Origin of the sequence: Phytoamicus setariae (assembly GCF_016722925.1) — a bacterium.
Lineage (GTDB): Bacteria > Pseudomonadota > Alphaproteobacteria > Rhizobiales > Rhizobiaceae > Rhizobium_E > Rhizobium_E setariae.
This window is the reverse complement of sequence record NZ_JAEQNC010000006.1, coordinates 1-230,686: the sequence shown is the minus strand read 5'-3', so window position 1 is coordinate 230,686 and position 230,686 is coordinate 1. Positions and strand designations below refer to the sequence as shown.

Sequence of the window (230,686 nt, the reverse complement as noted above, 5' to 3'; positions counted from 1 at the left end):
GATCGAGCGAAGCGATGGGCTCGTCGGCGAGCACAACCTTTGGCTCCTGCATCAGGGCGCGGGCTATCGCGACACGCTGTTGCTGACCGCCCGAAAGCGTGCCGGCCGGCTGCAGCGCCGTCTGCTCGATGCCCAGTCGCTCCAGCGCGGCAATCGCCATGATGCGCTCTTCCCTCGTGAACATGCTGAGGATGCTGGACACCGTCGAGCGGTGATTGAGGCGGCCGAGCAGGACGTTGGTCAGAACGTCGAGGCGCGGCACCAGGTTGAACTGCTGGAAGATCATCGCGCAATCCCGATGCCAGCGGCGCAGATCGGCGCCCTTCAGTTGCGACACGTTGCGATCGCCGAAACGGATAGACCCGGATGTAGGGTCGGCCAGCCGGTTGATCATCCGCAAGAGCGTCGACTTGCCTGCACCGGAACGTCCGATGATGCCGACCATCTGGCCTGCCGGAATGTCGAGCGTGACGCTATCGACTGCTGTCTTGGAGCCGAACTGCCGCGTGACATTTCTGAATTCGAACATTCTGCCAATCCCTGATTATACTTGTTGCTTTGGCGAGGGGTTTAGTCGTGCTGCTTGACGCTGCGGTGTCAGTTCGATGACAGTTGAATGACAATCCACAGCGCCCGACAGCGCATCAGATAAAACCTCAGGCGCCGTGGCGCTCGAGAAACTCTTCCGCGCTCAACGCCCTGAAGGCATCGAGGTTTGCACGGATTTTCGCATGGTCCCAGTCCCACCAGGCGAGCGCTTCGAAACGTTCAGCGATCTCACGGGAAAAGCGTTCTCGGATCTTTCGCGCCGGCACGCCGCCCACGATCGTGTAGGGCTCGACATCCCTGTTGACGACGGCACCGGCGCCGATGATTGCCCCATTGCCGATGCGGACGCCGGGAAGAACGGTCGCACCATGACCGATCCAGACATCGTGGCCTATCGAGACGAAATTCTCCCGTCGGCGCGCAAAGAACTCCGTGTCTGTGCCGGCATCCGGCCAATAGTCGCCGGAACGGTAAGTGAAGTGATGCAGGGTGGGACGGGTGATCGGATGATTGGTCGCGTTGATGCGGACATTGGCAGCAATGTTGGCGAACTTGCCGATCCGGGCGCACCAGATCATGCCGTATTCCATCACATAGGAATAATCGTCCAGGGTGGACTCGGCGATCCGGCAATGTTCGGTGATTTCGGTGTAGATACCCAGCCGGCTTTCGGTGACGGTCGCGGTCGAGTGGATGAAGGGCTCTCGGCTCAACCTGGTCATGCCGCGGCCTTTCGCGAGGAGAACGTCGATACGTCGACAATCCTGTCGGCGATCCGGTTGCGCACATCTTCGTCGTGGAAGATGCCGAGCAGAGCGACGCCCTTGGCTTTCTTCTCGTTGATCATGTCGACGACGACAGACCGGTTGTGGGCATCCAGCGATGCGGTTGGTTCGTCCAGCAGCAGCACTGGATGGTCGGTGATGAAGCCGCGCGCAATGTTGACGCGCTGCTGCTCGCCGCCGGAGAAGGTGGCGGGCGGCAGTTGCCAGAGGGCTTCCGGCAGGTTGAGCCGCGCCAGCATGGCCGCAGCGATTGCTCGAGCCTCCTCAATGGACTGGCCGCGCGCGGTCAGCGGTTCGGCGACGATGTCGAGAGCCGCCACACGTGGCACTGTGCGCAGGAACTGGCTAACATAGCCGAGCGTTTCCCGGCGGATCTCCAGCACCAGCCGCGGGTCGGCCTTGGCAAGATTGACCGGCTCACCGCGGTGAATGAAAAGGATTTCGCCCTGATCCACGCCATAGTTGCCGTAAATCATCTTGAGGATCGAGCTTTTGCCGACGCCGGACGGGCCGCCGAGCACGACGCACTCACCGGCATTGACCGTGAGCGCCGCATTCTCCACCACGGGGAGCTTCAGGCCGCCGCGCAGGTGCATGGTGAATGTCTTGGCCACGTTGGTGACCATAAGGGGAGGGAGCATGATGTGCTTTCCTGTTTAACTGAGGCGGAGCCTGCTCACGCCTGCAGGATCGATGAAACGAGCAACTGTGTGTAGGGTTCGCGCGGGTCGTCGAGGACGCGGTCGGTAAGTCCCTGCTCGATGACATGGCCGTCCTTCATCACCATCATCCGATGCGAGATCAGGCGGGCTACGGCGAGGTCATGGGTCACGATGATGACTGACAACCCGAGATCCTGAACCAGGCCGCGCAACAGGTCGAGCAGACGCGCCTGGACCGAAACGTCGAGGCCACCCGTCGGCTCGTCCATGAAGACGAGGCGGGGAGAGGTCACCAGATTGCGGGCAATCTGCAGTCGCTGGCGCATGCCGCCGGAAAAGGCGCGCGGCTGGTCGTCGATACGGTCTTGGGCTATTTCGACCCGGCTCAGCCAGTCTGTGGCCGCTGCGCGGATCGAACCGTAGTGACGATCACCGACCGCCATCAGGCGCTCGCCGACATTGGCGCCGGCTGACACCGACATTCTCAACCCGTCAGCCGGGTTCTGGTGCACGAAGCCCCAGTCCGTACGCATCAGCAGGCGTCGTTCAGCCTCGCTCATGCGGGCAATGTCACGCATTGCGCCATCGCGCATCCGGTACTGGATCATGCCGGCATCCGCCGTCAGGCGCGTCGACAGGCTGTTGAGCAAGGTCGTCTTGCCCGAACCGGATTCGCCGACGATGGCCAGCACTTCACCGGGCCAGAGGTCGAACGAGACGTTTGTGCAGCCGATGCGGCCACCGTAGAATTTCGACAGACCCTGAACCTTCAGAAGGGGTAGGTTTTCCATCATGCAGCCTCCTCGGTGCAGGTGTAGCCTTGCTCGCGTCGGGTCTCACAGTGATCGGTGTCTGAACACACGAACATGCGGTTGCCCCGGTCGTCGAGGATCACTTCATCGAGATAGACATTGCGCGCGCCGCAGAGCGTGCACGGCTTCTCGAACGACTGGATGGTGAAGGGATGGTCGTCGAAATCGAGGCTGACAACATCCGTGTAGGGCGGTACGGCGTAGATGCGTTTTTCGCGGCCGGCGCCGAAGAGCTGCAGGGCCGAGGAACGGTGCATCTTCGGATTGTCGAATTTCGGGATGGGCGAGGGGTCCATGACATAGCGGCCCTCGATCTTCACCGGGTAGGCGTAGGTCGTGGCGATCTCGCCGTTCTTGGCGATATCCTCGTAGAGTTTTACATGCATGAGGCCGTATTCCTCCAGCGCATGCATCTTGCGGGTTTCGGTCTCGCGCGGCTCGAGAAAGCGCAAAGGTTCCGGAATCGGCACCTGGTAGACCAGCGTCTGGCCAGCCTTCAGCGCTTCCTCCGGTATGCGGTGGCGCGTCTGGATAATCGTCGCATCGGTGGTCTTGGTCGTGACGGCGACATTTGCGACCTTCTGGAAGAAGGCCCGGATCGAGACTGCATTGGTCGTGTCGTCGGCACCCTGGTCAATCACCTTGAGCACATCGTCAGGCCCGATGATGGCCGCTGTGACCTGCACGCCGCCGGTGCCCCAGCCATAGGGCATCGGCATTTCGCGGCTAGCGAACGGGACCTGGTAACCGGGAATGGCAATTGCCTTGAGGATCGCGCGGCGGATCATCCGCTTGGTCTGCTCGTCGAGATAGGCGAAGTTGTAGGCAGTAGTGGTTTCGAGGCCGGTCATTCTGCGGCTTCCTTCCGTACGATGTCATCGACCGCGCCGGCTTTCATGGCCTCGTATTCGACGCGCATGCGGCGTACGAGATCCAGTTCCGCCTGGAAGTCGACATAGTGGGGCAGTTTCAGATGCTCGACGAAGCCGGTCGACTGGACGTTGTCGGAGTGCGAGATGACGAACTCCTCGTCCTGCGACGGGGCCACGACATCCTCTTCGAATTCACGCGCACGCAGGGCCCGATCGACGAGCGCCATGGCCATCGACTTGCGTTCGCTCTGGCCGAATACCAGACCGTAGCCGCGGGTGAATTGCGGTGGCTGCTTGGCCGAACCCTTGAACTGGTTGACCATCTGGCATTCCGTCACCTGAATGCGGCCGATGGACAGGGAAATGCCGAGTTCCGGCACGTCGATCTCGATGTCGACCTCGCCGATGCGAATCTCCCCGGCAAACGGATGGGTGCGGGCGTAACCGCGCTGGGTGGAATAGCCGAGCGCCAGCAGGAAGCCTTCATCACCGCGGGCAAGCGCCTGAAGGCGGGAATCGCGTTCCATGGGGAATTCCAGCGGCGTGCGGGTGATGTCGCCGGTCAGGTGACCAGCCGGCATCTGGCCATCAGCCTCGATCAGGTTTTCATGGGCCAGGATTTCCGAAACCCGGAGGACCGCCGCATCGTCGGATTCCTTCTCCACCGGCTGGCCCGGCTCGCTGTCTCCAGCCAGTGACGGATCGATCAGGCGGTGGGTATAGTCGAAGGTGGGGCCGAGCAACTGGCCACCAGGCAGATCCTTGTACGTCGCAGAAATCCGGCGCGTGACCAGCATCTTGCCGGTGTCGATCGGCTTGGAATAGCCGAAGCGTGGCAATGTCGTGCGGTGCGCGCGAACGATGAAGATCGCCTCGATCATATCTCCGCGCGTTTGCTTGAGGGCAATCGCGGCAAGCTCGCGATCATAGAGGGAGCCTTCCGCCATCACTCGGTCGACGGCGAGCGTCAGCTGCTCCATGATCTGCTCGATGGCGATGGTGGGCAGGTTGCGATCGCCGCGCCGTTTGTCGGCGAGAAGCGTGTGTGCGTTGGCAATGGCGGTTTCACCGCCCTTTACGGCAACATACATGATCAGTTTCTCCCTCTGCGGATGCGGGTCGTTCGCGGCAGGCACAGCATGTTCTTTCCGGCGCTCAGGATGAGATCGACGCCGCGCGGATAAAGTGCGCCATTCGCGCGCCAGAGATCCTCAAAACTGTCGGGCAGGCCGACCGGCGCGATGGTCGCCTCGGTCTCGATTCCCGGTCCCTCGAGCACATAACCATGCTCGCCACCGGAGAGTGCCGGTAGTTCAAGCACGATGGTTGCGGAGCGATCGGGGTATTCCTGCGTGCCCGCCGAGAAGGTGGAAAGCGGCGGAAGGCAGCTCGTGACATCTAGAAAGGCAAGATGGGCTTCCGTGCGATCGTCTGTGACCAAAGCACCCGTCTGGAAAGCCAACCATGCCGGCAATGCCGCTTCAACCAGCGGCATCGACAGGTAGACTGGTGTGTCGTGGTCGCAAAGAGCAAGGGCGATTGCGCCAGCCGCAACACCCATGGCGGCCGGGGGCGCAACATTCACGTCGAGCACCTGCAGGCTGCCCGGCTGGGCCATGCCGTCCATCAGCGCCTTGAAGACCGCCTGCGACTGAAATACGGGACTGTCGAACCCGCCGACATAGGCTGTGTTCTGGTAAGCCATCAATCGTCTCCCCGAACCATAGTAAAGAATTCAACCTTGGTCGCCGCCGTGCGCCGTTTTTCGCGCGCATCCTCGTCAGCAAGGCGATCCGACACACGCAGCACCAGGTCATCGACCGCGCCGGCCAGTTCCGGGCGTTGCGCAAGGGCATCGAACAATGCGATTAGCTCAGCGCTTTTCCGGGAGAGACCCAGGACGTGGCCATGGCCGATCTCGCCGGTTTCAAGACGGATCGTGGCACGGCTGACCGACGTCTCGCCGAGATTGAATGGGGAACCGCCGCCACCGATGCGGCCGCGCACCATCACCAGGCCGGTTTCGGGGCCGCGCACCGCAGTAAAATCGGGAGGATTACCCAGTGCAGACCACGCCGCAGCGAGCTCTTTCTCATCGGCTCGCGCCAGGACTTCCATGGTCCGGCGTCGCCTCTCCAGGCCTTCGTCCAGGCGTCTTTCCGTTGACATTATCTTTACTCCAGATGTCTATTGGTCTAGATAACTAGACATATTGCATCTGTTAGATCAGCCACGTGACAGGCATGTGACATGAACGAAAATTACGTGATCGACCGCCATAGCGGCATCTCAGCCTGGAAACAGATTGCCGATGCAATCAGCAGGTCGGTGCTTGCCGGAGATTTTGACGAAACCGGCATGGTGCCGCCGGAAACCGTTCTGGCGCAACGCTTCGGCGTCAATCGCCATACCGTCCGTAGCGCCATCGCAGCGCTTGTCGAAGAGGGGATGCTGAGCCGGGTGCAGGGACGCGGCACAATGATAAAGCGGCGTGAAAAGCTGGTGTTCCCGATTGCGCGGCGCGCCCGATTTTCGGAGGGATTGGCAAAACAGGCAAACGAGATCGCGATGACCGTCATCGGCTCGGAACAGTCCGTCGCGCCAAAGGATGTGGCACATGCATTGCGATTATCGGATGAGGAACTGGGCTTGCGTGTTCAGATCGTCAGTTTTGCCGATCAGCAAGCAGTATCCTATGCAACAGCCTGGTTTTCCGCCACGCGGTTCCCGGATATGGCTACACTTATCGCGCATCACCGCTCGGTGACACGCGCATTTGCGGAACAAGGTGTTGCCGACTATATCCGGCTTTCGACCGAAGTCGCAGGGCGCCTGGCTACGGCAGAGGAAGCGTCCCATCTGAGAATCGGCGCAGGTTCGGTCGTGCTAGAAGCCACGTCGGTCAATACGGATCTCGTACAGATGCCGATCCAGTACTCCCGGACGATCTTTGCGGCCGATCGGATCGCACTACGGTTCGATACGCAGTAGTCTTGCCAACAAACATGCCGATGCTATGCGAACGCTGCAGCCTTAGTCGTGACGTTCGAACGGATCCGACAATGCGGCCTCCGGCCGGCTGATGGGATATTTGATCGTAGAGACGCGAGCCGCCATGCGCTTGGCGCCGAGATCCTTCAATTGCTGGCGAAAACTGCTGTGCATGCCGCCATCGGCATACGCACTGGCATAGGAGGTCACGACTTCAGGCGTCTTGTGTTCCTGTGTGGTCGACGCCGTCAGCAAGCTGGAATCGGTCTGGTTGATGTCGGCCGGACAAGCGGCGAGTGGATCGGTCGGCTCGCCGCTTGGAAAATTCTTGTTCACGACATAGCGACCGCCGCAGGTTGAAATCTTGAGTTCCTGCTTTGTGCGACCAAAGCTGTCGTAGCCCACCTTGAGGTCGCGCCAGAACGCCATGTTCGGGTCGCCGGTGTGGCGGCTCATGTTGGCTGTGCTCATGCGGAAGGGATAGGCCTGTACCTGAAACTGCTGCTGACCGCTCCGCAATGCCTTGTTGGCAAGAGCATAGATTTCGGACACGCCCTGATCGGACATCGCATAGCAGCCCGAGGACGAGCAAGCGCCATGCACCATCAACGCTTCGCCTGAATACCCCAGTGCATCTTCGAGACGATTTGGATATCCCAGATTGAACGAGAGATAATACTGCGATTTCGGGTTCAGCATGCCTGTCGACACCTGATAGAACCCTTCCGGAGCCTGCCGGTCGCCGTTTTTCTTTTTCGGCCCAAGCTTGCCGGACCAACGGCAAATCGGGTACGTCTTGAAAAGCGCATACTGGCCAGACGCTTTTTTCTTCCAGACCTCGAGTTCGCTTTCTTCCTTGAAAATACGCACGAGTACTGCGTCCTGCTCGCGAAAGCCCTTGGCCTTCACCTCCCGGGCGAGTTTGGGGGAAATTGCGGTGGACGGAGCGAGGTCATCGAGGCTAGCAGTCGTGCAGCCTGATCCGACCACCAATCCCAAAAGAGCCAGTACACTCAGCGCCGACTTTTTGGCGCGCGGCAGGGATGAACTGTTGGAATAGGGCATCGCTATGGCTTTCGAAATTTCCGTCACAGATCTGATCGGTTGCGTTTGGCTTTTCCACTCGGTGCCGAACAGTTCAGTCTATCTGCACATGACCGTCCTGCATCATCAGCCTGAACGGTTACCGAAAAATTAACGCCCGGAGCCATCGTTCTATAGCGAAACAGACTTGCCGGTACCTGACTTCTTCTGGCGGATGGGGTGGGATTCGAACCCACGGTACGGTTTCCCGCACGCCGGTTTTCAAGACCGGTTCCTTAAACCACTCGGACACCCATCCAGCACATGGTATTTGCTTGCCATTACACTGGCGCGAAACCCTAATCGGAAATCGGAGCCCCCAAGCAAGCAACATTCGAGCGCGAACGCCTTTTACCAGCTTTGATGATCACGTCAACCGGGCCAGCAGACTTCGTTGAGGCCATCAAAACAACTGCGCTCCGACCGATCGCTCGAAATCCGGGGCGCATTTAATCCAAAAACATGCCTTATCAGCTCTTGAGCTTGGCATTGCAGAGGCTGTAATAGCCGCCGCCCTTCTGAATCCACTTCAGGCCGTTGAGCGTGTTGTTCTTCTTGTTTTCGTGATAGGCATCCACGCAGGTGTGCAGGCGTGCCTTGCCGGCCGTTTCAGACGAATACTTGGCAGAGACCTTCGAGGGGAACATTACGCCCCTCGGTGCCTTGGCTGTCGGCTTGGCGGGCTCCTCGTTGCTGTCAAGCGAGACCTCCGGTTCGGCCGTTGCATCATCGCCGCAGAATTTGGTTCGGAAATCATTCCACTTCAGACCCTGGTCGGAACCATCAGCTTTCGCGGTCTTGTACTTGGCGCTGCACTCTTTCATGGTCAGCGCGTTGGCAGGCTGGCTGAAAGCCAAGGCCGCGAGCACCACACCGCATGCAGAGAGAAGGAGTTTCGTCGACATTCTCTTACCTCTTGTCAGATTGGACCGGGATATTCCGGCCTGTTGAGTGGTGGGCTGTCAGGAATCGAGCTGCCCGTTCGGACTTGCCTTGTCGACCGCATCAGGCAGCTGCTGCGAAAGCACGCTTGCCACCTGATTGATATCGATCCCGAGCGAAGCAGCCAGATTCGCCAGTTGCTCATTTCCCAAAGCGGCCTTTATCTGCTCCGCCGAGATCGGGAGATTGCCGCTATTGCCAAGCCATGACGAGACCTGCTCACCCAGGCCAGCCTGTTGCAACTGATTGAGTATCTGTGCCATGCCGCCAGAGTTGCCCAAGGCTTGTTGCGCGAGAGACATCAGGTCGATCTGTTTTCCAGCCATTGCATCGCTAATTAGGTTGCCGATGTTGTCCAGCAGACTCATGTTCAATCCTCCGTCTACGTGGTTCACACCCCGATCTCGGATATTAGCCATTGCCCTTTGGCTGTCAATAACACAACCCTGAGATGGTGCCAGTAGCAGCGTTAATGTTGGAGCGCTGAAGGGTGCCAATTCCCCCGCCGGTTAACCCTTTGAAAACCATAACATTCGAAATTCCGTCCCATTTGCGGAAACCGTTCGCAATTCCGCCTAGTTGTTGGCATCATTTTCACCAAGTGTGGTTAATGAGGGTGCGTTCGCCGGGCGGCGTGGACGCCCTCATGACGGAATGAAAGAAACAGCGGCGCGGGACGCATGAAAAAAAACAACAATGCAGCACTCTGGGGGCGAGGGGCAAAGTGGCTTCTTCTCGGGCTCATGTGCGCGACAGTCGCATCCTGCGGCACGTCGACGAAACGCCAGACGACCAAGCGCAGCAAGGAATACTTTTCCGAGAAGGAATATGGTGTCAAGGCCAGCCCGCGCGTGTATACCGGGCGCAACGTACCCAAGGGTGGCGGCCGCGACATCGTCGGCAAGCCTTATCAAGTCAAGGGCAAGTGGTACGCGCCGAAGGAAGACAAGAAGTACGACAAAGTCGGCACTGCCTCCTGGTACGGCTCCGCCTTTCACGGCCGGTTGACCGCCAACGGCGAGGTCTACGACCAATACCATCTCTCTGCCGCCCATCCGACGTTTCCGCTGCCGAGCTATGCGCGCGTGACCAACGTGGCGAGCGGCGACTCTGTCATCGTACGCGTCAATGATCGCGGTCCTTATCATCCTGGGCGTATCATCGACCTTTCCAACAAAGCCGCCGACATGCTGGACCTGCAGCATCACGGCACCGGCGTGGTGCGGGTGCAATATGTTGGCAGGGCGCGCATGGACGGGCGCGACATGCCGTTCCTGATGGCTTCATTCTCGCGCAAGGGCGATCGCATCAAGCGCTTCAACCCACAGGGCGAAATTGCCACCGGCGTCATGGTCGCATCAAACGAGAAGCGCTTGAAAGTTCCGGACAACACGCTGCAGGCACAGGTCGAATATCATTCCGCTGCAACAGCGCTACAATCGACCGCCGATCCTGCTGCTTTGCAGGCCCTGGCCGAGTTCGAGCAGTTCGTCATGTTGCCTGAGTTCGGCCCGTATCCCGCGGACCGCCCGGTTGTCTACGAGAGCAACAACGGTGCTCTGTCGGCATATGTCGAAGCTCGAATCAACGAAGCCAGCAGCCCTTTTGAAGTCATTCTCGCGTCCAATGAACAGTTGACACCGGAGAGCATTCGCCAGTCGGAGTTGCGTAGGAACATCGCAAGCCAGTAGGCGACGAATTCACTCCGGACTTGTTGCAGCAGCAATTTCAGTTCATTATTGCCATGCAAACATTTCCCAGGGAGAGAATTTGCCGACCTTCGTAAGACATTTTGTCGTCGTTTTCTGGCTGCTTGCAGGGTTTGCCCCGGCGTCGGGCGCCTTGGCACAAACGGCGCTGTTTGAAACGAAGGCAAAGCAACTCTTCCTTATCGAGGACAGTACGGGCACTGTCCTGCTAGCCAAGGACGAGGATGCGCTCATCCCACCAGCTTCGCTGGCCAAGCTTTTCACCGCCGAATATGTCTTCAATGAACTTCAGCAGGGTCGACTGCGTCCGGATGCCCAGTTCAAGGTTTCCGAGTATGCCTGGCGCACGGGAGGCGCATTGTCGCGCACCTCGACGATGTTTGCGGCGCTCAATTCCAGTATCATGGTCAGCGATCTGCTACAGGGCGTCATCGTCCATTCTGCCAACGATGCTTGTATCATCCTCGGTGAGGGGCTCGCCGGCACGGAAGCGGCATTCACCGAACTGCTGAACAAGCGTATCGCAGAACTTGACCTGCAAAAATCGGTACTTGGCAACTCCAATGGGCTGCCTAATCCGGCGAATAAGACATCGATGCGCGATCTCGTTACGATTGCCCGGCATATTCACACGCAGTATCCAGACTATTTCAAGCTTTACTCGCAAGCCGACTTCGAATGGAACAAGATCAGGCAGCGCAACAAGAATCCTTTCGTAGCCATGAATATCGGGGTCGATGGCATGGCTGTGGGTTTTGCCGAGGGATCCGGTTATGCCGTCGTCGCAACGGTCCAGCGCGACGGAACGCGCCTGTTCCTTGCCATGAGCGGGCTGAGCAGCGACAAGGAGCGTAGCGAGGAAACGCGAAGGGTACTCAATTGGGGCTTGACGAGCTTCGTACGGCACACCGTTTTCAGCAAGGGTGAGGTTGTCGCGGAAGCTCCGGTTTTCGGCGGCGATTCAAGCCACGTGCCGCTGCAGGCAGATGCGAATGTCGATATCTATGTCCCGGTGGACAATCCCGACAGAATTCGCGCAAGGATAACGTATACGTGGCCCTTGAAGGCGCCAATTGCGCCCGGCCAGCGCATAGGCACGATGACCATTAGCGTGGGTGAACGCCCTGTCAGTGATGTCGCCGTACACGCGGTGCGGGCGGTAGGGACTGGCACGCTAACCTCCAAAGCCTTTGACGGCTTGAAGGAATTGTTGTTTTTCTGGCTGTGACAGTGTAGCCGCGAGATAGCGTCAGACATTTGATGACGCCCGGATTTTGAACGGACAGGCTGGTGCGATCTAAACAGGGTCTCTTTGTGACATTCGAAGGCGGCGAGGGGACTGGCAAGAGTACCCAGATCCGACTGCTCGCCGATCGTCTCCGCCGCCAAGGCATAGATGTGCTGGTGACCCGCGAACCGGGCGGCTCTCCAGGCGCCGAAGCCGTGCGCCACGTGCTGCTGTCGGGTGCTGCCGAGGAATATGGAACCCGCATGGAGGCTATGCTCTTTGCGGCCGCGCGAAACGACCATGTGGAAGAGGTCATCCGTCCGGCCCTGCAAAGCGGCGCAGTCGTACTTTGCGACCGGTTCATCGATTCGTCCCGGGTCTATCAGGGTATTACGGGCAACCTCGAGCCTGACTTCATCAAGAATCTGGAGCGCATTGCAGTCAATGGCGTCATGCCGGATTGCACCATCATTCTGGATCTGCCTGCCGTTGAAGGGCTCCGGCGCGCCAAGGCGAGGGCGGAGATGGGAAATGGGCCGCAAACGCCTGACCGCTTCGAAAAGGAAGAACTCGACACTCACGAGAAGCGCCGCGAGGCCTTTCTCGACATCGCGGACCGAGAGCCTTTGCGCTGCCGGGTCGTCGATGCATCCGGGCTGGCGGAGCATATCGCCGACAGAGTGTTGTCCATCATCGAACCGCTGCTGCCCATCCATTCTTCCAGGGTCAAGGAGACCGGCAGCGCGTGAGCAATGAAGTTCAGAGCCAGGTGCTCGACGGGGCGATTGCACCGGCGGAAAACACCAACCTTTTCGGCCACGACGCGGCCCAGAGCTTTCTTGCGCAAGCATACGGTTCGGGCAAAGGCCATCACGCCATCCTGATCGAGGGCCCCGAGGGTATCGGGAAGGCGACGCTGGCGTTTCGTTTCGCCAATCATGTATTGAAACACCCCGAGCCGACGGAAGCACCGACGCAGATGGAAATGCCGGACCGGGATTCACCGATATTCCGCCAGATCGCTGCCGGTGCATCTCACAATGTGCTGCATATCAGCAGGCCAACCGATCCCAAGACGGGCAAACTCAAGTCCATCATCACGGTCGACGAGATCCGCAGGGCTGGAAAGTTCTTTTCGCAGACATCCGGCACCGGCAATTGGCGCATCGTCATTCTCGACACCGCTGATGATATGAACCGCAGTGCCGCCAACGCCATCCTCAAAATCCTGGAAGAACCGCCGCGTCGCTCGCTGTTTCTTGTCTTGTCGCACGCGCCGGGCAAGCTTTTGCCGACCATCCGCTCCCGTTGCCTGCCATTGATGTTGCGGCCGCTGGACGAACCCGATCTGATCGCCGCGCTCGGCCATCTCAACATCAACGTCCCCCCCGGACAACGCGACAGGGTTCTGGCGCTTGCTGGCGGAAGCGCCTCTCAGGCGATCAAACTGGTGAATTATGGTGGGCTTGAAATTCTCGATGTATTCGATGCGATCCTCAAACAGCAAGGACCGGCGCAACGCAAGGCAATGCACAAACTCGCCGACGCGGTAACGCAAAAAGACCACGATACGCTCTACCAGTTCTTCCTCGACCATCTCGGTCAATTCGTCACCGAGCGGGCGCGCGAGGCTGCACTTGCCAACGACATAAACGCGGCTTACGCGCTGTCGATGCTGCAGCGGACGATTACAGACCGGTTCAACATTTCGGACGCCTACAATCTCGACCGAAAGCAGACAGTGCTGACCACTCTCGGCGAGTTGGCTGCCGCCATTTGATCCTGCGGCTGACTTCCCATACGCTCAGGGAAGTCAAAGCGACCTCAACTCAGGACCAACTTCAACGCGACCAGCGCAAGGGTGATGGCGAGAATCGGGCGAATGATCTTGTCGGGCATCCTGGGCGCGAGGTGGCTGCCGATGATGATTCCAGGTATCGAGCCGATCAACAGCGAGACCAGCAATGCCCAATCGATCTCGCCGATCATCCAGTAGCCAATGCCGCCGACAAGGGTCAGCGGCACTGCGTGCACGATATCGGAGCCCACGACGTCACGGATCTGCAGTCGGGGATAGAGGATCAGAAGAATTGTAACGCCGAGCGCGCCTGCACCGACCGAAGTGAGCGTGACGAGCGTGCCGAGCACCAGGCCAAGAACCACGGTCGCAGTGCTGACCGTCCTTTCGCTGATCGGCTTATGGTGTTTTCGCCATTCCGCGACCCGAGCCACGATCTGCGATCGGAAAACCAGCAGAAAGGCGGTCAGGAACAGCATCCAGCCCAAAGCATACGTAATGAGCGACACGGCCGCGATGCTCTTGCGATCGACGCCAGACATCAGGAACAGTGTGATGAGCGCTGCCGGCACACTGCCCATCGCCAGCAACTTTACGATGCGCCAGTTGATCGTCTTGTTGGCCCCGTGCACGACGGTTCCAGCCGACTTGGTGATCGCGGCATAAAGCAGATCGGTCCCGACTGCGGTCGCGGGATGAACGCCAAACATGACAACCAGCAACGGTGTCATCAGCGAGCCACCGCCCACTCCCGTAATACCGACAAGAATTCCGACAAGCAGTCCCGAAACCGAGTAGAGCGGTTCAAGCAGACTTAGAAATGCCAAATGTAATCCCCTTCAAACATGACAAGATGCCCCCGGTCATGTTCGGCTTCAGATTGCCTCGTCTACGGCAACCACCGGCTACCCACACAGTTTCCGGATATATTTGCGATGCCTTCAAGTCAAGTCAGCGCACCGATCTCAAAGGGAAAGCCAGAGCGTTGTGACCGGCCGCCGCCCATATTCAGGTCTTTGGCCAAAATTTCCACCGAAGCTGTTTCCCTTCCTCGGCATTTGTTCTAGAAGCGCCTGAAGTACCAGAGATAGTTCCAAAAGGCCTTTGCGAATGCGCAACAATTCGCCCTTCTATATCACCACCGCAATCTCCTATCCGAACGGCAAGCCGCACATCGGCCATGCCTACGAATTGATTGCAACTGACGCACTTGCTCGCTTCCAGCGACTGGATGGCCGCCCGGTCCTCTTCCTGACCGGCACCGACGAACACGGCCAGAAGATGCAGCAGACCGCGCGCAACGAAGGCATCACACCCAAGGAACTTGCTGACAGGAACTCTGCGGAGTTTCACCGCATGGGTGCTTTGCTCAATGCATCCAACGATGATTTCATCCGCACGACCGAGCCACGCCACTACGCGGCCGTCCAGCACATATGGACGAAGATGGTCGAGAACGGCGATATCTACAAGGACAGCTATTCCGGTTGGTACTCGGTACGCGACGAAGCCTACTATCAGGAAGGCGAAACAGAAGTCCGCGACGGCGTTCGCTTTGGGCCGCAGGGAAGCCCCGTCGAATGGGTCGAGGAGGAAAGCTATTTCTTCAGGCTGTCTGCCTATGAAGACCGGCTGCTGAAACTCTATGTCGACCAGCCCGACTTCATCGGTCCGGATGAGCGCCGCAACGAGGTCGTCTCGTTCGTCAAATCCGGTCTGAAGGATCTTTCCGTTTCCCGCACGACATTCGATTGGGGTATCCCTGTTCCGGGCGATCCCAAGCACGTGATGTATGTCTGGGTCGATGCGCTGACCAACTACATCACTGCCGCCGGCTACCCCGACACGGACAGCCCGCACTGGAAGTTCTGGCCGGCGACGCATATCATCGGCAAGGACATCATTCGCTTCCATGCCGTATACTGGCCGGCATTCCTGATGTCGGCAGGGATCGCCTTGCCACATCGCGTCTATGCGCATGGTTTCTTGCTCAACAAGGGCGAGAAAATGTCGAAGTCGGTTGGCAATGTCGTCGATCCGTTCGCACTTGTGGAACATTTCGGCTGCGACCAGGTCCGGCATTTCTTCTTGCGGGAAGTGTCGTTCGGCCAGGACGGTTCCTACAGTGAAGAGGCGATCGCCAATCGCATCAACGCCGATCTTTCCGACAATATCGGCAATCTCGCTCAGCGCTCGCTGTCGATGATTGTCAAGAACTGCGACGGTCAGATTCCATCGCCCGGTGCCTTCACCTCGGATGACGATGCCATCATAGAACTTGCGGACCGGACCATAGCCACCGTACGCGAGGAAATGGCGACCCAGCAGATCCACAAGGCGCTTGCCGCCGTCTTCGCGCTGAGCTCGGAGACCAACGGCTATTTCGCCGCCCAGGCGCCCTGGGCTCTTGCCAAGACCGATGTGGCGCGGATGGCGACAGTGCTTTATGTCACGGCCGAGATCGTCCGCCAGATCGGTATCATGCTGCAGCCGTTCGTTCCCGGCTCGGCGTCGAAGCTTCTCGACCTGCTGGCCATTCCGGCCGGCGAGCGGCATTTTTCCTACCTCGGTGAAACCGGCAGGCTGAAAAGCGGCGTTCCACTCGACAAGCCGGAACCCGTCTTCCCGAAATATTTCCCGCCGAAGGAGCAGTAGTCGGGATGCTTATCGACACGCATTGCCATCTGGATTTTCCTGACTTCGATGCGGAGCGCGACGACCTGGTCGGTCGCGCTTCTGATGCCGGCGTCAAGCAGATGATTACAATCTCGACGCTGGTGCATCGTTTTGACCGGATCAAGGCGATCGCGGAAGCCTATCCGCAAGTCTTCTGCTCGGTGGGAACACATCCCAATCACGCGCATGAGGAGCCGGACATTCAAGTCGAAGATCTCGTCCGGCTGTCCGAGCATCCGAAATGCGTGGCGATCGGCGAAGCAGGTCTCGACTACTTCTATGACTATGCGACGCCCGAACAGCAGGCGAGGGGACTGCGGCGACACATCGCAGCTGCCCGCATCACGGGACTACCGCTGGTCATTCATGCCCGTTCCGCCGATGACGACATGGCGACCATCCTGCGCGAAGAGCACGCCAACGGGGCCTTCCCGTTCCTGCTGCACTGCTTTTCATCCGGTGCCGAACTTGCGCGCACGGGTGTTGAACTCGGCGGCTATGTCTCCTTCTCCGGTATATTGACCTTTCCGAAATCGACAGACATCCGGGATATCGCCCGCGACGTTCCGCGCGACCGGCTCCTCGTCGAGACGGACGCGCCATACCTCGCGCCCAAGAAATGGCGCGGCAAGCGCAACGAACCGTCCTATGTCACCAATACCGCTGAAATCCTGGCAGAAACGATCGGCGTCAGCGCGGAGGAGATTGCCGCGATCACCACCGAAAACGCATTCCGGTGCTTCGCCAAAATGACTAGGGTCGCCGCCTGATGGGACGTCGTCGCTTCACCATCCTCGGCTGCGCGTCCTCACCGGGCGTTCCACGCATCACCGGAGATTGGGGGGCTTGCGACCCGAACAATCCGAAAAACCGGCGCAGCCGTACAGCCTTGCTGGTGGAGCAGTTTGCCGAGGACGGTTCCGTCACATCGGTCGCGATCGATACTGGGCCGGATTTCCGCAGCCAGATGATCGCTGTCGCGGCGACCGATCTTCACGCCGTGGTGCTGACACATGCGCATGCCGATCACCTGCACGGCATCGATGATGTCCGCTCCTTCGTCTACAAGAACCAGCACCGGATGCCGGTTTGGGGTGACGCCCTGACAATGGAACGCGTGCTCGAAGGTTTCCGCTACTGCTTCGAAACGCCGGAAGGAAGTTCCTACCCCCCGATCTGCCGTTCAAAGATTATCCCGGATCTCGAAGGGATATTCGAGGTCGATGGGCCAGGTGGCGCCATTCCATTCCTGCCTGTCTGGCAGCAGCATGGCGACAGCCATTCGCTCGGGTTCCGCATCGGCGATTTCGCCTATTGCACCGACGTGAGCGATTTTCCCGATGCATCGGTGGAAAAGCTCAAGGGACTGGATACGCTGGTGATAGACTGCCTGCAATACAGGCGCCATCCCAGCCATCTTTCGCTTGAGCAGGCGATGGGCTGGATCGACAGGCTTCAGCCGAAGCACGCCGTCCTGACTCACATGCATATCCCGCTGGACTACGACATGGTCATGCGAGAAACGCCGGATCACGTTGAGCCGGCGTTTGACGGAATGCGGATCGAAATCGAATACTGACGATCAGAAATACGGCTTCAGCGCCGCGCGGATGCTTTCGAGCGGCGGCTCGGCCGTCGGCGCATCGATCGTTTTTCCGGTAATCATCGCATAGGCATCAAGATAGACCTTGGATGCCTGCGCCACGAGTTCTGCAGGAATCGCGGGAATTTCGTCCTTGTAGGGATCGCAACGCTCGGCAACCCATGCCCGGATGAAGTCCTTGTCGAAGCTTGCCGGTCGAGTGCCGTTGGCAAGCGCCTCCGTATAAGAATCCGCGATCCAGTAGCGGCTGGAATCAGGCGTATGGATTTCGTCGGCGAGAATGATATTTCCCGCCTTGTTGATCCCGAACTCATACTTCGTATCCGCCAGGATCAGTCCACGCTCGGCGCTCATTTCCTGCCCGCGCTTGAAAAGTGCCAGCGCAAATCGGGAAACCACGTTCCACTGCGCTTCGCTCAGGAGCCCTTGCTCAAGAATCTCGGCGCCGGAAAGCGGTTCGTCGTGGCCGCCGTCGAAAGCCTTCGTGGTCGGTGTGATGATCGGCTCCGGAAGCCGCTCGTTATCGCGCATGCCATCGGGCAGCGTGATGCCATACATCGAACGCTCGCCTGCCTTGTACTTTGTCAGGATCGATGTGCTGGTCGTACCGGCGAGATAGCCACGAACCACGATCTCAACCGGCAGGATCTCGAGACGCTCGCCGATCACCACATTCGGATGCGGATAGGCGATGACATGATTGGGGCAGATATCGGCGGTCTTTTCGAACCAGAAACGCGCCGTCTGCGTCAGTACTTGGCCCTTGAGCGGGATCGAGGACAGGATGCGGTCGAAGGCGCTGAGCCGGTCGGTCGCGATGATGATGCGCTTGCCGTCCGGCAGGTCGTAATTGTCTCGCACCTTTCCCTTGTAGTAATTGGGCAATTCGGGAATGAATGCGTCGTCCAGCACAGGGAGAGCGGCCATCGGGTTATCAACCTCGGAAGTTCCAGATGGGGGCGATAAACCAGCGCCTTTCCGAAAGGTCAAGCGACATTCGCGGTTGCGAACAGTTCTGCGCCGGCATCAATGGGTGTTGAGGGTCTTGGGACGGTACATGCCCTTGCTGTCGGGACTGAAATTCTCACTGACAGCCGGGTGCCGAAACGGATCGCCGCTTTCGTCGACGACGAGGTTCTGCTCCGACACATAGGCAACATAGGCAGTTTCGGCATTCTCGGCATAGAGATGATAGAACGGCTGGTCACGCGAAGGCCGTACCTCCGCCGGAATCGAATTCCACCATTCCTCTGTATTGGCAAACTCGGGATCGACGTCGAAAATCACGCCGCGAAATGGAAACACCCGGTGCTTCACAACCTGACCAATTTGATATTTTGCAACTCTTTCACGCATGGGCGAACCTCGAATACACTTTCGAGTAAAATGGTATGAAATCACCAAATTTCAAGAACGTCGATGTGCCACAGCACGACATAATAACATAGCAATTGTGGCAGTGTTATTGTCGGCTTTAGAAATATGGTGCATTTTCCGCCGTGGTTTCTAAATAGGAAGCACAGGTATTCAAGCGCAGGGGTCAGACGTGGTCAATCAATGGGGGCGGGACGGGACATTCTCTTCTGGGGGCGGCCGCTCCGGAAGCAGCGGCGTCCTGATTGCGGCCCTGATCGCCGGAGTGATCGGGGTCGGAGGCGGTTATGCCGGCGCGCGCTATCTCAGCGGCGTCTCAACCGGCGATCTGCAATCGCGCGACAAGATGATCGCAGAACTCCAGCAAACCCTATCCGAAACGAAATTCGACTCCAATGGCTCCGAGACAGAGCAAGTCGCTCTGCGTCAACGCATTGGAGACCTGGAGGATAGGCTTGCATCTGCAAATCGCACCAGAGACGCGTTGCGTGCCGATATCGCAAACCAGGTTCAGAAGGCCAAGGATCAGGCCCAGGCCGAGATTGAGGCGCTGCAGAAAACCCTCGACGAAACAGGCAATCTTTCCGGTGAGCTGGGCCGGGCGCGCAAGTCGCTCAAGGTCGCCGAGCTTCAGATTATAGAGCTCGAGAATACCGTGGACAGACAAACCAAGGAAGTTCGGCGACTGGAGAAGGAAGCTGGCAGCGCCGCCCAGGCGGTGCTTGCGTTGAAGAAGGCCAACGCCGGGCTTCAGGACGAGATTACCGACTTGAAGGAGCAGTTATCGCAAAAAATGACCGATGCCGATGGCGCAGCGCGGAACCGGATTGTTCAACTCCAGAAGGAGGCCGACAGCCTCAAGCAGCAGATGAAGATGATGGCAGCCGACCTTGCGAAGCAAGAGGCTGACGCTCGTTCCGCAAACAAGGATCTCAAGCGCGCCAACGCAACGGTGAGCGACCAGGCGAAGCAGATGGATACTCTGAACGCACGGATTGTCAGGCTGGAAAAGGAGCGGGCGTCGCTGGCTGCGGAAATCGAGACCCTGAAAGCCAAGATTGTTACACCAGATACAACCAAACCGCCGGAGCAGGAGCCTGTCGATAGCGGTAGTGGACGGCGAGATCCGGAGGCGGTGAGGGCGGCGGTTCAGGATCTTCCAGGTTTCGGGAAACTTTCCGCTGACAAGCAGGATAACCTCGTCAACATGCTCGAAAGGGGAGAATGCGTCACCGATTCCCTGCGTGCAACGTATGGTAACGTGCCGAGGGTGCCGCTCAGGAATCTAATTCGCGATCTCGCCAGCAGCTGCTGATCGATCTGGAGGATAAAAATGCGCATACTGAAAAAGATTGCCCCTGCACTGATTTTGGCCCTGGCGTTTTGCCTGCCTGCAAATGCTGCGGAAATAGAAAAGAGCATCATGACCGGCGGCGCCAAGGGCACCTATATCAAAATCGGTCGCGATATCGCCGCTCTGGGCAGGGAGTGCGGCCAGACATTGAATGTCGTGGAAAGCGCCGGCTCGCTCGAGAATTTTATCGGCGTAAGGAATCGCAAGAACACCCAATTTGGCATCGTGCAGAACGACGTCCTTGAGTATCTCAAGACATTCGAAGCCAACGATGCGGAAATCCAGAAGGCAGTCAAGGGCGTCCGGATCATGTTCCCTCTCTACAACGAGGAGGTTCACATTCTGGCCAAGTCCGACGTTCCCAGCCTTGAGGGACTCGCCGGCAAAAAAGTCGCGATCGGCGTCAAGGACAGCGGTACCTATCTGACTGCGACGCTGATCATGGATATCCTGCAGATCAAGGGTGTCGAAAAAATCGCCATCAATCCCGACGAGGCGCTGCCGAAACTGCAAGCGGGCGAAATTGATGCGCTGTTCTATGTCGCGGGCGCTCCCGCTGCCCTTTTCCAAGGCGATGCCATAGACGGCTCGAAATTCCATCTGCTGCCGATTACCGAAGCACCGCTGCTTGCCACATACATCCCCTCGCGGATCGATGCGGGCACGTATGACTTCCAAAAGAGTGCGGTCGACGTTGTTTCGGTCAAGGCCGTGCTGATGACCTACGACTACGACAAGAAGCGCAACGCCTATCATCGTGACAGTTGCAAGGCCGTCGCCGATTTTTCCAGCCTGATCCTCAACAACCTTGAGGCCCTACAGCGTACCGGCCATCCGAAATGGAAGAACGTGGATCTCACGGCGCTTCCACCCGGCTGGAAGGTGGGCGTGTGCGTCAAGGAAGGCATGGCAATGGACTACAAGCCCGCGTGCATCGCAAAAGCGACCCCCGCGAGCGACGAAAGCGGCGAAAATGACGAATACCTTAATCTTCTGAAGCAGCGCCTCAAGAAGTAGACGAGACCTTCCGCCATCGGATCATGGACAGGCGATGTCCCGTGCCGCGAAATTTGCGGCACGGGAGATTTGCATGCATCCGAGTCAAGTCGATGCCGCAATTGGACTTGATACGACAATAGAAATACACGATACATTTTTATTCTGATTTCCTAGGAATTTGTAGCATTCATTTCGCCCGGAGGTAACGGCAGTTGAGCGGTTCGGTGATCTTCATCAATCTGGCGGGTGCTGTCGCTCTGCTGCTCTGGGCAACGCGGATGGTGCGGACCGGCATCGAGCGCGCCTATGGCGACTTCATGCGGCAGCGCTTGAGACACGCCCTTTCCAACCGATTCAGCGCCGCTACCGCCGGCTTCTTCCTGGCGATCGCCCTGCAAAGCGCCACCGCAGTCGCGCTTATCATTTCCGGTTTTGTCGCCAGTGGCTATGTCACGACAGGACTCGGGATAGCAACTCTGCTTGGCGCAGATCTGGGATCTGCTTTTGTGACCCGACTGCTGCGCCACGACCTTTCGCTGCTGGTGCCGATCCTGCTGATCGGGGGCACCATCGGCTTTCGGACGACGTCCAGACGCTGGCGGGAAATGGGGCGAATCCTGTTCGGCCTGGGCCTCCTGCTGCTTTCGCTGCGGTTGATTGGCGAGGCATCCACGCCGCTCAAGGAAAGCCATATCCTGCCAGTGATCATCGGCTATCTCAGCCAGGACTGGATTACCGCCTTCTTGCTTGCAGCACTTCTTGCCTGGGCGTTCCACTCAAGCGTTGCCGCAATATTGCTGTTTGCCTCGCTTACCGAGCAGGGGCTGGTTCCATCGGTGCTGATCATTCCGTTCGTACTCGGGATCAATTTCGGCGGTGCCGTAATTGGCGCTGCCCTTACGCGTAACGAAGAAAAGGCCGCGCGGATCGTGCCGCTCGGCAACGTCATGATCCGCGGGTTCGGTATGATCGCCTGCCTGGTCCTGCAGTTTGCGCTGCAGATCAAGCCGGAGATGTTCTTCGAACACTCCGGTGACGCCGTTGTCTGGGTCCACGTGATCGTCAATGCGGCCGTGGTGATCATCGGCCTGCCTTTCGTCAATGCCATTGCCCGTGCTCTGGTGCGGATGCTGCCGGAATCCCCAAAAGATGATGACAAGCCACTCGAACAGCTAACCGCGCTCAATCCCGCCGACATCAGCAAACCGTGGCGGGCACTCGACAATGCAACACGCGAAGTCGTGGCAATGTGCGACAAAATCGAATTGATGCTGAACCGGATTTTCGTCACCTACGAAAACCCGGACCCGCGAAATCTCGAACTGATCGAAAAGCTCGACGACGAAGTCGATCGCTACAACAGGCAGATCAAGATGTATCTTGCGCGCGTCTCCAGCAACGAACTCGACGAAGACACGGCCCGCCGCCAGCAGGATCTGCTCGGCGCCACGATCAATCTCGAGCAGGTCGGCGACGTGATATCGCAGAACATGCTTGCCAAGGCGAAGAAGAAGCTCGCCCGCAACGCAACTTTTTCCGAAGAAGGGTGGAAAGAATTGTCGGCGATGCACCAACGCGTGCTTCGCAATGCAAGGCTTGCCTTCAACCTGATCGTCAACCGCGATCTCGAGCACGCCCGCCAACTCGTCCACGAGAAGGAAGTCGTGCGAGAAATGGTGCGCGAGAGCGAGGACAAGCACCTTAAACGACTCGGCGGCGGCAATGTTGCCAGCATCGACTCGTCGTCGATCCATATCGACACGATGCGCGACCTCAAGGAAATCAACTCGCTGCTGGTTTCAATCGCCTATCCGGTTCTTTCGCAGGCCGGTCAGTTGAGGACCAGCCGTCTGCTTTAGGTGGCACGGCCATACCGGGATGGTAGCCGATCAGATATCGATATGGCTGACGAGGCTTTCCGCCGTCAGTCCCTTGCCGGCGCGATTACCGGCCTCGCCATGATACCAGACGGCGGCGCACGCAGTCTCAAAGGCGGCAAAGCCCTGCGCCATCAGCGAGCCGCAGATTCCCGCCAGTACATCGCCTGAGCCGGCGGTGGCGAGCCACGGCGGGGCGTTGGAATTGATTGCACAGCGCCCGTCCGGCCCCGCGATGACGGTATCGGCTCCCTTTAGTATGATGATGGCATTGGCCCGTCGTGCTGCGGCTTGCGCCCGCTCGACTTTCGAAATTTCCTTGCTTGCAGCGACGTCCGGAAACAAGCGGCCAAACTCACCATCATGGGGGGTGAGTATCAGATGCGGTGCTCCAGTCGAAAAGGCTTCGAAGAGACGTTCGGGATCATCTCGGAACGATGTAATTCCGTCTGCATCAAGGACGAGGTTGCGGTCGCGGAGTGCCAGTACGAAATCCCGCGCCTTCTCGCCAACTCCGAAACCAGGCCCAAGAACGAAAGCGCCCAGTCGGCGGTCCTGCAGCCATTCGTCGAGTTCGGCCCTGCCATCGACCTGGCGTAACATCACCGCGGTCAAATGTGCCGCATTGGCGGCAAGGGCCTCTGATGGACCTGCAATCGTCACCAGACCCGCACCGGCACGTAGTCCGGCTTCGGCCGCAAGCCTGCACGCCCCGGTCTGTGTCGCCCCGCCCGAAAAGACCCCCAGCGAACCGTGCGAATACTTGTGCCCGGAGGGCGTTTTCGCACTGGCATAGTCCAACCAAATGTCTGGACTATTGATGCGGGTCGGGCTGCGGTATTGTTCAATGAGGCGTCGAGGGACGCCGATTTCTGCGATTTCCACTTCGCCGCAATGTTCGCGCCCGGGCAGCAGCACTTGTCCTGGCTTCAGCGCAACGAAGGTCACTGTACGCTCGGCACGAAAGGCCGCCCCTCGTATATGGCCGGAACGCCCGCAAATTCCGCTCGGAATATCGACAGAAAGGACCGGTATCCGATTGCGCTCCAACTCGCTGATCAGGTCGCTGACTTCAGGGGATAGGTCGCGTGCCAGCCCTGCACCGAACAGCGCGTCGATGACGACGTCGCCAAGGCGAGGGCAATACATCGACAACGGCAGGCCCTCGACCGGGCATTCAGCATGGGCGCGGCTCGCGTCCTCAGTCATGGGTGGTTTCATCGACAGCCGGAAGACGCGGATGTCAGCACCGGATTCTGCGAGCAGCCGCGCGGCAACATAGCCGTCGCCCCCATTGTTTCCCGGCCCGGCAAGCACCACGAAACGCTCGGCCTCGGGATAGTGCCGTAGTGCCGCCGCCGCAACCGCATGGCCGGCAGCAGTCATCAACGCATAGCCCGGAATACCCGAACGGATACAATCGGCATCGATTTTGGCTACGGCTTCGGGCTCAATCAGCATCCGATTTTCATCCCTTTGCCTATTATTGATGCACGTGCGAACGCTCGCACGAAACAAGGCCCACTGTCGGCGAGGCGCGCCCGATCCGCGATGCCGATTTTCGATTAATATTTAGGCGTTTGCCAAAATATTCACCTGAGCCTGACTGCCCGTTAGGGGAGCAGCAAAGCTGACTGCCGAAAAATGCGGGAGTAGGAGGGCTAATTTGCCGATTCAACATCTTTTTCACTGGTTTTTTGTGGGATTTTGCGCATGATCGCCGTCGTCTTGCAGTTTTTCAAGCAAAAAGCGTCGCCATTTTCAAAATCTGGCACGCTATGTGCATTGCCAAGGCGGGCGGGTTTACACCTGCAGTAACTGGGGAAGCGGAGAGACATTTTCTCATGAAAAAGATCGAAGCGATCATTAAACCCTTCAAGCTCGACGAAGTGAAAGAAGCACTTCAGGAAGTCGGCCTGCAGGGGATTACGGTCACTGAAGCAAAGGGCTTCGGACGGCAAAAGGGTCATACGGAACTCTATCGCGGCGCCGAATATGTCGTCGACTTTCTTCCCAAGGTGAAAGTCGAAGTTGTGCTTGCCGACGAAAATGTAGAGCGCGTCATCGAGGCCATTCGCAATGCGGCCCAAACCGGCCGCATTGGCGACGGCAAGATTTTCGTCTCGAATGTGGAAGAGGTTGTCCGAATCCGCACGGGCGAGACAGGCGTGGACGCCATCTGAAGTTATTTCCAGCCACGATAGGCCAGGAAGAGATTATCGTCATCATAAAGGGATGCTTAAATGACGACCGCAAAAGATATTTTGAAACAGATCAAAGACAATGACGTCAAGTTCGTGGACCTGCGCTTCACCGACCCCAAGGGCAAGCTGCAGCATCTGACCATGGACGTTGGCGTCGTAGACGAAGACATGTTCGCCGATGGCGTGATGTTCGACGGCTCCTCGATTGCAGGCTGGAAGGCCATCAACGAGTCGGACATGGTTTTGATGCCGGATCCGGAAACCGTGCACATGGACCCGTTCTTCGCCCAGTCCACCATGGTGATCGTCTGCGATATTCTCGATCCGGTTTCTGGCGAAGCCTACAACCGCGACCCGCGCGGCACAGCCAAGAAGGCTGAAGCTTATCTGAAGGCGTCCGGCATCGGCGACACCATCTTCGTCGGTCCGGAGCCGGAATTCTTCGTATTCGACGACGTCAAGTACAAGGCTGATCCTTACAACACCGGCTTCAAACTCGATTCCTCCGAGCTGCCGTCCAACGATGATACCGACTATGAGTCCGGTAATCTGGGTCACCGTCCGCGCGTCAAGGGCGGCTATTTCCCGGTTCCGCCGATCGACAGCCTTCAGGACATGCGTTCCGAAATGCTGACCGTCATGGCGGAAATGGGCGTGGTCGTCGAAAAGCAGCACCATGAAGTCGCCGCTGCCCAGCATGAACTCGGCGTCAAGTTCGATACGCTGGTGCGTAATGCCGACAAGATGCAGATCTACAAGTATGTCGTCCACCAGGTTGCCAATGCTTACGGCAAGACCGCGACCTTCATGCCGAAGCCGATCTTCGGCGATAATGGCTCGGGCATGCATGTCCACCAGTCGATCTGGAAAGACGGCAAACCGACCTTTGCTGGTGACGAGTATGCCGGCCTGTCGGAAAGCTGCCTCTACTATATCGGCGGCATCATCAAGCATGCCAAGTCGCTGAATGCCTTCACCAATCCGACGACGAACTCCTATAAGCGACTGGTCCCGGGTTATGAGGCACCGGTGTTGCTGGCCTATTCGGCGCGCAACCGATCTGCTTCCTGCCGTATTCCGTTCGGCACCAATCCGAAGGCCAAGCGCCTCGAGGTCCGCTTCCCTGATCCGGCCCAGAACCCCTATCTCGGTTTCGCGGCGATGCTGATGGCCGGCCTCGACGGCATCAAGAACAAGATCCATCCGGGCAAGGCCATGGACAAGGATCTCTACGACCTGCCGCCGAAGGAACTCAAGAAGATCCCGACCGTGTGCGGCTCGCTGCGCGAAGCGCTGGAAAGCCTCGACAAGGACCGCAAGTACCTGACGGCTGGCGGTGTGTTCGACGACGACCAGATCGACAGCTATATCGAACTGAAGATGCAGGAAGTCATGCGCTACGACATGACCCCGCATCCGGTCGAGTTCGACATGTACTATTCGTGCTGATGCATGGCCGGGTTCGCGCCCGGCAATCGTCTTGAAACAAGAAATGGCGGGATTTCGGTCCCGCCATTTTCATTTATCAGTGAAGAGTTGTGGATACCTATTCGGCAGCCGCCTGGCGGGCCGGATGGCGCGCCAGCAGTTCCTTCAGGAAGTGACCGGTGTAGGAACGCGTTTCCTTGACCACCTGTTCCGGTGTACCTTCGGCAATCACTTCACCACCGCCGTCACCGCCTTCCGGCCCGAAATCGATGATCCAATCCGCAGTCTTGATGACTTCAAGATTGTGTTCGATGACCACCACGGAATTGCCCTGGTTGACCAGCTCGTGCAGCATTTCCAGCAACTTGACCACATCGTGAAAATGCAGGCCCGTTGTCGGCTCGTCGAGGATGTAGAGCGTGCGGCCGGTCGAGCGCTTCGACAGTTCCTTGGCCAGCTTGACCCGCTGCGCTTCGCCACCGGAAAGCGTGTTCGCCTGCTGGCCCACCTTGATATAGCCGAGACCGACATCCCTGAGCGACGTAAGCTTGTCACGCACGGCCGGGACCGCAGCAAAGAAATCGCAGCCTTCCTCGACCGTCATATCAAGCACGTCGGAAATCGACTTGCCCTTGAAGTGTACGTCGAGCGTTTCCCGGTTGTAGCGCTTTCCGTGACAAACGTCGCAGGTGACGTAAACGTCAGGCAGGAAGTGCATCTCGATCTTGATGACGCCATCGCCCTGGCAGGCTTCGCAGCGGCCGCCCTTGACGTTGAATGAGAACCTTCCGGGCGCATAGCCCCGCGTCTTGGCTTCGGGCAGGCCGGCAAACCAATCGCGGATCGGAGTGAATGCACCGGTATAGGTCGCAGGGTTGGAGCGCGGCGTCCGACCGATCGGCGACTGGTCAATATCGATGACCTTGTCGATGTGCTCGAAACCCTCGATGCGCTCGTGCTCGGCCGGGTTTTCGCGGGCGCCCATAACGCGACGTGCCGCCGACTTATAGAGCGTCTCGATCAGAAAGGTGGATTTGCCGCCGCCCGACACTCCGGTGACTGCGGTAAAAACGCCCAGCGGAATGGAGGCAGTAACATTCTTCAGATTGTTGGCTTTTGCCCCGACAACCTTGATTTCCTTGCCTTTCTTAGGCTTTCTGCGATCCACTGGGACAGCCACCGACATTTCGCCGGACAGGTACTTTCCGGTCAGCGAGTTCGGGTTTGCCATGATGTCGGATGGCGAGCCTTCAGCCACGACTTCACCGCCGTGAATGCCGGCTGCCGGACCGATGTCCACGACGTAGTCGGCCGTCAGGATCGCATCTTCGTCATGCTCGACGACTATGACCGTGTTGCCGATATCGCGCAGATGCTTGAGCGTTTCAAGCAGCCGCGCATTGTCCCGCTGGTGAAGGCCGATGGATGGTTCGTCAAGAACGTAGAGCACACCTGTGAGACCGGAACCGATCTGCGACGCCAGCCGGATGCGCTGGCTCTCGCCGCCAGACAACGTGCCGGAATTACGCGACAGCGCAAGATACTCGAGACCAACATCGTTGAGGAACTTCAGCCTGTCGCGGATTTCCTTGAGAATGCGGACCGCGATCTCGTTCTGCTTTGCGTTCAACTTGGCCGGCAAAGCGTTGAACCAGCCAACGGCGTCGCGGATCGACATTTCCGAGACCTGACCGATATGGAAGGTGTCAAGTTTGACCGCCAACGATTCCGGCTTCAGTCGATAGCCGTTACAGGCCGGGCAGGGCGCCTGGCTCATGAACCGTTCGATATCCTCGCGCGACCAGGCGGAATCGGTTTCTTTCCAGCGGCGCTCGAGATTGGGGATAATGCCCTCGAAAGTCTTGGTCGTCTGGTAGGACCGGGCGCCATCGGCATAGTGAAAGGTGATCTCACGCTTGCCTGTACCATGCAGGATCGCCCCCTGCGCCTCCGCGGACAAGTCACTCCAGCGCGAAGACAACTTGAAGCCGAACTCCTTGCCCAGCGCTTCAAGAGTCTGGTTGTAGTAGGGCGACACCGACTTCGCCCAGGGCGCGATGGCGCCGTCGCGCAGCGTCCGCTGCTGCTCGGGCACGATCAGATCGGCATCGATCTTCTGCTGGGTGCCCAAGCCGTCGCAGGAGGGGCAGGCGCCGAACGGATTGTTGAATGAGAACAGCCGTGGCTCGATCTCCGGAATGGTAAAACCGGAAACCGGGCAGGCGAACTTTTCCGAGAACATCACCCGTTCATGCGTCTCATTGGCCGATTTGTTGGCCGAGCCACCTTCCGATGTCTCTTCAGGCGGCAGAGGCCGGTCGGCAAATTCCGCAATCGCCAACCCATCGGCCAGCCGCAAGCAGGTCTCGACGCTGTCGGCCAGGCGGGTGGCCATGTCAGAGCGCACGACGACACGGTCAACAACGACATCGATGTCGTGCTTGTACTTCTTGTCCAGCGCAGGGGCGTCGGGGATCTCGTAGAACTGGCCGTCGATCTTGACGCGCTGGAAGCCCTTCTTCATCAGATCGGCAAGTTCCTTCTTGTACTCGCCCTTTCTTCCGCGCACCAAAGGCGCCAGAATGTAGAGCCTTGTCCCTTCTTCAAAGGCGAGGATGCGATCCACCATCTGGCTCACGGTCTGGCTTTCGATCGGCAGACCGGTCGCCGGCGAATAGGGAACGCCGACACGCGCAAACAGCAGCCGCATGTAGTCGTAGATTTCCGTAACCGTGCCGACGGTGGATCTCGGATTGCGCGACGTCGTCTTCTGCTCGATCGAGATAGCCGGCGACAGGCCATCGATCTGATCGACGTCAGGCTTCTGCATCATCTCGAGGAACTGGCGCGCATAAGCCGACAGGCTCTCGACATAGCGCCGCTGCCCTTCGGCATAGATCGTATCGAACGCCAGCGAGGATTTCCCCGAGCCCGAGAGCCCGGTCATGACGATCAGGCTATTGCGCGGCAGATCGAGATCAATGCCCTTGAGATTGTGCTCACGTGCACCGCGGATGGATATGGTCTTAAGTTCGCTCATTTTGCCTGCTTCATGACGTTCGTTCGAACACCTGTACGCCGCACCACTGACATCGGTTGTCACCAGGACCCACAGGAATTCCGATTTTCCACAGTCTCACGAGTCGATTGACATCGTTCATGAAACTGCATAGAACAAATAAGGAACGCATGGAAGCCGGATTTTCTGTGGATTTAGGTGGCCACAGGGGCGCTTTGGCCTCACCAAACGGGTAAAGTCGGCGAGACTAAGGCTCCGGGGCGTTTGGTGTCCCTTTTCGCGAATAGGATATTGGTATGGCGGGTAGTGTAAACAAGGTTATTCTGGTTGGCAACGTTGGTGCCGACCCGGAAATCAGGCGTACGCAGGACGGCAGGCCGATCGCCAACTTGCGCATCGCGACGTCCGAACAATGGCGCGACAAGAATTCCGGCGAACGCCGGGAAAAGACCGAATGGCACACCGTGGTGGTCTTCAATGAAGGCCTCTGCAAGGTTGTCGAGCAGTACATCAAGAAGGGCGCCAAGCTCTATATCGAAGGTGCGCTGCAGACCCGCAAGTGGCAGGACCAGACCGGCAACGACCGCTATTCGACGGAAATCGTGCTGCAGGGCTTCAATTCGACGCTGACCATGCTCGATGGCCGCGGCGAGGGTGGCGGCGGCGGTCGCGCCCAGGGCGGCTATGAAGACAACAACTATGATTCAGGCTTCAGCGGTGGCGACAACCGCAACAGCCAGCCTGCTCGCACACAGTCGTCAGGTCGTCCGCAGCAGAATGCCCCGTCGTTTTCGCGCGACATGGACGACGACATTCCGTTCTGATCGCGGTTGGTCAATGCATAGCGTAAAGATGGCAATGAGTGTGCTGTCTGCATTTTGCGCGATACAAGAATTTCACAATGCCACGCGTCGATTTCGATGCGTGGCATTTTCGTTGAAGTTTTGCTGCTCCCAAACCCTGTCGAGCAATGTCGGCTCTGTTCACGTGGCCATGCCGCGTGTCGGCGCGCATGCCTCGCAGATTGCGAAAAGATGTCGGTGGTCGGTACCACAGCAGCCGCCAAGGATGCGCATGTCGGGGTAGTCTTTTCTGAGCGCCCGGTAACGGCGTCCAAGATCGACCGGATCGCCAATATCGATTTCCGTGGACTCGTCGAGCTCCTGATGACTCTTGGTCGATGAATTCGCGCGAATCCCCACGATCCGTTTCACCCATTTGTCGCCATTTTTCAGTGCCTGGTCGAAATGCGTGGGATGAGCGCAGTTCACCATGTAGTAGATTGGAGAGCCGCCGGTCGCTTCCTCTGTCAATTCTATCGCCTCGCGCAGGGACGTGCCGTTGACCAGACCGCCGTCCGTCTCCACCGTGAACGAAATGACGCAAGGCATGGCCGCTGCCTTGGCTGCGCGAGCAATACCGATTGCTTCGCCTGTGGTGTTCATGGTGAAGGCGGCGACCACATCGGCAGATGATCTCGAGAAAGCTTCGATCTGCAGCGAATGGTAATCCTCCGCATCTGCTGGATCCATGTTGCCCGCCTTGTAGCCGTCACCGCGGGGACCGATCACGCCTTCCAGCACGATCGGCGTTTCCGGTGTTTCCCAACGCCTGCGCAAGCTCTCCAGGAACTCGATGGAACGAATATTGAGAGCAATGAGACCGTCCTCGTCGTAGCCAAGGCGGGGTCCCCAGTCCGGGTTGGCACGCCATGTCGGGCTATCCAATATAAAGCCAACGCCTCGCGTGCGGGCGATCTCGATATAGGGTTCGAAGTATCTGACGATTTCGGCGCGGCCTTCGTCCGTATCCAGCAGCGGAAACGATGCAAAGTGTGGAAGCTCCATGCCGCGATGAAAAACGAAAGTCGTTTCCATTCCGCCATCGGTCAGGAAATCACCACCTTTTAGCTGAGGCAGATCGTGTCGATACTTTGCCATTTGGGGTCTCCGATGTTAAATTGCAGTAGGCGCAGGTTGCGAACCTAGCGCATTCAAGAGCGCAATTCTCTCAGAAACCAGACATTTTGTTCTAGTGAGCTTGTGGTACTGCAGCCTCGATTTTAAGAAAATCTCGTGGACACAGTTACTTAGCTATCGAGAGAGGTGATTGGCCGTCATGCCTTCTGAAGTTGGTGAGTACAAAACTGTACCGACGGTACAGTTCGAAACGCGTCGCGATGGCAGGAAGGGCGCGGCCACACGGGAGCGCATTCTCGAGATTGCCGAAGCGTCGGTGCTTGCCAAGGGGTTTGCTGCCACTTCGATCGAGGAGGTAATATGCGAGGCTGGCATCACCAAGGGTGGTTTCTTCTACCATTTCAAGGATAAAAACGAACTCGCGCATGAAATGCTGCGCCGCTACGTCATCGCCAACGACAGGATTTTCGACGACATTTTCGGTCGGGGACGCGACCTCACCGATGATCCACTCGACGCGTTTCTCGTCGGGCTGAAACTGCTGGCTGAGTTGATGAGGGATTTGCCCTCGGGCCATCCTGGCTGCCTAATTTCCGCCATCTGTTACCAGGAGCGGCTTTTTGACAGACAAGTCCGGGACCTGAGCGCGCAATCGATGAAGGGCTGGAATGCGCGCTTCCTCGGCTATCTCGAAGAGATTGCCCGCATCCATCCGGTCCGGGAAAATATCAATCTGCCAGATCTTGCCAAAATGCTGTCCTGCGTCGTGGATGGCGCCATCATCATGGCCAAGGCACTGCATGATCCGGGCGAACTCGAACGGCAGGTTCTCGCCTACAGGTCCTTCGTCAGGCTGGCGTTTTCCCGTTCCTGAATGTCAGGGGCCGATGTAAGCCGTCATGCTGGCACGGAAACCGTCGATCACGAATTGCACCGCGAGTGCGGACAACAACACGCCAAGCAAGCGCGTGAGAATGGCCCGACCAGTTTGACCCAGCATGCGGTCGATCTGATCGGCGACCAGCAGCGCTGCAAGCAATATGAAGGACACGACTGCGATAACAGCGATAAGCTGGACACGATCGATTGCCGACGGGTGGTTGCCGGCAAGCAGGATCGTAGCCGAGATCGCGCCAGGCCCCGAGATAAGCGGGATTGCCAGTGGAAACACCGCGAGATTGTGTATGTGATCCTTGGTGATCGCCGTCTCGGTGGTCTTTTCCTTCCGATCCTGCCTTTTCTCAAAAATCATCTCGAAGGCAATGAAGAATAGCAACATGCCGCCGGCGATGCGGAAAGCGGGCATCGAAATGCCGAGCAGCGACAAGACACTCGAGCCGGTGAGTGCAAACACAGTGAGAATTCCAAAGGCGATGATCGTGCCGCGTATCGCTGTCTGCCGCCGCTGCGCCCTTGTCATGCCGACGGTCAAGCCGATGAAGATCGGCGCCAATCCGGGCGGGTCGGTCGTCACGAGCAGGGTCGTGAACGCATTGAGCATTGCTTCTAGGCTGGCCATGTTTGTCCCCTCAACGACATCGAGCGTACTTGTCCCGGCGCTTTCCCGCAAGGGGCTGAAATTGGGCTCAAATACTTGCATTTCCGGCAAAAGCCTGTTCATAAAGCTGCCGTAAAATTGGCCTTAGTCGCACCTTTCCGTTATAAAGACGGCATCGATTCTTAATTGAAAGATTGTGACCGATTTGTCCGACATGACCACACCCGGCGGCAAGGGCCCTAGCGGCATCGAACCGATCTCCATCGTCGAAGAAATGCAGCGCTCCTACCTCGATTACGCCATGAGCGTGATCGTAAGCCGCGCGCTTCCCGATGTCCGCGACGGACTGAAGCCGGTGCATCGCCGTATTCTGTACGGTATGAATGAACTCGGGATCGACTGGAACAAGAAGTATGTGAAATGCGCCCGTGTCACCGGGGACGTGATGGGTAAATTTCACCCGCACGGCAACCTGGCGATTTACGACGCGCTCGCCCGCATGGCACAGGATTGGTCGCTCAGGCTGCCGTTGATCGACGGGCAGGGCAACTTCGGCTCCATCGACGGTGACAAGCCCGCGGCCGAACGCTACACCGAGTGCCGCCTCGAAAAGGCCGCGCATTCGCTGCTCGACGACCTCGACAAGGAAACTGTCGATTTCCGCGACAACTACGACGGCTCCCTGCAGGAGCCGGTGGTGGTGCCGGCCAAGTTTCCGAACCTGCTGGTCAATGGCGCGGGTGGTATCGCGGTCGGGATGGCGACGAACATTCCGCCACACAATCTGTCCGAAGTCATCAATGCATGCATCGCGCTGATCGACGAGCCGGGCATGGAACTGGCGCAGATCATGGAGATCATGCCGGGACCGGATTTTCCGACAGGCGCCATGATCCTCGGCAGGGCCGGCATCCGCCAGGCCTATGAGACGGGCCGCGGATCGGTGATCATGCGCGGGCGCGCAACGATCGAGCCAATGCGCAACGATCGCGAGCAGATCGTCATCACCGAGGTTCCCTTTCAGGTCAACAAGTCGACGATGATCGAAAAAATGGCCGAACTGGTGCGTGACAAGCGCATCGAGGGCATTTCAGACCTGCGCGACGAGTCCGACCGTGACGGTTATCGCGTGGTTATCGAGTTGAAGCGTGACGCAAATGCGGACGTGATCCTCAACCAGCTCTATCGCTATTCTCCGCTGCAGACCTCGTTTGGCTGCAACATGGTGGCGTTGAACGGCGGAAAGCCGGAACAACTGACGCTGCTCGACATGCTGAGGGCATTCATCACCTTCCGTGAGGAAGTCGTCAGCCGGCGTACAAAATACCTGCTCAAGAAGGTGCGCGACAGGGCACATGTGTTGGTGGGTCTGGCAATCGCGGTCGCCAACATCGACGAGGTGATCAATCTGATCCGTCGCGCGCCTGATCCGCAGACCGCGCGCGAACAGCTGATGACGCGGCGCTGGCCGGCCAAGGATGTCGAAGCGCTGATCCGCCTGATCGACGATCCGCGCCATCGCATCAATGAGGACGATACATACAATCTCTCCGAGGAGCAGGCTCGCGCCATTCTCGACCTGCGCCTGCAGCGCCTGACTGCGCTCGGTCGCGATGAAATCGGTGACGAACTCAGCAAGATCGGCGCCGAAATCAAGGATTATCTCGACATCCTGAGCTCGCGCTTGCGGATCATGACGATCGTCAAGGACGAACTCGCTGCCGTACGCGATGAGTTCGGCACACCGCGTCGCACCGAAATCGTCGACTATGGCCTCGACCTTGACGACGAAGACCTGATTGCCCGCGAGGAAATGGTGGTCACCGTTTCGCATGCCGGTTATGTCAAGCGCGTGCCGCTGGCGACATATCGCGCCCAGCGTCGCGGCGGCAAGGGTCGTTCTGGCATGTCGACGCGCGACGAAGATTTCGTCAACCGCCTGTTCGTCGCCAACACCCACACGCCGGTGCTGTTCTTCTCCTCACGCGGCATTGTCTATAAGGAAAAGGTATATCGCCTTCCGATCGGCACGCCGACCTCTCGCGGCAAGGCGCTGATCAACATGCTGCCGCTGGTGTCCGGGGAGCGGATCACCACGATCATGCCGCTGCCGGAGGATGAGGACAGCTGGGCAAATCTCGACGTGATGTTCACGACGACGCGCGGCACAGTTCGCCGCAACAAGCTCAGCGACTTCGTTCAGGTCAACCGAAACGGCAAGATCGCCATGAAACTCGAGGACGAGGGTGATGAAATCCTGTCCGTCGAGACTTGTACAGATCAGGACGACGTGCTGCTGACGACTGCGCTCGGCCAGGCAATTCGCTTCTCGGTCGATGAGGTACGCGTCTTTGCCGGCCGCAACTCGATCGGCGTCCGCGGCATCTCCATGGCGGATGGCGATCGGCTGATTTCGATGACCATCCTTGGACACGTGGATGCCGAAGCGCCTCAACGCGCCGCTTATCTCAAGCGTTCGGCCGCCGAACGCCGCGCCATGGGCGTCGATGAAGACGACATCCAGCTGGTTGGCGAAGAAGTCACTGAAGAAAGCGAACTGAGCGAAGAACGCTATCAGGAGCTCAAGGCACGCGAACAATTCGTCCTAACTGTCTCCGAAAAGGGTTACGGCAAGCGTTCTTCTTCCTACGATTTCCGGATCTCCGGACGCGGCGGCAAGGGCATTCGCGCCACCGACACGTCCAAGACCGGCGAGATTGGCGAACTGGTCGCTGCATTCCCGGTCGAGGAAGCTGATCAGATCATGCTTGTCTCGGATGGTGGCCAGTTGATCCGGGTGCCCGTCGATGGCATCCGCATCGCCAGCCGCGCCACCAAGGGCGTGACGATCTTCTCGACGGCAGCCGACGAAAAGGTCGTGTCGGTGGAGCGGATCAGCGAGCCGGAGGAAGAAGAAAACGGCACTGACGTGTCGGAAGCACCTGTTGACGGCGAGGCGCCAGCTGAAAATGGCGCGCCGGAAGCGCCGGAAGGCGAGGGGTAACTCGCTGGCGAGCTTCTGCCCGGTGATGTTTCAAGATGCGCCGGCCCTCGTGGCCGGCGTTTTTTTTTCGAGAGGCCGTAGAATTTGAGCGCTTCTCTGACTTGTAGTTGTGCTTAGTTAAGCGGCCGACAACTTCAAGCCCACGACACCAGCAACGATCAGCGAGATGCATGCCATCCGCACGGCGGTGGCGGGCTCGCTGAACAGCATGATGCCGAGCACGGCCGCGCCAACAGCGCCGATACCTGTCCAGATCGCATAGGCTGTGCCAACCGGGATCGAGCGCAGCGACAACGACAGGCAAGCCATACTCAACACCAGCAGAAACACCGCGAGCATGCCATATTTGAGGTTGGCGAAGTTGTCAGACGTCTTGAGGGCGTAAACCCAGCCGATTTCGAAGAGGCCGGCAATAAACAATAGAAACCAGTTCAATCAATCCTCCATTGATCGGAAATTCATCAGCATGAAAACCTGATAAGGCCAGGCACCATCTATGGGTGATTCATCGGTCTTGAACAGGCTTAATCCAGGCTGCCACATCCAAAAGTAGCGTTTTCGTTCGCAGGGGATTGGGATGCCGCAGAGCATTTGCCGGCGAAAGCTGCATCTGGATACAAAAAAACCGGACGGGCAGGGGAGACCGTCCGGTTTCAATAAGCGCGGGAAAAGGGGGAGGGAGGCCCCGCGCTTCGGGGAGGGAGTTCAGAAAGTAACTCGGCGCAAGGCCGCATGGCGTGCAGTTTCGTTTTCGCGGATGGAATTTACAATTGATGAAACTGCGGTTGCAACAAACATCACAGCGATCAATCCAGCCATGCAGGTCAGCGTCACATACATCATTGTCGTTTCCCTTTCAGCATGTTGCCATGAACATCTGTTGGACAACATAGTCCCGCAAAAATTCCGTGGCCGCTGTTTCAGTGGGAACAACCCTTTTGGAAGTCGTTCCGCTCAACTTGATGTCATTTAACCATTCATCGACTGAAGAGGCTCTGAATGGTCCGTTCATAAAACGTTCAGCTTCGAGGAAAGTTGCATATGATCTTTGCAAAAATGATTTTTAAACGCTAACCAGCGCGGACAGCAGCAATTTTCCCGTTTCAGGAACAGTAGATCGGCTGTGATTTTCTCAACGATTTACGATTAAAGTCGCGTCGCGATACGTATTTGATTCAATGATGAAAGATACCTTCAAAGGGGGATAAATGGGCAAGCTCCGTCGCCGTTCATTACTTATCGGCGGGTCGGCACTGTTTGGTGCTGCAACTGGGCGATGGCTTCTGCAGCCATCCAGCTCAAGTGGCCCGGCCTATCCGGAATATGACAGCTATTCGGCAGCCAACGGCAATATTCTCAATGACGCCAGCCTGCTTGAGCCAACGCAGATCCACAAGCATGTGACAATCAACAGCGGCATCGACAGCACGTTCATCCATCGCGTGCGCGCGCTTGTTATCGAAGCCCGCGAAACCCGAAAACCTCTTATCGCCGGCACGACCCGACACTCGATGGGTGGGCAAAGCATTCCTGAAAATGGAATTGCACTCACTCTGCTGCAGGACCAGCTGGTAGCCGATCCGGCCACGAAAACCTACAAGGTCGCAGCAGGTGTGCGCTGGCGCACCGTCGTTGCCGAGTTGGACAAGATTGGTTTTTCGCCGGCTGTGATGCAATCCAATAATGATTTTGGGGTTGCGTCGACCTTTTCCGTCAACGCCCATGGCTGGCCTGTTCCATTCTCGGGTTGCGGCAGTACGGTCCGATCGATCAAGTTGATGATCGGTGACGGCACGATCCAGAAATGTTCGCGAACCGAAAACCCGGAGCTATTCCGCCATGCCATGGGTGGATATGGCCTTGTCGGCATCATCACAGAGCTTGAGCTCGACATGGTTCCCAATACGCGGCTGGAACCCAAGTTCGAGCATGTGCGTGGCGAGGATCTAGGCACCCACTTTGTCGAGGCAATGAAATCCGATCCCAAGATCGAGATGGCCTATGGCCGTCTTGACGTTTCCCTCGACCGCTTCTTCCAGGATGGATTGCTGATCAGCTACAGGCCGACCGAAGACCAGCAGGACATTCCGGCAGCCAGCGGTTCCGGGCTGCTGACCCAACTGTCCCGCTATGTATTTCGCGCTCAACTCGGGTCAGATGACGCCAAGCATTTCCGCTGGTGGACGGAATCCGCACTCAGCCCAATGTTCGTCGGAGAAGCGACCCGCAACAGCCTGCTCAACGAACCGGTGATCGCGCTCGACGATGCCGATCCCTCCCGGACGGACATTCTGCACGAATACTTCGTAGCGCCACAGCGTTTCGGAGACTTCATCAAGGCATGCCGGGAGGTTATACCGGCGTCCTATCAGCAGTTGCTGAATGTCACCATCCGCTATGTCGCCGAAGACAAGGACAGCGTATTGGCCTATGCGCCAGAGCCGCGCATTGCTTCCGTCATGCTGTTTTCTCAGGAAATGTCGGCACGCGGCGAGGCGGACATGCGGCGGATGACGCACGCGCTGATCGAGCGGGTGATTGCGTTGGGCGGCAGCTATTATCTGCCCTACCGGCCACATGCCTCGCTGGACCAACTGACCCGCGCCTATCCGCGCGCCGCCGAGTTCGCCCAGTTCAAACGACAGGTCGACAAGGACCTGATTTTCCGCCACCGCATGTGGGACAGGTATTTCTCCAAGCTTTGAGGAACGGCTATGAACCGACTACGCCTGGTCGCCGCCATCTATTTCGCTATCCTGCTTTTTGCTGCGGCACTCAATTACCTTCCCGGCATTCCTGTCCAGGATGGCAAGACATTCGGCATCTTTGCGCTCGACATCTACGACGATGGGCTTCATCTGGTTTCTGCCCTTTGGGCGGGCATCGCCGCCTGGGCAGGAGCCAAGGCAGCGCGATTCTTCCTGTTCTATTTCGGCCTGATCTATTTCGGCGACGGCCTTCTCGGATTGATCACCGGCTCGGGCTACCTCGATCTGGGGATCCTGAACTACGGCATCCAGACATTGCCATTCGATTTCAAAGTCATGGCCAATCTGCCACATCTTGCACTGGGCAGCATCGCGTTCCTCAGCAGCGTTGTCTTCAAGGCTGATGCCGAATGACCCGATACATGCTCCGCCTTGCAAAGTGGTTGGTGTTGGCATTCCTGCTGCTGGTGTTGGCGCTCGCCGCACCTGTCGCCTACATCGAGACCATGTGCCGGAGCGACATTCATGCCGGCAACTACAACCCGCTCATCGCCGACGCACAATGGCAGCGCCGCGAAGCAAATACGTACCTGACCTATCCGGAGTGGCATATCGTCTACGCTTATGACGGTCTTGCGGAGACCCTGAAGACGGGTGACGAACACCAGTTCGGCTACCTGAAATCGATCTCCCAATTCTGGAAATCCACATGCACGATGATGCGTGTTGCGGATCAACATGGCGGCGCTGACCAGCAAACACGCGTCATGATTCACACGATAGGCGTCAGCTTCTCACTGGAGATGGCCCTTAAAGCCGCATACGAGGAGACGATTGGCCGACTGTTTGCCTATTTGCGCGGCCCGAACAAGTCGCCGCAAGATCTGGTGGTTCTCGAAACGGCAAACAACTACGCCCAGTTCCTGCGGCAGACCCCTTGGTACATGTATGATTTCGGCGCGGCCAACAGCGCGCTGTGGGCCGTTCCGGTGACGCATGTGCTTCGCGGGTGGGAACGCCGCCTGGCCATTGGGCTCGAGTGGGAATCGAAAGCGGTCTATGCCAAGGCGATTGCCGCTGGCGCCGCGGCAAACGGACCGGCAAAACTTGAAATCCGCTCCGTCATTTCCGGGCTGACAGCAGAGCAGCTCTCAGCCATTGCCAATGTCCGGGTCGTTGGCGAAAGCGCAGGCGGCATCGTGATCGAAACGCCCCGATATGATGCGTTCACGCGCATTCTCGCCACCATCAGCCAGCAGAAGGGGGTTGTGCGTGAGGTCGCGGGCAACGACGAAATCATGGTGTCGTTGACCATTCCACGCGGCGCCACCTATCAAGGTCCTGGCGAGGTGTTGACCAGAATGGAGCGGCAGGGATTTGCATCAGAACGATTGCTGGTTAATCTTGCGGTCAGCGAATTGGCAACCGCATTTCAAGCGATGCAGGTCGCGGATCCGGGAATAGAGCATGTTTTCGACTACTGACAGTGTGACGGGAGCACGATGAAAGCGGCGCGTAATGCGTTACAGGTTGTGGTCACGGCAACGTCCATTGCGGCTGCGGCGATGGCCCTACCAGCCATAATGCTGGTCGCCGGTGCTTCCGCCCAACCTGTGCTCGCATTGTTCCCACGCCCAATCAGCATCGGTGCTTTGCCGCCCGGCGTATCCATCCTCGATTGGGACGGGCGTGTCGCGCGGCTGGCATCCGTAGACGCCGGACAGGCTCGTGCGCTCTACCAGGCCGGCGCGCTGATGGTCCTGCCGTACCGTCAGTCCGGCTGCATGTCGCTGCGCGAAAAGTAAAAACCGGACGGTCTGGGGCGACCGTCCGGCTTTCCTGCCAGCATGAGCGAGAGTCTATTGGACTCTCAGGGGGGTGGGGTGCTCACGCTGTGGGGATTTCACTGATAGACGACGGTGCGAGCACGAGCTTCTTTTGTCGCCTCGCCCTCTCTCACCAGGTTGATGATCGAGGAAACAGCGGTCGCGATGAACATGAAGGAGATCACACCAGCCATCAGCGTGAACGTCAAATACAACATCGTCCTCATCCTTCTCGTTTCATCAAGGGCTGTGTTCGGAACAGCCCGTCCTCTGCTTCCGGGGGAAGCGCGCGCTTGTTGTTGTTCTTGCGCCGCTCCTTCGAACTTGGAGACAATTAACCACCTTGCAGCTTAAACCGTGCTGAATGCTCCGTTCATCTCGCGTTCAGCTTCCTAAACAACATTTAAAGCAGTTGCGCATGCAGTCTTTCCATGACAAAAGGCGGTGCAAATTTTGACGGCGGCGAAATGACAAAAGCCTTCTATCCCGGTTCCTTCGATCCGATGACAAACGGGCATCTCGACGTGCTTATTCAGGCGCTGAACATCTCTTCCAAGGTGATTGTGGCGATCGGCATTCATCCCGGCAAAGCTCCGCTGTTTACGTTCGAAGAGCGCGGCGAGCTGATCCGCAAGTCTCTCAATGATGTCTTGCCGGATCGGGCAGGGGATATCGATGTCATCGCCTTCGACAATCTCGTGGTCGATGCCGCAAGGGCGAATGGAACAAATGTGCTGATCCGCGGGTTGCGTGACGGTACGGATCTCGATTACGAAATGCAGATGGCGGGCATGAACCGGCAAATGGCACCCGACGTACAGACCGTGTTCCTGCCTGCAGGTACCGCGTCGCGGCCCATTACCGCCACATTGGTGCGTCAGATCGCAGCGATGGGCGGCGATGTCAGTGCGTTCGTGCCAAAGCCAGTTCTTGAAGCGCTGGACGCCAAACGCAAACGCTAGGGTCTGACCCCGGCCGCCCTCGCCAACCAACGGAGCTTTCATGTTTTCCCTGAAATCCATCGCCGCAGGCGCCATGATGATGATCGGCGTTTCGACTCAGGCATTCGCCAATCCAAACGAGATCACCATCCAACTGAAGGATGGTCCTGTCGTTGTCCAGCTCATGCCGGAAATTGCGCCGAAGCATGTCGAGCGCATCAAGGAACTCGCGACCAAGGGCGAGTATGACAACGTTGCTTTTCATCGTGTGATCGAAGGCTTCATGGCGCAGACAGGCGATGTCCAGTATGGCAACATGAACAAGGACTTCCAGCCTTCGCAAGCCGGGATGGGCGGCTCGAGCCTTCCCGATCTACCCGCCGAATTTTCCAACGTTCCATTTGAACGCGGGGTAGTCGGCATGGCGCGGTCGCAGGACCCGAATTCGGCCAACTCCCAGTTCTTCATCATGTTCGCGCCCGGCGACTTCCTCAACGGCCAGTACACGGTCGTGGGCAAGGTTACCTCGGGAATGGAAAATGTCGACAAGATCAAGCGTGGCGACGGCAACAATGGGTCCGTCTCGGATCCGGACCGCATGGTCAAAGTTACGGTCGGCAAATAACAATTCAATTCAAGGAGATATGTAAAATGGCTGAAATTAAAGATCCAGAAAACGCCCTGGTCATGGAAACCACCAAGGGCAAGGTTGTCATCCAGCTGCTGCCGGAAGTCGCTCCGGAGCATGTGGCGCGCATCAAGGAACTGGCGCGCGAAGGCGCCTATGACGGCGTCGTGTTCCACCGCGTCATCAACGATTTCATGGCGCAGACAGGCGACGTGAAGTTCGGCAAAAAGGGCGGATCATCCTTCAACCCTTCTCGCGCTGGCATGGGCGGTTCCGACAAGCCGGACCTGAAAGCTGAATTTTCGGCAATCAGCCACATCCGCGGCACCTGCTCGATGGCACGCTCGCAGAGCCCGAACTCCGCCAACTCGCAGTTCTTCATCTGCTTCACCGATGCACCGTGGCTCAACAAGCAGTACTCCGTCTGGGGTCAGGTCATTGAAGGCATGGACAACATCGACAAGATCAAGAAGGGCGAACCGGTCGTCGATCCGGACGAAATCGTCTCGTTGAAGGTCGCTGCTGACGTCGCCTGATTGTTTTTCGTAGACATCAGCCGCCTCCGCGTTTAATCGCGGGGGCGGCTTTTCATTTGAGTACACTCCCTTAGCAGGGGAGCGCCTTCGAGCTAGAATATGCGTGTAGACCTTTTCGATTTCGACCTGCCCGATGAGCGGATTGCGCTGAGACCAGCCGAACCGCGCGATTCCGCACGCCTGCTGGTCGTCGACCCCAACAGCACCACGGAACTGACTGACGGCCACGTCCGCGACCTAGTGACATTGTTGTTGCCTGGAGACGTTCTCGTCTTCAACGACACCAAGGTCATCCCGGCGCAGCTTGAGGGGACACGCATACGCGGCGACAACATAGTGCCAGTTTCCGCCACTTTGCATATGCGCACTGCTGCGGACCGCTGGAAGGCATTCGCCAAACCCGGCAAACGCATCAAGGAAGGTGATATTCTCCGGTTCGGAACTGGAGACGACGCACTGGATGCGACTGTGCTGGAAAAGGGCGATGCCGGGGAGGTGACTCTTGGCTTCGGGGTTTCCGGGCCGGCGCTCGATACGGCAATTGCCACTGTCGGGCATATTCCGTTGCCGCCCTATATCGCCTCCAAGCGCCGTGAGGATGACCGCGACCGGACCGACTACCAAACCATCTACGCCCGTGAAAAAGGCGCGGTAGCGGCACCTACAGCCGGCCTGCATTTCACGCCGGAACTATTTGAGTTATTGGATAAAAAGGGAATCGAACGCGCCTTCGTGACGCTCCATGTCGGCGCCGGCACCTTCCTGCCGGTCAAGGCTGACGACACCGCCGATCATCTGATGCACTACGAGACTGGCTATATCGATGCCGCGACTGCCGACAAGCTCAATGATGCCAAGGCGAGGGACGGCAGGATCGTCGCCGTTGGCACCACGTCGCTCCGCCTGCTTGAAAGTGCAGCCAGCGAAGACGGCAACATGGCCGAATGGTCGGGCAACACGAACATCTTTATTACCCCCGGCTACCGCTTCAAGTTCATCGACATGCTGATGACGAACTTCCACCTGCCGCGCTCGACGCTGTTCATGCTCGTATCTGCCTTCAGCGGCCTCGATACGATGCGGGCCGCTTACGACCACGCCATCAAGACCGGCTACCGCTTCTACTCCTACGGCGACACCAGCCTGCTCAAACGGAAAATCTGAATGACCGAACACTTCAAGTTCCAGCTGCTGAAAACCGATGGCAAGGCACGGCGCGGCGAGATTTCCATGCCCCGCGGCACCATCCGCACGCCCGCATTCATGCCTGTCGGCACCGTGGGCACGGTAAAGGCGATGTATCTCGATCAGGTCAGAGAGACCGGCGCAGACATTATTCTCGGCAATACCTACCATCTGATGCTGCGGCCGGGTCCGGAACGCGTCGCACGTCTCGGCGGGCTGCACGAACTGATCCGCTGGCCGCACCCGATCCTGACCGACAGCGGCGGCTTCCAGGTCATGTCCCTGTCCGGGCTGCGCAAGCTGGATGAGAAGGGCGTGACCTTCAAGAGCCATGTGGATGGCTCTTTGCATCACATGTCGCCCGAGCGCTCGATCGAGATTCAGGGCCTGCTCGGTTCGGATATCCAGATGCAGCTGGACGAGTGCCTGGCACTGCCCGCAAAGCCCAAGGAAATCGAACGTGCGATGGAGCTATCGGTCCGCTGGGCAGAACGCTGCAAGGTCGCGTTCGGCGACCAGCCTGGCAAAGCAATGTTCGGTATCGTACAGGGCGGCGACAATCCGGCACTGCGTGTGAGAAGCGCCGAGGCGCTCAGGGCACTCGACCTCAAGGGCTACGCCATCGGCGGCCTGGCAGTCGGTGAGCCACAGCACGTGATGCTGGAGATGATCGAAACAGTCAATCCGCACCTGCCGACCGAAAAGCCGCGCTATCTCATGGGGGTTGGCACCCCGGACGATATCCTGAAATCGGTGGCACGCGGTATCGACATGTTCGACTGCGTCATGCCGACCCGGTCCGGACGCCACGGCCTTGCATTTACCCGTCGCGGCAAGGTCAACATCCGCAACGCGCGCCACGCCGAAGACATGCGACCGCTCGATGAGCAATCGTCCTGCCCGGCCGCACGCGACTATTCACGCGCCTATCTGCACCATCTTGTCCGCTCGAACGAAGCGCTCGGCGGCATGCTGCTGAGCTGGAACAACCTGTCCTATTACCAGGATCTGATGCGCGGTATTCGAAAAGCCATTGATGAAGGGCGATTTGCGGACTTCATGGCCGAGACGCAGGAAGAATGGGCGAGGGGCGACCTCGATCCGGTCTGATACCCGGCGCGACAATATTTCGTCGGCATTGTCGGCGCTCGGCTTTTTTCATCGTCCTTGGTACAGTCGCCCGAATGAGGCGAAAACCAAGGAGGAAGGCCGATGCGCAAGATTATTGCAGCCGTTTTCGTAAGCCTTGACGGCATCATGCAGGCCCCCGGTGGACCCGAGGAAGATCCGACCGGAGGCTTTAGCCACGGCGGCTGGGTCTTCCACTATTTCGACGAGGCGCTCGGCGGTGCGATGGATGAGCTGTTTTCCAAGCCGTTCGACCTGCTGCTCGGGCGCAAGACCTATGAGATATTCGCTGCATATTGGCCGCAACCCGGCGCGCCGGATCCAATCGCCAGCCTGTTCAACCGCGCTACAAAGTATGTCGCGACCCGCACCAACCCGAAGCTCCAGTGGCAAAACAGCAAATCGCTCGGCGATGATATCGTGTCGGCTCTCACCGATCTCAGGAAAAGCAACGGCCCCGACCTGCTGATCCAAGGTTCAAGCAATTTGATCCAGACCCTGCTCGAAAACAACCTGATCGACGAGTTTAGGTTGCTAATTTTTCCGCTGATGTTGGGCAATGGCAAGCGGCTTTTCGGCGAAGGCACGGTGCCCTCAGCACTCAAGCTTGTTGAGACTCGCGGCTTTCCGACCGGAGTGGTTCTTGCTCGCTATCAGCCGGCAGGCGAGCTTAGGACGGGATCATTCGCCCTCGAAAACTCACCGCAGGCATAACAAAGATCTTCGCAAAAACCAACGTAACAACAGATAGATACAGGTGTATTCTCATGCGGATTGATAGAAAATAGGGCAGGGTGGAGACCAGCCCTGCCCGCCAAAATCTATTCCCTATAAGTTCCGGCTTTCTTCGCTGCGAAGGTCGCCAGCACATCCATCAGGGTAGGGTTGAGGCAATCGTAGGGCTCAAGGCCAAGCTCCTTGAACCGAGCGCGAATGCTGTCCATCTTTGATGGGCTTACGCCAGATTCGATCACGGAAGAAACGAAAGCGGCAAAGCCGGGTGCGGCCGACCCGCTCTCGGCGAACCGTTCCGGGTGTATGAAGCTCAGGCCCTTGAACGCATGATCGCGCTCGACTGGCCCATGCATATGTACGCCGCACTCCTTGCAGGCGTGCCGTTGGATGAGAGCGGAACTATCGACCACGGCGAGTTTGTCGCCGTTCTCCACAATCTCGACATTGTCTGACGGAACGACAGCAACTACCGAGAACATCGCGCCAGCCGGTTTCCAGCACTTTGTGCAGCCGCAAGCGTGGTTGTGGGCCACGTCACCCTTGATCTTGAGGCGTACTGTTCCTGTCGTGCAAAGGCAGGACAGGGTGCCTCCGGTGAAAGATCCGCTTCCCGGTTTGACGCCACTGTCGATCGATGGATGCAAGGATACAGATGCCATTGATATTCCTCCCTTTTTCAGTTTTTAGCGCACTTCCTGACACAAGTGTTTCACGGGGAGGGAACTTTAGCAACCACTGGAATAGACAGAGCATCCGCCATTATCATGACTCCCATGGTCATCTTTAGTGCATTGATGCACGCTTTCAGGTACAAAAGGGCTTTGAAAGCGGCTCCGGCCTGTGCAATAGCGATGGGTAATGTGAACCGCGGGACGAATGACGTGAATAGACAGGGTGTAGTAAACGCGACCCAGGCGATGCGCGGTCTTTTTCCCGAAACGCCGTTTCAATTTAACGAGCATCTCAGCCGCCGCTTCAGCGCCGATATCTGGCTCAAGCGCGAGGACCTGTCGCCGGTCCGGTCCTACAAGATCCGTGGTGCATTCAATTTCATGCGCAAAGCGATTGCCGGAGGCGGCGAAGGACGAACGTTCGTCTGCGCCTCCGCGGGCAATCACGCACAGGGTTTTGCCTTCGTTTGCCGCCATTTCGGCGTTCCGGGTGTGGTATTCATGCCGGTCACGACGCCGCAGCAGAAGATCGACAAGACGCGGATGTTCGGTGGCGAGTTCATCAGCATACGGCTGGTTGGCGACATCTTCGACCAATGCTACGCAGCGGCTCGCGCCCATGTCGAAGCCACTGGTGGCCATATGGTGCCGCCGTTCGACCACGATGACATTATCGAGGGCCAGGCTACCGTCGCGGCCGAAATCATGTCTCAGTTGCCAGATGATGCGCGGCCCGACCTGATAATCATGCCTGTTGGCGGCGGCGGACTATCCGCCGGAATGACCGGCTTTCTGAACGGTATCGTTGCCGCAAAGGATTTTCTGTTCGTCGAACCGTCGGGAGCGCCGAGTCTCAAGAAGAGCATCGAAGCCGGTTCCATCGTAACGCTGCCCAAGGTCGATAATTTTGTCGATGGCGCTGCGGTGGCGCGGATCGGCGACTTGAATTTTGCCGCTCTCAAGGCGTTCGGTACCGATCAGGTGCAACTGATACCGGAGAACGCAATCTGCGTGACCATTATCGATATGCTGAACGTCGAGGGCGTGGTTCTTGAACCTGCGGGCGCGCTGTCTATTGCCGCGCTCGATCGATTGGACGCGGAGCAACTCAAGGGAAAAACCGTTGTTTGCGTCGTCTCGGGCGGCAACTTCGATTTCGAGCGTCTACCTGACGTCAAGGAGCGTGCCATGCGCTATTCCGGTCTCAAGAAGTACTTCATCCTGCGGCTTCCGCAGCGTCCGGGTGCGCTGAAGGATTTCCTCGGCTTGCTTGGACCAGACGACGACATCTCACGGTTCGAGTATCTGAAGAAATCCGCTCGCAACTTCGGCTCCATTCTCATCGGCATCGAGTCCAAGGCACCGGAGAATTTCTCAGGGCTGGTTCAACGCTTCGAGAATGCGGGGTTGGGCTTTGAAGACATCACAGACAATGAAATTGTCGCAAACCTGATTATCTGAACCGGAAAGCAGCGCAGGGCGCACTTGGAAATGGAACCCACCCGCGGCACACAAAGATTGCATAAGATAGATTATGGAACTAATAGGTTCCTGGAGGAAAGCGGCCTCTCTTGCTCGCACCGGCATTTCCGAGGTCGGCGCCACACTTGGCTGGACTACACAGCCTGGGGCCAACCAACTCCCTCATGATCGCCGCGCCGTATCATTGTCGGCAACGCCTGCTCACTACGTTGTTTATTGTCCCGCATTCAGCCGAACACAGAGAGACACTCGACAAACCAGCTGATCCAAACTGTAGACGTCCGGCATTCACGATGAAGCAGTTCAGCAGGCTGAATACGAAGCTGAGCAAGTGAAAATTTGCACCGGCTCGAACATGCAAAAAAGCACCGACCACTGGCATGATCGGTGCTTTTGCTTTTCAACGTTGGCGGCGCAGTGAAGCAGCGCCGCCGTACTTTCACTCAAAGCTTCCGAGATCGCGCACAGCACCGCGGTCGGCGCTGGTTGCAAACGCGGCATAGGCCTTGAGCGCTGTCGTGACGTTGCGGCGGCGCGGAGCCGCGGGCTTCCAGCCGAGAGCATCCTGCTCGGCACGACGCGCAGCCAAGGTCGCTGCATCGACGGCGAGTTCAATCGTGCGGTTGGGAATGTCGATATTGATAGTATCGCCCTGTCTTACAAGCCCGATCGTGCCACCATTGGCAGCCTCAGGTGAAACGTGACCGATCGACAGGCCCGATGTACCGCCGGAGAAGCGGCCGTCGGTGATCAGCGCGCACTCCTTGCCGAGGCCGCGGGACTTCAGATAGCTGGTCGGATAGAGCATTTCCTGCATGCCCGGTCCGCCCTTCGGCCCTTCGTATCGAATGACGACGACATCACCGGCCACGACTTCGCTGTTGAGGATGCCCTTAACCGCTGCATCCTGGCTTTCGAACACCTTCGCCGGTCCGGAAAACTTCAGAATGCTCTCATCGACGCCGGCTGTCTTGACGATGCAGCCGTCGAGCGCGATGTTGCCTTTGAGCACCGCGAGGCCACCGTCCTTCGAGAACGGATGCTCCACCGAGCGGATGACGCCATTTTCGCGGTCGGTATCGAGTTCCTCCCAACGGGAGTTCTGGCTGAAAGCGACTTGAGTCGGCACGCCACCTGGCGCAGCGCGATAGAAGTCGCGGACGCTCTCGCTATTTGTCCGCGTAATATCCCATCGATCGATGGCATCGCCAAGCGTTTCGGCATGTACCGTCGGGCACTCGCGATTCAAGAGGCCACCGCGATCAAGCTCACCGAGGATCGACATGATGCCCCCTGCCCGGTGCACGTCTTCCATATGCACGTCGTTCTTGGCCGGTGCGACCTTGGACAGGCACGGAACACGGCGCGACAACGCATCGATGTCGGCCATGGTAAAATCGACTTTGCCTTCATGTGCGGCGGCAAGAATATGCAGGACAGTGTTGGTAGAACCACCCATGGCGATGTCGAGCGCCATTGCGTTTTCGAACGCGCCCTTGGATGCAATGTTGCGCGGCAGAACACGCTCGTCATCCTGTTCATAGTAACGGCGCGCCAGATCGACAATCAGGTGGCCGGCCTCGACGAAAAGCCGCTTACGGTCACCATGCGTTGCGAGCGTCGATCCGTTGCCCGGTAGCGACAGGCCGAGGGCTTCAGTCAGGCAATTCATCGAATTGGCGGTAAACATGCCGGAGCAGGAGCCGCAGGTCGGACAGGCCGCACGTTCGATGGCGCCGAGATCCTCATCGCTTATCTTGTCGTCAGCGGCGGCAACCATCGCATCGACGAGATCGAGCGCGTGCTTCTTGCCGTGCAGCACCACCTTGCCGGCTTCCATCGGGCCACCCGAGACGAAGACGACAGGGATGTTGATGCGCAATGCGGCCATCAGCATGCCTGGTGTGATCTTGTCGCAGTTGGAGATGCAGACCATGGCATCGGCACAGTGCGCGTTGACCATGTACTCGACACTATCGGCAATCAACTCACGCGATGGCAGCGAATAGAGCATACCATCATGGCCCATGGCGATGCCGTCATCGACCGCAATCGTATTGAATTCCTTGGCGACACCGCCGGCAGCTTCGATTTCGCGTGCCACGAGTTGTCCAAGATCCTTGAGGTGCACGTGGCCCGGAACGAACTGGGTGAACGAGTTGACGACAGCAATGATCGGCTTGCCGAAATCCTCGTCCTTCATGCCGGTTGCGCGCCAAAGTCCACGCGCTCCAGCCATATTGCGTCCATGGGTCGTCGTTCTCGAGCGGTATGCGGGCATGGTCCTCGTCCTTAGCTATCCGTCCGGCGTCATTTACGCCGCTTAGTCCCAGTCGGGGCTTCTAAAGCCCGTTCACAGGTGGTGGTAACGCAAAAGATCAGGGGTGTCACTATCGCCTTGGGCCATTCCGGTACGGTGCAAAACGCATTATACCAGCCGAACCGCCTATTTCAGGCGATATCTTGCGCCCGAACACTGTCCGGCTCAATCGCCGCCTTTGAGGCGTATGTTTGCCGAGAGCGCGACGGCATTGCGACGATCACTCTCGTTGACCAGCGAGAACGCCTGCTCCTGCATGGGCTGAAGCCATACGCGGTCCCGCGGGGCGCACGAGTCGAGCGCCGCTGTCATGAAAGCAAGTCCACGGACAGTCTGGCCTTCCTCAAAAAGCACATTGCCGAAAATACCCATGGCTCCGGCATGCCCGCCCTTGCGAGCGTGATTAAGCCACTTCTTGGCCTGGCGGATGTTGGCCTGACCGCCCTCGCCTGAAAGCAGCATCTTGGCGAGCCGGAATTGAGCTTCGGAATCACCGAATGCAGAGGCAGCCTGAAAATAGAGCTGTCTGGCCTGGTTGAGATCGGGCTGGACCGGACTTGCAGGAATTCCCTTGCTGTAATACTCGGCAAGCGCCATCAGCGCGTTAACAAAGAAGCCCGTATCATTGGAGCCTGGCTCTACGCCCTGGCTTGCAATTTCCGAGTAGATCTTGAAAGCCTCAAAGTCGTTCTTCACCACCCCGTCGCCGTCGGCATACATTGTGGCAAGCGCCCAGCGTGAGCCTGTATGGCCTTTTTCGGCCGCGTAGCGATAAGCTTCGACCGCTTCTTGCTTGTTGCCTTCGCGATAGGCTTTGAAACCGAGTCGGAACAGATCGAAGGGGCCTGACTCCTTGGAAACCGAAACATTCGGGTCAAGGGCGTAGGCACCACTGGCGCCGACGATAGCCATCATCGCCGCCCCGACTACAACTCCACTCAGTCTGTTCAACGCACGTATCGGCATTTTACGCAAGATCTTTCGCTACTGGAAGCAACCAGCTTTCCAACGCATTTTGTCTCAGAGATGTGGCCGATTTGCGGGGCGATGCGAAAATCAGGTCCTTCTCAGCGCAACAATCCATAGTGTGGATCGGCGGCATATGAAGACAGTGATCTTGCTTCGCAAACATTTTCATACTGACCCTGACGCTGGCCTGATCGCCCCGCGCCTCTCTGTGCACATTCAGGTGCGCTCGGTTTGTGGCAGGAAATGGACAAGCTTTCCAGTGGCCCGAGGCGCTCGTCAGAATATCGAAAAATGTGTTGCGAAATCGTCACAAAACTCAAGTGGAGCAGAAGAATAGTCGCTTCGACACAGAACAACCGGGCAAGAGATCTTGCCGGCGCAACAAGTGAAAAGAATCCCTAACCACAGTGGATCTTTTGCCGACCTGAGGATGGGGTCCTTGAAGCTGATTCTGCAGCAGATGAAAGGTGATCCGTTGGTTCCGGACAATCATCCCTGTAGGAGTTTGGCATCCCTGAAGGGGTTTGGGCGGCATAATGAGCGGTTCAAAAACGTATGCCGGACTGTTACAGCCCGGCATACTGATAACCATCACATGGTTCAGGCTTCGGCAATCCGCTCGAGCGCTGTAAGAAGGCTTTGCTTTTGTTGTTCCAGTTCCGTCATACGCTCGCGTTCGGCGTCGACGACTTCCGGCTTGGCGTTGGCAACGAACTTCTCATTGCCAAGCTTTGCAACAATCCGCTGCATTTCTGCATCGGCTTTTGCCAGCGCCTTTTCAAGCCGCGACTTCTCGGCCGCCACATCGATGAGGCTGCCGAGCGGCAGGCAAGCTGTCGCCTCGCCGACGAGCACCTGAGCAGCACCCTTCGGTGCCTGATCGGCGAAAGCGATCGTCTCGACGCGCGCAAGGCGCTTGATGGCAGCGTCGTGGCGGCCAGCGCGTGCGGTGGTCGCGACATTCGCATCAACCAGAATAAGCGGAGCGGTCGCCGCTGGGGGAACGTTCATTTCAGCCCGGGCGGAGCGAATACCGGTCACGAGATCGACCAACCAGTTGATTTCCTCGGCGGCATCCTGATCGGCAAACACTGGCGCCGGCCATGCGGCGTGGCACAGCAGGGTTTGACGGGCTTCCGTGTGTTCCCACAACTCCTCGGTCATGAACGGCATGAAAGGATGCAGCAAGCGGTACGTCTGATCCAGCACGTATGCCGCACACGCCTGTGCTTCGGTTTTGGCTGCCTCGTCCTCGCCCATGAAAATCGGCTTCAGCAATTCGAGATACCAATCGCAGAACTGATTCCAGACGAAGCGGTAGAGCGCGCCGGCAGCTTCGTTGAACCTGAACTGCTCGATGCCGGCCGTAACCTCCTTAACCGTCTTGTTGAGTTCGGTAAGAATCCAGCGGTTGATGGTCAGCTTGGTATCTTCAGGCAGAAAACCCGGATCTGCCTTGACGCCGTTCATCTCTGCAAAGCGCGTGGCGTTCCACAACTTGGTGCCGAAATTGCGATATCCCGCGATACGAGCAGGATCCAGCTTCACGTCCCTTCCCTGCGCGGCCATGATCGCCAATGTGAACCGCAGTGCATCGGCGCCATACTCGTCGATCAGTTCAAGTGGATCGATGACGTTGCCCTTGGACTTCGACATCTTCTGGCCGTTCTTGTCGCGAACCAGCGCATGCACATAGACGGTGTGGAACGGCTCGACCGGCGTGCCATCCTCATCCTTCATGAAATGAAGGCCCATCATCATCATCCGGGCGACCCAGAAGAAAATGATGTCGAATCCAGTCACCAGGACATCGGTCTGGTAGTAACGGGAAAGCTCTACCGTCTTGTCCGGCCAGCCAAGCGTCGAGAACGGCCAGAGCGCAGAGGAAAACCAGGTATCCAGCACGTCTTCGTCGCGAGTCAGGATTTCTCCCGGCTTCATATTTTCGAGCAGATCCTCGACATAAGCCTTCATCGGACCTTCATGCGCCAGATAATGCTGGATTGCAGCGTGAAGCGCGGCTTCTTCGGTTTTTTCGACGAAGACGGTACCATCTGGGCCGTACCAGGCAGGTATCTGATGCCCCCACCAAAGCTGACGGGAAACGCACCACGGCTGGATGTTCTCCATCCACTCGAAATAGGTTTTTTCCCAATTCTTCGGCACGAAATTCGTGCGTCCCTCGCGAACGGAGGCAATTGCAGGCTTCGCCAGCGTTGCGGCATCGACATACCATTGCTCGGTTAGGCGCGGCTCGATCGGCACGCCGCCGCGATCGCCATGCGGAACCATGTGCGTGTGAGGCTCGATCTTGTCGAGCAGCCCGCCCTCTTCCATGATTGCAACGATCAGCTTGCGCGCTTCGAAGCGGTCCTTGCCCTCGAGCTGGTCCCACATGCCTTGCTGCTGCGAATTCGGCGTCAAACCTTCGAGGAAATCCTCGTTCTCCTGGAGGGTGACCTTGGCGTCAGTGGTCAGCACGCTGACCTGACGCAGGCCACGACGCTTGCCGACATCGAAGTCGTTGAAGTCATGTGCAGGCGTCATCTTGACGGCGCCGGTCCCTGCAGTCGGATCGGCATAATCGTCCCCGACAATGGGGATACGCCGGCCGACAATCGGCAGAATGACATGCTTGCCGATAATCGCCTTGTAACGCTCATCCTCCGGATTGACGGCAACGCCGGTATCACCAAGCATAGTTTCAGGCCGTGTCGTGGCGACGACGAGATAGTCGCGTGTTTCCCACTCCGTGGCCTTGCCCTCTTCATCGAAAGCGACCGGGTGCTGGTATGTAACGCCCTCTTCCAGCGGATAGCGCAGATGCCAGAGATTGCCCTTGATTTCGACCTGTTCGACTTCGAGATCCGAAATCGCGGTGAGAAGCTTCGGATCCCAGTTGACCAGACGCTTGTCCTTGTAGATCAGGCCTTCCTTGTAGAGACGGACGAAGACTTCCAGCACGGCTTCGGACAGCCCCTCGTCCATGGTAAAGCGTTCGCGCGACCAATCGCAGGACGCGCCGAGGCGCTTCAACTGGTTGAAGATGATGCCGCCGGATTCGTCTTTCCACTGCCAGACCCGTTCGACGAAAGCATCACGGCCCATGTCGCGGCGGGACGGTTCCTTGCGCTGGGCCAACTGGCGTTCAACAACCATCTGCGTGGCAATGCCCGCATGGTCCATGCCCGGCTGCCAGAGGACATCCTTGCCACGCATCCGCTCGAAACGGATCATGATGTCCTGGAGCGTGTTGTTGAGCGCATGGCCCATATGCAACGAGCCGGTCACATTCGGTGGCGGAATGACGATGCAGAAGCTGTCCTCGCCCGGTTTTGCATTGGCGCCGGCCGCGAATGCATCCGCCTCTTCCCAGATCTTTGCGATCTTTGGTTCAACGGACGCAGAGTCATAGGTTTTTTCGAGCATTTTTTTACCGCCAGAGGTCTGAATTTGCTGCATTCCGTAATGGTAACTCACACAGGATGCAACGAAAAAGCCACCGCGAGGGTGGCTTTCACAAATCGTGCTGCCTTGTTTGAACTCAGCGACGGACGCCGCGCGCCACGCGTTCGATCTCTTCACGCACAAGCCGTTCGACGAGCTTCGGCAAGTTGTCGTCCAGCCATTCCTGCAGCATGGGACGAAGCATGTCTTCCGCCATCTGGTCGAACGAGCGACGCTCGGCATCATCAACGGCCAGAGCGAGGCTCTCAAACGACCGGGCGACCTGCTCTCCCACGGAGGACGATAGCAATGACACCGGCTGCGGTACGACTTCGTCTACCAATTCTTCTGCAGTGTCCAATTCGGGTGCATAGTGCTCGACTGGCTGCTGTCGAGCTTCGAAAACCGTCTCGGCAGGCTCCTCGGAGGGCACCGCCAACTCAGGCGCCTCTTCAACAACATGCTCCTGAACTGCCGGCTCGCGCCGCTCCGAAGCAGCACGCACCCGCGCAGCAACATCGGCAAGCGACAGTGCCCGAGGCTGCATCTGCGCGGGCTGGCTTGCGGGAGTCTCGCTGGTGTTCGACACTTCAGCCTCTCTGGCAACCGGCGCGACGCCGGACAGACGAGAAACATTGGACACAATCGAAGTCGGATCGACATAGAGGTCTTCGCTGTCGTCAGCAGCGAACCTCTCGTCCACGGTGAGGGTTACCTCTTCCATGTCGTCATTTGCGGGCCGCCCGCTAAAGCCTTCCGGCTCGGCACGACCCGTTGCGATACCAGGCTGCGGCACCGGATCGTTGCTTTCGATAATCCGTCGGATGGACGCCAGAATCTCGTCCATGGAAGGTTCGCGCACGACATTGGGCTGAGCCATAATTTGTCCTCGGGAAATAGCGCCGCATTTCGTTCTTGTTGCGCCGACACGCGACGCAGTTAACGAATCTTATGTCATCGTCCGATTGGAAAAAACTCCCTCGAATCAATAAAATGCGATGATACACAGTTTTATCGAATGCAATCGGCACCCTCACCGGAATCGTTCGTGAACGGTCGAAACCCGGCACGCTGCGTCTCAGCGCCCGTCTACTGTCCGCAGGCCGATCCAGGCGTCCTTGACCGCTTCGTAGTTTGTTTCGGGCTGATACTTGGCGACCTTCAGGTTCATCGTATCGATCGTGAGATGGCCCATGGCCGCAACGATGGCGAAACTCGCCACCACCGCATCCCGGCGCGACTGGGCGAGACTTTCCTCCGCCTGTAGGACCTTGGCCTGGGAGTCGAGCACATCGAGCGTGGTTGCCTGCCCGACCTTTTGTTCTTCGATGACGCCCGCTAGCGCGTCGTTGGAGGCCTGCAATTGCACCAAGTTGGCCGAAATCATGGCTTGGGCTGCTTCATACTGGGCCATCGCAGATACGATCGTTCTCTGGACCTCGAGCCGGGCTGAATCCAGCATAATCCGCTGTTGGCCAAGGCGCTCCTTGGCTTGACGGATCTGACCGTATTCCGCCCCCCCTTGGTAAATCGGCACGTTCAGCCGGGCGGTCAGTGTCGAGGAACTGTAATCGTTCAGCGAGGTAAATGGCGAGTTGCCCTGATTGTTGGTCAACTGCCCCTGGATGACGACACCCGGAAGCATTGCCCCCTCGGCAGACTTGACCTGAAAGCCAGCGGCATCGATCGCATACATGGTCGCAATGATTGACGGATGCTCGCGGTAACCGGTCGCGACGGCGGAATCCACAGACTTTGGAACCTGGTTGCTGATCGGCTTGGCCTGCTTGACCCCCCGCGGGGCCTCTCCGACGATCTGGACAAAAACCGCCTGGCTCTGCTTGAGCTGGAAAACCGCACTTGCCAGCAACGCTTCGGCCGCCGCCAACTCAGCCTGCGAAAGACTTACGTCGGTCTTGGTCCCCTCACCCACGTCAAGCCGGGCATTGGCGGCCTTAACCTGCTCGCGCAGGAATGCCATGTTTTGCTTGCGAATGGAGACGATCTGCTCATCGCGAGCAATGTTGGAATAGGATTGGGCTGCGGAAAGCAGAATTTGAATTTCGGTGGCCTTTAGCGAAGCCCGCTCGGAATAGACGTTGGATTCGGCAGCCCGGACATCGTTCAACGTCTGGAAGCCATCAAAAATCTGCTGAGTAACAGTGATGCCAGCCTGGAACGAATTGAACCCCTGCTTGTCATCAATTTCCCGGCCGAACGCATCTGTGGTGACACCTTGCAAATTCCGGTCGAAGTGGTTGGTCGTCTTCTGAGCAAATCCCGAAACCTGGGGCCGCCATCCCGCCTTGGCGATGGTGACACCTTCGTCGGTCGCCCTAAGACCAGCCCGCGCTGCATTGAGGTCAGGATTGTTTTCATACGCCTTGGCCATGGCGTCATAGATGCTACCGGCAATAGCCGGGCTGGCAATGGCAAGCGAAACCGGGACCACAAAAGCGGCCAGCATAGCCATTCTAAGCTTCAACACGTCACTCATCCTGCCTGCGGCGAACGCCGCCAAATCGCGGGCCTGGGAGACCCGTCTCTGTTTATGGCCGCTTCATGCGGTTCAGAATCCATCATCGTTCGCCGTCACAGAGTTCGGGCCGATCAAATGCATATATGGTCTGATGAAATCTCCGGAGCAATCCATTCGACCGTTATACATGGCACAATGTGCAGTCCCGTTGCCAAACGGCAACAACCTGCAGTGCCGAGGAAAATCATCGTTGTCCGAAAACGAAAAAGGCGACCCCAGGCCGCCTTATCTTTGCTTAATCAATAATTTAGTCGACCAACAACTAAAAGATGAATTCGGCAGCTTTGTCAAAACCGGGCAATTTCCGCACAGAAGTATTGAAGGCGAATCGCTCGGACTGAGTGCCTTGCTCTCGGACGAAAATGCGCGCGCTGGACGACAGGCCCTGGCCGATAACAACAACCAGCCGGCCGCCTTCCTTGAGCTGCGAGAACAGCGAATCTGGGACCTGATCGACAGATCCACTGACCAAGATGACATCATAAGGTGCCTTGCCAGCATGACCAGCGGAAAGCGTGCCCGCTACGACGGCGACATTGGGACAACCGGCAAGGTTGGCCTTTGCCACTTCGACCAGCGCCGCATCGCTTTCAAGCGCAACAACGGAACCGGCAAGCTCTGCCAGCAGAGCCGAGCCGTAGCCACTGCCCGCACCAATTTCCAGCACGTTGTCAGTCTTGCGAATGCCGGCCAGCTGGATAAGCTTGGCAAGCGGAGACGGCTCCATGAGATAACGCCCGGGGGCGATCTCAAGGTCGTTGTCGCTATATGCCAGGGGCTTCAACCTGTCGGCAACGAAGCTCTCGCGCGGCACGCTGAGGAACGCATTCAAAACGGAATGCGAGGTCACATCAGTGGTGCGGATCTGATTGTCGACCATCTTGTTGCGCTGCGCCGTGTAGTCCATCGTCCTGGCTCATCCTTAAAATACAGAAATTAGCTCTTCTTCACCGCTGGTCTTAGTTTGATGGGCCTAGGCTTTCAAGGTGAAAGCGCGCTGCAATGCGGAAAAATGCCACCGTCATGACGCAACGGCTCGAACGATGTTCAACCCGCTCCTTTTGCGCTCCGGAACCAGGTCGCGATAAAGATCCGCGTAGAGCTTCGCGCTGCGATCCCAAGTGAACCGTGCGCTCATGCCCTGCGCCTGCAGCTGGCGCCATTGCGCCGGCGAAGCATACGCGTCGATCGCGCGACGGATTGCGTGCCGCAACCCTTCGGTCGTCACCGGATGGAACTGAAACCCGGTTGCTACGCCTGCGCCCATGGCTGCGTCGTTTGCGTCGATCACGGTTTCGGCCAGTCCTCCAGTGCGCGACACGATCGGCACATTGCCGTATCGCAGGCCATAGAGTTGGGTGAGACCGCAGGGCTCGAAACGAGACGGCTGCACAATCGCGTCTGCGCCGCCGTGGATCAGGTGAGCGATCCTTTCATCGTATCCGATATGCACGGCCATCCTGCCAGGCAGTTTCTGAGCCGTATCCAACAACAAATCCTCGATGGCGGAATCACCGCGCCCACACACGATGAGCTTGCCGCCACGATAGGCGATCTCCTCGGCCACCTCGGCAAGCATATCCACGCCCTTTTGCCACGTCAGTCGGCTGACGGCCGCAAAAATCGGCCCGTCGTCGCTGTCGAGGCCGGATTCGCTCTCCAGTTTCAGACGGTTGATCCGCCTGTCCGAGACGGTGGAGAGGTCGAATGTGCGCTCCAGATACGGGTCTTTGGCGGGGTCCCAGATATCGTCGTCCGTGCCATTGAGGATACCTTTGACGACATTGGCGCGGGCGCGCAACACGCCCTGCAACCCCATGCCGAACTTGGGGGTCATGATCTCGCGGCTGTAGGTCGGGCTCACCGTGGTGATGATGTTGGACGTCGTCAATCCGCCCTTCAGGAAGCAGACATCGCCATAATATTCGAGGCAGTCCATCGAGAACGTGCTCATCGGCAGTTGCAACCACGGGAAAATGCCGGAGGAAAACTGTCCCTGGAAAGCAATGTTGTGAATGGTCAGCACAACGGGCGTCTGGTTGTTCATGCTGCGCAGATAGACTGAAGTCAGCGCGGTCTGCCAGTCATGGGTGTGGACGAGATCGGGCACCCAACCCGGCAGCGCGCCGTTGGCTATCTTGGCGGCAGCAAGGGAAAGCGCCGCAAAGCGCTTCCAGTTGTCGGCATGGTCCCTGCCCTGTTCATCGAGATATGGAGTGCCGGGGCGATCATAAAGCGACGGGATGTCCAGCACCAGAAAGATCTGCTCCTCCGTCTGGAAGAGCCTGATATGGGCAGTTTCCCCGAGCACGTCCTCGAAGACTGCAAGTGGCGCACCTTCCCGGGCCATGGGCAGCAGAGCCGGATAACCAGGCACGAGTGTTATCGTGGCGATGTCGAACTCACGAAGCGCTTTGGGCAAGGCTCCCGTCACATCGGCCAGGCCGCCGGTCTTGACGAACGGAAAGACTTCGGATGCCACCGACAATATGCGCATTTCTTCCACCCAGTTCTGCAGAATCAATTCGATCCCACTGTCACTTCAAACGCACAAGGTTACTGACGGATAAATTCGAACGCAGATACTATAAGCCTAAGGCTTTCACGAACAAGTAACCTCAGAAACATGCTGCAATGCAACATTACATGTGGACGAGGTCGCCCCCCCCCAAAGCACGGGAGCAACCAACGCAGCCCGCAGGCGTGTTTATCAACCTCGCTTCAACACCCCTTGCTTGCACCTTGTTCTGTTCAAACTCACAAGGCAGTTCCCCGACCCTCCACAGCATCTTCATGCAACATGATGGGGCAACATCTCGCAAGAAGAGCGGCGTCAGGACTGCGGCGGCTTGCGTGCGCGGGTCGATTTTTTGGTCGCTGGCGTAACGTCCAACTCTGCTGCGGACGTGACCTTTGCGCGCGAAGGCTTCTTGGCTTTCACGATTGCCGGCGCAAGCTGTACGGAACTGCGCTCACTGTCTCGCAACGCTTCAAGCCAATGCCTGTGATGCTGCCCTTCCGGACGGCCTTCGCTTTCCCATATGGCATAGGCTTTCTTACGGATTTCCTCTTCTGTCCGCGTCATGATCGTCTCCTCATCTCGCCCGGGCGTATCGTTCCGGCTGACGTACAAACAAACAGTATTGACGAAGGACCTCGTCTTACGAGGTACACCGAACAGTTTGCCTTATCATGCGTGACAATCAAGAAGAGATTGGAGGCCTCGCCCGGAATCGAACCGGGATGCAAGGATTTGCAGTCCTCTGCGTAACCATTCCGCCACGAGGCCTCACTGCTCAATATCTTGAGCGTTGGCAGGCGTTTAGACTGGAATCACTCTAAGCGCAAGGGGCCATTCTGAATCCCTCGCCCTTTTTTATTCTGAATAGCGAGGTGACCAAGTATTTGCTGTTGTCGAAGCAATCTAGGCAGGTTTTCGACACAGACGCCTGGACGCAAATGGAAGCCAACAAGGGACTAATATCTCGCGCGAGGCAATTGTGCTGTTCCCCAAACATCTGCGAGGTCATCCCGACCGGTTGTTCGGGATGACGGTGCGAGCCATTCACCTTGTGCAGCTAACGGCTCTTGGAATAGGCGGCGTTGAAAAAATCTATTCGAAATCAAAGGGCGTGTAGTCGATGTCGTAGCCGAAATAGCGGGGACCGACGAGTGCGATGCCCTCGGGTGTCCGCCACTGCTCATTGCAGGGAAAGGCGATGGCGAGGAGCCGCAGGCCGTATTTCAGCGAATCCGCCGTAACAGAATTGCCGCTGTCGGCTTCCAGCAGGGTCAACAGATCCGGCGTCGTTACCAAGATTTTCCCATCGCGCTCGGCCATCAGGAATTCATTCTGGAAATCGAGCTTGAATGTGTGGCCGCGCCAGTCTTCGACGCCGTCGAACCATGCAGAGCCCCGCGCAAAGCCGCCCTCCGTCCGGCGGTCTATGTCCCGGACCCGGCCATGAAAAATCACCTTCGCTCCCAGCATGCCCGTGACCGCCGCGACAGGGTCGGCATGCGCTGCCCGTGCCTCGCGCAGCGACAGGCCGAGATTGGCGCAGAGCGTCAAGGTGCCGCGCACAACCGCTTTCTTCGCCACCGCACCGCTCATCGGGTAGAACTAGCAGCGCCGATCCGCCCATTTCCACAGTTGCAGCCCGTGCCAACCGTTCCGTCCAGGCATTGCTGACCGTTTCGAGCACGATGGAATTGCCCTTGTCGTCGCAAAGAACCATCGGCGTAGCCGATACGCCATGCATACTGAACGTCACCATCTGAAGCTCGGGATAGGCCCTGCCCATCCCGTCCCCATCGACAAGCGGCAGGCCGGTCGCGGCGGCAACGATGAAAGGCGTGGTGGAGTTCACTCCACCCGCCTCGGCGCAGAGCACCGCATCGATCTTTCGACCCATCAGCTGTTCGAGCTGGCGGAACGCGTTGATCAGTTCATCGCCCTGCGGCAGCTTTTCGGTCATCACGGTCGGGGCGCCCATCATGCAGACGGGCACGACAAGTGCATCGTCGGCGAGTTCCTCGACATCGATGATCTTCACCGGACCGTGCCAGCGGATGGCCTGTTGGGCCATGAGCTTGCCGATGTAGGGATCGCCGCCGCCGCCGGTGCCCAAAATGGCACCGCCGATGGCGATGTCCTCAAGATCCTCCGCATGGATTGTGCGCAGCATTTGCATGATCGAAATCCTCAGCCGAGCGGCTTGAACGTGAGGTCGGGGTAACCGAACGCGGCCGGGCCAACGATTTCGAGCGCCCGTGGCGTTTTCAGCAGCGCATGCACCGGAAGCCCGATGACCGCCACCCGCTGGCCATAGCGCAGCATTTCGGTGGTAATCGGCTCGCCGGTTTCGAGTTCCAGATTCATGATCAGGTCCGGCACCATGATTACAGCCTCGCCATCGACCCAGAGCACGAGGTTCTCGTTCTGGATGGCGATTTCCGCCTCCGAGCCAGCCCACTGGCCAACGCCGGAAATTTTCGCCCTGCCGCGCGAGAAGCCACCGGTAAGCGTACGCTCGATATCGCTGATCTTTCCAGTGAAAAACAGCTTGGCTCCTGTTTCCTCGACGATCCTTTCGACCACATTCTGGTGCTTTAGCCGCGCATTCAACACCGTCTTGCCAATGTTGATCGCCTGCGTGACTGTCCCGGGAACCGCCGTCTTGCGGATGAAGTCGCCACGCATCGGCGCAACCGCAAAGCCAGCCCCTGCCCCCATCCCGACCGAAACGTCGCGCGCGAACTTTTCCAGCCAGAACATATCGACGACCTCTTGGAACACCACGACGTTGCCCTTGTCGTCAGCAATTGCCGCCGGCGACGGCTTGGCGCCATAGATGAAAAAGGTCGTCATCTGGACTTCGGGGAAAGCACGGCCCATGCCATCGCCATCTACGACGGGAATGCCCGCACGGCCGGCAACGATGATCGGCTCCATCGAGTTGGAGCCGCCGATCTCGGCGCAGATCACCGCCGAGCACTTGACGCCTGCCGCCTGTTCGACCGCCATCACGGCACGGTGGCATTCGCCGCCTTCTTCGATCTTCTCGACGCCCACGACCGGTGCGCCGACGCCGCCGCATTCCGCGACCCAGTCGTCATCGGCAAGTGCTTCAAGTGGCATGATCTCGATCTTGGCGCCGCTGCGAAGGAGTTCGCGGGTACGCAACATGCCCACATAGGGATTGCCGCCACCGCCCGTTCCGAGCAGGGCCGCGCCGATTGCGAGCGGCATCAGGTCCGCCTCTTCCAGTCTTTTGAAATCACGCGACATGAAGTTCTCCTACAGCCTTGATACGGACGCGCGTTGCATTGCCCGGCAGATAGGCGAGCGGCACGTCCTCGACATCGACGATCTCGACGCTTTCGCGCAATGCGCCTGCGGCGACTGCGGCATCGATGGCGCGCGCCTTGGCATCATCGAGCGCCTGGTCCCGGCCGATCTCGGCCAGCGCATAGACCCGGTCGATTTCTCCAGAAACCTGGGCGATCGCGGCGCCCACGGCGTTGGCAACACCGAAATGCGCCGGCTTGATAACTTCCAGCCCGCCAATCGGACCATTGACCAGGACCGAGCCGCCGCCGACGACGATAACCGGGAGGGGCTCGGGAGACAGACGAGATCGTTCGACACAATCCTCCAGCATTTCCAAAATCTGGGCCTGGGTTCGGTCGAGCAGGTTCCTGGGCAGGTGTGCGACCTTGCTTGCGTCGCCAAGTTCGGCGTGACCGGCGGCCACGGTGATGTCGGTCGTCGTCAAAGTCTCGCCGCCAAAGATCAGCGCCTCGGTCTTGATGCGGTAACCGACCGACGTCGGACCGATCTTGATGCCGCCTTCCCCGTCGATCACCAGCGATCCACCGCCGAGGCCAATCGAGAACACGTCCGGCATGCGGAAATTGGTACGGACGCCACCCACTTCGACCGCAACCGTGGCTTGACGGGGAAAGCCCTTGTGCAGGGAACCCACATCCGATGTGGTGCCGCCGATATCCACGACGATGGCCTCATCGACGCCGGAGAGGAATGCCGCGCCGCGCATCGAGTTGGTGGGACCGGATGCGAATGTCAGCACCGGAAATTTTTCCGCGAAGGCTGCATCCATCAGCGTGCCGTCGTTCTGGGTCAGGAAGAACCGTCCCTTGATCCCGGCTTCGGAGATTGCGTTTCGGAACGCCGCGATGACATGTGCAGAGAGATCGCGAAGGCAGGCATTCATGATCGCGGCATTTTCACGCTCCAAAAGGCCGATCCGGCCGATCTCGCTCGACAGAGTGATATGTACACCCGGCAATGCCCGGGCGAAAATCTCCTGCGCCTGCAACTCGAACGCATTCGAGACGGGCGAAAAGACCGAGGTGATGGCGATTGAATTGACGCCCTTTGACTTGATGTCTGCGGCGATTCCCAGCAACTCCTCTTCATCGAGCGGAGAGATCACGCGGCCATCGAACTCGTTGCCGCCATGGGCCAGGTAAGTGTGATTGCCGATCGCACTCTTGAGGTCTTCCGGCCAGTCGACCATCGGCGGCAGCGAGGCCGTTGCCGGCAGGCCAAGTCGCACCGCGGCGGTGGGTGCCAGGTCCCGGCGCTGGACCACAGCGTTGGTGAAATGGGTGGTTCCGATCATCACCACATCGACGGCGCCAGCAGCCATTTTAGAGGCGGCCAGCACATCCCTCAACGCATTGACCACACCGCCCATCACGTCGGCCGTCGTGGCGGATTTTACGCCTGCGATCACCTGCGTGCCGTCCATCACGACGGCGTCGGTATTGGTGCCGCCGACATCGATCCCAATTCTAATCATCTTGGTTGTTCCTCATTGAAACTCTGTTTGGCATTCGACGCCTGACCGGAGATCTGGTGGCCACCAGATCTCAGTTCGATGAGCTTTTCGGCCGTTGGGATCTCACCATCGATCAGCGGAATTTTGGGACGCATCGCCTCTTCCTCGGCCGATATCACCGGCACCGATGCAAGAAGCAGCTGCGTGTAGTCATGTTGCGGGTTGACGAAGACATCGGCCGTGGGGCCGGTCTCAACGATCTTGCCGCGATAGAGTACGCCGACCTGGCTAGCGAAATTGCGCATCAGGCTCAGGTCGTGGGAAATGAACAGGAAGGTCAGATCCAGTCGTTGGCCGAGCTCGACCAGCAGGTCGATGACACGCGCCTGGACCGAAACGTCGAGCGCGGATGTCGGCTCGTCGAGCACCACCAGACGCGGCGTAACCGCCAGGGCGCGGGCAATCGCCACGCGCTGTTTTTGACCGCCGGAAAGCTCGTGCGGAAAGCGTTCGGCGAAGTTCGTCGGCAGTTGCACCATTTCCAGCAATTCGGAGATCCGCCGCGCCCGCCCGGACGAGGGATGGCCATGTGCATCGAGCGGCACGGCGATCGACTGGCCGACCGTACGGCGCGGATTGAGCGACGAGCCGGGATTCTGAAAAACCATCTGCACTTTCCTGCCGTGCTCGCGGGAGCTGCGGACAGATCCGACAGGCTCGCCGTCGATGCGGATTTCGCCACTGGACGGCTGCGACAGGCCCATGATCATCCGGGCGATCGTCGATTTGCCCGAACCGCTTTCGCCCGCCAGCCCGTAGACCGCGCCGCGCGGGATCGAGAAGGAGACATTATCCACTGCCCGCACATCGCCGGTATGCCGGCCCAGTGCGTTGCGGATCGGGAAGAACTTGCAGAGGTTGGTGATCTCCAGCATCGGCTTCATGCGCGGATCTCCTTTCCGCCAAAGGCCATGCCGCCAGTCAGGCGTGGAACCGCCGCGATCAGGCTGCGGGTGTATTCGTTCTGCGGCGCCTCGAAGATCGCTGCCGTCGGTCCATTCTCCACCACCACACCTTTGTTCATCACGTAGACATGGCTGGAGGTTTCTCGAACGACGCCGAGATTGTGGGTGATCATCAGCAGTGCAAGCCCCCGCGCCTCGACCAGATCTTTCAACAGTTTCAGAATCTGCGCCTGCGTCGTAACGTCGAGCGCGGTGCCGGGTTCATCGGCGATCAGCAGCTTCGGCTCGCTCAACAATGCCATGGCGATAAGGATGCGCTGGCGCATCCCGCCGGACAGCTGGATGGGATAGGATGCCGAGACCCTTTCCGGATCGCGCATCCTGACCTGCTCGAGCACCTGATGGACGCGGGCCATCCGTTCCCGGCCGCTCCTGCCGCGTCCAAGCCGCTTGTCCGCATATTTAAGGATCGTGCCCATCTGGTCGGCAATGGTGAAGACCGGATTGAGCGAGCTCATCGGATCCTGAAACACCATCGACATCGCGGTTCCCCGCAGCTTCAGCCGCTCGGCGGCCGGCATCGTCAGCAGATCGACGCCATCGTAGAGAATACGGCCATTGGTGATCCTGGCCGGCGGCTCGCGCAGCAGCCCCATGATCGCCTTCATGGTCACGGTCTTGCCGGACCCGCTTTCGCCAACCAGCGCCACCTGGGAACGGGCCGGGACATCAAGCGAAACTTCGTGCAACACCTTGCTGGCGCGGCCGTAGGTCGAGAATTCGACGGAGAGATCGCGAACCGAAAGCAGCGATTCCATTATTTGATCTCCTGTACGTCGAAGAGGTCGCGCAGACCGTCGCCAAGCAGGTTGAAGCCAAGTGCGATGAACAGGATTGCACAACCCGGAAGGATCGATTCCCACCAATAGTCGGGCAGAAACGCTGAGCCCTGCGACACCATCGTGCCGAGATCCGGTGTCGGTGGCTGGATGCCAAGACCGAGGAAGGAAAGCGACGCGCCGACCAGGATGACAAAGCCGCAATCGAGCGACGTCTTGACCGCAAGCGCCGACACGCAATTGGGCAGGATTTCCCGGAAAAGGATGTGGAACTTGGAAGCCCCCAGCGTCTCGGCCGCTTCGACGAATTCCTGGGTCCTGAGTTGCCGGGTGATGGAATAGATGAGCCGCGTATGCCAGGTCCACCACAGCGCTGCGATCGCCAGCATCGAGTTGATGAGATCGGGCGACAGAACCGACGCCATTGCCAGCGCCATCACCAACGGCGGAATGGCGAGCGCAACATCGGTCAGCCGCATGATGACCGTTTCCACCCAGCCGCCGAAATAGCCGGCGAGCAGCCCGAGTACGGTGCCAATCGGCACTGCGGTGCCAAGCACCACAAGTGCAAGCAACAGCGAGATCCGCGTGCCGTAGATGACGCGCGTAAAGATGTCTCGGCCGACATTGTCTGTGCCGAACCAGTATTCGGTCGAGGGCGGCAGGTGGCGCGCGCGGAAATTGACGACAGCGCCCACATGGTCGGGATAGGGGGTGATCCACGGCGCAAGCAGGGCAGCCAGGATCGAAATCACCACGATTGCAGCGCCGATCACGGCTGTCGGATTGCGCGAGAACCGATACCAGTTCTGGTAAGCGTTCGAGAGACGCGCCGGTTCGTTGGAAATTGCTTCAAACTCGGCCATCAACGATGTCCCCGGATCCGGACGCGGGGATCGACGAAGCCGACCAACACATCGATGACAAGATTAACGACGACGAAGAACACGCCGGAGACGATCACCACGCCCATCACCGCATTGAGATCCTTCTGCATGATGGTGCGGACGCCATAGGCCGCCATGCCGGGCCAGGCGAAAACAAGCTCGACCACGAAGGCGTTGCCGATCATCGAGGCAAATTCCAGGCCCATGATCGTCATCGGCGGCACAAAGCTGGGTCGCAGCATGTACTTGAACACGCGCACTCGCTCCGGAATGCCGAAAGCACGCGCGGCCTCGATGTAATCCTGGCTCGACACGTCGATCATCGAGGCGCGGGTGATGCGGGCGATCTGGCCCATTGTCGCGGCCGCCAAGGCAATCGACGGGAGCAACAGGTAGCGGAGCGATTCACCGAACACATCCCAGCGCCAGTGCAGGATCGAGTCCACGGTGATCAGGCCGGTGATATCTGGCGAAAACGCCATGCTCGGCGGTAGCCGGCCGGTGGTCGGCAGGATGTGCAGCACATAGCCGGCAAGGATCTGCAGCAGCAGCGCCAGGAAGAAACTTGGCATCACGGCGGAAATGATCGCGACGAACCGCACCAGGTTATCAGGCCATCTGTCCTTCCAGCGTGCGGCCATGACCCCGAGGGGCACGCCGAGAATGAAGGCGATGGTAATGGTCGCCAGAACCAGCTCGAAGGTTGCGGCAAATGTGTCGCGGATGTCGTCGTTGACGGGGCGCTCGGTAAGCAGCGAGCGGCCGAGATCGCCCTTGGCAAGGCCGGAAACGAACATGCCATATTGTTGGTAGAGTGGCAGGTCCAGCCCGAGCTTGCTCGACAGGTCGTCCACTTGCTCCTGGGTCGCCCTGGGGCCGAGCGCCAGTCTGGCGGGATCCCCGGGCATGCCGCGGGCGATCGCGAAGATTACCATCGACAGGCCGACAAGGACCAGAATCGACCATAATATCCGTCGGAAAAGGAAAATGAGGAATTCCAAGTCTGCGGCCCCTTGGATGAAGAGATTGAGGAAATCAGCTCACGGCTTCGCTGGCGGGTACAACCCGCAGATCCGAAGCCAACCTTTCGCGGTCCGGCCCCTCCCGAGGGAAGGAACCGGGGTCGCAAGTGCGCCAGCCTATTTGCAGGTCCAGGTGAAGCGGGTGAAATCGTAGTCGACGGATTGCATTGGCACGGCGTTATAACCGGTCAGGCACTTGTCGATTGCATGCTGGACATTCTGCGCCATGAGGAAAACGTCCGGCTGGATCTCCACCAGTTTGTGCTGCAATTCCTTGTAGATCTCGGCCTGCTGCTTCAGATCGCCGGTCGCGCGGGCATCATCGATCAGCTTGTCGACGGCAGGATCTTGCAGCCACTCCATCGATGCCCATGTGCCGGCCGCGTTGGAATGGTATTGCGTATAGAACATCGAATCCGGTGACGGATAGGTCGGGCCGAAGAAGATCTGATTGACGGCCGGTGTCGACTCCACCTTGGTGGCGATCTCGGTGATCCTGTTCCAGGGGTCGGCCTGCTGCGTCACCTTGAAGCCGATTTGTTCGAGATTGGCCTGCATCAGCAGACTGATTTCTTCTTCGAATTTCGTTCCCGCCACATAAGCCAGGGTGATATCGATCGGCTGACCGGCATATTTCGATTGGGCAATCTCGGCCTTGGCAGCCTCGATGTCAAAGGCCGGAGCCTTGATGTCGGCAGCGTAGAAATCGGCAAATGCCGACGGCAACGGGCCATTCATGTCAGCGCCTGGAAAAATCACTTCCCGGATCGTCTTGTAGTCCGTGGCCAGCGCGATAGCGCGGCGGATATGGACGTCGTCGGTCGGCGCGATCTTGGTGTTGAGCTTGAGATAGAAGGCATTACCTGTCGGCTGGGTCAGGATGTTGAAGCGCCCCATCGCCTCGAGCGCCTTATAGGTTTCCGGCGACTGGAACTGGCTGGTCATCGTCAACTCGCCCGAAGCGGCCAGTGAGCGGACCGTCGCTTCGTCATTGGTGATGATCCAGCGCACTTCGTCGATCGGGCCTTCGCCGAAACCCTTGTAGTAGTTCTTGTCGCGAACAATCGTCATCTTCGCGCCACGATCCCATTCCTTCAGCGTATAGGCGCCGGCGCCGGCGACTTTTGTGCCGAGAAACGTCTGGGCGTCATCGCTGCCGGCATTGGCCGCCACAACCTTGGAATTGACGATGAAGATCGACGGCACTGTCGTCAAAAACGGCGAGAAAGTCTTGCTGAGCACGAACTTGACCGTCTTGTCGTCGACAGCCGTTACGGAGCCCGGCTTCAACACGTCGGCGAAAAGGCTGGCCGGGCCCTGATTGATCTTCAATAGCCGTTCGACGGAATAGATGACATCGGCTGCAGTGACCGGCGAGCCATCGGTAAACTTGGCGTCGGCGCGCAGCTTGAAAGTGACTTCCTTGGCATCGTCTGAGACGGTCCAGCTCTCGGCCAGCTCCGGAATCAGGTTGCCACTGGAATCGACGGAGATCAGGCCGTCATAGAGGTTCACGACCGCCATGTAATCGGTGTAGTCGGAGATCTTCGCCGGATCGATAGTACCAAAGATCTGCACGGTGTTCATGGTCACGACCGTGTCTGCAAATGCGGCAGAAACGCCAGCGCTTCCAGCGACGAAGGCCGCGATCGCTGTGGATACAAGTAGCCTGTGCTTGCTCATCTGTTTTCCCAGTAAAAGAGGTTCCCGGTGTGACCCATTGTTGGGCCATCATGTTTGTTTGGCTTGGGGCTCTTCGGTCCCTCAAGTTGCCCCGAGAATTGCATAGGCTTTGCCGGCATGACAACGCAGCGATGGTCTAGGTTTTCGCCTAAATAGTCTAGGTTATATGGTGAAATTACCTATGGTCTAGGTTTCTGAATATCGCCGCGCGTCACATCAGTTGACGATACCCGCAGCGCGCGCAGCACCGATTGCTTCCTGCCGCGTCTTGCAGCCCAGCTTGCGATAAACATTTCCCAAGTGGAACTTGACCGTTGCCTCGCTCACGCCGAGCATGCCCGCGATTGATTTGTTGGCGGCACCTTCAGATATCATCACCAGGATCTTGTTTTCACGCCGCGAAAGCTCGCTGCCGATACCTGACACCGGCGCCATGTGGCCGCTGTCTCGCAGCTTGCGGATCACCTGCCTCGCCGGCGACGAAGCAGCGAGGAACTCGCTAATCCGCTTGTTGCCCATCAGTTCGTCGAGAAACACATTCTCCTCGGCAAGCGGCGCAATCGAGTCGAGCCGTGCGGAGTGCTCAAACAACCGCAGCAGCACTGCACGCGCACCGGTGAGATCCTGCCGCCGCTTGAAGATAAGCGCCTGCCAGATCGAAAGCGACAGCCGCTGGCGGTCGGTGACACGCAGATTGCCGGTCAAGGCGACGATCGCCCGCTCAAGCTGCGGCAGATCGGGTTGCTCGTGCAGGATCTGCCGTAGCCAGGCAAGCGTCAGCCCGATGTCGTCGCGATCCGTCAACGAGGCAAGCCCGTCGGGATCAGCAAGAATGCGGTCGCGATCGATCTCCAGCCCCACGACTTTCAGCCGCGTCGACGCCTCGGTCCAGCGATTGGCATGTTGCAACACGACCGCCTCGCGAATGTTGACCATCTCCTGGAAAGCCTGGTTGGACGCCTGATACACGCGCCAGCGATCAAGAAAGCCGCGCGCCGCGACCAGGGAAAAGTGCGTGATCATGGCCTGACTGCCATAGTGCAACGTCACCTCCATCAAGCTGGGCCAGATTTCGCCATGCGTAAATTCGTCGATCTCCGAATTGAGAAACCGCGCCAACGGCTCTGCCCGCCCACTTTCATATTCGATGCAGGCATCAACCAACTTCTGCAGGCGCATATCGTTTGGCGTCTCGAACGGCACCTCCGCAAGGCTTTTGGCCGAGCGCAGCGCGTGCTTGCGGGCGGTGGCGTTATCCCCCTGAAGAAGGCCGATCATCGCCTGATGCAGGCTGATATAGAAGCAGAGCATCGGTGAGCCGGCGGCTTCGTAGTGGTACATCGCGCGCTGGGCAACGTCTTCGGCCTCAGTGAACTGGCGGCGGCGAATGTAGAACTCCAGCACCGAATTGTAGAGGCTGCCGCGAAAAAGGTGCTCGTCACCCGGAAATTCGGCGTTCAGCTTAAAGAGTCTCGCCAGCATCTCTTCGTTGAACTGGTGATCCTCGAAGATCATCAACACGAAACTGAATTCCCGGAACTCTCGGGAAAAAGCCGACCGAGAATCGTACACGGCCTCCAGATCGTTGATCTGTTCGCCGAACCGGTCGAGGAGAAGACGTCGTGCCCTGGAAACATCGCCGCGCTTGACCGCTTGCAACCCGAGCGACAGCACCAGGATCTCGCTTTGATGTGCATAACTATGCGGAAAGCCAGAAAGAACCTGATCGAATGCTGCGGGCCCGTGAAAATAGAGGAAGAACAGGCCGCCCGCCTTGTTGAATTGCTCAAAAGCATCGTCATGGAAGCCGGCTCTCTGGAAAACTGATATCGCCTCGACCACCTTGCCGCGATGAGCATAGGCTTCTGCGATCGACTTGACGTTTCCCGGCGTCTCCAGTCGCAGCCTGATCATTGCGTCCAGCGCGCTATCCAACACGCCTGCGAGTGCTTCAGCGCGGAAATGAAGCGTCCCGTCCGACCCGGCACTTGCGACTGGAAACAGGTTGTTTCGCTGGCGCGCCGGCAACGCCGCGCCAGCGATAAGCAGCTTGAGATCGACAAGTTCGTCATTAGGAACATTCTCGAGGAATTCCTGCATCAGGAATTCCTCCATCCCCGCGATTAACCCCTCCCGGAATGCGATCAAAGGCCAACCGCCTGTGAGTCTCAGGATCTCCATCGCGCGATCTGCGCCAAACAATGCCCGGGCCTCATTTTCGGAAATCAACAGTGCCTCTGGGTCGAGGCTGTATACACGCTGATATGCCGTGGCACGCGCCAGTCCGATCAATTCGCTGTCCGGCCGTTTGGCGATGACGATCCTCCTGCGCCCAGTAACGTAGCATTCGGGCAACGCAGCCGGCGTGCCGTAGGGTGGAATATCCCAAAGGACGATTCCGTCTCCTTCTGCGGGCGGCGTGTGGGCAATATGCAGCGTGACATCAAGGCGTTCAGCAATCTGGCCAAGTAGCGTGGATTTGCCCATACCAGCGGGCGCATCGAGCACGATCACGGGCTCCGGACGCGACAGGATCTGTTCAATAAGCTTGCCGCGGAATACCGGGGTTTTCATGAGCCGTGTCCTGCTTTGTGCAAATTGCGATCCTGCGACTGGTGACAGGATTCTCCCGCATGAAAACATGGAGTCGGCTACGGAGACAAGAAGCCTGAGGGCCTGATCTTGTCGCACCTTTCTAGCACTTGTGCGCAGAGGAAGTGACTAGCCACTCTGGTTTTCGTTCTGTTTTGTAGAGATTTGCAGTCCTCTGCGTAACCCTTCCGCCACGAAGCCCTAATATCCCACCGATATTCCAAAAAGCTTGAAGCTTTGTTTGGATTGGGCAGACCGCATGTAGCCCTCTGCCCGACGGGATGACCGGCTTCCAACACGAAGGTTTGGACTTCGATTTGGAACCTTTCTCAACAATGTGGACAATGCTGCCATCACGTGAAAAAAATGTTTTGCGCCAACATCGAGATTTCCAGTGCTTCACGTGGATTTACCAGTGGCCATTGTCGCTTTTCCCGATTATTTTGAAAAAATCGCTTGGCAAATCAGAAAAGCATTTGTATTACCCCGCCAACGCCGCAGCGATGCGGTCATTCCCTGGTAGCTCAGCGGTAGAGCATTCGACTGTTAATCGACAGGTCGCCGGTTCGAATCCGGCCCGGGGAGCCAAATTCTTCAGCAATGCTGAACTCATTGAGAAGCGCATCCTCGCGGATGCGCTTCTTTTTTTATTCATTCCACTCCGATGGTCGAGACGCCAGGACGGACGGGTAAAAAGCTCGATTGCCGTTTCGTTGGCCATGTGGGGAAAGCGGAAAAACCCATATGTCCTTCGCGCCATCGCGTCCGCTTGACACGCCCGGCATCTCCCTAAATGAAGGTGCAGGCCAACACTTTGGTTCGCAGCGCCTCTGGCGAAGCAAGAGTCCACACACTGGCTTTGATTGCGTTTCGCCTGCTTGTCTGCCGGCAGACTTGATCCCTGCGTCTGATTCCAGCGTAGTTACGTTGCATCAATTTTGAATCCGGTTTTCTTATGCCCTCAATTCCCGATCCCGAGTCGCCCGCCATCGTATGGTTCCGCCGCGACCTTCGCCTTTGCGACAACCTCGCGCTGCTAGCTGCAGTCCGCACCGGACGGCCTGTAGTATGTATCTATATAAGAGAGCCGTCGGACGAATTTGCCGGCGCGCTGGGCGCAGCGCAGGCCTGTTGGCTCCACCACTCGCTTCATGCGCTTGATCAATCACTGGCGCAATCAGGAAATCGTTTGCTGCTTCGGACCGGAAATCCGCTTGCTACGATTACAGAATTGACGACGCTAACCGGGGCAGCGAGCGTCTTCTGGAACAGACGCTATGATGCCGATGGTGTCCGCACCGATACTGCGGTCAAGGCGGCGCTGACCGAACGCGGCATCGAAGCAAAGAGCTTTACCGGCTTCCTGATGCACGAGCCCCTGCGGCTGCTAACCGGCCAAAACCGCCGCTACCAGGTATATACGCCATTCTGGCGGGCCTTCGAGGCGCAGGTCCGCATCCAGGACGACCTGCTAGTGCCCTCCTCCATGGCTCCGCCAGAGAATCTGCCCGGCTCAGAATCACTTACATGCTGGAACCTGCTTCCAAGCAATCCGAACTGGGCGCGAGGATTCGAGGTTCATTGGCAACCCGGCGAAGCCGGTGCGCAGGCGAGGCTGGACGCATTCGCGGAGGATTCAATCGACCGCTATCGCAATGGGCGCGACTATCCGGCCGATATGTCGACATCACGATTGTCACCCCATCTGGCGATGGGGGAAATATCTCCGCACCGGGTCTGGAATGCCACCAGCGCCGTATTCAACGAGCGTACTGCCGAGGACGTGGTTCAGTTTCGCAGACAGCTCGTCTGGCGGGAGTTCTCCTGGCATCTCCTCTTCCACTGTCCTGATATGGCGACCGCCAATCTCAACAGCCGCTTTGATTCCTTCGCTTGGCGTGGCGATAGCGACAATCTTTCGGCCTGGCAGCGTGGCATGACGGGCTATCCGATCGTGGATGCGGGCATGCGCGAACTCTGGCAAACGGGCTGGATGCACAACCGCGTTCGAATGGTCGCGGCTTCGTTTCTGATCAAGCACCTGCTCATCGATTGGCGCCAAGGAGAGAGATGGTTTCGCAACACACTGCTCGACGCGGACCAGGCCAACAATGCCGCAAGTTGGCAATGGGTCGCCGGCAGCGGAGCCGATGCTGCACCCTTCTTTCGTATTTTCAACCCGATAAAGCAGGGTGAAACTTTCGACCCCTCCGGCACGTATGTAAAACGATACTGCCCCGAACTCGCCGGCCTTCCAGATCGCTATGTGCATCGGCCATTCGATGCGCCGGACGCCGTATTGACCGACGCCGGCGTGGTGCTCGGTCACAACTACCCAAAGCCACTGGTTTCTCACCCCTTTGCCCGGCAGCGTGCTCTGGCTGCCTATAGAGCGACTGCACAATAGCATTTACACAGATCAAACGCAGCGAGAGCACTTTTGATCTCGACAACCCGCTGGAAATTTGCGGAAGTGCCTGGTGAGGGATGAATGCATAAACTTGGCGCAGGGGGACAATTGCATGCCAGGAGAACTCAAGACTATGCTTGCAGGGGGCAAACAGACAATTGTCACCGCTGAAAACGTGAACGCCTTCGCCAAGGGACTGCCGCTGACTGCCCAATTGATCTTCAAGGGCCTCGTCAATATCGATGTCGGTTCGCTTTCGATCACCCTGCCTGACGGGCGGAATGCGTGCTTTGCCGGGACCAACCCCGGTCCAAACGCCGCCATCCGGCTTTCCAACTGGAATCTCCTGACGCGGTCGCTCTCCGGCGGCACCATTGCGGCGGCCGAAACTTATATCGATGGCGACTGGGACAGCCCCGATATCGGCATCTTTCTCGAGCTGTTTCTTGTCAATCAACACGTCGGGGGCAAGTTCGCCAACGGCGCGCGCGGCCTTTTCCGCCTATTGGAGAAATTCCGCCACTGGATGAATGCCAACACCCGAAAGGGTTCTAAGCGAAATATCTCGGCGCACTACGATCTTGGCAATGAATTCTACAAAGCCTGGCTCGATCCGACCATGACCTATTCATCCGCGCTCTATTCTACCGGCGCTAACGACTTGAGCTCCGCCCAGAAGGCTAAATACCGCGCGCTTGCCGAAGCGACAGGCATCGGGCCGGACGATCATGTATTGGAAATCGGCTGCGGCTGGGGCGGTTTTGCGGAATTCGCGGCAAGCGAGATTGGTTGCCGCGTAACCGGGCTGACGATCAGTAACGAACAGCTCAAGTTTGCCCGTGACCGGATCCAACGCAATGGTCTCGCCGACAAGGTGGAACTGAAATTTCAGGATTACCGGGATGAACGCGGCGTCTACGACCGTATCGTGTCGATCGAAATGTTCGAAGCGGTCGGTGAAAAATACTGGCCGGTCTATTTCGAAAAACTTCGCTCGAGCCTGAAGCCCGGCGGCAGGGCCGGACTGCAGGTAATCACCATCGATGAAAAATCCTTTGACGAATACAAGGCCAATCCGGACTTCATCCAGAAGTACATTTTCCCCGGTGGGATGTTGCCGACCGTCGAACACCTGACCGAAGAAGGCCGAAAAGTCGGCTTCTCACTGGTCAGTGACTTCGGGTTCGGACCCGACTATGCTCGGACCCTGAGTGAATGGCGGCAGAAATTCTGGGGCGTATGGGAAAGGCTTCAGCCGCTCGGTTTCGACCAACGTTTCAAACGGCTGTGGGAATTCTATTTCTTTTATTGCGAAGCCGGATTCCGAACCCGCAACATCGATGTCCGCCATGTTGTCTACACCTGAGCGTGCAGTGAAAATGTATTCTTCCAACAGGTATGGTCAGGGAAACGTTATTTCTTGCGCTTGAAGGCTTGCCGGTGAAAAAGACCGGGCGTACCTCTAGTGAAAAGTCAACAGGCGGAAATCCATGACAGTGCGCGCGAACGTCCTCGAATCCATTGGCAATACGCCACTCATCCGGCTGAAGCATGCATCGGAGCTGACGGGGTGCACGATTCTTGGCAAGGCCGAGTTTCTCAATCCTGGCCAGTCTGTGAAGGACAGGGCCGCACTCTATATTATCCGCGATGCGGAACGTCAGGGGCTTCTCAAGCCGGGTGGCGTGATTGTCGAGGGCACGGCCGGCAATACCGGCATCGGGCTCGCCATGGTCGCCTGCGCACTCGGTTACCGCACGGTGATCGTGATTCCCGAGACGCAAAGCCAGGAAAAGAAGGACGCGCTCAAGCTGCTGGGCGCCGAGTTGGTCGAAGTGCCCGCCGTTCCCTACAAGAACCCCAACAATTATGTGAAGCTTTCGGGCCGGCTGGCGGCCGAACTGGCAAAGACCGAACCAAACGGGGCCATCTGGGCCAACCAGTTCGACAATGTGGCCAACCGCCAGGCGCATGTCGAAACCACCGCACCGGAAATCTGGGCCGAGACATCGGGTGAGGTGGACGGGTTCATCTGCTCGGTGGGATCGGGAGGCACGCTCGCCGGTGTGGCCGCTGGCCTCAAGGGCTTCAATCCGGACATCAAGATCGGGCTTGCCGATCCGGAGGGGGCGGCGCTTTACGAATTCTATGCCCACGGCGAGTTGAAATCCTCGGGCGGATCGATCACCGAGGGTATCGGCCAAGGTCGTATCACGGCCAATCTCGAGGGATTCACTCCGGACTATCAGTACCAGATCCCCGATTCCGAAGCGTTGCCGCTGATATTCGACCTGGTCGAGCATGAGGGCCTGTGCCTTGGCGGTTCTTCCGGCATCAACGTCGCGGGCGCCATCCGGCTTGCAAAAGACCTCGGGCCGGGCCATACAATCGTGACCATCCTCTGCGACTATGGCAACCGCTATCAGTCGAAACTGTTCAATCCCGAGTTCCTTGCGTCGAAGGGTCTGCCGATCCCCGAATGGATGGCAAGGAAGTCTTCAATCGTGCCACCATACCAACCTGTCGAGTGAAGCAATGCCAACCCTGCCCCTATTCCGTGACGACTTCTACCTGGCAACGGCAGAGGGAGCGGTCACAGCGATCCGGGAAAATGGCGGCATCGAACTCGACCAGACCTGCTTTTACGCGACCTCCGGCGGCCAGCCGGGCGACAGCGGGTTTCTGGAGCGCGCCGACGGCTCAAGAATTGCGCTTGGCGCGACCGTGCACGGCGAGGACAAAAGCATCATCGTCCATATGCCGCTCGACGGCCAGCCCGTGCCTACCCTCGGCGAAAAACTGACGCTGCATGTTGACTGGCCGCGCCGCTACCGGTTGATGCGGATGCATACGGCTTGTCATATCCTCTCGGTCGTCTGCCAGTTTCCGATTACGGGAGCAGCGGTAGGCGAAGACGAAAGCAGGGTCGATTTCGACATGTCGGAAACGATCGACAAGGATGAGGTTTCGGCGCGCATGATGGAGATCGTCCGTGCCAATCATCCCGTCTACCTTCAATGGATCACTGACGCGGAACTCGCTGCCAATCCTGGCATTGTGAAGTCCAAGAACGTGCGACCGCCGATTGGACTGGGGCGCGTAAGCCTCGTCTGTATCGGTGACAATGCGGCTGTGGACAGCCAGCCATGCGGCGGCACGCATGTCTCCGAGACCCAGGAGGTCGGCGACATCCACATTGCAAAGATCGAAAAGAAAGGTAAGGAAAACAGACGCTTCCGCATACGCTTTGGCAATCCGGACGCCTGACTTTACCTTACGTTAGTCGGTTCAAATTCTGGGAGTGACATTGTGTCAGTAGAAAAAAGCGCGTTCGTGGTCTCCGCCGCCTGGCTGGAAAAAAATCTTGGCGCACCGGAATTCCGTATCGTCGACGCCTCATGGTATCTGGCGGCACAGAACCGGAATGGTGCCGTCGAATATGCTGCAGGCCACATTCCCGGCGCCGTATTCTTCGATCAGGATGTTATTGCCGACCATACAAGCGGATTGCCGCATACGATCCCTTCACCCGAATTCTTCGCTGCCGAAGTCGGCAAGCTCGGCATTGCCGACACTGACACGATCGTCGTTTATGATGGTCCGGGCACCATGGCCGCACCGCGCGCCTGGTGGCTGTTCCGGCTGATGGGCGCGAAAAACGTCTATGTGCTCGATGGCGGTCTCGATGGCTGGAAAGCGGAGGGGCGCCCGCTCGAAACCGACCTGCCGGAACCACGGCCCGCCATCTTCCACGCCTCGCTCGACGCAAGCAAGGTCACCACGCTGGCAGCGATGAAGACAATCGTCGCCGAAGGCAGCAGGCAGATCGCCGATGCTCGTGGGCCGGGGCGCTTTTCCGGTTCCGAACCCGAGCCGCGCGCCGGGCTACGCTCCGGCCATATGCCGGGCGCAAAGAATACGCCGTCTGGCAGCTTTTTCGAAAACGGCAAGTTCAAGTCATTGCCAGCGCTCAGAAAGGTCTTCGATGAGGCGGGCATCGATTTGAACAAACCGGTCACGACGAGTTGCGGCTCCGGGGTTACGGCAGCGATCATCACGCTCGCACTCACCTCGCTGGGCCATGATGACAACACGCTCTATGACGGCTCCTGGTCCGAATGGGGCGGCCTGAAGGACGTGCCGGTTGTTACCGGGAAGAGCGCATGAAAATCCCCGCGCCTGCCAAGAAACCGAAAGCACTGAAGGCTCATATCACGCAGCTCGAAATGGCTGCGCCGCCGCGCCAGAGCCTACCGCTGCCAGTCAACCTGCAAACGGCAGTCATGAGCGTCTCGGATATTCCCCTCACCTTCTACCGGTTTCTCTATACGCAGGTTGGGCGCCGCTGGCACTGGGTCGATCGGCTGAGAATGACCGACGACAAGCTGCTGAGCATCCTCCGCGACAAGCGTACGCGCATTGCTGTACTCTATGTCAACGGCGCTCCGGCCGGCTTTTGCGAACTGTTCGTGGAATCTGAAGAGGTCGTGGAACTCAGCCATTTCGGCCTGTTCGAGCACGCGCTGGGACTGGGGGTCGGCAAATGGTTTCTCCTGCAGTCGCTCTACGCAGCCTGGGCGCTCGAGCCGAAAAAGGTCACCGTCACGACAAATTCGCTCGACCATCCCCGAGCCTTGCAGCTCTACCAGATGTTCGGGTTCAACCCGGTCGGAACCTCGGATGCACTGGTACGCCCGCTGAGCGATGAAGAGTGGCTAGCTCTGCTGCACAGATCATAATGCCGCTTGCTCTTTTCGGGTGGCCCACCAGTCGCTCGAACAGATAGAATTGCAAGTCACCACACGGAGATTTGCCATGCCCGATATCCTATTCCAGGCCATGCCGACCGAGGATGCAGAAGCCATCTGGGCGGGCGGTACAGATGCCTATGGATTGCCGCCGGAGACCATGACATCGAAGGGGGCTGGCTATCCATGCCGCCATTGCCTGCAGAATATCGACGACGATGACGAACTGCTGGTTTTTGCCTATCGTCCCTTCCCCGACCTGCAACCCTATGCCGAGACGGGACCGGTGTTCCTGCACAAAAGTCGGTGCGAGCGCTATCGAGCAACCGAAGTTCCGCCGCCGATCCTGCGCACCAGTAAGGACTACATCTTACGCGGCTATAACGACGCCAACCGCATCGTCTATGGCACGGGCTCCGTCATCCTCTCGGGTGACGTATCCACCTACGCACAGGGCCTGCTGGTACGCGACGACATCGCCTACATCCACGTTAGATCAGCCCGCAACAATTGCTATCAGTGCCGAATAGACAGGGCATGAAAAGGCCGTTCCGGTAAATCGGAACGGCCTCCAGTTCAGGATCCGGAGCTATCAGGCAGCCAGAACAGTTTCCGGGGCATACATCTGCAGGCCCAGCGCATCGGCAACCGCCTGGTTGGTGATCTTGCCCTTGTGGACATTGAGACCATTGCGCAGGTGCTTGTCCGCCAGGATCGCCTGGACGCCCCTGTCGGCGAGCGCCAGCCCATGCTGGATCGTGGCATTGTTGAGCGCGTGCGCCGATGTCACCGGGACTGCGCCCGGCATGTTGGCGACGCAATAGTGGATGATGCCATCGACCTCATAGGTCGGGTCGGAGTGAGTGGTGGCATGCGAGGTTTCGAAGCAGCCGCCCTGATCGATCGCGACGTCGACGATGACAGCGCCCTTCTTCATGCCGCCAAGCATCTTGCGGGTCACGAGCTTGGGAGCGGCCGCTCCCGGAATCAGCACGGCGCCGATCACCAGGTCAGCTGAAAACACTTCGCTTTCAAGTGCGTCGATAGAAGAAAAGCGGGTGTGAACCTGCCCGTGGAAGATATCGTCGAGTTGGCGCAGACGCGGCAGCGACCGGTCGAGGATGGTTACATCGGCACCGAGGCCCACCGCCATGCGCGCCGCATGCAGACCAACGACGCCGCCGCCAATGACTACGACCTTGGCCGGCAACACGCCCGGCACACCGCCCAACAGGATGCCGCGTCCACCGTTGGCTTTCTGCAACGCATAGGCGCCGGCCTGGATGGAAAGGCGTCCGGCAACTTCCGACATCGGCGCCAGCAGCGGCAGGCCGCCACGCTCGTCCGTGACCGTTTCATAGGCGATAGCGGTTACGCCGGATGCGAGCAGGCCCTTGGTCTGTTCCGGATCCGGTGCCAAGTGCAGGTAGGTATAGAGGATCTGGCCTTCACGCAGCTGCACCCATTCGGAGGGCTGCGGTTCCTTGACCTTCACGATCATATCGGATTTCGCGAAGATTTCGGCGGCTGTCGCCACAATAGCTGCGCCCGCAGCGACATAGTCGGAATCGGATGCGCCAATTCCGGATCCGGCATTGGTCTCGATCAGCACTTCATGGCCGCGCGCGACATATTCGCGGACGGAGGCCGGTGTGAGGCCAACGCGGTATTCGTGATTCTTGATTTCTTTCGGGCAGCCTACACGCATGGAATTCCCCTGTTATTTGTGCGCTTGGTTCTTTGCGAATGGCGGAAATTAGAGCGCAAACGCCGCGCAATGTCCTTGCAAATTGAGTTTGTGAAATAGCAATACTTGGAATATTCTTGCGCATTATCCGCAATAATTCGCAGGAAATTCGACCGATGAAGCTAGATCATACGGATATCTCCATATTGCGTGTCCTTCAACAGAACGGCAGAATCTCGAATGCCGATCTTGCCGAGCGGATCAGCCTTTCACCATCCTCCTGTTCGCGCAGGCTCGACATTCTGGAAAAATCCGGCGTAGTCAGCGGCTATTATGCCCAGATCTCGCACAAAGCGCTCGACTACAAGATGATCGTCATCGTGCACATCTCGCTGACCGGTCAGTTCGCAAAAACGCTCAGCGAATTCGAAGCGGCTGTGAAAAAGGTTCCGAACATCCTCGTCTGTTACCTCATGTCCGGCGAATACGACTATATCCTGCGCGTCGCCTGCAAGGATCTGGAAGACTATGAGCGCATTCACCGCGACTGGCTTTCGGCGCTGCCGCATGTGGTCAAGATCGTCTCGAGTTTTGCGTTGCGCGAAATCATCGACCGCCCGCATGTGATCATATAGGTGCGCTCGCTTTGTAGGGCTGGCTTGCCCGCGTTCCTTTCCGATCCGCGAAATCTGCGCATACCCTAGGCATCGAATCCTTTTTGCGAGACCGGTCATCGAACGGCCGGGATCGATTGACGCGCCTTCGGGCGAAAGGCATCTTTTCATAAACGATATCCGGGGAGTTCATACAATGACAGCCAGCACAGCATCGGTCCACCGACTGGACAATCTGCCTTACTATCAGGAACGCGTCGATCTTGCTGCCGCCTTCCGTTGGACCGCACGGCTCAACATGCACGAGGCAGTCGCCAACCATTTCTCGCTGGCAGTCAACGACGATGGCAGCAAATTCCTGATGAATCCCAATCAGGTCCATTTCTCCTTGATAAAGGCTTCGAGCCTGCTGCTGCTCGATGCGAACGACCCCGGGACGATGGATCAGCCCGATGCGCCAGACCCCACGGCCTGGGGTCTGCACGGGGCGATCCATCGCCATGTGCCGCACGCTCGCTGCCTGATGCATGTGCACTCGATCCACGCCACGGTCTTGGCTTCGCTTGCCGACTCGCGCCTGCTGCCGATCGACCAGAACTGTGCGACGTTCTTCGGCCGCTACGTGATCGACGACAACTACGGCGGCCTCGCCTTCGAGGATGAAGGCGAGCGCTGTGCCCGGCTCCTGGGAAATCCCAAGCACAAGGTGATGATCATGGGCAATCACGGCGTGCTGGTGATCGGCAAGGATGTCGCCGACACCTTCAACCGAATGTACTATTTCGAGCGCGCCGCCGAAACCTACATCAAGGCGCTAATGACCGGCCAGAAATTGCGGGTGCTCTCTGACGAGGTTGCGGAGAAAGTGGCGAAGGAAATGGACGACTACCCGGACCAGTCCGACCGCCATCTTGCCGATCTCAAGACGCTGCTTGAGCGGCAGGAACCGGATTTCCTCCAGTAGTTCCTGCCGTATTTTGCTCGGACTCGCGATTAAGCGCTGGATCCTCGGACATTTTTCGAGGATCCAGCGTTTTGCGTCATCGTTAGGGGCTGTGTCTTCAGCTAGCCTGAAAGTGCTTGACGATCGTTAGAAGGATTTAGACCTGGCGCTCCGCTGCGCCATCACCGAACAATGTCGATCCATGCTGGTCAATGATCTGCTTTGCCTTGCGGAAGGTCGTTTCGACGGTATCGCTCTCGCTGGAAAACAGGTCGGCGCGCACGAAATTGCGCACCATCTTCTGACCATTGGCCTCGTGCTCGATGCGTCCAGCCAGCCTGTATTGCGCACCCTCCTTGCGAGGAGTCGCGTAGACGGTGTACTCACCGATTTTTTGCGTTTGTTCCTTCGTTGGCGTCGCGACGCTCGAGGAACCACCAAACAGTTTTGAAAAGAATCCAGCCATGAGACCGGTTTAGCACAGCACATTTTGTGGCGGAAGAGACTCAGGCAGGGCGTAAGGTCGATAAATTTCCTGTAAGCATCGGCATGGTACAAAAGGCATGGCTAACCAGGACCGGACGACACGTGACAGCACTGGTCATCATTATCGGCATTATTGTCCTGCTGACTTTTACCTGGCAGCGGAAGCGCAACGCCATACCGAACATAAGTTTCAGCAAGACCAGCATTGGTGCCGATCCGGACGCCTATATCCAAGCGGCGGAGCATGCCGTAGCAGGCATTCGCCGAGGCGCTGGCAAGAGAATCGTCTGGCACGATGAGAAACAGAAGCAGCCCACCCGCTATTCGCTTGTTTACATCCACGGTTTTTCGGCATCCGCAAATGAGCTTCAGCCGTTGCCGGAGACTATCGCCACGGCGCTGGGCGCCAATTGCTTCTACACCCGGCTAACGGGGCACGGAATCGATGGTACCGCTCTTGGTACCGCAACGGTAGATGCATGGCTGACCGATGTCGCCGAGGCGATTGCGATCGGAGAAACGATCGGGAAACACGTCATCGTGCTGGCCGCATCCACTGGAGCGAGCCTGCTGACCACCATCCTGGCTCAGCCAATCTTCCGAGGCCGCGTGACCGCAGCGGTCCTTATTTCACCCAATTACGGATTGAAGGCAGACGGCGCTTTTCTGCTTAATGCCCCGTTTGCGCGCCAGATCGCACGGATGGTCCTTGGAAAAGAGCGAGCCTCTGTCGCCGGCAGTGATTTGCAACGCCAGATCTGGGACACGTCCTATCCGACCGATGCGCTGTTACCGATGGCGCACGCGGTTTCAATGGCGCGGCATGCAGAAATCGGCTCCATCAGCACACCGGCGCTGTTTCTATATTCGCCCCGTGACCAGGTAGTCGAACCCGTAATGACCCTACGTGTCGCCGCACGTTGGGGGGGGAACCACACTCTCTGCCCTATCGAGAACACCGAGGATCCGAATGGACACGTTCTGGCCGGCGATGCCTATTCACCCTCCTCGACGAGAGACGTCGCCGATACCATTCTTGCGTGGTTGTCCGGCGTACTTCGCCATTCTACAACGGCGCCAGACGGTTTGGGGAAACGCAGCCCTAATTCTTGACTGAATCAACATATGCGGCGCTTAATCGCGACGTGCGCATGATTCCGATAACAAGGAGGAGTTTAGCCTTGGCAGAGAACAAAACACCCCGAAGGCTCTGCGGGTTTCTCGCTATCCCGATGTTGCTGGTGCCGGTTGCGCCCATCGACACCAAGGCCGCGGAGCTTATCGACCTTGCTCAACAGGCCGAACAGTTGCTTGGAAGTGGCGATGGCCTGGCTGCGTATGAAAAGATGCGGCTGTCGATGGTCGAAGTCTCGGAGAAAATCCCCCTCGATATCCGAAAGGCATTTTTCGTCACGGAAAGACCCGTCATTTTCGGCAACTATTCGCGTGCCAAGTCCAATGAGTTCACGGTTGGCTCGTCACTGATCACCTATGCCGAGCCTGTCGGTCTGGTATGGAAGCAAATTGATGGCGGCGACGTGCAATCGCAATTCACTGTCGATTTCGAGCTCCGCAACCCTGCCGGTGAAGTGCTGGCTGTGCAGAAGGCGTTTGGCAATTTCAAGATCGCAAGCCGCGAACCGTTGTTTGAGATCTATACACCACTGACACTTGATGTTTCAGCCGTGCCAGCTGGTGACTACGTGCTGAAGTACACGTTCAACGACCTCAACTCCAAAAAATCCACGGACATCGAGCAGCGGTTCAAACTGAAGTAATATCAGAGCTCGACGATCCGGCCCTCCTCCAGCGTCACTCGGCGGTCCATGCGGGCGGCTAGCTCATGATTGTGGGTGGCTATCATGGCTGCAAGTCCGGACTGACGCACCAACGCTTCGAGTGCATCGAAGACGTAATGCGCTGTCACCGGATCGAGATTGCCGGTCGGCTCGTCGGCAAGCAGGATGAGAGGTGCGTTCGCAACCGCGCGAGCAATCGCCACGCGTTGTTGCTCACCGCCCGACAATTCTGCCGGCCTGTGTTCGGCACGGTGGCCGACACGCATATAGTCGAGTAGTTGGCCTGCCCTCTCCCGTGCTTCATGGCGGCCTAGCCCGGCAATCATCTGTGGCATCATCACATTTTCCGCTGCAGAGAACTCCGGCAGCAGGTGATGAAACTGGTACACAAAGCCGATTTCCGAGCGGCGGATCGTCGTACGCTCGCCATCAGGCAGCGCGCCACAATCCCTGCCATTAACGTAAACGTTGCCGGTATCAGGGCGTTCAAGCAAGCCAGCGAGGTGCAGAAGCGTCGACTTACCGGTTCCGGACGGCGCCACAAGGCCAACCATCTCGCCCTTGCGCATCGAAAATTCTGCACCCTTGAGAATATCGAGCCGTGTATCGCCATCGCCAAAAAAGCGGCCGACATTGTCGATCTTCAGTACCTCGGACATGGTGCCTCTTGCCTTACTCATACCGTAGTGCCTGGACGGGATCGATCTTCGAGGCGCGCCATGCAGGGAAAATCGTGGCGATAAATGACAGAACCAGCGCCATCAGGATGACCGACATCGTCTCGCCGAAGTTCATCTCCGCCGGAAGCTGGCTGAGGAAATAGAGTTCCGGATTGAAAATCGTCGTTCCCGAAAGCCAGGAGAAGAACTGGCGGATGCGCTCGACATTCAAACAGACGACGACGCCAAGCAATACGCCCGCCAGCGTGCCGGTTACGCCGATGGCAGCACCCGTCATGAAGAAAATCCGCATGATCGAACCTGATGTCGCACCCATTGTTCTGAGGATTGCGATATCCCTGCCCTTGTCTTTGACCAGCATGATCAGGCCGGAAATGATGTTGAGGGCCGCCACCAGCACAATCAGCGTCAGGATCATGAACATGACGTTGCGCTCCACCGAAAGTGCCGAAAAGAACGTCCTGTTGCGCTGTCTCCAGTCAGTGATAAAGATCTGCCGGCCAGCAGCCTCCTCGACCTTTGACCGCATGTCGTCGACCGCCTCAGGCTTGTCGAGGAAGATCTCGATAGACTGGGCTATCCCTTCGGCATTGAAGTAGAGCTGCGCTTCTTCGAGCGGCATGAAAATGATCGAGGCGTCATATTCAGACATGCCGATCTCGAAAATTGCCGAAACCTTGTAGCTTTTGACGCGCGGGTTGACCCCCATCGGCGTCACGTCGCCTTCCGGCGAAATCAAAGTAATGGAGTCGCCCTCGGAAAGCCCGAGTTGCTCAGCCATACGCGTACCGATCGCAACGCCGTCTCCGGCGGCAAAACCGACAAGATCGCCCTGCTTGATATTGTCAGCCACCATCTTCAGCTTGCTGATGTCGTCGGCACGGATGCCTCGTACCAGCGCGCCGGTGCCGGCGCCCTGCTTGCCCGATGCGAGCGTCTGGCCGTCGATCATCGGGATCGCCATCTTGACGCCCGGTATCTTGGAGAACTTATCCGCAAGGTCGGCATAATTGTTCAACGGTCCATCAATCGGCTGAACGATCATGTGCCCATTGATGCCGAGGATGCGGGTTATGAGCTCGCTGCGGAAGCCGTTCATGACGGCCATGACGATAATGAGCGTTGCCACGCCGAGCATGATTCCCACGAACGAGAATCCGGCAATTACGGAGATAAAAGCTTCCTTGCGACGGGGGCGCAGGTAACGCAACGCAACGATACGCTCGAATGTCGAAAACGGTCGGGCAGCCGTCTTTTGAGCCGCCACGCCCGCCTGCATCGTATCGTCGTTCATTCCCTCACCGTTCAGCTGGATGCCACAAGCTTGTTAATTGCCGCATCAATAGAGAGCGTCTCGCGTGCGCCAGACTTGCGATCCTTGATTTCGACCTCGCCGCTTGCAACCGAACGCGGTCCGACGATGATCTGCGACGGTACGCCGATCAGATCGGCGGTGGCGAATTTTGCTCCGGCGCGATCATCGGTATCATCATAAAGCATGTCGAAACCGGCCTTGCCGAGTGCCGCATACAGCTTCTCGCTGGCCGCATCGCAAGCCTGGTCGCCAGCCTTCATGTTGATGATAGAGACGTCGAAAGGTGCCACCGATTTCGGCCAGATGATTCCATTTTCATCATGGGAGGCTTCAATGATGGCGGGAACAAGGCGTGTCGGACCAATGCCGTACGAGCCCATATGGGCATCATGCTGCTTGCCATCGGGCCCCTGCACACTCGCGCCCATGGCAGCGGAATACTTGGTGCCGAAATAGAAGATATGACCGACTTCGATACCGCGCGCAGACAGCCTGTCGCCTTCAGGGATAGCAGCAAACGCAGCCTCGTCGTGCATTTCCGATGTTGCAGCATAGACCGAAGTCCACTTGTCGAACACGGCCTGAAGTCCGGCAACATCGTCAAAATCGGTGTCGACCGACGGAATGTCGAAGTTGACGAAATCCTTGTGGGAGTAAACCTCAGACTCGCCGGTATCGGCAAGGATGATGAATTCATGGCTGAGGTTGCCGCCGATCGGGCCCGTATCAGCGCGCATCGGAATCGCACGCAGGCCCAGGCGGTCGAAAGTGCGGAGGTAGGCGGTGAACATCTTGCGATACGAATGCTCGGCGGCTTCGCGATCGATGTCGAAGGAGTAGGCATCCTTCATCAGGAACTCACGCGAACGCATGGTGCCGAAGCGCGGACGCACCTCATCGCGGAACTTCAGCTGAATATGATAAAGATTGAGCGGCAGATCCTTGTAGGATTTGACGTAGGAGCGGAAAATCTCGGTGATCATCTCTTCGTTGGTGGGACCGTAGAGCATATCGCGATCCTGCCGGTCCTTGATGCGAAGCATTTCCTTACCGTAGGCGTCGTACCGGCCGCTTTCGCGCCAGAGATCAGCCGACTGCAACGTCGGCATCAAAAGCTCGATGGCGCCAGCGCGGTTCTGCTCTTCGCGAATGATCTTGTTGACCTTGTCCAAGACGCGCTTGCCGAGCGGCAGCCACGAATAGATTCCCTGGCTCTGCTGCCTGATCATACCCGTACGCAGCATGAGCCGATGTGACACGATTTCGGCTTCCTTGGGGTTTTCTTTGAGTATCGGCAGGAAAAAACGGGAAAGACGCATGTCACAGGATCCATAAAACGGCGATCCCAGTCAGAATCGCGGGCACAGGTTCGATTGTCTCGCTCTCATATCGGCTTAAGGCCCGGAAGAAAACCCGCCCCGGCGCAATTCCGGCAATTGTGATGCCTGCTTGTTGTCACAAGCCGGCCGAGGCTCTTCCGCTTGTCGTGAAACCGGTTCAGCCCAAGCCTCATCCAAATCAAAGATGGATCGAATGCACCGTCCACAACTCAGAATGTGGCAACCTGAAGACCAAAATCGCTACTGAGACCCATTATTTTTTGTCAACGAATTTTTTTTCTGGCTGTGTCGCATTTTTGCAAAATAGCGGATGACAACGATTAATTCTTGGGCTAGGTTCCGGCCATAAATAAGGCAGGGAGTTCAAATCTTTGCCAAACTTCGCGGTCAAGTCTTGGGAGGATGGGATCTTAGGCGCGCTTACCCGCTGCCCCCGGTTAGGGAAATAGATCACGCGAAAATTTCTAGAAAACAAGGCTTTATGCCTTGTTTTTTTTTGCCTTGTTGCTGGCCACGAGCAGTTACACTGACAAATTCTACGTATCGCCCCGAAATTTGCGGCAATCTGCTCGCGATTCACTTGGCGCCGCTTGATTTTTCAGCAAGTATTTTCAGCAAGAAACCTACAGAATTCCCGATGCAAACGGGCATCTGTGAAAGATGTGCCTTGGCGGATGCCGGACTCACAACTAGAAAATCATAAAGTCGTCCAATGTAACATCTGAGCGTTTTACGTCGAGCAATATAAGTGTGTCGCCATTTCCAAAATCTACGATAGTATCCTCACCAGATCTCCGCATGTGAAAATCATTGCTAAACTGCCTCACGAAGTCCTGTTTACCAGTGCCACCGACAGCATCGAAGTCCGTAACTACGTCCCTGCCGTCTCCGTGCCCGAACAGGAACCAATCTTCACCCTTTCCGCCCGTCAGCCGATCGTTTCCCCCAGCCCCATAAATGATGTCGCCTTTGTCGGAGCCTTGGAACTGATCTTTGCTGGCATATGATGCGGTCAGCAATCCTCTAATCTCATTTGGGCCCGCCAGAGCATTGTATAGAGCTTTTGCAATCCAGTCCCCGTTTGTAACGCTGATAAGCGTATCGCCATCGCTATCTACGAATTTGAAACCGTTTAACCTACCACTCACAATAACTTCGCCGTTGAAGGATAGATTTGACCCATTAAAGATGATCTTATCGCCGTCATCATCGACATAAACGCCGCGGGTCGTACTTTCTAAAACAAGCTCAAGCGTGTCTACTGCGTATATCTGCTCGAGTTGACCATGTTGGTCTAAAGCATTGCAATGCTTAACCTTTGCCATGGCAACTTCCTCGATTAAGAGAAATATTCGGCAGAAAGGAAACTGCCATCTTTGCTACATCATAACAGAAGCATCGCCTATACTTTAGAAGATATCAACAGCTGTTCTTGTTGTGAGGTGAATGGCGACAATGCCATTCGTATGTCGATCGCGATGAATGATCTTCTCGCTACGATTACAGGACACCAGCACGAATCTTGTCACAAGCTTGCATAGTCGAGACGATTAGCTGAATTCGCAGCTTTCGATCATGGGGATCGTTTGGTCATCGGCGGCCGAATTATCGAGGCGTGCAGGGCAGTATGAAATCAAAACCACCAATCAGTCGTCTCAATCTTCAGAGCATAGCGCCACGAATCTTTGGACCTCTGGACGACGTTCGAATAGCGGGCGAGATCCGGAATCGAACCCGGCTCCCACTATATCTGATTAACGGAACTCAGGCACGATCCGCGGCAGCGACAGTGCATTCAGGCCCACCACAGCGGTCGCATAATACCAGACAGCGTAGATTATCGCGGCGACCACTGTCGTCGTCAGAAACACCCGCCACGGCCGAAAACGGGTGGGCGCGCTCTGAACGGTGCCGTTTACAACGTTATTGTCTTCCGCCTGCGTGCGAAGGCCAAACGGCAGCACCATGAACAGGGTAATCCACCAGCAAATGAAATACTCGGCAAAAATCGATATCCAGGGCATGTCAGTCTCTTTCGTCGTAGGCGCAATTATACTCTCGTCACGAACACGGTCACAATCGGTTTCTTGCCCCAGCTATTATTTGCCGCAGACCGCACGGAACGCCGTACCGCTTCCTTGACCATGTCGAGATCCTTGCGCTTGACGCGGGGGATGCTTTCGACCGCGCCCAGGACAGCGTCATAGAGAAGGTCTTCCATGTCTTCGCCATCTTCATCGAACGCCGGCAGGCCGAAGGCCGTCACATCAGGATCGTCGATGAAATCGTAGCGGCTGTCGAGGATGACATTGACGGCGACGTGGCCGGCAAAAGAAAGTTTGCGGCGCTCGCCGATGCCCATTTCATCGACATCGCCGATGAAATTCCCGTCCTTGAAAATTCGCCCATGTGGAGCTTCGGCAACGATGGTCGCCGGGCCCGGCGCAAGCCTGAGCATGCGGCCGTTGCGTACCTCGGCAACATCAGGGATGCCGGTTGCTCGACCGAGTTCGGCATGGGCATGCAAATGCGCTGCCTCACCATGCACCGGGACCAGAATCTGCGGCCGCACCCACTCATACATGCGCTTCAATTCGTTGCGGCGCGGGTGACCGGACACGTGCACCAATGTATCGGTGTCAGATATGACGATCATCCCCTGGTCGATCAGCGCGTTCTTGATGTCGAGAATAGCTTTTTCGTTTCCGGGAATGGGCCGAGAGGAAAAGACGAATGTGTCGCCTTTCGTGAATCCGATATTGCGCATCTCATCGCGCGCGATCTTGGCAAGCGCCGCGCGCGCCTCGCCCTGACTGCCGGTCAAAATGACGACCGCGTTCTCACGCGGCAGGTAGCCGAATTCGTCCTCGGCGATGAACGGCTGCATTCCTTCGAGCATATTCAAATCGCGAGCGACATCGGTAACGCGACGCATCGACGATCCCAGAAGCATGACCTCGCGGCCCGCCTGCTCTGCGGCCAATGCAATCGACTTGATACGCCCGACATTCGACGAAAATGTCGTCACGGCCACGCGGCCGGCAGCGTTGCGAATGATATCCGCCAGACTTGCCGACACCTCCATTTCAGACGGAGAATCCCCTTCACGCTGAGCGTTGGTGGAATCGCAGATGAGTGCAAGCACTCCCTCGTCGCCGATTTCTTTGAACCGTGCCTCGTCTGTCCCGCTGCCCAGCGATGGCGCGGGATCGATCTTCCAGTCGCCGGTATGGACGACATTTCCGAGTGGCGTACGGATCAAAAGCGCCATAGCTTCCGGGATGGAATGGGCAACCGTAATCGGCTCGATGGTGAATGGACCGACCTCGATGCGCATGCCAGGCTGAAGCGTCTGCACCGGAATGGCATTTCCTGATTTGTCGTAGTCGCCTTTTGCCTCGAGCAAGCCTTCGGTGAACGGTGATGCATAAAGCGGCACATTCAGGCGCGGCCACAGATCCCTGACGGCACCATAGTGATCCTCATGTGCATGTGTGATGAAAAGGCCAAGCAGGTCTTTCTTGATCGTCTCTACATACTTGATGTCGGGCAGGATAAGTTCAACGCCGGGCAATTCCGGGCCAGCAAAGGAAACGCCGCAATCCACCATTATCCATTGGCGCTTCGCAGAAGGACCAAACCCGTATAGGGCAAGGTTCATACCGATTTCGCCAACACCGCCCAAAGGCAGAAACACCAGTTCGTCATTGCCGGCCATATGATCCATTGTCCAATTTATGAGAAAAAAACATCGCCGGAGGCAATGTGCATGACTTCGCCTGACGGCAGCGTAAGTACGAGCCGGCCGTCATCTTCTATAGCGGAAAAAATCCCCGAGAGCGATCTGTCCGAAAAATTTACGGTTATCTGGCTGCCGATGCCTTTAACATGGTGCTTCCAGTCATCGACGACGCGTGAAACCCCACGCCCCTCGTCCCACTCCTCCAGCACTATTGCCATCTCCTGCAGAAGATGCGCGAACAGGCTGTCTGCCGAACTCGATGCGCCTTCGCTATTCAGTGTCGCGGCAGGGTAAAGCGGGTTCTCCGGTTTGTGGGCAATGTTGACGCCGCAGCCGATAACGACGGCATAACGACCATCCGGCAGATTTTCCGCTTCTATGAGAATACCCGACACCTTGGCGGCATCGATCAGCACGTCGTTCGGCCACTTGATCCGGATACGCTCGCCGGCCCATGGCATTTCATCCGCAATCGCGCGGTAAAGCGCCAATGCAACAGCGATCGGCAGGGAGCCGATCGCTGAGAGCGGTGCAGGATCGATCAACAAAAGCGATGCGTAGAGATTACCGGCCTCGGAGATCCAGGCGCGTCCACGACGCCCCCGTCCGCCAAGCTGTCTGCGCGCCGTGACCCAGACATTACCTGGGTCACCGGCGCGCGCCAGTTCCATGCAAACCGTGTTGGTCGACGAGACGTCACCAAGCGCCTGGTGCCGAAAGTTGTCGACACCGTAGCGCCCCCGTCCCATCGCCATCAGAACAGCGCTGCAGCTGCCGCTTCAGCTGCCGTACCAATAAAGCCGCCGAACAACACGTAACCGATCACGAACACGCCGGACAGGCCGAAGACAATAGCCAGACTGCCGGGCACCCGCGCAAACTCACGTGTCGGCGCATCAAACCACATCAGCTTGACGACGCGGAGGTAGTAGTAAGCACCTACGACCGAGGCGAGAACACCGACGACCGACAGCACATAAAGACCGGCCTTGATGGCAGCGACGAAGACGAAATACTTGGCGAAGAAGCCAGCCAGCGGCGGAATGCCGGCCAGCGAGAACATCAGCGCGGTCAGCACAGTCGCCATCATCGGGTTGGTGGACGACAGACCTGCAAGGTCATCGACACGTTCAAGCGCCTCCCCGTCCTTGTTGCGCATCGACAGGATGATGGCAAACGCGCCCAGCGTCATGACGAGGTAAATCGTCATGTAGAGAACCACGCCGGAGATGCCTTCCTGGCTGCCCGCCGCAAGGCCTACGAGCGCGTAACCCATGTGACCAATCGAGGAATAGGCCATCAGCCGCTTGATGTTCGTCTGGCCGATAGCGGCAAACGATCCGAGCACCATCGAAGCAATCGACATGAAAACCACGATCTGCTGCCAGTCAGCCGAGATCGGCTGGAATGCATCGATGACGACGCGGACGAAAATCGACATCGCAGCGATCTTCGGAGCACCGGCCAGGAAGGCCGTTACCGGGGTCGGCGCACCTTCATAGACATCGGGCGTCCACATGTGGAATGGCACTGCCGAAATCTTGAACGCAACACCGGCGAGCACGAACACAAGGCCGAACACCAGACCAAGCGAGCGAGTCTCGCCTGCAAGGATCTCGGCAATCTGGACGAAGCCGGTATGGCCGGTGAAGCCGTAGACCAGCGACATACCGTATAGCATCAGGCCCGACGACAGAGCGCCTAGCACGAAATACTTCAGACCGGCTTCTGTTGAACGCGCCGATTCACGATTCATCGCGGCGACGACATAAAGCGCCAGCGATTGCAGTTCGAGCGACATATAGAGGGAGATGAGATCGTTGGCGGAAATCATCAACATCATGCCGAGGGTCGCAAGCACGACCAGAACCGGATACTCAAACTTGTCGATCTTCTCGGCCTTGGCCAGACCCGAAGACATGTAGAGGGCCACACCGGAACCGATCAGCGCCAGCACCTTCATGAAGCGCGAGAACCCATCCGTGCGGAACGCTCCACCGTAGGCCAGGCCTTCGGCAGGTACCCAGACGATCCAGATCGCGGTCACAACAAACAGCAGGATCGCCAGCCAGGTGACGGTAGGCGCCGCCCTGGCTCCAGAAAACACACCAATCATCAGAAGCACCATGGCGCCTACCGCGAGAAATATCTCCGGCGCCGAGAGGCTTAGACTTGCGAGAATGGTATCAGCAGTCATTTTGCAAAGTCCCGTGATCAGTGCGCCGCCGAGGCGACATCATTCGCTGCCTGAATAGCGGCGGAATAGTTGTTGACGAGCAGGTCGACCGAAGCCGCCGTCGCATCGAAGACCGGAGCCGGATAGACACCGAAGAAGATGGTCAGCGCGACCATCGGATACAGGATCAGCTGCTCGCGCGGCGAAAGGTCGAACAGCTTCTTCAAGCTTTCTTTCTCGAGCGCGCCGAAAACGACCCGGCGATAGAGCCAGAGTGCATAGCCCGCCGACAGGATGACGCCGGAGGTGGCAATCAACGCAACCCAGGTATTGGCGCGGAAGACGCCAATCAGGGTCAGGAATTCACCGATGAAACCAGACGTGCCCGGAAGGCCGACATTGGCCATGGTGAAGACCATGAATGCGACAGCATACTTCGGCATGTTGTTGACCAGGCCGCCATAAGCGTCGATCTCGCGGGTATGCATCCGGTCGTAAACCACGCCGACGCAAAGGAACAGTGCACCGGAGACGATGCCGTGCGACAGCATCTGGAAGATCGCACCCTGCACGCCCTGAACGTTGGCGGCAAAGATACCCATCGTCACATAGCCCATGTGGGCAACAGACGAATAGGCGATCAGCTTCTTCATGTCGTCCTGCATCAACGCCACCAGCGAGGTGTAGACGATGGCAATGACCGACAGCGAAAACACGAAGGGCGTGAAATACTCGGAGGCCAGCGGGAACATCGGCAGCGAGAAGCGCAGGAAACCGTATCCGCCAAGCTTCAGCAGGATGCCCGCCAGGATCACCGAGCCTGCGGTCGGCGCCTGAACGTGCGCATCCGGCAGCCAGGTATGTACCGGCCACATCGGCATTTTCACCGCAAAAGACGCGAAGAACGCGAGCCAAAGCCACGTCTGCATGCCCTCCGGGAACTTGTGGCCCAGCAGCTGGGTAATGTCGGTGGTGCCGGCATTCCAGTACATCGCCATGATGGCGAGCAGCATCAGCACGGAGCCGAGCAGCGTGTAGAGGAAGAACTTGTAGGAAGCGTAGACACGATCCTTGCCGCCCCAGACACCGATGATGATGAACATCGGAATCAGGCCTGCTTCGAAGAACACGTAGAACAGAACGATGTCGAGCGAGATGAACACGCCGACCATCAGCGTTTCCAGCAGCAGGAAGGCGATCATGTATTCCTTGATGCGCTTCTCGACCGAGAACCAGCTCGCGAGCACGCAGAACGGCATCAGGAAAGTCGTGAGGATCACGAACAGCATCGAAATGCCATCCACGCCGACATGATAGGAAATGCCGCTTGTCAGCCAGTTGGCTTTCTCCACGAACTGGAAGCCGGCGTTCGAATTGTCGAACCCGATCCAGATCAGCAGCGAAAGCAGGAAGGTCACGACGGTCGTTGCAAGCGAGATGTAAAGAACATTCTGCCGTCCGGCATCGCTATCGCTGCGCATCAGCAGCAGCAGGCCAGCACCCACCAAAGGCAGGAAGGTTACTAGCGAAAGAAGAGGCCAACCGGACATCAGAGCGAACTCCCGAGCATCATCCAGGTTACAAGGGCTGCAATGCCGAGGAGCATTACGAAGGCGTAGTGGTAGAGGTAGCCTGTCTGGAGACGGACCGCACGACCTGTTATATCGATGACGCGCGCCGCAACTCCGTCGGGGCCGAGGCCGTCTATGACGGTTCCGTCGCCCTGCTTCCACAGGAAGCGACCGAGCCACTTGGCCGAGCGTACGAAAAGAAGGTCGTAGAGCTCATCGAAATACCACTTGTTGAGCAGGAACTGATAGAGCCCCCGATGCTGGTTCGCGAGGTACGACGGTACCCACGGTGAGCGGATGTAGAACACCCAGGCCGTGAACAGACCGACCACCATGGCGACGAACGAAGACCATTTCACCCAGAGCGGGACGTGATGGTAGTGTTCGAGGATCTCGTTGGTCGGCAGCGTGAAGAGCGCTCCCTTCCAGAATGCGAGATATTCGGCACCAAAGAAGTTGTCGTGGAACAGGAAGCCGGCAAACAGTGCACCAACAGCCAGGAGGTAAAGCGGAACCAGCATGACATTCGGAGATTCGTGCACGTGATGCATAACATCATGGGGAGCACGCGGCTTGCCGAAGAAAGTCATGAAAATCAGGCGCCACGAGTAGAAGCTCGTGAATACCGCAGCGATCACAAGCAGCGTAAACGCGAAGGTCGAGAGCGGGTTATGGGCGGCAAAGGAAGCCTCGATGATGGCGTCCTTGGAAAAGAAGCCGGCTGTACCAACGAGCGTGCCCGGTATACCAACGCCGGTGATGGCAATCGTGCCGATCATCATAGTCCAGAACGTCTTCGGGATGTGCTTGCGCAGGCCACCCATGTAACGCATGTCCTGCTCGTCCGACACGGCGTGGATTACAGAACCCGCGCACAGGAACAGCAGAGCCTTGAAGAAGGCGTGCGTAAAGAGATGGAAAATTGCCGCGCCATACGCGCCGACGCCAAGCGCCACGAACATGTAGCCGAGCTGCGAACAGGTCGAGTAAGCGATGACGCGCTTGATGTCGTTCTGGACCAGGCCGACCGAAGCCGCGAAGAAAGCGGTGATCGCGCCCACCAGCGTCACGACCGTCAGAGCGGTGTGTGACAGTTCGAACAGTGGCGACATGCGGGCGACGAGAAACACGCCTGCGGTCACCATCGTTGCGGCATGAATGAGGGCCGAAACCGGTGTCGGGCCTTCCATGGCGTCAGGCAACCAAGTGTGCAGCAAGAACTGCGCCGACTTGCCCATGGCCCCCATGAACAACAGCAGGCAGATACCGGTAATGGCACCTGCCCGATCGAGCTGCAGGCCAAAGAGGTTGATGACCACATCGGTCATGGCACCGTGCTCGGTAGTTGCGGCTGCGGCCGTTTCGGCGCCGTGTTCGGCAACGGCCGGCAGGTAGGTCGCGGCAGCTGCGAAAATCGAATCCAGATTGACCGAGCCGAACAGCACGAAGATACCGGCAATACCGAGAATGAACCCGAAGTCACCGACGCGGTTGACGATGAACGCCTTCATCGCGGCGGCATTTGCCGAGGGCTTCTTGAACCAGAAACCGATCAACAGGTAGGACGCCAGACCCACGCCTTCCCAGCCAAAGAACATCTGCAGCAGGTTGTTGGCTGTCACGAGCATCAGCATCGCAAATGTGAACAGCGACAGATAGGCGAAGAAGCGCGGGCGATGCGGATCGTGATGCATGTAGCCGATCGAATACAGATGCACCAGGCTCGACACCGTGTTGACCACGACGAACATCACGGCCGTCAGCGTGTCGATACGCAAGGCCCATTCGACATCGATGCCGCCAGACTGCACCCAACGCAGAACAGGGATGGTGAAGAGCTCCTGATCGCCAAGGGCGACATTGAAGAACACCACCCATGACAAGGCAGCCACGATCAGCATCAATCCGGTCGTGATGTATTCGGATGCTTTTGCACCGATGGAGTTGCCGCCGAGGCCGGCGATGATCGCGCCGAGAAGTGGCAAGAAGACAATAAGCTTGCTGTAGATGATCATAGCCTTCTCAGCCCTTCATCATGTTGACGTCTTCGACCGCGATCGTGCCCCGGTTACGATAGAAGACGACGAGTATTGCAAGACCGATGGCCGCTTCAGCCGCAGCAACAGTCAAAATGAACAGCGCGAACACCTGGCCGGTGATGTCGTTGAGGAACGACGAGAAAGCCACCATGTTGATGTTCACCGCAAGCAGCATCAGCTCGACCGACATCAGGATGACGATGACGTTCTTGCGGTTCAGGAAGATACCGAACACGCCAAGCATGAAGAGGATTGCGCTGACGGTGAGATAATGGCCGAGAGTGATTTCCATGACTTTGTTCCTTCGCCTTCCTTAAAGGCCCTGACCGGGCTTCGGGTTGACGATCGAAATTGCGGTTTCGGGCGAACGGGCGACCTGACGGGCGATGTTCTGCCGCTTGATATCGGTGCGGTGCTTGAGGGTCAGGACGATCGCACCGATCATCGCAACCAGCAGCACGAGACCGGCAATCTGGAAGAAATAGACGTAGTGGGTGTAGAGCACATCGCCGAGAGCAGCCGTGTTGGTCCTGGTCTCAACCGACGGGATCGGCATCGAAATGCTCTTTGCCACGTCTGGGGTGAATGAGGAGCCGCCGATCACGATGATCAGCTCAGCTGCCACGATCAGACCAACCAGCACGCCGATGGGGGCGTATTCCAGCGCGGAAGCCCGGAGTTTGGCAAAGTCGATGTCCAGCATCATGACGACGAAGAGGAACAGAACCGCGACCGCGCCGACATAAACGACCAGCAGGATCATCGCCAGGAACTCCGCCCCCAGAAGCAGAAACAAACCTGCCGCATTGACGAAGGTCAGGATCAGGAACAACACGGAGTGAACCGGGTTCTTCGCCCAGATGACCATGAATGCCGACGCCACAGCGACGAAAGCAAACAAATAGAAAAACAGAGCCTGCAGACCCATTTTGGCGCCTTTTTCTTCGCGGGGAAGTCCGTTTCAGAACCCCTGCCCGTCCAATGTCCGGCCTATCCGCCGGATGCTAGTGTAGGAGGCCCAGGCGAGTGCCGGGGCCAATGTTCTGTATCACCGATAGGGCGAATCCAGCGCAATGTTGCGCGCTATTTCCCGTTCCCACCGGTCGCCGTTCTCAAGAAGCTTTTCCTTGTCGTAGTAAAGCTCTTCACGGGTCTCGGTGGCGAATTCGAAATTCGGTCCCTCAACGATCGCATCGACCGGGCATGCTTCCTGGCAGAAACCGCAATAGATGCACTTCACCATGTCGATGTCGTAGCGCACCGTCCGGCGGGTGCCGTCGTTGCGGCGCGGTCCGGCCTCGATGGTGATCGCCTGAGCGGGACAGATGGCCTCGCAAAGCTTGCAGGCAATGCAACGCTCTTCACCGTTCGGGTAACGACGAAGCGCGTGCTCGCCACGGAAGCGCGGGCTGATCGGCCCCTTCTCGAAGGGGTAGTTCACAGTTGCTTTCTGCGAGAAGAAATAGCGCATCGTCAGAAAAAACGCGTGCACGAATTCTTTCAGGAACAGCGAACGGACAGTCTGTGTAATAGCCGCCATCGTCTATTCTCCCTTCATTCCAAAATTCCGAGCGACCATCATGCCCATCCCATCAACTTGAGGACGAAAGCGGTGATGACGACCATGGCCAGCGAGATCGGCAGGAATACCTTCCAGCCCAGGCGCATCAGCTGGTCGTAGCGGTAGCGCGGAACGAAAGCCTTCACCATGGCGAACATGAAGAACACCATCGATGCCTTGAGCACGAACCAGATGATGCCCGGTACCCAGTTGAACAGCCAGAAGTCCACCGGCGGCAACCAGCCCCCAAGGAAAAGGATGGTGGTCAGGCTGCACATCAGCACGATTGCGGCATATTCGCCAAGCATGAACATCATATAAGGCGTGGAGCCGTATTCGACCATGAAGCCGGCAACCAGTTCCGATTCCGCTTCCGGCAGATCGAATGGAGGACGGTTGGTCTCCGCCAGCGCTGAGATGAAGAACACGATGAACATCGGAAACAGCGACAGCCAATGCCAATCGAGGAACGAGTTCGGCATGCCGAGACGTGTCCCGAGGCCATCCTTCTGGGCAAGCACGATATCGGTGAGGTTCAGCGAACCGACGCAAAGCAAGACGGTGACAATGACAAAGCCGATCGAAACTTCGTACGACACCATCTGGGCTGCGGAGCGTAGCGCACCGAGGAATGGATATTTGGAGTTGGACGCCCAGCCACCCATGATAACGCCATAGACCTCAAGCGAGGAAATGGCGAACACATAGAGGATGCCGACATTGATGTTGGCGATCACCCAATTGTTGTTGAGCGGGATAACGGCATAAGTGGCTAGCGCGAGCGTCACGGCTACCAATGGCGCGAGAAGAAACACGGCCTTGTTGGCGCCGGACGGTATAACCGGCTCCTTGAAGACGAACTTCAAAAGATCGGCGAAGGACTGGAAAAGTCCCCACGGACCCACCACATTCGGTCCGCGGCGCAGCTGAACGGCAGCCCAGATCTTGCGGTCGGCGAGCAGGATGAAAGCGATAAAAACCAGAAGCGCGACCAGAAGCAGGAGCGACTGCCCCGCCATGATCAGCCCCGGCCAGACATAGGTCGATAAAATTGCGTCCATAATCCCTAATCCCTCGCGCCTATTCGGCCGCAGCCTTGAAGTTGTTGCGGGCCAATGCAGAGCATTCAGCCATCACAGCCGAAGCGCGCGCTATCGGGTTCGTCAAATAGAAGTCTTTGACCGGAGAAGCAAATCCGGATTTGCCCATTTTCCTCGGTTTTTTCGCAACCGCGAGAATTTCATCGCCCGAACCCGGCTTGATTTCGTCGAGTTCAGCAAAATGCGGGAAAGCCGCATAGAGCTTGGAACGCAATTGTGGAAGCGAATCAAAGGGCAAGCGCTTGCCGAGGACATCCGACAGAGCACGAATGATCGCCCAATCTTCCTTGGCTTCTCCCGGCGCGAAATTGGCTCGATTGCCCATCTGGACGCGACCTTCGGTGTTAACCCAGGTGCCGGACTTTTCGGTATAGGCAGCGGCCGGCAGGATCACATCGGCATGCTGGGCGCCATTGTCGCCGTGCGAGCCGATGTAAACGAGCAGGTTGGTCGCCTTCTTGGTAAGGTTGAGCTCATCTGCACCAAGCAGGAAGAGCACATCCATCGTGGCAACCTGGGTGGCCGCATCGATGCCTGTCTCGCCTGGAACAAAACCGAGGTCGAGGCCGCCAACACGGGCCGCAGCCGTGTGCAGCACAGCGACGCCGTTCCAATCACCCTTCACGGCACCGACCGTTTCGGCGAGGCCAGCAATGGTCGCAAGAATGCCACGGCCATCGGCACGGGCGAGTGCGCCCTGCCCGACGATGATCATCGGTTTCTTGGCCTTCTTCAGCTTGGCGGCGAACTTGTTGGTCCCGTCGACCAGTTCGGAAAGCGTTTCGGTGCCGGCACCAAGATACTCATAGTCGTAGCGCAGTTCGCCAGCTTCACCGATCACGCCGATCGGGAATTCACCGCGGCGCCAGCGCTTGCGAATACGAGCATTGAGAACTGCCGCTTCAAAACGGGGATTGGCGCCAACGATGAGAAGTGCGTCGGCTTCATCGATGCCCGAAATCGTTGGATTGAAGATGTAGCTTGCGCGACCCAGCGACGGATCGAGCTGCGCGCCATCCTGGCGGCAGTCGAGATTCTCGGAGCCGAGAGACCGCAGGAGCTCGCCCAGCGCATACATTTCCTCGACGGTGGCCAAATCGCCGGCAATCGCGCCAATCTTGTCACCGGACGTCGCAGCGACCGCAGATTTGATGGTTGCGAAGGCTTCCGGCCAGGTGACCGGCACCAGGCGGCCATCCTTGCGGACATATGGGCGATCGAGACGCTGGGTCTTCAGGCCATCCCAGATGAAGCGCGACTTGTCGGAAATCCACTCTTCGTTGATGTCTTCGTTGACGCGCGGCATGACGCGCATCACTTCACGGCCGCGCGTATCGATGCGGATCGCCGAACCAAGCGCATCCATCACATCGATGGACTCAGTCTTGTTCAGTTCCCAAGGACGCGCGGTGAACGCAAACGGCTTGGAGGTCAGCGCGCCAACCGGGCAAAGGTCAACAACGTTGCCCTGCAGCTCGGAGGTCATCGCCTGCTCGAGATAGGTGGTGATCTCGGCATCTTCGCCACGGCCGATCAGGCCGAGTTCAGCAATACCGGCAACTTCGGTGGTAAACCGTACGCAGCGCGTGCAGTGAATGCAGCGGTTCATCACCGTACTGACCAGCGGACCGATATACTTGTCCTCGACCGCACGCTTGTTCTCGCTGTAGCGCGAGGCGTCGACGCCGAAGGTCATCGCCTGGTCCTGCAGGTCGCATTCGCCGCCCTGGTCACATATCGGGCAATCGAGCGGGTGGTTGATGAGCAGGAACTCCATCACCCCTTCGCGGGCCTTCTTGACCATCGGGGTGTTGGTAAACACCTCCGGGAGTTCGCCGTTCGGGCCTCCGCGTACGTCGCGCACGCCCATGGCGCAGGAAGCAGCAGGCTTGGGCGGTCCGCCCTTCACTTCTACCAGACACATGCGGCAATTGCCGGCAACCGACAGCCGCTCGTGAAAACAGAAGCGCGGAACTTCGGCGCCAGCCTCTTCGCACGCCTGCAATAGCGTGAAATGATCGGGAACCTCGATCTCTTTTCCGTCAACTTTCAGCTTCGCCATTTCAGCCTTCCAACAGCGCTTTCGCCTGGCCCGCCCAATTATCGCGGATTACCCGGTTGTCCAGGCCAAGCATTTCGTCAATCCTGCGCATTTCGGCGTCATCCCAGTTTGCGATTGCCGCAAACGAGTTGACGCCCATGCTCTTCAGCATCTTTTCCAGTTTCGGGCCTACGCCCGAAATCCGCTTCAGATCATCCGCCTGAACGGCACGACCCTTTTTCACCACACGCAACGGCACAACAGTCGCCGCGGTCGCGTCATTCTCTTTCGCCGCGGCGCTCTTATCCGCGCTCGCATCCAGCGAGTTCGCCGTCACGCCCATCAGGGCGCCGGCCATCTGGGCCGTGAAGTTCAGTCCCATTGCCGTCATCATAGTCATGACAGCGGCCTGATCGACGAAGAAACGGGCGGAAGCATCAGCGAGGCTCGCAAAATCAGCCGGAGCGACCGGATCTCTTGCAATACTGCCTCTCTCCGAGCCCTCGCCTGTCAAATGTTTACTCCGCCGCTTCCAGAACGGCGCCGTGCGCCGTTGCATTGTGCGTGTATTCATCGATCCGCTTTTCGATTTCCGGGCGGAAATTGCGGATCAGCCCCTGGATCGGCCATGCAGCGGCGTCGCCAAGCGCGCAGATCGTATGGCCTTCCACCTGCTTGGTCACTTCCATCAGCATGTCGATCTCGCGCTTCTGGGCATTGCCCTTCACCATGCGCTCCATCACCCGCATCATCCAGCCGGTACCTTCCCGGCATGGCGTGCACTGGCCACAGCTCTCGTGCTTGTAGAAAGCCGACAGCCGCCAGATTGCCTTGATGATGTCGGTCGAGCGGTCCATGACGATAACAGCGGCAGTGCCGAACGACGACTTGACGTCGCGCATGCCGTCGAAATCCATCGGTGCATCGATGATGTTTTCGGCTGTCACGACCGGGCAGGACGACCCACCGGGAATGACGGCCAGAAGATTGTCCCAGCCGCCGCGAATGCCGCCGCAATGGCGCTCGATCAGCTCACGGAAAGGAATGCCCATGGCTTCTTCGACCGTGCAAGGCCTGTTGACATGACCGGAGACCATGAACAGCTTGGTGCCGACATTGTTCGGCCGGCCGATTGCCGAAAACCAGCCAGCGCCGCGGCGCAGAATGGTCGGAGCAACCGCGATGGACTCGACGTTATTGACCGTGGTCGGGCAGCCATAAAGACCCATATTGGCCGGGAACGGCGGCTTCAGACGCGGCTGGCCCTTCTTGCCTTCGAGGCTTTCGAGCAGAGCGGTTTCCTCGCCGCAGATATAAGCGCCGGCACCGTGATGGACGTAAATGTCCATATCCCAGCCGTTCTTGTTGTTCTTGCCAAGCAAACCGGCATCGTAGCATTCGTCGATGGCAGCCTGCAGCGCTTCGCGTTCGCGGATATATTCGCCGCGCACGTAGATATAAGCGACATGCGCGCCCATCGCGAAAGAGGCAACCACGCAGCCTTCGATCAGCGTATGCGGATCGTGGCGCATGATATCGCGGTCCTTGCAGGTACCGGGCTCGGATTCGTCGGCGTTGACCACGAGATAGTGCGGGCGCCCGTCGCTTTCCTTCGGCATGAAGGACCATTTCAGACCCGTCGGGAAGCCCGCGCCACCACGGCCGCGCAGACCTGAAGCCTTCATCTCGTTGATGATCCAGTCGCGACCCTTTTCGAGGATCTGCTTGGTACCATCCCAATGGCCGCGTGACATCGCGCCCTTCAAGGACTTGTCCTTGAGGCCGTAGATATTGGTGAAAATACGATCCTTGTCGTCCAGCATCACTTCTATCCTTACCGCGGCTTCTTACCGAAGACCTTGATATACTCCGCCTCGCCGCCCTTGGCCAAGGCGTCAGCCTGCTTGACCCAGTCGTCGCGGTCGATCCGGCCCTTGAAGTTCAGATAGCCGTCGACCCAGTCGCGTTCGGCCTGCTTCCAGCCTGCCACCTGCGCAAAGGTGTATATTCCCAGTTCGTTGAGAATTCCCTCGATCTTGGGACCGACACCGGAAATCATCTTGAGATCGTCCGGCTGGGAGGGTTTTTCGATGCCGGCGGGACGGTTCGGATCGTCCAGCGACGGCTTGGCCGAATCTGTCGGCGCTACGGCGGCAACCTCTTCAGCAGCGGCGGATTTAGTCCGCGCAACCTTAGGCTTGGGATCCGGCGTCGTCAGCGTCGTCAGACCACCGATCGGTGCGGAAAAGACGCGATCGATCTGCGGCCCAGGCTTGACCTCGGAGGCGCGACCGGCTTCGAAGCGTTCGATGACGTATTCGAGCTGGCGCGGGGTGAGGTCTTCAAAGGTATCCTTGAAGATCGCCACCATCGGCGCATTGACGCAGGCGCCGAGACATTCGACCTCTTCCCACGACAGCGTACCATCGGCATTCAGGTGGTGGGGCTGCGCGTGAATCTTGGACTTGCAGACCGAAATCAGGTCCTCAGCGCCACGCAGCATGCACGGTGTCGTTCCGCAGACCTGAATATGGGCGCGCGTGCCGACCGGCTGCAACTGGAACTGGGTATAGAACGTGGCAACCTCGAGAACACGGATATAGGCCATGCCGAGCATGTCGGCGATCGACTCGATTGCCGCCTTGGTAACCCAGCCGTCCTGTTCCTGCGCGCGCATGAGCAACGGAATAACAGCAGACTGCTCCCGGCCCTTCGGATACTTCTTGATCGTTGCCTTGGCCCAGACCGCATTGTCCTTGCTGAATGCAAAGCTTGCCGGCTGGACGCTATCCTCGGCTAATCGACGTACGGACATTCGCTTACACGCCCTATCACTTGATTTCGCCACACTGCGAACGGGTCAGGTTGACCATCTCGCATGCGTAACCCGTTGAATCTTTCTGAAGGAAGACCACGAACTTCTTTCCATTCGGAATAGCAGCCTTGATCTCGTAGCCCTCAGACAGCAACCTCCCCATGGAGGCGCCTTCGAAACTCGTCAAGGCCTGACCTGCCTCCTGCGCCGAGGCGATGGAAGAAAAACCGATCAGACCGGCAACGAGCAAAAGTCTCGACATCAGCGGTCGACCTCGCCGAACACGATGTCGAGCGAGCCAAGAACCGCTGAAATATCCGCCAACTGATGACCCTTGCAGAGGAAATCCATCGCCTGCAGATGGGCATAACCCGGAGCGCGGATCTTGCATCTGTAGGGCTTATTGGTGCCGTCGGCGACCAGATACACGCCGAATTCTCCCTTGGGAGCTTCGACGGCTGCATAGGCCTCGCCGGCGGGAACATGATAGCCTTCGGTGTAGAGCTTGAAATGGTGAATCAGCGCTTCCATTGAACGCTTCATCTCACCGCGCTTCGGCGGCACGACCTTGCCATCATCGGAAGACACCGGACCGGTCTTGGCATCGCCGAGCAGACGGTTGACGCATTGCTTCATGATGCGGTTGGACTGGCGCATTTCGTACATGCGGATGAGGTAACGATCGTAACAGTCGCCGTTCTTGCCGACCGCGATGTCGAATTCCAGATCCGAATAGCACTCGTAGGGTTGCGACCGACGAAGGTCCCAGGCAGCCCCCGAACCGCGCACCATCACACCGGAGAAGCCCCAGGCCCATGCATCCTCAAGTGACACGACACCGATGTCGACGTTGCGCTGCTTGAAGATACGGTTGCCGGTCAAGAGGCCTTCGATATCGTCAATTTTGGCATCGAACTGGTCGCACCACTTGCCGATATCTTCGACGAGTTCCGGAGGCAGGTCCTGGTGGACGCCACCCGGACGGAAATAGGCCGAGTGCATGCGCGCGCCACAAGCGCGCTCGTAAAACACCATCAGCTTTTCACGCTCTTCGAAGCCCCAAAGCGGCGGCGTCAGCGCGCCGACGTCCATGGCCTGCGTCGTGACGTTCATCAGGTGCGACAGGATTCGGCCGATTTCCGAATAGAGCACGCGGATCAGCTGGCCACGGATCGGGATCTCGATGTTCAGCATCTTCTCGACGGCCAGGGCGAAAGCATGTTCCTGGTTCATTGGCGCGACGTAGTCGAGCCGGTCGAAATATGGAACAGCCTGAAGGTAGGTCTTGGTCTCGATCAGCTTTTCAGTTCCGCGATGCAGCAGACCGATATGCGGATCGACGCGCTCCACGATTTCGCCGTCCAGTTCGAGAACGAGACGCAGAACCCCGTGCGCGGATGGATGCTCCGGGCCGAAGTTGATCGTGAAGTTGCGGACATTATGTTCTGTCATGGCGACGCGCTCCCGCGCTCAATAGAATGTCTGGCAAAGCCTGCAAAAAGCCGTGGGGCTCTCCTGCTCACTTGGCCTTTTCGTCTCCGGGCAGCACGTAATCGGTGCCTTCCCATGGCGAAAGAAAATCGAAATTGCGGAATTCCTGTCTCAACTCGACCGGTTCGTAAACGACCCGCTTGACGGAGTCGTCATAGCGAACCTCGACAAGGCCGGTGGTCGGGAAATCCTTGCGCAGCGGAAAGCCCTCGAAACCATAGTCCGTCAGGATACGACGCAGATCGGAATGGCCAGCAAAAGGAATACCGTACATGTCCCAAGCTTCGCGCTCGAACCATTCTGCACCCATGTAAAGACCGGTCAACGACGGGACGGATTCGTCTTCCGCGACAGCCACCTTAACCCGGATCCGCATGTTCTGCTTTGGCGAAAGCAGATGAACAACAACATCGAAACGCTTTTCACGAGCAGGCCAGTCGACTCCGCAGAGATCGATGAAGCTGACGAACTTGCAGCGCTCGTCATCGCGCAAGAAGGTCAGCAGCTCGACATAGGATTCCAGCTGCGTGGTGAGTGTCAGTTCGCCATAGGCGATTGCCGCGTCGGAAACAGCTGCTCCACGGCTTTCGCGGAGATATACCGCGAGATCTTCAAGAGAAGTCGTCATGTCCGATCTCCCTCAGCGCTCGATCGTGCCGGTGCGGCGGATTTTCTTCTGCAGCAGAAGCACGCCGTAAAGCAACGCCTCGGCGGTGGGGGGACAGCCCGGCACGTAGATATCTACGGGTACCACGCGGTCGCATCCACGCACGACAGAATAGGAATAGTGATAGTAGCCGCCGCCGTTGGCGCACGAGCCCATGGATATCACATAGCGAGGCTCCGGCATCTGGTCGTAGACCTTGCGAAGCGCAGGCGCCATCTTGTTGGTCAGGGTGCCGGCAACGATCATTACGTCCGACTGACGCGGAGAGGCGCGCGGCGCGACGCCGAAGCGCTCCATGTCATAACGAGGACCGGAAACCTGCATCAGGCCTTCCACCGCGCAGCAAGCCAGACCGAACTGCATCCACATCAGCGAGCCTGTACGGGCCCAGGTGATCAGGTCTTCGGTAGCGGTGACAAGAAATCCCTTGTCGGCCAGCTCGTTGTTGATCTCACCGAAGAAGGCATCGTTGGCGCCAACCGGCTTGCCGGTGGACGGATCGATGATGCCCTTGGGCTGCGGCGCAACAAGCGCCGCGTTAGAGGAGGTCACGCCCATTCGAGCGCTCCTTTCTTCCATTCATAGATAAAGCCGATGGTCAGCACACCAAGGAAGACCATCATCGACCAGAAGCCGAACCAACCGACAGCACCGAAAGAAATGGCCCACGGAAACAGGAACGCGACTTCGAGATCGAAGATAATGAAGAGGATCGAGACCAGATAGAACCGGATGTCGAACTTCATGCGCGCGTCGTCAAATGCGTTGAATCCGCATTCGAACGCTGACAGCTTTTCCGAATCGGGAGCCTTGAATGCCACGACAAAAGGCGTGACCAACAGCGCGATACCGATAACGAGAGCTATGGCGATGAAGATGGCGATTGGCAGATAGGAGCCGAGTAATGCAGTCATTTCAATCCAACCCCGCTTGCCGCGCACACGATAATGCAGCTTGCGATCGTGCGCTCCGGCAACGCCGAAAATTGTTGCAACGCCGCCGTGGTTAGCGCAGCTATCCTGCTTTAGCAAGTCTCTCGGAATATTTTCAGCATATTGTCGCCATATTTGAAAATCGCCTGTGGCAAGCTGTCGCGATCGCCTGAAAAATCAGGGTTCGCATCGATTTGCAAATTGAAGGCAGCAATCGACTCATCACAGCCTGATCGCTCGGCCTGAGCGCGCTACCGCGCCGCACCATCAATCGTTGTCGGAGCCGGAAAGGTGATTGCTGATGGACAACTTCACCAGATGCATGTCCTCGAGCAATTCGGCGATATGGGCAGGATCGACGTCGGCCATCATATCGCGCAGCCATCCCTCGTGGGCCTTGGCCATGGAAGTAAACACTTCCTCCCCCCGGGGCGTGAGCTTGGCTACAGTCACCCGGCGATCGCCATCCGGCGTTTCCCTGACGATCAACCCCTCGCCTTCGAGCCGCTCGACAAGCCCGGTGACATTACCATTGGTCACCATCGTACGCTTGGAGAGTTCGCCGAGACGCAAGCCGTTCTTCTCACGATCCAATTGGGCGAGCAGATCGAACTGGGGAAGTGTTGCTCCGAATTCGGTACGCAACCGACGGCGGACCTCCTGCGAGATCAGCTTGGTCGTCGAAAGCATCCTGAGCCAAAGACGCAGCTCCGGCTTCTTGCCTTCCTGAGTATCACGCACGATGATCTCAAGGTCGATCGTTTCGTTGTCTGCCACTGCCATTGCCGTGCCGCCCATCACCCTAGCCGATACGTTCGGCTGTATGATTGAATAGTTTAAATGTCAAACGATGCAGTCGCAAGTGTGCATTCGTCACGCCGCTACTTCGCGAGCATGCCGGCGAGCATGAAGCCGGAACCGGCGCCCGTTCCCGCGCCCGGCCATGTGGAAGCGCCGCACAGATACAGACCCTTCACGGGGGTCTTGTAACGGGAATAACCGGCGACCGGCCTAAACAGGAAGTTCTGATCAAGATGGTGGCTACCAGACAGATTGTCGCCTCCGATCAGGTTCGGATTTTCCCGTTCGAGGTCGACGGGCGAGTAGACAGCCTTGCCGAGAATCTTGTTGTTGATGCCGGGTGCATAGGTGTCCAGGATCGAAAGCACCCGATCCGCATAGACTTTCTTGATGGCGTCCCAGTCCGTCGACTCGATCTCTCCCTTGGCGTCCCCCTTGATCTCGGCGGGCAGAACACGGACCTGCACCCAGAGCACATGTTTGCCATCAGGCGCACGCGACGGATCGATTGCCGTGGGCTGGCCGACGACCAGTGCCGGCTCTGCCGGCAGTAGTCCGCCCATCGCTTCCGAATAGGTTTTGGACATCATCTCGAAATCAGGCGCGATATGGACATAGGCGTAATTCTTGAGTTCTTCGCCCGCACGCCAGTCAGGCAGCCCGTCGAGTGCAAGATGGATCATCATCGTACCCGGTCCGGCGCGGAACTTTTCGACCTTCGTATCGAAATCCGCACGGCTCGCATCCTTTGCCAGCAGCTTTCCGAATACCAGCTTCGGATGGGCGTTGGCTATCACAGCGCGCCTTGCCTTGATCACACGGCCATCGGCAAGCCGGACGCCGGATGCAACGCCACCTGCCGTTTCGATTTGCTCGACCGGCGTTCCCAGCAGCAGGTCCCCGCCCTTATTCTTCAGAAGCGCCGTCATGGAGCGAATGATCGTGTCGGCCCCACCCTGCCCGATCACCATGCCAAACGACTGGTTGGCCATGGATTCGAGATAGGGAAAGAGCGCACCGCCGGCGACATCGGGAGCAAAATCCAGGTGCAGCCCCCAAGCCCCCATCATCGCCTTCACCTTGGGATTCTCGAAGCGAGCGTCGAGGAAATCGCGCGGTGAGGCCAGCAGCAACTTGACCGTCTCATACAGCCAGGCCGTGCCGCGGCTGCGCCAGGCTTTCCAGGCAACCTTTGCCGCTGCAAACGACGGCATGGGGGAAGCGAGCAACCCGAAAATATGCGGCGCATCGGCGCCGAACTCGGAGACCATCGCCCGCCATGCATCGGCATCCTTTGGAGAGAGCGCCCGGATATCTGCGACTGTCCGCTCAAGATCCGGCCCGACCCCCAGGTATGTGTGGTCGCGGAAGACGCTCGCGAAGCATCGCGGCGCAGGCACTATGCCGAGCCCATTGGCAAACAGCGCATCCTTGTTCTTGTTGAAGAATGCGGAGCCGGCAAACATCGACAGGTTCATGGCACAGAGGTCATGGCGGAAGCCGGGCAGTGTAACCTCGCGAGTTTTGACCGCACCACCCGCCTCGTCCTTTGCCTCGACAACGGCAACCGACCAGCCCCTGGACGCCAACTCGACAGCCGCAGCAAGTCCATTGTGTCCCGCGCCAATCACCACGGCATCATATTCCATGAACTTGTTCCCCTAGTTTTGTCGGTCTATAGCTTTAAACGCATATGCATACATTTTCACCGAGCATCGGCAAGCGGAAAATATTTTAAGCATAAAGAGTTTTTCTCTTCGAAGTCAAAAGTACGAATAATCCAGCATATGCAGGGTGATAGGACCAATTGGCTACTACACTGCAACTCCCTCTCCTGCCCCGCCTGATGCTTGCAATTCCATATTTATTCGCATAACTTTTTTCCACGGGGGGCGGCATGACGGCGAGGAAACCAGCCGGACGCAGACCCTGTCCAATAGGGAACATCACCATGACTTCAGCTAACACTCTTTCCAACATTGCATCGGCTCTTCTTTCCGGCTCGGTGAAGGTCGTTGACCTGACCGCGCCCCTCGGCCCCGATACCCCGGTGCTTTATCTTCCGCCGCAGTTCGGCAAGAACACGCCAAGCGTAAAAGTTCATACCATCTCGGAATATGACGAGAACGGTCCTTTCTGGGCATGGAACTGGCTGGAACTCGGCGAGCATACCGGCACACACTTCGATGCCCCGTCGCACTGGATCACCGGCAAGGACCACAAGGGCAACACGACAGACACCATTCCGCCGCAGAACTTCGTGGCTCCGGTCAATGTCATCGACCGCTCCAAGGAAGGAGCCGCCAACCCGGACTACCTGCTGACCGTCGAAAGCATCAAGGAATGGGAAGCCGAGCACGGCGAAATCGAAGCCGGCAGCTGGGTGGTCCTGCGTACCGACTGGTACAAGCGCAACGGCTCGACCGAAACCTTCCTCAATGCCGACGAGAACGGCCCGCATTCGCCCGGCCCGACGGCTGAAGCGATCGAGTACCTGCTGACCAAGAACATCATCGGCTGGGGCCAGGAGACGATCGGCACCGACGCCGGTTCCGCCGGCGGCATGAACCCGCCCTTCCCGGCCCACAACCTGATGCACAAGGCCAACAAGTATGGTCTCGCCAGCCTCTGCCATCTGGATGAACTGCCGGCCAAGGGTGCGATCCTGATCGCTGCGCCGCTGAAGTTCGTCAAGGGCACCGGCTCGCCGGTCCGTGCGCTCGCACTGGTATCGAAGTAATCACTTCGGCCGGCGCGGCATGGCTGCGCCGGCCTTTTCCTTGTCAATCAATCCAACGCATTGGTATCCCTGCATATGGCCAGTTACGACTACATCATCATCGGCAGCGGCATCAATGCGCTGGTCGCAGCCTCGCTTCTCGGCAAGAAGGGCCGCAAGGTCCTGGTGCTGGAACGCAACGATCGCCTTGGCGGGTGCCTGCGGACCGAGGAAATCACGGGGCCGGGCTTCAAGCACGATGTAATGGCGACGACGATGGTGCTGTTCATGACGTCGCCGGCTTTCGGCGCGCTCGGCAAGGACCTTGAAGCGCGCGGCCTCGAATTTGCCCATGCAGACCTTCCCACCGGCGTATTGCAGCCTGATGGCAGCCACGCCATCCTCTCCAAGGATCGCCAGCGCAACATCGCGACTTTCGAAGCGCTTGCAGCGGGTGACGGGCGCGCCTTCGCACGCGAAATGGACAGGCTGGGTGCGGATGCACCATTCCTTTTTTCACTGCTCGGCGGCTCGCTCTGGTCTTCGACTGTTCTGAAGACCGTGCTCAAGGAAGCCTGGAAGCGAGGCCTTCGCGGACTGGCCGGCTGGTTCGGCGAAGCCCTTGTCTCCGCCCGGTCACATCTTGAATCAACCTACCAGTCCGAAACGACGAAAGCCCTCTGGGCGCCCTGGGTACTGCATTGCGGCCTCGGACCGGAAGCCGCCTACTCCGCCGAAATGGTCAAGGTTGTCGGCTTTGCGATCGAGCTGGCCGGTTGCCCGATCGTCAAGGGCGGCTCGGAAAACCTCGTCAAGGCCTTCGAGCGACTGATCACCGACCACGGCGGAGCGATCCGGACGAACGCCGATGTCGAAACGATCCTGCATGACGCCAACGGCAAGGCCAATGGCGTAAAGCTCGCAAGTGGCGAGACGATTGTGGCGAACCAGGGCGTGATTGCCTCGGTGACGCCGACCCAGCTCTATGGGCGCCTGCTCAAGAACGATACGAAAATCCCCGCTGACGTAACGGAAGGCCTGAAGAACTTCCGTTACGGCAAGGGCAACATGCAGATCCATTACGCCTTGAAATCGCCGCCGCGCTGGAAGGGTTCGGAGGAACTGGGCAAAGTGGCGCTGCTGCACCTGACGCCCGGCCTCGACGGCGTGTCACGTGCCGCCAACGAAGCAGAACGCGGCCTGTTGCCGTCAGTTCCAACCATCTGCGTCGGGCAGCCGGCATCCTTCGACCCGAGCCGCGCGCCCGAAGGCCAATCGATCCTGTGGTTGCAGCTGCCGGAGGCTCCCCGATATATAAAGGGCGACGCCGCGGCAGAACTGCCGATTCCCGCTGACGGTCAATGGACCGAAGAATTGCGCGAGCGTTTCGCGGACCGGGTTCAGCGCATTCTCGAAAGCCATATCGAAGGGTTTTCCGAGAATATCCTGCACCGTAAATCCTATTCGCCGACCGATCTCGAGAAGATGAACATGAATCTCGTCGGCGGCGATCCCTATGGCGGCTTCTGCGGCGTGGACCAGTTCTTCCTCTGGCGGCCGTTCAAATCGTCGGTCAATCACCGTACCCATGTGCCGGGACTTTACCACATCGGCGCATCGACGCATCCGGGCCCGGGACTGGGCGGCGGTTCGGGCTTCCTGCTCGCCTCTTCGCTCAAGTAATTCGCATCGAACATGATCGGGACGCAGCAATGAAAGAACGCTTTGCCGGCACCGTATTGCGGGAAGTGGATGGTTCAGAGACCAAGCGCCCCACCATGGGCGAAATTGGCCTTAACCATTTCGCGCCCTATCTGATGAACCGCGTCATGGCGCGATGGAATGCCAATCTCGCAAGCGAACTCAAGGCGCTCGATATCACGACTGCCAAGATGCGGGCGCTGGCAATCTTGTCGATCACGCCATCCGTCACCATTAATGAGCTCTCGGTGTTCGCCGTTACCGAACAATCGACGATGAGCCGCACCGTCGATTCCCTGGAGGACCAGGGCTACATCAAACGCCAGCCACGGCCCGATGACATGCGTGTGCGCGATGTCACGATCACCAAGGAAGGACGCGCCGCGTTCGAAAAGCTTTGGCCGACGATGTACGATTCGCTCCTGCAGATGTTTCATGGCATCGAAGAAGAAGAATACCGGGCTTTCATCGGCACGCTGCACAAGATGCTCGTCAACATCCGCAAGCATGATTTCTGAAGTCTGCCACCTGCTGGCCATGACGAAATTTATAGGTGCCGGGCGCTTTTCGGAATAGAATATTCCCGCTCTCAGTTCGCGTGCGGGAGGAAAGCATGAACGAGGAAGACAGGCAGGGATACCGTCGCCTATATGATGCAACGGCACATCACATTCAGGCGACCGAAGAGTTTGCCCGGCAGTTGCACGCTGGTCCGGAAGTCGCCGTCAAATCGAGAATATTGAACGCCGTCAACGAGCATCTGCATCAATTGAGAGAAGACGCGGACGAGTTGGAACAACTCGGCTGGGACAGCGGCAGCGCCTGACAGCGTGTGCCGTGGCGGCGTTTTCCCGCACGTTTTCGGTTGGCATTCGGTGGGCGGGCCTTCGCATGAGGCCCGCCACCAGTTGGAGACCTGCCCTCAGAGGGTCGCGATCGTCTTCAAAGCACCATCGAGTGCGACACCATCCTCGTCGAGCAAGGCCGCCTGCCGGAGGCGCTTCATCCAGTCGCCGCCGTCTTCGCGCGCGGCCAGCAACGGCAGCGCCGACATGACCCGGTCAAACTTCGACAAACCGCGCGAATGGGTATCGGAATAGCCCTTCACCAGCCGGCGACAGTTGAGAATCTCGACCGCGAGCGGATAGTTGGTGCTCGCAAGATCGGTGGCCTGCTTCAGCCAGGCGTCGAGATGTTGCATCTCTCTTGCATGACGCAACGTACCGCGCCGGCGCCCCCTGAGGGCAGAAACCATGTAGAGCCCGAGGAACCAGAACACCGTTCCCGTCTGCACCCGACGACCCTTGTTGACCATCTTGTCGAGGCGCGCAAAAAGCTTCGGGCGGTTTTCTATGAAAAGCCCCATAGCCTTGGGCATCGTGCCGCAGATTTCTTCCATGCGCGGATGCATGTATTCGGTCATGTAGACGATCTGATCGGCCTTGGCGCCGACTTCCTTGCGCACGCGCTCGAATCGGCTTTCGCGCACCTTGAGGTCAGCAACCCGAATGACGTCGTCATAGGCCATGGCGTTGGCAAGGTATTTCGCAGCCTGGACCGTGAAGGTAAAACCCCTCTCCTCGCCGCCGACCTTCCGGTCCAGCGCCAGCAGGCGAAGCATGCGATCGAGATAATCCTCGGCGTAATCCGTATCCTGGAAGTCGGTCACCTTCTTGGCGCCGGCAAACAGCAGCGCGTGCGCTTCCTCGGGAAATTCCGAGCGAATGCGAGAAACCAGCCGGTCGAGCTTCGGGTGGCCGGCCTTCTCGGGCAATGCGTCAAACCGCTTGGTCGGCAGCGCCGATACCTTGTCGTTGGACTTTGCCTTCGCCCGATCGTAGGCGGCACTGAACGCTTTAACGCTCGATTCGATGCCCTTGCCGCCAGCGCGGATGGTCGCCTCGAACATTTCCTTGGTAAATGGCAGGACATCCGAGCCCGCCAGCGCGCCGAACAACGAAGACGACACAACGGTTCCGCTTTTGACGGCTATCGCTTCCATGTCGAAGGCAATCGTGCGCTTGGCGGCAAAATCGGTCGCATCGATGACGACAGTCGGGTTGCCGATGCCGTCGCCCGGACGTTCCTTCTCCACAATCGCAAATGAACGGTGCGTCGAAGCAATCAGTGTGGTCTTGTCGGGCGTTACCAGCCCGCGCAGCACCGAGCGGCCTGCTTCCATGAGTTCCGCAGCAATGACGAGATCGACGTCGCCGGGCGTCGGCATCAGCGAAAGGATCGGCTCGGCGCCTTCACGCGCCCGCATCACCTCGACATAATAGATCGTTGCGCCAGTGCGCTGGGCAACACCCGGCACTGATGTCGACTGCGCCATCCACCCTTGCGATTCTGCCAGCGCCACGACCCAGTCGGCGAGAACACCGCCGCCCTGCCCGCCCATGGCGAGGATAGCGATCGAAATCGGCTTGTCGGTGGAAAGCTGTGCGTCGAACCTGACCATCTCATTCATGGCTATACTCCTCAACCGGCAAACAGAACGCGCTTGGACTGACGGCGGCGTTGCAGCCAGCCGATCACCGCTGCCCGCATGCGGGCGGCGAACTTGTCCCAGCCAGTGGGGTTATGAATGATATCGGCGCGATAGAAGGACGGGCAAAGCACTGCGGCTTCGGAGACTTCGCCGCAATTGCCGCAACCGACGCAGGTGTTGTCGATCGCCGCCACCGGATCATCCCTCAGCGGATCGTCGGTGTGCTTGACCGAAAGCGATGGACAGCCGGAAAGACGGATACAGGCGTGATCGCCGGTGCAGACGTCTTCATCGACGCCGAATCGTTCCTTGACCATCCGCTTGCCATCCTTGACGGCCTTGGCGAATTCCGGCTTTACCCGGCGCTGCTTGTTGAGGCTGCATTCGGAGGATGCGACGATGATCTTCGGACCCGTCTCCTTGGTGGTCAGCGCTTCGCGCAGCGTGTCGCGCATCTTGGCGACGTCGTAGGTGCGGTCGATCTGGCGAACCCAGGTCGCGCCGATGCCCTTGACCGCGTTGACAATGGAATTGTTGGTCTTGCGGCGCGGATTGATGGCGCGCGAGGACATGATGTCCTGACCACCGGTCGCCGCCGAATAGTAGTTGTCGACCACCAGGATGACGCCATCCTGCTTGTTGAAGACCGCGTTGCCGACCGACGTTGCCAGACCGTTGTGCCAGAAGCCACCGTCGCCCATGACGGCGATGGACCGCTTGTCAGCCTCGACGTTGAAGGCGGAGGCAGATGCCGGCCCAAGACCGTAGCCCATCGTCGTGCCGCCGATGTTGAACGGCGGCAGGATCGAGAACAGATGACAGCCGATATCGGCCGATACATGGTGCTTTCCAAGTTCCTTCTCGACCAGCTTCATGGCCGCGAAGATCGGCCGCTCGGGACAGCCCGTGCAGAAACCGGCGGGACGTGGCGGCACGACTTCGGCCAGTGCCTTGATCTTGGGATCCTGCAGAACGTGAGTCGGATCGGGAATCGGCGGCTGGTTGCCCAGGAGCAGACGATCATAAGTCTCGACGAAGGTCTTGAGGCCCTTGGTCAGCACCGGCGTTGTGTATTCGCCACCGAGCGGCAACACACCCTTGCCGGATACGGCCGTCTGAATATCGCGACGACGAAGCAGCGTGTTGAGCGTGTGCTCGATATATTCAGGCGCGCCTTCCTCGACCATCAGAACGGCCTTCTTGCCGATGCAGAAATCGGCGACTTCGTCGTCGATCATCGGATAGGAGACGTTCATGACATAGAGTGGAATTCTCGAATTGCCGTAAACATCGGCAAGCCCGAGCTGCTGCAGCGAACGCATGACGCTGTTGTAGAGACCGCCCTGAAGGATGATGCCGACATCACCGGTTTCCGGGCCGAAATACTCGTTGATCTTGCGCGACTTGATGAACTCGACGGCAGCCGGCCAGCGCTTCTCCAGTTTTTCCTTTTCATGAACGAAGGATGCTGGCGGAAGAACGATTCGGTTGACGTCGCTGATCGGGTTTTCCAGCGCCTGCTTCAACGTGTAGGCCGGCTTCTTGTTGTCCTTGGCTTCGAACTGACCATGGACGTGACAGCTACGGATTCCGACCTGCAGCATGACCGGTGTGTTGGAGGCTTCCGAAAGCTCGAACCCCATCTCCACTGCTTCGACGATGGAAGGCAGGTTGGGACGTGGGGTCAGCAGCCACATCTGCGACTTCATCGCAAACGCATGGCTGCGTTCCTGCATGATCGACGAGCCCTCGCCGTAGTCTTCGCCGATAATGATCAACGCGCCGCCGGTGACACCACCGGAGGAAAGATTGGAAAGCGCATCCGAGGCCACGTTGGTGCCGGCAGATGATTTCCAGGTCACCGCGCCACGGATCGGATACATGACCGATGCGGATAGCATCGCAGCCGCCGCTGCCTCGGAAGCCGACGTTTCGAAATGAACGCCGAGATCCTGCATGACATCCTTGGCATCGGCCAAAACGTCCATCAAATGCGAAATCGGCGAGCCCTGGTAGCCACCAACATAGGAAACTCCCGACTGGAGCAGCGCTTTGGTAATCGCGAGAATACCCTCCCCCCGGAAGATGTCGCCATCCCCAAGTTTCAGATCTTCAACTTCGCGCGCAAATGATCTTTCCGCCATCGGATTTCCCCTTGCCTCATTTTCGAGGTCTGCAATCGCCATTTAATTTGCAAAATCATATTTCTGTCACAGGACTTTTGTCAAATGACAAATGTTCAAAGGCGAAAAATACCCGCAAACGCCGCGATCGCGGGACTTTCTAATAAGCCAGTCACACGCACAATAATATGCATATGCATATTTATACTTTGGGAATCGTGACGACAGCAAGACGGATTCTCTGATAACCGGACCTGAAACGTCTATAGAATTCAATGAATTCACTTGCGTCGTGTATAAAATCCGCTTGCCACTCCCTCAAAACTATTTTAACATTAAAGCATTCCGACAAATAGCATCGACGGCAGGATTTCGGGGCGCCCGCTTCCTGCCGGAGAAACAAGGGAACGACGGAGCTCAACATGATGGATATTTCCCGTCGCCAGGCTTTGGGCCTTGGCGCAGCTGCATTTCTGACCAGCGTATTTTCTGGCCGCAATTTCGTGCAGGCAGCCGAAACCGACACTTTGACGATTGCCTATAACGTCAACCTGCCCTCTTTTGATCCGACTGTTGGACCGTCCGCGGTCAACCCGACCATCCAGGCAATCTATCGTTCGATCTTCGACCAGTATGTCGGCCAGGGGCCCGACCTGAAGTTCCAGCCCGGACTTCTCACCGCCTGGGGCTGGAACGACGACAAAACCAAAGTCTGGATGGATGTGCGCGAAGGCGTCACCTGGCACGATGGCACGCCATTTACGCCGGAAGACGTCGTCTGGTCGCTCGAACGCGCAGCCAACGAAAAGACCGGCAACCCCATCCAGTTCATCTGGTCGACTGCCGGCAACTACAAGATCGAAGGCAACAAGATCACCGGCGACGTGCTGCGTTTCGAACCCACCTACTTCATGTGGATGGCGTTCCTGACGGGATACATCCTGCCGAAGGCCTATTACGAAAAGGTCGGCGCAGAAGGTTTCGAAAAAGCACCGATCGGCACCGGTCCGTACATGGTCGACGCTTACGAAGGCAACGCCTTCCTGCGCCTCAAGGCCAACCCGAACTATTATGGCGGCAAGCCGGCCTTCGAAACCGTGATCTTCAAGTTCGTGCCTGACGGTACGAGCCGCGTTGCCGAAATCGAATCCGGTTCGTCTGATATCACGCTCGAAGTGCCCTATGAGGAATTCGACCGCCTGAAGGCGGTAGACGGTCTCGCTGGCGTGGCGACTCCGATTTCCGACATCGGCATGATCTTCCTCAACAACATCGAAGTGATGAACGACAAGAACGTCCGTCTTGCCGCCAATCACGCGATCGACAAGGAAGCGATCGTCAAGCGTCTGCTGCGCGGTTATGGCGTGCCACTCGACACACTCGAAGCGCCGGAATACTCGGCCTACGACGCGTCGATCAAGGTGCCCTACGACCCCGAACTGGCCAAGAAGCTGCTGGCGGATTCCGGTTACTCGACCGACAAGCCAGCAAAGTTCAAGATCCAGACGACGCGCGGCCTGAAGCCCAAGGACTACGAAATGGTCCAGGCGATCGTCGGCATGTGGCGCAAGGTTGGCATCGAGGCGGAAATCGAAGTCTATGAAATCGCCAAGCACTACGAGCTTCGCGCCGCCGACCAGCTTGCACCGGCTGCTTTCTACAACTGGGGTAACGCCATCGGCGATCCGACCACCTCGACCGGTTTTGCCATGTTCGGCCCGTCGCCGCACTCGGTGTGGAACACGGACGATCTCGACGGCATGATCGGCCCGCTCTGGGGCGAGAAGGATGAAGCCAAGCGCATCGACGGCTGGAAGGCTGTCTGCAAGTATATTGCGGAACAGGGATACGTCATTCCGCTACTGCAGTATGCCCAGCCGATCGTCTACAAAGCCTCGCTGAAGGTGACCCCGAACGTCTCGGGCGCCCTGCAGCCGATACAGGTTTCCAAGGCCTGATCGACATTTGCCCCTCACCCTGACCCTCTCCCCGCAAACGGGGAGAGGGAATTTTCTCGGAGATCGCCGGCCCTTGCTCTTCGTCTGAACGGGGAGAGAAGCTGTCGGCATCCGGATGAAGGGCATTAGATTCAGTTGTCTCGAGATTCAGTTATCTCGTCTTTTTCCATGGCGCGCCGCACCTTGCTGGATCAGCCGTCCTTCGCTACGCTTTTTTCGCGCGATGCGCGCGCGACCGGAATGCAAATCTGATGATTGCCCTATCCATCCTTAACCGGCTGGTGCTTGCAGCGATCACACTGTTCGGCGTGGCGCTGATCGTGTTCGTGCTGCTGCGCGTCGTGCCGGGCGACCCGATCGCCATGATGATTTCGCCGGGCGCAAGTCCCGAGCAGATCGCGCAATTGCGCGCCCATTACGGGCTCGACGCAAGCTTGCCGGTTCAGTTCTGGGTCTGGCTCAAAGCCATCCTCGTCGGCGATTTCGGCACCTCGATCTCGCTGCGCCGCGATGTCCTCGAACTGCTCGGCGAACGGCTGCCAGCGACGCTGGAGCTGGCGTTTGCCGCGCTGGTGTTCGCCGTGGCCCTCGGCGGCGCGATCGCCGTGCTCGGCACCATGCTGCGCCGGACTTTCTTCGAACCCGTCATCGATACCTTCAACGGCATCATGCTGGCGGTGCCGGACTTCGTCTGGGCCTTAGCGCTGGTGCTGGTGCTCGGCGTGTTCCTGCCGGTGCTGCCGCTGTCGGGTCGTCTCGATCCCGGCTTGCAGGTGGATTTCTCGACGCCATTCTACCTCATCGAAAGCCTGGTTACTTTCAAATTCGCCGTGTTCGGCAATCTCCTCGCGCATATGACCATGCCGGTGCTGGCGCTGGGCCTTCCGCTCGCGGCCATCATCGCCCGCGTGCTCAAGGAAGCGCTGCTGGAAGCCATGGTGCAGGACTACGTACTGCTGGCACGGCTGAAGGGCAAGTCGACGCTCAGGCTGGTGCTGCAGGAGGCGCTTCGAAACGCCGTCGGCCCGACCATTGCGCTCACCGGCGTGCAGTTCACCTTCCTCATCGGCGGCACGGTTATCGTCGAGCGCATCTTCGCCTATCCGGGCATCGGCAACATGGCGATCGATGCGGTCATCAATCGCGACCTGCCGTTGATCCAGGGGCTTGTCCTGGTGTTCGGCGCGCTGTTCATCGTCATCAACCTGCTGGTCGACCTGCTGGTCGCGGCCTTCAATCCGAGGCTTCGGCATGGCTAAGACTTTGCGCTCGATTCTTGCAGAACCCAAGGCCGTCATCGGCGGCGGCTTCATTCTGCTGCTCATTCTCGTGGCGATCTTCGCGCCTTATCTGGCGCCGAAGGATCCGCTCGAGCAGGACCTGATGCTGGGAACGCTGCCGCCGGCGGGCAATGCCGGCGCTGAGCCGGGCTACTGGTTCGGCACTGACGATCTCGGCCGCGACGTGCTTTCCCGGCTTATCTATGGCAGCCGCATCGCGCTGATCGTCGCCTTCGTCGCAGCCGGACTTTCGGCGCTGGTCGGCACCACGCTCGGCCTGCTCGCCGGCTGGTACCGCGGCTGGGTCGATGTGGTCATCTCGCGTCTGGTCGATATCTGGATGGCGTTTCCGCCGGTGCTGCTGTCGATCCTGCTGGTGGCCGTGTTCGGCTCGGGCGTGCATTCGGTGATCGCGGCGATCGTCATCATCGACTGGACCCGCTTCTGCCGTGTCGTCCGCTCCGAAACCATGGCGCAGGCCAGCCAGGACTACGTGACGGCCGCCAAGACCATCGGCTTTCCCTCCTTCACCATCCTGATGCGGGAAGTATTGCCGAATGTCGCCCCGGTGCTGATCGCGCTGGTCAGCCTCGAAATGGGCATTGCCGTCATCGTCGAAGCGATCCTGTCCTTCGTCGGCCTGTCGGTCTCGTCAGACACCCCGACCTGGGGCGGCATGATCGCGCAAGGCCGGCAGATCGTTCATCACGGCTGGTGGGTGCTGGTCGCACCACTGGTGGTGCTGTTCGCCACCGTCCTTGCCTTCAACCAGCTCGGCGACGGCCTGCGCCGCGCCCTTGACCCGATGATGCGCCGATGACCGATACTTTGCTCACCATATCAGGCCTATCGGCGGTTTCCGACCGCGACGGCGGCTCGCCCATCCTGCGCGACGTGTCGCTGACCCTCAACCGCGGCGAAGTCCGTGGGCTTGTCGGCGAAAGCGGTGCGGGCAAATCGACCATCGCCAAGGCGCTGCTCGGCATTCTTCCCCGCACGGTGCGCGTCACGTCAGGCGCCATCCGCTTTGAAGACCGCGACCTCCTGACCATGCCGGCGCGCGAATTGCGCGACGTCATGGGCGAGGATATTGCGCTGATCCCGCAGGACCCGCAGACCGCCCTCAATCCCGGCCGGCGCATCGAGGCGCAATTGACCGATGGGCTCAGAATGCGCCGTGGCATGTCGAAGCAGGCGGCCCACGACAAGGCGCTGGCGCTGCTGGCCGAAGTGCACATCCGCGATCCCGAGCGGGTGCTCAAGGCCTATCCGCACGAACTGTCTGGCGGCATGCGCCAGCGTGTGCTGATCGCGGCGGCGTTTGCGCTCGACCCGAAACTCGTCGTCGCCGACGAGCCGACCACCGCGCTCGACGTCACCGTACAAAAACAGATTCTCAGGCTGATCCGCGGCATGCAGCGCCAGACAGGCACCGGGGTGATCTTCGTCACTCACGACCTCGGCGTCGTTGCCCAGATCTGCGACAGCGTCACGCTGCTCTATGCCGGCAAGGTCATTGAGCAGGGCTCGACGGCTGACGTCCTGCAGAACCCCAAACACATCTACACCCGGGCGCTGATGGCCGCCGGCCCGCGCTACGATCGTCCTGAAGCGGGCCTCGAGCCGGTACCGCAGGCGGTGTTCGAACAGTTGCGCGCCGAGATCGGCATCAAGTGAGGATTTTCGTCCATGTCTGAAGATCTGCTCATCGCTCGCGGAATTGAAGTGACCTATGGCGCAAGCCGCCTGCTCGGTGCGCGCAAGGGCGGCCACAAGGTGCTGCACGGCGTCGATATCAACATCAAGCGTGGCGAAACCATTGGCATCGTCGGCGAATCCGGTTCCGGCAAGACGACGCTCGGCCGCGCGTTGCTGCGGTTGGTCGACACCTCCGCCGGAGAAATTCACTTCGACGGACGTGACATCACCCGTCTCGGTGACGATCAGATGCGGCCGCTCCGGCGGCGCATGCAGATGATCTTCCAGGACCCAATGGCCTCGCTCAATCCGCGCCACTCGGTGCGGCGGATCCTTGTCGAGCCGATGCTGCTGCACAAGGTGGCCGCCAACGCGCGGGATGCCGAGACGCGCGTGACAAAACTCCTCGACCGCTTCAAGCTGCCGAAGGCCGCACTTGATCGCAATCCGCACGAGCTGTCCGGCGGCCAGCGCCAGCGCGTCGGCATTGCCCGCGCCGCCCTGCTCGAACCCGATTTCGTGCTCGCCGATGAAATCGTCTCCGGCCTCGATGTCTCCACCCAGGCCGAAGCGCTCAACCTGCTGAAGGACCTGTCGCGCGAACTCGGCCTGGCCATGGCCTTCATCAGCCACGACCTGTCGGTCATCCGCGCCGTCTGCGACCGCATCTACGTGCTTCGCTTCGGCAAGGTGGTGGAGGAGGGCCGTTGCGACGATGTCTACGCGGCCCCTAAATCCGACTACACCAAGGCCCTGCTCGACGCCATCCCGCTGCCGGAAATCGATCCGGAATGGCTGGAGCGCAAGAGCGCTGTCGATGAAGCGGCCAACGCTTAGCGAATAGTCCGCCTCAAGGGGCGGACATCAAGGGTAATTGCCGGTTGTTTTCACGTCGGCCGCGCGGGCGCCGGCGGATTGCAGAACTGTGCCCGCATTTTGGTGGAGGACCTAGCATGAAGCACATATTCTCGCTGTCTCTTGCAGCATCGGCATTTCTATTGGGACTGGGAACCGCCGCATCAGCGGATTCGCTTCCCGGCTTGCGCGGACATGACCATACCAGGATTACCGTCCCCGACATGAAACAGGCGGTGGATTTCCTCGAGAATGTCGTCGGCTGCAAGACGGCCATGTCTTTCGGCCCATTCGCCGATGACAAAGGCAGCGGGACCTTCAGCAGAAGAACAGCGACATTGGCGCGTTCCACATAGCGCTCTATGTCGACGACGTAGCGGCAGCGAAAAAGTATCTCGACGAAAAGGGCGTTGCCACCAGACTTGGGCCGCTGCCGATAAACGATGGACCGGCTGCCGGCCAGACGATCCTCTATTTCCAGGCACCCTGGGGTTTGCAGTTCGAAGCGATCAGCTATCCCAAAGGCATGGCATACGAAAAGGATGCCGAAACCAAGCTCTGGGATCCCAAGAATCCGTCAAAGTAGATTTCTCGATTGCGAAGCGGATCGTCAAAGATCCGCTTCCTATTGCTTGCGCCGGCGTAGCGTTTCCGACGGCGTTTCGCCGAAACGCGCGCGATAGGCGGCAGCGGCGCGACCGAGATGACCGAAGCCGGCAGCGAACGCGATTTCCGCAACCGTCGCGCTCGGCCCTGCGGCCAGCAATCCCTCCCGAAAGCAAATCAATCGAGCATCGAGAAGCCCCTCGCCGAGCGTCAAACCCTGACTGCGCTTGTAGCTGTCCTGCAATGAGCGAAGCGACACGCCAGCGGCGGCGGCCACCTCCTCCATGGAAACAGCCCGGGCGGCATTTGCCCGGATGAACTCCTTGGCGCGCATGACGGCGCTTGGGCCCGCGGTTGGCGCAGGGCTTGAAAAAGCACGGCTGCGGTTGTTGGCAAAGCCTGTCAGCAACAACGTCGTCAAACCGTCGCGCAACAGAATCTGGTAGGCGCGCGGCGTTGCCCCTGGCTCTTCCGCCGCAGCCAGCATCATCATGCTGTGCCGCCACAGGGCCTGCCCCATCGGCGCGCTCAAATCAATCCTCGGATCGAACTCGATATCCCGACCGACTTCATGCGTCAGCGCCTGAAACTGCGCTTCGACCGCCTCACGACGAACCAGCAGGATGAGTTTTTCGCAGCCCTCCTGCCAGGTCATGCGCGTCGGCAGAGTCGGTGAAAGCAACGAAGCCGACTGCCCCGACACAACATCGGTCGACACCGTGCCGCAGCGAACCCGTGCGGCACCCTCAATCGGTATCTGCAGCAGGAAGAACCGCGACAGTTCGCCGGGATCGATATCGACGGTGGCGCCGTAGCTGACGAAATTGACCGAATAGTCCGCCTGCTCCACCGTATGGTGACGGGCGTGAAACGCCCTAGGATTGCGCTCGACCGGACTGAGGAAATGCGGACAGAAAATACGGCCGATTGCTTCGCGCGCATCGTCCGGCGCATGGGTATCCACTGCCGGAAAGCGGGATAGCGGCACGTTCTGTGTCTGCATCGGCATTCACTCCGCAATTCTGCGACGATATCAATGGTCCCGGCCAGATGCCCCGGCTTGCCGGATCTGGATCACGGCCCGCGCAATGTGGATTGCGAAGCAGGCCTTTCGGACGGATCATCAACATACTTTAGATCTAAACTGAATGGAAGTCGGATCTGGAGCGAATGAAGTCCCACGCGGTCAGGAGGAAGAGCGCCATGGACAAGAATCTGTTTAGGTCGGCGATGCGCCAGGTTGCCGGTGCGGTGACTATCGTCACCACGCGCGGCGTCAATGGCGAGCCGCGCGGCGTCACAGCCACCGCTGTATGTTCGCTTACTGTCGACCCTCCCTCCGTTATCGCCTGCATCAATCGCGAAACCTGGGTCGGCCAGTTCGCTCCTGAGAGCAAAAATTTCTGCGTCAACGTTCTCGCCCGCGACCAACAATCGGTCGCCGAGACGTTTGCCGGACGAACAGAGCTATCGGCGACCGACCGGTTTCAGGTGGGCGGCTGGTCGGATGCCCAGACCGGGGCACCGGTACTCGAGGGCGCGATTGCCAGTTTCGATTGCGAACTGGAACAGGCTGTAGATTTCGCAACCCATGTTATTCTGATTGGCAGGGTGCAAAAGACGGTGAGCGACAACAGCGCGGCCGAGCCACTCGTCTATGTGGGCGGCGCCTTTACCACGACGCATCCGGAAATGCCGCTGCTGCAGAGCGCCTGATTATATATTAGCAATACAAATTATTGCCTTACGGTTCAAATCTAACAAAAAGGATGGGGAACTCCATGCGTGGATTAAGCGGAAAGACTGCAATTGTCTCCGGCGGTGCGACACTGATTGGCGAGGGCGTGGCCAAGACACTGATCGGCTACGGCACCAAGGTGGTGATCGCCGACATCAATGAAAAAGACGGTACCGACGTCGCCGCCCGTCTCGGCGCGAATGCCAGCTTCATCAGGACCGACGTCACCAATGACGACGACATCGCAGCGCTTGTCGCCAAGACGGTGGAGACGACCGGCCGGCTCGACTTTCTCGTCAATGTTGCCTGCACCTATCTCGACAACGGCGCTGAAACCACCCGCTCGGATTGGCTGAAGGCGCTCGACGTCAACATCGTCAGCTCCGTGATGCTGATGCAGGCAGCGCGTCCGCATCTTGCGGCCAACAAGGGCGCCATCGTCAATTTCGGCTCGATTTCGGCACGCGTCGCGCAGACCGGCCGCTGGGTCTATCCGGTTTCCAAGGCTGCCATCCTACAGCTAACCCGCAACCAGGCTATGGACCTGGCGCCGGACGGCATCCGCGTCAACGCCGTTTCGCCGGGCTGGACTTGGAGCAACATCATGGTGCAGCTGACCAACGGCAATCGCGAAAAGACTGACAAGGTCGCCGCCCCCTTCCATATGCTCGGCCGCACCGGCAATCCGGAGGAAGTCGCCGAAGCCATCGCCTTCCTGCTGTCCGACAATGCAAGTTTCGTCACCGGCACGGATATCTGCGTCGATGGCGGCTACACGGCCATGGGCCCGGAACAGAACGTCCCGGCCATCCCGAAGCTGATGGAATAGAGAATTCAGTTTTTGCCATCGAACGTCAAAACAAATGGGGAATAAAACCATGACAAAACGCAAGATTACCATCGTCGGCGGTGGCCAGTCAGGTTTGCAGCTCGGCTGCGGCCTGCTGTCAAACGGCTACGAAGTCGAAATCGTCCAGAACCGCACGGCAGAACAGGTCCGCACCGGCAAGGTGTTGTCCAGCCAGTGCATGTTCGATCAGGCGCTGCAGAACGAGCGCGACCTCGGGCTGAACTTCTGGGAGAAGGAATGCCCGACGGTCGACTCGATCAATTTCGTCGTTCCGGCTCCGGACGGTTCCGGCACCAAGGCAATCGACTGGAACGGCAAGCTCGACAAATATGCCCAGAGCGTCGACCAGCGCGTCAAGATTCCGGTCTGGATGACCGAGTTCGAAAAACGCGGCGGCCAGATGACCATTCTTGATGCTGGCATCGAGGATTTGGAAAAGTATGCCAAGTCGTCGGACCTCGTGATCGTTGCCGCGGGCAAGGGCGATATTGCCAAGCTGTTCGAGCGCGATGCCGAAAAATCGCCGTTCGACAAGCCGCAGCGCGCGCTTGCGCTCACCTATGTGACCGGCATGACCCCACGCCCGGAACATTCCGCTGTCGCCTTCAATCTGATCCCGACGGTTGGCGAGTATTTCGTGTTTCCGGCACTGACGACAACCGGTCCCTGCGAGATCATGGTTCTCGAAGGCATTCCGGGCGGCCCTATGGACTGCTGGAAGGATGTGAAGACGCCCGAGGAACATCTGGCCAAGTCCAAGTGGATCCTCGATACCTTCCTGCCGTGGGAAGCCGAGCGCTGCCGCAACATCGAGTTGACTGACGACAACGGCATTCTGGCAGGCGCTTTCGCGCCCACCGTCCGCAAGCCGATCGGCAGGCTGCCATCGGGCGCAATCGTGCTCGGCATGGCCGATGCCGTATGCCTGAACGACCCGATCACCGGTCAGGGGTCCAACAACGCTTCCAAGGCCGCCAAGGCCTATATGGATGCGATCCTTGCACATGGCGACCGGCCCTACGACGCCGCCTTCATGCAGGCGACCTTCGACACGTACTGGAACTACGCCCAGTTCGTAGTCGGCTGGACCAATGCCCTGCTGCAGCCGCCACCGCCACACGTGCTCAACATCATGGGTTCGGCCCAGGCCTTTCCGGCACTCGCCAAGCGTATCGCCAACGGCTTCAACAACCCGGTCGATTTCTTCCCGTGGTTTGCCATTCCGGAAGAAGCAGACGCCTACCTGCAGAAGCTCGCGGCCTGATCAACCGATACAATCACACATAGCGACCCGCCGGAGCGATCCGGCGGGTTTTTATTTTCCGAGGCAACCGATCCTCGCTCCGACAGTCCGGTCAGGCCTCGCTTTCCGGCTTTATTTGACCCTGTGTTACCGTAACGTACTTGCCTCCATCCCCGACTTGGATTTTGATTTTCCGTCGGCTGGGTAATTTTGCCGCTCAGCTCGCAAGTCTATGCGCATTCAGCATCCGCATTGCAGTTCATCAAACGCAAGGGAGGCATGCAATGAGCGATATCGGCATATCGACGCAGGATAGAACCGCGTCACCACCGGTAACCCGAAGAAATCTGCTCAAGGCGACGACTGCATTCGCAGTCGGGGCGGCCGCAATTAACATGGCGCAAACTGCAGCAGCTTACGCACAGGCTGCTGCGCCGTCAGGCAAGAAGCCGAACATCCTCGTCATCTTCGGGGACGACATCGGATTCTGGAATACGAGTGCCTACAACCAGGGCATGATGGGCTATCGAACTCCAAATATCGATCGCATTGCCAAGGAAGGCGCGATCTTCACCGATCACTATGCGCAGCAGTCGTGCACCGCGGGACGCGCCGCATTCATCACCGGGCAGTCCTGTTTCCGGACGGGGCTTCTCAAGGTGGGCTTGCCCGGCGCGAAGGAAGGATTGTCCGCAAAGGATCCGACCCTTGCCGAACTGCTCAAGCCGCAAGGCTACATGTGCGGCCAATTCGGCAAAAACCACCTGGGCGACCGAAATGAGTTTCTGCCAACCGTCCATGGATTCGACGAGTTCTTCGGCAACCTCTACCATCTGAATGCGGAGGATGAGCCGGAGAACCCCGACTACCCGAAGAATCCGGAGTTCCGCGCGAAATTTGGTCCGCGCGGCGTCCTCAAATGCAAGGCGACGGACAAGGACGATCCTTCCGAGGATCCCCGTTTCGGCCGAGTCGGAATGCAAACCATTGAGGACACAGGTCCGCTGACCCGCAAACGGATGGAAACGGTGGATGAGGAATTCCTCGGTGCGACTCTGGACTTCATCGACCGCCAGCATGCGGCAAACAAGCCGTTCTTCTGCTGGTTCAACTCGACACGCATGCACATCTACACATTCCTGAAAGCCGCGTCGAAAGGCAAGACCGGACTGGGGATCGAAGCGGACGGCATGGTCGAGTTTGATGGCATGGTCGGCCAACTCCTCAAGAAACTGGATGATCTCGGCATCGCCGAAGATACAATCGTCATCTGGACCACAGACAATGGTGCAGAGGTCTTCTCATGGCCAGACGGTGGCACCACCCCTTTCAAGGGCGAGAAGAACACCAACTGGGAAGGCGGATACCGCGTTCCCTGCCTGGTACGCTGGCCGGGCCTCGTCAAGCCGGGGACGCAGATCAATGCCATCACATCGCATGAGGACTTTGTACCAACGCTTGTGGCGGCGGCGGGCAATCCGGATATAACCAAGCAACTCCTTTCCGGATATGACGCGGCGGGCAAAACTTTCAAGGTGCACCTGGACGGCTATGATCAACGAGAGTTGCTCGCCGGCACCGGTGAAGGAGCCCGCAAGGAGTATTTCTACTGGACGGACGGCGGCGATCTTGCCTGCTTGCGATATGACCGCTGGAAGCTGGTATTCCTCGAACAGCGCGCGGAAGGCCTCGCCGTTTGGCAGGACCCACTGGTCGAACTTCGTTTCCCGAAACTGATCGATCTAAGAGCCGACCCATTCGAACGCGCCCAAGTCGATGCGGGAGATTATGATCGCTGGCGGGTCGAACACGCCTTCGCATTGGTACCGGCGCAGGCCTTCGTCGCACAGCATCTGCAGACCTACGTGGAATTCCCGCCGCGTCAAAAGCCAGGCAGCTTCTCTCTCGGCAATGTCCTGGACAAGCTGCAGCAACCGACCTCCGTCGGAAAATGAGTTGACGTAGACGTGGTAGCGCGTCTTTTCGCGCGCGCCATTGTCCCGCGCATGACGGCGTCGGCCTGTCGGCGCCGAATGCTAAATTGCGCCACTTCGAAAATCAGCACTCAGACGACCTTCCAGCCGTAGTAAGTCACCGGATGACCGGTCCGCGGATGCGCATCGTCACGCATTGGAATGAGGCCCGCCTTTTCGTAAAATATGCGAGCCTTCGCATTGGACGACGCCGTGAACAGCGTGAAACCCTTGGGCATGGCAGCCATGGCATGGGCAAGCAACGCTTTGCCGATACCGCCTCCGACCAAGGCGGGTCGAACAAACAATTGGTCGAGAACACCTTCCCGCGGCTTGAGTGCGACAAACCCGATGACATCACTCCTGCGAACCGCGACCGTCACTTCCCAACCTGCAGCAAACTCCAGATCGATGCGCCGTCTGAGCTCATTTTGCGTCGGCATCACGGGCGGACCGACTCCGGGAAGGCTCGCGCTGCTATGCCATACGGAGGCAATAGCTTCATAGTCGGGCTGAGATGCCAATCGGAGTTCGAAGGTCGAATTCATTGCGCGCATGCTCGCCCCAAAAGCGTGATCACCTTCATGCCAGCCTGGTGTACGAGGAAGCCGCCAGTTCCCAAGAAGTCATACCGGCGATGGCATCCCAAGCGTTTTCAAACGCAATTACGGCCGATTTTCGATGGTATTTTTCGTTCGGTCTGCCAGTGCACCCAGATCGTCTTCCGCCCGCACTTTCGTCAAATGCTCCTCGACTTCCGTCGCCTCGCGCTGGCGGTTCCACATGCGGGCATAGAGACCGTTCTGATCGAGAAGTTCGGCGTGCCTGCCTCGCTCGGCGATACGGCCATCCTTAAGCACGATGATCTCGTCGGCATTGATCACCGTGGAAAGGCGGTGAGCGATAATCAGGGTGGTTCTGTTCTTCGACACCTCATCAAGAGCCGCCTGGATTTCCTGCTCGGTGTGGGTATCGAGAGCCGATGTCGCTTCGTCAAGGATCAAGATCGGCGGCGACTTCAAGATCGTGCGGGCAATCGCAACGCGCTGCTTTTCTCCCCCCGAGAGCTTCAGCCCGCGCTCGCCCACCATGGACTTGTAGCCTTCCGGAAGACTGTGGATGAAATGGTCGACCTGAGCGATCTCGGCGGCACGTTCGACGTCCTCCTGCGTTGCAGACGGTCGACCGTAGCGGATGTTGTAGGCAATCGTCTCGTTGAACAGCACGGTGTCCTGCGGCACCATGCCGATTGCCGCTCTGAGACTCTTTTGCGTGACCGTACGCACATCCTGCCCGTCGATGCTGACGGAGCCTGCCTGCACATCGTAGAACCTGTAGAGCAGCCGCGAAATTGTGGACTTGCCAGCGCCCGACGGACCAACAACCGCAATCGTATGGCCTGCGGGCACGTCGAAGGAAACGCCTTTGAGAATTGGTCGCGCCTTGTCGTAAGCAAAATGCACATCCTTGAATGAAATGGCCCCCGATGCGACCATCAACTCCTTCGCGCCCGGCGCGTCCTCGATCTCCGCATCCATATCAAGCAGGTCAAACATCTGTTCGATATTGGCGAGAGCCTGGCGCACTTCACTATAGACAAAACCGATGACGCCAAGCGGCAGGGAAAGCTGCATGAGCAGCACATTGATGAAGACGAAATCGCCGACCGTCTGTGTCCCGGCACGGATCGCAAGCGCGGACATCGTCATCATCGTCATCATGCCGGCAGCGAAGATCACCACCTGGCCGAAGTTCAGCAAGCCTTGCGAGGTCGAGACCTTGGTGGCGGCCTTCTCATAGCCCTCCATGGATTGATCGAAGCGCCTGGCCTCCATCTCCTCGTTGCCGAAATACTTGACGGTCTCGAAATTCAAGAGCGAGTCGATCGCCTTGGAGTTGGCCTCGGCGTCGGAAGCATTCATGCTGCGTCGAACATCGATCCGCCAGTCGCTCGCCCGGATCGTGAACCAGATGTAGCTGGCGATCATCAGCGCGGTCACAGCCAGGTAGCTCCAGCCATAGCTCCAGGCGAGTATCGCCGCCGTCATGGAAAATTCGATGACCGTTGGCATGCTGTTGAGGATGACGAAGCGAACGATCGTCTCGATCCCCTTGGTGCCGCGATCGATGGCGCGCGACAGACCGCCCGTGCGGCGTTCCAGATGAAAGCGCAACGACAATCGATGCAGATGCAGGAATGTCTTCAAGGCAAGTTGGCGCACCGCATATTGGCCGACGCTGGCAAACAGCGCATCACGCAATTGGTTGAACCCGGCCTGGATGACGCGCGCCAGATTGTAGGCCGCCACCAGAGCCAGCACGCCCAGCACGAACGGAAGCAGGTCGCCGGCCGCGTCCAGATTGCCGGCCAACGCATCGGTCGACCACTTGAAAAAGTAGGGTACGGACAGCAGCACGATCTTCGAAAGCAGGAGGAAGAGCGTGGCCCAGACAACCCGCATCTTCAAATCCATCCGCCCCGAAGGCCACATATACGGCCAGAGATTATAGATCGTCTTGAGGGTCTTGCCGGATTCCACCGAGACGGTCTTCTTATCGGATGCCATTGAAACCACCGGAAATCGTATAAAAGACGTGCAGTGCTCCACCACGGAATGTCGCTTGGTGTGCCGGGATCATTTTATAGGTCCATTTGCACAACCAAAGCCATGAAAATTACGCCCATGCAAACAGCCGTAGAAAATATCGCAGGCACCTCGGCCAGTTCAGGCCAAGCAACGGTGCCATTGTCGCAGGATCATTTATTCTGTTGCGGTAGCCGGTGCAGCTGCGACATCGCATAACACGATCATTTTTCGCGCTTGAACGTCCACTTCACGATGAATTCGCCGTTGCGCTTCATCTTGGTTTTCGTCTTGAGGCGAACCGGCCCGCCCAAGGCGGCCTCCGCGTCTTGAAAGGCTTGGCGGGCTTCGGACATTGCCTTGTGATACACGGTATTGTCGCGCTTGGGGCTTTCAGCGATCGCCTTCAGAAGGGCCGTCAATTCCGTAACATCGTCGCCCATATTTCAGTCCCTTCACTTTGCACAGCCGCATTACACGCCCGGTCGGGGCCATCTCAAGCCCAAACCTCCGGCACCAACATCAATAATCCTGTCTGCCAATAGTGACACCGGCCATTGCCGGGGCAGTTTGCGACCATGACGCTGGCTACCGGTCATTCATTTCCATCGGTCAGATGGCCGTGGAGCCGTCCGGAAGACTCATCGATTGCTTGCACCCAAGTGGACGGACGTTCAGTATCGCAAGAACGTAACGCGATCTCCAGACATGTTCCGAGGAAACTCAAATGCAAAAGCGAAAACTTGGACAAAGCCTCGAAGTATCGGCTCTTGGGCTTGGTTGCATGGGTTATGGCGATGCGGCCGACAAGCAGGAGATGATCTCCCTCATCCGCGCAGCCGTCGAACAGGGCGTGACGTTCTTCGATACCGCCGAAGCCTACGGTCCCTTCCGTAACGAGGAAATCGTCGGCGAGGCACTGGCTCCCTACAAGGGACAGGTGGTCATCGCCACGAAATTCGGCTGGGATATCGACTCCGAGACAGGGGTTCACCATGGCGGGGTCAACAGTCGCCCAGAGCAGATCGTGAGGGCTACCGAAGGCATGCTCAAGCGCCTACGGGTCGATTGTATTGATCTGCTCTACCAGCACCGCGTCGATCCCAATGTGCCGATGGAGGACGTTGCGGGAACGGTGAAGGAACTGATCCAGCAGGGGAAGGTCAAGCATTTCGGTCTTTCCGAGGCGGGTGCGCAATCGATCCGTCGCGCGCATGCCATTCAGCCCGTCACTGCATTGCAGAGCGAGTATTCGCTTTGGACGAGGGATCCGGAGGCGGACGTCATCCCGGTTCTCGAGGAGCTGGGCATCGGCTTTGTGCCCTTCAGCCCACTCGGCAAGGGATTTCTGACCGGCAAGATCGACGAGACGACGACATTCGACAGTTCGGATTTTCGCAACCGCGTGCCACGCTTTTCACCTGATGCGCGCAAGGCGAACCAGGCACTGGTTGACCGACTGCGGGATATTGCCGGTCGCAAGGCGGCAACACCCGCTCAGATCGCGCTTGCGTGGTTGCTGGCCCAAAAGCCATGGATCGTACCAATTCCCGGCACCAGAAAGATGTCGCGTCTCACGGAGAATATCTGTTCCATGTCCGTCGAACTCACCGTGACCGATCTCCAGGAAATCAGCGACGCATCGTCGAACTTCAAGGTGCAAGGGGATCGCTACCCCGAGGAATTCATGAAGCTTTCCGGTCTCTGAAGAAAGGCACGGGCTGCAGCACTTCACCCTACCGGCTGCTCCGCCTGTGCGTGGCCGCTACACGTGCCATCTGCTCATAAATGCCGGTCAGCAGTTCCAAAGTCCGGGTGGCTTCTTCGAGCTTCTGCGGAAAGTCCGGCACGGCCTCGATTGACTCTACAAGCAATGCGCCGCGAACCTCGGCATAGCGGTCGGTGACTTCGCGTCCCCGCTCGGTGACAGAATAGGTCACCCCTGCCCGGCCACTGCCTTCGCGCACCACCAACCCTGCCGCGATCAGCTTGCGCAGGCTGTACTGAATGTTGGGAATATCCTCGCGGTTGGCCAGTCGCGCGAGGTCCTTGATCGTCTTGGGACGCTCATGCATGCGAATGATGTGCAGCATGGCATTTTCCTGACCACTCGCCGCAAGATCGATGACCGTTTCCAGGCATTCTGTCTGCCAGCGTTCGAAGGCCTGGTTGGCGCGCATCAGCGCATACTCGATCTCGGTGACGTCGATTTCCACGTCGTTGCGCGCCAGATGCCAACGCCTGTCGATGCCATCCGTGGCCTTCGAGGACCGCTTGTCCTTTTGAATCATCGCTCCCCCCACTGAAATGCCAGCCTTCGTCCATTCACAGACCTATCGGATTTGGCCCGATTGACAAGGGTCGTTTTATTGATAGACTTTCTATCGTAAATTCTATCAATAAGTGGAGGAGGTAGAAATGACCATCAGCGAAAACAGCATGTTTGCCGAAAACCAGTTCGTGCTCGGGACCTTTGCATCCAACTGTTCGGGTGGCATGTCCGTAACCAAGGTGCCCGAGCGCTGGAACAATTCCTGGGACAACAATCTCAAGCTCGCCAAACTGCTCGACGATGCCGGGATCGAGTTCATGCTGCCGATCGCCCGCTGGATCGGCTACGGAGGAGAAACCAATTTCCATGGCGGCGTGCTGGAGACCATGACCTGGGCGGCTGGCCTGCTGGCGCATACCCGCGACCTCAATGTCTTCGCGACCATCCATGTCGCGGCCAATCATCCGGCCATCGTCGCCAAGCAGATCGCCACCATCGACCAGATTTCCAAGGGCCGGGTCGGCCTCAACATCGTCGCCGGCTGGAACCAGCCGGAATACGAGGCACTCGGGCTCAATCTGCCGGCCGGCCACGAAGAGCGCTACGCCTACGCCGAAGAATGGTTCAGCATCATCAAGGCGCTCTGGGAGAAGACCGAGGCTTTCGATTGGGAAGGCGAATTCTTCCATCTCAAGAACATCCTTGGCGACCCGCGCCCATCCCGTAAGGTACCGATCCTGAATGCCGCCGGTTCCGGCCAGGGCCGCGAATTCGCCGTGCGCAATGCCGATTTCCTCTTCACACCTGCAATCGACCTCAACCGTTCGTCCGAAGAGATCGCCGCACTCAAGCAGCAGGGCAAGGATGCCGGCCGCAACACCGGCGTGCTGACATTCTCGCATGTCGTCTGCCGGCCCACCGAAAAGGAAGCCCGCGATTATCTGCAGCATTTCGGCCAGGACAATGCCGATTGGGATGCGGTCGACAATCTCGTCCGCCTGCAGTTTGCCCACGCCCAATCGTTCCCGCATGACCTGCTCGCCCTGATCCGCGACCGCATGGCGGCCGGCCACGGCGGCTTCCCGCTCGTCGGCACACCGGAGCAGGTCGCCGACGGCCTGATCTCGCTGCACAAGGCGGGCTTCAACGGCACCACCCTCTCCTTCGTCGATTATGCCGAGGAGTTTCCCTATTTCCGCGACACCGTGTTGCCAATTCTTGAGGCTGCGGGCATCCGCAGGCCCGTCAAGGCAGCAGCGGTCGCGGCGTGATCCGAGCGGGGTCCTCGTCGATCACGTGCTGCGCGGCTCCGGTCGCGCAGCTTCCATCAATCTCGGTCGAGGCCTTTGCGGCCTGATGTCACCGGAGAGAGACCATGCTAAACAGGCCTGAAAACCCCGTCATGGCATCGAGTGATGAATTCCGCGCTGCAATGCGCCATTTCGTCGGCAATGTCAGCATCATTACCGTCGGCACCGGAGAAGACCGCTCAGGTCTCGTCGCCACCTCGGCGATCTCGCTTTCGGTCGAACCACCGACAGTCATCGTCTGCGTGAACCGCAGCGCTTCGGCATGGCAGCTTTTCCAGAGGTATGGGCATTTCGGCGTCAATTCGCTTTCGCCCCAGCAGCAAACGATCGCAGAGCGATTTTCCGGCGCGGGCGGCATCAAGGGAGCTGATCGCTATGCGCTCGGCAACTGGATAACCGATATCACCGGCGCTGCGCTCCTGAAGGACGCACCGGTTGCGCTCGACTGCGAGCTTGAAGAAATGATCGATAGGGCGACCCACTCGATCCTGATCGGACGCGTTCGTGCAGTCCATACCAGCCACAATGACGGAGCGCTTACCTATTGGCGTGGCGCATATCATCCGCTAGGCCACTGAAATCAACCGAAAGGACGATCCGGTTCCGCGCCGGGATGGCGACATCCCGGCGCGCGAATATGTGCAAGGAAGTTACTTTAAACCTAAAATAAAAGGCACGCACAACCGCGAAAAGGTTGACAAGCCGGCCGCAGGCTTATACTTTAAACTTAAAGCAAATGAAGAGCACGGCTCTTCTCCAGCATCACTTTCATGGAGGTCAAGATGCGCATCGTATGTGTCGGTGGCGGGCCCGCCGGGCTCTATTTCGGACTCCTGATGAAGAAGCTGCATCCGCAGCATTCGATCACGGTTGTGGAACGCAACAAGCCCTACGACACGTTCGGCTGGGGCGTGGTGTTCTCTGACGCAACGATGGAGTCGATGAAAGTCTGGGATGCCGAAAGCGCGGCAGAAATCCAGGACGCCTTCAATCATTGGGACGACATTGAGGTTCTGTTCAAGGGCACCCGCCAGCGCACGTCGGGCCATGGCTTTGTCGGTATCGGCCGCAAGAAGCTGCTGAACATCCTTCAAGCGCGTTGCGAAGCGCTCGGCGTCGAACTCAAGTTCGAGACCGACGTCAACAACGATCTCGATTTCCCCGATGCCGATCTGGTGATCGCCTCTGACGGCTTGAATTCTAAGATCCGCCTTCACTATCCGGAAGTCTTCCAGCCGGACATGGTTGTCCGCCCGAACCGCTATATCTGGCTCGGCACCGACAAATTGTTTGACGCCTTCACCTTCGATTTCCGCAAGACGGATCACGGCTGGTTCCAGGCGCATATCTACAAGTTCGACGACAAAACCTCGACATTCATCATCGAAACGACCGAAGAAGCCTATCAGGCGCACGGCCTCGGCGAGATGGACCAGCAGGGTTCGATCGATTTCTGCCAGGACCTGTTCTCCGAAGTGCTCGAAGGTTCCTCGCTGATGACCAATGCGCGCCACCTGCGCGGTTCGGCCTGGCTGAATTTCTCCCGCCTGATCTGCGGCAAGTGGAGCCATTTCAACGGCAACTCGCATGTCGTGCTGATGGGCGACGCCGCCCATACAGCCCACTTCGCCATCGGCTCCGGCACCAAGCTCGCCATCGACGATGCGATCGAGTTGACCCGCCAGTTCCAGGAACTCGGGCACGAAAAGGACAAGATTCCTGCTGTCCTTTCCGCTTACGAGGAAATTCGCCGCGTCGACGTGGCCCGCATCCAGAACGCCGCGCGCAATGCCATGGAATGGTTCGAAGTCGTCGGTCGCCGCTATGCCGACACGCTCGAGCCCGAACAGTTCATGTATTCGATGCTGACCCGCTCGCAGCGCATCAGCCACGAAAACCTGCGCCTGCGCGACGCCAACTGGCTGGAGGGCTACGAGCGCTGGTTTGCCGAGAAATCCGGCCTCGATACATCCACCAACGGCCGCACGCTGCCGCCGATGTTTACCCCCTATACGTTGCGGGGCACGACACTGGCCAACCGCATCGTCATGTCGCCTATGGCCATGTATTCGGCCAAGGACGGGTTGATTGACGATTTCCACCTGGTTCACATCGGCTCGCGCGCCATGGGCGGCGCAGGCCTCGTCTTTGCGGAAATGACCTGCACATCCCCCGACGGCCGCATTACACCAGGCTGCCTCGGCCTGTGGAACGACGAACAGGCTGCGCAGTGGAAGCGGCTCGTGGAGTTCGTGCACAACACGACACCGGCCAAGATCGGTATCCAGATCGGTCATGCCGGACGCAAGGGCTCAACAAAAGTAGCCTGGGAAGGTATCGACCAACCGGTTGAGGAAGGCGGCTGGCCACTCATCTCGGCATCTGCCCTGCCCTATCTCAAGCACAGCCAGGTGCCCAAAGCCATGGACCGCGCCGACATGGACCGCGTGCTGGCAGACCATGTTCGCTCCGCAAAATATGCGGCCGAGGTCGGCGCCGACTGGCTCGAACTGCACTGCGCCCACGGCTACCTGCTGTCGAGTTTCCTGTCGCCACTGACCAACCGCCGCACCGACGAATACGGTGGCAGCCACGAAAACCGGGCACGGTATCCGCTCGAAGTTTTCAAGGCTGTCCGCGAAGTCTGGCCCGCAGACAAGCCGATCTCGGTTCGACTGTCCTGCCACGACTGGTTCGAAGGCGGCAACACGCCGGAAGATGCAGCGATCTTCGCCCAGATGTTCAAGGACGCCGGTGCCGACCTGATCGACTGCTCGTCAGGCCAGGTATGGAAGGAAGAAAAGCCGGTCTATGGCCGTCTCTTCCAGACACCTTTCTCCGACAAGATCCGCAACGAGGTCGGCATCCCGACCATTGCCGTCGGCGCGATCTCGGAAGCCGATCATGCGAACTCGATCATCGCTGCCGGTCGTGCCGATCTTTGCGCCGTTGCCCGTCCGCATCTTGCGGATCCGGCTTGGGCGTTGCATGAAGCGGCCAAGATCGGACTGAACACGATTCAGTGGCCGAAGCAGTACTATTCTGCAAAGTCGCAGTTCGAGACCAACCTGGCGCGCGAAAAGGCGGCTGCCGCAGGAACAAAGTGAGCGAGAACATGTCTGAATTGGCAAGCCTTTCCGGACATCATGCACTCGTCACCGGTGCCGGCAGCGGCATCGGTGCGGCAATCGCCCGGGCGCTCGTCAAAGCCGGCGCAAAGGTCACTGTCGCCGGCCGCCGCAAGGAACCGCTCGAAGCGCTGGCTGACGAACTCGGTCGAAGCCATGTCTTCATCGCCGACGATTTTGATGTGACGAACTGCGACAAAATCTCGGCCGGACTTGCAAATGCCCATGAAGCATTCGGCCCGGTCTCGATCCTCGTCAACAATGCCGGGGAAGCTCCAAGCGCTCCGTTCGAAAAGACGTCGCTCGACATGTGGTCGCATGTGCTGTCGGTCGACCTGACCGGTGTCTTCAATGTGACGCAGGCCGTTTTGCCCGACCTCAAGGCCAAAGGCCAGGGCGCGCGGATCATCAACATCGCCTCGACTGCCGGTTTGACTGGTTACGCCTATGTGTCTGCCTATTGCGCCGCCAAGCATGGCGTGGTCGGGCTGACGCGAGCGCTGGCGCTCGAATTGGCAAGAAAGGGCGTCACCGTCAACGCGGTCTGCCCTGGCTTTACCGATACGCCGATGATCGCCCGATCGATCGCTGAGATCGTCGCCAAGACCGGCCGTACCCAGGAACAGGCTTTGGCTGAGTTCACCAAGGCCAACCCGCAGGGCCGTCTTATCTCACCGGAAGAAGTGGCCGGCACTGTGCTGTGGCTTGCCTCTGAAGCGGCAGGCTCAATCAATGGACAGGCAATCGCGATTGCCGGTGGAGAGGTAATGTAGTCATGAGTGAAGCTCCGGCATCGATGCAAGGCCATCTCAAGCCCTTCAAAAATTATCAGGCAAAGAATTTTCTTTGGGATGTCAGCGAAGACGGTCGTGTTGCGACCCTTCGCCTCAACCGCCCGGAACGCAAGAATCCGCTGACCTTCGAAAGCTATGCCGAGATGCGCGACCTGTTCCGCGACCTCGTCTATGCCTCCGACGTACGCGTCGTGGTGCTTGCCGGTGCCGGTGGCAACTTCTCCTCGGGTGGCGACGTGTTCGAAATCATCGAGCCCCTCACCCGCATGGCGATGCCGGATCTTCTGGCCTTCACGCGCATGACCGGCGATCTCGTCAAGGCGATGCGCAAGTGCCCGCAGCAGATCATTTCGGCTGTCGACGGCATCTGCGCCGGCGCCGGCGCGATCCTTGCCATGGCGTCCGACATGCGCCTTGCCACGCCCGAAGCCAAGACGGCGTTCCTGTTCACCCGTGTCGGCCTTGCCGGCGCTGACATGGGCGCCTGCGGCATCCTTCCGCGCATCATCGGTCAGGGCCGCGCCTCGGAACTGCTCTATACCGGCCGCTCGATGTCGGCCGACGAAGGCGAGCGCTGGGGTTTCTTTAACTCGCTGCATGCCGCCGATGAAGTCGAAGCCGCGGCGGCCAAGCTGGCTCGCCAGATCGCCGATGGCCCGTGGTTCGCGCATGGCATCACCAAGACGATGCTGAACCAGGAATGGGCGATGGGCATCGAGGAGATGATCGAATCCGAAGCGCAGGCGCAGGCGATCTGCATGGCGACTGGCGATTTCCGCCGTGCCTTCGAGGCCTTCGCCGCCAAGAAGAAGCCCGTTTTCGAAGGGAACTGAGGCCATGACGATGAGTTCAGCACCAACCCGTGAACATCTCGACTGGCCTTTCTTTGACAAAGCGCATGCGGATTTTGCCGCCCGCATCGACGCGTTCGCAGCCTCGGGCGTGCTGGATAGCGTCGATCACCACGACACCGACAAGGCCTGTCGCTCGCTGGTGAAGCTGCTGGGTGATGCCGGTCTGCTGGCTGCCGCGACCGGCAACGCCGGCACGTCAGCCATCGATTCCCGTTCGGTTTGCCTGGCGCGCGAGACGCTTGCCTGGCACGACGGATTGGCCGATTTCGCCTTTGCCATGCAGGGCCTCGGTACGGGCGCGATCGGACTTTCCGGCAGCGAGGAACTGAAGGCGGCCGTGCTGCCCAAGGTCACATCAGGCGAATGGCTCGCCGCTTTCGCGCTGTCCGAGAAAGAAGCGGGTTCCGATGTTGCGGCCATGGCATGTGCGGCGCGCGCCGACGGTGATTCCTATGTTCTCGATGGCGAAAAGACCTGGATTTCCAACGGCGGCATCGCCGATGTCTACACTGTATTTGCCCGCACCGGCGAAGCGCCGGGCACACGCGGCATCTCCGCCTTCGTGGTGTTTGCCGACGATCCTGGCTTCTCGATTGCCGAACGCATCGACGTGATCGCGCCGCATCCGCTGGCGACGATCCGATTTGACAATTGCCGCATTCCCGCGTCGCGCCGGCTGGGTGCGCCCGGCGAAGGCTTCAAGATCGCCATGCGCACGCTCGACATCTTCCGCGCTTCGGTGGCTGCTGCCTCGATCGGTTTCGGTCGCCGCGCGCTGGACGAGGCGCTGGCGCATGCCAAGGCCCGCAAGATGTTCGGCGCCACGCTTGGTGACCTGCAGCTTACGCAGGCCGCACTCGGCGACATGGCAACCGCGATGGATTCGGCGGCGCTTCTGACCTATCGCGCCGCATGGCGCCGCGACGTGCAGAAGCTGCCGACCACCAAGGAAGCGGCAATGGCCAAGATGACGGCCACGGAAAACGCTCAAACTGTAATCGATCGCGCTTTGCAGATGTTCGGGGGTCGTGGCGTAGCATGCGGTGAGATCACCGAGAAGCTTTATCGCGAGATCCGCGCACTGCGCATCTACGAAGGCGCGACCGAAGTGCAGAAGCTGATCATCGCACGAGAACTGCTGAAGGCGGAGTAAGGCGATGTATTCAGCCATACGCCCCCTTCACTTCGGAGACTGCGACCCTTCGGGCATCGCCTACTACCCGTCCTATCTTAAACTTATGGACAGCGTGGTGGAGGATTTCTTCGCCTCGCTCGGTGCCCCGCGGAAGGAAATGATCGACGACCGGAAGATCGGCACACCGACGCTGACGCTCGACCTGACCTTCGTCAAGCCGGGCTTCCACGGCAGCGATCTGACATTCGACATCCGCGTTACCAGGATCGGCGGCTCGTCGCTCGACCTGGAGCACACCGTGTCTGCGAATGGTAACACGCTCTGGTCCGCGCGCCAGAGGCTAGTCGCCACCTCGCTCAAAACCCACAAAGCCTGCGCATGGCCGGACGATATCCGCGCCGCGCTTAGCCACCATCTGGAGACCAACAATGCATAAAACACTTCTGCCTGAGGGCTGGGCACGTCCCATCGGCTATTCCAATGGCGTCGAAGCAAGCGGACGGACCGTGTTCGTTGGCGGCCAGATCGGCTGGAACGGTCAATGCCAGTTCGAGACCGATGATTTCGTCGGCCAGGTTCGTCAGACGCTGCAGAATATCGTCGACGTGCTGAAGGTAGCCGGCGCCGAGCCGCACCACATCACTACCATGACATGGTATTTCACCGACAAGAAGGAATACACCGAGAACCTGAAAGGTCTGGGACAGGCATACCGCGACGTCATCGGCAAGCATTTCCCGGCAATGGCCGCCGTTCAGGTCGTGGCACTGGTCGAGGACCGTGCCAAGATCGAAATCCAGGCCACCGCCGTCATTCCGGAAGAGTGACCTGATAATGTCGAGCACAAAGGCCGAGGGCGAAATGAACCACGAATTTTCGGCCAATGTGCGCGGCCGTACTGAAAACGGCGTACTCGTCGTGACGATCGACAATCCGCCCGTCAATGCGGCTTCTGCCGCGGTGCGGGCGGGACTATATGCTGCCTTTGCCCATGCGGAGGCGGCTTCCGATGTCGACGCGGTCGTCCTGACCGGTGCCGGCAAGATCTTCGTCGGCGGGGCAGACATCACCGAATTCGGCAAGGTGCCGGCTGATCCGAGCCTGCCTGAAGTCGTCGCCCGAATCGAAGGCTCGACCAAGCCGGTTGTTGCCGCACTCAATGGTGCAGCACTCGGCGGCGGGCTCGAAATCGCTCTCGCCTGCCATTATCGGCTCGGCGCAAAAACCGCGATCGTCGCTTTCCCAGAGGTCAAGCTCGGCATCGTGCCAGGCGCAGGCGGAACACAGCGCCTGCCCCGTTTGACACCGCTCGATCAAGCGGTCGAACTGATCGCCACAGGCCGCAGCCTCAAGGCAGAAGCTGCCAAGACTGCCGGTATCATCGACGCGCTGGCTGAAGGCGACGTACTGTCCCAGGCTATCGAGATCGCGATCCGCGGCGACCGGAACTTGTTTCGCAAGTCATCGGAACAGCCGGTAATCACTGCACCTGGCGAGGCAATCGAGGCAGCCGCAACAAAAATTCTGGCAAAATCACGCGGCCAAAAGGCACCGGCAGAGGCTGTTCGCCTGGTTCGCGCCACACAGGATACGGATTTCGCAGCGGGCCTTGCCGACGAGCGCAAGACGTTCGTCGCTCTCAGGGATTCGGCGGAAGCTGCCGCGCTCCGGCATGTGTTCTTCGCCGAGCGAGCTGCCGCCAAGATCGAGGGGCTGGAAAACGTCACCGCACGGCCGGTCTCGACCATCGGGGTGGTTGGCACGGGCCTGATGGGCTCGGGCATCGCAGTGGCCGCATTGGACGCCGGCTATCGGGTCATCGGTATCGAACAGACCGACGAGGCCGCGCAAAGAGGTCTCGAACGCATCGTCGGCATGCTGGACAAGAACTTCAAATCCGGCCGCATCACCGAGCAGGGACTTGCCGACCGTTTGTCGCGTCTGACCGTTCGCGGTTCGCTTGGTGAAATCGCCGCTGCCGACCTCGTTATCGAAGCGGTGTTCGACGACCTCGCGGTAAAGACCAATCTTTTCCGCGCGCTTGATGACATCGTCCGGCCCGACGCGATTCTTGCGACCAACACCTCCTATCTCGATCCGGACGTCATCGCCGCTGCAACCCGATATCCGGAGCGCGTCGTCGGCCTGCACTTTTTCTCACCGGCCAACATCATGCGGCTGGTGGAAGTGGTTCGCTGCGCAAAAACTGCGCCTGAAGTGCTGGCGAGCGGATTTGCCGTTGCCAGGAAGTTCGGCAAGCTGCCGATCATTTCCGGCGTCACCGAAGGCTTCATCGGCAACCGAATCTTCTCGGCCTACCGGCGCGAGGCGGAATTCCTCATCGAGGACGGCGCCGAGCCCCGCGAGATCGACGCCGCCATGGAGGCGTACGGCCTGGCAATGGGACCGTTTGCGGTCTTCGACCTTGCCGGACTGGAAATTGCATGGGCGCGGCGCAAGCGCCAGGCGGCGAGCCGTGATCCCTCAGCCCGATACGTGGATATCGCCGACCGTCTCTGCGAAGCTGGGCGATTCGGTCAGAAATCCGGCTCCGGCTGGTACAACTACGAAGCCGGAAAGCGGGTGCCTGCGCCTGAAGTGTCTGCGATGATCGCGGAAGCACGTGCAGCCAAGGGCATCGTCACGCGCTCAATCGGCGCTGACGAGATCGTCGCGCGCCTGCTCGGAGCCATGGCGGATGGAGGCCGCAAGTTGCTGGACGAAAAGATCGCCGCTCGCGCCAGCGATATCGACCTGGTGATGATCAATGGATATGGCTTCCCAGCCCACAAGGGTGGGCCGATGTACGCGGCAGAAATCCAGGGCTAAACAGCCACTGTAAAACGTTGCAATCCCACCGGCTCGTGAACCGAGACTGAAAGTTGGGTAACCACTTTCGGTCTCGGTTCACGAGCCGGCGGGTTTGTCGATTCGTGGTCCACGTAGTTTCCCGGGCCAAGCATATGCGTGCAGTCAAGATGCACAACGTGCATGGCACGCTGAAAGTGACGTGACCAATATATTACAGAGGAATGTCGATTTCTTTTGAGGATTAAAAATGGCGCGAGTGACGGGGCTCGAACCCGCGACCTCCGGCGTGACAGGCCGGCACTCTAACCAACTGAGCTACACCCGCGCATTTTTAAATGAGATGGAGTTCCATCTCGTAACCTCTGAAACATGAAACCACCGCTTTCGCGAAGATTTCCGAATGCATCAACTGCATCCGATGAAGAGAATGGCGCGAGTGACGGGGCTCGAACCCGCGACCTCCGGCGTGACAGGCCGGCACTCTAACCAACTGAGCTACACCCGCGCATTTCCTTCGGGGCAGTGTTTCGCTGCCCGTGAGCGGCTAACTAAGGGGTCAGGCCTAAAGTGTCAAGCAGGTTTTGTGACAAATTGCCAGAACCCGGTTCTTTTATCTCACGCCTCACCATAACCATTTGTATTTACTTGTTTTTTATCGGCTTGAAAGATATCCGAAGCTCTGCTGGAAAACGTTGGAAAAGTACCTTTTGCGGCAATCGGGCGGCCAAAGGACCACCCGATTCTGGTCAGCCGCGAAACAGTCTATTTCCGGTCGAGTTCAGCAAGAATCTCGGCGGAATGCGCGCCAAGCTTGGGCGCTCCGCGGGATAGATCCAGCGACGACTCCGAAAAACGGATCGGCGTCCTGATTCCCGGGACCCCTTCCGGCTCGACCTTCATCTGCCTGTGAATGAACTGGGGGTCCTCAAACACATCAGCGACGCTGTTGATCGGGCCTGCCGGCACGCCTTCCTTCTCGAGCGCCGCCAGCAGGTCGTCGCGCAACCATATCCTGGTCTTCTCTTCCATCGTCGTGCTCAACCGCTCACGATTGCGCACGCGCGCCGCATTGGTCTTGAAATCCTCATCTGCCGCCAGTTCCGGAAGCCCGAGCAAGGCTGCCAGTCGTCCGAACTGGCCGTCATTGCCGCAGGCGACGATCAGATGCCCATCGCTGACCGGGAACGTCTGGTATGGCGCAATGTTCGGGTGCGCATTGCCCAGCCGCTTCGGTACATTGCCGGAGGCGAGATAGTTCATGGCCTGGTTGGCGAGAACGCCGGTCATGCAATCAAACAGGGACATATCGATATGCTGGCCTTGCCCGGTCTTCTCGCGCGCGATCAACGCCGCCTGAACCGCGATGACCGAATAGAGACCTGTAAATATGTCGGCAAAGGCGACGCCGATCTTCTGCGGCTCCCGGTCTGGCTCGCCGGTCAGGTCCATGATGCCGCCCATGCCCTGGATCATGAAGTCATAGCCGGCGCGCGGCGCATAGGGACCATCCTGCCCAAAGCCAGTGACCGAGCAGTAAATGAGCCTTGGATTGACCTTTTTCAGGCTTTCATAATCGAGGCCGTACTTCTTCAGGCCGCCCAGCTTGAAATTCTCGATGAGAACGTCGGATTGCGCGGCCAGGCGCCGCACGAGCTCCTTGCCCTCTTCGGTGGTGAAGTCGGCAGTAATCGAGCGCTTGCCGCGATTGGCCGCATGGAAATAGGCAGCAGACTTCTCGCCGTCTTTCTCGATATAGGGAGGGCCCCACTTGCGGGTGTCGTCGCCTTCCGGGCTCTCGACCTTGATGACGTCGGCGCCGAGATCGGCGAGCGTCTGCCCACACCATGGTCCAGCAAGAATGCGGGCAAGTTCAAGCACTTTTATTCCGGAAAGCGGCGTATTCTCAGTCATATTGTCAACCTTCATGCAGCAGGAGCACTGTCCCCGTGACAATGCTCGGTCATGACGTTTGGATACGCCCTCAGCCAGGTCAAGTCCAGTTTGAACGGCTCGACGGCTGGCGATTCGTCCATACGCAAGGGGACGTGCCGGCACCCTACCCGAGGGGCCTCGTCTAAGCTGTCCGATGCCCCTCAGTCCCCCTGCCATTCTTCCAATACTCCCGGTGATTGTCGACCATGCCAGCCACACGTCAATAACATGACATTTTTTATCATGTTATTGATGCCGGACGCCTCTTTCATGTTGACTGAGATACTCATGTTTTATAGAAAGCGCCGGAGAAGGCAAAGCTGGTTAACCCGATTTAACCAACTCGACCCACTTTGAGCGGGAAACAGGAAGCTTCGATCACGACTTGCGACACGACAATGCGACGACGACGGTCGGCGCCAGCGTTGACGCATGGGCGCGAACTGCTTGTCCAGAGCGCACAATAGGGGCACGGGCTTCTCACAGCACCGCACCTTGTTGCACCGGCCTAGGCCGAGCCGTTCACCCCCTCACGAACAATCCAGCCAGCCTGCGGCTATCCCGGGGGCGGGTCACTTTGACCGTGAATACGCAGGCGGCGCACGCGCCCCGGAAACAAGGAGAACAACATGGCGAGCACTATGATCACTATCGATGCATCGGAGATGTCATCGGTCAATTACCAGGAGGCAATTGCCGCCTATTTCAAGCCGTTGGGAACGACGGCGGGTACCTCGTCCTGGTACGGCGGTATTCCCTACGCCGATGTGACGCAGGTCGGGTTTCGCTTTGGAGGCACCACGAACAATGGCCAGGTGTTGATCGAAGGCAGCGATCTTGCCTATGACGGTTCGACGCATGCCATTACGGGCAACATCACCGGCTTCACGCTTGGCTATTATGATGAGACGACGACTTCGACTGTCATCGACCCCGTAACCGGTGAAGTGAGCGAGCTGCAGAATGTAATTCCGGGGCTCGTGATTTCTGGGCTCGATATCACTGCCGCAGCCGGCAGCGGTTTGACCAATCCCGTCAACGCGCTTTATGGCGCCCTGCGCAAGGCCAATGACGCCACGTCAGGAGCGACCTACATCCAGCAGATCTATGACTTGCTGGCTGCTCAAGCACAACATTTTATCGGTTCTGCCGGCGACGATGTCTATACGGGGACAGCTTTCGCCGATCTGATCGAAGGCAATGACGGCAACGACACCCTGGACGGTGGTGCCGGCGCCGACACGATGATCGGCGGGCTCGGCAACGACACCTACATTGTCGACAATCTCGGAGACGTAACGACTGAAGCCGCAGACGGCGGAATCGATACAGTGCGGGTCAGCGTCGATCACTACGATCTGAAGGCCAATGTCGAGAACCTCACCATGACCGGCACCGCCGACCTCTGGGGCTACGGCAATGAACTGGACAACATCCTTACCGGCAACAGCGGCAACAACACCCTTATGGGCATGGGTGGCAACGACACGATGATCGGGGGTCTTGGCAACGATACCTACTACGTTGCTGATGCCGGCGATGTCGTCGTCGAACAAGCTGGTGAAGGCACAGACACGGTCAGGACGGGTCTCGACAACTATGTGCTTGGTGCAAATATCGAGAATCTTACGCTCAGCGGCACGGCGAACCTTACGGGGACCGGCAACGGACTCGACAACGTTCTCACCGGTAACGCAGGCAACAACACGCTCTACGGTCTTGCTGGCAATGACACGCTCGACGGCAAGGCCGGCGCCGACACAATGGTCGGCGGAACCGGTGACGACACCTATGTCGTCGACGACGCAGGTGATGTGGTCACCGAACTTGATGGCGAGGGTACGGACACCGTCAAAACCGCTCTTGATGCCTATACACTTGGCGCTTTTGTCGAAAATCTCATCCTGACAGGCACCGCTGACCTCGTGGGCAACGGTAACGCCTTGAACAACGTCATCACGGGCAATTCCGGCGCCAACACGCTCTATGGCTTCGCAGGCGATGACACTCTCGATGGCGGTGCGGGCGCTGACACTCTCGTCGGCGGTATTGGCAACGATACATACATTGTCGACAATGCAGGTGACGTCGTGACCGAACTTGCCGGAGAAGGTACCGATACGGTCATCACCACGCTGAACCACTACCCGCTTGGCGCATTCATCGAAAACCTGACGCTTGCAGGCAGCGACGATCTGTTTGGCTACGGCAATGAGCTGGACAACGTTTTGACTGGCAATGATGGCAAGAACTTCCTTGCCGGCTTGGGCGGCAACGACACATATGTCGTGGGCAAGGGCGATACCGTAACCGAGCTGACACAGGGTGGTGCTGATGCCGGCGGCATCGATCTCGTCAAGGCTTCGGTCAGTTTCACGCTCGCCAATTTCATCGAGAATCTGACGCTGACGGGTTCAGGAAACTTCAACGGCACCGGCAATTCGCTTGCCAACACGCTTAACGGCAACAGCGGCAACAACACGCTGCTGGGACTGGGCGGTAATGACAAGATCAACGGCGGGGCGGGCAACGACATCCTGAAGGGTGATGTCGGCAAGGACATCCTCAAGGGTGGCGCAGGCAACGACAAGATCTATGGCGGCGCTGGCCAGGACGATCTCTACGGCAATGGTGGAGCGGACACGTTCTTCTTCGCAAGTGGCGACACCTCTGCGGCAAAGGCGAAGGCCGACACGATCTTCGACTTCAACGGCAAGCAGGGCGACCACATCAACCTCGCCGGCATCGATGCCAACGAAGGCAGGAAAGGCGACCAGGCTTTCAGCTTCATCGGCACCGACAAGTTCTCCGGCGACGCTGGCGAACTCCGCTTCCAGCAGATCAAGGGCGAAACCTATGTCTTCGGCGACACCGACGGCGACAAGAAGGCCGACTTCGCCATCCATTTCGATGACGCCATCAACTTCAAGGCCGATTTCTTCGTGCTGTAAGATTGCAGCTTGAGCAGAAACAACAAGGGGCGGATCTCACGATCCGCCCCTTTGCAATTCTCCAGGATGGAAAACTTCAGAGCAGCGCGCGCGCCGCCAGATTGCGCATCAGCGCAGTCGTACCGAAGGTCCATGGCGCACATTCCGTCGATAGACGCACAGTATTGGTCAGGCTTCCCAGCTTATCATTGGATATCGTCACGACATCGCCGATCTTGTGGGTGAACCCCTGCCCCTTGAAGTCCCTATCTTCGACCGGCGCAAACAACGTCCCCATGAACAGCATGAAGCCATCGGGATACTGATGGTGCTTGCCAATGGTCTGGGAAACCAGATCGAGCGGGTCGCGGCTGATTTCCTTCATCGAGCTTTTGCCGGCAAGCTTGAAACCGTCCTCGCCGGTCACGGCGAGATCGAGATCGGCATTGCGGACGTCATCCATGGAGTAGGTCTCGTCAAAGAGCCGGATGAAAGGGCCGATGGAGCAGGACGCGTTGTTGTCCTTTGCCTTGCCGAGCAACAGCGCCGAGCGGCCTTCGACATCGCGCAGGTTGACGTCGTTGCCAAGCGTTGCACCCTTGACCTCTCCACGTGAATTGACCGCAAGCACCACCTCCGGCTCCGGATTGTTCCACTTGGAGATCGGATGCAGCCCCACTTCGGCGCCATAGCCGACCGACGACATCGGTTGTCCTTTGGTGAAAACTTCCGCATCCGGACCGATGCCGACTTCGAGATATTGCGACCAGACGCCTTCCTCGATCAGCGCCGCCTTGACCTTGGCGGCCTCTTCCGAGCCGGCCTTCAGGTTGCGGAGGGAGTCGCCGATCAGAGCCATCACCTTCTCGCGCATCTTTTCCGCCAGCCCCGGATTACCCGCCGCCTTTTCCTCGATGACGCGCTCGATCATCGAACGGGCAAAGGTCACGCCACAGGCCTTGACCGCCTGCAGGTCGCAGGGAGCCAGGAGAGCCCCGCTCGAGACAGCATCGTGAAGTGACATCAGAGGCTTGCTCGGCTGGGCTTTCAGCCACGCGACCGGGTCATTGCTTTCGAGCAAATCCCGCATCGTCGGGATATCGCGGCTCGTCACGTCATGCAGCATGCCATTTCTAATTTGCACGACCGCTGGGCCGTTCACGTCACGCAGCCACACACGGCCGACAAATGTGCCGGACGCGAAAGTATCTGGATTAAGGCTCACGTCAAAGTCTCCCTGAATAGTCCTTCAGCGCCGCTTGAATACAGGCGGACGCTTCTCCTTGAATGCGGCGCGACCTTCAGCAGCATCGGCTGTCGCGAAACATATGGTTTGGAGGTCGCGTTCATATTCGATAGCCTTTTCCACCGGTATCGAAAAGGCTGCCTTGAGATTGATTTTCGCGGTCTCCGCTGCAATCGGGGCGCGCGATGCAATCGTCCTTGCAAGCTGCTTTGCCCTTGCCAGCAAATCCGCCTGCGGCACCACTTCCGAGACCAATCCCCATTCCTTGGCTCTCGGCGCGGAAACCGGATCGCCAGTCATGATCATCAAGGCCGCGTTCGAAGGCCCGATCGAATGGGCCAGGTGCACGGCCATTCCACCGCCGCCGATCCAGCCAAGCTTGATCTCGGGTGCAGCAAACTGGGCGTTTTCGGAGGCGATGCGGATGTCACAGGACAGTGACGTCTCCAGGCCGCCGCCGAAGGCATAACCGTTGACCGCGGCAATCGACGGCTTGAGCAGCGCTCGGATCGCATCGCAATAGTCAGGCCGATTACGGAACTCCCATGGGGTCTCATATGTATCCAACTCCTTGATATCGGAGCCGGCACAAAACGCCTTTTCACCCGCGCCGGTAACGATGACGCAGCGGATCGTGTCGCTGTCATTGCATTCTGTAACTGCCGCGACGACCGCATCGGCCATTTCGGGTGTAACTGCATTGAGCTTTTGCGGGCGGTTGAGCGTGATGATGGCAATGTCGCCGTCAATTTCGAAGTGGACGTCTTCGGTCATCGGGATCTCTCCAATGCTTTCCGGTAAGTGTCATTCAATGTGAGCACCGCCTGTGCGGCAGGTTGCCTGTTCTCAAAGGCGTCACGCAATATCGCCGACGCCTCGGCCTGGAAGCCGATATATCCATTGAAGCGCGGCCGCACATAGGCCGCTTCCAGCGTATCAGCGGTGTTCCTATAAAAGTCGCCCCATGCGCCGTTCACACCGCCATCATGCCAGGCGGACCGTTGCGAAGGCTGTCCCTCGTGGCCTGGTATGAAGCGCGACTGTGCTTCTGAACTCATCAGCCACAACAGATGATGCTTCAGGTCCGGCGTGACCTCGCATCTTTTCGATATGCCGATACCGGTGCCGCCCAGCGTCGAACCCGGTCGGCCGCCAACGGCTTCGCGTGGCGCGTTGTGAAACGAAACGCGATTTCCTGATTTCGGAGCCGAATAGTTCACATAGCCATAGATCAGCGGGCAAAGTGCAACATCGTCCTGCGACGCCATGTGGGCGAGGATGCCTATCGGATTGAGCGACATCACCGATCGGAGACTTTTGGCTGCAAGCCGCGCCATCAGATCGAACGCCGCCTCGCCTACCGGTTCGCTCACGAGAAACTCGTTGCCGTCCCTGCCCGGCTCTTCGCCAAGCGAGGCGCAGACGGACAGGAAGGACAGGGCAGCATGCGGCCCGGCCAGCGATAATGCGACCTTGCCCGATCGTTCCGAAAATGCCGCGACATCGGCCCATGTCACGGGTACTGGACCATCGAGTAGTTCAGGCCTTACGGCCATAACCTGCGTCGCGGCATCGAGCGGCAAAGCCCAGGTTGAGCCGTCATAAAAATAACTCTCGAGACAGGGCCCAATTGTTTCCTGACCGATTTTGGCGAGCACCTCCATGCTGAAGATGCTTTCAAGCGGCTGCAGGCAATTCTCCGCCACCGCCTCGCCGACATGCGGATGATCGAGCACGACAAGATCGTACTTTTCGCATAGCTCGGCGATCGGATGGGATTCAAAACCTTCAAGAGGATGTTTATCCCAAACGATGTCGACCAGTTTTTCTCCGCGCGCGACATCGGAAGCCGCCGCTAAAGCATGATAACCCCGGGGATGATCCCAGGTGAGAGCCCTGTAGTTCTTCATCAGTGCATCACCCAGCCGCCGTCGACATTCAGGGTCTGACCAGTCACAAATCTCGAGCCATCGGATGCAAAGAACATCAGCGCGTTGGCAATATCGGCAGGTTCCCCGCGATATTTTACGGATTGGTGATCGAGCACGAATTTCGTGTAGCCCTCGGGATCCGGATGGATCTTTTCCGCATCGGTCGGAAACGCTCCCGGAGAAACCGCGTTGGCGGTTATTCCATCGGGGCCGTATTCCCGCGCCCAGGCGCGGGCAAGACCAATCAGCGCGCCCTTTGACTGGACGTAAGGCGCAAGCAGAGCCCAGCCGCCATAGACGGTGATGCTGGCAATATTGATGATGCGGCCCCACTGGTTCTTGCGCATGTGCGGAAGTGCGGCCTGCACGCAGACGATGGCCGCATCGACATTCACACGCTGTACCGCCTGATGCTCCTCGACGGTGAATTCGTGGAACGGCTTGGAAGGATAGATCGCGGCATTATTGATAACCACATCTATGCCACCGAAAGTCGCCTGGATCTCGGCCAGTTCGTTCCTCAACCCATCGAGATCGGCGAGATCGAATTCGCGGATCAGCAGACGTTCCGCATGATGTGCCTCCGCGGCCTCGGAAAGCGCTGCCATCTTGGCCTTGTCGCGGTCGATGACGATGACGCGCGCGCCAGCATCGAGAAAATGCATCGTCGTTTCCAATCCCAGCCCACCCGCACCACCGGTATAGAGGATGGTCCTGCCCTTCATGTCGAACATCAGCGGCCTCCGATCGGCAGGTGCTTGCCGGAGGGCTGCGGATATTCTTCCTGCGGCTGTGTGGAGATGGCGCGGATCCGCTTCTCCTCAGAAGCGATTTCGTCCTTGCTCGCCAGAATACGGAAGGTGGTGTCATAGCGGCGTTCGTCGCCGTGCTCGAGCCAGATCAACTCGCCCTTGTCGCGTGCATAGTCCTTGCCGAGAACGTGGTTGCTCGACGGTTCAAGGCCGAGTGCGTATTGCCCGGCCTGCAGGTTCTGCCACTCGTACATGCAGGGAAACTGGTCCTTGCGGGTGATGACTTCGAAGCCGATGCCGAGATCTTCGTTGACCAGAGCCACGGGGACTTCGCCATTTGAATCGGCCCCCATTTCGTGCTGCCAGACCTGCTCATGGAAATTCTTCTGTGGCGCCGGCATGGTGCGGTAGCCAACGTCCTGTTTCTTGTAATCCGCTCCGGCATGCGCCGCCCAGACAACATCGCGGATCGGCGCGATATAGCGCGAGCCCTCGGCCAGAACGGGATGGCCAACATTGATGTGATAACAGTACATGTGCGGCGTCCGATAAAAGCCGCGATTGACCACACGGTCGGAGATCTTGATATCGTTTGTGCCGACCTTGATTTCGATGCGGCGCGTCAGCTCGAGATGTTCGGCGAATACCGCGCCCTGCGTCACGACGCCTTCGGCCCAGAGATAGCAATCGTCGCCGTCCCAACGCTCGCCATAGCCGTTGAGCTTGGCGGGGATCGTGCCGATCCGTCCGTGTAGCGAGTGGCTGATGGTCTTGCGCGGGCCATAGACGTAGTGGTCGCCTGGCTCGTCGTTCATGAACAGGATATGGTCGAGACCGCAGGTGACCATCAGACCAGAAAATGAGCGCAACCAGCCGAGGCCACCCTCGCCTTCATATTCATGCAAGCCAGGATGCTTGAAGCCGGCGGGCGAATTCCAGCCGATACCCATGCCGCGAAACTCGCAATCGGCGATATCGAAGGCGCGGTCGATCAGGACCGTGAAACGCAATCCCGTGCCGCTGCGAAACTCCAGCATACGGATGCCGCGTTCGACGCCATCACCCAACGTCACCAGCCGGACACCGGCAAATTGCGACAATGAACCTGCATGAGCCGAAAGATCGCGTCGCGATCTTTGCCCGCCATATAACTCAACCATGTCTTGCTTCCCTATTTTTGTCCTGCGAACAGGCGGGCGACCGAATATCTCCGGCCGCCCTTATGCGTCTTAGAGCCCTTGGGCGCGCAGCTTGCCGTCGAGGAACTTTTTGGCACGCGGCACGTCGGATTCTTCCAGGTGCTCGATGATCATCGGAATGTTCGGATGCTTGCGGGCGAGCAGCTTCAGATAGAGATCGTAGTTCAAGGAACCGAGGCCAGGAGCCGGCAGCTCGATTTCGCCAACGCCACGGAATGTGTGGCTCTCGGACGCATCGGCGTCGCCGATGTCGGCATGCTTTTCGGACTTGTCACCGCCCGAGCGCTTGACGTCCTTGGCATGGCCGATCTTGATCTTGTCCTGCAACGTATCGAAGACCTGGTTCAGGATCCTGTCCATGTCGTCGATGTTGTGGGTCTCGAAGTAGTTCGTCGGATCCATGAGCAATCCGAGGCCCGGATGATCCACCTGCGCGAACATCTTCACCGTTTCTTCGACCGAACCCACAACGTTGTTGACGTAGGTTTCTAAAAGGAACGTCGCACCATGGTCATAGGCGAACTGGCTGAGGTCGGCGATGACCTTGCGGCATTCCTCGAAGCCTTCCTCGGTCTTGTTCTTCGGGTGATGCACCCAATCGGACTCGGTGTTGTAGGTTCCTGTCTCGGAGATCACATAGGGCGTGCCGAGATACTGGGCATGCCGGATGATTTCCTTGAGGTAGCCAACCCGGCGGGCGCGCTCGTCCTTGTCCGGATGGATGATGTTGGTGTAGCCGGAAATGCAGCAGATCGGCAGGTTGTGGTCACGGAAGGTGTTACGGATCGTGTTGCACTTGTCCTTGGTGATCTGACCTGCACTAAGGTCGATATCCTTGAAGTGCATGTCGAGCTGCACGGTGTTGAAATCCAGCGAACGGATCTTCCTGGCGGTTTCCTCGAGCGTGTACGGGAAATAGGCGGTAAAAATGCCGGTTTGCATCATGGTGATAGTCCTCCCTATTGATCAGATAATCGAAATTTCGTTGAGCTTGATGGCGCGGCCTTCGTCCATCGACCTGTAGCCTGCCTCGACGAGCGCCATGGTCTTGACGTTGTCGGCGATGTTGAGCACCGGCGTCTCGTCATGCTTGACGGCATATTGAAGTTGTTCCATGACGCCGATGAAGGCATGCGGGAACCACATCGTGTCCCAGGTCGGCGTCACCCATTTTCCGCCCGTAGTCCTTTTCGAGGCGTAGGTCAGTGTGGACGCTTCGCCGTTCGGCCAGCCGATCGTGCCATACGCGACCCCATCTGTGCCTTCGACGCGCCACTTGATGTAGAACTCGCTGTCGAAGCCCTCTTCGCGCGGACCGGCCCAGACGTCTTCCATCGAGACCGCCAACACGTTGTTGGGGAACTTGATGGTCGAGACGGTGATTCCGTCCTTGTGCTTGAATTTCGTGCGCGGGTCCGAGCGGGTGGCGGTGTAGATCTCCTCAGGATCTCCGAACAGGAAGCGCAGCACGTCGAGATGATGCACGCTCATGTTCGACAGCGTCAGCCGGTCGAATTCTTCGAGAAACGTCTGCCAATGCGGGATTGCCCGCATGTCGATGGTTGCCATGACCACCTGGCCGAGTTCGCCCTTGTCTAGGATCTGCTTGAGAACCTGCATCGACTGGTCGTAGCGCATGTTCTGGTTGACGGAGAGCGTCTTGCCGGCCGCTTGCGCCTCATCGCGTAGCTGGCGGGCCTCATCGAGCGATAGTGCCAGCGGCTTCTGCGCCAGAATTCCCTTGATGTGAGGCTGCTTGAGAGCCTCACGGATCAAAGCGGGCTGCTGGTCCGGCGGGAAGGCAAGGTCGATGATCTCGATCGACGGGTCCTTGATCAGGTTTTCCGGCGTGTCATGTACTTTGGGAATGCCCCAGCGGTCGGCGACTTTCTGGGCATTGGCCCTGGTGCGCGAGGCAATCGCCGCAACATTGAAGCCGGCTTCCTTGTAGGCGGCCAGGTGGCATTCGGCCATGATCATGCCGGCGCCGATGCAGCCGACCCTGTACTCCTTGACCCGGACATCGACGTCCGGTTTGAACCCCTTGGCGTCAGCCATGAAAACTCCTCCCATTATTGCCCGGACTGAACAGGCGCTAGCGCTAGTCCGTCCGGCTTGAAGAAATGGATGCGGCGCGGATCGCACGACAGCGCCACATCGGTGTCTACCCTGATGTCCGGATGGCCGCGCATCAGGGCGCGCAACTTTTCCTCGCCCGCCGTCAGCGTCACGACGGTGTAGCCGCCCAGCGGCTCGACCTCAAAGACCTTCGCTGGTGTCCCCGCCTTTCCGGAGGTCCACGGCTCAGCCTTCAGGTCTTCCGGGCGTATTCCGATGCCGGATGCACCAGCCGGAACAGCCAGACCGCCAAGGTCAATCGTGCCGGCACCTGCCGATCCATTATTGAGGGCAAGCAGGTTGATCGCCGGCGACCCCAGCAGGCGTGCCACATACTGGCTCTCTGGATGATCGTAGATCTCGGATGGCTTGCCGGTCTGGCGGATGTGACCGTTTTCCATGATCGCCATCCGGTCGGCGATGGACATCGCCTCTTCCTGGTCGTGCGTTACGTAGACCAGCGTGTGGCCGAGCTCGCGCTGGATGCGCTTGAGTTCCACGCGTGTCTCCTCCCGGAGACGTGCGTCGAGAGCCGAAATCGGGTCGTCCATGAGATAAGCGGCGGGATCGCGCACCAAGGCCCGGGCAATCGCCACGCGCTGCCGTTCGCCGCCGGAAAGCTGCGCCGGCGGTTTATGCAGGAGGTGACCGATATGAAGCTTCTCCGACACTGCGGCAACCCGCGCCCTGATCTTGTCTTCTGGCACCTTGCGCTCGACAAGCGGAAAGCGGACATTCTGCTCGGCTGTCATATGCGGGAAAAGTGCCAGGTTCTGGAACACCATCGCCACGTTGCGCTCGGCCGGCGACAGCGCGTTGACCGGCTTGCCGCCGATCAGGATCTCTCCACTGTCAGGCATTTCGAGCCCGAGGATCATTTTCAGGATCGTCGACTTGCCGGAAAGCGGCGGACCAAAAAAACAGAAGAACTCGTTATCAGCGATGTCAAACGAGACGTTGTTGACCGCAATCGTATTGCCGAACCGCCTGGTGACATTGCGGAATGAAATGCTGGCCATAGTTCATGCCCTCCCGATTGCCATGCCGCTTTCGGCATCGAAGAGGCGCACCGCACCCGGATTGACCGTCAGCCTGGCGCACATGCCGGCTTCCAGCCCGTTGTCGTTGTCCATGACGATCTTGATCGTTGCCTTGTCGCGACCGAGATGAACGATGGTGCGCGCGCCGATCCGCTCGACGAAGAATACCGGTATCCCGCCCTCGCCCGTCGCGGCCAAGGTCGCCTGTTCCGGCCGGAAGCCGTAATAGACTTCGCGACGGTTTTCGTTGGCCGCGCAGCGTGCCAGGCTGTCTTCGAGCGTATCGGACATGCCGAAGGTACCCATATCAGCGGCAAGGCTGCCGCCACTGTCTGCCAATGTCGACCTGACGAGGTTCATGCCGGGCGAACCGAGAAAGCCGGCGACGAAGGTATTGGTCGGGTTGTTGTAGACCTCGACGGGCGAACCACTCTGTTGCAACACGCCATGGTCCATGACGGCGATGCGGTCGGCCATAGTCATGGCTTCGAGCTGGTCGTGCGTGACGTAGACCATCGTCTGCTTGAACTGTCGCTGCAAATGCTTGAGCTCGGTGCGCATGACGGCGCGGAAGGCCGCATCGACATTAGACAAGGGCTCGTCGAGCAGGAAGATTGCCGGCTCCACGATTGCCGACCGGCCAATCGCAAGCCGCTGCAGGATATTGACCGATAGCTTCGCCGACGGCTGCTTGAGGAGCGGCCCGAGTTGCAGGAATTCGGCTATCGCCCTGACCCTGCGGTCAATTTCGGCCTCTGGCAGCTTGCGCACCCTCAGTCCGTAGGCGAGGTTTTCGTAGACGTTCATATGCGTGAAAATCGCATAGTTCTGGAATACGAAGCCGACGCCGCGCTTGCCCATGGACACGCCCGACATGTCGCGGCCGTCGAACAGGATGCGGCCTTCGGACGGGTCTTCCATGCCGGCGATCATGTTCATGGTCGTCGACTTGCCGCAGCCGGATGGGCCCAGCAGCGCGACGAACTCGCCGTCGTTGATTTTCAGATCCATGGTCTTGAGCGCTTGGAATGCCCCAAAACTCTTCTTGAGGTTTTCGAGATGGATGGAGGTCATGCCCGGCCTCCTTCGCGCGCGGCGTTCATTTTCTTGATGGCAAAGTTCACCGCGATGGAAAGGACGATCAGGATCACCAACGCGATTGCCGCGACATAGCCCCAGATCAGGTCGTTCTGCGTGACCTTGTAGATGTAGACAGAGATCGTCTCGGTCGCGACGCCAGGGCCGCCGCCCGTCATGATGTAGAGCGTGTCGAAGATCTTGAAGTTCTCGATCACGCGGATGGCCAATGCAATGATGATGATGGTCTTCATCTTCGGCAGGATGATCGTACGGAACCGTTGTGGCCAACTTGCACCGAGCAAAGTGGCGGCGCGCAGTTGGTCTTCCGGCACTCCGGCCAGCCCCGCCAACAGGATGAGGAACATCAGCGGCGTCCACTGCCATATATCAGCCACCATCACGGCCACCATTGCCCAGCCGGGGCTGGACAGCCACGCAAGCGTGAACTGCGCTCCGGTCAGGTTCGAAATGATGTCGTTGATCGGTCCGCCGGATTGGAACAGCATGAAGAACATGTAGCCGGCCACGGCTGGCACGACCATCATCGGCATCAGCAGAATGGAATAGAACACCCGCTTGCCGCGAAAATCGTCCATGAACAGCAGCGCGAGTGCAAAGCCGAGCAAGAATTCGGCAGGCACGCAGACCAGCATCACCAGCACGGTACGGCCGAGCGCGTCCCAGAAGCGCGTATCGACGGCAAGGTCGGTGTAGTTGGCGAATGTGTTCCAAGATTCCCAGGCCATCCACCAGCCCACGCCGTCCAGCGGTGACCAGTCTGTCATCGAAATGTAAAGCTGCATCAGCAGCGGGAAGACTGAAATGAACAGCACGAGAATCTGTGCGGGCAGCGTCAGGCGGAAACCGAGCTTGCGACTTTCTCGATCAGTTCCGGCGATCACAGCGACAGCCACTGTCGGAATGGAAATGGCATCGGTCATTGCTTGAGAGCTCCAAAGGTCAGGCCGCGCACCAGATGCTTCTGGATGGCGATACCCATGATCACCGGCGGCACTGCGGCGATCAGGCCGAGCGCGGCCTTGGCGCCATACAACTGGCCGGTCATCGAGGAGGAAAGCGAAGCCATATAGACCGGAATCGTCACCCACTCGCGCGTCGTCAGCAGCAGGCCGATCAGATAATCCGACCAGTTGAGGATGAAGACGAACAGGGCCGAGCTTGCCAGTGGTGCCCGCATCATCGGCAAGGTGATCTGGGTGAAGACACGGAACCGAGAGCAGCCTTCGACGCGTGCGGCGTCCTCGATTTCCCGCGGCATGTCATCGAAGAAAGTTTTCATCAGCCAGAAGGCGAAAGGCAGCGTGACGATGCCATAGATCAGCGCCAGTCCCCACCAGGTATCGACCAAACCGAGGAATGCCCACATGATCATCACGGGTATCATCACGGCCATTGGCGGAAATAGCCGAAGCTGGATCAGTGCAAGCGGCAGGTTGTTGCCGGAGCCGAAGCGCGACAGGCCATAGGCGGCCGACGTGCCGGCGATCATGGCAATCAGCGTGCCGAAGACCGCCGACAACAGTGAGGAGAGGATGGGCTTTGCAGCGGTCTTGTCGAGCGCCACGATCAGATCGCTGGTCGACGTGCCGAAAATGAAGCGGAAATTGTCGAGCGTCGGGATCTTCGGCCACCAGGTCAGGTCGGCGCCGGAGGCGGACCATTCGGCAATCGGCTTGAAGGCCATCGACGCCATCCACAGGATCGGCACCAGGGTCACGGCCACCGCCGCGACAATGGCCAGATACCTGAACGTTTCGAAAATAGGTGAACGGGTCATCGTCTCAATCTGAATATCGTCTGCAACTTGCATGGAAGGCGGCCGCCCGCCTCCCATGGTTTCAATTCAGGTATGGTGAGTATTCACACCGAGTCGGTGACCGTCGGCCACGCTGCCTTGTTGGCCTTGATCGCTTCGACCAACTTGTCCTCACCAGTGCGGCGCGCGATGCGCTTCCACTGTGTTTCGGTGTCGGCCATTGCCTGTTCCGGCGTCTTGGCCTTGGTCAGTGCGGCCATCAGGTTCTCGTCGAGCGCGTTGTGGAATGCCGTTGCGCCAGGGTAGTTGATCGTCGGCACAGTCCGGGCGACGCTCTCGCGAACGACATCCATGTGGTAGGCATGGTAAGTCTCCCGCACCAGCGGATCGGCGAAGTTCGCAAGCTGGAACGGGTCGAAGTAGCCACCCGGATTGGCCGTCATCCACGAACAGATGCGGCTGGAGCCCAGCCACTGCAGCAGCAGGTAGCAGACCTCCGGATGCTTGCTCTGCGAAGAGACGGAAGCCGAAAGATTGAGCCACAATACCGTGCGCTGGATAAGCTTGCCGTCGATCTCGCGACCCGGCGGAAGCATGGAACCGATCTTGCCTGTAACCTTCGACCCTTCGTTTGCCGCGTTGTCGAGAAACTTCGGCAGGTTCGAGAAGGCGCAGGTCATGGCAGCGCCGCCACCGGCGAAGTTGCCATACTGCTCAGGCCAGCCCCAGGAGATCGCGTCGGGGGAGTGGTGCGAAAGCGACTCGACATATTCGAGCGTAGCGGCATAGCCAGCATCGGAATTGATCAGCGCCTTACCGTCATCATCGAAGAGGAACTGGTTGGGATTGCCCATCGACACAAAGCGCTGATACCAGTTGGTATAACCCCAGCCCTGATTGCGCAGGTCGGTGCAACCAAACAGCCCCTTGTCTGGACGCTGGAAGAATGCCGCGACTTCCGCATGCTGCTTCCATGTCTTCGGCGGCGCAAGCTCATAGCCATACTTGTCGGAGAAGGCTTTCTTCTCGTTCTCGTCACCAAACAGGTCGGTGCGGTAGTTCCAGGTCTGAAAGTCACCATCCAGCGACACGCCGTAGGTCGATCCACGATACTGGTTCAGCAAGGACACGCCGGCAGCACCGCCGACATAACCGCGTTCCGGATCATCCCATTCCGGCTTGTGGGCCGCCACATAATCGTCGAGTGCGATGATGCCGCCGGTTTCGGCAAGATCGCCGAGCCGGTTCCATTCCACCGAGTAGATGTCGTAGGCACCGCTCTTGGTCGAGATGTCCTGCATGGTCTTGGTGAATTCCTGACCATTGGGCACGCCAACGATCTCCAGCTTGATGCCGGTTTCCTTTTCCCAAAGGTCCTTGATCGACGGAGCGCCCTTGGGGAACGGTTGCGTCAACTGACCGATCGAACCATCCGAAAGTCCGAGCACGATTTTCTCAGGAGCCTTGCCCGCAGCCTTCAGGCTCTTGGCCGCCTCGACAGCGCGACCTTCAGGCGTATCGGCACCATACTGATACCGTTCAGCGCCATCGAAGCCGGTTGGCCCACCAATCATGCCGGACGCAAGCGCATCCGCTGCGCGCGCCCTGCTGGGCCGGATGAACTGCGGCGCAATACCGACAGCGGCCGTAACACCGGCCAATCTTGTCGTCGTGGACAAGAATCCACGGCGTGACACTTCAAAATTCCTAGACATAGAAAACCTCCCTCACGCCGGACCTCCATCCGACTTGAGGTACATTGATTTACATCGCCGCGAATGTCAACATCATTTTAAATCATATTGCCGCATCAATCACATCGTGATAAATCAGATTTACGTCTTTACGGCTACTCTGGTGTAAACCATTGGAAATTTGTGAGGTTTTTTGATGCTTCCTGCCATGGACATGTAATCAGAGGTCGCAAGAGGTAATTTTTCTGTTGCATAGGATGCGTCTTGGACTACATCATTTCCAATCATTTGCAGGTGAAGGGAATCGCGAGTGCGCTCTACGCTGATCGACATAGCCAGGGAATCCGGTGTATCGACCGCCACGGTGGATCGTGTCCTTAATGATCGAGCAGGCGTCAGTGACAGGACGCGCACGATCGTTCTGGATACCGCACGAAGGCTTGGCTATTTCGGCACCACATCTGCGTCGTCCGACAAGATCCGGCTCGACTTCGTGCTGCCGATCGGGACAAATTCGTTCATCCTCAATCTGAAAAGCCAGCTCGAACGGCAAGGCGCCGCGCACGAGTCGGTCAGCTTCACCATGCATACGGTCGAGGGGTTCAATCCCATCTCGCTTGCGCAGAAGCTGATGGAGCTTAAGCAAACAACGCAAGGCGTCGCCCTGATCGCGCAGGATCATCCGGCCGTGCGGGAAGCCATGCGCGCGCTGCACGATTCGGGCATCAAGGTCGTGACTTTGGTCTCTGACATCCTTCATGTCTCGAGGTCCGGCTATGTCGGCATCGACAATCGCGCGGCCGGGAGACTCGCCGGCTATCTGCTGGGTCGTCTTCTGCCATCGAAGGAACCGCGCAAGATCGCGCTGTTTGCTGGCTCACTGTCCTATCGCGGTCATGAAGAGCGGGAGATGGGGTTTCGCCACATCATCTCGGAAGAATTTCCGCATCTTGAAATCGTCGAACTTCGCGAAATCCGCGACGACCGCAGCCGCGCCTATGAAGAAGCCGCCGCCCTGCTGAAGCGCCACCCCGATCTCGCCGGTGTCTACAACATCGGCGGGGGCAATTCCGGCATCGGCCAGGCAATCAACGAGACCGGCAAGCAGAAATCGATCATCTTCATCGGCCACGAACTGACCGACAACTCCAAAGCCCTGCTGATTTCCGGCACGATGGATGCAGTCATCGACCAGAACCCGCGCGTGGAAGCACGCGAGGCGATCTCGATGCTTGTCAACGCCATCACGGAGAAATCATTCGAGTACCATGCTCCGCGGCTCCAGGTGGTCTTCCGGGAAAACATTCCAGAATTGTGACGCTTGAGCCCGCACCAGGCTCATCACCGCTTATCCTTGTGCCATTTTGAAACATAACCGTCTGTTTCATCCGAAAGGCTTATGCCATTTCGCTGCGTCCAAAAAATCGCCTCTACGACCGAGGCCCGATCCGCACGATCAACAATCGAATCCTTGCAAGGCATTGAAATAACAAATCTTTATGAGATACGCATTTTCGCGCAGTGCCGTAACGAACATGCAAACGGGATGCTGAGTACCGTCCCGGCTATTGGCAAACACCTCCATTGCCACAACCCGCGTCTCTAATCGCTTGCCTGTTGCTGCGTATTTTATTTAAGCTTTTATTGACCATGAAAGGGCGAACCAGCATGCGGCAACCAACGTCTGATGCCGATAGAAAAAAGGCTACGCCGAAGGCCCGCGACAACAGCCAGAACGACGAGAGGCTGGTCGAGATCCTGAAGGCAGGTGCGATTCTGGCGCCCGGAGCAACGGTAGCCAGCAACCGCGCGGACAGCAGCGCACTTTCACAGGCCTATGCGATTGTGCTGTTGATGGGATTGATGACCGCGGCCTACGTCCACGGACTCGTTACCGGACAGCGAGGTTAACCGACGGTCTCAGCTGTCCGAATTTCTTGGCCAGGACTTCCGGGGGGCTGGTACGACAAATCACTGGCGCCGGAAGCTGGAAAAAAGCTGCTTGACGCAGGCCCCCCCTTCGGTGGCGAGATCGAACTGCATTCCGAAGCGAAGCCAATCCGTATAGACCCCCTTCATCAGCCAGAGAAAGCTTCTGGCGGCCACATCGGGTGTCCAGCTGGATGCTAACTGCCCTTTTTCGTATGCACCTTTGAATGCCGTCAGCAAGAACTGGCAGCTGGAGGCGTCTGCCTCGCGCTGCTTCTGCAGGATACCAGCCATTTCAGGGCTATAGTCGCAGCGGAACAGGATTGTGTAAATCCGGCTGCGGCGTTCGTCCTTCGACATTTCATCGAGCCAGCTTGCCGAGGTCCTTTCCAAAACCGACAGAGGATCGTCCGGATTTGCCTGAAGCTCCCTGAGGATCATGTCCTCGTGTGGCATCGGTGCCGAATCATAGAGTGCGAGCAGCAACTCGGTCTTGTTGGCAAAATGCCAATAGATCGCACCCCGGGTAACCCCGGCATCGCGGGCGACATCCTCCAATGTCGTTTCCGCGATACCCTTGTCGTAGAAGACGCGCTCCGCCGAAGCAATAATGCTCGAACGCGTCTCCGCTGCTTCCGCCTTGGTCCTGCGCATGCTGCCTCCTTCACGCCCAACCGGGCGTGCAGCTACTGACGGTTACCCGCCTCACTCGGCGGCAGAAGCCACCGGTTCGCCCGAGCCGACGTTCGTATCTGCAACATCCTTCGGCTTTCTATGAAAAAGCTTGGTGACGAAGACAAAGAACACCGGCACAAAGAACACCGCAAGCACGGTTGCCGAGATCATTCCACCCATAACGCCCGTACCGATGGCGCGCTGGCTGCCAGCACTGGCACCGGTAGCAATCGCGAGCGGCAGAACGCCGAGCGTGAAGGCCAACGAGGTCATGAGGATCGGCCGGAACCGCAAGTGAGCGGCTTCGATGGTTGCCTCAAGCAGCGGCTTGCCTTCCTTGTGCAGATCCTTGGCGAACTCGATGATCAGGATCGCGTTCTTTGCCGACAGGCCGATGATGGCGATGAGACCGACCTTGAAGTACACGTCGTTGGACATGTCCCGCAGCACGACTGCAAGAACCGAGCCGATGACCCCCAGCGGCACCACCATCATGACGGCGACTGGAATGGACCAGCTCTCGTAGAGCGCGGCCAGCACTAGGAAGATGAGCAGGCACGACAGGGCGATCAGCATCGGCGCCTGGGAGCCGGACTGGATTTCCTGCAACGACTGCCCCGTCCACTCGAAACCGAAACCGGGCGGCAACTGACCAGCCAGACGCTCCATCTCGGTGATCGCTTCGCCGGACGAATATCCAGGCTTGGCTTCGCCACCGATGCGGACCGAGGGATAACCATTGTAGCCAACCGTCTGCGCTGGGCCGGTCGTCCAATCGATCGATGCGAATGAAGAGATCGGCACCATGCCACCATTCGAATTACGGACGTTGAGCTTCAACAGGTCGGAAGTCTGCATACGCTTGTTCTGGTCGGCTTGAACAGTGACGCGCTGCAACCTGCCAGCATTGGGGAAGTCGTTGACGTAATTGGAGCCAAGGCTCGTGGCAATCGTCGTATTGATGTCCGCAAACGAAACGCCGAACGTGTTGGCCTTTTCGCGGTCGATGACCAGATTGACCTGTGCGGCCTCCGGCATGCCTTCCACGCGCAGTCCCTGTAGTACCGGGCTTTGCGAGGCTGCGGCCAGGAGCTGGTCACGAGCGGCAGCAAGTGCTGTCGATCCGTGGCCGGCGCGATCCTGAAGGCGGAAGGAGAAGCCGTTGGTGGTGCCGAGCCCCTGGATGGCCGGAGGCGAAAGCGCAAAGCTGATCGCATCCTTGATGCCGCCGAACATCTGCATGCTGGCGCGACCGGCAATTGCCTCGGCCGAGTTGTTTTGATCGCGTTCCTTCCAATCCTGGAGCGTTACGAAGGCCAGGCCGGCATTGTCGCCGGTTCCGTTGAAGCTGAAACCGCTGATCGCAATGATCTTGGCGACCGCGGGCTCGTTGGCAAAAATACCCTCGATCTGTTCAATGACTGCAGTCGTACGGTTCGATGTCGCGTCAGTCGGAGCCTGAACGTTGACGATGATAAAGCCCTGGTCTTCATTCGGCAGGAACGAAGCAGGCAGGCTTACGAACAGGTAGCCGAGACCGACGAGCAGCGCCAGATAGACCACCATGTAACGACCGGTGCGGCGAACGAGCCCACCCACGACCTTGCTGTAACCATGCGAGGCCTTGTCGAAACCTCGGTTGAACCAACCGAACGGGCCCCTCTTGGTCGCGTGATGACCTTTGGGGATCTGCTTGAGGAAGGTCGCGCACAGCGCAGGCGTCAGCGAAAGAGCCAGCAGCGCCGAGAACAGGATCGAAACCACCATCGTCAGACTGAACTGGCGATAAATGACGCCGACCGCGCCCGGGAAGAAGGCCATGGGGATGAACACTGCGCAGAGCACAAGGGTGATGCCGATGACGGCGCCCGTGATCTGCTTCATTGCCTTGCGGGTCGCTTCCCGCGGGCTCAGTCCCTCTTCCGACATGATGCGTTCGACGTTCTCGACCACGATGATCGCGTCATCGACAAGGATGCCGATTGCCAGCACCATGGCGAACATGGTCAGCACGTTGATCGAAAACCCGGTGGCGAGCATCACGGCGCAGGTTCCGAGAAGTGCGATGGGCACGACGATGGTCGGGATCAACGTGTAACGGAAGTTCTGCAGGAACAGGAACATCACGATAAAGACGAGCACAACCGCTTCGACCAGCGTACTCAGAACCTTCTCGATCGAGATCTTCACGAACGGGCTGGTGTCATACGGGACGGTGTACTTGACACCCGGCGGGAACATCTTGGAAAGCTCCGCCATACGCGCCTCGACCGCCTCGGAGGTCGCCATGGCATTGGCCGATGGCGAAAGCTGCACGCCGACAGCGGCGGCAGGATGGCCATCCAGCCGGCTCGAGAAGTTATAGGACGCTCCACCCACCTCAATGCGCGCAATATCGCGAAGTCGGACATTGGATCCGTCCGGATTGGCGCGCAGAATAATCGAACCGAATTCTTCCGGTGTGCCGAGCTGGCCCTTGATCAAGACGCTCGCGCTGGTTTCCTGCGAGACCGGGTTCGGCTGGGCGCCGATGCGGCCGGCGGCTACCTGGGCGTTCTGCGTCCGGATGGCGTTCGTAACGTCGCCGGCGGTGAGATTCAGGCCCACCATCTTGTCTGGATCCAGCCACACGCGCATGGCACGCTCTGTGGCGAAAAGCTGTGCTTTGCCAACACCCGGAACGCGTCGGATTTCCGACAGCACGTTTCGGCTCATATAGTCGCCGAGGCTGACCGCATCCATGGAGCCGTCTTCGGACGAAAGCGCCACCACCATGAGGAAGCCTGAGCCGGCTTCTTCGACCTGGATACCCTGCTGTGTGACGATGTCGGGAAGCCGCGGCTCGACGCGCCGCACACGGTTCTGAACATCAACCGCAGCCTGGCCGGAATCGGTGCCGGGCGCGAATGTCGCCGTGATTGTGATGTAGCCGGAGGAATCTGACGCCGACTCGAAATAAAGCAGGCCGTTGATGCCGTTCAGCTCGTCTTCGATCAGCCGGGTGACACTTTGATAGATTTCTTCCGATGTCGCACCGGGGTAATTCGTCGACACAGAAATCTGCGGCGGCGCGACCTTCGGATATTGCGAGATCGGCAAGAGCGGAATCGAAATCGCACCTGCAACCATGATCAGGATGGCGACGACCCACGCGAAAATCGGACGATCAATAAAAAAACTAGGCATTGTCTGTCCTCAATTCGCCTTGGCGGCTTCGTCGGCTGGCTTGGCAGCCTGTTCGGCCGGCTTCCAATCGGACGGCGCGACTTTGGCGCCCGGCCTGATCTTCTGGAAACCCTCGACAATCACTTTCTCGCCAGCCTTGAGGCCGGAAGCGATGACGTAGCGACTACCGACGGTGCGCCCGGCATTGACCACGCGCAGTTCGGCGACGTCATCCTTGCCCACGACATAGATTTGCGCCTTGCCGGAAGCATCGCGCTGGACGGCCTGTTGCGGCACCGCGATAGCGTCCTTCTCAACGCCCTGCTCGATCTCGACGCGCACATACATGCCCGGAAGCAGGTCTCCCTGCGGATTGGGAAACTCGCCACGCAGGATCACCTGGCCGGTGGTCGCGTCGACGGCTGCTTCGGTAAACAGCAGACGTCCGGTGTGTTGGTAGGGCGTGCCGTCGTCCATCCGCAGACGCACGGGCACTTCACCCGGCTTGCTGATCATGCCGCCGCTTTCAAGCGCCTTGCGAAGCCGGATCAGATCCGCCGCGGGCTGGGTGAAGTCGGCATAGACGGGATCCAGCTGCTGGATCGTCGCGAGATTTTCCACGCCGTTGACCGTGACGAGCGCACCTTCCGTTACCAGAGCGCGACCGATGCGCCCGCTGATTGGCGCGGTAACGCTGGCATACTGAAGATTGAGCTTGGCCGTTGCCAGCCCGGCTTCGGCTGCCGCAACATCAGCGTCGGCAATTGCGAGCTGTGCGACCGCGTTGTCGACATTCTGGGCGCTTGTAACGTTGGACTTCCGCAGTTCCTGCTGACGGTCGACAAGCTGCTTGGCCTGCAACTGCACAGCCTCGGCACGACGCATCGTCGCCTCGGCACTTGCGACCTGAACTTTGAACGGCTCCGGATCGATCTGATAGAGGACGTCGCCCGCCTTCACCTTCGAACCCTGTTCGAATACGCGCGCAGTAATGATGCCGCTGACGCGTGGCCTGACTTCGGCAATCCGAGTCGGCGCGATGCGCCCGGGAAGCTCGTTGGTGATCGGCAGCGGCTCGGCAACTGTCGTGATCGTGGCTACGGCTGACGGTGGGAAGACTGGCGCCGCAGCATTTTGCGGTGCCTTTTCGTCGGAGCAGCCAGCGAGGGCGGCCAGGCCGAACAAAGCGACAAACGGAGCAAGGCGATTGATTTTCATCGATAATTCCACTGCAAAGAGGTGACCGTTCTGGCTCGCACCAGTCGTGAAAACAGGATCGGTTGGGAACGCCACATCCTGCTCCGCCTCACGCGAAATCAGCCATGGCACTTACAAACATTCATGAATGTTAGTTGACGTTGGCGGGAAAATCAATGGTGCAATGCACAAGACCGGAACAAAAAAGGTGACCGTCGCGGCCACCTTTTGCTGATTGTTGCAATTTTGCAAGCCGCTAATGTGCTCTTTCCGGAAACAGGGCGCGAAGCCCCTCGCCTGACGCCGGCGCAACGCCGCGCTCGGTAATCAGGCCGGTAATCAACCGCGCCGGCGTCACATCGAACGCCGGATTTGACGCCGGCGTACCTTCCGGCGAAATCCGCAGACGACTGACGGAGCCGTCGCCTGCCTTGCCCTGAATGAAGCTGACTTCATCCTCGTCCCGTTCCTCGATCGGGATCTCTACCACCCCGTCCGAGACCGTCCAGTCGATCGTCGGCGACGGCAGCGCCACGTAGAAAGGCACATTGTTGTCCTTGGCGGCAAGCGCCTTCAGGTAGGTGCCGATCTTGTTGCAGACGTCACCCTGGCTAGTGGTTCGATCCGTACCGACGATCACCATGTCGATCTTGCCGTGCTGCATCATATGCCCGCCGGCATTGTCGACGATTAGCGTGTGCGGAACGCCGTGCCCGACCATCTCCCAGGCGGTCAGTTGCGCGCCCTGATTTCTCGGCCGGGTCTCATCGACGTAGACATGCACCGGGATGCCCTCTTCCGTGGCGAGGTAGATGGGTGCCGTCGCCGTGCCGTAGTCTACCGTTGCGAGCCATCCCGCATTGCAATGCGTAAGTATGTTCACCGGCTCTCCAGGTTCCTTGCCGGCAGCGATTTTCCTGATGATCTCGAGTCCGTTTTGGCCGATGCGGCGGTTGAGCTCGATATCCTCCTCGGCAATCTCGGCTGCCCGTCGATAGGCGGCGTCAGCACGCCGATCAGGAGAAAGAGGCGCAAGAAACGTCTTCATCTCATTGAGCGCCCACCGCAAGTTTATCGCTGTCGGGCGTGTTTCATTGAGTTCATTCCACGTTTTTTCGAGATTTTCATCGCCTGGATCAGAGACCATTGCGATAGCAATGCCGTAAGCGGCGGTAACGCCAATCAAAGGCGCGCCCCGCACCCACATGTCGCGGATCGCAGTTGCAACGTCGGCAACCGTCTTCAAAGTGACGATGCGGAATTCATGTGGCAGCCAGCGCTGATCGATGATGTCGACAGATTGCCCATCTTCGTTGAGCCAGATTGTTCTATAATGTTGATTGGCGACTTTCACTTGACCTGCTCCTTCTCAAGCCGCTCCGCGAGCGCCGAAATCTCGGCCATGCTGCGTATGCGACTACGGTTGACGGCAAGATGCCGCCCGAATTTCAATGCCTTGGCCTCGCAACATGCACGCATGTCGTGGTCGGCAATCGTCTCGAAATCGGCGTTGTGGGCGAGGCCGAGAATACGGCGGTGAATTTCCACGCCGGCAAAGCCCAGCATGTCGTTCCAGATGTCGTCCAGGATCCGATCGAGTGCCTGCTCGGCGCCGAGCGCGTCTCCCTGCGCTTCGAAAAGCGATGCCTGATAGAGAATACCCTTGCGCTCGGTGCGCCAGAGATGACCGAATTCGGTGGCGAACACATCCCAGATCTCAGTCGCCGTGTGCAGCAAATAGGCACGCATGGAGTGGCGCTCGCCGCGTTCCTCGTGTCCGCTCTGCGAGAAGTAGCTCATCCAGAAATTGGCGATCAGCATCCCGACATCGAAGGCAATTGGTCCATAGAATGCGAATTCCGGATCTATCACCTTGGTTTCCGCATCGGTCACCATGACCGAACCGGTATGCAGGTCCCCGTGGCAGAGCGTTTCGGCATTGGCCGAGAACAGATGCTTGAGGCGTTGCGCTTCGACCTTCAGATCTCGATCGCGGCGCAGTTCAGCGACCAGATCATCGAGCTGGGGCGATGTGTGTCGGTTGAGCGGCGCTTCGAAATAGGGGTCGGAAAACACCAATGCCTCTGTGATGTCGCAAAGCGCCACATTGTCGGAAAACAGCGCCAGATCGGCCTTCTTCTCCCGCGTAACCATCGACAGGTCCGAGCCGCGAAACAGGGTTCTGGCGACGAAAAGCCCGAGATCGCGGCCAACCCTTGGCAGTTCACGGCCGTCGATCAGCGCCCTGCGCAAGATCACATGCGGCGTGAGGAACTCCATGACGATGATCGCCTGGGCCTGATCGAAATGGAAAATCTCGGGCGTCATGCCGGGATCGCGCGCACCCTGACGCATCAACGCATGATATTCGAAGAAGGAGCGTTTCAGCGGCAACGGCCAGCTCTCCCCGACCAGACGGACGTAGGGCAACGCCTGCTTGACGATAACGGAGCCGATATCGCCCTTCACGATGAAGACAAGGTTGAGGTTTCCATCGCCCACTTCCGCAACTGTCCACTTGCCCGGATCCTGGCCAATTCTTTCACGCAACGCGTCCAGAGCGCCCAGCCGCGCGGCAAGCGTTTCCACCGACAAGGCAACGAATGCCAACATCTGATCCTCTCCTCCCGAAGTCATGATTTGAGGGTCTCCCATACCCCGTTAGACCTGAGTTAAAACAGCGCTCTGTCAAATGTCAATGGCCTTGACAATTGACGACATCCGGCTCTAGCATTGTGTTCAGGGAGGAGTTTATGGTCAGTCAGGCATTTTTCCGCATCGAGAATTTGCGCAAATCATTCGGGCCGGTCCGCGTGCTCGACGGCGTCGATCTTTCGCTTGCCGCCGGCAAGGTTACCGTGCTGATGGGCGCCAATGGTGCCGGTAAATCAACCCTTGTCCGTATTATCAGCGGCGTCTATTCGGCCGATTCTGGCCATATCGAATTGTCGGGACAGACATTTTCGCCGCAGACGCCCGCAGAGGCGCTGCGCGCAGGCGTTGTGACGGTCCACCAGAACATCAATGACGGGGTGGTTGCCGATCTCGATGTCGCCACCAATCTGACGCTCGACCGACTGAACGGCCGGGGGGCACGCACCATTTTCAACCCCCGGCGCGTTCGGCGGGAAGCCGAAGCGGTCGCAGCGCGGATGGGCCTTTCCTTCGACATGTCCGCCACAGTGGGGGATTTACCGCTTGCCGACCGACAGATGGTGGCGATCGCACGGGCGCTGACCCACGAACCGAAGCTTCTGATCCTCGATGAGCCGACCTCGTCCCTGTCGAGCGCTGAAGCCGACCGCTTGTTCGATTTCATCGACAAGCTGAGAGCGCGCGGTGTCGCCATTCTCTATATCTCCCACCGGATGTCGGATATTCGGCGACTGGCCGATACGATCGTCAGCCTGCGTGACGGACGCATTGCCGGCGTCTTCGAGGGACCGGAGCTCGATTACGAAGCAGCAGTCGATGCCATGCTGGGGCGCTCTTCCACGCAGAACCTTATTGATGTGCGCACTGCCAAGAGCCCGGTGCTGGAAATCCGCGATCTAAAGCTTATCCATGGTGCGAGTCCCTTTTCGATGACCCTGGGCTCCGGAGAGATCGTCGCCGTCACCGGCCTCGTCGGCGTCGGCAAATCCGTGCTTGCGGAGACGATATTCGGCCTCGCCAAGCCGGTTTGCGGGCAGATGAAGCTCGACGGCCAAACCTATGCGCCACAGACCCCTCGAGAGGCGATCCGCAATGGCGTCCACATGGTCGCCAAAGATCGCGGCGCCAACGGCATTGTGCCGGGCTTCTCGATCATCGAGAATATCAGCCTGCCGTTTCTCAAGAGGATGTCCAGGTTTTCGATTCTGAGCCGCAGCCGTGAACGCGCAAGCGCCCGTGGCCAGATCGGCGAACTCGGGATCGTCTGCCGCTCCGAACGAGACGACATGTCGACCCTTTCGGGCGGCAACCAACAAAAGGTGATGGTTGGCCGGTGGCTCGCTCAACCGTCGCGGTTGCTGGTGCTCGATGAACCTTTCCAGGGCGTCGACATCGCCGCCCGACGCGACATCGCCACCAAGCTGCGCGCATCGGCGCATGGACGCGCAACTCTGGTGTTCCTCACCGAACTCGACGAAGCCTTCGAAATCGCCGACCGGATTCTGGTGATGTCCGAGCACACGATTGTCGGCGAACACATTAATGAAAACCCGGATGTCGACCTGCTGCTGGCGGAAATCGCCGGCAAGCGGCACGCGGCGCATGCATGAACGAGAAAGCGACCAAGACTTCATGACCGTGACTCAATCCACAGACAAACCGCTGGATAACAAGGCAGGCCGCCTTTCGGGTCGCGAGCTCGTCATCCGCTATGGCTTTCTGGTCCTGCTGCTCGGCATGGTCGTGTATTTCAGCATCGCCGCAGACGGATTTGCCTCGCCGCAAAGTGCGGTATTCATCTTCCAGTCCGTGGCGATCACCGGCATTCTGGCGCTCGGCGTCACTGCCACGCTGGTGGTCGGCGGCTTCGACCTTTCCATCGGCTCGGTGGCGACCACCGCCATGATGGCCTCCGCCTACGTGATGGTGGTGATGGGCGGCGATGCGATCACCGCGACGGTTGTCTGCATCGCCATCGGCGTTTTGGTCGGACTGATCAACGGCGTCCTCATCGTCTACATGCGCGTGCCGGACCTTCTGGCAACGCTTGGAATGATGTTCCTGCTGGTCGGGCTGCAGCGTATACCCACCGAAGGCCGCTCGATCGCCACCGGCATGTCGATGCCCGACGGTTCGATCGCCAACGGCACCTTCAGTCCCGGTTTCCTGGCGCTCGGCCGACACCGCTTCGATTTCATCCTGCCCAATCTGCTGCCGGTTTCGGTCGTCGTCCTGCTCGTTCTGGCGGTGCTGATCTGGTTTTTCCTGCAATATACCCGCTTCGGCCGGATGATGTATGCGGTCGGCTCCAACGAGCGCGCTGCGCAACTCGCCGGCGCACCGGTCAATGCCTACAAGATTGGCGCCTATGTGATTTCCGGCGTGTTTGCCTCGATCGGCGGCATCCTGATGGCTGCACGGCTTGGTCGCGGCGACATCGCCTCGGGCAACAACCTGCTTCTTGACGCGGTTGCCGCCGCTTTGATCGGCTTTGCCGTGTTGGGCGCCGCAAAGCCGAATGCATTCGGTACGGCAGTCGGGGCACTGTTCGTCGGCATCCTGCTGCAGGGACTGACGATGATGAATGCGCCCTACTATACCCAGGATTTCGTCAAGGGCGCCGTGCTGGTGGTGGCGCTGGTATTCACTTTCGCGCTCTCGCAGCGCAGCCGGAAATAGGGCCTAGGCCCTGTTGAGAATACATGGAGGAATAATAACGTGGAGGAGACAGTCATGAATTTTACCAGACGCGTATTCGGCAAGATTGCACTCGGCCTAATGGCGACCACCGCCTTTGCCGGCTCGGCATTTGCAGCTGAAATGCCGGCACCGTTCAACGATGCGGGCAAGGTCAAGATTGCGCTTGTGCGCTACCTTTCGACCGGCGACTTCTTTCAATCGTATCTGTCGGGTGTGGAAACACAGGCCAAGGCGCTTGGCGTCGATCTGCGGGTGCTCGATAGCCGCCAGGATGCCGCCCTTCAGGCCGACATGGTCGACCAAGCGATCGCGCTTGGCGTCAACGGCATCATCATCCAGCACGGTCTGACGGAATCGATGAAGGAAGCCGCCCAGCGCGCCGTCGATGCCGGCATCAAGGTCGTGGCCTTCGACGTCAATGTCGAAAACGACAAGATCCCGCAAATCGAACAGTCTGACCGCGACCTCGCTCGCCTCGCACTGGAACAGGCGATCAAGGACAATGGCGATAGCTGGAAGGCCGGCTATGTCTATGTCGCAGGGATTGCGCCGCTCGACCGCCGTGACGAAACATGGAAGAAATTCAAGGCGCAGTATCCGGGTATCAATGAAAAAGCGATGTTCGGCACGCTGGACAACCCTATCGCCAACTCGGTTGCCAACCAGGCTCGCTCGGTCATTTCGGCCAATCCGGATATCACCGTGATGTTTGCCCCCTATGACGAGTTCGCCAAGGGCGTAAAGATCGCCGTTGACGAAGCCGGCATGTCCTCCAGCGTGAAAATCTACTCGGCCGACATTTCGACGTCGGACATAGCAGCGATGCGCGAAGCCGGCAGCGCGTGGGCTGCGACCGCCGCCACAAACCCGGCCGTGGTCGGCCAGGTCTCCGTGCGCGCGCTGGCGATGATGCTCGCTGGCGAAGATCCGGGCAAGAGCGTAATCGTGCCGCCGACACTGATCACCCAGAAGGACCTGAACGACAACGATATCAAGAACATGGAAGAACTTTCGGCGAAAATGCCACAGTTCGCCCACGCCGATGTCGCCGCTCCTGCCTGGATGCCGCTGCCTTCCAGGAAATAAAGTTCCCTAGTGAACTGGGCGGTTCGAAAGAGCCGCCCTTTTTTGTCACAGCGCCAGCGCACGCAAGCCGGCGCGCACGACCTCAGGCTGCGCAGTGCCAAGCTGCAGATCGACGTCGGCATGTGTCCTTGTCCAGATCGGCATGGCCTTTGCCAGTATTTGCTGTCCCGCCTCTGTCAGCGTCAACCTTCGTCCACGCCGATCCTCGGCGTCCACCGTTGTTAGCAGCAATCCCCGGCGTTCGAGCGGCTTCAGATTTGCTGTAAGCGTTGTTCGATCCATCGCCAGAAAGGACGCGACCGAACCGATCGAAGGCGGCTTCGGCCGATTGAGCGACATCAGCAGCGAAAACTGTCCGCTGGTCAGTCCGACAGGACGGAGGGCCTCATCGAATCGGCGCGCAAGCGCACGGGCGGCCCGTTGCGCCGAGAGGCACAGGCAGTGGTCGCGAACATGGAGAGTCGTTTCAAAGGAAACAGGATCGGCGTTTGACATGCGCTATATATGTTGATATCAACTCATTCTGTCAAGTGCCTACCCCGCTGATGAAATCGCCGCTTAATCCAGGCGCTTGCCCTGGATAATCCGCCGGCAATCCAACCATGCAAGGAGAGAAGCCATGACTTATGTAGACGGATTCGTCGCCGCAGTTCCCGCCGCCAACAAGGAAATCTACCGCAAGCACGCGGCCGAAGCCGCCACCTTTTTCCGGGAATTCGGCGCAACCCGTATCGTCGAGGCATGGGGCGACGAAGTGCCTGAAGGAAAGGTCACCGACTTCAAGGGCGCCGTTCAGGCCAAGCCGGACGAGGTGATCGTGTTCGCATGGGTCGAGTATCCCAGCAAACAGATTCGCGATGCTGTAAACGAGAAGATGATGAATGATCCGCGTTTGAAAGAGATGGGTTCGGAAATGCCCTTTGACGGCAAGCGGATGATCTACGGCGGGTTTGCCACGATCATCGATGAGAACAGCGGCGGCAAGCCCGGCTACGTCGATGGCTCGCTCATTCCTGTCCCGGTCGGCAACAAGGATGCCTACCGGGAAACCGCAGTCAAGTTCGCCACTGTGCTAAAGGAATGTGGGGCGACACGCGCCTCCGACTCGTGGGGAGACGACGTGCCTGATGGAAAGGTCACCGACTGCAGACGCGCGGTGAAGGCCACCAACGACGAAACGGTCGTCTATTCCTTTGTCGAATGGCCTTCCAAGCAAATCCGCGACGAGGGCTGGAAGAAAGTGATGGCCGATCCACGCATGCGTCCGGACAGCCTGCCCTTCGATGGCAAGCGCATGATCCATGGCGGCTTCACCCCCATTCTGGACGCCTGAGCAGAGCGAATGTCACCTGAGCGTCGCGGCGATGTTTCCGCCATCCACGGTGGTGACATCGCCGGTCGTCCGCTCCGCCATCGCATGGTGCACGAAGGCCTGTGCCACATGTTCGGCGGTCACCTCCTGGTGGAGCAGGTTGCCGGCCATGTAGTCCTCGACGGAAAGCCCGCGCGCGGTAGAGCGATTGGCGATCATCTCGTCGTTCAGCAGTCCCGAGCGGATCCGGTCGGCATTGACTGCGTTGACCCGGATACCATCCTTGCCGTGCTCAAGCGCATATTGCCGCGACAGGAACAGGGTCGCCGCCTTCGGGAGGCCATAGGCGCCGAAATTGGCGCCGGGATTGATCGCCTGCTTGGACGCGTTGAACAATAGCGCCCCACCGGTGCCCTGCGCCTTCATGATACGAACTGCATTCTGTGCGACGGAGTGGTGAGCAAAGAAGTTGAGCTCGAAACTCCTGCGCAGCAGCGCATCGTCCATGGTCGCGATCGGGCTTTCCCAGGCAGCACCGGCATTGGACACCACAGTATCGATACCGCCGAACATTTCGATCACGACGTCGAAAGCCTTGCGCACTGAAGCGGGATCAGTGACATCGCAGGCGACGCCGATCGAGTTGTTGCCAGCCGCTCTTGCAACGTCTGCCGCCCTGCTAGCATCGAGGTCCAGCACCGCGACGTGGGCGCCTTCCGCGGCAAACGCCCTCGCGGTCGCTGCGCCAATGGCGCCTGCCCCACCCGTGACCACAGCAACTTGCCCGGTGAAAGGCTTGGCTTTTGCGCCAGCGAGCTTGGCCTGCTCCAACGACCAATATTCGAGATCGAAAAGATCGGGCTTGCTGACCGGCTCGAAGCGGCCGACGGATTCGGCGTCACGTGCGGCCTCGATCCACATCTCCCCGACATCGACAGCGATCGTCGCATCCTTGTAGGTCCGGCCGTGGCCGAACATGCCGAGCCCCGGCACCAGCGTCAGCCGCGGCATGGGGTCGAGCATGATGCGTTTGACATCGTCGCGCGCGTCGTTGCTGCGGAAATAATCGGTGTAGGCGGCGGCAAAAGTCGCTGTTTTTTCCTCGATATGCGCCCGGTAAGTCGAGAGGCTCGACGTCGACGGCGCAGCAAGCACCATCGGGCCCGTCTTGATACGGATCGAGAGGTCTGGAGTCGAAACGCCTCTCGCCGCCATATCAGCCACCTCGGCTGCGTTGACGAAATCGAGAATGGCCGGAGAGGTGCGGAATACCCCGATCATCCGGTCGTAACGCCCCTGTCCCTTGTCTATGGCCACCGCGCCGCGCAACATCGGCGCGATGTCTTTCGGCGACGGCCGATCGGCAGGCAATGCCGCAACAGTGAATGGTTTTCGTCCCCTCGCTTTCACGTAATCCTCGGCCATCGACACGAAGAGGATCATCCGGTCATAGGCTTGCTTTGCCGTCGCACCGAAAGTGAAGATCCCATGCTTGTCGAGCAGCAGCCCTTCGACCGTCGGGTCCTGGTCGAAAATGCCGGCGGCGGATTTGGCCAGCGCAAAGCCCGGCATGATGTAGGGCACGAAGCCCAGGCGATTGCCGTAGATCTCGCGCGTCATCTTCAGGCTTTCGGCCTGGTCAGCGATGGCAAGGATCGCGGTCGAATGGGTGTGGTCGACGAATTTGTGCGGCAGGAAAGCATGCAGCAGCGCTTCCACCGAAGGGTTTGGCGCTGACGGATGGATGAGATTGGCGCGCAACAGCGTCACCATGTCTTCGTCGGAGAGCTTGTCGAGAGCCCGCGCCTTCAACATCTGCGGCATGCGTACCGCCGGCAAGCCTTCGGGCTCGATGGTCCCCATGTCCCAGCCGCTGCCCTTGACGCAGAGGACGTCATGGGCGTCACCGACGAGGTCGAGCATGGTGGTCTTGACCGAGGTATTGCCGCCGCCATGCAGGACGAGGCGCGGATCGCCTCCGAGCAGCCGCGTCGTGTAGGTTCTCAGCGCCAGATCGCGATTGATACCACGCGCCTCATACTGGCTCACGAGCGCTTCCGCGTCGGCGTCCCTCCAGAGATTTTCCATCAGTTCCTCCCGAAAAATGTTACGCCGCCCCCGCGCGGCGCGCAGTCATTTCGACGTTGCGAATCGTTCTTTCAGCCGCTTGCCCATCGATGCAGTAACGATGAGATGCGAGGCAAACCCGCCCTTGATGGCAGCGACCAGCGGCTCGTATTTGTTGTCTTCCTGCACGACCATTATCCGCTTCGGAATCGCCTTGATCGACCCAAGATCGGCCGATATGCAGCGCCGATTGTGCGCGCAATCCATCAAGCGGCCTTCAACATCGATGATCTGGCCGGCAATGACGCCCGCCGCACCGCGCTCGCCTAGGCTTCGCATTTCCTCCGGCGTCAATGCGCCACATTTCACAAGATGGCTGTCGGCCTCGATGCCGCCGACCGAATAGAGCGCGAGATCACACTCGGCGATCGAAGCCAACTGTTCTCTGATCATCGGTTCCGCACGCAACTCTTCAGCCAACCGCTCGGAACTCAGAACCAGCGGCGCGTAGAAATTGATGCCCTGTGCATTCAACCGCCGAGCTATTTCGGTCGTACACTGGTCTGGTCGATAGGAATATGGCGCGCCGAGATTGCCGCAGAGCTGTACCACCGTGACGCCGTTCAGATCGGCAAATGGCATGACATCGGCGATGTGATAAACCGTCTTGCCCCAGGCAACGCCGACCTTGTCTCCCTTTCGTACGAGATCCAGGAATACGGTGGCGGCAAGCACCGGCATTTCGGCAGCAGGATCGAGCGCCTGCCGATCCTCAGGCACGATCCAAACCGAGGTGAGCCCGAGCAGATCTTCAAGTTCGCGCGCCAGCGTCTCATGGGAAAACAAGTCCGTAGAGGTCGAGATCGTGACGATGCCGGAATCGCGCGCGCGCCGGAGATAGAGGGCAACGGAGGCTCTGGAAATATCCAGTTGCTTGGCCACTTCGTCCTGCCGCAGGCCATGCATGTAATAAAGCCATGCCGCCTTGTGCATGATCTGATCGCTCGGCTTGATCGGCATTTTTCCTCCGCACTTCGTTGATTTAGACAATATTCGAGGCGATTGACAAAAGTCAAATACCTTCGTTTGCCAGACGGTGCATTTTGTCGCAGCAGCGGTTTGCGCAAGATCAAAGCCATCCGGCGGGGTAGAGCCTAATCGCCTTAACGGACAGAAAAAACAAGGAGATCGTCCATGCACATCCGCCTCAAGACCATGGTATCAGCCGCTATCATGGCTGCCTTCGCAACATCCGGTTTTGCTGCCGACTTCGAGGTCCACATGCTCAACAAGGGCAAGGACGGCGCCATGGTCTTTGAACCCGCCTTCGTCAAGATTGCCAAGGGCGACACCGTCACATTCGTCCCGACCGACAAGGGGCACAATGCCGAGACGATCAAGGGGATGATGCCGGATGGCGCAAAGCCGTTCAAAAGCAAGATGAACGAGACGCTCAAGGTTACTTTCGATGTCGATGGCGCCTATGGTATCAAGTGCATGCCGCATGTCGGCATGGGGATGGTCGGGTTGGTGGTGGTCGGTGACGCACCCGCGAACATCGATGCGGTAAAGTCTGGCAAGCTGCCGAAAAAGGCGCGCGAGCGGCTGGACGCGGAAATCACCGCTGCAGGGCTCTAACGCCGCATTGCGCTGGCGGGGACAGGAAGCCCCCGCCGGCAGCCGCTCAGCCGGCGCATATTCAAACGCGATCCGGTGGAACCAATCATCAAGAACCGAGTGCGGACCGGAAGAAAGAATCGAGCGTTTGGCGGTCCGGCACTTGTCCCTGCGGCGTCAATTTGTCGACGACACCGGGCAATACACGCGATAGCTGCTCGAGCAGCTCCGTTTCGCTGACACCGGCCCGCCTTGCGAGATCGCTGATCGTCTGCGACCCCAATGCATCGCCAAGCTGGCCTGGCGCGATCGGATCATTCTGCCCGGGACGCACCCAGGAATCGGCCGTTTTACCGTGGCCCGCGCTGCCGAGCTTTTCAAGCAGACCGCCGAGGCCTCCCGCCAGCCCGCCGTCGTCAGCCGTGGGGGCTTGCTGCGGCTGCTCCGGTGCTTGCGCATCCGCACCCTGGCCGAAGCCACCCAGCACCTTGCCTACGAGCAAGGCGCCGAGTGCAATCATGATCGGCTTTGTAATATTGCCTCCCGGCACTGCATCATCAAACATGCCCATGAAAGTTTCCTCCAGCAAAGGTCTTGCGATTTTCCAGGTTTGATCATCCGCATCACTGATGATACGTTACATCATACTTTGCTAAAACGACAATCTAATGGTGAAAGCCAGCCAAGGTGCAGACAACGAGGAGGGAATCGCATGTCTGTTATCGCATGGATCATACTGGGACTGATCGCGGGGTTCATTGGCAGCAAGATCGTCAACAAGACCGGCCAGGGGATGTTGATGGACATCATTCTCGGCATCGTCGGCGCGATCGTCGGCGGTGTGGTATTCAGCTTCTTTGGCGCGTCGGGCGTCACTGGCCTGAATATCTACAGTCTGGTCGTGTCGGTAATCGGCGCAATTATTGTGCTGTGGATCTATCACAGGGTATCTGGCCGGGTGCGGTAGCGCGCTGATTGGCTGCATAACCAAGCGACCGCGGCCTCCAACTGCTCGGCAGGAATTGAACTTCTTGAGGTTCCCATTCGTCCGCCATTTTTCTATTCAGTGACAGTCAATCTCCGTAAGCGGCTGACATATCAAGGAAAAAGAATGGTGGGCGATGACGGACTCGAACCGCCGACATCTTCGGTGTAAACGAAGCGCTCTACCAACTGAGCTAATCGCCCCCGCGAACCGCTAGGGTGGCCGTCATCTAGTCTGAAAAAATTCAGAGCGCAAGAGCGTTCAAGAGAATTTCGACATTTTCCCGATCAGTAATCCACAGGCGGGCGCCACCGGCCCCCGCCCCTGCAAATACCCAGCCGTGAAAATCACTGCGTCGCAAGCACCACGATGCGATCGTCGGCGGAGAAGCTGAACTGGTCCGACTTGTTCGGATTGATCACCACGCCACCAAGCTTGCGGCCACTATCGCCAGCACCTTTGCGACGATAACCGATGGCGATTTCGCCACGCTTCACTGCTGCCATCGTGACCGTATAGAAATCCATGGGCTGATCGAGCGCGACATAGTCGCTGGCAGGCCGGAGATAAATTTCCGAGCCATCCTCGTCGAGAAGGCTTCCGAATATCTGCGCCATGTATTCGTTTTCCGCCGCTTGCGCGAGCATGAGACTGACCAGCTTGTTGCTGACGACGAAATCGTCGGCCCGGCTGACTTCCGCCAGTTCCCTGTTACGCACGTCGATCATTTCGCTGACCACGCTAGCATGGCTGCCGGCCTCCTCGGCTATCCGCCTCAGATGCAACAACGTCACCAGCGTGCGGGTATCGGCGGGTTGCGGAGCCAGGTGCTCGGTGTAGCCGAGAACGAGAATATGATCGTAGGAAAGCGGATCCAGGCTGCGCAACAAATCGCGCTTGGACGAATCGCCATCGCGGATGTCGAGCGTCAGATTGTCATTGGCGAGGCGGATCGCGGCCGCCTCCTCGGCAAAGCCGTGATTGTCGGCGACGATGGTCAACGTCGAGCCCGGCTCAACGAATCTCGACAGCTCAGCCGCGATCATTGGTGCGCGTCTGTTCCAGCCGAGCATCAGCGTTCGCTCCGGCTTCGATTCCCTCGCTGTCGACTGGCGCAACAGGCCGGGGTCGACCCTGCCCCCGAATTTCTTCATCTCGATCAGGTTATCGTCTTCGGCAATCAGGATCAGCTTTTCGCCGGGCAGCAGAACACGGCTGCTTGGGACATTGAGTTGAACCTTATTGTCGCCGTCGATCAGGCCGATCAGCGTCGATACCTCATAGCAGAAGATTGCATAGCCGAAGGTCTTGCCGACCAAAGCAGGTTCCTCGACTGCGTAGATCTCCGATCCGTCGAAGTCGAGCAGTTCGGTGTAGACGCCGCTGAGCCCGGGTTGACGGCTGGAATGGACGACGATGCGCGAAATGAGGTCGTCAGCCAGCACCAGCTGGGCTTCGCCGCCACCGACGATATGGGCAAGCTCGGCATTCTCGATGTCACGGATTTCGGCAGCGATCCTGTATTTCTCCGCACGTCGGGTGGGAGCCTGGGTCAGCGCCAGAATCGACTTAATGACGCTGGAATCGGGATCGTCACTTTCTGGAGAGAGTATGACGATCGAGCGCGACTGGTTGGGATTGACGATCGACAGATCATAGAGATCGGTCGGGTCGCCACTACGGCAGATTATTTTCGTGTTGCGGAGATTGGGAATCTTGGCCGCAATCTCGTCCTCCATCTCCACCTTGTCGCGGTCGGCCATGATCACGATCCGCGGCCTGGCGCGGCTTTCGTTGGCGATCACGAGTTCCGAGATCACGTCGAAGATCGATGGGGACCAATTGAGGATGATCGTATGGGCTGTTTCCAGAACCAGCGAGCGACCCTTGCGCAGCTCGTCGAGCTTGTTTTCGATGCCGGAACTCAAAATACCGATCAGTGTCGACACGACGAAAATTCCGGCGAGTGTAACCAGCAGCATCAGCAACCGGAATACCCAGCCGGTATCGCCGCCCATTGTGCCGGCGTCGAGCGTGCGCATCAACGCCTCCCATGTCGCTTCAGCAAAACCGAGCGACTGGCCGTCCTCCTGCGCAATGCCGGTCAATGTAATGACGGCACCAAAAACCAGAATAATGACAAGTGAAATAACACCGAGCCAGCCGATCAATGCGCCTGTTCCAGCAGACATCGTGCGGTCGAACCAGTAGCGCAGCCTGGCTCCAGGACTAATTTTGGATTTCATGAAATTCCCCGAAGAAACCGGCAGACTCACTGCGCGGCAAGTATGGTTCAAATATAATATCTTGTCGGTTGGCGAAACAATTTCGCCAATACATTCATGACTTTCGAAAAAACAGTCCAAACCTGGACAATCGACCCGCGTCAGAGCGACTACAATCAATCATACATGAACGTCGCCGATGGACAGTTCCCCTTCCCGGAAGTTCTGGATGTAGGCGGTGTAGATGAGCCAGCAATAGAAAACCGCAACAAACGCGAACACGAGCCAGCCAGGCAGCGGACCCAAGGCAGCGTTGCCGATTGCGCGCCGCGTCGAAGCCGCCAGGCCCATCTCCTGCCCCTCGACCTGTAATGTCGGGCTGGTCAGCTTCAGCACCCAGGCGAGCAGCAATATGGAGAACAGATGTATGTAGTTGCGGCGCAGGCGACGGGCGAAGGCCGCGCGGGTGCTGATGAGGAACTGGGGTGTCCTCAGCGTTTCCCCCATGATCAGCAGCCAATTTGACGCGAAGTTGTCTTGCGGTGAGAAAAGCTGCGCGAAGTAATAACGCTCGAACTGGCGGACCCGTGCACGATAGACATCGAAGAAGCGGTAGCGGCGCGCTTCGATCCACAGCAGTTGCAGCAGCAACAGCATGGCAAACAACAGGACACCGTGGTGTGACGAAGGTGTCGACAAAGACACGGACAGCATGGCGGCCGCAACCGTCACCGCCCAGTTGGTCGTCCTGTCCAGACGATCCCGCCATCCCGCCATTCGCGCAATTTCAGCGCGATGGAAATGCGACATCGTGGACGCCATTTCTCCGGAAGTCAGGGGCGGGCTTGGCTGTGAACCTCCGGGCGGGGCTTTCAGTTCAGACACAGGTTCCACCTCCCGAACAATGTACCGGCAGCTTATCAGAAACGGCGATCTGCGCCGCCATATTCGGGGTGGAAGCCCCTGATCCAAGCCGAAATCTGCGGCGTGGCGCAAGAATATCAGATTTCCTCTATGCCTGACGTACCGATATACAGCGCCTTAAGCTTGCCAGTCGCAAAGGCACCAGTGTCTATGCCGATCCGGCCGATCCCGTACTGAAAGTCGTCATCTGGCGTATGGCCGTGGATAACCATCAGATCTAGCTCCGGCCCTCTCGTCAGAAAGGGCTCCCGTATCCAGAGCATGTCAAAATCGGACTGCTGGGATAGCCGAACGCCGGGAACGATCCCCGCATGAACGAACAGATATTTGCCGATGCTGATGGAAATCGGCAACGTGCGGAGAAAATCAATATGCGCTTTCGGCACGGCCTCTCGTACAGCCCTCATCAGCGTTTGACCGGCAGGATCCCGGTCGAGCAAGCCTTCGGCATCCACGCCGTAGGACTGAAGCGTGGTTAGACCGCCAAATCCCAACCAAGCCGGATCGAAATCGTCGTTCAGTATGAAGGACAGGAACGCATCGTCATGATTGCCGCACAGGCACAGTCGCTGGAATGGTGGCTCAGGGGTCCTGGTCAGATGTTGGATAACGCCGCGGGATTGAGAACCGCGGTCGACATAATCGCCGAGCATCACGATGAGCGCCGGCGTCTTCCGATTGGCGGAATGCCAACGGATGCGCTCTTCGACAGCGACGAGAAGGTCAAGGCAGCCGTGGACATCACCTATCGCGTAGATGTCGTATACTTGACCTTCAGGAATGATGATGCGCGAGCGCATTTGCATTGCTTTCGGTTGCGCGCCCATAAGGCGCCTTATGAGGTCGCGCATCGCAAATCACGCTCCTTGCAATGGTCAGGACGCGATAGGCACCCTTCGCGACGCCACAGAGCTCAGCGTGACAGGCCCTGGATAAAGTTTTCAACTTCAACCACCGCCGCACCGAGTGACGCTAGGCATTTGGCATCCTGAGCATGCGCTTCGACCTGCTCTGCTGCATCAGATACGATGAATGCACCGACGGCAAGGGCGGCGCCCTTAAGCTTGTGCGCGGTCTGGCAGACCGTTTCCTGCTGAGCATGGGCGAGTTCGTTCATGCAGGTTCGCGCCTGCCGGGCGAACATCCGCAACACTTCCAACTCCAGCTCCTTGTCGCCGGACGTCTGCCGTGCAAGGTGAACAAGATCGATTGGGCGGTGGTTGGAGGGCTTGACGCCACTGTAGTGGTCGGGGGCTCCGAACGCGATACTCAAGGCAGCCATGGTTGTTTCCCTGATTGTTGTCTGGTTGTGATACAGGCCTCTGCGTGCTTCGCAGCTCATCGTCACAGGCAACCACGCAAAAGTGCTTAATTGCGGCATTTTCACGGAGTGAAATCTCGGCATATGGTTAACTGCCATTAAAGGGATAAATTCATTCACTTTTTTGTATGGCTGCCTCAAAATTTCCGTTAATAAATTCTTAACCTATTCGCCATCAGTCGCCCCAGTGATTGTATCAAAACGGCTTCTGTGCCACTACGTTACGTGGAAAATTGCGGCTCCTTTTAACCAAAGGCGACGAAATTCCAACGGATATTGGCACTGGCATCGCTCTGACGGAGCGGACATGGCATTATCCGGGGCAAGTGCATGGCCTTGAAATCCTTGGGCTCTCCCTACTCGGAGGCTCCCACTTTCAAGGCATTGAAGTGAATGAGGCGAAACGGGAATGACGATCAAGACGGAAAACGACGTGGTAGCCGAGAACGCCTACAAGGCGCTTGAGGAAGCCTTGGCCATCGATTTCCAGGAAGACCGCCCGCGTGGCGGACTTGATCCTCGGGAGGCAAATTTGTCAGACGTAGCCAACCAGACACCTCGCAAACCAGGCGACGATTCCGCCCGGTCCGGTGCGAACCGCTCCGAGGACATCGCCCGCGCACTGGCGCCGGAGGCAGGGCCGAAATCGCCCTTGCACAAGCCCGCCAACGATCAGGCGTCCAATGTGCCGGTCCAGGCGCTGCGCGGTTTCGATGCACAGAGACCCGGTTCGCCGCTTCGCGTAGCGGCCATCGTTTCTGCTGCCTGGGTACTGCTCGGCATCGGCGCGGCACACCTGCTCTATTCGCCGCAGATCTGGCAGATCCGCTCGCTTGCGGACCTTGCCGCGGTTCCTGGCGCCCTTGCCATCGTGGTCGGCATTTTCTTCCCGATCCTGGTCTTCTTTGCTTTCGCCAACATGATCACCCGGGCGCAGGAACTCAAGCAGGCGGCGCGTTCCATGGCGGAAGTGGCGTTGCGTCTTGCTGAACCCGAAAATGCTGCCGCCGAACGCATCATGTCCGTCGGCCAGGCAGTCCGCCGTGAAGTCACGGCGATGAACGAGGGAATCGAGCGGACGATCGCACGCGCTTCGGAACTCGAAACGCTGGTGCATTCGGAAGTGAATGCATTGGAGCGCAGCTACTCCGACAACGAACTCCGGGTCAGGAGCCTGGTCCAGGAGCTCGGCTCCGAGCGCGAGGCGATCATTGGCCACGCCGAGCGGGTCCGTTCTTCGATTTCGAGCGCCCATGTCCAGCTTAAGGAAGAGCTATCCTCGGCTGGCACCACCATCTCCAAGAGCATCGCCACCTCGGGCGAAGCCGTCGCCCAGATGATCGACACGCAGGCTGCGATCATCATGCAAAAGACCGGCAACGCAGCAAACTCGATCAGCGCCCTGCTGTCGGGCAAGACCGAAGGCCTGCTGACCACCCTCAATAGCACTGGCATTTCGCTCGCAGAAGAATTCGACACGCGCATCGAGATCCTCGGCGCCGCGCTCAACGAACGCGGGCGTTCGCTGCTTTCAGAGTTCGAAACCCGCGCATCGGTTCTCGATGCCAACACGGAAAAACTGAACGCAGCGCTGCAGGAGCGCACGCGCCAGCTCAACGAAACGCTGATCGCACGGACACGCCAGATCAATGAATCGCTGACTTCTGGCGCCCAGACCGTCACTTCCAGCCTGGAAGACGTGCTTCGTACGCTCAACGCCTCACTGGATGAGAAAGGCGCAAGTTTCCGCCAGTCGCTCCAGACCACGGCCGACGAAGCGGTCATGGATCTGGACCTGCGTTCGGGCTTCTTCGACGAGCGGCTGCGTTCTTCGGTCGACCTCGTCGCCTCCGCATTCGATGGCCGTCTGAACGACTTCGCCGATGCGTTCGACAAGCGTTCCGGCTCGCTCGATGCCAAGTTGTCCGACAGCCTCGCGCGCATCAATCACTCGCTCGGATCGGGCAAGGATGCACTCGACGGCATACTGAATTCCTCTCTGGAGAGGCTGACCGGCTCCTTTACCAGCCAGTCGCTGGCGCTCGAAACTGCACTTGGCACCGGCCAGGAGCTGATCGAAATGGCGCTCGAAAGCAAGGTCGGCGAAATCGCTGAAGTCATCGGCAACGCCAACGACCGTCTCGACAGCGGCTTTGGTGCCAAGGCGGACGAACTTGCCGCCAAGATCGCGGATCGGACCGAAGCAATCACAGCAGCGGTCGCCGACGGTCATGAAAAGATGTCGAGCCTTCTCGATGAGCGCTCGAATGGCATCGCTTCGGCCTTCGCTCAAACCCATAAGCGCATCGACGACACAATCACGTCCGGCCAGGAGTTGATTGCCACTCTGCTGAACGAAAAATCGGCGGCTTTCGATTCTGCCTTCGCCAGCAACAGCGCACGGCTGGAAGAGTCCGTCAGTGGCGGGCACGAGAAAATTGCCAGCTTGCTCGAAGAAAAATCGAGCCAGTTCGAAGCAGCGCTCGGCGACACGAGCGCGCGGCTGGAAAAGGTCGTCGGCGGCGGGCACAAGAAGATTTCCGCCATGCTCGACGAGAAGTCCGGCGCATTCGAAGCTGTGTTCGCTGATACCAGCGCGCGACTAGAGAATGCTGTCGGCGGTGGACATGAGAGGATCGCGTCGCTGCTGGACGAAAAGTCGGCTGCGATCGAAGCTGTCCTTGCGCACACCAGTTCACGGCTGGAAAATGCCGTCGGCGGCGGACATGAGAAGATCGCATCGCTGCTCGAAGAAAAGTCAGCGGCGATCGAAGCGGCATTCTCCGAAAATCATGAACGGCTGTCGACCGCCGTTTCGCGCGGCACGGAACTGATCACCGGCAATGTCGATGATGCACGCACCCGCCTTGCCCGCACGCTTGGCGAAAATGCGATCACCATCGCGGCGACATACACAGAACATCAGAAGCGGCTCGACGACTCTCTGCAGGAGCGTTCGGCGGCCATGGCCGACATCCTCAATCGTGGTGCAAGCCACATTGAACATGCCACCGGCGAAGCTTCCCGCGACATAAAGCAAACGCTGGAGACTACGGTCAGGGACATCACGTCGACCCTCGACCATGGTAGCGCCGATCTCGGTATCCAGCTCGCTTCCACCCACGACATGATCCGGGCGACGCTCGAAGACCGGACAAGCGCCATCACCATCGCGCTCGAAGAAGGCCGCAAGCAGATCGACGACACGCTCGCCGATCAGGCAACATCCATCGGCACCAGCATTGCCATGGGTGCAAGCATGCTGGAAATGTCGTTCGAGGACGGCGAAAGCAAGCTTCGCGAAGCCGTCGAAACCGGCACACGCTCCATCAACGACACCATCGAGAACGCCTCCAGCGGGCTGGCGGGCACGATTTCCAACCATACATCGGCACTTTCCGAAGCCATGGTGAAAAGCGCGGTCGAACTGGAAGAGAGTGCGGCACGTTTCGCCGAGAAGATCGACATCCGCGAGAAGAACCTGCGCCAAGTTCTTGATGCGACCGCTGATAACCTCGACAATCGCATGCAGGCCAGTGCGCTTGCCTTCACCGGTAACGCACGCAAGATCGAAACCGTCCTTTCCGAGCGCGAAGCCAGCCTTTCCGCGGCGATAGAAGGGATGGCGGAAATTCTCGATGAAAAGCTGCTGAGCACTGCAGCTGGCATCAGCTCGGGCATCGAGATGAGCCATGAGGCGCTTCGCGAGACGTTGTCGGACAGCCAGCTGACCCTCAGCCAGACCGCAGAAAAGCTTGTCCAACAGATCGCCGCACATCGCGACGCGCTGCGGGAGACGATCGACGCAAGCGGTCAATCGCTTGATGAACGGCTGCAGAGCGGCACCGCCAACATGCTGTCCAACATCATGATGCTGGACATGAAGCTCGAGGAACGGGAAGCGGCTCTCAAGCTGGCAATATCGGAAAGCGCCAATTCGCTCGAACAGGCGTTTGCCGCCAGCACCGGATCGCTCGCTGACAGGGTCGGCGACAAGGCTGCCGAGCTTGCCCGCGCCGCCGATGTGTTCGGCTCGCGGATCGACGAGACACTGACATCGGTAACTCATCGGTTCGATGAAACCGGTGGACGAATTCTTTCCAGCTTCGACAAGCTGGAAAGCGGCATCCACAGCGATGCAGGCAAATTCGCGGATGCCATCGATGCGGCAGGACAAAAGCTCCAGGGCATGGTGGGATCCCAGCTGCAGAATTTCGAGCAGATCACCGAAGCCGGTGCGAGTCGCATCGCCGAGACCTTCGATACGCGCACTGCACGTATCGACGAACGGCTCTCGACCATGGATCGGGCATTGACCATCGGCCTGGACAACGTTTCCAAGACCATCGACGGCAAGGCGTCCGGGCTTGCCCTGACTCTGCGTAATGCGGTGGTGGAGGCGTCCAGCGCTATTGATGCCGATGCGAGCCGCGTAATCGACACTATAGCCTCCAAGGGGCTCGAATATGCCGACGAGATGGCCGCACGCAGTGCCGGCCTGACGAGCAAGCTTTCGTCGGAAGCCGAGCAGTTCTCGTCCCGTCTGGCAGCAGATGCGGATCAGTTCGCCACGCGCCTTGGAACGGAAGCTGATCAGTATTCGACCAAACTGTCAGATGAAACCGAACAGTTCGTTGAACGGATCTCCACGACGGCAGAAGCGTATTCGACCAAGCTTGCCGGCAATGCCGACCAGTTTGCCGAACGGCTTTCGACCAATGCAGACCAGTATTCGGCCAAGTTGTCCGACGATACCGAGCAGTTTGCGGAGCGGCTTTCGTCCAATGCAGACCAATATTCGGCTAAGTTGTCGGACAATACCGAGCAATTCGCCGATCGGATTGCCACGACCGCAGATACATACTCGACCAAACTCGCTGGCAATGCCGACCAGTTTGCCGAACGGCTTTCCACCAACGCAAATCAATATTCGGCCGATCTGACCGGGAATGCGGACCAGTTCGTCGCCCGGCTGTCGGCGAATGCAGATCGGTTCGCCGGTACCGTCGAATCCAAGGTTGGCAACTTCTCGAGCCGCATTGGCAAGGACATGACGGATTTCGCCAACCAGCTCTCTGCGACCAGCGGGCGGGTGACGGAAGATGCAGCGGCGATCGCCGCCAATCTCGATACGGCGGAAAAGGCGCTTGCCACCCGTCACGAGACCATACGGACAACGCTCGACGAACGTACCCGTGAACTCAATTCCATCCTCGCGGCGCGTTCCGCCGAGCTTTCGCGCATCATCGACGAAAAGGCGCGTCCGGCTGCCGAAGCATTGACAGAGTTCGGCCAGAGCGCCGCTTCGCGCATCGGTCAGGTCACCCGCGAAAGCGTGGACGTGCTTCGCGCCGAAAATTCCGCGCTTATCAATGCGATTGCATCACGCACGGAAGAGACGGCAAAGGCCGTCACCGGAGCTGAGCTTTCGTTGAAGACAACCGTTCTCGACCTTATCGGCGCTCTGGACCAGAGCCATGCCGGCATCCAGAAACTGGTTGCCGACACGGGTGAAAATCTCAGTGCGGTGGACCAGGCGCTCAACTCGACCGCCGAGCGCTTCGCCGAAACCGCGACCCGCGCCTCCGATTCCGTCAGCGCCTCGACCCGCCTCCTCGAAGGCAATTCTGAGCGGCTCTCCTCCGTTTCGAATGAAACGCTCTCGCAGATCGGCGGAATCGTCACGCGGTTCGACGATCATTCCAAGGTGCTTGGTCAGGCAACCGGCCTGTTGGCGGCAGCGCAGTCCAACCTCGTTTCAACGCTCGAAGAGCGCGAGGATGCGCTGCAGACGCTCGCGGTCGGCCTGGTTCGACGCTCCGAAGAGATCGAAAACACCATGCGCTCGCTGGCCGGACTGGTCGAAGCGGCCTTCGACCGCGCCGAATCCCGTTCGGGACAGGTGTCCTCGAACGTTCGTGGCGGCGTACAGACCGCGTTCTCGGAAATCGGCCGAATCCTGTCTGAAACCGAAAAGCGCGCGACCGATATGGCCGACGTGATGAAGTCTTCGGTGACCAAGGCCGCAGAAGAGGCCTCCGGCGCAGTCGGCGTAACCCTCGACAAGGCAAACGAGCGTGCCGACGAAATGGCAAGCCGCCTACGCGGCAGCATTTCCAGCTCGCTGGCCGATGTCGATCGCCTGCTCGGCGAGACTGGCAAGCGTTCGAACGCCACCGCCAGCCAGCTGCGCGACGCCTTGAAGGAAGCCATAGAAGAGGCCGTAGGCCGCTTTGCCGGTGCCACCGACGAAATCCGCAGGACCGCCGGCGAAATTCGCAAGGAACTGACCGACACCCGTGCCGAACTCAAACGCAGCGCTTTCGACCTCCCGGAGGAGGCCAAGGAAAACGCCGCCCAGATGCGTCGCGCGGTTGCAGAACAGGTCAAGGCGCTACAGGAGCTTTCGGGCATCATCGGCGTGTCCTCAGCGCATCTCGAAACGCCAAGACCGCTGGTACGCGAAGTCGCAGTTGCCACGGCCCGTGCCGAGCCGGAAGTGCAGCCCGTGCAGGCCCGTATCGTGGAGCCCTCTCCCGTGGTTCGCCAGACCGTGGCAGAGCCCGTCGCAAGGCGCGTGGAAGCCGAGCCTGTTGTCCGTCCGCGCGAAGCTGCGCCGGTAACGCGCCCGGCCCAACCGCCCGTGGTGCCGCCAGCAGCCGAAAGCGTCCAGAAGCAGAATACTCCGTCCGAACGCGAACGCCCGGCCGAAGCAACCGGTCTGCGCGGCAGCCTCGGCGTCGAACGGCGCGAGCCGGTCAAGCCAAAGGCTCAGCAGGATGACAACACCACGCGTCGCGAGGAAGGACAAGGCTGGATCAGCGATCTGCTGCGCAGCGCTTCACGCGAGGAAGCAACGCCTGAGCCCCGTTCAGCGCCGACGACCGCCCGCCCCGACAGTCGCAATCCGCGGCATGTGGTTGAATCGCTGAATTCGCTTTCGGTCGATATTGCCCGCGCCATCGACCACGATGCTTCGGTCGATCTCTGGCGTCGTTACCAGCGTGGCGAACGCGACGTGTTTACTCGCCGTCTGTACACGTTGAAGGGCCAGCAGACATTCGATGAGATCAAGCGCAAATACGATCGCGAGCCGGAATTCCGTTCCGCCGTTGATCGCTACATCAACGACTTCGAAAAACTGCTCGCCGATGTGACGCGCAACGATCGCGACAAGTCGTTGACGCAGAGCTATCTGACCTCGGACACGGGCAAAGTCTACACGATGCTGGCCCATGCAGCCGGACGTCTGTCTTAAGACCATTCGACCGTAAACAGGAAAAAGGCCGCGCAAGCGGCCTTTTTGCATTTGATGAGGTCTCTGATCCGACGTTTCTCCGCGATCTGAGGCGGACTGGCCACGGAGCAGCTCGACCTTGGCCAACAGAACAATACTGGCCCCTGCAGTCCGGCGTTGAAAGGCAGTTGCAGCGCCAGAGCCGTCGACATGGCAGTGACAGCGAGCGCGGCCTGGATCAGCACATAAGCTCCGCCCCACACAGGTATCCATTCAGTTGCTGCATGAGAAGGGAGCCGGCAATCAGCCATCGAGATGCGCTTCGGACGCAACGGCACTTGCGACGTTCGATCCGCATTGCCGCAGTCGTGCTTCCCATTGCACCTGGCTTGGCATCAGCGGCGCAAACAAGACCGGCATTGCGCTATGTCGCCAGCCTGATATCCGGGATCGTTTGCCGGACTTAGATCGAATTCAGCGCCCAGGAGACGATCTCACCGGTCGCTTGGGAAAATGCCTTGTCGAGGGCTGCGATGAATGCGGCATTTCCTGAACCGACAACCGGTGCGCTGGTAGAGAACACGCGCTGCGATTTCACCGCGCCGTTACGGTCGTTGAGAATCTTGACTGAAATCTCGATGCTCGCGCGGTCGTTGCCGCCTGCATCGATCTCGAAAGAGCGAATGTCGGCGACAACCTGATAGTCGATCGCGAGACCCTCACCTGGCCGGCCAACGCCGCCGAGCTTGCCGGTGTTCTCGAAGGCTTCGATCAGCTTGGATTGAACAAGCCGCGGCAGGCGGTCGCTCCAGCGCGACTTTGACAGATACTGGATCTCCGACCCGGATAGTCGAATTACCACCTGCTCGGAATCCAGCGCTTTAAGCGCGGTCGGCTCGGGAACAAGAATCTGCCGATTCTTTGCTGTAGGGCCGACAACTTCCGGTACGGAAGATAGCGAAAAGGTATCGTCTCTTGCGCCTCCAGCGCAACCGGAAAGCCCGGCGGCCAGCAAGACCCCCAGCCCAATGGCGCGTGCCCCCCGCCAAACCTTATTCGAACCCATTTCGCCCCACACCATCAACGCCTCACACGGCCGTCAAATTGCTTTACATCGTCGCCGCCGAACAGCAAACGTCGCGGGTCCTGATCAAACCGCGTTATGGCCGCATCCAGGCTCTTCATCGTGCGGCGCGTGTCGCCGATCAGCGCTTCGACATCGCGCAGCCCCGAACCGGAGAAGCGCGACAGGTTGTCCGCGATCGGGCCGATTTTTGCGTTGAGCGTATCTGCGACTTTCTTGAAGGACTCCAGCGTCGACCGAGCCTGAGCCATCAACGACGAGGAATCACCGGAGCCGAGGAAGCTGTCAATTTTTGCCAGCACACCGTCTACCCTGGTCGAGGCCTTGTTCAGTTTCGCCGACATTTCAGAGATATTGCTGATCGTCTTGTCGATGTCGGCCCGGCGCTTGTCGATATCCTGCGAGACACCCTTGAAAGTAGTGATCGCGGTGCGCGCATCCGAAACCGCTGCACGGATGTCGTCGATCGATCCCTGAACCTTCTGCGGATCGATTGCCGCCATGAGTTTGTCGACGTTGTCGAGGGTCTTGTTGGCCTTCTCTCCAACCGTTTTATAGGTCGCAACTGCCTCATTGACGGATTTCACCGTCTTGCCGACATCGCCAGAAGCTGCGGCCAGATCTGCGCTGACCTTCGCGGCATTGGCAAGGATTGTGTCGATTTTCTTGGCATCGACGGCCTTGAGCAGGCTTTCCAGTGAGGCAAGCGTGGTATCGATGCGCCCTGAAAGGCTCTTGATCGTGCCGGAAAGCGAACTCACGCTTTCAAGAAACTTATCGACACCTTCCGCGTTGTCTTTGAGCGCCTGCGAAAAAACTTCGGCATTGGAGATCGTCTTGGTCAGCGGCGCTCTATTGTCGTTGACGAAGCCCTGCAACTGCACCATCGTCTTGTCGGTCTTCGAGAGGATTTCGCCGGCAGTCGCCAGGATGTTGGTAACGCCTGACTGCCGCGCAGTGATGATCGGAATCTCCGGCTTCGGCTTCTTCGCCTCGATTACCCATAGCCGGGACTTTGACGTGTCTCCGCCGGACATTTCGATGTAGGCAGCCCCGGTCAGGCCCTGGATTTCGAGCACGGCGGTAGTGCCTGGACGAACGGGCGAATCCGCTTTCACTTCCGTTACTGCAAGCGAAAATCTAGGGTCGTCGAAATCCACACGAAGCGCGCGAACGGAGCCGATCTGGATGCCGTTGAACCGAACGGGCGAACCTACGGTCAAGCCGTTCACCGAACCCGGAATGCGGATGGCAAGCATTTCCATCTCGCCCTCGCGGCCATATTCGGACATCCAGTAGACGAACCCGAAAGCAAGCAACATCACCAGCACCGTGAAGAAGCCGACAATCGCATAATTCGCTTTCGTTTCCATCAGTAATACCGTCCGCTATCCATCTTTTTCTGCCGCTTTTTCTCAGGCATTTCGTTCAATGCCGAAGCCGGGAATGGACCGGGCGCGCTTGCCCCGGAAGTAGGACTGAACCCATTCATCCGGGCAATCAAGCATATCTTTGATCGTGCCTTCAACCAGCACACGCTTTTTTCCAAGTACGGCAATTCGGTCACACACGGAAAACAGGCTGTCGAGATCATGGGTGACCATGTAAACCGTCAGTCCAAGTGTATCGCGCAATTTGGCAATCAGTTGGTCGAATTCGGCCGCTCCGATCGGGTCCAGTCCTGATGTCGGCTCGTCCAGAAACACAAGCGCCGGATCCAGTGCCAAAGCCCGGGCAAGCGCAGCACGTTTGATCATGCCACCTGAAAGCTCGGACGGATATTTGTCGGCAGCCTCGGGCGCAAGCCCGACGAGTTCGATCTTCAGTCGCGCCAACTCATCCATCAGGGACGGAGGTAGATCGAGATATTCCCGCATGGGGAACTGTATGTTTTCCTTGACCGTCAGCGCCGAGAACAATGCTCCCTGCTGAAACAGCACGCCAAGCTTCATATCGAGCAAATAGCGCTCGTCGGCGGGAATCGCATCGTAGTCCGAGCCCAGCATTTCGATCTTGCCGGAACGGCGTGGAATGAGCCGGAGCACGGTCCTCATCAGCACCGACTTACCGGTACCGGACGCGCCGACAAAGCCGAGGATCTCGCCGCGGTAGATATCCAGGTTCAGCTTATCTAGCACGATGTGATCGCCGAATCCGACGGTTACATCCCGAACCGACAGGATCGTTTCGCGCTTTTGAGATGTCTGCGGGGCGGCCTCGACGATCATGACGTTCCTAGAAATCGATTGCTGCGTAGAACATGGCGAACAGGCCATCCACCAATATAACCACGAAGATCGCCTTGACCACCGATGCTGTCACGTGGCGACCGAGCGATTCAGCGCTTCCTCCAACCTTCATGCCTTCGACAGCCGCGACGATGCCGATGATGACTGCCATGAACGGCGCCTTCAGCATGCCAGATATCAGCGTCGAAATGTCGATCGCCTGCTGAAGGCGCCCGAGATAGACTTCGTATGTAATACCCGAATAGAGATTTGCGACGACGGCGGCTCCGGTCAGGGCGGCAAAGTTGGCAATCACGGTCAGCAGCGGCAGCGCAATCGTCAGTGCAAGGAGCCGTGGAAGGACAAGCACCCCAACCGGATTGAGCCCCATAACCTGCAAGGCGTCGATCTCTTCGCGCATTTTCATCGAGCCGATTTCAGCGGTAATCGCGCTTCCCGACCGGCCCGCAACCATGATCGCGGTCAACAACACGCCAATTTCGCGCAATTGCAGGATGCCCACGAGGTCCACGACGAAGATTTCCGCACCGAAATAGCGTAGCTGGAACGCCCCCTGCTGGGCGATGATCGCGCCGATCAGAAACGACATCAGCGCGATAATCGGCACCGCGTTGACCGCCATCTGCTCCAGTTGGCTGACGACGGCTGCCGGCGAAAGCCCCGCGCCGCGGCCAAACTTCAGCTGGCCGCCCCGCACTGCCGCACCGATGATGCTCATCGAGTGAACAACGTCGTCCCAGAGGCCGAGCGTCGTCTCGCCAAGCGGCGAAAAGATCCGTTCGAACAAATTGCGTTTGATCCGTTGGCCGTAGTCGGGCACCGGCAGCGCATCCGGCAGGGCCGTGATCAATTCGGTCATTCCAGGACTGGGGTCGCTGACCGACAGCGATGCGTTGTTTTTCTGCAGAGCGGTCAAGGTGCGCCGGATCACCCAAGCCCCGCCCGTATCGAGGCTGGTAATGCCGCTCAAATCAATCTTGGCAGGCCCGGAAACGCGGATATCTTCCAAATCTTTCAGCGCCTTGTCGACGGTCGCAATCGTCGCGCTAACCCACGCACCAGACAGACGGACCATCAATCCGCTGTCGGGATAGTCGATACTCAGGCCGGCTGTGTCTGCCGTATCCGGCATTTGGCTCTTCCTTTTTTCATTGCGTGGCGGCCCCAAGCCGGACTGCTGCACTATAATGTCGAAACCACGATTCGGCTGGCAGAGAAACGTTTTGACATCAGAGTGCTGCGATGTTCAAGGTGTGTCGGCGCGACGTGTCGAAAACACGGAGAATTGAGCTTGCCGCGTCACCTGGATACCACAATCACCAGTTTCCCGATTGCGGGAGAGTTCAAGATCTCTCGCGGCTCCAAGACCTCGGCGGATGTCGTCATATGCACGATCTGGGACGGGAACGCTCGCGGCCGCGGCGAATGCGTCCCGTACAAGCGCTACGGCGAGACCCTGGATAGCGTGACGAGCCAGATTGTCTCTTTTCGTGAGGCCATCGAGCGCGGCGCCAATCGATCTGAAATCGCAGGCCTCATGCCGCCTGGAGCCGCCCGCAATGCCGTCGATTGTGCCCTCTGGGATCTGGAAGCAAAAATCTCCGGCCAATCAGTCGCCGCGGCAATTGGCGTGAGCGAGCCAAAACCGCTGACGACGGCATATACGATCTCGCTCGACACGGCGGACGCCATGGCCGCGCAGGCAGGAAAATATGCCCATCGCGCACTCCTGAAGGTGAAGACAGGCACGGAAGACGACGAAACGCGCATTCGGGCGGTGCGCGCAGCCGCCCCGTTGGCGGCGATCGTGCTCGATGCCAACGAAGGCTGGAGCGAGGACAATGTCGTTCGCCACCTGCAGATTGCCGCCGAATGCGGTGTGGCGCTGGTGGAGCAACCTCTTCCTGCCGGCCACGACGATATTCTCGCCAGGATCGCGCATCCGTTGCTGATATGTGCCGATGAAAGCGTTCATGCGCGAGGTGACCTTTCGGCGCTCGTCGGCAAATACGACGCCGTCAACATCAAGCTCGACAAGACAGGCGGGCTGACGGAGGCGCTGGCAATGAAGGCAGAGGCCAGGCGGCTCGGCTTTTCGATCATGGCGGGTTGCATGGTGGGCTCGTCGCTTGCGATGGCACCGGCCGTGCTGCTCGCGCAGGACGTTGATTTCGTCGATCTCGACGGCCCGCTGCTGCTTGCCGAAGACTGCGAGCCTGCCCTCACCTACCGGGAATCGCTGGTTTATCCTCCAGAGCGGGTCCTTTGGGGCTGACGTATCATGGCCGCGAAAACCATCAGCGCGCCGACCGCCGCAAGCACGGCCATGATATAGAACCCCTGGATGCCCAGAGAGCCGTAGATGTAGCCTGAAAGCAGGGTAACGATAGCGGTGAACAGTGCGATGTATGTCGTATAAAAACCCTGCGCCGACGCCTCCTGCCGTTCACCGACCCGCTCCATGATGAAGCGCTGGATGCCAATGTGGATGATGGCGAAGGTGAAAGCGTGGCTGCATTGCAGCGCAAAATGCGGCCAGAAGCCGTCTATATGCGGGAAAACGATCCAGCGCGCCACCGCAGCCATGCAGCCGGTGAGAATCAGCGCCCAGATGCTGAAGCGCGACAGCAGCCGCGACGCAAACAGAAACAGGACGATTTCAGCAATCACCCCTGCGGTCCAGAACCAGCTGATCTCGATGCCGCTGAATCCCAGCTGCTTTTCCCAGTAGATCGAGGCGAAGGTGAAGAGCATGCTGTGGCTCCCCTGAACGAGCGCCGCGCCTCCGGTAACCAGGACGAATTCTGGTTGCCAAAGCGGGTTTCGCTCAGCTGACAGGCCCTGATGGGCTTCGGCTGCCGGCGCCCGTCCGAGGCGCGGCGCCACGATCGCCATCACGACCGTCAGCAGGAAAAATCCGGCCATCGCCGGAACGACCATTGCCCCCCCGAACAACCCGAACAGCCATCCGCCTAGCAATGTCGAAAGAATGAAGGCCACCGAGCCCCAAAGCCTTAGGAAGCCGTAGTCGAAATTCCAGCGTCGCACGCCGGTTATCAGGATTGCCTCGGCGATCGGCACATAGGGCGCATAGAAAATGCCCTGCAGGGCATAGACGATCAGCACGGCCCAGAAGGAATGCGTATAGAACAGCGTAACTGCAGTCAGCAGCGAAATTGCCGCCGACCAGAGCAAGACGTGCGACCGGTCTTTCGCCCGGTCCGCAGCGACAGCGCCGAGCGGCGTGCCGATCATCCGCACAAGATGCGGCACGGCCAGAATGATGCCGATTTCGGCGGCACTCATCTCGAGATAATCGAGAAACCACGGAAAATACGGCAGCCCGATGCCGTTGACCATCATCGGCGCACAAAACAACAATGCTGCGCGCAGGGCAAACAGACGGGGCGCTTCTTCGCGGGTTGCCGACACAGCCGATTTCGACATTCATAAATCCAGAAAACTGCCGACGGGCCGCAGAAGCGGAATTCCGAGCGTGCACTGCGGCCGAAATGGGGGATTGCTCGTTGTGTCTGAGCTAGCACCCTACTGGTCCGCCGCCAAGCCCGGCAGGCCGCCCTCCAAGAAATAGTCATACTCAATGATATTCCCGCCACACGGCTCGTGCGATAAAGGTCTGGTTATATCCTCTGGCTCTCGGGATCGCCAAGTCTAGCATGGCGCTTATGCTCAAAACCCTTAATCGCAAAAACTACTATAGATTGTATTCTAGCGCTCATATTCGAAAGTCGCGATTATATCGATTTAATTCCAATTTCTTCTGTTTTCTATCAACATCCTGCGAAATTTGGTCGCGGTTTCATTCATTTTGCTATTTTCGGTGTTGAATTTTGCCAGATTCTGCCATTTGGTTGCCCACGTCGAATTTCGCGAAAAACCGGATTCGACATGCAGGCTGACGATACCGTCACAACCGTTAATTTGCCGCCGCACGGTCGAAATCGAGAGCAGGCGGCACGAGGGAGCAGGATGTCGACAATCTATACTGGACCGGTTTTCGAAATGGCGAAAAACCAGTTCAACAGCGTCGCGGATTATCTGGGTATTGCCGAGGGGCATCGCGACCGGTTGCTTTATCCAAAGCGGGCAATCACAATTTCCTGCCCGATCCATATGGACAGTGGCGAAACCGTCGTCTTCCAAGGCTATCGCGTACAGCACCATCTGACGCTTGGCCCGACAAAGGGAGGCACCCGTTTCGCGCCCAACGTCGATATCGGCGAAGTCTCTGCCCTGGCAATCTGGATGAGCTGGAAATGCGCGCTCGCGGGCCTGCCCTATGGTGGCGCTAAGGGCGGCGTCACGGTCGATACGCATTCGCTGTCGAAGCGCGAACTCGAAAGCCTTTCGCGTCGCTACATGCAGGAAATGATCCCCTTCGTTGGACCGCATATCGACGTCATGGCCCCGGACATGGGCACCAACGAGCAGGTGATGGCCTGGTTCATGGATACCTATTCCATGTATCAGGGCCGCACGGTCAACGAGATCGTCACTGGCAAGCCGGTCTCCTCCGGAGGCACCGAAGGCCGGCGCGAAGCGACCGGACTTGGTGTGGCTCACCTTGTCGCCCGCGCGATGGAACGGCTGCAGATGAAGCCGCGCGAAGCCACGGCCATCATCCAGGGTTTTGGCAATGTCGGCTCCTACGCCGCGCTGGAACTCGCCCAGCAAGGCGTCAAGATCATCGGCGTCTCGGACCATACCGCATGCTACTTCGACCGTAAGGGTTTCGATGTCGACGCACTCGTCGCCTATGCCTCGCGCCATGGCTCGCTGAAGGGCTTTTCCAGCGAAGCGCTTTTCGATCCGAACCAATTGTTGGTGCAGCCCTGCGACATCCTCATCCCCGCGGCCGTCGAACGGGTCATCGATGCCGATGTCGCTACCCGCCTGAATTGCCGGATCCTGGCGGAAGCCGCCAACGGCCCGACGACTCCGGAAGCCGATGCCGTACTGGAACACCGTCGAAACGAGATCTTCGTCATCCCGGATATCCTGTGCAATTCCGGCGGCGTGATCGTCAGCTATTTCGAATGGGTGCAGGATCTGCAACAGCTGTTCTGGAAGCGCGAAGAGGTCATTACCCGTCTCAAGGGCTTGCTGGACGACGCTTTCCACCGAGTAATGGCGCGTGTGGAGCGCGATGAAGTTGCCCATCGCGTAGCTGCCATGGCCATCGGCGTCGATAAAGTCGCCCAGGCGAAGGCAACGCGCGGCCTCTTTCCGTGAAAACAACAAGACGGGGCGGCGAACACCGCCCCTTTTTCTTCAAGCTGCCTGGATCTCTTTCGGCACATCATGGCCGAGCAGTCGGATCGGCACCAGCGGACCTGCCAGCGGCTTGTTTTCGGCAGCGCTCTGCCAACGGATCAATTCCATCCGCCCGTCGAAATGCTCGACAATAGCCGTGCAGCTTTCTACCCAGTCGCCAGTGTTGATGTAGCTGATGCCGTCGATATCCTCGATGACGGCATGATGAATATGTCCGCAGATGACTCCATCCACCTGATGGCGTCGCGCCTCATCAGCAACCACATTCTGAAACTCGCCGATGAAGTTGACGGCGCGCTTGACCTGCAATTTCGCCCAGGCCGAGAACGACCAGTAAGGCAAGCCAAGCTTGCGACGGACCTTGGCGATCATCACGTTCAACGCGATCGCCATATCGTAGGCCCAGTCGCCGAGATGGGCGATGAACTTGGCATTGCGCACCACGACATCGAATTCATCGCCGTGCAGGACCAGATAGCGTTTGCCGTCTGCCGCTTGGTGGATGATGTTCTTTTCAACCTCGATGCCGCCGAAATGAATGCCGGGATATTCGCGCATGAAGGCATCATGATTGCCCGGGATATAGACGATGCGGGTGCCCTTGCGGCCTTTGCGCAGCAGTTTCTGGACCACATCATTGCAATTTTGCGGCCAGTGCCAGGATCGCTTCAACCGCCAGCCATCAACGATGTCGCCGACCAGGTAGATCGTGTCGGCATCGTGCACCCTCAGGAAATCGAGAAGAAAATCGGCCTTGGCAGCTTTGGAGCCAAGGTGAATATCGGAGAGGAATATCGTCCGGAATTGCCGGCCTTCCCGCATTTCGCTTAAATCGGACATGGTCTGCCTCACACTTTTTCGCCTCTTCTGAAAAGCAGAGTCCTGTTTCACCTTTGTGACAAGGCCGCCGTTAACCCAGATTCTTAAGCTCTGTTTCACTGTTTTAGCGCAAACTTGATTGGCGGCTTTTCTTGCCGCTCCAATCCATTTGTGAACATTCCCATGCCCCGCATTCTTACATCCACCGCCCTGGCGATGATCGCCGTTTCATTTTTCGGCTCCGCCGCCCAAGCCTCGGAGGTATGTGATCAGTTGGGTTTCGAGCTAGCCAATCTTTCACAGTCGATGGACGCCGTGGGCGAAGCCCGCAAATATGCGCGTGCCATCGCCGAACAGAGGGGAAGCATTCGTGAGTTGGACCATGCGATGCGGCAAGCGGGTTGCACCAACGGCAGCATGATCATTATCGGCGGTCCCAATGAACCGGAATGCAGTGCTTTCGAAGCGAAAAAGACGCGCATGGAGCGCAATCTGCAGATTCTCGACGCCAAGCGCCTTTCATTGCTTGCCGACAATCCCAGTGGATTAAAACGCCAGAGGCTTGTTGCGGCTCTCGACGACAACCGCTGCAACGAACAGCCCGTCCTGGTCAGCACGCCGGACAACGGACAGCCCTTTGAAAGCCTTGTAAAGGACGGACCCGGCGGCACGGAAACGATCCGCATACCATCGACCGAGCCTGTCTATGGCGAGGACCAGTTCATCGATCTTGGCGGTGCGGCAATAAACGGCAGCTACCGGACGATGTGCGTGCGCACATGCGACGGCGCCTATTTTCCCGTTTCCTCGCACGCCTCGACGCTCAACTTCCGTCGCGATGCGCAAGTATGCTCGATGATGTGCCCGGGAACGGAGACCGAACTGTTCTACCACTCGATCCGCAGCGAAAGCGACGGCATGCGCTCGGCAATGACCGGCCAGTCCTACGTCGACTTGCCGAACGCGTATCGTTTTCGCACAAAGGGCCCTGATGACGATCGCCAGTGCGGCTGCGATTTTGCGCTCTATTACAAGGAAATGATGCGGCGGGAAGCAGTCGTGAAAAGCCCCGGCGAAGTGCCGGCAGAAGAGAGCTCCATCGTCTGGGTCAAGCCCGGCCTTCGCGGCGGTCTAAAGCACAAGACCGAGATGGCGGCAGTCAAGCCCGCGCCGGTGGAACGCGACTATAACCCAGGCGACAAGGTAAGGATCATCGGCCCGCGCTTTCTTCCTGACGATGAAGGCATGGACTTTATGCACCCTGCCGGTCCGAGTGAAAGCGAGGGCCAGTAGGCCGGGACTTATCCGCCGAGCGCGCGTCGTCTGAACGACTGAATGATCGCGCCTAGCACCGCGACCGCAATCTCCGCCGGGCTCTGGGCGCCGATGTCCAGCCCTATCGGCGCGTCGATCCGTGCGATCTCCTCGTCCGAACACCCTGCCTCTTTCAAGCGCTCGATGCGTTTTGCATGTGTCTTTCTGCTCCCCAGTGCGCCGACATAGAAGCAACCGGATTTTAAAGCTGAAACAATCGGATAGTCGTCGATCTTCGGGTCATGCGTTACAGCGACCAGTGCCGTATAGGCATCGAGAGGGCGAGCAGCGAGGACGTCCTCGGGCCAGTCGGCGGCAAGATCCACCCCCTCGAAACGCTCTGGCGTGGCAAAGGCTGTACGCGGATCGATGATCCTGAGATCGTAGCCTGCAATGGGCGCCATCGATGCCAGCGCCTGCGATATATGCACGGCCCCGATCACCGCAATCCGTGGCGGCGGCACCTGGACATTGAGAAACAGGCGTTTGCCGCCGATCTCCACGGTGCCAGATTTGCCGGTGCGGAAAGCCTTCTCCACTTCCGGACGCAGGTCGTCCGCAATGGTTCCGCCCTCGATGAAGACACGCCCCTCGCCGCTTTCGAGATCGGTCAACAGAATGACGGCGCGGCGGGCGCGGCGCGCTTCATTGACGGCAACAAGATGCTCGATGCGCATCAAACGACCCTTTCGACATAGACGGAGATGCGCCCACCGCAAGATAGCCCGACCCGCCATGCCGTCTCGTCGGCAACGCCGAATTCCAGCATTTTCGGCACGCCGGACGCAATCACATCAACGGCCTCAGAAATCACCGCCCCTTCGACACAGCCGCCCGAGACCGATCCTTCAAAGTTTCCCTCGGCATCGATCACCAGATGCGATCCAACTGGCCGTGGCGCCGATCCCCATGTTTCAACCACGGTCGCAATGGCGATATCCCTGCCCTCCATTCGCCAGGCTTCCGCGATGTCGAGCGGATCATGCATTTCGCTGATAGTCGTCATATCCGCCTCCTCAACTGGACGCCGTAAATCGCTTCGGATCGGAATTCTTGCCGATTGCACCTGAAAGCGCCTCTGCAAGATCGCCAATTGCCTCGAGATTATGCACCGCCCGCAATTCGTCAACATGCGGCACCATGGCGCGGACACCCCGCGCCCGCGCCTCGAACCCGTCATAGCGCAGCAGCGGATTGAGCCAGATCAGCCGCCGACAGGAACGATGCAGCCTGTCGGTCTCGCGGCCGAGCAGTTCGGCATCGTCCCGTTCGAGCCCATCGGTGATCAGCAGCACGATCGCCCCCTGCGACAGGACGCGCCGCGCCCACAGTCGATTGAATTCCTTGAGCGTTTCGCCGATCCGCGTGCCGCCCGACCAATCCTTGACGGCCGCTGAACACATGGCGACGGCCTCGTCCGGATCCCGATGGCGCATTGCTCGGGTGACGTTGGTCAGGCGTGTGCCGAACAGGAATGTATGCACGCGTCGCCTGCGCTCGGTCAGCACATGCATGAAATGCAGGAAAATCCGTGTGTACTGGCTCATCGAGCCGGAAATATCGGCGATAATGACCAGTGGCGGATGCACGGTCTTCGGCTTGCGCCACTTCGGCAGGATCAGGCTTCCACCGGTTTTCATCGCAGCGCGCAGCGTGGCGCGCGGGTCGATCCGCGCGACCCGGTTCGATGGCTGGTAGCGCCGCGTGCGCACCTCGTCCATCGGCAGAATGAGCCTGGAAAGCTGCTGGCGGGCTTCGGCCAGTTCTCGTGCCGTCATCTGGGCAAAATCGGTCTTGCGGAAAACCTCGCGTTCCGACACGGAAAAGCGCGCATCGATCTCGATTTCCTCGCGCTCGCGTGGACGTTCCGGGCGCTCGGAATAAAGCGATTCCGAAACGCGCGCGGCTGCCGGCTTCGGCTTGTCTTTCTCGCCGATGTCCGGTGTCATATGCGAGAGCATCTGGATGAGTTTGCTGTCGAAATCACGCGGTCGCCAGAAGATCTGGAAGGCTTCATCGAAAACCGGCTTGTCTTCGTGCCGCTTGACGAAGTTGCAGAATAGCGCGGTGTAAAACTCCTCGCGCGAACCGATACCGATCGCCTCAGCCGCTTCGATCGCGTCGACGATGGCGGCGGGGCCGATCTTGAGGCCTGCACGCCGCAGTACACGACCGAAATAGACAATGTTATCGGCGAACCGGCCGTCACCGACCGCGAGCGGAGGCATAACGATCCCGTCGCTGTTGGCTGCCGGCTCCATCGTCTAGCCTACGGCTCTCAGCTCGGCCTTTACCGCATCGAGCGTCTGGCGGCCTTCCGAACCGTTGATACGGGCAATGTCGTCCTGGTATTTCAGCAGCGCCCCGACCGTGTCGGAGATCGTCTCGGGATCGAGTGCCACGCGATCGAGTTCGACCAGCGCGGTCGCCCAGTCGATCGTTTCAGCAATGCCCGGATTCTTGAACAGGTCCAGCGTCCGAAGCTTTTGCACATAGGCAACGATCTCGCTGGCCAGCCGCTCGTTGCAGCCGGGCACTTTGCGGCGGATGATCGCCAGTTCCATTGCCGAGGAAGGATAGTCCACCCAGTGATAGAGGCAGCGGCGCTTGAGCGCGTCATGCACTTCGCGGGTGCGGTTGGTGGTGATGATGACGATAGGCGGCTCATTAGCCTTTACTGTGCCGAGCTCCGGTATGGTTACCTGGTAATCTGACAGAATTTCCAGCAGGAACGCCTCGAACGCTTCATCAGTGCGGTCGAGTTCGTCGATCAGGAAAACCGGCGCGCCACCTGTAGACGCCGACAACGCCTGTAGAACCGGGCGGCGAATGAGGTGCTTTTCCGAGAACAGATCGGTTTCGAGCCGCGACCGGTCCCGGACGCCTTCGGCCTCCGCAATCCGGATGTCGAGCATCTGCGCGGGATAGTTCCATTCATAGACGGCCGACGAAACGTCCAGCCCTTCATAACACTGCAGCCGGATCAGATCGCGCCCTAGCGCTTTTGACAGCACCTTGGCGATCTCCGTCTTGCCGACGCCCGCATCCCCTTCGAGAAAAAGCGGACGCTTCAGCTTCAATGCAAGAAACAGAACCGTGGCCAGCGAACGACCGGCAAGGTAGTCATGCGCTTCCAGCATCGCGATCGTTTCATCGATCGTGGCAGGAAGTGCCTGTTTGGGAAATTGGCTCATAATGGCTCCACGGATGCCGGGCGGACAATCCCCTGGAGATTATAGCGTATGGTAAGATCGGTCCATATAGACGAGAGCCGGATTCTTGCCGCCCAGTCGCATGGCTGCGACTTCGCCGATCAAAATCGTATGCGTCGCATGTGGAACCAGCTTGACCACACGACAGTCATAGGTCGCGATCGCATCGGCAAGTGCCGGCGCGCCGGTGATCAGCGTATCCCAGTTGCCCTTGGCGAAACGCTCCTCCATCGACAGTTTCTCGAGCCCGGAAAATGCGTGGCTGAGCTGCTGATGGTGGGCGGAAAGTGAATTGAGCGCAAAGATGCCGCTTTCGAAGAAAAGCCGGTTCTTCTCGTTATTGTGATTGAGGCAAACGAGCACCGTCGGGGGACTGTCCGAAACCGAGCAAGCGGCAGTGATCGCAACACCACGGCGTTCACCGTTCAGGATGGTGGTCACGACCTGCACATGACCCGCATAACGGGCCATCGCGTCGCGATAAAGTTTGCCATCGGCCACGGACAGCTCTGCCAGATTACGATTCAGCATGTCGACCTTATATAGGGCAAGGATTGAAGAATTCGAAACAGCCATGGTGAAAACCGCAACATTTTTCAGGATGTAGGGCCATTCAGCTTGCGAAACAATCCGTCGCGGCTAGACTCAGGCGCAGCGAACTGGAATCCATTTATGTCCCTCCGACGTCTGTCACTGTTTCTTGTCCTGTCGATCTTGCCATCGATCGCCTATGGCGGCTCGCTCAAGATTGCCGTCGTTGCGCCGCAGGCAGGCAACCTCGCCATCCTCGGCGCCCAGATTGTCGAAGGCGCGCAACTGGCAGCGGGCGACCGCACCTCACTGGTGATCATTGACGAAAGCTGCGCGGAAAACTCCGGTGCGGCGCTGGCCGAAAAAATCCGGCAGGCACAGGCGGTTGCCGCAATCGGCTTCCTCTGCACGGATTCGCTGGAAGGCGCCCTGCCCACACTCACCGGCGCGGCGATTCCGGCGATAACGCTTTCCGTGCGCTCTTCAATTCTCATGGAAGATGCCATCAAGAAAGGATGGCCACTTTTCCGGCTGGCACCCTCACCCACCGCAGAGCGCGAAAAGATCATCGAGGCAATCTTCGAAAACTGGAAGGATCAGCCGTTCGCAATACTGGACGATGGGACGATCACCAGCCGCGAAACCGCCGAAACGATACGGGAAGCACTTGAACAAAAGGGAATGAAGGCTGCGTTCATTGACAATTTCCGCCCGGCACAGGAAGTCCAGACGCAACTGATCCGACGCCTCGCCAAGGCCGGCGTCACACATGTCTTTGCCGCCGCCGATCGCAACGACATGTCGATCATGGCCCGCGATTCAAAAGCAGCAAATCTACCCATGGTCTTTATGGGAGGAGACGCGCTGAACGCGGCTGACCAGTTGGTGCCGCTTGAGAAGGGTGTTTTCGCCGTGACCTTGCCTGATTATGCAACCTTTCCCTTCGCCAAGGCCGCGTACGAGGCGCTGAAGGCCAAGGAGAAGCCGGCCGACGGATATGTGCTGCCTGCCCATGCAGCCGTCACGATCCTCACCGACGCCTACGAGATCGCCAGCGGCAGCGGCGCACCACTGACGCAGGCGCTGGTGGAAACGCCGTTTGAAACAACTGTCGGCCCAATCATGTTTACAGGAAAGCACGAACTGGCAACCAACCCGTTTGTCCTGCTTCAATGGAACGGCAGCAGTTTTGTTTCGCCAGCGGTTACCGAGTGATAACGGATTCGATTCATATAGTTATAAGGAAAACCTTATATATCAAGTAAAGAGCCGGGCGATATGCCTGGCCTGCCGCATACGAGGCCAAAGCACATGAAAAGAGGCAACAAAAACCTGATCACCGACGTAGTCGGCCTAAGAGTCGGCAATGCCTCCGACTGTGCCCTGAAATCCGGTGTCACGGTCGTGGTCTGCGACCTCGTCACGACGGCGGCGGTGCATGTGATGGGGGGCGCGCCGGGTACGCGCGAAACCGACCTGCTCGAACCTCACAACACTGTCCAGACGGTCGACGCCATCGTTTTGTCTGGCGGTTCCGCTTTCGGGCTTGATGCTGCTTCGGGGGCACAGGCGGCGCTACGCGAAATGGGGCGCGGCTTCGCTGTCGGGCCCATGCGTGTGCCGATTGTCCCGGCTGCCATCCTGTTCGACCTTCTCAATGGAGGCAATAAGGATTGGGGGCTGTATCCACCCTACCGCGACCTAGGATACCAAGCCACACTCACGGCGAACGAAGTTTTTTCGACCGGCAGCGCCGGCGCGGGAACCGGAGCTCTGACCGCAGGCCTCAAAGGCGGGCTGGGATCGGCTTCGACAATATTGGATAACGGCGTGACGGTCGGCGCACTCGTTGCGGTCAACGCACTTGGTTCCGCCACGTGGGGCCAGACGAAACATTTCCGGGCCGCCGGGTTCGAGATCGACGGCGAATTCGGCGCACTTGGCCTGCCGACCACACTGACGCCCGAGATGAAGGAAATCCGTACCAAGCTTAGTCTCAGCCAACCCAAAGAGGCCAACACCACTATCGGCGTAATCGCTACTGATGCGGTGCTGACGAAGGCGGAGACAAAGCGGCTGGCGATATCAGCCCATGACGGCTTTGCGCACGCGCTCTGGCCCTCCCACACGCCCATGGATGGTGACCTGATTTTTGCGTTGGCGACCGGGGCATCCGGCAAGGCAATCACAGCGGAAGATTTCATCATCCTTTCGGCCGCCGCCGCATCGACCATGGCGCGGGCGGTGGCACGCGGCGTTCATGACGCGACTGTCGAAGAGGGCGATGTGATGCCGGTCTGGAGGCAGTGATGTCGCGCACTGTCGCCGTTAACGGCGAATAAAACCCTCGCTTCTATGCTTCCGCAGTACCCGACAGCGGCACGGAATGCAGACCACCACTTTATTGCAAAGCGATTTCGACACCGGAGATTAGAATGCGCCTCAAATTGATAGCTGTTACGCTCGTTGCCGTCGCGACGGCGTCAGCAGCCCTCGCCGACCCTGTGGGTAAATTCAAAGTGCAGGGGACCAATCCGGACGACAGCGGCGACTACACCGGCACTGTCAGTGTGACCCGCACGGGAGAAACCTACAAGGTGGTCTGGACGGTTGGTGAGACAGAAACCATCGGCATCGGCCTGGGTGGCCACACAGTTGGCAGCAGTTACCGGCTAGGGCCTGCAAGTCCGCAGGATAACGTGATCTCCATAGCCTACAACTCCGGCGAAGGTGCTGGAATTGCGCTTTACACCGAAGATGCGGACGGCGTCTGGCATGGCGTATGGGCCCTTGAGGGAGAAGAAAAGTCAGCGACCGAGACATGGACCTCTACGGTACCAAAAACGATAACAAAGAAGGAACCCGAGAGGCAGGAACCCGAGGCGATGTTGCTGAAGGTCGAGACACCGGACGTAAAGGCGACGCGGTCGCTGTCTGCACCCCTGCCCGTCCAGTCGAGTCCGAATCAATAGCAGCGGCGTTAGCGCCCGAAACCTTCACCAAATCGGGTACGTCGGCGGAGCCGAATATATCGGTACAGGCCTCGGTGCCAAGTTCGTCGGAGACCGTTTCGAGATGGGATCTGCCGGCGCTGGTGACACGGCACTATCGGTGGGCTATGTTTCCGGCACGACGTTCGGCATGGTGATGTATTTCAAGCAGCCGGACGGACAATGGCAGGGCGTATGGACCTATTCGGGTTCCAACAAGGCCTCGTCCGAAAACTGGTTACGAAAGTAAATAACGTGAAGGCAGACATCGGCGCATGAGTATAGAGATTTACGTCGACGCCGATGCCTGCCCCGTCAAGCCGGAAATCCTCAAGGTTGCCGAACGACACGGCTTGAGAGTGACACTGGTGGCCAATTCGGGTCTGCGGCCATCGCGCGACCCGATGGTACGCAATATCATTGTATCGGCCGGCTTCGATGCCGCCGACAACTGGATCGCAGACAACACCAATCCCAACGACATCGTCATCACGGCCGACGTGCCGCTTGCGGTTCGGTGCGTGGCCAAGGGTGCACATGTCACCGGTCCCACCGGCCGCGTCTTCGATGAAAAGAACATCGGCATGGCCTCAGCCATGCGCGACCTGGGCCAGCATCTGCGCGAGACCGGTGAGAGCAAAGGCTACAACGCAGCCTTCAGCCCGCGCGACCGTTCGGCATTTCTGGAAACGCTTGAAAAGCTTTGCCGCCGCGCAAAAGCTGGCGCCTAGGGTCTGCGGACAAGATCCATTTCAACGTCCCATTCAAGCCCTCGCCTCGGCAGATCATGGCTCGCACGGGGCTCGCACTTTCGTATATTCCATTGACAGATTGATCTCGATTCCACGTCCGGTTTGGCTCTATAAAGTGCCATGCTGAACATCCTCCTCGTCGCCATTGGCGGAGCGACCGGCTCCGTTGCCCGTTACCTCACCGGTCACATGACCCTGAAACTTTTCGGACCCAGCTTTCCCTGGGGTACGCTTGTCGTCAACACGATCGGGTCACTGGCGATCGGGATCTTCGCCGAGCTGATCGCCCGGCGCTTTGACGCCTCGCATGAATTGCGGCTGTTGATCATCACTGGCTTCCTCGGTGGCTTCACCACATTTTCGGCCTTTTCCCTCGATGTCGCCGTCATGGTCGAGCGCGGCGCCATCCTGCCAGCACTGGCCTATGTGACAGCAAGCATGCTGGTTTCGCTGCTTGCTGTATTTGCGGGGCTGGCGCTTATGCGCGCTTTGCTCTAAAGCCTGCGGCAAAAGGATATATGAGACATGGCAGGCGTAGAACATAAGCAAGTTGGCGGCGATGAGGCCGGAATGCGGCTCGACCGCTGGTTCAAAGTTCACTATCCGGGCCTCGGATTCGGCGCGCTGCAGAAGCTACTGCGCTCGGGCCAGGTCCGTGTCGATGGCGGCCGGGTGAAATCCGACAGCCGCGTCCAGCCCGGCCAGACAGTTCGCATACCGCCGATCGATGTCGATGAGAAGAAGTCGGGCAAGCCGCTCAGCGGCAAGGAACTCTCTCATTCCACCGACCATGAACTCCTGTCGCGCATGGTTCTCTATGAGGACAAGAAGGTCATCGTGCTGAACAAGCCGCACGGGCTGCCGGTGCAGGGCGGCTCGGGCGTCTACCGCAACATCGACAAGATGCTGGAGGCCTGGACGAGCCCGAGGGGCGAAAAGCCTCGGCTTTGCCACCGCCTCGACCGGGACACGTCAGGCGTGCTGGTGGTTGCCCGCACACGCGGCGCAGCCCAAGCACTGACTGCGGCCTTCCGCGAGCGCGATACGCAGAAGATCTATTGGGCACTGGTCAAGGGTGTGCCCCGCCCGGCCGAGGGCAAGGTATCGAGCTGGCTCGTCAAGGAACAGACCCTGGACGGCGACCGCATGCGCACCGCCAAGCACGGCGAAGCCGGCGCCGACCATGCCATCTCCTACTTCAAGGTCATCGAACAGGCCGGTCAAAACCTCGCCTGGCTGGAAATGCAGCCCTATACCGGCCGTACTCATCAGTTGCGCGTTCACGCCGTCCATATCGGTCATCCGATCATCGGCGACCCGAAGTATTTCGAAGCCGAACAGGGCTGGACATTCCCTGGCGGCGTCCAGAACAAGCTGCATCTGCATGCGCGCCACATCGACGTGCCGCATCCCGATGGCGGCCGCCTGCGCATCACGGCACCATTGCCGCCGCATATGGTACAGACCTGGAACCTGCTGGGCTTCGATGAAGCCAGCGGCGGGGATTTCGAGGAATGAAACTAGTCCTTTTCGATTGCGACGGCACGCTGGTGGACAGCGGCCGGCTGATCCATGAGGTGATGGTGCGGACGTTTCTGCATCACGGCCTCGAACGCCCGGATTACGCCGCGACGAAATCGATCATCGGCCTGACCCTCGATGCGGCCATCGCCCGCATCATGGGACATGGCGAGGTCGATGACCACGTGCTGGCGATGACCCGGCACTACAAGGACATCTACCAGCCGGTGCGCATGGAGCCTGAATTCCAGGAGCCGATGTTCGAAGGCATCGCCGACCTGTTGGCGGCGCTTGGAGCCCGTGACGACGTGCTGATCGGCGCCGTAACCGGCAAGGACCGCAAGGGTCTTACCCACACCGCTGAAACGCACGGCTTCCACACTTCTTTCGTCGTATCGCGGACCGCCAGCGAATGCCCGTCGAAGCCGCATCCTGCCATGGTGCTGGAATGCTGCGCCGAAGCCGGCGTCGATCCGGCTAACACGTTGGTTATCGGTGATGCCATCTATGATATGATGATGGCGAAATCCGCCGGCGCCAGAGCCATTGGCGTGTCCTGGGGCTATTGTGCCGTCGAAGAACTCAACAGTTCCGGTGCCGATGTCATCGTCAACTTCCCCCACGAAATTCTCGACCATATCGGGTGATTGCAATGTCCATGCGCGATATCTTTTCCGACCTTTCGGCTCCGGTCCTTTCCGATGCGGATCCAGTTCGACGCGCCCAGATCCAGATGAAGCAGCCTTTGGCGAAGCGTTTCTATAAAGACGTCACGGTCAGCGAGACCGAAAACGGTTACGCAATCCTGCTCGACGGGCGTCCGATCAAGACGCCAGGCAAGCGCCAGCTTGCCGTTCCCACACGCGAGGCAGCCGAAATGCTGGCGCGCGAATGGGATGCACAGGCCGAGGAAATCAATCCGACCAGCATGCCGCTGACACGCCTTGCCAATACGGCGATTGACGGTATCGAGCCGGACATGGACGCGGTGTTCGATGATATCGTCAAGTTCGCCGGCACGGATCTTGTCTGCTATCGGGCAGATGCACCGGAATCGCTGGTGGCGTTTCAGGCCGAACTCTGGGATCCGATCGTCTATTGGGCCGCTGAAGCGATCGGCGCACGCTTCATCCTCGCCCAGGGCATCATTCACCGGGAGCAGCCCCGAGAGGCTATTGCCGCCTACGCTTCGAAACTGGACAGGCACCGCAGTGCATTGAAACTCGCGGCACTGCATACGGTCACGACACTGACCGGATCTGCGTTGATTGCGCTAGCATTTGCCGAAGGCAGGCTCACGGCAGAAGAGGCTTGGAAAGCCGCACATGCCGATGAAGACTGGAACATCCGGCTATGGGGCACCGATGCCGAAGCGGAAGCACGCCGCAGGGCTCGCTGGACCGAGATGAAGGCCGCAACCGACATGTTCGGCGCGATCTCGGCTGCCTGATAAAGGGCGGATCGGACTTGATACCACGTTGCAACTGCAACTTATGCGACGAAGCCTTAACCCTTCGCTAACCATATTTACCGACATTCGGGCAATCGTTTACGCAGGGGATTCGCCAATGCTTCGCTCGGGTCTGCAACTCGCACTTATGGTGTTTGTCGCCCTGACCGTTGCTGCCTGTGGGACGCGACCGATGCAGAGCGATGAAATCCCACAGATATTCGAAATCCGCGCCGTCGTCGTAACCGGCAATGAAGGCATTTCCCACACCGTCATGCGCGGGATAAAGCGCCGCCTCGACCGCGCGATACAGGACACTGTGCGACCGGCCCCCATGCCGCGCGCGGTCATGAACATCCACGTCGTCAATATCGTCAAGGGCACCGGCATCGATGGGGGCCGCGCTCAGTCCGAGGTCAGCGTCGTGTTGACGGATGTGGGTACGGGCGAAGCGGTCCTGGTGCGAAATTACCAGATCTACAGCTTCTCTGTTTCTGCACGCACGTCAGACGAAGCCATCGCCGAGGCGATAGCGGCTCGTCTTCGGTTCGTCTATGCACTCAGCCAGCCTGTCATCCGTGCGCCCACCACCGAACCGCCGCAACTTTCGACCCGCATGCGGAGTGACGAACCCGCACCGGCAGTCAGAGAAACCGTCGCAAGGCCACTTGTCGTTCCGCTGAAGACTGCACCGAGCGTCGGCGTCGATCAGGATCCGATGCTGAACTCGCGCACCAAGGTCAATCCGGAAAAGCCGGCCAAGGCCGTTATCCTGCCCGATTCCAAGCTGAAGACCAACAATCAGGCGCCGGCGGAGAATGCGCTCGAGACGGGGGCAAAAGCAAAAGTCGTCATCCAGCCGAAAGCACAGTCTTTGCCAACCGAGACCGAGCCTTGCGTGGAAACGATGGACAAGAAATGCTGAGCAGCCAAGCTCGCCCTTCGTTGAACTCGATCAACGCAGTGCTGCCGGATCCAGCGCCCCGTTACACAGCGCCCCGTTACTGAGGCGGGATCAACATGGCCGTCCCGCAGGACAAAGAAGAGTTGCTGAAGGCGATCGATACCAATTTCGACAAGCTGCTCAAAGAACTCGATTCCATTCCTGAACATTTGACAGCGGCGCTTGACCTTGAGGGGCATGCGAAGGGCACGCAAATGAGCGTCCGCAACCTCGTGTCCTACCTGATCGGCTGGAACGAGCTCGTGCTCAAATGGCTGGACAGAGACGCGGCAGGCCTCTCCATCGACTTTCCGGAAACGGGCTTCAAATGGAACGAACTCGGGCTGCTCGCGCAGAAATTCTACCTGGATTATGACGGCATCGCATATAGCGAACTTCTGGGTCGGCTGCGGACGGCGAAGGACCGGATCGTGTCGATTGTCGAGGCCAAGCACAACGAGGCGCTTTATGGGCGGCCCTGGTATGAAAAATGGACCATGGGACGAATGATCCAGTTCAACACCGCGTCCCCTTATGACAATGCGCGCGGCCGCCTGCGCAGATGGTCCAAGGCAAACAACCTGCCTGGAAAATCCCATCTATAGCGATTTTCTCCAGCCTTCGGCAGTGTGTCGAAGGCTGGAAACTTGGAGACCGATTACTTGCCGAGGCGCTCGGAGTGCCACTTCAGGTGATCTTCCATGAAGGATGAGATGAAGTAGTAGGAGTGATCGTAGCGCTCATGATTGCGCATTGTCAGTTTCATCTCGGTCTTTTCGATAGCTTCCTCGAACAGCCACGGCCTCAGCCCGGTTTGCAGGAATCCGTCAGCCAGTCCCTGGTCGATGAGGAATTCCGGGAAGACCGCACCATCCTCCACGAGCGATACGGCATCATATTTCCGCCAGGTGGACTGATCCGGTCCGAGATATTTTTCGAAAGCCGGAGCCGACCAGTCAGCGGTCGAAGGCTGGACGATGGGCGCGAAGGCCGAGCAGCTCTTGAAACGATCCGGGTATTTCAGCGCGATGGTCAGCGCGCCATGGCCGCCCATCGAATGACCGGTGATGCCCTGCCGCTGCATGTCGGCGCGGAACGTCGCGCCGATCAGCGCAGGCAGTTCCACTGTGATGTAGGTATACATCTGGAAATGCTCGGCCCAGGGCGCTTCGGTCGCATCGAGATAGAAGCCTGCGCCCTTGCCCATCTGCCAATTGGTCAATTCGTCGGCGACATCGTTGCCGCGCGGTGATGTGTCGGGGCAGACGATGATCAGCCCGAGTTCTGCGGCCAGCCGGCGATATTCGCCCTTCTCCATGACGTTGGCATGCGTGCAGGTCAGGCCGGAGAGGTACCAGAGAACCGGGCAAGGACGCTCGATAGCCTGCGGCGGCACGAACACGGCGAATGTCATTTCGCAGTTGCAGGCCTTGGATTCGTGCGAATATACGCCCTGCATGCCCCCGTGCGAGGTGACTTCGGAAATGACTTTCAATTCTGACACAGAACAACTCCTCGATATGTCTGGACCGTCGATGCAACGGGCCTGTGATTGGCAGCAAGCAGCTACTTGTCGTACCGTTCTTTCACGCAGGCTTTATCCTGCCTGCGATCAATCCGGCAATATGTAATTCGATTGATGCTATCGCGGGTTTCGTTCGCGCCGCAAATTGTTCCAATATTGCAGGCGCTTGTTGATCTCGCGCTCAAAACCCCGGTCCGGCGGCTTGTAGAATTGCCGGCGCCCCATTTTCTCCGGAAAATAGTCCTGCCCGGAAAAGGCGTCCGGCTGGTCATGATCGTAGCGATAACCGTCCCCGTAGCCTTCTTCTGTCATCAGCTTGGTCGGCGCGTTCAGGATGTGCTTGGGCGGCAGCAGCGAGCCGTTGAATTTTGCGGCTTGGGTCGCCGCCTTGAACGCGGTGTAGACCGCATTCGATTTCGGCGCGGTGGCCAGATAGACGACCGCATTGGCTAGCGCCAGTTCACCTTCCGGCGATCCGAGGAAATCGTAGGCATCCTTGGCGGCATTGGCCACCACGAGAGCCTGCGGATCAGCCAGACCGATATCCTCGACTGCCATCCGTACCAGCCGCCGCCCGAGAAACAGCGGATTTTCGCCTGCATCGATCATGCGGGCGAAATAGTAGAGCGCCGCATCAGGATCGGATCCGCGTACGGATTTGTGCAGCGCCGAGATCAGATTGTAATGACCGTCCTGGCCTTTGTCATAGATCGGTGCGCGGCGCTGGACGACCTTGAGCAGGTCCTCAGGGCCAAACACTTCCCCTTCCCGCGCAGCACGCCAGGCTTCTTCGGCAAGCGTCAACACCGCGCGCCCGTCGCCATCGGCAAGCGTGATCAGCAGCGCACGCGCGTCCTCATCGAGCGGCAGCCGCTTCTCCATTTCGGCTTCGGCGCGGCCAAGCAGCAATGTCAGGCTTTCCTCGTCATGCGACTTGAAAGTCAGCACACGGGCCCGCGACAGCAAGGCCGCGTTCAATTCGAATGACGGGTTTTCGGTGGTGGCACCGACAAGGATGATCGTGCCATCTTCCATCACAGGCAGGAAACTGTCCTGCTGGGATCGGTTGAAGCGATGGATCTCATCGACGAACAACAAAGTCTGGCGCCCTTGCGAGCGACGCAGGCGTGCGGCCTCAAATACCTTCTTGAGGTCGGCAACGCCGGAAAAAATCGCCGAGATCTGCTCGAAATAGAGATCCGTTTCGTTGGAAAGCAGCCGAGCGACGGTAGTCTTGCCCGTTCCTGGCGGCCCCCAGAACACCATCGAACCGAGCGATTTGGACTCGATCATGCGAGTCAGCGCGCCGTCCGCGCCGGTCAGATGCGGCTGGCCGGACACTTCGGCAAGCGACTTCGGCCGAAGCCTGTCGGCGAGCGGCCGCGGCGCACCTTGTGTCTCAGTCGTGGCGAAAAGTTCGTTCATCGGATGAATTGCCTGATACGCTGACCGTTACGCTCAATCTCGACCCGCCAGAACCCGGGATCGTTTTCAACCACCGCCTGCAGCGAGGCCGTGTTGGTGATGTTCTCACCATTGACTGCCACGATAATATCGCGCGGTTCAAAGCCGATCCTCGCGGCTGGCGAGCCGCGCGAAATTTCCTCGATGACCACGCCAGTCGCCTCTGCTGGCATTTGCAGCGTCTGCGCAAGGCGTGGCGAAAGATTGGCGACCAGCGCACCGGCAAAAGGACTGCGGCCATCAATCAGCCGTTCGTCGCGCGGCGTGGTTTCAGGCGCCTGCTCCAGCTTCAGCGATGCGCTGCGCTCCTTGCCGTTGCGCGACAGCGACAATTCTACTGTAGAGCCAAGCCCCGCGGTCGTCAGGCGGTAGCCGAGCGCATCCGGGTGCTCGACAGGATGGCCATTTGCGGCTGTCACCACATCGCCAGGCTTGATTCCGGCCTTGTCGGCTGGACCACCCTCGACAACGCTAGCGACAAGTGCGCCGCGCGCGATCTTGAGCCCCAACGCTTCGGCGACTTCCGATGTCACCGGCTCGAACGCCGCGCCGATGTAAGGACGGGTAAAGCCCGGCTGGCCACCGTCTGCCGCGGCGACGAAGACCTTGACCAGATTGGCGGGAATGGCAAAGCCGATACCGTTTGAGCCGCCATCGCGAGACAGGATCGCAGTGTTGATGCCGATCAGTTCGCCCTTCATATTGATGAGCGCTCCGCCAGAATTACCAGGATTGATCGAGGCATCGGTCTGGATGAAGTAGGAAAAGTCACCGCCGCCGGATTTGCTGCGCGCGAGCGCCGAGACAATGCCTGACGTCACGGTCTGACCGACACCGAACGGATTGCCGACTGCAAGCACCAAATCGCCCACCTCTACGGAATCGGAATCGCCGATCGGCATTGCCGCAAGCCCTGTTGCCCCCTCGACCCGCAGCACCGCGAGATCCAGTCGCTCATCCTTGAATGTCAGTTTTGCCGGAAACTCGCGACCGTCTGCCAGAGCGATGCGGATGTCATCGGCGCCGTTGATAACATGATTGTTGGTGATGACGAGTCCCTTGGAATCGATAATCACGCCGGAGCCGAGCGAGCTTTGCTTTTCGGTGCGGTTCGGCATCTGCTGGCCGAAGAATTCCTCGAAAAACGGATCCGAATACAGCGAAGGGCGCTCGACGCGCTTGTCGGCGTAGACGTTCACCACTGTTCCGGCAATCGCCTTGACCAGCGGCGCGTACGAAAGTTGTATCTGCAACTGGCTGGCCGGCACGGCCTTCGCCTCCTCGGCGGCTGCTGGATGCACCAAGACCGAAAGCCCTGTCAGGGCGAGTGCCACGAGCCGGATCAACATATGATTCCCTTATCTATCAACGCATCATTTTCGCACTCCGGCATCCTGCTTGCAAAGGGGGCATAATGATGGATGGGCGAATTCCTCACCGTTGACGGCCAGAAGCTGGCAAACATTCGTCACGCGGCTTTGAAAGTGCCAGAGCTGAGCGATATCCCACGGAATTCGGAAGCGCGGGTCCTCGGTACCGGACAGCAATTCGCCGGGGTACAGCGGCGGATAGAGATGGGTGAAGAAGTACCCCGACAACTGCCGGGGTACTTGGCGATCAGTTCAATGCGCGATCATCACGTGGCGAACGACAGTATAGTCTTCCAGCGCGTAGGAGGACATATCCTTGCCATAGCCGGATTGTTTCAGTCCACCATGCGGCATCTCGTTGGTAAGCATGAAATGGGTATTTATCCAGGTGCAGCCGTAGCGCAACTTGGCCGATGCTTTCATGGCCTTGGAGACATCCTTGGTCCAGACTGACGACGCAAGTCCGTAGTCGCTGTCGTTTGCCCAGTTGATGGCCTGGGCGTCGTCCGAGAAGCGGGTGACCGAGACGACCGGTCCGAACACTTCGCGGCGGACGATCTCGTCATCCTGCATGGCGCCCGCAACGACAGTCGGCTGATAGAAGAAGCCCTTGTCGGATCCCAGCTTGCCGCCGGCAGCGATCTGCATATGGCCCAGCTCGGATGCCCTTTCGACGAAAGATGCGACGCGGTCGCGCTGACGCCGCGAGATCAGCGGCCCGATCTCGTTGTCGGCGTCGTCGGCGAGGTTGTACTTGATCGAGGATACGGCGGCGGCAAGGTCGGCGACGAAGCGGTCGTAGATCTTCTCATGCGCATAGATACGGCAGGCGGCCGTGCAATCCTGTCCGGCATTGTAGTAGCCGAAAATCTTGATCGCCTGAACGGCAGCCTCGATGTCGGCATCCTCGAAAACGATGACCGGCGCCTTGCCGCCCAGCTCCAGGTGCGTCCGCTTCACCGTCTTGGAGGCGGCGGCAAGCACCTTCTTGCCTGTCGCCACGTCGCCGGTGATCGACACCATGTTGATCTTCGGGTGATTGATCAAGTAGTTGCCGGTGGTCTCGCCCCGGCCAAGGACCAGATTGAAGACGCCCTCCGGCAGGATGTCCGCCATGACCTTGGCCAGCTTCAGCGCCGTCAGCGGCGTCTGTTCCGACGGCTTGAAGACGATGGTGTTGCCGCCGGCCAGTGCAGGCGCAAGCTTCCAGGCCGCCATCATCAGCGGATAATTCCAGGGTGCAATAGAACCGACCACACCGACAGCATCGCGGCGGACCATCGAGGTGAAGCCCGGCAGGTATTCAGCCGCGACCGGGCCGTGCTGGGTACGAACCGCCCCGGCAAAGAAGCGGAAGCAATCGACAATGGCCGGAATTTCATCATTCAGCGCCGCATTGATCGGCTTGCCGCAGTTCAGGGCTTCGAGCGTGGCAAAACCGAGAGCGTCCTTCTCGATCGCATCGGCGATCTGCAGCAGGTATCCGGACCGTTGCGCTGGGGTCGTTTCAGACCAACTGGTAAAGGCAATCTCGGCTGCATCGACAGCCCTATCGATCTGAGCAGTCGAAGCTTCCGGGACGCCGACCACGGTCTCGCCGGTCTTCGGGTTGAGGATCTGTTCCTCGTTCTCGGTTCCGGCTTCGAATTGCGAGCCGATCAGCATTTGCGTATCCATTGTGCTTCTCCCTTCAGTCATTTCCCGGCTCCGGCAGTCTCCGCGCCTTCACGGGTCAGGTAATAGGCCCCCAGAATGGGCAGGAATGTCGCGACGACCACGAACATCGCCACGACGTTGGTCACGGGCCGCTCGCGTGGACGGATCAGTTCTTCGAGCATCCAGATCGGCAGCGTCGATTGCTGCCCGGCGGTGAAAGTGGTGACAATCACTTCATCGAACGACAGCGCGAAGGCCAGCATGCCGCCTGCCAGCAGCGCCGTGCCGATGTTCGGCAGGATCACATAGCGGAAGGTCTGGAAGCTGTTTGCGCCGAGATCATAGGATGCCTCGATCAGCGAACCCGACAGGCGGCGGAAACGGGCGACCGCGTTGTTGTAGACAACGACGACGCAGAAAGTCGCGTGGCCCAGCACGATCGTCCAGAACGAGAACGGAATCTCCATGATGCCGAACGCCGAGCGCAGTGCGATACCGGTGACGATGCCCGGCAAGGCGATCGGCAGAATGACGAGCAGCGAGATCGCTTCCTTGCCGAAGAAATTGGACCGGGCGACGGCTGCGGCGCACAGAGTGCCGAGAACCAGCGCGATAGCCGTGGCGATAGTGGCAACCTGTACCGACAGGCTCAGCGCCGCCCAAACATCCGGTCGGTCCCAGGCACGGCCGAACCACTGCAGCGTGAAGCCAGGTGGCGGCCACTTGAAGCTCTTTTCTTCGGTCGTGAACGCATAGACGAAGATCAGCAGGATCGGCAGCTGCAGGAAAATCAGGCCCGCGCCGGCGGTAATCTTGAGCGCCATGGGCGCGGAGTTGGTCTTATCAGAGCGCATCGAATGCCCCCTTCTTCTTGGCCACCCACAGGTAGAAAGCCATAATGATGATCGGCACGACCGAGAAGGCTGCGGCGAGCGGGATGTTGCCGGCAGTTCCCTGCTGGGTATAGACCGCCTGGCCGATGAACAGCCGCGAAGAGCCGATGATGCCAGGAATGATGTAGTCGCCGAGCGTCAGCGAGAACGTGAAGATGGAGCCGGCGATAATGCCGGGCAGCGCCAGCGGAAACAGCACGTGGCGGAAGGTCTGACCCGGCGCGCCGCCGAGATCGTAGGATGCCTCGATCAAGTTCGAGGGCACCCGCTCGAGTGCGGCCTGTACCGGCAGGATCATATAGGGAAGCCAGACATAGACGAAGACGATGAACGTGCCGGTCGAACTGACCGAAAGCGAGTTGCCGCCAATCACCGGCATCGACAGATAGGCGTCGAGCAACCAGGACAGGTTAAGCTTGGCAAACAGCCAGTTCAGAATGCCTTCCTTGGCGAGGACCAGCTTCCAGGCATAGATCTTGACGAGATAGCTCGACCACAGCGGCAACATCGCCCCGAGATAGAAGACGGCCTTCCATCTCCCCTTGGCATAGCGTGCCGCATAATAGGCGATCGGAAAGGCGATGATGGCGGCCGCGATCGTCACCAGCGCTGCCATTGTCACGGTTCGGACGATGATGTCGAAATTGGAGGCCCGGAACAGCTGCGCATAGGTGGACAGCGTCAGCTCATAGTTCACCAGACCGCTGAAATCGTCGATCGAGAAAAAACTCTGGAACAGCAGCGCGACCAGCGAGCCGACATAGATGATGCCTAGCCAAAGCAGCGGTGGGGCCAGCATCAGCGTCAGCAACAGCTTAGGCCGGCGCCAGAAGGTGACGGACAGGCGGCCCAGCATGCCGTCGGCCGGAGTTTCTGCGGGTTTTGTCGCCGTCATCGTCATGCCGCGTCATCCAACAAATGAATGGCTTCGACCGGGAAGCACAGGGTGACAGCCTCACCCTCAGCGGGCACGGGTGCGTCGGCGGGCAGGTTTGCATGAATGCGCAAGCCTTCCACATCGACGCCCAGCCGCACATGCGAGCCGAGGAAGCTTCTAGTCTTCAGCTTGCCGGTCACGGAGGGGCCGCTGCCCTGGCCGTGGCCTATCGCTTCCGGCCGCAGGCTCGCCCAGGCGCGCTTGCCGATCAGTTTCGAAGTCACGTCCGGCGGCAGCACATTCGAGGAGCCGACGAAATCGGCAACGAACTTGGTCGTCGGCCGTTTGTAGATATCCTCTGGCGAACCGACCTGGACGATGCCGCCATTGTTGAACACGGCAACACGATCGGCCATCGACAGCGCCTCGCCCTGATCGTGCGTCACGAAAATGAAAGTAATCCCGAGCGCCTTCTGCAGCGTCTTCAGCTCTTCCTGCATCTGTTCGCGCAGCTTGAGATCCAGCGCACCGAGCGGCTCGTCGAGCAGCAGCACCTTGGGCTTGTTGACGAGCGCGCGGGCGAGCGCGACGCGCTGGCGCTGGCCGCCCGAAAGCTGGCCGGTCTTGCGGGTGCCGTAGCCACCAAGAGCTACCAGATGCAGCGCTTCCTCGGCAGCTTTCTGGCGAGTCTGCTTGTCTACGCCCTTGACCATCAACCCATAGGCGACATTGTCGAGGATGCTCATGTGCGGAAACAGCGCATAATCCTGAAACACCGTGTTGACGCTGCGCTTCCAGGGCGGCACGCCATTGGCATTATCGCCGAAAACCTCGATGGAACCGCTGGTCGGTTGCTCAAAACCGGCCACGAGCCTCAGGCAGGTAGTCTTGCCGGAGCCGGACGGCCCCAGCATGGCGAAAAACTCGCCCTCGGCGATATCGAGATTGACCTTATCGACCGCCTTGACGCTGCCGAAATGGCGCGACACGTCGCGGAAGGAAACTGCCGAAACCATGGGGGTTCTCCGAATTTTATCTATCAGCAAATGTGAAACACCCCCTCATCCGGCCCTTGGGGGCCTTTCTCCCCGGCGGGGAGATGAGGAAATGCTTCGCGGCCTCCCCAACCGAGGGGCCATCGAGCTAGCGGCGCTGAATTAGGAATGCCGTAGCCCGGCAGACTGCTTCTTCTCCCCATCGGAGAGAAGATGGCCCGAAGGGCTCAGGCGCAACCTGTTGCGCCGGGGATGAGGGGGAAGCCGCGCCACACTGAGCCCGGCTTCCCTAACTCAAATTACTGTCCGCCCATCACTGCGATGTAATCAGACGTCCAGCGGTGGTAGGGAACGCATTCACCCTGGCTGCACTTCGCGACCGGCGTCTTCCAGAAGCTGATCTTGTCGAAGTTCTCGAAGCCGTTATGTGCGCAACCGCCGTCTGTCAGCAGGGCATTGCCCTTGCATGCTGCAGGAACGGCCGGAACCGAGCCGAACCAGGCAGCGAGGTCGCCCTGAACCTTTGGCGAGAGCGAATGTTCCATCCACATATAGGCGCAGTTCGGGTTCTTGGCATCGGCATGCAGCATGGTGGTATCAGCCCATCCCGTTGCTCCCTCGACCGGGAATACGGATTTGACCGGCTGCTTGTCGGCCTCCAACAGGTTGACCTGGAATGGCCAGGAGCTGGATGCAACCACGCCTTCGTTCTTGAAGTCGTCGATCTGGACCATTGCGTCATGCCAGTAGCGGCCGATTAGCGAGCGCTGGCCCTTCAGGAGTTCCAGAACGGCAGCATACTGCGTTTCGTTCAGCTCATAGGGGTCCTTGATGCCGAGTTCAGGATTCTTTTTCTTGAGAAACAGCGCGCCGTCGGCAATGTAGATCGGACCGTCAAAAGCCTGGACACGGCCCTTGTTGGTCTTGCCGTCCGGCAGGTTCTGTTCCTCGAACACCACACCCCAGCTTGTGGGCGCCTTATCGCCGAACACCTTGGTGTTGTACATCAGCACGTTCGGCCCCCACTGATAGGGAGTGCCGTAGTGAACGCCTTCGACCGTGTGCCATGGCGCATCCTGAAGGCGCTTGTCGACGGTCGACCAGCTCTTGATCAGATCGACATTGATGGGCTGCACCTTCTTGCCGGCCACCAGACGGAGCGAAGCATCGCCGGAAGCAGTCACGAGGTCGAACCCGCCCTGGTTCATCAGCGTGACCATTTCATCGGACGTGGCGGCAGTCTTCACCGAGACCTTGCAGCCCGTGTTTTTTTCGAAATCGCTGACCCAGTCGTAATTCTTGTCGGTTTCGCCGCGCTCGATGTAGCCCGCCCAAGCGACGATCGAAACCTGGCCTTCGCCCGCTCCGATTTCCTTGAGCATTTCGGCAGAAACAGCCTGCCCGGCAAAATTCATGGCAATGATAAGTGCGGTCGTAGATCGCAGAATGGTCTTCATCTTGTGCTCCCTTTTTATTACTCTTGTTCCCGTAATGAATGAAGCCAAACTTTCGCCGCTTTCGCAAATCCTTTCTTCAGAAAAGTGATATCGGAATTTCCGATACCGTACGGAAAAATCGCCCCGACCGTCGAGATATACAGCCTGTCGAAGCAAGTTCATCCATGCGGCTCAGGAGGGAGAAGCCTTACATCGCAGCCTTGGGATGTGGAGAATCGTCATATGCGCCCCAGATAGCCTGATCGAGACATATGACCGAGCCGGTCATCAGGCCGGATTCGGCTGACGACAAATAGACGCAGGCGCGCGCGACTTCGGCGGGGTCGACCAAACGGCCAAAGGGCTGGGCGGCGGCTGCCTTTTCGAGCCAATCGGCCGGAGCGCCATGAAATTCCCGCTGGATACGATCTTCGCCTTCGGATGCCATCCAGCCGATATTGAGGCCGTTGACCCGGATACGGTTGCGCAGCAGCGCATAGGCGGTGTTCTTGGTCAGCGTCTCCAGCGCCCCCTTCGATGCGCAATAGGCAGCGATGAACGGCTGGCCGGCCTTTGCCGACATCGAGCCGATATTGACGATGGTGCCCTCGATGCCCTCCCTCCGCATCACCTTGATCGCCTCCTGCATCAGGAAGAACGGCGCGCGCACATTGGCGGCAAACATCCGGTCGAAAAGTTCGGGGCTGGTATCGAGGATCGTGCCACGATCGGTGATCGCGGCTGCATTGACCAGCGCATCGACGCGACCGAACTCCCGGTCGGCGCAAGCGATGACGGCCCTGATATCGTCGATCTTTTCAAGATCTGCCTGCTGGTAGACGACCCGCGCGCCGGTGGCGGCGGAAATCTCGCGCGCCTTCGCTTCCCCCTTGTCGCGATTGCGACCGCAGATCACGATGCCCTCGGCACCTCGCTCGGCAAACAGCCGGGCGACGGTGGCGCCCAGCCCCTGCGTGCCACCAGTGACGACGGCGATCTTGCCCTCAAGGCGGGCTGCATTTTCGGACATTTCGTTCCTCCTCCATTTCGAATTTTGTTTTCTTGCCCCTCTCCCCGCTGAGCGGGGAGAGGGTTGGGGTGAGGGGCAGCTTGATAGTTTCTCAGCTCAGTTTCTTCAGTGCCTGAGCGGCCAGCGCCATCGAAAACTCCTCCGCGCTCCAGCCAGCCGCCAGCGCCTCTTTGAACAGCGTTGCCTGCGTCTTGGGGGCAAGGCCCCCGATCGGTGGATCGCGGTCGAGGTTCGTCGGGAAGGAATAGCCCTCGGCGGTCGAGGCGATAGCGTTGTCGGCGCCCACCTGATCGATGCGGCCATCCGCCAGCATCGATTTCAAGGCCGGATACAGGGCTTCGCTGATGCGCTCGCGGTTGACCGTCTCCATGGCACGCCCAAAGGCTGACGACACCTGCAAGAGATTAGCCGTTCTAAGGATATCTTTCGAACGGTTGGTGCCGGCGCCGTGAATGAGTGCCGGATTGAAGAACACCACATCGCCCTTCGCCAACGGCAATTGAACATGGTGCTGGTCGAAATAATCCTGAAACTCCTGCCGGCCGGACACCAGGTAGCCAAGTGCGTATTGCTGGCTATAGGGCAGGAACAGTGTCGGCCCGCTTTCCAATGGCATGTCGCAATGGGCCACTGCGCCTTGCAGCGTCAGGACTGGGGACAAGTGGTGCACATGCGATGGAAAGCGCTCGATCTCTACAGCCGACTGGAATCCGAGGTGATAATCCCGATGTGACTTTTGCGCTGCGCCACCCGGATTGACCCGGTTGACCTGTGCGGTCATCTGATAGTGCGGGCCGAGCCAGGCTTCCGAGGCCAGCGCAATGATCGGATTTGCGTAGTAAAGCGCGAAGTTACCGGGGTCAGCGAGGCAGTGCTTTTCCAGTGAATTCCAGATGCGATCATTGGCGCCCGGTTTGGCGAAATGATCGCCGCCGCCGGTTTTTTCACTATGCTGTGCCTTGATGATATCGGCAAAAACCTGTGTCGCGCGGTCAATAACAGCCAGATCCGCATAGGCGTTCTTGAATACCGCGACGCCGGGACCTGCCGAAAACACATCGCAGATTTCCGCCAGGATCGCCTTGCGGCCCGCTTCGGTCGCCGCAGCCGCCAATACATGGGCGCTGTCATAAATGACGATATTCTTCTCAACCGCCGACGCATGGGGATAGTCGGACAGACTGGTCTTTCTGTCGATCTGCTGGGCAAAGTCCTCGAGGTCGCAATCGGCCTCGGTGTACCATACGCGATTGGTGCGCGCGGTGGCTGGATTGTCAGTTTTCATCGTTGCCTCCCTGAACCGGATGAAGTTGGTTTGAGTATAGGCCTCAACGGTGCTATGGACAGGCATCCTATCCATCAAAAACCCATCAAAATCCCATCTGGTGGAACCATGGCGCATGATTTTCTGATCAAGGATATCGCATTTCAGGCTGGGCTAAGCCCGGCGACGGTCGACCGGGTGATCAATGGTCGCAGCGGGGTCAGACGACAGACGGTCGCACGTGTCGAAGCCGCAATCTTGGAACTGAGACAACAGGAAAATTCTAGCGCAGCGCCCGGCCGCTCCTACGCATTCGACGTGGTCATGGAAACCCCGGACCGTTTTTCGAGTGCGGTTCGCGCCGCTTTCGAATCGGAGGCCGCATCATTCCGTCCGGTCTCACTGAGGTCCCGCTTTCATTTCAGCGAGCAGCTGCGCGAATATGACATGATCGCACTGCTCAACAAAATAAGGCTGCGCGGCAGTCACGGCGTCGTGCTGAAGGCTGCGGATACACCGGCCGTGACAGAGGCGGTTGACCTGTTGTACGCTGCAGGCATTCCCGTCATCACGCTGGTGACCGACCTTCCACATTCGCGCCGCATAGCCTATGCCGGTTCCGACAACCGGGCAGCCGGCGAAACGGCCGCCTTCCTCATCGGCTCGAAAATCGAACGCGGAGACGTGCTCGTAACACTCTCGTCCAGCCGGTTCCGCGGCGAAGAGGAGCGCGAGATCGGCTTTCGCAGATTGTTTCGGGAGCGATGGCCATCGCTGGGAATTGTGGAACTGAGCGAGGGCTACGGCAGGGACAGGACGACAGGTGAACAGGTCCACCGGGCACTCGCGGCCAATCCTTCGATCAATTCCGTCTATTCGATCGGAGGAGGAAACCGTGCCATCGTTGACGCGTTCCGTGATGCGGGGCGCCAGATTGCCTGTTTCGTCGGTCACGACCTCGATCAGGACAACATCGATCTTCTTCGGCAGGAAAGCATACATTTCGTGCTGCATCACAACCTCAACAGCGACGCTGCCTCGGTGTTTCGCACATTTTTGAAGGCTCGCCACGGGGGCCCGCTATCGGCGGCCCCTGCGCTGTCGGCCCTGGCGATCATCACGCCATTCAACATCCCGCCGTGACGACTTCCTCCAGAGCCAGACAAGGCGCTGCGTAGCCGTTGTTGCCGCCCACGACGATTGTCGCCGATGAGGCATGGACAAAGTCATGACCTCCACCAAAGGTGGAGGTTTGAAACGCTGCGCTTGAACCGCTAGAAGCGGTTTTGCTATAGATTAGTAGCTACGATTAAAGAGGTCGGTAAAGTCGGAAGCTTTGTCGAC

General features: G+C 58.7%; 206 protein-coding genes, 6 tRNA genes and 2 pseudogenes (1 of these 214 cut by a window edge). 88 read left to right on the top strand and 126 right to left on the bottom strand.

Annotation, left to right across the window (positions count from 1 at the left end):
• The 8 genes from phnC to phnG form a co-directional block, all read right to left on the bottom strand.
• Window positions 1-529, bottom strand: the 5' portion of a protein-coding gene (phnC, locus tag JJB09_RS12885; RefSeq protein WP_201658471.1) for a phosphonate ABC transporter ATP-binding protein. The gene continues 317 nt to the left of window position 1, outside the view; 529 of the gene's 846 nt are visible here — the first part of the coding sequence; its start codon is at window positions 527-529; the stop codon falls past the left edge of the window.
• A 127-nt stretch (window positions 530-656) separates the two neighbouring features.
• Entirely contained in the window at window positions 657-1,271 is a 615-nt protein-coding gene (locus tag JJB09_RS12880) for a DapH/DapD/GlmU-related protein (RefSeq protein ID WP_201658468.1), read from the bottom strand.
• The gene (phnL, locus tag JJB09_RS12875) at window positions 1,268-1,975 is read right to left on the bottom strand and encodes a phosphonate C-P lyase system protein PhnL (protein ID WP_201658465.1); all 708 of its coding nucleotides are present in this window, start codon (window positions 1,973-1,975) and stop codon (window positions 1,268-1,270) included. The genes JJB09_RS12880 and phnL overlap by 4 nt, the downstream gene beginning before the upstream one ends.
• Before the next feature lie 35 nt (window positions 1,976-2,010).
• Complete coding sequence (gene phnK, locus JJB09_RS12870) at window positions 2,011-2,787, bottom strand: phosphonate C-P lyase system protein PhnK (RefSeq protein ID WP_201658462.1); 777 nt, start codon at window positions 2,785-2,787, stop codon at window positions 2,011-2,013.
• Window positions 2,787-3,659: an alpha-D-ribose 1-methylphosphonate 5-phosphate C-P-lyase PhnJ gene (locus JJB09_RS12865; protein WP_201658460.1), complete on the bottom strand. Its 873-nt coding sequence runs from the start codon at window positions 3,657-3,659 to the stop codon at window positions 2,787-2,789. The genes phnK and JJB09_RS12865 overlap by 1 nt, the downstream gene beginning before the upstream one ends.
• Entirely contained in the window at window positions 3,656-4,771 is a 1,116-nt protein-coding gene (locus tag JJB09_RS12860) for a carbon-phosphorus lyase complex subunit (RefSeq protein WP_201658458.1), read from the bottom strand. The genes JJB09_RS12865 and JJB09_RS12860 overlap by 4 nt, the downstream gene beginning before the upstream one ends.
• 2 nt (window positions 4,772-4,773) lie before the next feature.
• Window positions 4,774-5,385, bottom strand: a complete 612-nt coding sequence (gene phnH / locus JJB09_RS12855; protein ID WP_201658456.1) for a phosphonate C-P lyase system protein PhnH — start codon at window positions 5,383-5,385, stop codon at window positions 4,774-4,776.
• Window positions 5,385-5,849, bottom strand: a complete 465-nt coding sequence (phnG, locus tag JJB09_RS12850) for a phosphonate C-P lyase system protein PhnG (protein ID WP_201658454.1) — start codon at window positions 5,847-5,849, stop codon at window positions 5,385-5,387. Before phnG ends, phnH begins: the two co-directional genes overlap by 1 nt.
• A gap of 81 nt (window positions 5,850-5,930) precedes the next feature.
• On the opposite strand from phnG, the gene phnF reads away from it, so the two are divergent.
• Window positions 5,931-6,671: a phosphonate metabolism transcriptional regulator PhnF gene (phnF, locus tag JJB09_RS12845; RefSeq protein ID WP_210341723.1), complete on the top strand. Its 741-nt coding sequence runs from the start codon at window positions 5,931-5,933 to the stop codon at window positions 6,669-6,671.
• A 42-nt stretch (window positions 6,672-6,713) separates the two neighbouring features.
• Here the strand turns inward: phnF and JJB09_RS12840 are convergent, their stop codons facing one another.
• The 4 genes from JJB09_RS12840 to JJB09_RS12825 form a co-directional block, all read right to left on the bottom strand.
• Entirely contained in the window at window positions 6,714-7,736 is a 1,023-nt protein-coding gene (locus tag JJB09_RS12840; RefSeq protein ID WP_201658452.1) for a L,D-transpeptidase family protein, read from the bottom strand.
• 187 nt (window positions 7,737-7,923) lie between these two features.
• A tRNA-Ser gene (locus tag JJB09_RS12835) sits at window positions 7,924-8,013 on the bottom strand.
• Window positions 8,014-8,224: 211 nt separating this feature from the next.
• The gene (locus JJB09_RS12830) at window positions 8,225-8,659 is read right to left on the bottom strand and encodes a hypothetical protein (RefSeq protein ID WP_201658450.1); all 435 of its coding nucleotides are present in this window, start codon (window positions 8,657-8,659) and stop codon (window positions 8,225-8,227) included.
• A 57-nt stretch (window positions 8,660-8,716) separates the two neighbouring features.
• A complete protein-coding gene (locus JJB09_RS12825; protein ID WP_201658447.1) occupies window positions 8,717-9,064 on the bottom strand; it encodes a YidB family protein in 348 nt (115 codons plus the stop codon).
• Between the two features lie 312 nt (window positions 9,065-9,376).
• On the opposite strand from JJB09_RS12825, the gene JJB09_RS12820 reads away from it, so the two are divergent.
• The 4 genes from JJB09_RS12820 to JJB09_RS12805 all read left to right on the top strand — a co-directional run bounded on the left by JJB09_RS12820 (window position 9,377) and on the right by JJB09_RS12805 (window position 13,413).
• Complete coding sequence (locus tag JJB09_RS12820; RefSeq protein WP_201658444.1) at window positions 9,377-10,387, top strand: septal ring lytic transglycosylase RlpA family protein; 1,011 nt, start codon at window positions 9,377-9,379, stop codon at window positions 10,385-10,387.
• A 79-nt stretch (window positions 10,388-10,466) separates the two neighbouring features.
• Entirely contained in the window at window positions 10,467-11,633 is a 1,167-nt protein-coding gene (locus JJB09_RS12815; protein WP_201658441.1) for a D-alanyl-D-alanine carboxypeptidase family protein, read from the top strand.
• Window positions 11,634-11,695: 62 nt separating this feature from the next.
• On the top strand, window positions 11,696-12,382 hold the full coding sequence (gene tmk / locus JJB09_RS12810) for a dTMP kinase (RefSeq protein ID WP_201658438.1): 687 nt from the start codon (window positions 11,696-11,698) through the stop codon (window positions 12,380-12,382).
• The gene (locus JJB09_RS12805) at window positions 12,379-13,413 is read left to right on the top strand and encodes a DNA polymerase III subunit delta' (RefSeq protein ID WP_201658435.1); all 1,035 of its coding nucleotides are present in this window, start codon (window positions 12,379-12,381) and stop codon (window positions 13,411-13,413) included. The genes tmk and JJB09_RS12805 overlap by 4 nt, the downstream gene beginning before the upstream one ends.
• A 44-nt stretch (window positions 13,414-13,457) precedes the next feature.
• Here JJB09_RS12805 and JJB09_RS12800 read toward each other — a convergent pair whose 3' ends face one another.
• On the bottom strand, window positions 13,458-14,258 hold the full coding sequence (locus tag JJB09_RS12800; protein ID WP_246748697.1) for a sulfite exporter TauE/SafE family protein: 801 nt from the start codon (window positions 14,256-14,258) through the stop codon (window positions 13,458-13,460).
• 283 nt (window positions 14,259-14,541) lie between these two features.
• On the opposite strand from JJB09_RS12800, the gene metG reads away from it, so the two are divergent.
• Genes metG through JJB09_RS12785 form a run of 3 tightly spaced genes read left to right on the top strand, consistent with a single transcriptional unit; the run spans window position 14,542 to window position 17,686 of the window.
• Window positions 14,542-16,086: a methionine--tRNA ligase gene (metG, locus tag JJB09_RS12795; RefSeq protein WP_201658432.1), complete on the top strand. Its 1,545-nt coding sequence runs from the start codon at window positions 14,542-14,544 to the stop codon at window positions 16,084-16,086.
• 5 nt (window positions 16,087-16,091) lie between these two features.
• Window positions 16,092-16,877: a TatD family hydrolase gene (locus JJB09_RS12790; RefSeq protein WP_201658430.1), complete on the top strand. Its 786-nt coding sequence runs from the start codon at window positions 16,092-16,094 to the stop codon at window positions 16,875-16,877.
• Entirely contained in the window at window positions 16,874-17,686 is an 813-nt protein-coding gene (locus JJB09_RS12785) for an MBL fold metallo-hydrolase (protein ID WP_201658904.1), read from the top strand. The genes JJB09_RS12790 and JJB09_RS12785 overlap by 4 nt, the downstream gene beginning before the upstream one ends.
• 3 nt (window positions 17,687-17,689) lie before the next feature.
• Here the strand turns inward: JJB09_RS12785 and JJB09_RS12780 are convergent, their stop codons facing one another.
• Together JJB09_RS12780 and hspQ are read right to left on the bottom strand one after the other, a co-directional pair.
• Window positions 17,690-18,637, bottom strand: coding sequence for a phosphoribosylaminoimidazolesuccinocarboxamide synthase (locus JJB09_RS12780; RefSeq protein WP_201658428.1), 948 nt, complete (start codon window positions 18,635-18,637; stop codon window positions 17,690-17,692).
• 99 nt (window positions 18,638-18,736) lie between these two features.
• Window positions 18,737-19,066 carry a heat shock protein HspQ gene (gene hspQ / locus JJB09_RS12775; RefSeq protein ID WP_201658426.1) on the bottom strand — a complete coding sequence of 110 codons (330 nt, stop codon included), beginning with the start codon at window positions 19,064-19,066 and terminating at the stop codon, window positions 18,737-18,739.
• Window positions 19,067-19,430: 364 nt separating this feature from the next.
• On the opposite strand from hspQ, the gene JJB09_RS12770 reads away from it, so the two are divergent.
• The 3 genes from JJB09_RS12770 to JJB09_RS12760 all read left to right on the top strand — a co-directional run bounded on the left by JJB09_RS12770 (window position 19,431) and on the right by JJB09_RS12760 (window position 23,296).
• Window positions 19,431-20,399 carry a coiled-coil domain-containing protein gene (locus JJB09_RS12770; RefSeq protein WP_201658424.1) on the top strand — a complete coding sequence of 323 codons (969 nt, stop codon included), beginning with the start codon at window positions 19,431-19,433 and terminating at the stop codon, window positions 20,397-20,399.
• Window positions 20,400-20,417: 18 nt separating this feature from the next.
• Window positions 20,418-21,455, top strand: coding sequence for a TAXI family TRAP transporter solute-binding subunit (locus JJB09_RS12765; protein WP_210341722.1), 1,038 nt, complete (start codon window positions 20,418-20,420; stop codon window positions 21,453-21,455).
• Between the two features lie 194 nt (window positions 21,456-21,649).
• Window positions 21,650-23,296 (top strand): Na/Pi cotransporter family protein, encoded by a 1,647-nt coding sequence (locus tag JJB09_RS12760; protein WP_201658422.1) that lies wholly within the window; start codon window positions 21,650-21,652, stop codon window positions 23,294-23,296.
• Window positions 23,297-23,326: 30 nt separating this feature from the next.
• Here the strand turns inward: JJB09_RS12760 and JJB09_RS12755 are convergent, their stop codons facing one another.
• Window positions 23,327-24,775: an NAD(P)H-hydrate dehydratase gene (locus tag JJB09_RS12755; protein WP_201658420.1), complete on the bottom strand. Its 1,449-nt coding sequence runs from the start codon at window positions 24,773-24,775 to the stop codon at window positions 23,327-23,329.
• A gap of 383 nt (window positions 24,776-25,158) precedes the next feature.
• On the opposite strand from JJB09_RS12755, the gene JJB09_RS12750 reads away from it, so the two are divergent.
• Both JJB09_RS12750 and glnA read left to right on the top strand, forming a co-directional pair.
• Window positions 25,159-25,497: a P-II family nitrogen regulator gene (locus tag JJB09_RS12750; protein WP_201658417.1), complete on the top strand. Its 339-nt coding sequence runs from the start codon at window positions 25,159-25,161 to the stop codon at window positions 25,495-25,497.
• Between the two features lie 60 nt (window positions 25,498-25,557).
• Window positions 25,558-26,967 carry a type I glutamate--ammonia ligase gene (gene glnA / locus JJB09_RS12745; RefSeq protein WP_201658414.1) on the top strand — a complete coding sequence of 470 codons (1,410 nt, stop codon included), beginning with the start codon at window positions 25,558-25,560 and terminating at the stop codon, window positions 26,965-26,967.
• Window positions 26,968-27,064: 97 nt separating this feature from the next.
• On the opposite strand, the gene uvrA is transcribed toward glnA, so the two are convergent.
• Window positions 27,065-29,986 (bottom strand): excinuclease ABC subunit UvrA, encoded by a 2,922-nt coding sequence (gene uvrA / locus JJB09_RS12740; protein WP_201658412.1) that lies wholly within the window; start codon window positions 29,984-29,986, stop codon window positions 27,065-27,067.
• A gap of 275 nt (window positions 29,987-30,261) precedes the next feature.
• On the opposite strand from uvrA, the gene JJB09_RS12735 reads away from it, so the two are divergent.
• Window positions 30,262-30,789, top strand: a complete 528-nt coding sequence (locus tag JJB09_RS12735; RefSeq protein WP_201658410.1) for a single-stranded DNA-binding protein — start codon at window positions 30,262-30,264, stop codon at window positions 30,787-30,789.
• A gap of 159 nt (window positions 30,790-30,948) precedes the next feature.
• On the opposite strand, the gene JJB09_RS12730 is transcribed toward JJB09_RS12735, so the two are convergent.
• Window positions 30,949-31,905: a homocysteine S-methyltransferase family protein gene (locus tag JJB09_RS12730; protein ID WP_201658408.1), complete on the bottom strand. Its 957-nt coding sequence runs from the start codon at window positions 31,903-31,905 to the stop codon at window positions 30,949-30,951.
• A 178-nt stretch (window positions 31,906-32,083) separates the two neighbouring features.
• Between JJB09_RS12730 and JJB09_RS12725 the strand changes: the two genes are divergently transcribed.
• The gene (locus JJB09_RS12725) at window positions 32,084-32,758 is read left to right on the top strand and encodes a TetR/AcrR family transcriptional regulator (protein ID WP_201658406.1); all 675 of its coding nucleotides are present in this window, start codon (window positions 32,084-32,086) and stop codon (window positions 32,756-32,758) included.
• A 3-nt stretch (window positions 32,759-32,761) separates the two neighbouring features.
• Here JJB09_RS12725 and JJB09_RS12720 read toward each other — a convergent pair whose 3' ends face one another.
• Window positions 32,762-33,403 (bottom strand): MarC family protein, encoded by a 642-nt coding sequence (locus JJB09_RS12720; protein ID WP_201658404.1) that lies wholly within the window; start codon window positions 33,401-33,403, stop codon window positions 32,762-32,764.
• Between the two features lie 193 nt (window positions 33,404-33,596).
• Here JJB09_RS12720 and gyrA point away from each other — a divergent pair, with 193 nt between their 5' ends.
• Window positions 33,597-36,386: a DNA gyrase subunit A gene (gyrA, locus tag JJB09_RS12715; protein ID WP_425523725.1), complete on the top strand. Its 2,790-nt coding sequence runs from the start codon at window positions 33,597-33,599 to the stop codon at window positions 36,384-36,386.
• A 117-nt stretch (window positions 36,387-36,503) separates the two neighbouring features.
• On the opposite strand, the gene JJB09_RS12710 is transcribed toward gyrA, so the two are convergent.
• Together JJB09_RS12710 and JJB09_RS12705 are read right to left on the bottom strand one after the other, a co-directional pair.
• Window positions 36,504-36,821 carry a DMT family transporter gene (locus JJB09_RS12710; RefSeq protein WP_201658402.1) on the bottom strand — a complete coding sequence of 106 codons (318 nt, stop codon included), beginning with the start codon at window positions 36,819-36,821 and terminating at the stop codon, window positions 36,504-36,506.
• A 270-nt stretch (window positions 36,822-37,091) separates the two neighbouring features.
• Window positions 37,092-37,229, bottom strand: a complete 138-nt coding sequence (locus tag JJB09_RS12705) for a hypothetical protein (RefSeq protein ID WP_201658400.1) — start codon at window positions 37,227-37,229, stop codon at window positions 37,092-37,094.
• Between the two features lie 365 nt (window positions 37,230-37,594).
• Here JJB09_RS12705 and JJB09_RS12700 point away from each other — a divergent pair, with 365 nt between their 5' ends.
• The 4 genes from JJB09_RS12700 to JJB09_RS12685 are packed head-to-tail and all read left to right on the top strand — an operon-like array spanning window position 37,595 to window position 40,899.
• Window positions 37,595-39,091 carry an FAD-binding oxidoreductase gene (locus JJB09_RS12700; RefSeq protein ID WP_201658398.1) on the top strand — a complete coding sequence of 499 codons (1,497 nt, stop codon included), beginning with the start codon at window positions 37,595-37,597 and terminating at the stop codon, window positions 39,089-39,091.
• A 9-nt stretch (window positions 39,092-39,100) separates the two neighbouring features.
• Window positions 39,101-39,508 carry a hypothetical protein gene (locus tag JJB09_RS12695; RefSeq protein ID WP_201658396.1) on the top strand — a complete coding sequence of 136 codons (408 nt, stop codon included), beginning with the start codon at window positions 39,101-39,103 and terminating at the stop codon, window positions 39,506-39,508.
• Window positions 39,505-40,578: a hypothetical protein gene (locus JJB09_RS12690; protein WP_246748696.1), complete on the top strand. Its 1,074-nt coding sequence runs from the start codon at window positions 39,505-39,507 to the stop codon at window positions 40,576-40,578. The genes JJB09_RS12695 and JJB09_RS12690 overlap by 4 nt, the downstream gene beginning before the upstream one ends.
• A gap of 18 nt (window positions 40,579-40,596) precedes the next feature.
• Complete coding sequence (locus JJB09_RS12685) at window positions 40,597-40,899, top strand: hypothetical protein (RefSeq protein WP_201658393.1); 303 nt, start codon at window positions 40,597-40,599, stop codon at window positions 40,897-40,899.
• Between the two features lie 98 nt (window positions 40,900-40,997).
• Here the strand turns inward: JJB09_RS12685 and JJB09_RS12680 are convergent, their stop codons facing one another.
• Window positions 40,998-41,138 carry a hypothetical protein gene (locus tag JJB09_RS12680; RefSeq protein ID WP_201658390.1) on the bottom strand — a complete coding sequence of 47 codons (141 nt, stop codon included), beginning with the start codon at window positions 41,136-41,138 and terminating at the stop codon, window positions 40,998-41,000.
• Between the two features lie 249 nt (window positions 41,139-41,387).
• Here JJB09_RS12680 and coaD point away from each other — a divergent pair, with 249 nt between their 5' ends.
• The 6 genes from coaD to JJB09_RS12650 all read left to right on the top strand — a co-directional run bounded on the left by coaD (window position 41,388) and on the right by JJB09_RS12650 (window position 46,052).
• Window positions 41,388-41,882: a pantetheine-phosphate adenylyltransferase gene (coaD, locus tag JJB09_RS12675; RefSeq protein ID WP_201658387.1), complete on the top strand. Its 495-nt coding sequence runs from the start codon at window positions 41,388-41,390 to the stop codon at window positions 41,880-41,882.
• A gap of 73 nt (window positions 41,883-41,955) precedes the next feature.
• Entirely contained in the window at window positions 41,956-42,486 is a 531-nt protein-coding gene (locus JJB09_RS12670) for a peptidylprolyl isomerase (RefSeq protein WP_246748711.1), read from the top strand.
• 26 nt (window positions 42,487-42,512) lie between these two features.
• On the top strand, window positions 42,513-43,025 hold the full coding sequence (locus JJB09_RS12665) for a peptidylprolyl isomerase (RefSeq protein ID WP_201658380.1): 513 nt from the start codon (window positions 42,513-42,515) through the stop codon (window positions 43,023-43,025).
• A gap of 99 nt (window positions 43,026-43,124) precedes the next feature.
• Window positions 43,125-44,189, top strand: coding sequence for a tRNA preQ1(34) S-adenosylmethionine ribosyltransferase-isomerase QueA (queA, locus tag JJB09_RS12660; RefSeq protein WP_201658377.1), 1,065 nt, complete (start codon window positions 43,125-43,127; stop codon window positions 44,187-44,189).
• Window positions 44,190-45,320 (top strand): tRNA guanosine(34) transglycosylase Tgt, encoded by a 1,131-nt coding sequence (gene tgt / locus JJB09_RS12655; protein WP_201658374.1) that lies wholly within the window; start codon window positions 44,190-44,192, stop codon window positions 45,318-45,320. It begins immediately after the preceding gene.
• Window positions 45,321-45,422: 102 nt separating this feature from the next.
• Window positions 45,423-46,052: a dihydrofolate reductase family protein gene (locus JJB09_RS12650; protein WP_201658371.1), complete on the top strand. Its 630-nt coding sequence runs from the start codon at window positions 45,423-45,425 to the stop codon at window positions 46,050-46,052.
• A 107-nt stretch (window positions 46,053-46,159) separates the two neighbouring features.
• On the opposite strand, the gene gfa is transcribed toward JJB09_RS12650, so the two are convergent.
• Window positions 46,160-46,732 (bottom strand): S-(hydroxymethyl)glutathione synthase, encoded by a 573-nt coding sequence (gene gfa, locus JJB09_RS12645; RefSeq protein ID WP_201658368.1) that lies wholly within the window; start codon window positions 46,730-46,732, stop codon window positions 46,160-46,162.
• A gap of 192 nt (window positions 46,733-46,924) precedes the next feature.
• Between gfa and ilvA the strand changes: the two genes are divergently transcribed.
• Window positions 46,925-48,205 (top strand): threonine ammonia-lyase, encoded by a 1,281-nt coding sequence (gene ilvA / locus JJB09_RS12640; protein ID WP_210341721.1) that lies wholly within the window; start codon window positions 46,925-46,927, stop codon window positions 48,203-48,205.
• 460 nt (window positions 48,206-48,665) lie between these two features.
• On the opposite strand, the gene ilvD is transcribed toward ilvA, so the two are convergent.
• The 19 genes and pseudogenes from ilvD to JJB09_RS12555 all read right to left on the bottom strand — a co-directional run bounded on the left by ilvD (window position 48,666) and on the right by JJB09_RS12555 (window position 72,778).
• The gene (ilvD, locus tag JJB09_RS12635; RefSeq protein WP_201658362.1) at window positions 48,666-50,507 is read right to left on the bottom strand and encodes a dihydroxy-acid dehydratase; all 1,842 of its coding nucleotides are present in this window, start codon (window positions 50,505-50,507) and stop codon (window positions 48,666-48,668) included.
• Between the two features lie 204 nt (window positions 50,508-50,711).
• Entirely contained in the window at window positions 50,712-51,512 is an 801-nt protein-coding gene (gene exoR / locus JJB09_RS12630; RefSeq protein ID WP_201658359.1) for an exopolysaccharide production regulator ExoR, read from the bottom strand.
• Window positions 51,513-52,115: 603 nt separating this feature from the next.
• Window positions 52,116-54,944 (bottom strand): valine--tRNA ligase, encoded by a 2,829-nt coding sequence (locus JJB09_RS12625; protein WP_201658356.1) that lies wholly within the window; start codon window positions 54,942-54,944, stop codon window positions 52,116-52,118.
• A gap of 115 nt (window positions 54,945-55,059) precedes the next feature.
• The gene (locus tag JJB09_RS12620; protein ID WP_201658353.1) at window positions 55,060-55,842 is read right to left on the bottom strand and encodes a PopZ family protein; all 783 of its coding nucleotides are present in this window, start codon (window positions 55,840-55,842) and stop codon (window positions 55,060-55,062) included.
• A 198-nt stretch (window positions 55,843-56,040) separates the two neighbouring features.
• Window positions 56,041-57,459 (bottom strand): TolC family outer membrane protein, encoded by a 1,419-nt coding sequence (locus tag JJB09_RS12615; protein WP_201658350.1) that lies wholly within the window; start codon window positions 57,457-57,459, stop codon window positions 56,041-56,043.
• 304 nt (window positions 57,460-57,763) lie between these two features.
• On the bottom strand, window positions 57,764-58,408 hold the full coding sequence (locus tag JJB09_RS12610; RefSeq protein WP_201658347.1) for a protein-L-isoaspartate O-methyltransferase family protein: 645 nt from the start codon (window positions 58,406-58,408) through the stop codon (window positions 57,764-57,766).
• A gap of 114 nt (window positions 58,409-58,522) precedes the next feature.
• The gene (glgA, locus tag JJB09_RS12605) at window positions 58,523-59,998 is read right to left on the bottom strand and encodes a glycogen synthase GlgA (protein ID WP_201658344.1); all 1,476 of its coding nucleotides are present in this window, start codon (window positions 59,996-59,998) and stop codon (window positions 58,523-58,525) included.
• Between the two features lie 336 nt (window positions 59,999-60,334).
• A complete protein-coding gene (locus JJB09_RS12600; protein ID WP_201658341.1) occupies window positions 60,335-60,586 on the bottom strand; it encodes a DUF2934 domain-containing protein in 252 nt (83 codons plus the stop codon).
• 130 nt (window positions 60,587-60,716) lie between these two features.
• Window positions 60,717-60,790: transfer RNA gene (locus JJB09_RS12595), tRNA-Cys, on the bottom strand.
• A 324-nt stretch (window positions 60,791-61,114) separates the two neighbouring features.
• Window positions 61,115-61,603, bottom strand: a complete 489-nt coding sequence (locus JJB09_RS26920) for an S-methyl thiohydantoin desulfurase family protein (RefSeq protein ID WP_343229018.1) — start codon at window positions 61,601-61,603, stop codon at window positions 61,115-61,117.
• Between the two features lie 154 nt (window positions 61,604-61,757).
• Window positions 61,758-62,189, bottom strand: a pseudogene (locus JJB09_RS26915) (S-methyl thiohydantoin desulfurase family protein); the annotation flags it as partial.
• A 17-nt stretch (window positions 62,190-62,206) separates the two neighbouring features.
• The gene (locus JJB09_RS12585) at window positions 62,207-63,292 is read right to left on the bottom strand and encodes an S-methyl thiohydantoin desulfurase family protein (RefSeq protein ID WP_201658338.1); all 1,086 of its coding nucleotides are present in this window, start codon (window positions 63,290-63,292) and stop codon (window positions 62,207-62,209) included.
• Window positions 63,282-64,829: a hydantoinase/oxoprolinase N-terminal domain-containing protein gene (locus JJB09_RS12580; protein ID WP_201658335.1), complete on the bottom strand. Its 1,548-nt coding sequence runs from the start codon at window positions 64,827-64,829 to the stop codon at window positions 63,282-63,284. Before JJB09_RS12580 ends, JJB09_RS12585 begins: the two co-directional genes overlap by 11 nt.
• The gene (locus JJB09_RS26630; protein ID WP_246748694.1) at window positions 64,826-65,752 is read right to left on the bottom strand and encodes an oligopeptide/dipeptide ABC transporter ATP-binding protein; all 927 of its coding nucleotides are present in this window, start codon (window positions 65,750-65,752) and stop codon (window positions 64,826-64,828) included. The genes JJB09_RS12580 and JJB09_RS26630 overlap by 4 nt, the downstream gene beginning before the upstream one ends.
• Window positions 65,749-66,591 carry an ABC transporter ATP-binding protein gene (locus JJB09_RS26625; protein WP_246748693.1) on the bottom strand — a complete coding sequence of 281 codons (843 nt, stop codon included), beginning with the start codon at window positions 66,589-66,591 and terminating at the stop codon, window positions 65,749-65,751. The genes JJB09_RS26630 and JJB09_RS26625 overlap by 4 nt, the downstream gene beginning before the upstream one ends.
• Entirely contained in the window at window positions 66,591-67,478 is an 888-nt protein-coding gene (locus tag JJB09_RS12570) for an ABC transporter permease (protein ID WP_201658333.1), read from the bottom strand. Before JJB09_RS12570 ends, JJB09_RS26625 begins: the two co-directional genes overlap by 1 nt.
• Window positions 67,478-68,500, bottom strand: coding sequence for an ABC transporter permease (locus tag JJB09_RS12565; protein WP_201658331.1), 1,023 nt, complete (start codon window positions 68,498-68,500; stop codon window positions 67,478-67,480). The genes JJB09_RS12570 and JJB09_RS12565 overlap by 1 nt, the downstream gene beginning before the upstream one ends.
• Window positions 68,501-68,638: 138 nt before the next feature.
• The gene (locus tag JJB09_RS12560; protein WP_201658329.1) at window positions 68,639-70,204 is read right to left on the bottom strand and encodes an ABC transporter substrate-binding protein; all 1,566 of its coding nucleotides are present in this window, start codon (window positions 70,202-70,204) and stop codon (window positions 68,639-68,641) included.
• A gap of 216 nt (window positions 70,205-70,420) precedes the next feature.
• Window positions 70,421-72,778, bottom strand: coding sequence for a helix-turn-helix transcriptional regulator (locus tag JJB09_RS12555; RefSeq protein ID WP_201658327.1), 2,358 nt, complete (start codon window positions 72,776-72,778; stop codon window positions 70,421-70,423).
• A 531-nt stretch (window positions 72,779-73,309) separates the two neighbouring features.
• On the opposite strand from JJB09_RS12555, the gene JJB09_RS12550 reads away from it, so the two are divergent.
• From JJB09_RS12550 to JJB09_RS12515, 8 genes are all read left to right on the top strand, one after another.
• Window positions 73,310-73,384, top strand: a tRNA-Asn gene (locus JJB09_RS12550).
• Between the two features lie 367 nt (window positions 73,385-73,751).
• The gene (locus tag JJB09_RS12545) at window positions 73,752-75,203 is read left to right on the top strand and encodes a cryptochrome/photolyase family protein (protein WP_201658325.1); all 1,452 of its coding nucleotides are present in this window, start codon (window positions 73,752-73,754) and stop codon (window positions 75,201-75,203) included.
• A 115-nt stretch (window positions 75,204-75,318) separates the two neighbouring features.
• Window positions 75,319-76,572 (top strand): SAM-dependent methyltransferase, encoded by a 1,254-nt coding sequence (locus JJB09_RS12540; RefSeq protein ID WP_201658323.1) that lies wholly within the window; start codon window positions 75,319-75,321, stop codon window positions 76,570-76,572.
• 124 nt (window positions 76,573-76,696) lie between these two features.
• Complete coding sequence (locus tag JJB09_RS12535; RefSeq protein ID WP_201658320.1) at window positions 76,697-77,737, top strand: cysteine synthase A; 1,041 nt, start codon at window positions 76,697-76,699, stop codon at window positions 77,735-77,737.
• 4 nt (window positions 77,738-77,741) lie between these two features.
• On the top strand, window positions 77,742-78,473 hold the full coding sequence (locus tag JJB09_RS12530) for an alanyl-tRNA editing protein (protein ID WP_201658317.1): 732 nt from the start codon (window positions 77,742-77,744) through the stop codon (window positions 78,471-78,473).
• A 42-nt stretch (window positions 78,474-78,515) separates the two neighbouring features.
• Entirely contained in the window at window positions 78,516-79,373 is an 858-nt protein-coding gene (gene sseA, locus JJB09_RS12525) for a 3-mercaptopyruvate sulfurtransferase (protein WP_201658314.1), read from the top strand.
• The gene (locus tag JJB09_RS12520; RefSeq protein ID WP_201658311.1) at window positions 79,370-79,945 is read left to right on the top strand and encodes a GNAT family N-acetyltransferase; all 576 of its coding nucleotides are present in this window, start codon (window positions 79,370-79,372) and stop codon (window positions 79,943-79,945) included. Before sseA ends, JJB09_RS12520 begins: the two co-directional genes overlap by 4 nt.
• A gap of 76 nt (window positions 79,946-80,021) precedes the next feature.
• Complete coding sequence (locus tag JJB09_RS12515) at window positions 80,022-80,495, top strand: DUF1203 domain-containing protein (protein WP_201658308.1); 474 nt, start codon at window positions 80,022-80,024, stop codon at window positions 80,493-80,495.
• A gap of 51 nt (window positions 80,496-80,546) precedes the next feature.
• Here the strand turns inward: JJB09_RS12515 and ald are convergent, their stop codons facing one another.
• Window positions 80,547-81,662 carry an alanine dehydrogenase gene (gene ald / locus JJB09_RS12510; RefSeq protein ID WP_201658305.1) on the bottom strand — a complete coding sequence of 372 codons (1,116 nt, stop codon included), beginning with the start codon at window positions 81,660-81,662 and terminating at the stop codon, window positions 80,547-80,549.
• Between the two features lie 155 nt (window positions 81,663-81,817).
• Here ald and JJB09_RS12505 point away from each other — a divergent pair, with 155 nt between their 5' ends.
• Both JJB09_RS12505 and JJB09_RS12500 read left to right on the top strand, forming a co-directional pair.
• Complete coding sequence (locus JJB09_RS12505) at window positions 81,818-82,276, top strand: Lrp/AsnC family transcriptional regulator (RefSeq protein WP_201658302.1); 459 nt, start codon at window positions 81,818-81,820, stop codon at window positions 82,274-82,276.
• Window positions 82,277-82,451: 175 nt separating this feature from the next.
• On the top strand, window positions 82,452-83,219 hold the full coding sequence (locus tag JJB09_RS12500; protein WP_201658299.1) for a class II aldolase and adducin N-terminal domain-containing protein: 768 nt from the start codon (window positions 82,452-82,454) through the stop codon (window positions 83,217-83,219).
• 136 nt (window positions 83,220-83,355) lie between these two features.
• Here JJB09_RS12500 and JJB09_RS12495 read toward each other — a convergent pair whose 3' ends face one another.
• A complete protein-coding gene (locus JJB09_RS12495) occupies window positions 83,356-83,664 on the bottom strand; it encodes an HlyU family transcriptional regulator (protein ID WP_201658296.1) in 309 nt (102 codons plus the stop codon).
• 122 nt (window positions 83,665-83,786) lie between these two features.
• Between JJB09_RS12495 and JJB09_RS12490 the strand changes: the two genes are divergently transcribed.
• Window positions 83,787-84,797: an alpha/beta fold hydrolase gene (locus tag JJB09_RS12490; RefSeq protein WP_201658294.1), complete on the top strand. Its 1,011-nt coding sequence runs from the start codon at window positions 83,787-83,789 to the stop codon at window positions 84,795-84,797.
• 68 nt (window positions 84,798-84,865) lie between these two features.
• The gene (locus JJB09_RS12485) at window positions 84,866-85,462 is read left to right on the top strand and encodes a hypothetical protein (protein WP_201658292.1); all 597 of its coding nucleotides are present in this window, start codon (window positions 84,866-84,868) and stop codon (window positions 85,460-85,462) included.
• Window positions 85,463-85,464: 2 nt separating this feature from the next.
• On the opposite strand, the gene JJB09_RS12480 is transcribed toward JJB09_RS12485, so the two are convergent.
• The 25 genes from JJB09_RS12480 to JJB09_RS12360 all read right to left on the bottom strand — a co-directional run bounded on the left by JJB09_RS12480 (window position 85,465) and on the right by JJB09_RS12360 (window position 111,403).
• The gene (locus JJB09_RS12480) at window positions 85,465-86,142 is read right to left on the bottom strand and encodes an ABC transporter ATP-binding protein (RefSeq protein ID WP_201658290.1); all 678 of its coding nucleotides are present in this window, start codon (window positions 86,140-86,142) and stop codon (window positions 85,465-85,467) included.
• Between the two features lie 13 nt (window positions 86,143-86,155).
• Window positions 86,156-87,457 carry a lipoprotein-releasing ABC transporter permease subunit gene (locus JJB09_RS12475; protein WP_201658288.1) on the bottom strand — a complete coding sequence of 434 codons (1,302 nt, stop codon included), beginning with the start codon at window positions 87,455-87,457 and terminating at the stop codon, window positions 86,156-86,158.
• Window positions 87,458-87,468: 11 nt separating this feature from the next.
• Entirely contained in the window at window positions 87,469-88,797 is a 1,329-nt protein-coding gene (gene proS / locus JJB09_RS12470) for a proline--tRNA ligase (RefSeq protein WP_201658286.1), read from the bottom strand.
• A 710-nt stretch (window positions 88,798-89,507) separates the two neighbouring features.
• Entirely contained in the window at window positions 89,508-90,143 is a 636-nt protein-coding gene (locus tag JJB09_RS12465) for a calcium-binding protein (RefSeq protein WP_201658284.1), read from the bottom strand.
• 429 nt (window positions 90,144-90,572) lie between these two features.
• Window positions 90,573-90,842 (bottom strand): DUF1467 family protein, encoded by a 270-nt coding sequence (locus JJB09_RS12460; RefSeq protein ID WP_201658281.1) that lies wholly within the window; start codon window positions 90,840-90,842, stop codon window positions 90,573-90,575.
• A 26-nt stretch (window positions 90,843-90,868) separates the two neighbouring features.
• Entirely contained in the window at window positions 90,869-92,536 is a 1,668-nt protein-coding gene (locus tag JJB09_RS12455) for a ribonuclease J (protein WP_201658278.1), read from the bottom strand.
• A gap of 17 nt (window positions 92,537-92,553) precedes the next feature.
• The gene (locus tag JJB09_RS12450; RefSeq protein WP_201658275.1) at window positions 92,554-93,315 is read right to left on the bottom strand and encodes a biotin--[acetyl-CoA-carboxylase] ligase; all 762 of its coding nucleotides are present in this window, start codon (window positions 93,313-93,315) and stop codon (window positions 92,554-92,556) included.
• Window positions 93,315-94,757: an NADH-quinone oxidoreductase subunit NuoN gene (nuoN, locus tag JJB09_RS12445; RefSeq protein WP_201658272.1), complete on the bottom strand. Its 1,443-nt coding sequence runs from the start codon at window positions 94,755-94,757 to the stop codon at window positions 93,315-93,317. The genes JJB09_RS12450 and nuoN overlap by 1 nt, the downstream gene beginning before the upstream one ends.
• 17 nt (window positions 94,758-94,774) lie before the next feature.
• A complete protein-coding gene (locus JJB09_RS12440; RefSeq protein WP_201658269.1) occupies window positions 94,775-96,286 on the bottom strand; it encodes an NADH-quinone oxidoreductase subunit M in 1,512 nt (503 codons plus the stop codon).
• Entirely contained in the window at window positions 96,286-98,322 is a 2,037-nt protein-coding gene (gene nuoL, locus JJB09_RS12435) for an NADH-quinone oxidoreductase subunit L (protein WP_201658266.1), read from the bottom strand. Before nuoL ends, JJB09_RS12440 begins: the two co-directional genes overlap by 1 nt.
• Before the next feature lie 7 nt (window positions 98,323-98,329).
• Window positions 98,330-98,638 carry an NADH-quinone oxidoreductase subunit NuoK gene (nuoK, locus tag JJB09_RS12430; RefSeq protein ID WP_201658263.1) on the bottom strand — a complete coding sequence of 103 codons (309 nt, stop codon included), beginning with the start codon at window positions 98,636-98,638 and terminating at the stop codon, window positions 98,330-98,332.
• A 21-nt stretch (window positions 98,639-98,659) separates the two neighbouring features.
• Window positions 98,660-99,274, bottom strand: a complete 615-nt coding sequence (locus JJB09_RS12425) for an NADH-quinone oxidoreductase subunit J (protein ID WP_201658260.1) — start codon at window positions 99,272-99,274, stop codon at window positions 98,660-98,662.
• Window positions 99,275-99,394: 120 nt separating this feature from the next.
• On the bottom strand, window positions 99,395-99,886 hold the full coding sequence (nuoI, locus tag JJB09_RS12420; protein ID WP_201658257.1) for an NADH-quinone oxidoreductase subunit NuoI: 492 nt from the start codon (window positions 99,884-99,886) through the stop codon (window positions 99,395-99,397).
• 38 nt (window positions 99,887-99,924) lie between these two features.
• Window positions 99,925-100,968, bottom strand: a complete 1,044-nt coding sequence (gene nuoH, locus JJB09_RS12415) for an NADH-quinone oxidoreductase subunit NuoH (protein ID WP_201658254.1) — start codon at window positions 100,966-100,968, stop codon at window positions 99,925-99,927.
• Window positions 100,969-100,987: 19 nt separating this feature from the next.
• Window positions 100,988-103,069: an NADH-quinone oxidoreductase subunit NuoG gene (gene nuoG / locus JJB09_RS12410; protein WP_201658251.1), complete on the bottom strand. Its 2,082-nt coding sequence runs from the start codon at window positions 103,067-103,069 to the stop codon at window positions 100,988-100,990.
• Window position 103,070: 1 nt separating this feature from the next.
• Window positions 103,071-103,448 carry a helix-hairpin-helix domain-containing protein gene (locus JJB09_RS12405; protein WP_201658249.1) on the bottom strand — a complete coding sequence of 126 codons (378 nt, stop codon included), beginning with the start codon at window positions 103,446-103,448 and terminating at the stop codon, window positions 103,071-103,073.
• A 118-nt stretch (window positions 103,449-103,566) separates the two neighbouring features.
• The gene (gene nuoF / locus JJB09_RS12400; RefSeq protein WP_201658247.1) at window positions 103,567-104,871 is read right to left on the bottom strand and encodes an NADH-quinone oxidoreductase subunit NuoF; all 1,305 of its coding nucleotides are present in this window, start codon (window positions 104,869-104,871) and stop codon (window positions 103,567-103,569) included.
• 11 nt (window positions 104,872-104,882) lie between these two features.
• The gene (gene nuoE, locus JJB09_RS12395) at window positions 104,883-105,863 is read right to left on the bottom strand and encodes an NADH-quinone oxidoreductase subunit NuoE (protein WP_201658245.1); all 981 of its coding nucleotides are present in this window, start codon (window positions 105,861-105,863) and stop codon (window positions 104,883-104,885) included.
• A gap of 16 nt (window positions 105,864-105,879) precedes the next feature.
• Window positions 105,880-106,125, bottom strand: coding sequence for a hypothetical protein (locus JJB09_RS12390; protein ID WP_201658243.1), 246 nt, complete (start codon window positions 106,123-106,125; stop codon window positions 105,880-105,882).
• A complete protein-coding gene (locus JJB09_RS12385; RefSeq protein WP_201658241.1) occupies window positions 106,125-107,315 on the bottom strand; it encodes an NADH-quinone oxidoreductase subunit D in 1,191 nt (396 codons plus the stop codon). Before JJB09_RS12385 ends, JJB09_RS12390 begins: the two co-directional genes overlap by 1 nt.
• A gap of 67 nt (window positions 107,316-107,382) precedes the next feature.
• Window positions 107,383-107,982 carry an NADH-quinone oxidoreductase subunit C gene (locus JJB09_RS12380; RefSeq protein WP_201658239.1) on the bottom strand — a complete coding sequence of 200 codons (600 nt, stop codon included), beginning with the start codon at window positions 107,980-107,982 and terminating at the stop codon, window positions 107,383-107,385.
• Between the two features lie 12 nt (window positions 107,983-107,994).
• The gene (locus JJB09_RS12375) at window positions 107,995-108,579 is read right to left on the bottom strand and encodes a NuoB/complex I 20 kDa subunit family protein (protein ID WP_201658237.1); all 585 of its coding nucleotides are present in this window, start codon (window positions 108,577-108,579) and stop codon (window positions 107,995-107,997) included.
• Window positions 108,570-108,935 (bottom strand): NADH-quinone oxidoreductase subunit A, encoded by a 366-nt coding sequence (locus JJB09_RS12370; protein WP_201658234.1) that lies wholly within the window; start codon window positions 108,933-108,935, stop codon window positions 108,570-108,572. Before JJB09_RS12370 ends, JJB09_RS12375 begins: the two co-directional genes overlap by 10 nt.
• A 285-nt stretch (window positions 108,936-109,220) precedes the next feature.
• Window positions 109,221-109,736 carry a MarR family winged helix-turn-helix transcriptional regulator gene (locus JJB09_RS12365; RefSeq protein ID WP_201658231.1) on the bottom strand — a complete coding sequence of 172 codons (516 nt, stop codon included), beginning with the start codon at window positions 109,734-109,736 and terminating at the stop codon, window positions 109,221-109,223.
• Between the two features lie 98 nt (window positions 109,737-109,834).
• The gene (locus tag JJB09_RS12360) at window positions 109,835-111,403 is read right to left on the bottom strand and encodes a phytoene desaturase family protein (protein WP_201658229.1); all 1,569 of its coding nucleotides are present in this window, start codon (window positions 111,401-111,403) and stop codon (window positions 109,835-109,837) included.
• A gap of 302 nt (window positions 111,404-111,705) precedes the next feature.
• Here JJB09_RS12360 and JJB09_RS12355 point away from each other — a divergent pair, with 302 nt between their 5' ends.
• The 4 genes from JJB09_RS12355 (at window position 111,706) to JJB09_RS12340 (ending at window position 115,000) form a co-directional block, all read left to right on the top strand.
• Window positions 111,706-112,494: a cyclase family protein gene (locus JJB09_RS12355; RefSeq protein WP_201658227.1), complete on the top strand. Its 789-nt coding sequence runs from the start codon at window positions 111,706-111,708 to the stop codon at window positions 112,492-112,494.
• 75 nt (window positions 112,495-112,569) lie between these two features.
• A complete protein-coding gene (locus JJB09_RS12350) occupies window positions 112,570-114,156 on the top strand; it encodes a phytoene desaturase family protein (protein WP_201658225.1) in 1,587 nt (528 codons plus the stop codon).
• Window positions 114,157-114,185: 29 nt separating this feature from the next.
• Window positions 114,186-114,692 carry a MarR family winged helix-turn-helix transcriptional regulator gene (locus JJB09_RS12345; RefSeq protein WP_201658223.1) on the top strand — a complete coding sequence of 169 codons (507 nt, stop codon included), beginning with the start codon at window positions 114,186-114,188 and terminating at the stop codon, window positions 114,690-114,692.
• Between the two features lie 95 nt (window positions 114,693-114,787).
• A complete protein-coding gene (locus tag JJB09_RS12340) occupies window positions 114,788-115,000 on the top strand; it encodes a hypothetical protein (protein ID WP_201658221.1) in 213 nt (70 codons plus the stop codon).
• A 96-nt stretch (window positions 115,001-115,096) separates the two neighbouring features.
• On the opposite strand, the gene JJB09_RS12335 is transcribed toward JJB09_RS12340, so the two are convergent.
• On the bottom strand, window positions 115,097-116,644 hold the full coding sequence (locus JJB09_RS12335; protein ID WP_425523720.1) for an indolepyruvate oxidoreductase subunit beta family protein: 1,548 nt from the start codon (window positions 116,642-116,644) through the stop codon (window positions 115,097-115,099).
• An 11-nt stretch (window positions 116,645-116,655) separates the two neighbouring features.
• On the bottom strand, window positions 116,656-118,809 hold the full coding sequence (locus JJB09_RS12330; RefSeq protein WP_201658219.1) for a ferredoxin family protein: 2,154 nt from the start codon (window positions 118,807-118,809) through the stop codon (window positions 116,656-116,658).
• A 404-nt stretch (window positions 118,810-119,213) separates the two neighbouring features.
• On the opposite strand from JJB09_RS12330, the gene JJB09_RS12325 reads away from it, so the two are divergent.
• From JJB09_RS12325 to JJB09_RS12300, 6 genes and pseudogenes are all read left to right on the top strand, one after another.
• Entirely contained in the window at window positions 119,214-120,746 is a 1,533-nt protein-coding gene (locus JJB09_RS12325) for an ABC transporter substrate-binding protein (protein ID WP_201658890.1), read from the top strand.
• A gap of 251 nt (window positions 120,747-120,997) precedes the next feature.
• Complete coding sequence (locus tag JJB09_RS12320; protein ID WP_201658217.1) at window positions 120,998-122,005, top strand: ABC transporter permease; 1,008 nt, start codon at window positions 120,998-121,000, stop codon at window positions 122,003-122,005.
• Window positions 121,998-122,846 (top strand): ABC transporter permease, encoded by an 849-nt coding sequence (locus tag JJB09_RS12315; RefSeq protein WP_201658214.1) that lies wholly within the window; start codon window positions 121,998-122,000, stop codon window positions 122,844-122,846. The genes JJB09_RS12320 and JJB09_RS12315 overlap by 8 nt, the downstream gene beginning before the upstream one ends.
• Window positions 122,843-123,703 carry an ABC transporter ATP-binding protein gene (locus tag JJB09_RS12310; RefSeq protein WP_201658212.1) on the top strand — a complete coding sequence of 287 codons (861 nt, stop codon included), beginning with the start codon at window positions 122,843-122,845 and terminating at the stop codon, window positions 123,701-123,703. Before JJB09_RS12315 ends, JJB09_RS12310 begins: the two co-directional genes overlap by 4 nt.
• A gap of 12 nt (window positions 123,704-123,715) precedes the next feature.
• Complete coding sequence (locus JJB09_RS12305) at window positions 123,716-124,561, top strand: ATP-binding cassette domain-containing protein (protein WP_201658209.1); 846 nt, start codon at window positions 123,716-123,718, stop codon at window positions 124,559-124,561.
• Window positions 124,562-124,677: 116 nt separating this feature from the next.
• Window positions 124,678-125,165, top strand: a pseudogene (locus tag JJB09_RS12300) (VOC family protein).
• Window positions 125,166-125,204: 39 nt separating this feature from the next.
• On the opposite strand, the gene JJB09_RS12295 reads toward JJB09_RS12300, so the two are convergent.
• Window positions 125,205-126,188: an AraC family transcriptional regulator gene (locus JJB09_RS12295; RefSeq protein ID WP_201658207.1), complete on the bottom strand. Its 984-nt coding sequence runs from the start codon at window positions 126,186-126,188 to the stop codon at window positions 125,205-125,207.
• A gap of 200 nt (window positions 126,189-126,388) precedes the next feature.
• On the opposite strand from JJB09_RS12295, the gene JJB09_RS12290 reads away from it, so the two are divergent.
• The 4 genes from JJB09_RS12290 (at window position 126,389) to JJB09_RS12275 (ending at window position 130,971) form a co-directional block, all read left to right on the top strand.
• Window positions 126,389-126,901: a flavin reductase family protein gene (locus JJB09_RS12290; RefSeq protein ID WP_201658205.1), complete on the top strand. Its 513-nt coding sequence runs from the start codon at window positions 126,389-126,391 to the stop codon at window positions 126,899-126,901.
• A 65-nt stretch (window positions 126,902-126,966) separates the two neighbouring features.
• Complete coding sequence (locus tag JJB09_RS12285) at window positions 126,967-127,752, top strand: SDR family oxidoreductase (protein WP_201658203.1); 786 nt, start codon at window positions 126,967-126,969, stop codon at window positions 127,750-127,752.
• A gap of 49 nt (window positions 127,753-127,801) precedes the next feature.
• Window positions 127,802-129,037, top strand: a complete 1,236-nt coding sequence (locus JJB09_RS12280; protein WP_201658201.1) for a styrene monooxygenase/indole monooxygenase family protein — start codon at window positions 127,802-127,804, stop codon at window positions 129,035-129,037.
• A 263-nt stretch (window positions 129,038-129,300) separates the two neighbouring features.
• Entirely contained in the window at window positions 129,301-130,971 is a 1,671-nt protein-coding gene (locus JJB09_RS12275; RefSeq protein WP_201658199.1) for an arylsulfatase, read from the top strand.
• 110 nt (window positions 130,972-131,081) lie between these two features.
• Here JJB09_RS12275 and JJB09_RS12270 read toward each other — a convergent pair whose 3' ends face one another.
• From JJB09_RS12270 to JJB09_RS12260, 3 genes are all read right to left on the bottom strand, one after another.
• Window positions 131,082-131,432, bottom strand: a complete 351-nt coding sequence (locus JJB09_RS12270; RefSeq protein WP_201658197.1) for a GNAT family N-acetyltransferase — start codon at window positions 131,430-131,432, stop codon at window positions 131,082-131,084.
• 222 nt (window positions 131,433-131,654) lie between these two features.
• On the bottom strand, window positions 131,655-133,556 hold the full coding sequence (locus JJB09_RS12265) for an ABCB family ABC transporter ATP-binding protein/permease (protein WP_201658194.1): 1,902 nt from the start codon (window positions 133,554-133,556) through the stop codon (window positions 131,655-131,657).
• Window positions 133,557-133,798: 242 nt separating this feature from the next.
• Window positions 133,799-134,017 carry a hypothetical protein gene (locus JJB09_RS12260; RefSeq protein ID WP_201658191.1) on the bottom strand — a complete coding sequence of 73 codons (219 nt, stop codon included), beginning with the start codon at window positions 134,015-134,017 and terminating at the stop codon, window positions 133,799-133,801.
• 284 nt (window positions 134,018-134,301) lie between these two features.
• Between JJB09_RS12260 and JJB09_RS12255 the strand changes: the two genes are divergently transcribed.
• Window positions 134,302-135,282 carry an aldo/keto reductase gene (locus JJB09_RS12255; protein ID WP_201658188.1) on the top strand — a complete coding sequence of 327 codons (981 nt, stop codon included), beginning with the start codon at window positions 134,302-134,304 and terminating at the stop codon, window positions 135,280-135,282.
• 28 nt (window positions 135,283-135,310) lie between these two features.
• Here the strand turns inward: JJB09_RS12255 and JJB09_RS12250 are convergent, their stop codons facing one another.
• The gene (locus JJB09_RS12250) at window positions 135,311-135,865 is read right to left on the bottom strand and encodes a winged helix DNA-binding protein (RefSeq protein ID WP_201658185.1); all 555 of its coding nucleotides are present in this window, start codon (window positions 135,863-135,865) and stop codon (window positions 135,311-135,313) included.
• Window positions 135,866-135,992: 127 nt separating this feature from the next.
• Between JJB09_RS12250 and JJB09_RS12245 the strand changes: the two genes are divergently transcribed.
• From JJB09_RS12245 to JJB09_RS12205, 9 genes are all read left to right on the top strand, one after another.
• A complete protein-coding gene (locus JJB09_RS12245; RefSeq protein WP_201658182.1) occupies window positions 135,993-137,117 on the top strand; it encodes an LLM class flavin-dependent oxidoreductase in 1,125 nt (374 codons plus the stop codon).
• A 104-nt stretch (window positions 137,118-137,221) separates the two neighbouring features.
• Window positions 137,222-137,734: a flavin reductase family protein gene (locus JJB09_RS12240; protein ID WP_246748692.1), complete on the top strand. Its 513-nt coding sequence runs from the start codon at window positions 137,222-137,224 to the stop codon at window positions 137,732-137,734.
• 204 nt (window positions 137,735-137,938) lie between these two features.
• Window positions 137,939-140,263: a bifunctional salicylyl-CoA 5-hydroxylase/oxidoreductase gene (locus JJB09_RS12235; RefSeq protein ID WP_201658180.1), complete on the top strand. Its 2,325-nt coding sequence runs from the start codon at window positions 137,939-137,941 to the stop codon at window positions 140,261-140,263.
• A gap of 8 nt (window positions 140,264-140,271) precedes the next feature.
• On the top strand, window positions 140,272-141,057 hold the full coding sequence (locus JJB09_RS12230; RefSeq protein ID WP_201658177.1) for an SDR family NAD(P)-dependent oxidoreductase: 786 nt from the start codon (window positions 140,272-140,274) through the stop codon (window positions 141,055-141,057).
• A gap of 2 nt (window positions 141,058-141,059) precedes the next feature.
• On the top strand, window positions 141,060-141,911 hold the full coding sequence (locus JJB09_RS12225) for an enoyl-CoA hydratase family protein (RefSeq protein ID WP_201658174.1): 852 nt from the start codon (window positions 141,060-141,062) through the stop codon (window positions 141,909-141,911).
• A gap of 4 nt (window positions 141,912-141,915) precedes the next feature.
• Window positions 141,916-143,085 carry an acyl-CoA dehydrogenase family protein gene (locus JJB09_RS12220; RefSeq protein ID WP_425523719.1) on the top strand — a complete coding sequence of 390 codons (1,170 nt, stop codon included), beginning with the start codon at window positions 141,916-141,918 and terminating at the stop codon, window positions 143,083-143,085.
• A 4-nt stretch (window positions 143,086-143,089) separates the two neighbouring features.
• A complete protein-coding gene (locus tag JJB09_RS12215; protein ID WP_201658172.1) occupies window positions 143,090-143,503 on the top strand; it encodes an acyl-CoA thioesterase in 414 nt (137 codons plus the stop codon).
• Window positions 143,496-143,894: a RidA family protein gene (locus JJB09_RS12210; protein WP_201658170.1), complete on the top strand. Its 399-nt coding sequence runs from the start codon at window positions 143,496-143,498 to the stop codon at window positions 143,892-143,894. The genes JJB09_RS12215 and JJB09_RS12210 overlap by 8 nt, the downstream gene beginning before the upstream one ends.
• Before the next feature lie 7 nt (window positions 143,895-143,901).
• Window positions 143,902-145,896: a 3-hydroxyacyl-CoA dehydrogenase NAD-binding domain-containing protein gene (locus JJB09_RS12205; protein WP_425523718.1), complete on the top strand. Its 1,995-nt coding sequence runs from the start codon at window positions 143,902-143,904 to the stop codon at window positions 145,894-145,896.
• Window positions 145,897-146,126: 230 nt separating this feature from the next.
• On the opposite strand, the gene JJB09_RS12200 is transcribed toward JJB09_RS12205, so the two are convergent.
• From JJB09_RS12200 to JJB09_RS12190, 3 genes are all read right to left on the bottom strand, one after another.
• A tRNA-Asp gene (locus JJB09_RS12200) sits at window positions 146,127-146,203 on the bottom strand.
• Between the two features lie 103 nt (window positions 146,204-146,306).
• Window positions 146,307-146,383 (bottom strand) — tRNA-Asp (locus tag JJB09_RS12195).
• A gap of 257 nt (window positions 146,384-146,640) precedes the next feature.
• Complete coding sequence (locus JJB09_RS12190; RefSeq protein ID WP_201658168.1) at window positions 146,641-147,789, bottom strand: CaiB/BaiF CoA transferase family protein; 1,149 nt, start codon at window positions 147,787-147,789, stop codon at window positions 146,641-146,643.
• A 650-nt stretch (window positions 147,790-148,439) separates the two neighbouring features.
• Between JJB09_RS12190 and JJB09_RS12185 the strand changes: the two genes are divergently transcribed.
• Window positions 148,440-150,761: a calcium-binding protein gene (locus JJB09_RS12185; protein ID WP_201658166.1), complete on the top strand. Its 2,322-nt coding sequence runs from the start codon at window positions 148,440-148,442 to the stop codon at window positions 150,759-150,761.
• 76 nt (window positions 150,762-150,837) lie between these two features.
• On the opposite strand, the gene JJB09_RS12180 is transcribed toward JJB09_RS12185, so the two are convergent.
• The 12 genes from JJB09_RS12180 to JJB09_RS12125 form a co-directional block, all read right to left on the bottom strand.
• Entirely contained in the window at window positions 150,838-151,965 is a 1,128-nt protein-coding gene (locus tag JJB09_RS12180) for a fumarylacetoacetate hydrolase family protein (protein WP_343229016.1), read from the bottom strand.
• Between the two features lie 24 nt (window positions 151,966-151,989).
• Complete coding sequence (locus JJB09_RS12175) at window positions 151,990-152,760, bottom strand: enoyl-CoA hydratase/isomerase family protein (protein WP_201658164.1); 771 nt, start codon at window positions 152,758-152,760, stop codon at window positions 151,990-151,992.
• Window positions 152,757-153,896, bottom strand: coding sequence for an ABC transporter substrate-binding protein (locus JJB09_RS12170; protein WP_201658162.1), 1,140 nt, complete (start codon window positions 153,894-153,896; stop codon window positions 152,757-152,759). The genes JJB09_RS12175 and JJB09_RS12170 overlap by 4 nt, the downstream gene beginning before the upstream one ends.
• A complete protein-coding gene (locus tag JJB09_RS12165; RefSeq protein WP_201658160.1) occupies window positions 153,896-154,651 on the bottom strand; it encodes an SDR family NAD(P)-dependent oxidoreductase in 756 nt (251 codons plus the stop codon). The genes JJB09_RS12170 and JJB09_RS12165 overlap by 1 nt, the downstream gene beginning before the upstream one ends.
• Window positions 154,651-155,829 (bottom strand): aldose 1-epimerase family protein, encoded by a 1,179-nt coding sequence (locus JJB09_RS12160; RefSeq protein WP_201658157.1) that lies wholly within the window; start codon window positions 155,827-155,829, stop codon window positions 154,651-154,653. The genes JJB09_RS12165 and JJB09_RS12160 overlap by 1 nt, the downstream gene beginning before the upstream one ends.
• Before the next feature lie 69 nt (window positions 155,830-155,898).
• A complete protein-coding gene (locus tag JJB09_RS12155) occupies window positions 155,899-156,813 on the bottom strand; it encodes a sugar phosphate isomerase/epimerase family protein (RefSeq protein WP_201658154.1) in 915 nt (304 codons plus the stop codon).
• Window positions 156,814-156,834: 21 nt separating this feature from the next.
• Window positions 156,835-157,926: a Gfo/Idh/MocA family protein gene (locus JJB09_RS12150; protein ID WP_201658150.1), complete on the bottom strand. Its 1,092-nt coding sequence runs from the start codon at window positions 157,924-157,926 to the stop codon at window positions 156,835-156,837.
• Between the two features lie 14 nt (window positions 157,927-157,940).
• Entirely contained in the window at window positions 157,941-159,005 is a 1,065-nt protein-coding gene (locus JJB09_RS12145) for an ABC transporter ATP-binding protein (protein WP_201658147.1), read from the bottom strand.
• Between the two features lie 3 nt (window positions 159,006-159,008).
• The gene (locus JJB09_RS12140) at window positions 159,009-160,100 is read right to left on the bottom strand and encodes an ABC transporter ATP-binding protein (protein ID WP_201658144.1); all 1,092 of its coding nucleotides are present in this window, start codon (window positions 160,098-160,100) and stop codon (window positions 159,009-159,011) included.
• Window positions 160,097-161,047 carry a carbohydrate ABC transporter permease gene (locus JJB09_RS12135; protein ID WP_201658141.1) on the bottom strand — a complete coding sequence of 317 codons (951 nt, stop codon included), beginning with the start codon at window positions 161,045-161,047 and terminating at the stop codon, window positions 160,097-160,099. Before JJB09_RS12135 ends, JJB09_RS12140 begins: the two co-directional genes overlap by 4 nt.
• Window positions 161,044-161,904 (bottom strand): carbohydrate ABC transporter permease, encoded by an 861-nt coding sequence (locus tag JJB09_RS12130; protein WP_201658138.1) that lies wholly within the window; start codon window positions 161,902-161,904, stop codon window positions 161,044-161,046. Before JJB09_RS12130 ends, JJB09_RS12135 begins: the two co-directional genes overlap by 4 nt.
• Before the next feature lie 83 nt (window positions 161,905-161,987).
• The gene (locus tag JJB09_RS12125; RefSeq protein ID WP_201658135.1) at window positions 161,988-163,598 is read right to left on the bottom strand and encodes an extracellular solute-binding protein; all 1,611 of its coding nucleotides are present in this window, start codon (window positions 163,596-163,598) and stop codon (window positions 161,988-161,990) included.
• 289 nt (window positions 163,599-163,887) lie between these two features.
• Here JJB09_RS12125 and JJB09_RS12120 point away from each other — a divergent pair, with 289 nt between their 5' ends.
• Window positions 163,888-164,895 (top strand): substrate-binding domain-containing protein, encoded by a 1,008-nt coding sequence (locus JJB09_RS12120; RefSeq protein ID WP_201658132.1) that lies wholly within the window; start codon window positions 163,888-163,890, stop codon window positions 164,893-164,895.
• 350 nt (window positions 164,896-165,245) lie between these two features.
• Window positions 165,246-165,488, top strand: coding sequence for a hypothetical protein (locus tag JJB09_RS12115; protein ID WP_201658129.1), 243 nt, complete (start codon window positions 165,246-165,248; stop codon window positions 165,486-165,488).
• Window positions 165,489-165,548: 60 nt separating this feature from the next.
• On the opposite strand, the gene JJB09_RS12110 is transcribed toward JJB09_RS12115, so the two are convergent.
• The 5 genes from JJB09_RS12110 to mtnK form a co-directional block, all read right to left on the bottom strand.
• A complete protein-coding gene (locus JJB09_RS12110) occupies window positions 165,549-166,160 on the bottom strand; it encodes a TetR family transcriptional regulator (RefSeq protein ID WP_201658126.1) in 612 nt (203 codons plus the stop codon).
• A gap of 51 nt (window positions 166,161-166,211) precedes the next feature.
• On the bottom strand, window positions 166,212-169,367 hold the full coding sequence (locus JJB09_RS12105; RefSeq protein WP_201658123.1) for an efflux RND transporter permease subunit: 3,156 nt from the start codon (window positions 169,365-169,367) through the stop codon (window positions 166,212-166,214).
• 9 nt (window positions 169,368-169,376) lie between these two features.
• Complete coding sequence (locus JJB09_RS12100; protein WP_201658121.1) at window positions 169,377-170,564, bottom strand: efflux RND transporter periplasmic adaptor subunit; 1,188 nt, start codon at window positions 170,562-170,564, stop codon at window positions 169,377-169,379.
• 235 nt (window positions 170,565-170,799) lie between these two features.
• Complete coding sequence (gene mtnA, locus JJB09_RS12095; protein WP_201658118.1) at window positions 170,800-171,897, bottom strand: S-methyl-5-thioribose-1-phosphate isomerase; 1,098 nt, start codon at window positions 171,895-171,897, stop codon at window positions 170,800-170,802.
• Window positions 171,894-173,156 (bottom strand): S-methyl-5-thioribose kinase, encoded by a 1,263-nt coding sequence (mtnK, locus tag JJB09_RS12090; protein WP_246748691.1) that lies wholly within the window; start codon window positions 173,154-173,156, stop codon window positions 171,894-171,896. Before mtnK ends, mtnA begins: the two co-directional genes overlap by 4 nt.
• Before the next feature lie 140 nt (window positions 173,157-173,296).
• Between mtnK and JJB09_RS12085 the strand changes: the two genes are divergently transcribed.
• From JJB09_RS12085 to JJB09_RS12075, 3 genes are read left to right on the top strand one after another with little or no spacing between them, the layout of a single operon-like run.
• Entirely contained in the window at window positions 173,297-174,808 is a 1,512-nt protein-coding gene (locus tag JJB09_RS12085; protein WP_201658112.1) for a sugar ABC transporter ATP-binding protein, read from the top strand.
• A 22-nt stretch (window positions 174,809-174,830) separates the two neighbouring features.
• Window positions 174,831-175,877: an ABC transporter permease gene (locus JJB09_RS12080; protein ID WP_201658109.1), complete on the top strand. Its 1,047-nt coding sequence runs from the start codon at window positions 174,831-174,833 to the stop codon at window positions 175,875-175,877.
• Window positions 175,878-175,931: 54 nt separating this feature from the next.
• Window positions 175,932-176,984 (top strand): substrate-binding domain-containing protein, encoded by a 1,053-nt coding sequence (locus JJB09_RS12075; RefSeq protein ID WP_201658106.1) that lies wholly within the window; start codon window positions 175,932-175,934, stop codon window positions 176,982-176,984.
• 45 nt (window positions 176,985-177,029) lie between these two features.
• Here JJB09_RS12075 and JJB09_RS12070 read toward each other — a convergent pair whose 3' ends face one another.
• Window positions 177,030-177,479, bottom strand: coding sequence for a MarR family winged helix-turn-helix transcriptional regulator (locus JJB09_RS12070; protein ID WP_201658103.1), 450 nt, complete (start codon window positions 177,477-177,479; stop codon window positions 177,030-177,032).
• A gap of 124 nt (window positions 177,480-177,603) precedes the next feature.
• Between JJB09_RS12070 and JJB09_RS12065 the strand changes: the two genes are divergently transcribed.
• Window positions 177,604-178,317: a DUF1428 domain-containing protein gene (locus tag JJB09_RS12065; protein WP_201658100.1), complete on the top strand. Its 714-nt coding sequence runs from the start codon at window positions 177,604-177,606 to the stop codon at window positions 178,315-178,317.
• Window positions 178,318-178,329: 12 nt separating this feature from the next.
• Here JJB09_RS12065 and JJB09_RS12060 read toward each other — a convergent pair whose 3' ends face one another.
• Window positions 178,330-180,384 (bottom strand): bifunctional aldolase/short-chain dehydrogenase, encoded by a 2,055-nt coding sequence (locus JJB09_RS12060; RefSeq protein ID WP_201658097.1) that lies wholly within the window; start codon window positions 180,382-180,384, stop codon window positions 178,330-178,332.
• Window positions 180,385-180,429: 45 nt separating this feature from the next.
• The gene (locus tag JJB09_RS12055; protein ID WP_201658094.1) at window positions 180,430-181,383 is read right to left on the bottom strand and encodes a sugar-binding transcriptional regulator; all 954 of its coding nucleotides are present in this window, start codon (window positions 181,381-181,383) and stop codon (window positions 180,430-180,432) included.
• A 174-nt stretch (window positions 181,384-181,557) separates the two neighbouring features.
• Here JJB09_RS12055 and JJB09_RS12050 point away from each other — a divergent pair, with 174 nt between their 5' ends.
• Window positions 181,558-182,001: a pseudoazurin gene (locus tag JJB09_RS12050; protein ID WP_201658091.1), complete on the top strand. Its 444-nt coding sequence runs from the start codon at window positions 181,558-181,560 to the stop codon at window positions 181,999-182,001.
• An 88-nt stretch (window positions 182,002-182,089) separates the two neighbouring features.
• Here the strand turns inward: JJB09_RS12050 and JJB09_RS12045 are convergent, their stop codons facing one another.
• Window positions 182,090-182,551 carry a YidB family protein gene (locus tag JJB09_RS12045; protein ID WP_201658088.1) on the bottom strand — a complete coding sequence of 154 codons (462 nt, stop codon included), beginning with the start codon at window positions 182,549-182,551 and terminating at the stop codon, window positions 182,090-182,092.
• Window positions 182,552-182,692: 141 nt separating this feature from the next.
• Here JJB09_RS12045 and JJB09_RS12040 point away from each other — a divergent pair, with 141 nt between their 5' ends.
• Complete coding sequence (locus JJB09_RS12040; protein WP_201658085.1) at window positions 182,693-182,947, top strand: GlsB/YeaQ/YmgE family stress response membrane protein; 255 nt, start codon at window positions 182,693-182,695, stop codon at window positions 182,945-182,947.
• 145 nt (window positions 182,948-183,092) lie between these two features.
• Here the strand turns inward: JJB09_RS12040 and JJB09_RS12035 are convergent.
• From JJB09_RS12035 to JJB09_RS12015, 5 genes are all read right to left on the bottom strand, one after another.
• Window positions 183,093-183,168: transfer RNA gene (locus JJB09_RS12035), tRNA-Val, on the bottom strand.
• 144 nt (window positions 183,169-183,312) lie between these two features.
• On the bottom strand, window positions 183,313-185,211 hold the full coding sequence (locus JJB09_RS12030; protein WP_201658082.1) for a CASTOR/POLLUX-related putative ion channel: 1,899 nt from the start codon (window positions 185,209-185,211) through the stop codon (window positions 183,313-183,315).
• Window positions 185,212-185,370: 159 nt separating this feature from the next.
• Window positions 185,371-186,075, bottom strand: coding sequence for a DUF2270 domain-containing protein (locus tag JJB09_RS12025; RefSeq protein ID WP_425523717.1), 705 nt, complete (start codon window positions 186,073-186,075; stop codon window positions 185,371-185,373).
• 116 nt (window positions 186,076-186,191) lie between these two features.
• Entirely contained in the window at window positions 186,192-186,941 is a 750-nt protein-coding gene (locus tag JJB09_RS12020; protein WP_201658079.1) for a metallophosphoesterase family protein, read from the bottom strand.
• Window positions 186,942-187,027: 86 nt separating this feature from the next.
• The gene (locus tag JJB09_RS12015; protein WP_201658076.1) at window positions 187,028-187,396 is read right to left on the bottom strand and encodes an Hpt domain-containing protein; all 369 of its coding nucleotides are present in this window, start codon (window positions 187,394-187,396) and stop codon (window positions 187,028-187,030) included.
• 448 nt (window positions 187,397-187,844) lie between these two features.
• Between JJB09_RS12015 and JJB09_RS12010 the strand changes: the two genes are divergently transcribed.
• Complete coding sequence (locus JJB09_RS12010) at window positions 187,845-194,693, top strand: apolipoprotein A-IV repeat region-like domain-containing protein (protein ID WP_201658073.1); 6,849 nt, start codon at window positions 187,845-187,847, stop codon at window positions 194,691-194,693.
• Window positions 194,694-195,135: 442 nt separating this feature from the next.
• Here the strand turns inward: JJB09_RS12010 and JJB09_RS12005 are convergent, their stop codons facing one another.
• From JJB09_RS12005 to JJB09_RS11990, 4 genes are read right to left on the bottom strand one after another with little or no spacing between them, the layout of a single operon-like run.
• Window positions 195,136-195,753 (bottom strand): ABC-type transport auxiliary lipoprotein family protein, encoded by a 618-nt coding sequence (locus JJB09_RS12005; RefSeq protein WP_425523716.1) that lies wholly within the window; start codon window positions 195,751-195,753, stop codon window positions 195,136-195,138.
• A complete protein-coding gene (locus JJB09_RS12000) occupies window positions 195,753-197,129 on the bottom strand; it encodes an MlaD family protein (protein WP_201658067.1) in 1,377 nt (458 codons plus the stop codon). The genes JJB09_RS12005 and JJB09_RS12000 overlap by 1 nt, the downstream gene beginning before the upstream one ends.
• A gap of 42 nt (window positions 197,130-197,171) precedes the next feature.
• Window positions 197,172-197,984, bottom strand: coding sequence for an ABC transporter ATP-binding protein (locus JJB09_RS11995; RefSeq protein ID WP_201658065.1), 813 nt, complete (start codon window positions 197,982-197,984; stop codon window positions 197,172-197,174).
• A gap of 7 nt (window positions 197,985-197,991) precedes the next feature.
• Window positions 197,992-199,137, bottom strand: coding sequence for an ABC transporter permease (locus JJB09_RS11990; protein WP_201658063.1), 1,146 nt, complete (start codon window positions 199,135-199,137; stop codon window positions 197,992-197,994).
• A gap of 159 nt (window positions 199,138-199,296) precedes the next feature.
• On the opposite strand from JJB09_RS11990, the gene dgcA reads away from it, so the two are divergent.
• Window positions 199,297-200,280, top strand: coding sequence for an N-acetyl-D-Glu racemase DgcA (dgcA, locus tag JJB09_RS11985; RefSeq protein ID WP_201658061.1), 984 nt, complete (start codon window positions 199,297-199,299; stop codon window positions 200,278-200,280).
• Here dgcA and JJB09_RS11980 read toward each other — a convergent pair.
• The gene (locus JJB09_RS11980) at window positions 200,250-201,452 is read right to left on the bottom strand and encodes an MFS transporter (protein ID WP_201658059.1); all 1,203 of its coding nucleotides are present in this window, start codon (window positions 201,450-201,452) and stop codon (window positions 200,250-200,252) included. The genes dgcA and JJB09_RS11980 overlap by 31 nt on opposite strands.
• Window positions 201,453-201,995: 543 nt before the next feature.
• Between JJB09_RS11980 and JJB09_RS11975 the strand changes: the two genes are divergently transcribed.
• Window positions 201,996-203,258 (top strand): Glu/Leu/Phe/Val family dehydrogenase, encoded by a 1,263-nt coding sequence (locus tag JJB09_RS11975; protein ID WP_201658057.1) that lies wholly within the window; start codon window positions 201,996-201,998, stop codon window positions 203,256-203,258.
• A 39-nt stretch (window positions 203,259-203,297) separates the two neighbouring features.
• Here the strand turns inward: JJB09_RS11975 and JJB09_RS11970 are convergent, their stop codons facing one another.
• Window positions 203,298-204,140 (bottom strand): UDP-2,3-diacylglucosamine diphosphatase, encoded by an 843-nt coding sequence (locus tag JJB09_RS11970; RefSeq protein ID WP_201658055.1) that lies wholly within the window; start codon window positions 204,138-204,140, stop codon window positions 203,298-203,300.
• A 162-nt stretch (window positions 204,141-204,302) separates the two neighbouring features.
• Here JJB09_RS11970 and JJB09_RS11965 point away from each other — a divergent pair, with 162 nt between their 5' ends.
• Window positions 204,303-205,412, top strand: a complete 1,110-nt coding sequence (locus tag JJB09_RS11965; protein WP_201658053.1) for a DUF2865 domain-containing protein — start codon at window positions 204,303-204,305, stop codon at window positions 205,410-205,412.
• Window positions 205,413-205,420: 8 nt separating this feature from the next.
• Here JJB09_RS11965 and JJB09_RS11960 read toward each other — a convergent pair whose 3' ends face one another.
• Genes JJB09_RS11960 through JJB09_RS11940 form a run of 5 tightly spaced genes read right to left on the bottom strand, consistent with a single transcriptional unit; the run spans window position 205,421 to window position 209,176 of the window.
• Window positions 205,421-206,110: an XdhC family protein gene (locus JJB09_RS11960; RefSeq protein WP_201658050.1), complete on the bottom strand. Its 690-nt coding sequence runs from the start codon at window positions 206,108-206,110 to the stop codon at window positions 205,421-205,423.
• On the bottom strand, window positions 206,110-206,439 hold the full coding sequence (locus tag JJB09_RS11955; protein WP_201658047.1) for an XdhC family protein: 330 nt from the start codon (window positions 206,437-206,439) through the stop codon (window positions 206,110-206,112). The genes JJB09_RS11960 and JJB09_RS11955 overlap by 1 nt, the downstream gene beginning before the upstream one ends.
• A gap of 10 nt (window positions 206,440-206,449) precedes the next feature.
• Entirely contained in the window at window positions 206,450-207,694 is a 1,245-nt protein-coding gene (locus JJB09_RS11950) for a vWA domain-containing protein (protein ID WP_201658044.1), read from the bottom strand.
• Window positions 207,695-207,697: 3 nt separating this feature from the next.
• Window positions 207,698-208,627 (bottom strand): AAA family ATPase, encoded by a 930-nt coding sequence (locus tag JJB09_RS11945; protein WP_201658041.1) that lies wholly within the window; start codon window positions 208,625-208,627, stop codon window positions 207,698-207,700.
• A 39-nt stretch (window positions 208,628-208,666) separates the two neighbouring features.
• Complete coding sequence (locus tag JJB09_RS11940; protein WP_201658038.1) at window positions 208,667-209,176, bottom strand: flavin reductase; 510 nt, start codon at window positions 209,174-209,176, stop codon at window positions 208,667-208,669.
• A gap of 141 nt (window positions 209,177-209,317) precedes the next feature.
• On the opposite strand from JJB09_RS11940, the gene JJB09_RS11935 reads away from it, so the two are divergent.
• The 11 genes from JJB09_RS11935 (at window position 209,318) to JJB09_RS11885 (ending at window position 217,437) form a co-directional block, all read left to right on the top strand.
• Window positions 209,318-210,391: a branched-chain amino acid ABC transporter substrate-binding protein gene (locus JJB09_RS11935; protein WP_201658035.1), complete on the top strand. Its 1,074-nt coding sequence runs from the start codon at window positions 209,318-209,320 to the stop codon at window positions 210,389-210,391.
• A 96-nt stretch (window positions 210,392-210,487) separates the two neighbouring features.
• Window positions 210,488-211,486: a P1 family peptidase gene (locus JJB09_RS11930; RefSeq protein WP_201658032.1), complete on the top strand. Its 999-nt coding sequence runs from the start codon at window positions 210,488-210,490 to the stop codon at window positions 211,484-211,486.
• A 125-nt stretch (window positions 211,487-211,611) separates the two neighbouring features.
• Window positions 211,612-212,148: a hypothetical protein gene (locus tag JJB09_RS11925; protein ID WP_201658029.1), complete on the top strand. Its 537-nt coding sequence runs from the start codon at window positions 211,612-211,614 to the stop codon at window positions 212,146-212,148.
• A 103-nt stretch (window positions 212,149-212,251) separates the two neighbouring features.
• Complete coding sequence (locus JJB09_RS11920) at window positions 212,252-212,416, top strand: hypothetical protein (RefSeq protein WP_201658026.1); 165 nt, start codon at window positions 212,252-212,254, stop codon at window positions 212,414-212,416.
• A gap of 25 nt (window positions 212,417-212,441) precedes the next feature.
• Window positions 212,442-212,897, top strand: coding sequence for a YaiI/YqxD family protein (locus JJB09_RS11915; RefSeq protein WP_201658023.1), 456 nt, complete (start codon window positions 212,442-212,444; stop codon window positions 212,895-212,897).
• 141 nt (window positions 212,898-213,038) lie between these two features.
• Window positions 213,039-213,416, top strand: a complete 378-nt coding sequence (gene crcB, locus JJB09_RS11910) for a fluoride efflux transporter CrcB (RefSeq protein WP_201658020.1) — start codon at window positions 213,039-213,041, stop codon at window positions 213,414-213,416.
• Window positions 213,417-213,443: 27 nt separating this feature from the next.
• Entirely contained in the window at window positions 213,444-214,436 is a 993-nt protein-coding gene (locus JJB09_RS11905) for an RluA family pseudouridine synthase (RefSeq protein ID WP_201658017.1), read from the top strand.
• On the top strand, window positions 214,433-215,086 hold the full coding sequence (locus JJB09_RS11900; RefSeq protein WP_201658014.1) for an HAD-IA family hydrolase: 654 nt from the start codon (window positions 214,433-214,435) through the stop codon (window positions 215,084-215,086). Before JJB09_RS11905 ends, JJB09_RS11900 begins: the two co-directional genes overlap by 4 nt.
• An 11-nt stretch (window positions 215,087-215,097) precedes the next feature.
• A complete protein-coding gene (locus tag JJB09_RS11895) occupies window positions 215,098-215,889 on the top strand; it encodes an ATP12 family chaperone protein (protein ID WP_201658872.1) in 792 nt (263 codons plus the stop codon).
• Window positions 215,890-216,007: 118 nt separating this feature from the next.
• Window positions 216,008-216,814, top strand: coding sequence for a hypothetical protein (locus tag JJB09_RS11890; protein WP_201658011.1), 807 nt, complete (start codon window positions 216,008-216,010; stop codon window positions 216,812-216,814).
• Window positions 216,815-216,909: 95 nt separating this feature from the next.
• A complete protein-coding gene (locus tag JJB09_RS11885) occupies window positions 216,910-217,437 on the top strand; it encodes a ClbS/DfsB family four-helix bundle protein (protein ID WP_201658008.1) in 528 nt (175 codons plus the stop codon).
• A gap of 53 nt (window positions 217,438-217,490) precedes the next feature.
• Here JJB09_RS11885 and fghA read toward each other — a convergent pair whose 3' ends face one another.
• From fghA to JJB09_RS11835, 10 genes are all read right to left on the bottom strand, one after another.
• Window positions 217,491-218,327 (bottom strand): S-formylglutathione hydrolase, encoded by an 837-nt coding sequence (gene fghA / locus JJB09_RS11880; RefSeq protein WP_201658869.1) that lies wholly within the window; start codon window positions 218,325-218,327, stop codon window positions 217,491-217,493.
• Window positions 218,328-218,474: 147 nt separating this feature from the next.
• Window positions 218,475-219,782, bottom strand: coding sequence for a replication-associated recombination protein A (locus JJB09_RS11875; RefSeq protein WP_201658005.1), 1,308 nt, complete (start codon window positions 219,780-219,782; stop codon window positions 218,475-218,477).
• Entirely contained in the window at window positions 219,779-221,170 is a 1,392-nt protein-coding gene (locus tag JJB09_RS11870) for a DegQ family serine endoprotease (RefSeq protein WP_201658002.1), read from the bottom strand. The genes JJB09_RS11875 and JJB09_RS11870 overlap by 4 nt, the downstream gene beginning before the upstream one ends.
• 273 nt (window positions 221,171-221,443) lie before the next feature.
• Complete coding sequence (locus tag JJB09_RS11865) at window positions 221,444-222,868, bottom strand: gamma-aminobutyraldehyde dehydrogenase (RefSeq protein ID WP_201657999.1); 1,425 nt, start codon at window positions 222,866-222,868, stop codon at window positions 221,444-221,446.
• Between the two features lie 17 nt (window positions 222,869-222,885).
• Entirely contained in the window at window positions 222,886-223,701 is an 816-nt protein-coding gene (locus tag JJB09_RS11860) for an ABC transporter permease (protein ID WP_201657996.1), read from the bottom strand.
• Window positions 223,691-224,641 (bottom strand): ABC transporter permease, encoded by a 951-nt coding sequence (locus JJB09_RS11855; RefSeq protein WP_201657993.1) that lies wholly within the window; start codon window positions 224,639-224,641, stop codon window positions 223,691-223,693. The genes JJB09_RS11860 and JJB09_RS11855 overlap by 11 nt, the downstream gene beginning before the upstream one ends.
• Window positions 224,638-225,633: an ABC transporter ATP-binding protein gene (locus JJB09_RS11850; protein ID WP_201657990.1), complete on the bottom strand. Its 996-nt coding sequence runs from the start codon at window positions 225,631-225,633 to the stop codon at window positions 224,638-224,640. Before JJB09_RS11850 ends, JJB09_RS11855 begins: the two co-directional genes overlap by 4 nt.
• A 278-nt stretch (window positions 225,634-225,911) precedes the next feature.
• Window positions 225,912-227,069, bottom strand: a complete 1,158-nt coding sequence (locus JJB09_RS11845) for an ABC transporter substrate-binding protein (protein WP_201657988.1) — start codon at window positions 227,067-227,069, stop codon at window positions 225,912-225,914.
• Window positions 227,070-227,256: 187 nt separating this feature from the next.
• Window positions 227,257-228,078 (bottom strand): SDR family oxidoreductase, encoded by an 822-nt coding sequence (locus JJB09_RS11840; protein WP_201657985.1) that lies wholly within the window; start codon window positions 228,076-228,078, stop codon window positions 227,257-227,259.
• Window positions 228,079-228,169: 91 nt separating this feature from the next.
• A complete protein-coding gene (locus tag JJB09_RS11835; RefSeq protein ID WP_201657982.1) occupies window positions 228,170-229,363 on the bottom strand; it encodes a phytanoyl-CoA dioxygenase family protein in 1,194 nt (397 codons plus the stop codon).
• A 108-nt stretch (window positions 229,364-229,471) separates the two neighbouring features.
• On the opposite strand from JJB09_RS11835, the gene JJB09_RS11830 reads away from it, so the two are divergent.
• The gene (locus JJB09_RS11830) at window positions 229,472-230,485 is read left to right on the top strand and encodes a LacI family DNA-binding transcriptional regulator (RefSeq protein WP_201657979.1); all 1,014 of its coding nucleotides are present in this window, start codon (window positions 229,472-229,474) and stop codon (window positions 230,483-230,485) included.
• Window positions 230,486-230,686: the final 201 nt, after the last annotated feature.

What these genes read in the sequence shown, in the direction of transcription:
- JJB09_RS12880 (WP_201658468.1), bottom strand. Translation starts at nt 1,271, where the DNA reads ATGACCAGGTTGAGCCGAGAGCCCTTCATCCACTCGACCGCGACCGTC.
- phnL (WP_201658465.1), bottom strand. Translation starts at nt 1,975, where the DNA reads ATGCTCCCTCCCCTTATGGTCACCAACGTGGCCAAGACATTCACCATG.
- phnK (WP_201658462.1), bottom strand. Translation starts at nt 2,787, where the DNA reads ATGGAAAACCTACCCCTTCTGAAGGTTCAGGGTCTGTCGAAATTCTAC.
- JJB09_RS12865 (WP_201658460.1), bottom strand. Translation starts at nt 3,659, where the DNA reads ATGACCGGCCTCGAAACCACTACTGCCTACAACTTCGCCTATCTCGAC.
- JJB09_RS12860 (WP_201658458.1), bottom strand. Translation starts at nt 4,771, where the DNA reads ATGTATGTTGCCGTAAAGGGCGGTGAAACCGCCATTGCCAACGCACAC.
- phnH (WP_201658456.1), bottom strand. Translation starts at nt 5,385, where the DNA reads ATGGCTTACCAGAACACAGCCTATGTCGGCGGGTTCGACAGTCCCGTA.
- phnG (WP_201658454.1), bottom strand. Translation starts at nt 5,849, where the DNA reads ATGTCAACGGAAAGACGCCTGGACGAAGGCCTGGAGAGGCGACGCCGG.
- phnF (WP_210341723.1), top strand. Translation starts at nt 5,931, where the DNA reads ATGAACGAAAATTACGTGATCGACCGCCATAGCGGCATCTCAGCCTGG.
- JJB09_RS12840 (WP_201658452.1), bottom strand. Translation starts at nt 7,736, where the DNA reads ATGCCCTATTCCAACAGTTCATCCCTGCCGCGCGCCAAAAAGTCGGCG.
- JJB09_RS12830 (WP_201658450.1), bottom strand. Translation starts at nt 8,659, where the DNA reads ATGTCGACGAAACTCCTTCTCTCTGCATGCGGTGTGGTGCTCGCGGCC.
- JJB09_RS12825 (WP_201658447.1), bottom strand. Translation starts at nt 9,064, where the DNA reads ATGAGTCTGCTGGACAACATCGGCAACCTAATTAGCGATGCAATGGCT.
- JJB09_RS12820 (WP_201658444.1), top strand. Translation starts at nt 9,377, where the DNA reads ATGAAAAAAAACAACAATGCAGCACTCTGGGGGCGAGGGGCAAAGTGG.
- metG (WP_201658432.1), top strand. Translation starts at nt 14,542, where the DNA reads ATGCGCAACAATTCGCCCTTCTATATCACCACCGCAATCTCCTATCCG.
- JJB09_RS12790 (WP_201658430.1), top strand. Translation starts at nt 16,092, where the DNA reads ATGCTTATCGACACGCATTGCCATCTGGATTTTCCTGACTTCGATGCG.
- JJB09_RS12780 (WP_201658428.1), bottom strand. Translation starts at nt 18,637, where the DNA reads ATGGCCGCTCTCCCTGTGCTGGACGACGCATTCATTCCCGAATTGCCC.
- hspQ (WP_201658426.1), bottom strand. Translation starts at nt 19,066, where the DNA reads ATGCGTGAAAGAGTTGCAAAATATCAAATTGGTCAGGTTGTGAAGCAC.
- JJB09_RS12770 (WP_201658424.1), top strand. Translation starts at nt 19,431, where the DNA reads ATGATCGCAGAACTCCAGCAAACCCTATCCGAAACGAAATTCGACTCC.
- JJB09_RS12765 (WP_210341722.1), top strand. Translation starts at nt 20,418, where the DNA reads ATGCGCATACTGAAAAAGATTGCCCCTGCACTGATTTTGGCCCTGGCG.
- JJB09_RS12755 (WP_201658420.1), bottom strand. Translation starts at nt 24,775, where the DNA reads ATGCTGATTGAGCCCGAAGCCGTAGCCAAAATCGATGCCGATTGTATC.
- JJB09_RS12750 (WP_201658417.1), top strand. Translation starts at nt 25,159, where the DNA reads ATGAAAAAGATCGAAGCGATCATTAAACCCTTCAAGCTCGACGAAGTG.
- glnA (WP_201658414.1), top strand. Translation starts at nt 25,558, where the DNA reads ATGACGACCGCAAAAGATATTTTGAAACAGATCAAAGACAATGACGTC.
- uvrA (WP_201658412.1), bottom strand. Translation starts at nt 29,986, where the DNA reads ATGAGCGAACTTAAGACCATATCCATCCGCGGTGCACGTGAGCACAAT.
- JJB09_RS12735 (WP_201658410.1), top strand. Translation starts at nt 30,262, where the DNA reads ATGGCGGGTAGTGTAAACAAGGTTATTCTGGTTGGCAACGTTGGTGCC.
- JJB09_RS12730 (WP_201658408.1), bottom strand. Translation starts at nt 31,905, where the DNA reads ATGGCAAAGTATCGACACGATCTGCCTCAGCTAAAAGGTGGTGATTTC.
- JJB09_RS12725 (WP_201658406.1), top strand. Translation starts at nt 32,084, where the DNA reads ATGCCTTCTGAAGTTGGTGAGTACAAAACTGTACCGACGGTACAGTTC.
- JJB09_RS12720 (WP_201658404.1), bottom strand. Translation starts at nt 33,403, where the DNA reads ATGGCCAGCCTAGAAGCAATGCTCAATGCGTTCACGACCCTGCTCGTG.
- gyrA (WP_425523725.1), top strand. Translation starts at nt 33,597, where the DNA reads ATGACCACACCCGGCGGCAAGGGCCCTAGCGGCATCGAACCGATCTCC.
- JJB09_RS12705 (WP_201658400.1), bottom strand. Translation starts at nt 37,229, where the DNA reads ATGATGTATGTGACGCTGACCTGCATGGCTGGATTGATCGCTGTGATG.
- JJB09_RS12700 (WP_201658398.1), top strand. Translation starts at nt 37,595, where the DNA reads ATGGGCAAGCTCCGTCGCCGTTCATTACTTATCGGCGGGTCGGCACTG.
- JJB09_RS12695 (WP_201658396.1), top strand. Translation starts at nt 39,101, where the DNA reads ATGAACCGACTACGCCTGGTCGCCGCCATCTATTTCGCTATCCTGCTT.
- JJB09_RS12690 (WP_246748696.1), top strand. Translation starts at nt 39,505, where the DNA reads ATGACCCGATACATGCTCCGCCTTGCAAAGTGGTTGGTGTTGGCATTC.
- JJB09_RS12685 (WP_201658393.1), top strand. Translation starts at nt 40,597, where the DNA reads ATGAAAGCGGCGCGTAATGCGTTACAGGTTGTGGTCACGGCAACGTCC.
- JJB09_RS12680 (WP_201658390.1), bottom strand. Translation starts at nt 41,138, where the DNA reads ATGTTGTATTTGACGTTCACGCTGATGGCTGGTGTGATCTCCTTCATG.
- coaD (WP_201658387.1), top strand. Translation starts at nt 41,388, where the DNA reads ATGACAAAAGCCTTCTATCCCGGTTCCTTCGATCCGATGACAAACGGG.
- JJB09_RS12670 (WP_246748711.1), top strand. Translation starts at nt 41,956, where the DNA reads ATGATGATGATCGGCGTTTCGACTCAGGCATTCGCCAATCCAAACGAG.
- JJB09_RS12665 (WP_201658380.1), top strand. Translation starts at nt 42,513, where the DNA reads ATGGCTGAAATTAAAGATCCAGAAAACGCCCTGGTCATGGAAACCACC.
- queA (WP_201658377.1), top strand. Translation starts at nt 43,125, where the DNA reads ATGCGTGTAGACCTTTTCGATTTCGACCTGCCCGATGAGCGGATTGCG.
- tgt (WP_201658374.1), top strand. Translation starts at nt 44,190, where the DNA reads ATGACCGAACACTTCAAGTTCCAGCTGCTGAAAACCGATGGCAAGGCA.
- JJB09_RS12650 (WP_201658371.1), top strand. Translation starts at nt 45,423, where the DNA reads ATGCGCAAGATTATTGCAGCCGTTTTCGTAAGCCTTGACGGCATCATG.
- gfa (WP_201658368.1), bottom strand. Translation starts at nt 46,732, where the DNA reads ATGGCATCTGTATCCTTGCATCCATCGATCGACAGTGGCGTCAAACCG.
- ilvA (WP_210341721.1), top strand. Translation starts at nt 46,925, where the DNA reads ATGGGTAATGTGAACCGCGGGACGAATGACGTGAATAGACAGGGTGTA.
- ilvD (WP_201658362.1), bottom strand. Translation starts at nt 50,507, where the DNA reads ATGCCCGCATACCGCTCGAGAACGACGACCCATGGACGCAATATGGCT.
- exoR (WP_201658359.1), bottom strand. Translation starts at nt 51,512, where the DNA reads ATGCCGATACGTGCGTTGAACAGACTGAGTGGAGTTGTAGTCGGGGCG.
- JJB09_RS12625 (WP_201658356.1), bottom strand. Translation starts at nt 54,944, where the DNA reads ATGCTCGAAAAAACCTATGACTCTGCGTCCGTTGAACCAAAGATCGCA.
- JJB09_RS12620 (WP_201658353.1), bottom strand. Translation starts at nt 55,842, where the DNA reads ATGGCTCAGCCCAATGTCGTGCGCGAACCTTCCATGGACGAGATTCTG.
- JJB09_RS12615 (WP_201658350.1), bottom strand. Translation starts at nt 57,459, where the DNA reads ATGAGTGACGTGTTGAAGCTTAGAATGGCTATGCTGGCCGCTTTTGTG.
- JJB09_RS12610 (WP_201658347.1), bottom strand. Translation starts at nt 58,408, where the DNA reads ATGGACTACACGGCGCAGCGCAACAAGATGGTCGACAATCAGATCCGC.
- glgA (WP_201658344.1), bottom strand. Translation starts at nt 59,998, where the DNA reads ATGCGCATATTGTCGGTGGCATCCGAAGTCTTTCCGTTCGTCAAGACC.
- JJB09_RS12600 (WP_201658341.1), bottom strand. Translation starts at nt 60,586, where the DNA reads ATGACGCGGACAGAAGAGGAAATCCGTAAGAAAGCCTATGCCATATGG.
- JJB09_RS12585 (WP_201658338.1), bottom strand. Translation starts at nt 63,292, where the DNA reads ATGTCGCGTGATTTCAAAAGACTGGAAGAGGCGGACCTGATGCCGCTC.
- JJB09_RS12580 (WP_201658335.1), bottom strand. Translation starts at nt 64,829, where the DNA reads ATGATTAGAATTGGGATCGATGTCGGCGGCACCAATACCGACGCCGTC.
- JJB09_RS26630 (WP_246748694.1), bottom strand. Translation starts at nt 65,752, where the DNA reads ATGAAGCCGATGCTGGAGATCACCAACCTCTGCAAGTTCTTCCCGATC.
- JJB09_RS26625 (WP_246748693.1), bottom strand. Translation starts at nt 66,591, where the DNA reads ATGGAATCGCTGCTTTCGGTTCGCGATCTCTCCGTCGAATTCTCGACC.
- JJB09_RS12570 (WP_201658333.1), bottom strand. Translation starts at nt 67,478, where the DNA reads ATGGCCGAGTTTGAAGCAATTTCCAACGAACCGGCGCGTCTCTCGAAC.
- JJB09_RS12560 (WP_201658329.1), bottom strand. Translation starts at nt 70,204, where the DNA reads ATGAGCAAGCACAGGCTACTTGTATCCACAGCGATCGCGGCCTTCGTC.
- JJB09_RS12555 (WP_201658327.1), bottom strand. Translation starts at nt 72,778, where the DNA reads ATGAAAACCCCGGTATTCCGCGGCAAGCTTATTGAACAGATCCTGTCG.
- JJB09_RS12545 (WP_201658325.1), top strand. Translation starts at nt 73,752, where the DNA reads ATGCCCTCAATTCCCGATCCCGAGTCGCCCGCCATCGTATGGTTCCGC.
- JJB09_RS12540 (WP_201658323.1), top strand. Translation starts at nt 75,319, where the DNA reads ATGCCAGGAGAACTCAAGACTATGCTTGCAGGGGGCAAACAGACAATT.
- JJB09_RS12535 (WP_201658320.1), top strand. Translation starts at nt 76,697, where the DNA reads ATGACAGTGCGCGCGAACGTCCTCGAATCCATTGGCAATACGCCACTC.
- JJB09_RS12530 (WP_201658317.1), top strand. Translation starts at nt 77,742, where the DNA reads ATGCCAACCCTGCCCCTATTCCGTGACGACTTCTACCTGGCAACGGCA.
- JJB09_RS12520 (WP_201658311.1), top strand. Translation starts at nt 79,370, where the DNA reads ATGAAAATCCCCGCGCCTGCCAAGAAACCGAAAGCACTGAAGGCTCAT.
- JJB09_RS12515 (WP_201658308.1), top strand. Translation starts at nt 80,022, where the DNA reads ATGCCCGATATCCTATTCCAGGCCATGCCGACCGAGGATGCAGAAGCC.
- ald (WP_201658305.1), bottom strand. Translation starts at nt 81,662, where the DNA reads ATGCGTGTAGGCTGCCCGAAAGAAATCAAGAATCACGAATACCGCGTT.
- JJB09_RS12505 (WP_201658302.1), top strand. Translation starts at nt 81,818, where the DNA reads ATGAAGCTAGATCATACGGATATCTCCATATTGCGTGTCCTTCAACAG.
- JJB09_RS12500 (WP_201658299.1), top strand. Translation starts at nt 82,452, where the DNA reads ATGACAGCCAGCACAGCATCGGTCCACCGACTGGACAATCTGCCTTAC.
- JJB09_RS12495 (WP_201658296.1), bottom strand. Translation starts at nt 83,664, where the DNA reads ATGGCTGGATTCTTTTCAAAACTGTTTGGTGGTTCCTCGAGCGTCGCG.
- JJB09_RS12480 (WP_201658290.1), bottom strand. Translation starts at nt 86,142, where the DNA reads ATGTCCGAGGTACTGAAGATCGACAATGTCGGCCGCTTTTTTGGCGAT.
- JJB09_RS12475 (WP_201658288.1), bottom strand. Translation starts at nt 87,457, where the DNA reads ATGAACGACGATACGATGCAGGCGGGCGTGGCGGCTCAAAAGACGGCT.
- proS (WP_201658286.1), bottom strand. Translation starts at nt 88,797, where the DNA reads ATGCGTCTTTCCCGTTTTTTCCTGCCGATACTCAAAGAAAACCCCAAG.
- JJB09_RS12465 (WP_201658284.1), bottom strand. Translation starts at nt 90,143, where the DNA reads ATGGCAAAGGTTAAGCATTGCAATGCTTTAGACCAACATGGTCAACTC.
- JJB09_RS12460 (WP_201658281.1), bottom strand. Translation starts at nt 90,842, where the DNA reads ATGCCCTGGATATCGATTTTTGCCGAGTATTTCATTTGCTGGTGGATT.
- JJB09_RS12455 (WP_201658278.1), bottom strand. Translation starts at nt 92,536, where the DNA reads ATGGCCGGCAATGACGAACTGGTGTTTCTGCCTTTGGGCGGTGTTGGC.
- JJB09_RS12450 (WP_201658275.1), bottom strand. Translation starts at nt 93,315, where the DNA reads ATGGCGATGGGACGGGGGCGCTACGGTGTCGACAACTTTCGGCACCAG.
- nuoN (WP_201658272.1), bottom strand. Translation starts at nt 94,757, where the DNA reads ATGACTGCTGATACCATTCTCGCAAGTCTAAGCCTCTCGGCGCCGGAG.
- JJB09_RS12440 (WP_201658269.1), bottom strand. Translation starts at nt 96,286, where the DNA reads ATGTCCGGTTGGCCTCTTCTTTCGCTAGTAACCTTCCTGCCTTTGGTG.
- nuoL (WP_201658266.1), bottom strand. Translation starts at nt 98,322, where the DNA reads ATGATCATCTACAGCAAGCTTATTGTCTTCTTGCCACTTCTCGGCGCG.
- nuoK (WP_201658263.1), bottom strand. Translation starts at nt 98,638, where the DNA reads ATGGAAATCACTCTCGGCCATTATCTCACCGTCAGCGCAATCCTCTTC.
- JJB09_RS12425 (WP_201658260.1), bottom strand. Translation starts at nt 99,274, where the DNA reads ATGGGTCTGCAGGCTCTGTTTTTCTATTTGTTTGCTTTCGTCGCTGTG.
- nuoI (WP_201658257.1), bottom strand. Translation starts at nt 99,886, where the DNA reads ATGGCGGCTATTACACAGACTGTCCGTTCGCTGTTCCTGAAAGAATTC.
- nuoH (WP_201658254.1), bottom strand. Translation starts at nt 100,968, where the DNA reads ATGGACGCAATTTTATCGACCTATGTCTGGCCGGGGCTGATCATGGCG.
- nuoG (WP_201658251.1), bottom strand. Translation starts at nt 103,069, where the DNA reads ATGGCGAAGCTGAAAGTTGACGGAAAAGAGATCGAGGTTCCCGATCAT.
- JJB09_RS12405 (WP_201658249.1), bottom strand. Translation starts at nt 103,448, where the DNA reads ATGACTATGATGACGGCAATGGGACTGAACTTCACGGCCCAGATGGCC.
- nuoF (WP_201658247.1), bottom strand. Translation starts at nt 104,871, where the DNA reads ATGCTGGACGACAAGGATCGTATTTTCACCAATATCTACGGCCTCAAG.
- nuoE (WP_201658245.1), bottom strand. Translation starts at nt 105,863, where the DNA reads ATGTCCGTACGTCGATTAGCCGAGGATAGCGTCCAGCCGGCAAGCTTT.
- JJB09_RS12390 (WP_201658243.1), bottom strand. Translation starts at nt 106,125, where the DNA reads ATGTCGAGACTTTTGCTCGTTGCCGGTCTGATCGGTTTTTCTTCCATC.
- JJB09_RS12385 (WP_201658241.1), bottom strand. Translation starts at nt 107,315, where the DNA reads ATGACAGAACATAATGTCCGCAACTTCACGATCAACTTCGGCCCGGAG.
- JJB09_RS12380 (WP_201658239.1), bottom strand. Translation starts at nt 107,982, where the DNA reads ATGACGACTTCTCTTGAAGATCTCGCGGTATATCTCCGCGAAAGCCGT.
- JJB09_RS12375 (WP_201658237.1), bottom strand. Translation starts at nt 108,579, where the DNA reads ATGGGCGTGACCTCCTCTAACGCGGCGCTTGTTGCGCCGCAGCCCAAG.
- JJB09_RS12370 (WP_201658234.1), bottom strand. Translation starts at nt 108,935, where the DNA reads ATGACTGCATTACTCGGCTCCTATCTGCCAATCGCCATCTTCATCGCC.
- JJB09_RS12365 (WP_201658231.1), bottom strand. Translation starts at nt 109,736, where the DNA reads ATGGCAGTGGCAGACAACGAAACGATCGACCTTGAGATCATCGTGCGT.
- JJB09_RS12360 (WP_201658229.1), bottom strand. Translation starts at nt 111,403, where the DNA reads ATGGAATATGATGCCGTGGTGATTGGCGCGGGACACAATGGACTTGCT.
- JJB09_RS12355 (WP_201658227.1), top strand. Translation starts at nt 111,706, where the DNA reads ATGACTTCAGCTAACACTCTTTCCAACATTGCATCGGCTCTTCTTTCC.
- JJB09_RS12350 (WP_201658225.1), top strand. Translation starts at nt 112,570, where the DNA reads ATGGCCAGTTACGACTACATCATCATCGGCAGCGGCATCAATGCGCTG.
- JJB09_RS12345 (WP_201658223.1), top strand. Translation starts at nt 114,186, where the DNA reads ATGAAAGAACGCTTTGCCGGCACCGTATTGCGGGAAGTGGATGGTTCA.
- JJB09_RS12340 (WP_201658221.1), top strand. Translation starts at nt 114,788, where the DNA reads ATGAACGAGGAAGACAGGCAGGGATACCGTCGCCTATATGATGCAACG.
- JJB09_RS12335 (WP_425523720.1), bottom strand. Translation starts at nt 116,644, where the DNA reads ATGAATGAGATGGTCAGGTTCGACGCACAGCTTTCCACCGACAAGCCG.
- JJB09_RS12330 (WP_201658219.1), bottom strand. Translation starts at nt 118,809, where the DNA reads ATGGCGGAAAGATCATTTGCGCGCGAAGTTGAAGATCTGAAACTTGGG.
- JJB09_RS12325 (WP_201658890.1), top strand. Translation starts at nt 119,214, where the DNA reads ATGGATATTTCCCGTCGCCAGGCTTTGGGCCTTGGCGCAGCTGCATTT.
- JJB09_RS12320 (WP_201658217.1), top strand. Translation starts at nt 120,998, where the DNA reads ATGATTGCCCTATCCATCCTTAACCGGCTGGTGCTTGCAGCGATCACA.
- JJB09_RS12315 (WP_201658214.1), top strand. Translation starts at nt 121,998, where the DNA reads ATGGCTAAGACTTTGCGCTCGATTCTTGCAGAACCCAAGGCCGTCATC.
- JJB09_RS12310 (WP_201658212.1), top strand. Translation starts at nt 122,843, where the DNA reads ATGACCGATACTTTGCTCACCATATCAGGCCTATCGGCGGTTTCCGAC.
- JJB09_RS12305 (WP_201658209.1), top strand. Translation starts at nt 123,716, where the DNA reads ATGTCTGAAGATCTGCTCATCGCTCGCGGAATTGAAGTGACCTATGGC.
- JJB09_RS12295 (WP_201658207.1), bottom strand. Translation starts at nt 126,188, where the DNA reads ATGCAGACACAGAACGTGCCGCTATCCCGCTTTCCGGCAGTGGATACC.
- JJB09_RS12290 (WP_201658205.1), top strand. Translation starts at nt 126,389, where the DNA reads ATGGACAAGAATCTGTTTAGGTCGGCGATGCGCCAGGTTGCCGGTGCG.
- JJB09_RS12285 (WP_201658203.1), top strand. Translation starts at nt 126,967, where the DNA reads ATGCGTGGATTAAGCGGAAAGACTGCAATTGTCTCCGGCGGTGCGACA.
- JJB09_RS12280 (WP_201658201.1), top strand. Translation starts at nt 127,802, where the DNA reads ATGACAAAACGCAAGATTACCATCGTCGGCGGTGGCCAGTCAGGTTTG.
- JJB09_RS12275 (WP_201658199.1), top strand. Translation starts at nt 129,301, where the DNA reads ATGAGCGATATCGGCATATCGACGCAGGATAGAACCGCGTCACCACCG.
- JJB09_RS12270 (WP_201658197.1), bottom strand. Translation starts at nt 131,432, where the DNA reads ATGCCGACGCAAAATGAGCTCAGACGGCGCATCGATCTGGAGTTTGCT.
- JJB09_RS12265 (WP_201658194.1), bottom strand. Translation starts at nt 133,556, where the DNA reads ATGGCATCCGATAAGAAGACCGTCTCGGTGGAATCCGGCAAGACCCTC.
- JJB09_RS12260 (WP_201658191.1), bottom strand. Translation starts at nt 134,017, where the DNA reads ATGGGCGACGATGTTACGGAATTGACGGCCCTTCTGAAGGCGATCGCT.
- JJB09_RS12255 (WP_201658188.1), top strand. Translation starts at nt 134,302, where the DNA reads ATGCAAAAGCGAAAACTTGGACAAAGCCTCGAAGTATCGGCTCTTGGG.
- JJB09_RS12250 (WP_201658185.1), bottom strand. Translation starts at nt 135,865, where the DNA reads ATGATTCAAAAGGACAAGCGGTCCTCGAAGGCCACGGATGGCATCGAC.
- JJB09_RS12245 (WP_201658182.1), top strand. Translation starts at nt 135,993, where the DNA reads ATGACCATCAGCGAAAACAGCATGTTTGCCGAAAACCAGTTCGTGCTC.
- JJB09_RS12240 (WP_246748692.1), top strand. Translation starts at nt 137,222, where the DNA reads ATGCTAAACAGGCCTGAAAACCCCGTCATGGCATCGAGTGATGAATTC.
- JJB09_RS12235 (WP_201658180.1), top strand. Translation starts at nt 137,939, where the DNA reads ATGCGCATCGTATGTGTCGGTGGCGGGCCCGCCGGGCTCTATTTCGGA.
- JJB09_RS12230 (WP_201658177.1), top strand. Translation starts at nt 140,272, where the DNA reads ATGTCTGAATTGGCAAGCCTTTCCGGACATCATGCACTCGTCACCGGT.
- JJB09_RS12225 (WP_201658174.1), top strand. Translation starts at nt 141,060, where the DNA reads ATGAGTGAAGCTCCGGCATCGATGCAAGGCCATCTCAAGCCCTTCAAA.
- JJB09_RS12220 (WP_425523719.1), top strand. Translation starts at nt 141,916, where the DNA reads ATGACGATGAGTTCAGCACCAACCCGTGAACATCTCGACTGGCCTTTC.
- JJB09_RS12215 (WP_201658172.1), top strand. Translation starts at nt 143,090, where the DNA reads ATGTATTCAGCCATACGCCCCCTTCACTTCGGAGACTGCGACCCTTCG.
- JJB09_RS12210 (WP_201658170.1), top strand. Translation starts at nt 143,496, where the DNA reads ATGCATAAAACACTTCTGCCTGAGGGCTGGGCACGTCCCATCGGCTAT.
- JJB09_RS12205 (WP_425523718.1), top strand. Translation starts at nt 143,902, where the DNA reads ATGTCGAGCACAAAGGCCGAGGGCGAAATGAACCACGAATTTTCGGCC.
- JJB09_RS12190 (WP_201658168.1), bottom strand. Translation starts at nt 147,789, where the DNA reads ATGACTGAGAATACGCCGCTTTCCGGAATAAAAGTGCTTGAACTTGCC.
- JJB09_RS12185 (WP_201658166.1), top strand. Translation starts at nt 148,440, where the DNA reads ATGGCGAGCACTATGATCACTATCGATGCATCGGAGATGTCATCGGTC.
- JJB09_RS12175 (WP_201658164.1), bottom strand. Translation starts at nt 152,760, where the DNA reads ATGACCGAAGACGTCCACTTCGAAATTGACGGCGACATTGCCATCATC.
- JJB09_RS12170 (WP_201658162.1), bottom strand. Translation starts at nt 153,896, where the DNA reads ATGAAGAACTACAGGGCTCTCACCTGGGATCATCCCCGGGGTTATCAT.
- JJB09_RS12165 (WP_201658160.1), bottom strand. Translation starts at nt 154,651, where the DNA reads ATGTTCGACATGAAGGGCAGGACCATCCTCTATACCGGTGGTGCGGGT.
- JJB09_RS12160 (WP_201658157.1), bottom strand. Translation starts at nt 155,829, where the DNA reads ATGGTTGAGTTATATGGCGGGCAAAGATCGCGACGCGATCTTTCGGCT.
- JJB09_RS12155 (WP_201658154.1), bottom strand. Translation starts at nt 156,813, where the DNA reads ATGATGCAAACCGGCATTTTTACCGCCTATTTCCCGTACACGCTCGAG.
- JJB09_RS12150 (WP_201658150.1), bottom strand. Translation starts at nt 157,926, where the DNA reads ATGGCTGACGCCAAGGGGTTCAAACCGGACGTCGATGTCCGGGTCAAG.
- JJB09_RS12145 (WP_201658147.1), bottom strand. Translation starts at nt 159,005, where the DNA reads ATGGCCAGCATTTCATTCCGCAATGTCACCAGGCGGTTCGGCAATACG.
- JJB09_RS12140 (WP_201658144.1), bottom strand. Translation starts at nt 160,100, where the DNA reads ATGACCTCCATCCATCTCGAAAACCTCAAGAAGAGTTTTGGGGCATTC.
- JJB09_RS12135 (WP_201658141.1), bottom strand. Translation starts at nt 161,047, where the DNA reads ATGACCGATGCCATTTCCATTCCGACAGTGGCTGTCGCTGTGATCGCC.
- JJB09_RS12130 (WP_201658138.1), bottom strand. Translation starts at nt 161,904, where the DNA reads ATGACCCGTTCACCTATTTTCGAAACGTTCAGGTATCTGGCCATTGTC.
- JJB09_RS12125 (WP_201658135.1), bottom strand. Translation starts at nt 163,598, where the DNA reads ATGTCTAGGAATTTTGAAGTGTCACGCCGTGGATTCTTGTCCACGACG.
- JJB09_RS12115 (WP_201658129.1), top strand. Translation starts at nt 165,246, where the DNA reads ATGCGGCAACCAACGTCTGATGCCGATAGAAAAAAGGCTACGCCGAAG.
- JJB09_RS12110 (WP_201658126.1), bottom strand. Translation starts at nt 166,160, where the DNA reads ATGCGCAGGACCAAGGCGGAAGCAGCGGAGACGCGTTCGAGCATTATT.
- JJB09_RS12105 (WP_201658123.1), bottom strand. Translation starts at nt 169,367, where the DNA reads ATGCCTAGTTTTTTTATTGATCGTCCGATTTTCGCGTGGGTCGTCGCC.
- JJB09_RS12100 (WP_201658121.1), bottom strand. Translation starts at nt 170,564, where the DNA reads ATGAAAATCAATCGCCTTGCTCCGTTTGTCGCTTTGTTCGGCCTGGCC.
- mtnK (WP_246748691.1), bottom strand. Translation starts at nt 173,156, where the DNA reads ATGTTGGCATTCGTTGCCTTGTCGGTGGAAACGCTTGCCGCGCGGCTG.
- JJB09_RS12085 (WP_201658112.1), top strand. Translation starts at nt 173,297, where the DNA reads ATGGTCAGTCAGGCATTTTTCCGCATCGAGAATTTGCGCAAATCATTC.
- JJB09_RS12080 (WP_201658109.1), top strand. Translation starts at nt 174,831, where the DNA reads ATGACCGTGACTCAATCCACAGACAAACCGCTGGATAACAAGGCAGGC.
- JJB09_RS12075 (WP_201658106.1), top strand. Translation starts at nt 175,932, where the DNA reads ATGAATTTTACCAGACGCGTATTCGGCAAGATTGCACTCGGCCTAATG.
- JJB09_RS12070 (WP_201658103.1), bottom strand. Translation starts at nt 177,479, where the DNA reads ATGTCAAACGCCGATCCTGTTTCCTTTGAAACGACTCTCCATGTTCGC.
- JJB09_RS12065 (WP_201658100.1), top strand. Translation starts at nt 177,604, where the DNA reads ATGACTTATGTAGACGGATTCGTCGCCGCAGTTCCCGCCGCCAACAAG.
- JJB09_RS12060 (WP_201658097.1), bottom strand. Translation starts at nt 180,384, where the DNA reads ATGGAAAATCTCTGGAGGGACGCCGACGCGGAAGCGCTCGTGAGCCAG.
- JJB09_RS12055 (WP_201658094.1), bottom strand. Translation starts at nt 181,383, where the DNA reads ATGCCGATCAAGCCGAGCGATCAGATCATGCACAAGGCGGCATGGCTT.
- JJB09_RS12050 (WP_201658091.1), top strand. Translation starts at nt 181,558, where the DNA reads ATGCACATCCGCCTCAAGACCATGGTATCAGCCGCTATCATGGCTGCC.
- JJB09_RS12045 (WP_201658088.1), bottom strand. Translation starts at nt 182,551, where the DNA reads ATGGGCATGTTTGATGATGCAGTGCCGGGAGGCAATATTACAAAGCCG.
- JJB09_RS12040 (WP_201658085.1), top strand. Translation starts at nt 182,693, where the DNA reads ATGTCTGTTATCGCATGGATCATACTGGGACTGATCGCGGGGTTCATT.
- JJB09_RS12030 (WP_201658082.1), bottom strand. Translation starts at nt 185,211, where the DNA reads ATGAAATCCAAAATTAGTCCTGGAGCCAGGCTGCGCTACTGGTTCGAC.
- JJB09_RS12020 (WP_201658079.1), bottom strand. Translation starts at nt 186,941, where the DNA reads ATGGGCGCGCAACCGAAAGCAATGCAAATGCGCTCGCGCATCATCATT.
- JJB09_RS12015 (WP_201658076.1), bottom strand. Translation starts at nt 187,396, where the DNA reads ATGGCTGCCTTGAGTATCGCGTTCGGAGCCCCCGACCACTACAGTGGC.
- JJB09_RS12010 (WP_201658073.1), top strand. Translation starts at nt 187,845, where the DNA reads ATGACGATCAAGACGGAAAACGACGTGGTAGCCGAGAACGCCTACAAG.
- JJB09_RS12005 (WP_425523716.1), bottom strand. Translation starts at nt 195,753, where the DNA reads ATGGTGTGGGGCGAAATGGGTTCGAATAAGGTTTGGCGGGGGGCACGC.
- JJB09_RS12000 (WP_201658067.1), bottom strand. Translation starts at nt 197,129, where the DNA reads ATGGAAACGAAAGCGAATTATGCGATTGTCGGCTTCTTCACGGTGCTG.
- JJB09_RS11995 (WP_201658065.1), bottom strand. Translation starts at nt 197,984, where the DNA reads ATGATCGTCGAGGCCGCCCCGCAGACATCTCAAAAGCGCGAAACGATC.
- JJB09_RS11990 (WP_201658063.1), bottom strand. Translation starts at nt 199,137, where the DNA reads ATGCCGGATACGGCAGACACAGCCGGCCTGAGTATCGACTATCCCGAC.
- JJB09_RS11980 (WP_201658059.1), bottom strand. Translation starts at nt 201,452, where the DNA reads ATGTCGAAATCGGCTGTGTCGGCAACCCGCGAAGAAGCGCCCCGTCTG.
- JJB09_RS11975 (WP_201658057.1), top strand. Translation starts at nt 201,996, where the DNA reads ATGTCGACAATCTATACTGGACCGGTTTTCGAAATGGCGAAAAACCAG.
- JJB09_RS11970 (WP_201658055.1), bottom strand. Translation starts at nt 204,140, where the DNA reads ATGTCCGATTTAAGCGAAATGCGGGAAGGCCGGCAATTCCGGACGATA.
- JJB09_RS11965 (WP_201658053.1), top strand. Translation starts at nt 204,303, where the DNA reads ATGCCCCGCATTCTTACATCCACCGCCCTGGCGATGATCGCCGTTTCA.
- JJB09_RS11960 (WP_201658050.1), bottom strand. Translation starts at nt 206,110, where the DNA reads ATGCGCATCGAGCATCTTGTTGCCGTCAATGAAGCGCGCCGCGCCCGC.
- JJB09_RS11955 (WP_201658047.1), bottom strand. Translation starts at nt 206,439, where the DNA reads ATGACGACTATCAGCGAAATGCATGATCCGCTCGACATCGCGGAAGCC.
- JJB09_RS11950 (WP_201658044.1), bottom strand. Translation starts at nt 207,694, where the DNA reads ATGGAGCCGGCAGCCAACAGCGACGGGATCGTTATGCCTCCGCTCGCG.
- JJB09_RS11945 (WP_201658041.1), bottom strand. Translation starts at nt 208,627, where the DNA reads ATGAGCCAATTTCCCAAACAGGCACTTCCTGCCACGATCGATGAAACG.
- JJB09_RS11940 (WP_201658038.1), bottom strand. Translation starts at nt 209,176, where the DNA reads ATGCTGAATCGTAATCTGGCAGAGCTGTCCGTGGCCGATGGCAAACTT.
- JJB09_RS11935 (WP_201658035.1), top strand. Translation starts at nt 209,318, where the DNA reads ATGTCCCTCCGACGTCTGTCACTGTTTCTTGTCCTGTCGATCTTGCCA.
- JJB09_RS11930 (WP_201658032.1), top strand. Translation starts at nt 210,488, where the DNA reads ATGAAAAGAGGCAACAAAAACCTGATCACCGACGTAGTCGGCCTAAGA.
- JJB09_RS11925 (WP_201658029.1), top strand. Translation starts at nt 211,612, where the DNA reads ATGCGCCTCAAATTGATAGCTGTTACGCTCGTTGCCGTCGCGACGGCG.
- JJB09_RS11920 (WP_201658026.1), top strand. Translation starts at nt 212,252, where the DNA reads ATGGGATCTGCCGGCGCTGGTGACACGGCACTATCGGTGGGCTATGTT.
- JJB09_RS11915 (WP_201658023.1), top strand. Translation starts at nt 212,442, where the DNA reads ATGAGTATAGAGATTTACGTCGACGCCGATGCCTGCCCCGTCAAGCCG.
- crcB (WP_201658020.1), top strand. Translation starts at nt 213,039, where the DNA reads ATGCTGAACATCCTCCTCGTCGCCATTGGCGGAGCGACCGGCTCCGTT.
- JJB09_RS11905 (WP_201658017.1), top strand. Translation starts at nt 213,444, where the DNA reads ATGGCAGGCGTAGAACATAAGCAAGTTGGCGGCGATGAGGCCGGAATG.
- JJB09_RS11900 (WP_201658014.1), top strand. Translation starts at nt 214,433, where the DNA reads ATGAAACTAGTCCTTTTCGATTGCGACGGCACGCTGGTGGACAGCGGC.
- JJB09_RS11895 (WP_201658872.1), top strand. Translation starts at nt 215,098, where the DNA reads ATGCGCGATATCTTTTCCGACCTTTCGGCTCCGGTCCTTTCCGATGCG.
- JJB09_RS11890 (WP_201658011.1), top strand. Translation starts at nt 216,008, where the DNA reads ATGCTTCGCTCGGGTCTGCAACTCGCACTTATGGTGTTTGTCGCCCTG.
- JJB09_RS11885 (WP_201658008.1), top strand. Translation starts at nt 216,910, where the DNA reads ATGGCCGTCCCGCAGGACAAAGAAGAGTTGCTGAAGGCGATCGATACC.
- JJB09_RS11875 (WP_201658005.1), bottom strand. Translation starts at nt 219,782, where the DNA reads ATGAACGAACTTTTCGCCACGACTGAGACACAAGGTGCGCCGCGGCCG.
- JJB09_RS11870 (WP_201658002.1), bottom strand. Translation starts at nt 221,170, where the DNA reads ATGTTGATCCGGCTCGTGGCACTCGCCCTGACAGGGCTTTCGGTCTTG.
- JJB09_RS11865 (WP_201657999.1), bottom strand. Translation starts at nt 222,868, where the DNA reads ATGGATACGCAAATGCTGATCGGCTCGCAATTCGAAGCCGGAACCGAG.
- JJB09_RS11860 (WP_201657996.1), bottom strand. Translation starts at nt 223,701, where the DNA reads ATGCGCTCTGATAAGACCAACTCCGCGCCCATGGCGCTCAAGATTACC.
- JJB09_RS11855 (WP_201657993.1), bottom strand. Translation starts at nt 224,641, where the DNA reads ATGACGATGACGGCGACAAAACCCGCAGAAACTCCGGCCGACGGCATG.
- JJB09_RS11850 (WP_201657990.1), bottom strand. Translation starts at nt 225,633, where the DNA reads ATGGTTTCGGCAGTTTCCTTCCGCGACGTGTCGCGCCATTTCGGCAGC.
- JJB09_RS11845 (WP_201657988.1), bottom strand. Translation starts at nt 227,069, where the DNA reads ATGAAGACCATTCTGCGATCTACGACCGCACTTATCATTGCCATGAAT.
- JJB09_RS11840 (WP_201657985.1), bottom strand. Translation starts at nt 228,078, where the DNA reads ATGTCCGAAAATGCAGCCCGCCTTGAGGGCAAGATCGCCGTCGTCACT.
- JJB09_RS11835 (WP_201657982.1), bottom strand. Translation starts at nt 229,363, where the DNA reads ATGAAAACTGACAATCCAGCCACCGCGCGCACCAATCGCGTATGGTAC.
- JJB09_RS11830 (WP_201657979.1), top strand. Translation starts at nt 229,472, where the DNA reads ATGGCGCATGATTTTCTGATCAAGGATATCGCATTTCAGGCTGGGCTA.